This window comes from Methylobacterium sp. NPDC097929 (assembly GCF_049543375.1).
Taxonomy (GTDB): domain Bacteria; phylum Pseudomonadota; class Alphaproteobacteria; order Rhizobiales; family Beijerinckiaceae; genus Methylobacterium.
Genome location: NZ_JBMVEP010000007.1, coordinates 1 through 222,528 on the forward strand (window position 1 = coordinate 1; position 222,528 = coordinate 222,528).

General features: G+C 69.3%; 204 protein-coding genes, 3 tRNA genes and 3 pseudogenes (1 of these 210 only partly in view). 103 read left to right on the forward strand and 107 right to left on the reverse strand.

Annotated elements, in window-relative coordinates:
* Window positions 1–82: pseudogene (locus ACPCJR_RS16775) on the forward strand (IS5/IS1182 family transposase); the annotation flags it as partial.
* Between the two features lie 9 nt (window positions 83–91).
* Here ACPCJR_RS16775 and ACPCJR_RS16780 read toward each other — a convergent pair.
* Window positions 92–715 (reverse strand): hypothetical protein, encoded by a 624-nt coding sequence (locus tag ACPCJR_RS16780; protein ID WP_391513088.1) that lies wholly within the window; start codon window positions 713–715, stop codon window positions 92–94.
* A gap of 956 nt (window positions 716–1,671) precedes the next feature.
* Here ACPCJR_RS16780 and ACPCJR_RS16785 point away from each other — a divergent pair.
* The 6 genes and pseudogenes from ACPCJR_RS16785 to ACPCJR_RS16810 all read left to right on the forward strand — a co-directional run bounded on the left by ACPCJR_RS16785 (window position 1,672) and on the right by ACPCJR_RS16810 (window position 7,600).
* The gene (locus ACPCJR_RS16785; RefSeq protein WP_391513086.1) at window positions 1,672–2,190 is read left to right on the forward strand and encodes a hypothetical protein; all 519 of its coding nucleotides are present in this window, start codon (window positions 1,672–1,674) and stop codon (window positions 2,188–2,190) included.
* A 204-nt stretch (window positions 2,191–2,394) separates the two neighbouring features.
* Window positions 2,395–2,595, forward strand: a pseudogene (locus ACPCJR_RS16790) (site-specific integrase); the annotation flags it as partial.
* A gap of 493 nt (window positions 2,596–3,088) precedes the next feature.
* Window positions 3,089–3,319: a tyrosine-type recombinase/integrase gene (locus ACPCJR_RS16795; protein WP_391513084.1), complete on the forward strand. Its 231-nt coding sequence runs from the start codon at window positions 3,089–3,091 to the stop codon at window positions 3,317–3,319.
* Window positions 3,320–3,625: 306 nt separating this feature from the next.
* Window positions 3,626–4,948 (forward strand): tyrosine-type recombinase/integrase, encoded by a 1,323-nt coding sequence (locus tag ACPCJR_RS16800; protein ID WP_391513082.1) that lies wholly within the window; start codon window positions 3,626–3,628, stop codon window positions 4,946–4,948.
* Between the two features lie 228 nt (window positions 4,949–5,176).
* Window positions 5,177–6,745, forward strand: coding sequence for an AAA family ATPase (locus tag ACPCJR_RS16805; RefSeq protein WP_391513080.1), 1,569 nt, complete (start codon window positions 5,177–5,179; stop codon window positions 6,743–6,745).
* A 9-nt stretch (window positions 6,746–6,754) separates the two neighbouring features.
* Complete coding sequence (locus ACPCJR_RS16810) at window positions 6,755–7,600, forward strand: HNH endonuclease (protein ID WP_391513078.1); 846 nt, start codon at window positions 6,755–6,757, stop codon at window positions 7,598–7,600.
* Window positions 7,601–7,856: 256 nt separating this feature from the next.
* On the opposite strand, the gene ACPCJR_RS16815 is transcribed toward ACPCJR_RS16810, so the two are convergent.
* From ACPCJR_RS16815 to ACPCJR_RS16865, 11 genes are all read right to left on the reverse strand, one after another.
* The gene (locus ACPCJR_RS16815) at window positions 7,857–8,411 is read right to left on the reverse strand and encodes a transposase (RefSeq protein ID WP_391527224.1); all 555 of its coding nucleotides are present in this window, start codon (window positions 8,409–8,411) and stop codon (window positions 7,857–7,859) included.
* Window positions 8,412–8,472: 61 nt separating this feature from the next.
* The gene (locus ACPCJR_RS16820; RefSeq protein WP_391513076.1) at window positions 8,473–9,201 is read right to left on the reverse strand and encodes a hypothetical protein; all 729 of its coding nucleotides are present in this window, start codon (window positions 9,199–9,201) and stop codon (window positions 8,473–8,475) included.
* A gap of 4 nt (window positions 9,202–9,205) precedes the next feature.
* A complete protein-coding gene (locus ACPCJR_RS16825) occupies window positions 9,206–12,583 on the reverse strand; it encodes a class I SAM-dependent DNA methyltransferase (protein WP_391513074.1) in 3,378 nt (1,125 codons plus the stop codon).
* Window positions 12,584–12,639: 56 nt separating this feature from the next.
* The gene (locus tag ACPCJR_RS16830; RefSeq protein WP_391513072.1) at window positions 12,640–13,119 is read right to left on the reverse strand and encodes a hypothetical protein; all 480 of its coding nucleotides are present in this window, start codon (window positions 13,117–13,119) and stop codon (window positions 12,640–12,642) included.
* A 157-nt stretch (window positions 13,120–13,276) separates the two neighbouring features.
* A complete protein-coding gene (locus tag ACPCJR_RS16835) occupies window positions 13,277–13,672 on the reverse strand; it encodes a hypothetical protein (protein WP_391516807.1) in 396 nt (131 codons plus the stop codon).
* 474 nt (window positions 13,673–14,146) lie between these two features.
* A complete protein-coding gene (locus ACPCJR_RS16840; protein ID WP_391513069.1) occupies window positions 14,147–14,797 on the reverse strand; it encodes a DarT1-associated NADAR antitoxin family protein in 651 nt (216 codons plus the stop codon).
* Complete coding sequence (locus ACPCJR_RS16845) at window positions 14,797–15,324, reverse strand: DarT ssDNA thymidine ADP-ribosyltransferase family protein (RefSeq protein WP_391513067.1); 528 nt, start codon at window positions 15,322–15,324, stop codon at window positions 14,797–14,799. Before ACPCJR_RS16845 ends, ACPCJR_RS16840 begins: the two co-directional genes overlap by 1 nt.
* A gap of 303 nt (window positions 15,325–15,627) precedes the next feature.
* Window positions 15,628–16,197 (reverse strand): tyrosine-type recombinase/integrase, encoded by a 570-nt coding sequence (locus ACPCJR_RS16850; RefSeq protein WP_391513065.1) that lies wholly within the window; start codon window positions 16,195–16,197, stop codon window positions 15,628–15,630.
* A gap of 318 nt (window positions 16,198–16,515) precedes the next feature.
* Entirely contained in the window at window positions 16,516–17,424 is a 909-nt protein-coding gene (locus tag ACPCJR_RS16855; RefSeq protein ID WP_017482997.1) for a plasmid partitioning protein RepB C-terminal domain-containing protein, read from the reverse strand.
* Complete coding sequence (locus tag ACPCJR_RS16860) at window positions 17,421–18,320, reverse strand: plasmid partitioning protein RepB C-terminal domain-containing protein (protein ID WP_391513063.1); 900 nt, start codon at window positions 18,318–18,320, stop codon at window positions 17,421–17,423. The genes ACPCJR_RS16855 and ACPCJR_RS16860 overlap by 4 nt, the downstream gene beginning before the upstream one ends.
* Complete coding sequence (locus ACPCJR_RS16865; protein ID WP_391513061.1) at window positions 18,317–19,813, reverse strand: recombinase family protein; 1,497 nt, start codon at window positions 19,811–19,813, stop codon at window positions 18,317–18,319. Before ACPCJR_RS16865 ends, ACPCJR_RS16860 begins: the two co-directional genes overlap by 4 nt.
* Window positions 19,814–19,975: 162 nt before the next feature.
* Here ACPCJR_RS16865 and ACPCJR_RS16870 point away from each other — a divergent pair, with 162 nt between their 5' ends.
* From ACPCJR_RS16870 to ACPCJR_RS16880, 3 genes are all read left to right on the forward strand, one after another.
* Window positions 19,976–20,401, forward strand: coding sequence for a hypothetical protein (locus ACPCJR_RS16870; RefSeq protein WP_017483000.1), 426 nt, complete (start codon window positions 19,976–19,978; stop codon window positions 20,399–20,401).
* A 490-nt stretch (window positions 20,402–20,891) separates the two neighbouring features.
* Window positions 20,892–21,362, forward strand: coding sequence for a hypothetical protein (locus tag ACPCJR_RS16875; protein WP_391513059.1), 471 nt, complete (start codon window positions 20,892–20,894; stop codon window positions 21,360–21,362).
* Window positions 21,363–21,435: 73 nt separating this feature from the next.
* The gene (locus ACPCJR_RS16880) at window positions 21,436–21,639 is read left to right on the forward strand and encodes a hypothetical protein (RefSeq protein WP_391513057.1); all 204 of its coding nucleotides are present in this window, start codon (window positions 21,436–21,438) and stop codon (window positions 21,637–21,639) included.
* Between the two features lie 62 nt (window positions 21,640–21,701).
* Here the strand turns inward: ACPCJR_RS16880 and ACPCJR_RS16885 are convergent, their stop codons facing one another.
* The 3 genes from ACPCJR_RS16885 to ACPCJR_RS16895 all read right to left on the reverse strand — a co-directional run bounded on the left by ACPCJR_RS16885 (window position 21,702) and on the right by ACPCJR_RS16895 (window position 25,802).
* Window positions 21,702–22,613 carry a hypothetical protein gene (locus ACPCJR_RS16885; protein ID WP_391513055.1) on the reverse strand — a complete coding sequence of 304 codons (912 nt, stop codon included), beginning with the start codon at window positions 22,611–22,613 and terminating at the stop codon, window positions 21,702–21,704.
* Window positions 22,614–22,861: 248 nt separating this feature from the next.
* Entirely contained in the window at window positions 22,862–25,372 is a 2,511-nt protein-coding gene (locus ACPCJR_RS16890) for a DNA polymerase (RefSeq protein ID WP_391513053.1), read from the reverse strand.
* A 223-nt stretch (window positions 25,373–25,595) separates the two neighbouring features.
* A complete protein-coding gene (locus ACPCJR_RS16895; protein WP_391513051.1) occupies window positions 25,596–25,802 on the reverse strand; it encodes a hypothetical protein in 207 nt (68 codons plus the stop codon).
* Window positions 25,803–25,975: 173 nt separating this feature from the next.
* Between ACPCJR_RS16895 and ACPCJR_RS16900 the strand changes: the two genes are divergently transcribed.
* Window positions 25,976–26,641, forward strand: coding sequence for a hypothetical protein (locus ACPCJR_RS16900; RefSeq protein WP_391513049.1), 666 nt, complete (start codon window positions 25,976–25,978; stop codon window positions 26,639–26,641).
* 397 nt (window positions 26,642–27,038) lie between these two features.
* Here ACPCJR_RS16900 and ACPCJR_RS16905 read toward each other — a convergent pair whose 3' ends face one another.
* The 7 genes from ACPCJR_RS16905 to ACPCJR_RS16935 all read right to left on the reverse strand — a co-directional run bounded on the left by ACPCJR_RS16905 (window position 27,039) and on the right by ACPCJR_RS16935 (window position 34,469).
* The gene (locus ACPCJR_RS16905) at window positions 27,039–28,049 is read right to left on the reverse strand and encodes an SLAC1 anion channel family protein (protein WP_391513047.1); all 1,011 of its coding nucleotides are present in this window, start codon (window positions 28,047–28,049) and stop codon (window positions 27,039–27,041) included.
* A gap of 11 nt (window positions 28,050–28,060) precedes the next feature.
* On the reverse strand, window positions 28,061–30,322 hold the full coding sequence (locus ACPCJR_RS16910; RefSeq protein ID WP_391513045.1) for a xanthine dehydrogenase family protein molybdopterin-binding subunit: 2,262 nt from the start codon (window positions 30,320–30,322) through the stop codon (window positions 28,061–28,063).
* Window positions 30,323–30,337: 15 nt separating this feature from the next.
* A complete protein-coding gene (locus ACPCJR_RS16915; RefSeq protein ID WP_391513043.1) occupies window positions 30,338–30,784 on the reverse strand; it encodes a (2Fe-2S)-binding protein in 447 nt (148 codons plus the stop codon).
* A gap of 134 nt (window positions 30,785–30,918) precedes the next feature.
* Window positions 30,919–31,866: a GlxA family transcriptional regulator gene (locus ACPCJR_RS16920; protein WP_391513041.1), complete on the reverse strand. Its 948-nt coding sequence runs from the start codon at window positions 31,864–31,866 to the stop codon at window positions 30,919–30,921.
* A 772-nt stretch (window positions 31,867–32,638) separates the two neighbouring features.
* Window positions 32,639–33,154, reverse strand: coding sequence for a cupin domain-containing protein (locus ACPCJR_RS16925; RefSeq protein ID WP_391513039.1), 516 nt, complete (start codon window positions 33,152–33,154; stop codon window positions 32,639–32,641).
* A 181-nt stretch (window positions 33,155–33,335) separates the two neighbouring features.
* Window positions 33,336–33,500: a hypothetical protein gene (locus tag ACPCJR_RS16930; RefSeq protein ID WP_391513037.1), complete on the reverse strand. Its 165-nt coding sequence runs from the start codon at window positions 33,498–33,500 to the stop codon at window positions 33,336–33,338.
* Window positions 33,501–33,569: 69 nt separating this feature from the next.
* Window positions 33,570–34,469, reverse strand: a complete 900-nt coding sequence (locus ACPCJR_RS16935) for an NAD(P)H-hydrate dehydratase (RefSeq protein ID WP_391513036.1) — start codon at window positions 34,467–34,469, stop codon at window positions 33,570–33,572.
* Window positions 34,470–34,688: 219 nt separating this feature from the next.
* Between ACPCJR_RS16935 and ACPCJR_RS16940 the strand changes: the two genes are divergently transcribed.
* Window positions 34,689–35,690: an SDR family oxidoreductase gene (locus ACPCJR_RS16940; RefSeq protein ID WP_391513034.1), complete on the forward strand. Its 1,002-nt coding sequence runs from the start codon at window positions 34,689–34,691 to the stop codon at window positions 35,688–35,690.
* Window positions 35,691–35,703: 13 nt separating this feature from the next.
* Here the strand turns inward: ACPCJR_RS16940 and ACPCJR_RS16945 are convergent, their stop codons facing one another.
* Entirely contained in the window at window positions 35,704–35,982 is a 279-nt protein-coding gene (locus ACPCJR_RS16945) for an adenylosuccinate synthase (protein ID WP_391513032.1), read from the reverse strand.
* A 37-nt stretch (window positions 35,983–36,019) separates the two neighbouring features.
* Window positions 36,020–36,274 (reverse strand): hypothetical protein, encoded by a 255-nt coding sequence (locus tag ACPCJR_RS16950; protein ID WP_391513030.1) that lies wholly within the window; start codon window positions 36,272–36,274, stop codon window positions 36,020–36,022.
* Between the two features lie 324 nt (window positions 36,275–36,598).
* Between ACPCJR_RS16950 and ACPCJR_RS16955 the strand changes: the two genes are divergently transcribed.
* Window positions 36,599–38,131 carry an acyl-CoA carboxylase subunit beta gene (locus tag ACPCJR_RS16955; RefSeq protein WP_391513028.1) on the forward strand — a complete coding sequence of 511 codons (1,533 nt, stop codon included), beginning with the start codon at window positions 36,599–36,601 and terminating at the stop codon, window positions 38,129–38,131.
* A gap of 60 nt (window positions 38,132–38,191) precedes the next feature.
* Here ACPCJR_RS16955 and ACPCJR_RS16960 read toward each other — a convergent pair whose 3' ends face one another.
* Together ACPCJR_RS16960 and ACPCJR_RS16965 are read right to left on the reverse strand one after the other, a co-directional pair.
* On the reverse strand, window positions 38,192–38,746 hold the full coding sequence (locus ACPCJR_RS16960; protein ID WP_391513027.1) for a TerB family tellurite resistance protein: 555 nt from the start codon (window positions 38,744–38,746) through the stop codon (window positions 38,192–38,194).
* A 120-nt stretch (window positions 38,747–38,866) separates the two neighbouring features.
* Window positions 38,867–38,941 (reverse strand) — tRNA-Val (locus tag ACPCJR_RS16965).
* A gap of 232 nt (window positions 38,942–39,173) precedes the next feature.
* Here ACPCJR_RS16965 and ACPCJR_RS16970 point away from each other — a divergent pair.
* The 4 genes from ACPCJR_RS16970 (at window position 39,174) to ACPCJR_RS16985 (ending at window position 42,649) form a co-directional block, all read left to right on the forward strand.
* On the forward strand, window positions 39,174–39,821 hold the full coding sequence (locus tag ACPCJR_RS16970) for a TetR/AcrR family transcriptional regulator (RefSeq protein WP_391513025.1): 648 nt from the start codon (window positions 39,174–39,176) through the stop codon (window positions 39,819–39,821).
* A 32-nt stretch (window positions 39,822–39,853) separates the two neighbouring features.
* On the forward strand, window positions 39,854–40,873 hold the full coding sequence (ilvC, locus tag ACPCJR_RS16975) for a ketol-acid reductoisomerase (protein ID WP_391513023.1): 1,020 nt from the start codon (window positions 39,854–39,856) through the stop codon (window positions 40,871–40,873).
* A 165-nt stretch (window positions 40,874–41,038) separates the two neighbouring features.
* Entirely contained in the window at window positions 41,039–41,692 is a 654-nt protein-coding gene (locus ACPCJR_RS16980) for a pyridoxamine 5'-phosphate oxidase family protein (protein WP_391513021.1), read from the forward strand.
* A 138-nt stretch (window positions 41,693–41,830) separates the two neighbouring features.
* Complete coding sequence (locus ACPCJR_RS16985) at window positions 41,831–42,649, forward strand: class I SAM-dependent methyltransferase (protein WP_391513019.1); 819 nt, start codon at window positions 41,831–41,833, stop codon at window positions 42,647–42,649.
* 191 nt (window positions 42,650–42,840) lie between these two features.
* Here ACPCJR_RS16985 and ccrA read toward each other — a convergent pair whose 3' ends face one another.
* Together ccrA and ACPCJR_RS16995 are read right to left on the reverse strand one after the other, a co-directional pair.
* Window positions 42,841–44,139, reverse strand: coding sequence for a crotonyl-CoA carboxylase/reductase (gene ccrA, locus ACPCJR_RS16990; RefSeq protein ID WP_331285313.1), 1,299 nt, complete (start codon window positions 44,137–44,139; stop codon window positions 42,841–42,843).
* A gap of 182 nt (window positions 44,140–44,321) precedes the next feature.
* Window positions 44,322–45,794 (reverse strand): catalase, encoded by a 1,473-nt coding sequence (locus ACPCJR_RS16995; protein ID WP_391513017.1) that lies wholly within the window; start codon window positions 45,792–45,794, stop codon window positions 44,322–44,324.
* A gap of 368 nt (window positions 45,795–46,162) precedes the next feature.
* On the opposite strand from ACPCJR_RS16995, the gene ACPCJR_RS17000 reads away from it, so the two are divergent.
* Complete coding sequence (locus ACPCJR_RS17000; protein ID WP_391513015.1) at window positions 46,163–48,229, forward strand: protein meaA; 2,067 nt, start codon at window positions 46,163–46,165, stop codon at window positions 48,227–48,229.
* A gap of 283 nt (window positions 48,230–48,512) precedes the next feature.
* Complete coding sequence (trpS, locus tag ACPCJR_RS17005; protein WP_391513013.1) at window positions 48,513–49,574, forward strand: tryptophan--tRNA ligase; 1,062 nt, start codon at window positions 48,513–48,515, stop codon at window positions 49,572–49,574.
* Between the two features lie 12 nt (window positions 49,575–49,586).
* Here the strand turns inward: trpS and ACPCJR_RS17010 are convergent, their stop codons facing one another.
* Window positions 49,587–49,760: a hypothetical protein gene (locus ACPCJR_RS17010; protein WP_181425539.1), complete on the reverse strand. Its 174-nt coding sequence runs from the start codon at window positions 49,758–49,760 to the stop codon at window positions 49,587–49,589.
* Between the two features lie 173 nt (window positions 49,761–49,933).
* Between ACPCJR_RS17010 and leuD the strand changes: the two genes are divergently transcribed.
* Window positions 49,934–50,539 carry a 3-isopropylmalate dehydratase small subunit gene (gene leuD / locus ACPCJR_RS17015; RefSeq protein WP_391513011.1) on the forward strand — a complete coding sequence of 202 codons (606 nt, stop codon included), beginning with the start codon at window positions 49,934–49,936 and terminating at the stop codon, window positions 50,537–50,539.
* A 105-nt stretch (window positions 50,540–50,644) separates the two neighbouring features.
* On the opposite strand, the gene ACPCJR_RS17020 is transcribed toward leuD, so the two are convergent.
* The gene (locus ACPCJR_RS17020; protein WP_391513009.1) at window positions 50,645–51,274 is read right to left on the reverse strand and encodes a peptidase C15; all 630 of its coding nucleotides are present in this window, start codon (window positions 51,272–51,274) and stop codon (window positions 50,645–50,647) included.
* Window positions 51,271–52,260: a methylmalonyl Co-A mutase-associated GTPase MeaB gene (meaB, locus tag ACPCJR_RS17025; RefSeq protein ID WP_391513007.1), complete on the reverse strand. Its 990-nt coding sequence runs from the start codon at window positions 52,258–52,260 to the stop codon at window positions 51,271–51,273. The genes ACPCJR_RS17020 and meaB overlap by 4 nt, the downstream gene beginning before the upstream one ends.
* 145 nt (window positions 52,261–52,405) lie before the next feature.
* On the opposite strand from meaB, the gene ACPCJR_RS17030 reads away from it, so the two are divergent.
* Complete coding sequence (locus ACPCJR_RS17030) at window positions 52,406–53,440, forward strand: alpha/beta hydrolase (RefSeq protein ID WP_391513005.1); 1,035 nt, start codon at window positions 52,406–52,408, stop codon at window positions 53,438–53,440.
* A gap of 152 nt (window positions 53,441–53,592) precedes the next feature.
* The gene (locus tag ACPCJR_RS17035) at window positions 53,593–53,937 is read left to right on the forward strand and encodes a hypothetical protein (protein ID WP_391513003.1); all 345 of its coding nucleotides are present in this window, start codon (window positions 53,593–53,595) and stop codon (window positions 53,935–53,937) included.
* A gap of 346 nt (window positions 53,938–54,283) precedes the next feature.
* On the opposite strand, the gene ACPCJR_RS17040 is transcribed toward ACPCJR_RS17035, so the two are convergent.
* Window positions 54,284–56,164, reverse strand: a complete 1,881-nt coding sequence (locus tag ACPCJR_RS17040; RefSeq protein ID WP_391513001.1) for a S9 family peptidase — start codon at window positions 56,162–56,164, stop codon at window positions 54,284–54,286.
* A 71-nt stretch (window positions 56,165–56,235) separates the two neighbouring features.
* Window positions 56,236–57,153, reverse strand: coding sequence for a L,D-transpeptidase (locus ACPCJR_RS17045; protein WP_391512999.1), 918 nt, complete (start codon window positions 57,151–57,153; stop codon window positions 56,236–56,238).
* Window positions 57,154–57,492: 339 nt separating this feature from the next.
* On the opposite strand from ACPCJR_RS17045, the gene ACPCJR_RS17050 reads away from it, so the two are divergent.
* The 4 genes from ACPCJR_RS17050 to ACPCJR_RS17065 all read left to right on the forward strand — a co-directional run bounded on the left by ACPCJR_RS17050 (window position 57,493) and on the right by ACPCJR_RS17065 (window position 64,421).
* On the forward strand, window positions 57,493–57,741 hold the full coding sequence (locus ACPCJR_RS17050; protein WP_391512997.1) for a hypothetical protein: 249 nt from the start codon (window positions 57,493–57,495) through the stop codon (window positions 57,739–57,741).
* A gap of 144 nt (window positions 57,742–57,885) precedes the next feature.
* Window positions 57,886–59,133: an exonuclease SbcCD subunit D gene (locus ACPCJR_RS17055; protein WP_391512995.1), complete on the forward strand. Its 1,248-nt coding sequence runs from the start codon at window positions 57,886–57,888 to the stop codon at window positions 59,131–59,133.
* Between the two features lie 12 nt (window positions 59,134–59,145).
* Window positions 59,146–62,892 (forward strand): AAA family ATPase, encoded by a 3,747-nt coding sequence (locus ACPCJR_RS17060; protein ID WP_391512993.1) that lies wholly within the window; start codon window positions 59,146–59,148, stop codon window positions 62,890–62,892.
* Between the two features lie 272 nt (window positions 62,893–63,164).
* Entirely contained in the window at window positions 63,165–64,421 is a 1,257-nt protein-coding gene (locus ACPCJR_RS17065) for an MFS transporter (RefSeq protein ID WP_391512991.1), read from the forward strand.
* Between the two features lie 63 nt (window positions 64,422–64,484).
* On the opposite strand, the gene ACPCJR_RS17070 is transcribed toward ACPCJR_RS17065, so the two are convergent.
* Together ACPCJR_RS17070 and ACPCJR_RS17075 are read right to left on the reverse strand one after the other, a co-directional pair.
* The gene (locus ACPCJR_RS17070) at window positions 64,485–65,246 is read right to left on the reverse strand and encodes a ComF family protein (RefSeq protein ID WP_391512990.1); all 762 of its coding nucleotides are present in this window, start codon (window positions 65,244–65,246) and stop codon (window positions 64,485–64,487) included.
* Window positions 65,247–65,269: 23 nt separating this feature from the next.
* Complete coding sequence (locus ACPCJR_RS17075; RefSeq protein WP_391512988.1) at window positions 65,270–65,491, reverse strand: hypothetical protein; 222 nt, start codon at window positions 65,489–65,491, stop codon at window positions 65,270–65,272.
* Window positions 65,492–65,686: 195 nt separating this feature from the next.
* On the opposite strand from ACPCJR_RS17075, the gene ACPCJR_RS17080 reads away from it, so the two are divergent.
* Together ACPCJR_RS17080 and ACPCJR_RS17085 are read left to right on the forward strand one after the other, a co-directional pair.
* On the forward strand, window positions 65,687–66,580 hold the full coding sequence (locus ACPCJR_RS17080) for a methyltransferase domain-containing protein (RefSeq protein WP_391513103.1): 894 nt from the start codon (window positions 65,687–65,689) through the stop codon (window positions 66,578–66,580).
* Window positions 66,577–66,933 carry a DUF427 domain-containing protein gene (locus ACPCJR_RS17085; RefSeq protein ID WP_391512986.1) on the forward strand — a complete coding sequence of 119 codons (357 nt, stop codon included), beginning with the start codon at window positions 66,577–66,579 and terminating at the stop codon, window positions 66,931–66,933. The genes ACPCJR_RS17080 and ACPCJR_RS17085 overlap by 4 nt, the downstream gene beginning before the upstream one ends.
* A gap of 155 nt (window positions 66,934–67,088) precedes the next feature.
* On the opposite strand, the gene ACPCJR_RS17090 is transcribed toward ACPCJR_RS17085, so the two are convergent.
* The 4 genes from ACPCJR_RS17090 to argJ are packed head-to-tail and all read right to left on the reverse strand — an operon-like array spanning window position 67,089 to window position 71,032.
* Window positions 67,089–68,627, reverse strand: coding sequence for a DUF6880 family protein (locus ACPCJR_RS17090; RefSeq protein WP_391512984.1), 1,539 nt, complete (start codon window positions 68,625–68,627; stop codon window positions 67,089–67,091).
* A 31-nt stretch (window positions 68,628–68,658) separates the two neighbouring features.
* On the reverse strand, window positions 68,659–69,078 hold the full coding sequence (locus tag ACPCJR_RS17095; RefSeq protein ID WP_391512983.1) for a (deoxy)nucleoside triphosphate pyrophosphohydrolase: 420 nt from the start codon (window positions 69,076–69,078) through the stop codon (window positions 68,659–68,661).
* On the reverse strand, window positions 69,075–69,791 hold the full coding sequence (locus ACPCJR_RS17100) for an SIMPL domain-containing protein (RefSeq protein ID WP_391512981.1): 717 nt from the start codon (window positions 69,789–69,791) through the stop codon (window positions 69,075–69,077). Before ACPCJR_RS17100 ends, ACPCJR_RS17095 begins: the two co-directional genes overlap by 4 nt.
* Complete coding sequence (gene argJ / locus ACPCJR_RS17105; protein ID WP_391512979.1) at window positions 69,788–71,032, reverse strand: bifunctional glutamate N-acetyltransferase/amino-acid acetyltransferase ArgJ; 1,245 nt, start codon at window positions 71,030–71,032, stop codon at window positions 69,788–69,790. Before argJ ends, ACPCJR_RS17100 begins: the two co-directional genes overlap by 4 nt.
* A 226-nt stretch (window positions 71,033–71,258) precedes the next feature.
* On the opposite strand from argJ, the gene ACPCJR_RS17110 reads away from it, so the two are divergent.
* Window positions 71,259–71,729 (forward strand): histidine kinase, encoded by a 471-nt coding sequence (locus tag ACPCJR_RS17110; protein ID WP_110352654.1) that lies wholly within the window; start codon window positions 71,259–71,261, stop codon window positions 71,727–71,729.
* An 83-nt stretch (window positions 71,730–71,812) separates the two neighbouring features.
* Window positions 71,813–72,367, forward strand: a complete 555-nt coding sequence (locus ACPCJR_RS17115) for a glutathione peroxidase (RefSeq protein ID WP_391512977.1) — start codon at window positions 71,813–71,815, stop codon at window positions 72,365–72,367.
* 28 nt (window positions 72,368–72,395) lie between these two features.
* Here ACPCJR_RS17115 and ACPCJR_RS17120 read toward each other — a convergent pair whose 3' ends face one another.
* Complete coding sequence (locus ACPCJR_RS17120) at window positions 72,396–72,620, reverse strand: hypothetical protein (protein WP_391512975.1); 225 nt, start codon at window positions 72,618–72,620, stop codon at window positions 72,396–72,398.
* 99 nt (window positions 72,621–72,719) lie between these two features.
* On the opposite strand from ACPCJR_RS17120, the gene ACPCJR_RS17125 reads away from it, so the two are divergent.
* Complete coding sequence (locus ACPCJR_RS17125) at window positions 72,720–72,947, forward strand: hypothetical protein (RefSeq protein WP_391512973.1); 228 nt, start codon at window positions 72,720–72,722, stop codon at window positions 72,945–72,947.
* A gap of 90 nt (window positions 72,948–73,037) precedes the next feature.
* Complete coding sequence (locus ACPCJR_RS17130; RefSeq protein WP_110352658.1) at window positions 73,038–73,280, forward strand: DUF2188 domain-containing protein; 243 nt, start codon at window positions 73,038–73,040, stop codon at window positions 73,278–73,280.
* A gap of 319 nt (window positions 73,281–73,599) precedes the next feature.
* On the opposite strand, the gene putA is transcribed toward ACPCJR_RS17130, so the two are convergent.
* The 3 genes from putA to ACPCJR_RS17145 all read right to left on the reverse strand — a co-directional run bounded on the left by putA (window position 73,600) and on the right by ACPCJR_RS17145 (window position 80,746).
* The gene (gene putA, locus ACPCJR_RS17135; RefSeq protein WP_391512971.1) at window positions 73,600–76,707 is read right to left on the reverse strand and encodes a bifunctional proline dehydrogenase/L-glutamate gamma-semialdehyde dehydrogenase PutA; all 3,108 of its coding nucleotides are present in this window, start codon (window positions 76,705–76,707) and stop codon (window positions 73,600–73,602) included.
* Window positions 76,708–76,789: 82 nt separating this feature from the next.
* Window positions 76,790–80,344, reverse strand: coding sequence for an AsmA-like C-terminal region-containing protein (locus ACPCJR_RS17140; protein ID WP_391512969.1), 3,555 nt, complete (start codon window positions 80,342–80,344; stop codon window positions 76,790–76,792).
* Window positions 80,345–80,506: 162 nt separating this feature from the next.
* Window positions 80,507–80,746: a hypothetical protein gene (locus tag ACPCJR_RS17145; protein WP_110352660.1), complete on the reverse strand. Its 240-nt coding sequence runs from the start codon at window positions 80,744–80,746 to the stop codon at window positions 80,507–80,509.
* 115 nt (window positions 80,747–80,861) lie between these two features.
* On the opposite strand from ACPCJR_RS17145, the gene ACPCJR_RS17150 reads away from it, so the two are divergent.
* Window positions 80,862–83,234 carry an ATP-dependent helicase gene (locus tag ACPCJR_RS17150; protein WP_391512966.1) on the forward strand — a complete coding sequence of 791 codons (2,373 nt, stop codon included), beginning with the start codon at window positions 80,862–80,864 and terminating at the stop codon, window positions 83,232–83,234.
* 390 nt (window positions 83,235–83,624) lie between these two features.
* Window positions 83,625–84,341 carry a PhoH family protein gene (locus tag ACPCJR_RS17155; RefSeq protein WP_391512964.1) on the forward strand — a complete coding sequence of 239 codons (717 nt, stop codon included), beginning with the start codon at window positions 83,625–83,627 and terminating at the stop codon, window positions 84,339–84,341.
* Window positions 84,342–84,408: 67 nt separating this feature from the next.
* Here ACPCJR_RS17155 and ACPCJR_RS17160 read toward each other — a convergent pair whose 3' ends face one another.
* On the reverse strand, window positions 84,409–85,302 hold the full coding sequence (locus tag ACPCJR_RS17160; RefSeq protein ID WP_391512962.1) for a 3'-5' exonuclease: 894 nt from the start codon (window positions 85,300–85,302) through the stop codon (window positions 84,409–84,411).
* A 49-nt stretch (window positions 85,303–85,351) separates the two neighbouring features.
* Entirely contained in the window at window positions 85,352–88,312 is a 2,961-nt protein-coding gene (locus tag ACPCJR_RS17165; protein WP_391512960.1) for a bifunctional [glutamine synthetase] adenylyltransferase/[glutamine synthetase]-adenylyl-L-tyrosine phosphorylase, read from the reverse strand.
* A gap of 324 nt (window positions 88,313–88,636) precedes the next feature.
* Between ACPCJR_RS17165 and ACPCJR_RS17170 the strand changes: the two genes are divergently transcribed.
* Window positions 88,637–88,876, forward strand: a complete 240-nt coding sequence (locus ACPCJR_RS17170; RefSeq protein WP_391512958.1) for a hypothetical protein — start codon at window positions 88,637–88,639, stop codon at window positions 88,874–88,876.
* Here ACPCJR_RS17170 and ACPCJR_RS17175 read toward each other — a convergent pair.
* From ACPCJR_RS17175 to ACPCJR_RS17200, 6 genes are all read right to left on the reverse strand, one after another.
* Window positions 88,862–90,283, reverse strand: coding sequence for a HAMP domain-containing sensor histidine kinase (locus ACPCJR_RS17175; RefSeq protein WP_391512956.1), 1,422 nt, complete (start codon window positions 90,281–90,283; stop codon window positions 88,862–88,864). The genes ACPCJR_RS17170 and ACPCJR_RS17175 overlap by 15 nt on opposite strands.
* Window positions 90,280–90,978 (reverse strand): winged helix-turn-helix domain-containing protein, encoded by a 699-nt coding sequence (locus tag ACPCJR_RS17180; RefSeq protein WP_391512954.1) that lies wholly within the window; start codon window positions 90,976–90,978, stop codon window positions 90,280–90,282. Before ACPCJR_RS17180 ends, ACPCJR_RS17175 begins: the two co-directional genes overlap by 4 nt.
* 23 nt (window positions 90,979–91,001) lie before the next feature.
* The gene (locus tag ACPCJR_RS17185) at window positions 91,002–91,511 is read right to left on the reverse strand and encodes an OsmC family protein (RefSeq protein ID WP_391512952.1); all 510 of its coding nucleotides are present in this window, start codon (window positions 91,509–91,511) and stop codon (window positions 91,002–91,004) included.
* A gap of 69 nt (window positions 91,512–91,580) precedes the next feature.
* Entirely contained in the window at window positions 91,581–92,360 is a 780-nt protein-coding gene (locus ACPCJR_RS17190; protein ID WP_391512950.1) for an ABC transporter ATP-binding protein, read from the reverse strand.
* Window positions 92,361–92,367: 7 nt separating this feature from the next.
* Window positions 92,368–93,213 (reverse strand): ABC transporter permease, encoded by an 846-nt coding sequence (locus ACPCJR_RS17195; RefSeq protein WP_391512948.1) that lies wholly within the window; start codon window positions 93,211–93,213, stop codon window positions 92,368–92,370.
* 23 nt (window positions 93,214–93,236) lie between these two features.
* On the reverse strand, window positions 93,237–94,211 hold the full coding sequence (locus ACPCJR_RS17200) for an aliphatic sulfonate ABC transporter substrate-binding protein (protein ID WP_391512946.1): 975 nt from the start codon (window positions 94,209–94,211) through the stop codon (window positions 93,237–93,239).
* 127 nt (window positions 94,212–94,338) lie between these two features.
* Here ACPCJR_RS17200 and ACPCJR_RS17205 point away from each other — a divergent pair, with 127 nt between their 5' ends.
* Together ACPCJR_RS17205 and grpE are read left to right on the forward strand one after the other, a co-directional pair.
* Window positions 94,339–97,161, forward strand: coding sequence for a [protein-PII] uridylyltransferase (locus ACPCJR_RS17205; RefSeq protein WP_391512944.1), 2,823 nt, complete (start codon window positions 94,339–94,341; stop codon window positions 97,159–97,161).
* A gap of 93 nt (window positions 97,162–97,254) precedes the next feature.
* Window positions 97,255–97,866, forward strand: a complete 612-nt coding sequence (gene grpE, locus ACPCJR_RS17210; protein WP_110352673.1) for a nucleotide exchange factor GrpE — start codon at window positions 97,255–97,257, stop codon at window positions 97,864–97,866.
* 106 nt (window positions 97,867–97,972) lie between these two features.
* On the opposite strand, the gene ACPCJR_RS17215 is transcribed toward grpE, so the two are convergent.
* Both ACPCJR_RS17215 and ACPCJR_RS17220 read right to left on the reverse strand, forming a co-directional pair.
* Window positions 97,973–98,830, reverse strand: a complete 858-nt coding sequence (locus tag ACPCJR_RS17215; RefSeq protein ID WP_391512942.1) for a prephenate dehydratase — start codon at window positions 98,828–98,830, stop codon at window positions 97,973–97,975.
* 72 nt (window positions 98,831–98,902) lie between these two features.
* Entirely contained in the window at window positions 98,903–99,646 is a 744-nt protein-coding gene (locus ACPCJR_RS17220; protein ID WP_391512940.1) for a 3-deoxy-manno-octulosonate cytidylyltransferase, read from the reverse strand.
* Window positions 99,647–99,964: 318 nt separating this feature from the next.
* On the opposite strand from ACPCJR_RS17220, the gene ACPCJR_RS17225 reads away from it, so the two are divergent.
* The 9 genes from ACPCJR_RS17225 to ACPCJR_RS17265 all read left to right on the forward strand — a co-directional run bounded on the left by ACPCJR_RS17225 (window position 99,965) and on the right by ACPCJR_RS17265 (window position 110,003).
* The gene (locus ACPCJR_RS17225) at window positions 99,965–100,942 is read left to right on the forward strand and encodes a c-type cytochrome (RefSeq protein ID WP_391512938.1); all 978 of its coding nucleotides are present in this window, start codon (window positions 99,965–99,967) and stop codon (window positions 100,940–100,942) included.
* Between the two features lie 166 nt (window positions 100,943–101,108).
* On the forward strand, window positions 101,109–103,019 hold the full coding sequence (locus tag ACPCJR_RS17230; protein ID WP_391512936.1) for an extracellular solute-binding protein: 1,911 nt from the start codon (window positions 101,109–101,111) through the stop codon (window positions 103,017–103,019).
* On the forward strand, window positions 103,016–104,872 hold the full coding sequence (locus tag ACPCJR_RS17235; protein ID WP_391512934.1) for an extracellular solute-binding protein: 1,857 nt from the start codon (window positions 103,016–103,018) through the stop codon (window positions 104,870–104,872). Before ACPCJR_RS17230 ends, ACPCJR_RS17235 begins: the two co-directional genes overlap by 4 nt.
* 14 nt (window positions 104,873–104,886) lie before the next feature.
* On the forward strand, window positions 104,887–105,993 hold the full coding sequence (locus ACPCJR_RS17240; protein ID WP_391512932.1) for a microcin C ABC transporter permease YejB: 1,107 nt from the start codon (window positions 104,887–104,889) through the stop codon (window positions 105,991–105,993).
* Between the two features lie 71 nt (window positions 105,994–106,064).
* On the forward strand, window positions 106,065–106,598 hold the full coding sequence (locus ACPCJR_RS17245) for a GNAT family N-acetyltransferase (protein WP_391512930.1): 534 nt from the start codon (window positions 106,065–106,067) through the stop codon (window positions 106,596–106,598).
* Between the two features lie 63 nt (window positions 106,599–106,661).
* Window positions 106,662–108,209, forward strand: a complete 1,548-nt coding sequence (locus ACPCJR_RS17250; protein WP_391512928.1) for a class I adenylate-forming enzyme family protein — start codon at window positions 106,662–106,664, stop codon at window positions 108,207–108,209.
* Between the two features lie 60 nt (window positions 108,210–108,269).
* Window positions 108,270–109,052, forward strand: a complete 783-nt coding sequence (locus ACPCJR_RS17255) for a glycosyltransferase family 2 protein (RefSeq protein WP_391512926.1) — start codon at window positions 108,270–108,272, stop codon at window positions 109,050–109,052.
* Window positions 109,053–109,087: 35 nt separating this feature from the next.
* A tRNA-Ser gene (locus ACPCJR_RS17260) sits at window positions 109,088–109,180 on the forward strand.
* A 424-nt stretch (window positions 109,181–109,604) separates the two neighbouring features.
* Window positions 109,605–110,003 (forward strand): hypothetical protein, encoded by a 399-nt coding sequence (locus ACPCJR_RS17265; RefSeq protein WP_391512924.1) that lies wholly within the window; start codon window positions 109,605–109,607, stop codon window positions 110,001–110,003.
* Window positions 110,004–110,506: 503 nt separating this feature from the next.
* Here ACPCJR_RS17265 and ACPCJR_RS17270 read toward each other — a convergent pair.
* The 4 genes from ACPCJR_RS17270 to ACPCJR_RS17285 all read right to left on the reverse strand — a co-directional run bounded on the left by ACPCJR_RS17270 (window position 110,507) and on the right by ACPCJR_RS17285 (window position 114,127).
* Complete coding sequence (locus ACPCJR_RS17270; protein WP_391512922.1) at window positions 110,507–111,034, reverse strand: hypothetical protein; 528 nt, start codon at window positions 111,032–111,034, stop codon at window positions 110,507–110,509.
* A gap of 11 nt (window positions 111,035–111,045) precedes the next feature.
* Window positions 111,046–112,200 (reverse strand): zinc-dependent alcohol dehydrogenase, encoded by a 1,155-nt coding sequence (locus ACPCJR_RS17275; RefSeq protein ID WP_391512920.1) that lies wholly within the window; start codon window positions 112,198–112,200, stop codon window positions 111,046–111,048.
* A 323-nt stretch (window positions 112,201–112,523) separates the two neighbouring features.
* Window positions 112,524–113,642, reverse strand: coding sequence for a 2'-deoxycytidine 5'-triphosphate deaminase (locus tag ACPCJR_RS17280; RefSeq protein ID WP_391512918.1), 1,119 nt, complete (start codon window positions 113,640–113,642; stop codon window positions 112,524–112,526).
* Window positions 113,639–114,127 (reverse strand): hypothetical protein, encoded by a 489-nt coding sequence (locus ACPCJR_RS17285; RefSeq protein WP_391512916.1) that lies wholly within the window; start codon window positions 114,125–114,127, stop codon window positions 113,639–113,641. The genes ACPCJR_RS17280 and ACPCJR_RS17285 overlap by 4 nt, the downstream gene beginning before the upstream one ends.
* A gap of 125 nt (window positions 114,128–114,252) precedes the next feature.
* Between ACPCJR_RS17285 and apaG the strand changes: the two genes are divergently transcribed.
* Genes apaG through ACPCJR_RS17300 form a run of 3 tightly spaced genes read left to right on the forward strand, consistent with a single transcriptional unit; the run spans window position 114,253 to window position 116,751 of the window.
* The gene (apaG, locus tag ACPCJR_RS17290; RefSeq protein WP_110352034.1) at window positions 114,253–114,645 is read left to right on the forward strand and encodes a Co2+/Mg2+ efflux protein ApaG; all 393 of its coding nucleotides are present in this window, start codon (window positions 114,253–114,255) and stop codon (window positions 114,643–114,645) included.
* Complete coding sequence (gene argE, locus ACPCJR_RS17295; protein WP_391512913.1) at window positions 114,642–115,820, forward strand: acetylornithine deacetylase; 1,179 nt, start codon at window positions 114,642–114,644, stop codon at window positions 115,818–115,820. The genes apaG and argE overlap by 4 nt, the downstream gene beginning before the upstream one ends.
* Window positions 115,821–115,830: 10 nt before the next feature.
* On the forward strand, window positions 115,831–116,751 hold the full coding sequence (locus ACPCJR_RS17300; protein WP_391512911.1) for a bestrophin family protein: 921 nt from the start codon (window positions 115,831–115,833) through the stop codon (window positions 116,749–116,751).
* 268 nt (window positions 116,752–117,019) lie between these two features.
* On the opposite strand, the gene ACPCJR_RS17305 is transcribed toward ACPCJR_RS17300, so the two are convergent.
* Window positions 117,020–117,886: a formate/nitrite transporter family protein gene (locus ACPCJR_RS17305; RefSeq protein WP_391512909.1), complete on the reverse strand. Its 867-nt coding sequence runs from the start codon at window positions 117,884–117,886 to the stop codon at window positions 117,020–117,022.
* Window positions 117,887–118,022: 136 nt separating this feature from the next.
* Window positions 118,023–118,760 (reverse strand): competence/damage-inducible protein A, encoded by a 738-nt coding sequence (locus ACPCJR_RS17310; protein ID WP_391512907.1) that lies wholly within the window; start codon window positions 118,758–118,760, stop codon window positions 118,023–118,025.
* An 89-nt stretch (window positions 118,761–118,849) separates the two neighbouring features.
* Between ACPCJR_RS17310 and sfsA the strand changes: the two genes are divergently transcribed.
* Entirely contained in the window at window positions 118,850–119,593 is a 744-nt protein-coding gene (gene sfsA / locus ACPCJR_RS17315; protein WP_391512905.1) for a DNA/RNA nuclease SfsA, read from the forward strand.
* Here sfsA and ACPCJR_RS17320 read toward each other — a convergent pair.
* On the reverse strand, window positions 119,553–120,395 hold the full coding sequence (locus ACPCJR_RS17320; RefSeq protein ID WP_391513102.1) for an FkbM family methyltransferase: 843 nt from the start codon (window positions 120,393–120,395) through the stop codon (window positions 119,553–119,555). The two genes, sfsA and ACPCJR_RS17320, sit on opposite strands and share 41 nt — an antisense overlap.
* Before the next feature lie 170 nt (window positions 120,396–120,565).
* On the opposite strand from ACPCJR_RS17320, the gene ACPCJR_RS17325 reads away from it, so the two are divergent.
* The gene (locus tag ACPCJR_RS17325) at window positions 120,566–121,330 is read left to right on the forward strand and encodes an alpha/beta fold hydrolase (protein ID WP_391512903.1); all 765 of its coding nucleotides are present in this window, start codon (window positions 120,566–120,568) and stop codon (window positions 121,328–121,330) included.
* 40 nt (window positions 121,331–121,370) lie between these two features.
* Here the strand turns inward: ACPCJR_RS17325 and ACPCJR_RS17330 are convergent, their stop codons facing one another.
* From ACPCJR_RS17330 to ACPCJR_RS17345, 4 genes are all read right to left on the reverse strand, one after another.
* The gene (locus tag ACPCJR_RS17330; protein WP_391512901.1) at window positions 121,371–122,378 is read right to left on the reverse strand and encodes a hypothetical protein; all 1,008 of its coding nucleotides are present in this window, start codon (window positions 122,376–122,378) and stop codon (window positions 121,371–121,373) included.
* Window positions 122,379–122,396: 18 nt separating this feature from the next.
* Window positions 122,397–123,176 (reverse strand): ABC transporter permease, encoded by a 780-nt coding sequence (locus ACPCJR_RS17335; RefSeq protein ID WP_110352043.1) that lies wholly within the window; start codon window positions 123,174–123,176, stop codon window positions 122,397–122,399.
* Entirely contained in the window at window positions 123,173–124,099 is a 927-nt protein-coding gene (locus ACPCJR_RS17340; RefSeq protein ID WP_391512898.1) for an ABC transporter ATP-binding protein, read from the reverse strand. The genes ACPCJR_RS17335 and ACPCJR_RS17340 overlap by 4 nt, the downstream gene beginning before the upstream one ends.
* A gap of 224 nt (window positions 124,100–124,323) precedes the next feature.
* The gene (locus tag ACPCJR_RS17345; protein ID WP_391513100.1) at window positions 124,324–126,321 is read right to left on the reverse strand and encodes a 4Fe-4S binding protein; all 1,998 of its coding nucleotides are present in this window, start codon (window positions 126,319–126,321) and stop codon (window positions 124,324–124,326) included.
* 185 nt (window positions 126,322–126,506) lie between these two features.
* Between ACPCJR_RS17345 and ACPCJR_RS17350 the strand changes: the two genes are divergently transcribed.
* From ACPCJR_RS17350 to ACPCJR_RS17405, 12 genes are all read left to right on the forward strand, one after another.
* Window positions 126,507–127,268, forward strand: coding sequence for a biotin/lipoate--protein ligase family protein (locus ACPCJR_RS17350; protein WP_391512896.1), 762 nt, complete (start codon window positions 126,507–126,509; stop codon window positions 127,266–127,268).
* Window positions 127,265–127,831 carry a DUF6505 family protein gene (locus tag ACPCJR_RS17355; RefSeq protein WP_391512894.1) on the forward strand — a complete coding sequence of 189 codons (567 nt, stop codon included), beginning with the start codon at window positions 127,265–127,267 and terminating at the stop codon, window positions 127,829–127,831. The genes ACPCJR_RS17350 and ACPCJR_RS17355 overlap by 4 nt, the downstream gene beginning before the upstream one ends.
* A complete protein-coding gene (locus tag ACPCJR_RS17360; RefSeq protein WP_391512892.1) occupies window positions 127,828–128,838 on the forward strand; it encodes a DUF6352 family protein in 1,011 nt (336 codons plus the stop codon). Before ACPCJR_RS17355 ends, ACPCJR_RS17360 begins: the two co-directional genes overlap by 4 nt.
* Window positions 128,839–128,846: 8 nt before the next feature.
* Window positions 128,847–129,353: a DUF3305 domain-containing protein gene (locus tag ACPCJR_RS17365; RefSeq protein ID WP_391513098.1), complete on the forward strand. Its 507-nt coding sequence runs from the start codon at window positions 128,847–128,849 to the stop codon at window positions 129,351–129,353.
* The gene (locus ACPCJR_RS17370; RefSeq protein WP_391512890.1) at window positions 129,350–130,048 is read left to right on the forward strand and encodes a DUF3306 domain-containing protein; all 699 of its coding nucleotides are present in this window, start codon (window positions 129,350–129,352) and stop codon (window positions 130,046–130,048) included. The genes ACPCJR_RS17365 and ACPCJR_RS17370 overlap by 4 nt, the downstream gene beginning before the upstream one ends.
* Before the next feature lie 87 nt (window positions 130,049–130,135).
* Entirely contained in the window at window positions 130,136–130,771 is a 636-nt protein-coding gene (locus ACPCJR_RS17375) for a TorD/DmsD family molecular chaperone (protein ID WP_391512888.1), read from the forward strand.
* A 74-nt stretch (window positions 130,772–130,845) separates the two neighbouring features.
* On the forward strand, window positions 130,846–131,109 hold the full coding sequence (locus ACPCJR_RS17380) for a formate dehydrogenase (RefSeq protein ID WP_391512887.1): 264 nt from the start codon (window positions 130,846–130,848) through the stop codon (window positions 131,107–131,109).
* A 7-nt stretch (window positions 131,110–131,116) separates the two neighbouring features.
* The gene (locus tag ACPCJR_RS17385; RefSeq protein ID WP_391512885.1) at window positions 131,117–134,059 is read left to right on the forward strand and encodes a formate dehydrogenase subunit alpha; all 2,943 of its coding nucleotides are present in this window, start codon (window positions 131,117–131,119) and stop codon (window positions 134,057–134,059) included.
* A 17-nt stretch (window positions 134,060–134,076) separates the two neighbouring features.
* The gene (fdh3B, locus tag ACPCJR_RS17390) at window positions 134,077–134,673 is read left to right on the forward strand and encodes a formate dehydrogenase FDH3 subunit beta (protein WP_108938525.1); all 597 of its coding nucleotides are present in this window, start codon (window positions 134,077–134,079) and stop codon (window positions 134,671–134,673) included.
* A gap of 67 nt (window positions 134,674–134,740) precedes the next feature.
* On the forward strand, window positions 134,741–135,778 hold the full coding sequence (locus ACPCJR_RS17395) for a formate dehydrogenase subunit gamma (RefSeq protein ID WP_391512883.1): 1,038 nt from the start codon (window positions 134,741–134,743) through the stop codon (window positions 135,776–135,778).
* A gap of 93 nt (window positions 135,779–135,871) precedes the next feature.
* Entirely contained in the window at window positions 135,872–136,117 is a 246-nt protein-coding gene (locus tag ACPCJR_RS17400; RefSeq protein WP_391512881.1) for a hypothetical protein, read from the forward strand.
* Window positions 136,118–136,161: 44 nt separating this feature from the next.
* Window positions 136,162–136,767, forward strand: a complete 606-nt coding sequence (locus tag ACPCJR_RS17405) for a hypothetical protein (RefSeq protein WP_391512880.1) — start codon at window positions 136,162–136,164, stop codon at window positions 136,765–136,767.
* A gap of 204 nt (window positions 136,768–136,971) precedes the next feature.
* Here the strand turns inward: ACPCJR_RS17405 and ACPCJR_RS17410 are convergent, their stop codons facing one another.
* The gene (locus ACPCJR_RS17410) at window positions 136,972–137,604 is read right to left on the reverse strand and encodes a YgjV family protein (RefSeq protein ID WP_391512878.1); all 633 of its coding nucleotides are present in this window, start codon (window positions 137,602–137,604) and stop codon (window positions 136,972–136,974) included.
* Window positions 137,605–137,920: 316 nt separating this feature from the next.
* Between ACPCJR_RS17410 and ACPCJR_RS17415 the strand changes: the two genes are divergently transcribed.
* The 4 genes from ACPCJR_RS17415 to ACPCJR_RS17430 are packed head-to-tail and all read left to right on the forward strand — an operon-like array spanning window position 137,921 to window position 143,247.
* Window positions 137,921–138,232 (forward strand): hypothetical protein, encoded by a 312-nt coding sequence (locus tag ACPCJR_RS17415; protein ID WP_391512876.1) that lies wholly within the window; start codon window positions 137,921–137,923, stop codon window positions 138,230–138,232.
* Entirely contained in the window at window positions 138,229–138,864 is a 636-nt protein-coding gene (locus tag ACPCJR_RS17420; protein ID WP_391512874.1) for a TetR/AcrR family transcriptional regulator, read from the forward strand. The genes ACPCJR_RS17415 and ACPCJR_RS17420 overlap by 4 nt, the downstream gene beginning before the upstream one ends.
* A complete protein-coding gene (locus ACPCJR_RS17425; RefSeq protein WP_391512872.1) occupies window positions 138,861–140,093 on the forward strand; it encodes an efflux RND transporter periplasmic adaptor subunit in 1,233 nt (410 codons plus the stop codon). Before ACPCJR_RS17420 ends, ACPCJR_RS17425 begins: the two co-directional genes overlap by 4 nt.
* Before the next feature lie 55 nt (window positions 140,094–140,148).
* Window positions 140,149–143,247, forward strand: coding sequence for an efflux RND transporter permease subunit (locus ACPCJR_RS17430; RefSeq protein WP_391512870.1), 3,099 nt, complete (start codon window positions 140,149–140,151; stop codon window positions 143,245–143,247).
* 177 nt (window positions 143,248–143,424) lie between these two features.
* Here ACPCJR_RS17430 and hrcA read toward each other — a convergent pair whose 3' ends face one another.
* On the reverse strand, window positions 143,425–144,510 hold the full coding sequence (hrcA, locus tag ACPCJR_RS17435) for a heat-inducible transcriptional repressor HrcA (RefSeq protein ID WP_391512868.1): 1,086 nt from the start codon (window positions 144,508–144,510) through the stop codon (window positions 143,425–143,427).
* Window positions 144,511–144,814: 304 nt separating this feature from the next.
* Here hrcA and ACPCJR_RS17440 point away from each other — a divergent pair, with 304 nt between their 5' ends.
* From ACPCJR_RS17440 to hemW, 4 genes are all read left to right on the forward strand, one after another.
* Window positions 144,815–145,099, forward strand: coding sequence for a hypothetical protein (locus ACPCJR_RS17440; protein WP_391512866.1), 285 nt, complete (start codon window positions 144,815–144,817; stop codon window positions 145,097–145,099).
* A gap of 128 nt (window positions 145,100–145,227) precedes the next feature.
* Window positions 145,228–145,941 carry a ribonuclease PH gene (gene rph / locus ACPCJR_RS17445; RefSeq protein WP_391512864.1) on the forward strand — a complete coding sequence of 238 codons (714 nt, stop codon included), beginning with the start codon at window positions 145,228–145,230 and terminating at the stop codon, window positions 145,939–145,941.
* Window positions 145,938–146,573: an RdgB/HAM1 family non-canonical purine NTP pyrophosphatase gene (rdgB, locus tag ACPCJR_RS17450; protein ID WP_391512862.1), complete on the forward strand. Its 636-nt coding sequence runs from the start codon at window positions 145,938–145,940 to the stop codon at window positions 146,571–146,573. Before rph ends, rdgB begins: the two co-directional genes overlap by 4 nt.
* A 140-nt stretch (window positions 146,574–146,713) precedes the next feature.
* A complete protein-coding gene (gene hemW / locus ACPCJR_RS17455) occupies window positions 146,714–147,892 on the forward strand; it encodes a radical SAM family heme chaperone HemW (RefSeq protein ID WP_391512860.1) in 1,179 nt (392 codons plus the stop codon).
* A gap of 4 nt (window positions 147,893–147,896) precedes the next feature.
* Here the strand turns inward: hemW and ACPCJR_RS17460 are convergent, their stop codons facing one another.
* Window positions 147,897–149,099 (reverse strand): penicillin-binding protein activator, encoded by a 1,203-nt coding sequence (locus tag ACPCJR_RS17460; protein WP_391512858.1) that lies wholly within the window; start codon window positions 149,097–149,099, stop codon window positions 147,897–147,899.
* Between the two features lie 122 nt (window positions 149,100–149,221).
* Here ACPCJR_RS17460 and rsmI point away from each other — a divergent pair, with 122 nt between their 5' ends.
* Both rsmI and ACPCJR_RS17470 read left to right on the forward strand, forming a co-directional pair.
* The gene (rsmI, locus tag ACPCJR_RS17465; protein ID WP_391512857.1) at window positions 149,222–150,172 is read left to right on the forward strand and encodes a 16S rRNA (cytidine(1402)-2'-O)-methyltransferase; all 951 of its coding nucleotides are present in this window, start codon (window positions 149,222–149,224) and stop codon (window positions 150,170–150,172) included.
* Entirely contained in the window at window positions 150,153–150,542 is a 390-nt protein-coding gene (locus ACPCJR_RS17470; RefSeq protein WP_391512856.1) for a YraN family protein, read from the forward strand. Before rsmI ends, ACPCJR_RS17470 begins: the two co-directional genes overlap by 20 nt.
* A gap of 19 nt (window positions 150,543–150,561) precedes the next feature.
* Here the strand turns inward: ACPCJR_RS17470 and ACPCJR_RS17475 are convergent, their stop codons facing one another.
* Complete coding sequence (locus ACPCJR_RS17475; protein WP_391512854.1) at window positions 150,562–150,951, reverse strand: response regulator; 390 nt, start codon at window positions 150,949–150,951, stop codon at window positions 150,562–150,564.
* Window positions 150,952–151,242: 291 nt separating this feature from the next.
* Between ACPCJR_RS17475 and ACPCJR_RS17480 the strand changes: the two genes are divergently transcribed.
* The 3 genes from ACPCJR_RS17480 to ACPCJR_RS17490 are packed head-to-tail and all read left to right on the forward strand — an operon-like array spanning window position 151,243 to window position 154,009.
* Window positions 151,243–152,151 (forward strand): glycine betaine ABC transporter substrate-binding protein, encoded by a 909-nt coding sequence (locus ACPCJR_RS17480; RefSeq protein WP_391513096.1) that lies wholly within the window; start codon window positions 151,243–151,245, stop codon window positions 152,149–152,151.
* Entirely contained in the window at window positions 152,148–153,290 is a 1,143-nt protein-coding gene (locus ACPCJR_RS17485; protein ID WP_391512852.1) for an ABC transporter permease subunit, read from the forward strand. Before ACPCJR_RS17480 ends, ACPCJR_RS17485 begins: the two co-directional genes overlap by 4 nt.
* The gene (locus ACPCJR_RS17490) at window positions 153,287–154,009 is read left to right on the forward strand and encodes an ABC transporter permease (protein ID WP_391512851.1); all 723 of its coding nucleotides are present in this window, start codon (window positions 153,287–153,289) and stop codon (window positions 154,007–154,009) included. Before ACPCJR_RS17485 ends, ACPCJR_RS17490 begins: the two co-directional genes overlap by 4 nt.
* Window positions 154,010–154,016: 7 nt before the next feature.
* Here the strand turns inward: ACPCJR_RS17490 and ACPCJR_RS17495 are convergent, their stop codons facing one another.
* On the reverse strand, window positions 154,017–155,102 hold the full coding sequence (locus ACPCJR_RS17495) for a L,D-transpeptidase (protein ID WP_391512849.1): 1,086 nt from the start codon (window positions 155,100–155,102) through the stop codon (window positions 154,017–154,019).
* 109 nt (window positions 155,103–155,211) lie between these two features.
* Complete coding sequence (locus tag ACPCJR_RS17500; RefSeq protein WP_391512847.1) at window positions 155,212–156,162, reverse strand: extensin family protein; 951 nt, start codon at window positions 156,160–156,162, stop codon at window positions 155,212–155,214.
* A gap of 200 nt (window positions 156,163–156,362) precedes the next feature.
* Here ACPCJR_RS17500 and ACPCJR_RS17505 point away from each other — a divergent pair, with 200 nt between their 5' ends.
* Window positions 156,363–158,456, forward strand: a complete 2,094-nt coding sequence (locus tag ACPCJR_RS17505; RefSeq protein ID WP_391512844.1) for a M3 family metallopeptidase — start codon at window positions 156,363–156,365, stop codon at window positions 158,454–158,456.
* Between the two features lie 20 nt (window positions 158,457–158,476).
* Here the strand turns inward: ACPCJR_RS17505 and ACPCJR_RS17510 are convergent, their stop codons facing one another.
* From ACPCJR_RS17510 to ACPCJR_RS17520, 3 genes are all read right to left on the reverse strand, one after another.
* Complete coding sequence (locus ACPCJR_RS17510) at window positions 158,477–158,734, reverse strand: hypothetical protein (RefSeq protein ID WP_391512843.1); 258 nt, start codon at window positions 158,732–158,734, stop codon at window positions 158,477–158,479.
* Between the two features lie 356 nt (window positions 158,735–159,090).
* Window positions 159,091–160,764: a formate--tetrahydrofolate ligase gene (locus tag ACPCJR_RS17515; RefSeq protein WP_391512841.1), complete on the reverse strand. Its 1,674-nt coding sequence runs from the start codon at window positions 160,762–160,764 to the stop codon at window positions 159,091–159,093.
* Between the two features lie 267 nt (window positions 160,765–161,031).
* Window positions 161,032–161,253 (reverse strand): heavy-metal-associated domain-containing protein, encoded by a 222-nt coding sequence (locus tag ACPCJR_RS17520; RefSeq protein WP_391512839.1) that lies wholly within the window; start codon window positions 161,251–161,253, stop codon window positions 161,032–161,034.
* A gap of 280 nt (window positions 161,254–161,533) precedes the next feature.
* Between ACPCJR_RS17520 and ACPCJR_RS17525 the strand changes: the two genes are divergently transcribed.
* Window positions 161,534–163,012, forward strand: a complete 1,479-nt coding sequence (locus ACPCJR_RS17525; protein ID WP_391512837.1) for an EAL domain-containing protein — start codon at window positions 161,534–161,536, stop codon at window positions 163,010–163,012.
* A gap of 25 nt (window positions 163,013–163,037) precedes the next feature.
* Here ACPCJR_RS17525 and ACPCJR_RS17530 read toward each other — a convergent pair whose 3' ends face one another.
* From ACPCJR_RS17530 to ACPCJR_RS17540, 3 genes are all read right to left on the reverse strand, one after another.
* Complete coding sequence (locus ACPCJR_RS17530; protein WP_391512835.1) at window positions 163,038–163,265, reverse strand: hypothetical protein; 228 nt, start codon at window positions 163,263–163,265, stop codon at window positions 163,038–163,040.
* A 116-nt stretch (window positions 163,266–163,381) separates the two neighbouring features.
* Window positions 163,382–163,918 carry a chemotaxis protein gene (locus ACPCJR_RS17535; RefSeq protein ID WP_391512833.1) on the reverse strand — a complete coding sequence of 179 codons (537 nt, stop codon included), beginning with the start codon at window positions 163,916–163,918 and terminating at the stop codon, window positions 163,382–163,384.
* A gap of 112 nt (window positions 163,919–164,030) precedes the next feature.
* Window positions 164,031–164,414: a response regulator gene (locus ACPCJR_RS17540; protein WP_003604011.1), complete on the reverse strand. Its 384-nt coding sequence runs from the start codon at window positions 164,412–164,414 to the stop codon at window positions 164,031–164,033.
* Between the two features lie 310 nt (window positions 164,415–164,724).
* Here ACPCJR_RS17540 and ACPCJR_RS17545 point away from each other — a divergent pair, with 310 nt between their 5' ends.
* Entirely contained in the window at window positions 164,725–165,735 is a 1,011-nt protein-coding gene (locus tag ACPCJR_RS17545; RefSeq protein ID WP_391512831.1) for a bifunctional riboflavin kinase/FAD synthetase, read from the forward strand.
* A 382-nt stretch (window positions 165,736–166,117) separates the two neighbouring features.
* On the opposite strand, the gene ACPCJR_RS17550 is transcribed toward ACPCJR_RS17545, so the two are convergent.
* The gene (locus tag ACPCJR_RS17550; RefSeq protein WP_391512830.1) at window positions 166,118–167,122 is read right to left on the reverse strand and encodes a 2-hydroxyacid dehydrogenase; all 1,005 of its coding nucleotides are present in this window, start codon (window positions 167,120–167,122) and stop codon (window positions 166,118–166,120) included.
* Between the two features lie 362 nt (window positions 167,123–167,484).
* Here ACPCJR_RS17550 and ACPCJR_RS17555 point away from each other — a divergent pair, with 362 nt between their 5' ends.
* The gene (locus ACPCJR_RS17555) at window positions 167,485–168,078 is read left to right on the forward strand and encodes an SH3 domain-containing protein (RefSeq protein WP_391512828.1); all 594 of its coding nucleotides are present in this window, start codon (window positions 167,485–167,487) and stop codon (window positions 168,076–168,078) included.
* Window positions 168,079–168,139: 61 nt separating this feature from the next.
* On the opposite strand, the gene irr is transcribed toward ACPCJR_RS17555, so the two are convergent.
* Window positions 168,140–168,643: a Fur family transcriptional regulator Irr gene (gene irr / locus ACPCJR_RS17560; protein WP_391512826.1), complete on the reverse strand. Its 504-nt coding sequence runs from the start codon at window positions 168,641–168,643 to the stop codon at window positions 168,140–168,142.
* A gap of 295 nt (window positions 168,644–168,938) precedes the next feature.
* Between irr and fabA the strand changes: the two genes are divergently transcribed.
* The 5 genes from fabA to ACPCJR_RS17585 all read left to right on the forward strand — a co-directional run bounded on the left by fabA (window position 168,939) and on the right by ACPCJR_RS17585 (window position 173,449).
* On the forward strand, window positions 168,939–169,478 hold the full coding sequence (fabA, locus tag ACPCJR_RS17565) for a 3-hydroxyacyl-[acyl-carrier-protein] dehydratase FabA (protein WP_110352081.1): 540 nt from the start codon (window positions 168,939–168,941) through the stop codon (window positions 169,476–169,478).
* Window positions 169,479–169,625: 147 nt separating this feature from the next.
* On the forward strand, window positions 169,626–170,852 hold the full coding sequence (fabB, locus tag ACPCJR_RS17570; RefSeq protein WP_391512824.1) for a beta-ketoacyl-ACP synthase I: 1,227 nt from the start codon (window positions 169,626–169,628) through the stop codon (window positions 170,850–170,852).
* A gap of 438 nt (window positions 170,853–171,290) precedes the next feature.
* Entirely contained in the window at window positions 171,291–172,121 is an 831-nt protein-coding gene (gene fabI, locus ACPCJR_RS17575) for an enoyl-ACP reductase FabI (protein ID WP_391512822.1), read from the forward strand.
* Between the two features lie 80 nt (window positions 172,122–172,201).
* Window positions 172,202–172,987, forward strand: a complete 786-nt coding sequence (gene fliP, locus ACPCJR_RS17580; protein ID WP_391512820.1) for a flagellar type III secretion system pore protein FliP — start codon at window positions 172,202–172,204, stop codon at window positions 172,985–172,987.
* Between the two features lie 57 nt (window positions 172,988–173,044).
* Window positions 173,045–173,449 (forward strand): DoxX family protein, encoded by a 405-nt coding sequence (locus tag ACPCJR_RS17585; protein WP_391512818.1) that lies wholly within the window; start codon window positions 173,045–173,047, stop codon window positions 173,447–173,449.
* A 3-nt stretch (window positions 173,450–173,452) separates the two neighbouring features.
* On the opposite strand, the gene ACPCJR_RS17590 is transcribed toward ACPCJR_RS17585, so the two are convergent.
* The 3 genes from ACPCJR_RS17590 to ACPCJR_RS17600 all read right to left on the reverse strand — a co-directional run bounded on the left by ACPCJR_RS17590 (window position 173,453) and on the right by ACPCJR_RS17600 (window position 179,613).
* Entirely contained in the window at window positions 173,453–176,776 is a 3,324-nt protein-coding gene (locus tag ACPCJR_RS17590) for a hypothetical protein (RefSeq protein ID WP_391512816.1), read from the reverse strand.
* A 126-nt stretch (window positions 176,777–176,902) separates the two neighbouring features.
* Window positions 176,903–177,313, reverse strand: a complete 411-nt coding sequence (locus ACPCJR_RS17595) for a hypothetical protein (protein WP_391512814.1) — start codon at window positions 177,311–177,313, stop codon at window positions 176,903–176,905.
* A 152-nt stretch (window positions 177,314–177,465) separates the two neighbouring features.
* Window positions 177,466–179,613: a S9 family peptidase gene (locus ACPCJR_RS17600; protein ID WP_391512813.1), complete on the reverse strand. Its 2,148-nt coding sequence runs from the start codon at window positions 179,611–179,613 to the stop codon at window positions 177,466–177,468.
* A gap of 386 nt (window positions 179,614–179,999) precedes the next feature.
* On the opposite strand from ACPCJR_RS17600, the gene ACPCJR_RS17605 reads away from it, so the two are divergent.
* The 3 genes from ACPCJR_RS17605 to ACPCJR_RS17615 all read left to right on the forward strand — a co-directional run bounded on the left by ACPCJR_RS17605 (window position 180,000) and on the right by ACPCJR_RS17615 (window position 181,701).
* Window positions 180,000–180,437 carry a MucR family transcriptional regulator gene (locus ACPCJR_RS17605; protein WP_391512811.1) on the forward strand — a complete coding sequence of 146 codons (438 nt, stop codon included), beginning with the start codon at window positions 180,000–180,002 and terminating at the stop codon, window positions 180,435–180,437.
* A 108-nt stretch (window positions 180,438–180,545) separates the two neighbouring features.
* Window positions 180,546–180,740, forward strand: coding sequence for a hypothetical protein (locus ACPCJR_RS17610; RefSeq protein WP_391512809.1), 195 nt, complete (start codon window positions 180,546–180,548; stop codon window positions 180,738–180,740).
* Window positions 180,741–180,858: 118 nt separating this feature from the next.
* A complete protein-coding gene (locus tag ACPCJR_RS17615; protein ID WP_391512807.1) occupies window positions 180,859–181,701 on the forward strand; it encodes a DUF6456 domain-containing protein in 843 nt (280 codons plus the stop codon).
* A gap of 37 nt (window positions 181,702–181,738) precedes the next feature.
* Here ACPCJR_RS17615 and ACPCJR_RS17620 read toward each other — a convergent pair whose 3' ends face one another.
* From ACPCJR_RS17620 to ACPCJR_RS17630, 3 genes are all read right to left on the reverse strand, one after another.
* Window positions 181,739–182,167, reverse strand: coding sequence for a SufE family protein (locus ACPCJR_RS17620; protein WP_391512805.1), 429 nt, complete (start codon window positions 182,165–182,167; stop codon window positions 181,739–181,741).
* Window positions 182,168–182,269: 102 nt separating this feature from the next.
* Complete coding sequence (locus ACPCJR_RS17625) at window positions 182,270–183,349, reverse strand: sensor histidine kinase (protein ID WP_391512803.1); 1,080 nt, start codon at window positions 183,347–183,349, stop codon at window positions 182,270–182,272.
* 165 nt (window positions 183,350–183,514) lie between these two features.
* On the reverse strand, window positions 183,515–187,192 hold the full coding sequence (locus tag ACPCJR_RS17630) for a PAS domain S-box protein (RefSeq protein ID WP_391512801.1): 3,678 nt from the start codon (window positions 187,190–187,192) through the stop codon (window positions 183,515–183,517).
* Window positions 187,193–187,849: 657 nt separating this feature from the next.
* On the opposite strand from ACPCJR_RS17630, the gene ACPCJR_RS17635 reads away from it, so the two are divergent.
* On the forward strand, window positions 187,850–188,359 hold the full coding sequence (locus ACPCJR_RS17635) for a hypothetical protein (protein ID WP_391513094.1): 510 nt from the start codon (window positions 187,850–187,852) through the stop codon (window positions 188,357–188,359).
* Between the two features lie 90 nt (window positions 188,360–188,449).
* Window positions 188,450–188,614: a hypothetical protein gene (locus tag ACPCJR_RS17640; RefSeq protein WP_181425514.1), complete on the forward strand. Its 165-nt coding sequence runs from the start codon at window positions 188,450–188,452 to the stop codon at window positions 188,612–188,614.
* A 72-nt stretch (window positions 188,615–188,686) separates the two neighbouring features.
* On the opposite strand, the gene ACPCJR_RS17645 is transcribed toward ACPCJR_RS17640, so the two are convergent.
* Entirely contained in the window at window positions 188,687–189,127 is a 441-nt protein-coding gene (locus ACPCJR_RS17645) for a VOC family protein (RefSeq protein WP_391512799.1), read from the reverse strand.
* Window positions 189,128–189,297: 170 nt separating this feature from the next.
* Here ACPCJR_RS17645 and pepN point away from each other — a divergent pair, with 170 nt between their 5' ends.
* Both pepN and ACPCJR_RS17655 read left to right on the forward strand, forming a co-directional pair.
* Window positions 189,298–191,925 carry an aminopeptidase N gene (pepN, locus tag ACPCJR_RS17650; protein WP_391512797.1) on the forward strand — a complete coding sequence of 876 codons (2,628 nt, stop codon included), beginning with the start codon at window positions 189,298–189,300 and terminating at the stop codon, window positions 191,923–191,925.
* A gap of 197 nt (window positions 191,926–192,122) precedes the next feature.
* The gene (locus ACPCJR_RS17655) at window positions 192,123–194,474 is read left to right on the forward strand and encodes a PAS domain-containing sensor histidine kinase (RefSeq protein WP_391512795.1); all 2,352 of its coding nucleotides are present in this window, start codon (window positions 192,123–192,125) and stop codon (window positions 194,472–194,474) included.
* Between the two features lie 66 nt (window positions 194,475–194,540).
* Here the strand turns inward: ACPCJR_RS17655 and puuE are convergent.
* Window positions 194,541–195,431 (reverse strand): annotated as a pseudogene (gene puuE / locus ACPCJR_RS17660) (allantoinase PuuE); the annotation flags it as partial.
* Between the two features lie 278 nt (window positions 195,432–195,709).
* Here puuE and rocF point away from each other — a divergent pair.
* On the forward strand, window positions 195,710–196,633 hold the full coding sequence (rocF, locus tag ACPCJR_RS17665) for an arginase (protein WP_391513092.1): 924 nt from the start codon (window positions 195,710–195,712) through the stop codon (window positions 196,631–196,633).
* 61 nt (window positions 196,634–196,694) lie between these two features.
* On the opposite strand, the gene zwf is transcribed toward rocF, so the two are convergent.
* Both zwf and ACPCJR_RS17675 read right to left on the reverse strand, forming a co-directional pair.
* On the reverse strand, window positions 196,695–198,173 hold the full coding sequence (zwf, locus tag ACPCJR_RS17670) for a glucose-6-phosphate dehydrogenase (RefSeq protein ID WP_391512793.1): 1,479 nt from the start codon (window positions 198,171–198,173) through the stop codon (window positions 196,695–196,697).
* A gap of 242 nt (window positions 198,174–198,415) precedes the next feature.
* Window positions 198,416–199,033, reverse strand: a complete 618-nt coding sequence (locus ACPCJR_RS17675; RefSeq protein WP_391512791.1) for a PilZ domain-containing protein — start codon at window positions 199,031–199,033, stop codon at window positions 198,416–198,418.
* Window positions 199,034–199,144: 111 nt separating this feature from the next.
* Between ACPCJR_RS17675 and ACPCJR_RS17680 the strand changes: the two genes are divergently transcribed.
* A complete protein-coding gene (locus ACPCJR_RS17680; protein ID WP_181425515.1) occupies window positions 199,145–199,306 on the forward strand; it encodes a hypothetical protein in 162 nt (53 codons plus the stop codon).
* Between the two features lie 73 nt (window positions 199,307–199,379).
* On the opposite strand, the gene cutA is transcribed toward ACPCJR_RS17680, so the two are convergent.
* Complete coding sequence (gene cutA, locus ACPCJR_RS17685) at window positions 199,380–199,700, reverse strand: divalent-cation tolerance protein CutA (protein WP_391512788.1); 321 nt, start codon at window positions 199,698–199,700, stop codon at window positions 199,380–199,382.
* Between the two features lie 98 nt (window positions 199,701–199,798).
* Here cutA and ACPCJR_RS17690 point away from each other — a divergent pair, with 98 nt between their 5' ends.
* On the forward strand, window positions 199,799–200,569 hold the full coding sequence (locus ACPCJR_RS17690; RefSeq protein ID WP_391512786.1) for an NAD kinase: 771 nt from the start codon (window positions 199,799–199,801) through the stop codon (window positions 200,567–200,569).
* Window positions 200,570–200,688: 119 nt separating this feature from the next.
* On the opposite strand, the gene mltG is transcribed toward ACPCJR_RS17690, so the two are convergent.
* The 5 genes from mltG to fabD all read right to left on the reverse strand — a co-directional run bounded on the left by mltG (window position 200,689) and on the right by fabD (window position 205,807).
* Window positions 200,689–202,062 (reverse strand): endolytic transglycosylase MltG, encoded by a 1,374-nt coding sequence (gene mltG / locus ACPCJR_RS17695; RefSeq protein WP_391512784.1) that lies wholly within the window; start codon window positions 202,060–202,062, stop codon window positions 200,689–200,691.
* A gap of 181 nt (window positions 202,063–202,243) precedes the next feature.
* Window positions 202,244–203,506, reverse strand: coding sequence for a beta-ketoacyl-ACP synthase II (gene fabF, locus ACPCJR_RS17700; protein ID WP_391512782.1), 1,263 nt, complete (start codon window positions 203,504–203,506; stop codon window positions 202,244–202,246).
* Window positions 203,507–203,604: 98 nt separating this feature from the next.
* On the reverse strand, window positions 203,605–203,841 hold the full coding sequence (locus ACPCJR_RS17705; RefSeq protein ID WP_003599981.1) for an acyl carrier protein: 237 nt from the start codon (window positions 203,839–203,841) through the stop codon (window positions 203,605–203,607).
* Between the two features lie 263 nt (window positions 203,842–204,104).
* The gene (fabG, locus tag ACPCJR_RS17710) at window positions 204,105–204,845 is read right to left on the reverse strand and encodes a 3-oxoacyl-[acyl-carrier-protein] reductase (protein WP_391512779.1); all 741 of its coding nucleotides are present in this window, start codon (window positions 204,843–204,845) and stop codon (window positions 204,105–204,107) included.
* A gap of 29 nt (window positions 204,846–204,874) precedes the next feature.
* The gene (gene fabD / locus ACPCJR_RS17715; protein WP_391513090.1) at window positions 204,875–205,807 is read right to left on the reverse strand and encodes an ACP S-malonyltransferase; all 933 of its coding nucleotides are present in this window, start codon (window positions 205,805–205,807) and stop codon (window positions 204,875–204,877) included.
* 249 nt (window positions 205,808–206,056) lie between these two features.
* On the opposite strand from fabD, the gene ACPCJR_RS17720 reads away from it, so the two are divergent.
* Window positions 206,057–206,428, forward strand: a complete 372-nt coding sequence (locus ACPCJR_RS17720; RefSeq protein WP_391512777.1) for a hypothetical protein — start codon at window positions 206,057–206,059, stop codon at window positions 206,426–206,428.
* Between the two features lie 53 nt (window positions 206,429–206,481).
* Here the strand turns inward: ACPCJR_RS17720 and ACPCJR_RS17725 are convergent, their stop codons facing one another.
* The gene (locus ACPCJR_RS17725) at window positions 206,482–207,657 is read right to left on the reverse strand and encodes an aminotransferase class I/II-fold pyridoxal phosphate-dependent enzyme (protein ID WP_391512776.1); all 1,176 of its coding nucleotides are present in this window, start codon (window positions 207,655–207,657) and stop codon (window positions 206,482–206,484) included.
* A 352-nt stretch (window positions 207,658–208,009) separates the two neighbouring features.
* Window positions 208,010–209,074, reverse strand: coding sequence for a hypothetical protein (locus ACPCJR_RS17730; RefSeq protein ID WP_391512774.1), 1,065 nt, complete (start codon window positions 209,072–209,074; stop codon window positions 208,010–208,012).
* A 391-nt stretch (window positions 209,075–209,465) separates the two neighbouring features.
* On the opposite strand from ACPCJR_RS17730, the gene ACPCJR_RS17735 reads away from it, so the two are divergent.
* Window positions 209,466–209,630, forward strand: coding sequence for a hypothetical protein (locus tag ACPCJR_RS17735; protein ID WP_391512772.1), 165 nt, complete (start codon window positions 209,466–209,468; stop codon window positions 209,628–209,630).
* Between the two features lie 58 nt (window positions 209,631–209,688).
* Here the strand turns inward: ACPCJR_RS17735 and ACPCJR_RS17740 are convergent, their stop codons facing one another.
* Window positions 209,689–211,053: an RsmB/NOP family class I SAM-dependent RNA methyltransferase gene (locus tag ACPCJR_RS17740; protein WP_391512770.1), complete on the reverse strand. Its 1,365-nt coding sequence runs from the start codon at window positions 211,051–211,053 to the stop codon at window positions 209,689–209,691.
* A gap of 103 nt (window positions 211,054–211,156) precedes the next feature.
* Between ACPCJR_RS17740 and ACPCJR_RS17745 the strand changes: the two genes are divergently transcribed.
* The gene (locus tag ACPCJR_RS17745; protein WP_391512767.1) at window positions 211,157–211,393 is read left to right on the forward strand and encodes a DUF1674 domain-containing protein; all 237 of its coding nucleotides are present in this window, start codon (window positions 211,157–211,159) and stop codon (window positions 211,391–211,393) included.
* Between the two features lie 414 nt (window positions 211,394–211,807).
* Window positions 211,808–212,644, forward strand: a complete 837-nt coding sequence (locus ACPCJR_RS17750) for an alpha/beta fold hydrolase (protein ID WP_391512765.1) — start codon at window positions 211,808–211,810, stop codon at window positions 212,642–212,644.
* A gap of 30 nt (window positions 212,645–212,674) precedes the next feature.
* Here the strand turns inward: ACPCJR_RS17750 and ACPCJR_RS17755 are convergent, their stop codons facing one another.
* The gene (locus ACPCJR_RS17755; RefSeq protein WP_391512763.1) at window positions 212,675–214,042 is read right to left on the reverse strand and encodes a TAXI family TRAP transporter solute-binding subunit; all 1,368 of its coding nucleotides are present in this window, start codon (window positions 214,040–214,042) and stop codon (window positions 212,675–212,677) included.
* Window positions 214,043–214,256: 214 nt separating this feature from the next.
* A tRNA-Gly gene (locus tag ACPCJR_RS17760) sits at window positions 214,257–214,334 on the reverse strand.
* Between the two features lie 124 nt (window positions 214,335–214,458).
* Between ACPCJR_RS17760 and ACPCJR_RS17765 the strand changes: the two genes are divergently transcribed.
* Window positions 214,459–215,532, forward strand: a complete 1,074-nt coding sequence (locus ACPCJR_RS17765; protein ID WP_391512761.1) for a hypothetical protein — start codon at window positions 214,459–214,461, stop codon at window positions 215,530–215,532.
* Window positions 215,533–215,977: 445 nt separating this feature from the next.
* Here ACPCJR_RS17765 and ACPCJR_RS17770 read toward each other — a convergent pair whose 3' ends face one another.
* Window positions 215,978–216,196, reverse strand: coding sequence for a hypothetical protein (locus ACPCJR_RS17770; RefSeq protein ID WP_391512759.1), 219 nt, complete (start codon window positions 216,194–216,196; stop codon window positions 215,978–215,980).
* A gap of 297 nt (window positions 216,197–216,493) precedes the next feature.
* Between ACPCJR_RS17770 and ACPCJR_RS17775 the strand changes: the two genes are divergently transcribed.
* Window positions 216,494–217,084, forward strand: coding sequence for a metallophosphoesterase family protein (locus ACPCJR_RS17775; RefSeq protein WP_391512758.1), 591 nt, complete (start codon window positions 216,494–216,496; stop codon window positions 217,082–217,084).
* A 58-nt stretch (window positions 217,085–217,142) separates the two neighbouring features.
* Here ACPCJR_RS17775 and ACPCJR_RS17780 read toward each other — a convergent pair whose 3' ends face one another.
* The 3 genes from ACPCJR_RS17780 to ACPCJR_RS17790 form a co-directional block, all read right to left on the reverse strand.
* Window positions 217,143–217,607, reverse strand: a complete 465-nt coding sequence (locus tag ACPCJR_RS17780) for a hypothetical protein (protein WP_391512756.1) — start codon at window positions 217,605–217,607, stop codon at window positions 217,143–217,145.
* 81 nt (window positions 217,608–217,688) lie between these two features.
* Window positions 217,689–218,183, reverse strand: coding sequence for a hypothetical protein (locus ACPCJR_RS17785; protein WP_391512754.1), 495 nt, complete (start codon window positions 218,181–218,183; stop codon window positions 217,689–217,691).
* Window positions 218,180–218,476 (reverse strand): hypothetical protein, encoded by a 297-nt coding sequence (locus ACPCJR_RS17790; RefSeq protein ID WP_391512752.1) that lies wholly within the window; start codon window positions 218,474–218,476, stop codon window positions 218,180–218,182. Before ACPCJR_RS17790 ends, ACPCJR_RS17785 begins: the two co-directional genes overlap by 4 nt.
* Window positions 218,477–218,553: 77 nt before the next feature.
* On the opposite strand from ACPCJR_RS17790, the gene ACPCJR_RS17795 reads away from it, so the two are divergent.
* Entirely contained in the window at window positions 218,554–219,057 is a 504-nt protein-coding gene (locus ACPCJR_RS17795) for a hypothetical protein (RefSeq protein WP_391512751.1), read from the forward strand.
* A gap of 83 nt (window positions 219,058–219,140) precedes the next feature.
* Complete coding sequence (locus ACPCJR_RS17800; protein WP_391512749.1) at window positions 219,141–219,728, forward strand: hypothetical protein; 588 nt, start codon at window positions 219,141–219,143, stop codon at window positions 219,726–219,728.
* A 163-nt stretch (window positions 219,729–219,891) separates the two neighbouring features.
* Here the strand turns inward: ACPCJR_RS17800 and ACPCJR_RS17805 are convergent, their stop codons facing one another.
* From ACPCJR_RS17805 to ACPCJR_RS17820, 4 genes are all read right to left on the reverse strand, one after another.
* The gene (locus tag ACPCJR_RS17805; RefSeq protein WP_391512747.1) at window positions 219,892–220,212 is read right to left on the reverse strand and encodes a hypothetical protein; all 321 of its coding nucleotides are present in this window, start codon (window positions 220,210–220,212) and stop codon (window positions 219,892–219,894) included.
* Window positions 220,213–220,709: 497 nt separating this feature from the next.
* Window positions 220,710–221,672 carry a quinoprotein relay system zinc metallohydrolase 1 gene (locus ACPCJR_RS17810; protein WP_391512745.1) on the reverse strand — a complete coding sequence of 321 codons (963 nt, stop codon included), beginning with the start codon at window positions 221,670–221,672 and terminating at the stop codon, window positions 220,710–220,712.
* Window positions 221,672–222,487: a quinoprotein dehydrogenase-associated SoxYZ-like carrier gene (locus tag ACPCJR_RS17815; protein WP_391512743.1), complete on the reverse strand. Its 816-nt coding sequence runs from the start codon at window positions 222,485–222,487 to the stop codon at window positions 221,672–221,674. Before ACPCJR_RS17815 ends, ACPCJR_RS17810 begins: the two co-directional genes overlap by 1 nt.
* 14 nt (window positions 222,488–222,501) lie before the next feature.
* On the reverse strand, window positions 222,502–222,528 hold the end of the coding sequence (locus tag ACPCJR_RS17820; protein ID WP_391512741.1) for a rhodanese-like domain-containing protein. It continues 546 nt past the right edge of the window; only the last 27 of its 573 coding nucleotides appear in the window; the start codon falls outside the window, past its right edge; its stop codon occupies window positions 222,502–222,504.

Sequence of the window (222,528 nt, forward strand, 5' to 3'; positions counted from 1 at the left end):
CGTCGCCACACGCTACGAGAAGACCGCCGTCAGCTTCGCCGGTGTCCTCTGCCTCGCCGCAACGCTCGATTGGCTCAAGTGACAACAGGCCCTAGACATGCCGATCGCAAGATCGTGGCCTGCGCTCGCTCGCTCGCTTGGCTTGGTGGGCCTCCTCGACCGTCGCCCGCTCGCGCGCGACCCGCGCGGGCGCGCCCATGCCGTCGATCAGGCGCCGCGAGGCCCGATCCGTTTGCTGGCGACGCTCATCGCCCGCACCCATGCCGTCGGCCACGACATCGCGGCGCGCCCGCGTCGAGTGTTCCATCGTGCGCGCCACGGTGCGGTGCGCGGCGGCCAGATCCTCGACGCGCCGCACGGCCGACCCGACGACGCTCGACTGCCGGGCCAGCTCGGCAGTCGCCCGGCGCGTGGCGGTCTCAATCTCGGCCTCAGCCTTGCCGAGGTTGAGTGCGTGCCCCTGCGCGGCGCGCTTCGCCCGGTTGAAGCCGCCCAGCTCGACGCCTGCCTCGACCAGCTCGTGGCGCATTTCGCGAACCGCGACAGCTTGTTGACGCCAAGCCGCGCCGCTGCGGCGCGCGGCAGTGGTCGCTGTTCGGAGCTGGCGCTCGATCCGTCGAATATCCGCTGCGGCTGCATCGCGTTGGGCCTGAGAGCCCCGCACGCCATGAAGGGCGGTCATCCGTTCCTTGGCGGTTTCGAGCTCGGCCGACAAACGGGCCACATCCTGGCGAGCCGCGCGGAATTCATTGCCAGCAACGCCCAGCGCCTCGCGCGTGCCGCGGAACGCCTTGATCTGCCCTTCCTGCGCTCGGGCTTGAGCCCCGGAAGCGCCGGCTGCCCCGGGCCTGGGTCAAGGCGCGCTGCCAGCGAGGGCATGGGCGCGGCGCGAGCCACGCCTTGCCGGGCCCGCAACAGCTCATCGAGCTGCGTGACTTCCTCATCCGTGAGGGCCCCTGCCCCGTAGGCTTGGTAGATCGCGCTTGTGACCTCCGCGAGCTTGTGTGGTGCGGCGCCTCGGGCCGCATCGAGCATTTCGGCATAGACATTCACTGGCCGGTCCACCTTCCGATGGCCGCGCCGGGCAAAGCGATGCCGTTCGCCCCCACGGGGGAGGCGTTGACATCGGCTCAGTTTGTCGGAAGGTTGGTGTCGTTCACTCCCACAGTGACACGACGACCCGGCCCTCCTGAGTTACCAGCTCAGGGGGCCGCTTCCATTCGAAATCCGTGCTGCTTTTGCCCGCGGCGGCTCGCCCCCGATTTCAATTAGATTTCGCCACTCGGCTTTTTCAGCTTTGGCTATGCCCAGACGGCTCCTGGCATTCGATCCATTTCAGAATAGTGCTGCGCCTTGCAGTCATTGCACCCCCTAGCTTAAAAGTTGGAAGGCCGTGCTTGACTGAAGCGTGATAAATCTTGCGGCGATTGCTCTCGGCCGTTTTCTCGTTCGGAGGCTCGCCGTATACGAACCGCGAAATCTCATCTGCGCCATGCAGAAGGTCGGCCGAAAGCGGCGGCTCACTTAGCGTCGTTGTATGCGCAGGCATACCGTCGTACTCCATGGGGTTAGTGCACACTTACACTTAATCGATCGCCGGAAAGGTGCAAGTGTGAACTTGCACTCCTGCCATTGCGCCTCGTAGAACGTGAGAGTGTGGGAGTGTGATGGATGGCGGCGTACGCGGTAGTGGAAACCGCACTGGCACGGATGCATGGCGCCGATGCCGAAGTGCAGCGGGGTGCGTTCCGAGGACGCCTGAAGCACCTGCAGCGCCTGGGGCTTCCCTTGGGAGACAAGCCTGGGAAGGGGCGGCGCATTGACTACAGCGAAGCGCAGATTGTGCAGCTAGCGCTCGCACTTGAGCTTTCGGAGGCCGGGCTAGACCCAACAAAAATAGTTTCGTTCATAACATCATATTGGTTCATGTTTTTCGAAAAACGCCTATGCGGCATGTCATTTTATGACACCGATTACTTCGGTGATATTCTCTCTATAAGCATAACTGCAATGTCTTCGGGCTGGAAAAACCCCGAAGATCAGATGGGTGATTTATCATCAACAACTTGGACACATAGAACTAGTCCGATTGATAGCCTAACATCTCAAGACCATCGGCGCTTCATAGTGATCGATGTCGGCAGAATGCTCTCGAATTTGCGAAAACAAATCCATCTCTTGGAGGGATAAATGGCCACGGTTCGAAAGCGAGCGCTTCCGAGCGGAAAATCCGTATGGCTGGCCTCATACTTGGACGGCGGGGGCAAGCGCAGGTTCAAGCAATTCACTACCCGGAAGGAGGCAGATGCCTTCCTCGTCCAGGCACGGAATCAGGTGGCGCAGGGCGTGCACACTCCGGACAGCGTGTCGCCTACCGTCGCTCAGGCAGCCGAGATGTGGCTTCAGCGGTGCGAGCGCGACAAGCTCGAGGCGACGACGCTGCGGCAGTACCGGGCGCACGTGCGGCTGCACATCGTCCCGTTCATCGGCGCCACGAAGCTGTCGAAGATCACCGCGCCGGGCGTGAACGCCTTCACCGATCAGCTGCTCAAGGATGGCCGCTCGCCCGAGATGTGCCGGCGGGTCCTGGTGTCTCTGTCGGCGATTGTCACGGAGGCGCAGCGGCGCGGGCTGGTGACGGTGAACAACGTCCGCTCGGCCTCGCCCGTGAAGCGGTCGAAGCGCGACGATGTGCGGCCGGAGATGCCAACGCGGGAGGAGCTGAAGGCGATCATCGATCACACGCCCGACCGGTGGCGCCCGCTGATCCTCACGCTGATTTTCACCGGCCTGCGCGGATCCGAGATGCGCGGGCTGCTGTGGGAGGATGTTGACCTGAAGCGCGGCGTGCTGAGCGTGCGGCGGCGAGCGGACCGGTTCAACAAGTTCGGGCCGCCGAAGTCGAAGGCCGGCACCCGCGATATCCCGCTCTCCCCCTACCCTCCTCCGCACCCTGAAGGCCTGGAAGCTCGCGTGCCCCATCGGCAAGCTCGGGCTCGTCTTCCCGACCGGGGCCGGCGGCGTCGAGACCCACGGCAATATCCTGAACCGGGTGTTCTGGCCGATCCAGGTGGCGGCGGGCGTGACGATGCAGGGCACGGACGGAAACCCGGATGCGAAGTTCTCGCTCCACGCGCTACGGCACGCCGCGGCCGCCCTGTGGATCGAACAGGGGCTCAGCCCGAAGCGCGTGCAGAGCCTCATGGGGCACGCCTCGATCCAACAGACGTTCGACCAATACGGCTACCTGTTCGAGGCACGAGAGGATGAGGCCGCGAAGCTGGCGGCGATCGAAACAGGGCTCCTGGAAACGGTCTAGCGCAACACGACTGCAACACGGCATCCGTAAGGGATTGATCTGAAACAGATCTCTCAGGAATCATAATCCTTGTGTCGGGGGTTCAAATCCCTCCCTCGCTACCATTTTTATCCAACCTCGCTAAGCACTTAGCGGGGTTTTTGTTTGCCTTGCTCTCTGCGCGGTTCGGCTTTAAATCCTAGAGCAGCGCTAGCGCAGCCGAAAAAATTATCGTGCGGGCGTAACGGTTTGCTGGGGGCTCACGGAGCAGCCTAGCGCACTTCTAGCGCAGTCCCCTGCATCGCAGTAACCAGACAGGGCCGCATCGTGAGCACCCCTGCAAACGCCCCAGGCGAACGCTACCAGCTGTTCCAGCGCGCTGGCAGCACCCGATGGCAGGTGCGCTTCAGCATCAAGGGCCAGGGACAGTTCAAGCGATCCCTCGACACGGATGACCGCAGAGAGGCCGAGCGCAAGGCCGAGGCCATCTGGTACGAGGCCACCTACCGCGCCAAGCAGGGGCTCACAGCCAAGACCCATACTTTCGAGAGCGTGGCTGAGGCGTACATCGCGCAGATCCTGCGGGAGGTGGAGCGCGGCGAGCGGCGACCCGACCAGGGCAAGAGCGAGCCCGCCGTGATTCGCCGCTACTTCGTGGGCTTCTTCGGCGACAAGCCCATCGACGCCGTCAGCGAGGCCGATCTGGAGCGCTACGCGGAGTGGCGGCGCACCTATTGGACGGATGGCCCTGGCAAGCTGATCACGCACATCGAGTACGAGCGGGACGGCCACCGCCTACGCCGGCCTGTACGGCGCTCAGCGCCGTCCCTGAGCCGCCAACGCGGTGTAACCGTGGTGCTGCGTGCGCTGCTGCGCTGGGCCTCGCGGCAGGGCTATCTGAAGACCCCTCCGGAGATCAGCATCAAAGCGCGTCGCTCGCCCGACAACCGACGGCCGAGCTTCGAGCCGCACGAGTTCGCCCGACTGGAGGCAGCGAGCCTCAGCCGCCTGGTGGATCCCATCATGGATGGCTCTGGTGCCGAGGTGCGCGCAAGCGACCAGCGCAGCTGGCGCATCAAGCGGCTGGACGACCACACCCGGCGCGATCGCACCGTGCTGCATGCATACGTGATGATCGGCGCGTTCTCCGGCCTGCGGCCGACTGAGATGTACAACCTGACCTGGGGCGATGTGCTGGGCTATCGTGCCGGCAGAAGCAAGAGCGTGGACGAGCGGGACATCCGGCTGCAGGTGCGGGGCAAAGGCAAGAGTGGCAAGGCCATTCCGCAGAAGGCGGCGATCCCGTGGTTCGACACTCTCTGGATGCTGTTCGAACGCAGCCTCGGCCGAGAACCGGCTGATTCGGACCCAGTGTTCGCGAGCGACCAGGGCAAGCGAATCAGCTCGGTGGCGAACGGCTTCACCGAGCTGCTGAAGGCGGCGGACCTGGAGAGGGATCACCGCGGTATCAAGCGCACGCCGTACTCGCTGCGCCACTTTTACATCAGCGAGCAGTTGGCGAACGGGGCTGAGGTGCTTGACGTAGCCCGGAACTGCCGCACCTCACTCGCCATGATCGACAAGCACTACGGGCAGGTTCGGCTCGAACGCGTGGTGGACCGGCTGCGGCCTGAATGGACACGGGCCTGAACATCGAATGTCCAGCGCAGCATCACCGAGAAGCCGGGCCTTCGTGGCACTGAATTGCCCATCCTCACCCTTGCCCAGTGCATCGCAGCTGCTGTAGGCTTGGTTTAATAATCATTGGAGATGCCTGGTTATCAAGAGCGCGGCGCGCCAAGGTGATGGTGGACAATAGTCGCATCATGACGCACGATTTGCCTCTCAAATAAAATGTGATTATGAGGAAGTCAGTCATTGCAATTTGTCATTAAATTTAGAGATGGCCGTTCGTCGAAGCCAACTACTCTTCCTCACGTTGAGTTGGTTCAGGATAATTGGGACGACTACAGTTACAAAACGACCTACCATGCGACTCTTCATCTCTCTGAAGAAGAGGCTGTCGAGCTCGGGGCGGTTAAGATTCTGCATGAGAAGCAAACTAGCGGCTACGGACCGCTCCCTCGAGAGCCGTTCGAGGAACTAGAGCCAGAGTTCTGCTCGCTTGGTGGAAACCTCGAATACTACGAGAAAATGTTCAAGCGTGGGCGGTCAGTCTACCGACCTTACTTGCGTGGTCTGCGCGACATCACGTTCAGCGACGATGTGCGAGCCCGCTTTGAGGATCTCGAAGGTTACAAGGTCTCGCTGCTGCGCTTCAGCGGCGCTGAACGTACGATCGCCGATGCGGTCAAGCTCTTCCAGCGGGATGTGCCTGTCCAGAAGCGCAGAAGAGCCGGCTTTGTTGTTAAGTTTAAGACGCAAGTCGCTGAAGGAGCGAACACCTTTACGATCGAATTTGACTTTCGCCGCAAAGGGCCCTTGCCGCATCGAATGAATGCTCTGATCGGCTACAACGGCACCGGCAAGACGCGCCTCCTGTCGAACCTCGCCATTGTCGCGAGCGGGTTCGGTTATTCGACTAAGGAGGAACTCCTGGCGAAGAGCGCGGGCCGCTTCATCGGCAACCCGCCGCCATTTAAGACTGTGGTGGTCGTGTCCTACAGTGCGTTTGACACCTTCGTTATCCCGGGTCAGACAGATGAGGAGAAGGACAAGCTTCGGGAAGAAGGCGCGATCTTTGGCTACGTTTATTGCGGGCTTCGCGAGCGCGCAGGCGAGGTAGAAGATAATTTTGAAGGCCGTCAGACGTATAGACTGCGAACGCCGGACGAGATCGAAGCGGAGTTTCTGTCGGCGCTGCGACGGGTGCGCGAAGCCGACCGCCTTGATGCACTTCTTGAGATACTCAAGCCCTTGCTGCGTGACGCGAGCTTCCAACGTATCGGATTGACCAGGTTCTACCGGGATCGGGACGACAAGAGTTTAGCGGAATTTTTCCATGGCCTGAGCAGCGGCCACAAGGTCGTTCTTAAGATCGTTACGGAGATCACCGCACACGTCCACGGCAGCGAGCCGACACTGGTGTTGATAGACGAGCCCGAGACTCACCTTCATCCGCCGCTTCTGGCCGCTTTGCTGAAGAGCATCAGGGATTGTCTTGAGAGGTTCGACGGCTATGCCGTTATTGCGACCCACTCGCCAGTGGTCCTTCAGGAGACGCCGTCTCGTTTCGTCCATGTACTGAAGCGCGTCGGCGATCGGACACGCGCGACGACGGCAATGATTGAAACTTTCGGCGAAAGCATTGGGGTGATTACACAAGACGTTTTTAATCTGGATGACGGGTCGACGGATTGGCACGATACGCTCCGCACGATGGCGTCCAAGAGATCCTTGGAGCAGATCGAGGAGCTATTTGATCGGCGGCTCGGCTTTGCAGCGAGATCCTACGTGGTCTCGGTGCAAGAGGACGATGAGGCATAGCTTCCCGTCATGTTCGGAGTTCCGGTCCCAACCATTGACGACGAAGAGATTTTCGACGCGCTCATCGCGGCGAAGCTCGCGCCTCGCCGCGCACGCCTGCGCGCGGTTCGCACAAGCATACTCGCCGCTTACCGCGATTACGTCGCAGCAGTCCCGGAAGTCGCCGACCTTCCAAAGGGTGTGCTGGACGACGAACAAGCTGAGGCCTTGATCCACTCCTACGAGGTGGAGACCAAGCCGATGGCGGACCTTCGTACCAAGCTGCACAAACCCGTCCTCCTCGCCCGCTGCCCGTTCTGTGGATTGGGTGAGGCGTCGACACTGGACCATTATCTCCCAAAGGAGCAGCACCCGCAGTTCGCGGTGTTCTCGAGAAACCTCATCCCGTGCTGCTCGCCTTGCAACACGCGTAAGAGCAAGCTTGTCGTTGACGAGACCACGGACGTCCGGCTATTCCTTCACCCCTACTTCGATGTGGTACCGAAAACCTCGTTCGTCCGGTTAAGTGTGACGCTCCTCCCAGATGCGCTGGGCTTAAGCTTCAGTCTGCACAGATCGGGCGGCATGACAGTGAAAACGTTCCAACACTTGCAATCTCACTTCCGTCAGCTGCGCTTGGCGGATCGTTACCGGACAATGTCGCTTGAGCATCTGAGGGAGCGACGCCGGGCTCTCGCGCGGTTCTACGGTCCCGCGCGCGATGCTGAGCGAGTCGCGGCCGAGTTGCTCCAAGATGCGGAAGATTTTGAAGGCGACTTCGGCCCGAACCACTGGCGAGCCATTCTGTACCGAACTTTGGCGGCCGAAGAAGCTTTCTGCGACGGAGGATTCAGTGTTCTAAACCGCATCCAGTGATCTGCAATCTTGCACAATCGCCAGAGACGCTGGTGACCAAACTGGCGGGCCGTGCGTTACCCTAGAGAGAACAAGACCGTTTCGTCCTAGACGTTCAACGGTTGTATTACACCTTGAAGCGGGAAAGCGCCTGCCCAACTGGAGCGTTTCCGGTTGGAGCCGAGGCGGGTGGCGAGGGGTCACGTCACGGCGTTGGGCTGATTCGTTGCGCGCTGAGGACGAGGAGCGAGGTATGGGCGGACCCTGCAGCCAAGATCTACGCGAGCATGTGGTGGACGCGGTCGCCACGATCTGGCGGCGGCAGCGCGGTCAGTAACGGTAACGCCCAGACGTGCCCCGCCCAGGGGATTAGGGCGGGCACCATCAGGCTCATCCAGCGCAGCCCGCTCTCCTTGACGAAGTGGCTGTCGGAGGAGCGAACCGCATCACGGTAGATGCCCCTTGCCACGATCCGCCTGCCGCGACGGCGCTCGATCGTGTCGTCCAGTCCCATGACCACGGGGCCACGTTGCGCAAACGCATTGACGAGGAACCGGAGCAAGATACGGCCGCCGGAGCACGGGCACCACGCCGCCCGGTTGAGGATGCGGTGGACGTTCACGAACCGCCGCTCCTGTGCGCGCCCCATGATGCGCAGGACGCTTGTCACCGTGCGCTGCCACGGCGTGAGGATCGCGCCGACCAGCAGGTTCTGGGCGTGTCGCCACGAGCGGTGGACGAACAGCGGTGCGAACGCCAGGATGACCCTGGCGGTACGGTGTGGGCAGGGGAAGCATGGCGGTGTCTCTTCGCGGGGACGCCACCAGCCTATCCGTCACGCCCGCTTCGTCACCTCCGCCCACTCAACTTGCCGCAAAAGGCCAAAGTCGAGCTTAGACCGGCAGACGCAGGTCCACCCAGAAGTGCCTCAGCTTGAACGGTGAGGCGGCGTTGCAGCGATCCAGTTCGTGCTCTGCTACGTGCACTGCCGACGAGCCGGGAAGGGGTGAGGGGACGGGCAGCGTGGGAAGGCTGCTTTCGGCGAGCGCCTTGACGACTTCGCCCGCGACAGTCCCGACGTCCATCGATTGGACATAGCCGATCATCCCTCCGTAAATGTCATCCTTGCCGTAGAGATGAGTCTCGTCGATGTAGCGGCGCACGCCGTGGGCGACGTAGTTTCCGTTGAAGATCCAGGCTCCAGCGGCTGTGCCCAACCGCTTGCATTCCACCACATAGGTTCGCGTAGCCCGGTCGAGGTCTACTGCTTGGTCGTCTTGAAAGCTCCACTGGAAATCAGGGCGCTTGTTCTCGCGATTCGTCCTTTCGGGATCGTCGGGGCTTGGAAGGTTGTTCGCCTCGTAGGTTGCGACTAGATTCCAGGTGTGCTCGCGGCTAAGCGCTGGCCGCGGCGTGAGCGAAAGCAGAGCCTTGTGACGCGTTACGGCGACACGCCTCATCCGGAAGAACAGTTCGCGGTTCAGGTCGTTTTCGCTGCTCCCTTCGAAGCCGCCGACCTCCGCGTCCATCGCCAGTCCCTCCAAGCCGGCCCGAATTACCGCCTGCACGCTATCCACGAAGGCAGGCCACAAACCGGTCGAGATCGCATCTAGTACCGCCATCCAATCAAGCGCTCCTGCGCGAGACCATTTGCACGAACAGGGCCTCGGCGTCCTCGCGGGCGGTGCTGGCTGTCCAAAGCCGACGGGCGTTCTCTTTTAGGATGACGAAGCCGTTGTTCGTCACCGCTCGCACCAAGCGCCTGACGTGGAAGGCGGGCGACACTGGCCTGGAGAGGGCTGCAGCGCAGCGGGCGACCACGGAGGCCCAGTCTTCATTTGCGGCTATCCCGTCCGATGCGCTCGGATCGACGAGTTCGAAAGTCACTGCCAGAGCATCCCCGGCAGGTGACGGCATGACGCACCAGCTCAGATCGACCCCTTCAGGCAGATGCTCTTCCCAGGCGTCTAGGAAGGCGCGTAGGTATCGTGACAAACCCTTCGGCAACGATGCGTCGGGGGAGCTGGTACGGGATCCGGCGACTGCTTCGGGCAGCGGCAGGCGCATCGTTGCGCTTGACGCTGCTCCCTTCCAGTAGAGATCGTGTTCTTCGGCCCAGAAATCCTCGACGAGGTCGCGTTCGGACGACGATAGCTCGAATAGATCGAAGACGGCGTCATCTAAGAGACGGAAGGTTGAGACGTCCTCCCAGTTGGTTTGCTTCTCTTGTCTGCCGATGAGGAAAGGGCTCTGGGGCGCGGCCGGAGCCTTGTCACGAAGCAGATCCACAGCACGGACGACGCGTCCGGTCGCATCGTCGTGCTCTGCCTGCGCCATGCCCCATGAGGGCGCAAACCGGATAGGAATGCTGAGGAGGTCGCGGGCCGTCACCTTATCATGCCAGCCACCCCAGCTGCCTGCCGTCATGAAGAGCAAGTAGCGGCCGAGCGACGACCACAGCACGCCCAGAGCCGTCTTCGCCTGGGCATCGGTGACATGGCGCAGTGGAATGCAATAGAAGCTGTGCCGAAACGAGAACGGGCGATCCTCGAGGCGCGCGACGGGGCCTAGCGGCTCTCGCACTCCGTGCGTGATGACGAGGCGGCGCTCGTCGTAGATGCGCTGGTCGGGATCGCGCTTCACCCCCGTGGGGGGTGGCAGGAACCAGTCGTCCTGCAACGGACCAAACGGCTGAACCTTCCTGTTGCTCAGCTCGGGCAGGACCGCCAGTAGGCCCGTCGGCTCGCGGCCACCGCGTTGCCAGCCGTAGCCCGGCTGCGGTTCGAAGTTCCCAACCGCTTCGCCGAGGGTTCGCTCCAAGCGCAGCCTAGATACCAAAGCGGCATCGTGGTGCCCGCCCCACCAGAAGACCTTCCAGAGGTGGTCCGCTTCCGCGAGGTCTGCTTGGGCGACTACGCGCCGGTCGAGTGGGACGGCGGACATCGTTCGAAGCCGCTCGACGGAGCCAGCCCGTCTGGCGTTCCAGAGCACGGCGCGTTCGGCCGGATTAGGCCGGCGCTTCTCCGCCAGTATGAAAGCGAACGGCGCAACCGCCTTGGTGAAGAATACGCGGCGCACGTGCGCCATGTTCACGACCTGGCCTATCGCAGCATGGGTGAGTAAGTGTCGGCGGAACGCTCTACTCGTATCCCGGTCGTTCCAGAACACCTTCATTCCGACGAGGAGGCCGAGCGCGCCTCCTTCCCGCAGCATCGTCATCGCACGGTGGATGAATAGCTGCGAGAACGATCCTTCGCCGGCGGGCAGCTGGAAGGCTGAGGCCCAGAGACGGGGGACCGGCTCCCGATTGGGCACTTCGTGCCAGGGTGGATTGCCGACGACCACGTCAAAGTCGCCTAGGATAAGGTCAAGCGCACCCGCAGCGGCCAGCAGCTTGAGGTCATCGCCCCGCCCCGCGTAGCTTCGCTTGGCGGCCACTCGGTCCGACAGCAGGCGCCGTTCCTCGTCCGTCAATGCGAAAGCGTCTGAGACGACGATGATCCCGAAGCGCCTCTCGTCACGCACGCCGCTATAAAGCAGGTACGGCAACGGACCACCCGAGGCGATGTCTGGCGGGTCCTGCTGGTCCAGCAAGGCGAGGTAAAGGCTGAACGCTGCCACCCGCGCAGCCTCGGCGTTGATCTCGATTCCGAAGACCCGGCGCTGAAGGATCGCGCGTAGCTCCGCTGGAGAGAGCTTGCGCCGCAGCCGCTGCGCCTCGAAGCGAACTACGCGCCTGAACGCTTCCACGAGGAAGACTCCAGACCCGCATGCCGGATCTAGGATCTTTGGCTCAAGGGTTAGGACGGCAGGAGTTAGCGTGCGACGTAGCACATCATGAACGAGATTGGCGGGCGTGTAGTGGGTTCCAGATTCCTGGCGGAGTTCGTCGCGATCTTCCGCTTGCTTTCTGTCACTCTGTTGGTCGAGATACGCCTGCCGGTCCGGCGCGGCCTTTGATTTCTCGGTGCTGTCACCCGACTCGCCATGACCGCCCTCGCCCTCGCCATCAAGAACATCGTGGTAGAACTGTTCGTATATGCTGCTTATGAGGGCGAGAGGGACTACTTCGAAGTCGTAAGCCCAGAAGAAAAGCGGCCGCTGGTCGCTCTCCACCTCGCCAAGGAGGAAAGCCCGCAGTAGATGTAGCGCCGGGTCAGAGAAGCGCTTGTCCCGTGCCTCCCCGAGCGCGAACAGGTCGCCGTTGAAGTCCTTCGCGAGCCGCTCAAAGAGGGCGGCGGTGAAGTCGGCGTCACAGAGCACCCTGTCGTAAAACCGCTGCTTGCCGGGCGGCCCGAGGATTGGTGTGTCGCCCTCGACGTCGAGGTTGTGTCGCCACGATGCAACGCCTTCGGCCACGCCCTCGAAGTAGGCGCGCGTCAGCACTCCCCGATCCTCAAGGTAGCGCACCAAGATTGATCGGCCGATGAGGGCGTGAGCCTCCGCCATCGTCAGGCCGGTCGCCTCGAGTTGTGACCGCAGGATGCGAAGGTCGCCGATGAGCCTGCGGTCAGCGCGCGTGGGCGCCAAGCCGCCAATCTCCATCAGGCCCTGCAAGTCGGGACCGAACTTGTCGACCTCGCGCGTGAGTTCCAGTACGTCAGCGGCGGTCGAGAGAACTCGCCAGGGATCGGAGGGGGGGGTGCCGCGCTTTGGCGGGCAACTAAGGGCGTAGACGCGAACCTCGTTCGGCAATGCGATAAACAAGCATCGCGGCTCCGACATGCACCATGCGCGTCGGTATAGCTCACCCAGCGAAGTCTCATCCGGCGCGTCCCGCGCGTCCGCGAACACCGCGACGGGATCGCCTCGGAGAAACAGCACCTTCTCAGCCCCAAGCCTCTCCGCGAGGCCCAGCCAATCGCCGAGGTCGGTCCAACGCTCCACCGGCTCGCCCGACTCTGCGAACCTGTCCGGCTGCGAAGTAGCGTCCAGCAGGTCGTCTGAGCGCTCGCCGAACTGCCCGTAGACCTCGTTTAGGAGCTCGCGGCCCAGGCTATCCAAGATCGCACCTGCAGCTTAGCGGACGAGGCCTTTTCCTACCCCGTGGGATGGCGCAGTCAGCGGGAGGCATCGGTAACAGGATCGAGTACAAGCGGAAGCGCAAGCTGCTTGCCGTCCATTGCCTCAAGCAGACGGACAAGGGCGAACTCAATGATATAATTCTTCGACAGCTCCGGCTTGTGACGCCGCGCCACCCGCTCGATCGCGGCGTTGATCTTCGGATCGATGCTCACGGAGAACCTAACCTTGCCCGCCATGCCACCGTCCCTAGAGTCCCTGCACCACACTGCACCAAGCTGGTGCGGAACGGAATAGCCTTCCGCGTTGCCGCCGAGGTTGGCGTCGGCCTGCTGGCTGCTTCCAACCGGTTGCGCCTGCCCGGAAGACGCAACCCCTTCGTGGTCGGCGTCCATGAACCGATGCACGCGGAACTGACGCTGGAGAACCTGCCCTTCGCCGGAGCGATCCCGCTGGGCCTCGACGGCCTCTACCTCAAGATAGGGGCAAACACCGTCCGGCCGCCGACGCTCGGCCACGACTGGTTGCTAGGCGACGGCATGGTGCGAGGCCGGACGTGTTGTTCCGGGAGGCGGGACAGGCCCGCGCCACGGCCAGCAATCCTCAGAAGCTGCTCGCTCAAGTTCCGCTCGGCGTGCACCGCGCAAGGCGCCACGCATCGGCCGGCAGCATGTCTTATGCATTGGGACGGGACCTGAAGGGCTCCCAGTAGTAGAAGCTCACCGACAGGTCCGGCAAAATCAGGTAGCTCGCCGATCCGTCGCCTCGATAGCCCGTGAAATCTGGATTGTACCCCGACACCACGCTCGACGGCGCATCCTTACCGTTGACGACGATATGGGTGCGCGCGAAGCCATTCGAGTGGGTCAGAGCGAAGGCGTAGGTGAGACGGGCGCGGCCGTTCCTGAGCGTCAGGGTGCCGGTGGAGCCTGTGAACTTCAGCTCGTGCGGCTGCCCGGAGACGGGAACATAGATGCCGCGCCGATCGGGACATTGGACGATCGCCTCCGCCCGCGGCGCCGTAAAAGCCAGGACTCCGAAAGCCAACAGGCCGGCCGTACCGCGCATCATCCGCTCCTCTTTGCCGTTCACAACCTATGCGAGCCGCCCACGGGTCGCGATATCGGTGAGGCAACACCGCCGCTGAACCGCCTCGACTCCGCTATCACGTCCGTCGCCGACGATCGGCAGGCTCCTTGCTCGCCCCCTCCGCGTCGGCCGCAAGACGCCTGATCGCCCAGCCCAGTCGAGCCCGCCGCGGTTGCTGCTCCCGGTAGGCTGGCGAGGCGCAATCAGCCTACAAGGCCGCCAACGCCTCCTCCAGCGTGCGCCCAAGCGCGCGTTGCAGGCGTCGAGCGCGCCCGTCAAGCTTGCCGAGCGCTTGCGGTCGAGTCGGCCAATCAGCGCTCGCTGCGAGCCCGCCAGCGGCACGAGGTCGGTCGTGACGATGCCGGCCTTCGAGTAGCGCCAGAACGGCGTGCTCTCCTCACGCCACGTACGCGAGATCAATGAGAGACGAGCGCATCGTCAGCCCCGCTCTCCGGCTCAAACGTATGAGCGTTCCAGGAGGGTAAGGAATGCACCGAAGCTGTCCATCGCGTCGTCGAGGGCGCCACGCTTCTGGAGTGCCACGAACGTGGCGCACGACCTGGCCTGGCAATTAATCGACTTCTCAGGGTTGAACTCGATGTCGGTGAAGCCGACGCACTGGTCCAGGCGTTCGAGCCACTCCCGGTGCGGGTAGAGGGCATTCACATAGAGCCAGTCGTAAAAGGCCGTCGCTGGCGATAAGGGATAGTCCTCGCCGTCAAACCTAAATCCTAACAACCGCCCTGAGTTTCTTATTCTCTCGTCCTTCTTGGCCGAGCGGCTGTCGGTCTCGTACAAATCCGTGTACGGTCCGCCATGTTCGAAGACTTTGCTGCCTTGGAAGGCACACTCGACGGTAGTCTTGATGCCTCCCGCGCTAATTGGCATCTTGAACGCGCTCAGGCGTATGCCGGCTTCTTTATCTGATTTGCTTGAAATTTCCAGGATAGGTGAAAGTCCCTCCCGGTTAGCCATCATGTGCAGTTCGGCGACATTCTTTTTCTTCTGTTTATCTGACATTCCAGCATGCCAAGTGAACCGGATGTTGACGACGTCAACAAGCCGATCCCCTTTGAAAGTCGGAACAAAGACAGGTCTCTCTGCCATTATGGGATCTGAAGATCGTTCAAATGAATGTGGTTCGGCACCAATACCTCATACTTCTCCGCACGCTTTAAACGAGCGTGAACAGCCGAATCTCGCCAGTCGGTCCGAGTGTACAAGACCTCTAGGTCAAGCCTGTTGATCTCGGTTGCAGGGAAAGGCTTACAAGCAGCGCTATTGGAGACGACATCGGTCAGCATGACACCAGGGAGTTTGATAACGTACGGGTTCACCTTTATCCAAACGATGTCTTTGATGCGCCCATCCTGCCTCGCGACGTAGGCCATCGGGTGGCTGGTGGTCATGCATAGATGAACGTAGCCGTCCATGCCCGTGCGTCGGTCTTCGTCCAAGCTAAGTTGATTTCCACCGGGGGCCGGGACCTGGACGCCCATCGCTCTAGCATTGCGCATGGACAGCAAGTGTCTTGCCTGTATCGACGGAATATTGCTTCTGTCCGTAAAATGGTAAAAGCAGCGATGCTGAGTGCTGTTGGCTACGTGATTCTGCAGAAAATGGTCGAGGTCCATGACAATTTGCGGTGCTCCGCGCCGAGCTAGAAACTGAGAGGCGTGACTGTTACCATTTCTAATGGACTCGGGGAATCCCCGCGTCGGAGGTCCTCCGACGCGGGGCTGGCCGACAAAGGACGCGTACGACCGGGCCGAGCAGGTGCGCCACGCATGACGACGTCTCGCCACACTCGGGGCAGTACTTGCGGGCTACGCGGTGCTGGCTTGGTGGCTACCGCTTTGCGGCACGGACCATCGCAGCCTCACCCAGACAGCCTAACGGCCGGGGCAAGCAGCAACGCGCTCGTGTAGTTGTGGCGGTCAGAGTACCTCCACGGCGGCGCGCATCATCTCGTCATTGACGTCGATGTAACGCTGCGTGGTCGAGAGGTGCCGGTGACCCGCCAGCATCATGATCGCCTTGGGTGAGATGCCCGCATGAGCCAGATGAGTGATGAACCTGCGCCGGCCGCTATGGCTTGAGCCTCCGTCCAAGCCAGCTTGATCGTACCAGCTCCGCATGAGCTGACACAGCGTGTTCGCGCTGAATGCCGAACGCTTCTGGGTGATGAGGACCGGCTGCAGCAAAGTAGGGGGCTGCCCAAAGCTACCACGGTACTGCTCAATCTCCCTACGCAAGCGCGCATTCAGGAACACGACACGCGCGTAGCCGCCCTTTGTAACGGCCGCACTGAGCCGCAGCTGCTCGCGCACCTTGCCGCCGCCATCAAGGAGATCGCCCCAGCAAAGGGTGGCAATTTCACCGACCCGTAGCCCAGCCAGGTAGCTCAGCATGAGCGCAGCCCGGTTCCGGGGACCGTACCGGCCCTGGCCCGCCACAGCCAAAAGCCTCCTCAGCTCAGCGTCGGTCGGCACTCGGGCCTGTCTCATCGAAAACCTCACACTTGGTACGCCTCAGCGACAAGCCATGATGTTTCCGAATCGAGCCGAGAGCGAGCACATAACCGGGGCCAGTAAGATCAACAACTTAGCTGCAAACCTCAGGAAAGCTACATTTTATGATGTTTTGCCCCCTCTCGTGCATTTATGACCAAACTGGCTTCGACAACGATGCTCCAGGGTGTTTTCCGCCGGGCGATCGGTCTAGGCCGGTCATGCAATGAGGTATCGATCCAGCCAGCCGACACCGCCTGCATCCGAGGGATGTCGCGTCCGAGTTAGCAGATTGACGGGGCAGCGTAGCAGGTCTCAGGCCGCCTCGTCTGCCGGCAAGGTGGAAGTCACTTCCGCGACGGTGAGGAACGATTCGAGTAGATCGGGGTACCTTTCCGCCAGAAAGCGGTGCACCTCCTGGTTGGCCAGCAACCTGCCAAGGTAGCCCTTGGCCACGGTCAGGTGGAGGTTGTCGCGGCTGAACGTCTCCTGGATCGCGCCGACGGACATCTGCAGGTTTTCGAGTTCGCGCTCCATGCGGGCCATCGCGGCCGGCGTCACGCCCTTCGGCTTGGCCTTCGCGCCCGCGAGGAGTTCCGATTGCGGCGTGCCGGCCAGGATCGCCGAGGCGTAGGCCACGCTGAAATTGTTGTGCTGAATCATCAGGTCGGCTGCCGCCATCTGCCGGAGGGGCTTCATCTTCCGCAGGATGTCGAAGACCGACAGCGGGCATTGCCGGTCCGCGAGCTGGACCACGACCTCCTCACAGATCCCGTCGAGGATCTTCACGCGACGCTTGATGCTGACCACGTCCATCGACATGGCCGCGGCGATCTTCTCCTGCGGCACGCCGCGTTCCATGGCGCGCACGATCATCGCCCTCTCCATCACGGGGGAGATCCGGCTGATGTTCCGGTTGTAGGTGAAGGCCTCGTCGTCCGTGGAGACGAGGCACTCGACCTCCGTGTGCCCCGCGTCCTTGAGGATCTCCACCCGGAGGTGCCCGTCGAGCAGGAGGTAGCGTCCCGGGGCCGCCGCGTCGCGCGCGATCACCGGAGGCTCCACGACGCCGATCTCCCGGATGGATTGCGCAATCTGCGTGTACTTGTGGCTTGCCTTGACGGTCGGCCTCAGGGTTTTCACCGGCATCAGGGCGTCGATCGGCACGACCACGATTTCCGGCTCGAACCCGAGCACGAACGCCTTACGTCCCATCTCGCTCATGCCGCCCTCCCGGAAACGCGGTCGTCGAGATCGGCCGGCATGCCGTCAAGCCGCTCCGTCCGCAGCAGCGCCACGAAGGCGGCGTCGGCTCTGAGCTTGCGCATGGCCTCAACGACGAACATCAGGCGCGACTGCGTGAGCTCGGCCTTCTTGACGAGCACCCTCTCGCGCCCGGCCTCCTGCTGGAAGACCTTCACCAGCGCGGCCGTGGAGTTCGGGCGCCGCGACGGCTCCTTCCGGCCGAAGGGGTTCGCGTCGCTCTCCCGACCCCGCTTCCGCCGCGCTTCGAGCAGGCGGCGGACCTTGATCAGCTTACCCCCGGACAGCTTCCTCTCGGCGTAGGCCTGCGTCAGCAGGGCCTGCACCCCCGCCTCGTCCGCCTTGGCGATCTCGACAGCGACGCTCACGGGGAGGACCCCCGTCTCGACGGCCGACAGCAGGCGCTCCTCACCGCGCTCGATCAGGCCGCCGACCATGCTGACCCATTGCGGCGTGCACCCGATCTTCGCCGCGATCTGGCCGTCCGTGTAGCCGCGCCGGCGCAGGGTCTCGACATCGTGGAGGAGGTCGGCGGGGCGATGCTTGCGGCGGGCGCAGTTTTCCACGAGGCTCATCACCAAGCAGTCCTGCTCGCTCGCCTCGATCACGATGGCGGCGACCGCGGTTTGACCGAGGTCGATGCAGGCCCTCAGCCGTCCCTCGCCGCAGACGACGCCGTAGGCCTCCGTGCCGTCCGCGGACGGGATCCGCGTGATGGTGATCGGGCGCTTCAGGCCCACCTTCCCGATGTTCTCCACGATCTCGCGGAAGCGCCGCTTCTCGCGTGCGCGCGGGTTGAGCACCGTGATCCGGTCGACCGGGATCGTGGCGACCCGTCTGCTGACCCGTTCCGTCATGCCGCCTCCGTGAAGCTGGCCCGCGCCGCGAGCGAGAAGAAGAAGCCGAGGTCGTCGAAGCGGTAGCCGTCGAGGGAGAGACCGTTGCTCTCGGCGAGGCGCAGGTGCGGCTCGGTCATGTCGATGCGCGGCAGGACGTAGTAGTCCAGCGGCGCGGCGTTGCCGGCGTCCATGCGGACCGCGACGGTCACGTCCGGCGCGAGGCCGCTATCGAGACGGATGCGCCAGCGCGCCGAGCCCGCGGCCGTGCTGCGGTAGCGGGCGATCACCACGGAGGCGGTGAACTCGCCGTTGACGACGAGGAGGTCCGTGCCCGAATCGCGGGAGACCGTGCCGCCGGCCCGCTCCAGGCCCTCCCTCACCGCGGCGACCACCTCGGGATGCAGGAGGCGCAGGCGCCGGTTCGCCTCCAGATAGCGGTAATCTCGGTCGGGCGCGTAGCCTACCAGGCGATAGGCGCGCAGCAGGCTGCCGAAGCGGTGCCGATAGACGCTGCTCGACGGCATGTCCTCGCGCTCGTCGATGACGAGGCTCGACAGCGCTCCGGTCGCCCGCAGGAGCCGGGCTAGCAGGTCGAGCAACGCCGCGTCGTCGTAGCGGCGGCTGCGATCCTCGACGATGGCGCGGGCGCGCTCGAAGGCTTCCGCGTCCACCACGGGCCGGAACACCCACTTGGCGACGACCCAGAGCGCGGGGGCGTTCGTGACCCGCCGCTGCTTGAGCTTTTTCGAGACGCGATTGTAGACGTTGTCGCCGACGTACTTCGGGTTCGTGAGGATCTGGTGCACCGTCCCCCGCGTCCACGGGCGGCCGAGGTCGGTCGGGATCCCCTCCCGGTTGAGGCGTTCGGCGATGGCGTTTTCCGGCTCACCCGCGACGAACAGGGCGTAGATCCGCCGGACCGTCGACACCTCGGCGTCGGGTCCCGGCACGAGGATGACCCGGTCCGTCTGCAGGCTTTTGCGCTCGCCGTGGCGCAGTTCGGCCTTGGTCGCGCCGTGCTCGTCGATGAGCAGGCGGCGCAGGCCGTACCCCGCCATGCCCCCTTGGCGAAAACCCTTCTCGACGAGGCGGCACTGCCCGGCGAAAACCTTCACGGACAGCTCCCGGCTGTACTCGCCGGCCATGACCCGCTTCACCGCCTTGAGCAGCGTCGATCCGATGCTGCCATCGTTGTCGAACTGCTCGGCGCAGTAGTGCACGGTGATGCCCGCCTTGCGGCAGGCGTGCTCGTGATGGGCGCCCTCGTCGGCGTCCTGGAAGCGGCCCCAGCGGCTGACGTCGTAGACGAGGATCGCCTCGTAATCGGCCCGTCCGCCCTCGACGTCGGCCAGGAGCCGGCGCATGGCGTCCCGACCCTCCAGCGTCAGCCCGCTGCGGCCAGCATCCTCATATACCCGAACGATGTCGAACCCGCGCTCCTCAGCGTAGCGCCGAATGAGCGCGAGCTGGTTCTCCGGCGAGAAGGTCTGCGGCTCGGTCGACATGCGCACGTAGGCGGCCGCACGCTTCGGTCCGTGTGGCCCTTGATCCTGGGCGGTGCCTCTCCGAATCGACCCCAATCGATGGCCTCCGATTGCGAGCGGCTCCCGCGAGCGGCCATCGGGCCGACTGGAAGCAATTCCCTTCCCGACCCTAGACGGAGGAGGTCGGGAATGTCGTTTCCGAAAGCGGGCAAGGAGTTTCCTGGGACCGGCGGGCGGCGATCCGGGCGAGACGTCGCCACCGAGATCGCCAGGGCTCTACGGCGCGAGCTCGGTAACACGCACGCGGCCGTGAAAACGGCCGCGCAATGGACCGGGGCCAGCGAACGGGCCGCCAAAAACTGGTTGGCCGGACGTTACGCGCCCAGCGGTGAACACCTCGTTTCGCTTGTCGAGCAATCCGAGGAGGTGCTGTTCGCGTTCCTCGTCCTCGCACGTCGGAAGGAGATCGTCTCCGCCGCCGCCGTGGCGGACGTGCGTGGACGGTTGCTTCGGGCCCTAACAGCTCTCGACGGGATTCCCGGCGACGGTAAGGAAGGCATCGGTCGACCGCCCGCGAACGAGAGTATGTCCGCCGATCGAGACGGCTCCGATTAGCGAGAAAAGGCAACGGGCGAGTCCATGGTACCAAAGGACCATATCAACAGTCTTCTGGGTCGAGCCCCGTCTCTATTGTAGGACAATATCAGTATACTGTAGGTGCTCGGACCTGCTGTTCCACGTTGATGGAAGCTTTAGAAGACTAAGCAGCTATTCTCGTAGCTCTATTCGATAGGCCGCTTGTGGCGCAACTAAGACGCACAAACTGAGCTGCGTAGCGTCCGTTTCAGAGAAGCTGCGAGGGACAGCTGAATGGCCGAGATGAAACGCAAAACCGAAGGTCTGCTTCTCGGAAAGGATTTACGGTCGGCAGCTGACAGATAGCGGCGCCTCCATGTCGATGGCCCGCAATGCAACAGTTCGCGCACGCTGCATTAACACCAAAGTTGAAGCACAAAACGGCAGATTATCAAATAGGTTGAATGGCAGGATAGCGGCATTACCATCTCCGCATAGCAGCTCATCGAGCGCGATAAAGGAGGTGGAATTGAGCGGTCTACTCAAGACGTTGAAGCTCGGCCCTGCTACACCTGCAGTAAACGCCGCGGATCCACTTTCCCGTACCCGCGGCAGGCTGCTGGAGCAACTGACCGAGCAGCGTGACCTCGCAACGGCTAGCCTTGAGGGAACGGTCTACCAGCCGGCGAAACGGATTGCCCTGCGGAAGAACGCAGAAGGCGAACGCATCCGCACTGAAGTGGCGCGCCGGGTGCGGAAGAACTTCTACCAGGATCAGGCAGGCGCATACCAGTTCGTGATGCGCATCGGCCTGGGCGCGAAGCTCCTAGAACTGCAGCCGGGCAAGCCCGCGATCAACGTGGGTACGCTCGACAAACTGCCTACCCTGATCGACTCGCTCATCGCCGCGGTCCGAGCGGGAGAGCTCGACCCCATGCTGATGGACGCCTTGGCAGCACAGGGCGTGATGATGGCTAAGCGCCGTTCCAAGGCGGCTTAGCCACCCCCCAGGGGCAAGCCGCCACCGACGCTGCCCAAAGCGTCCTGTTCAGCCATACAGTATGAAAGATCCGATGAGCACCGAGACGATCAAAGACCGCTACCAGCGAACGCTCGGATATATAGAGACGCAAGCTAGCGGGAGGCAGCGAGCGATGGATGCGAGCCGCAGAACCCTCGGCTTCTACGACCCACACCAGGACACCACGAAGGATGCGCACCAGCGCACAATCGCTCACGGCAATGTACTGGCATCGCTCATCTTCAACGACGATTGAGCGGATCAGAGCAGTCAATATGCCAGTTAGTATCATGTATTTAAAAATCATGAATGCTAGGGCTAACAAGGCCTGACTACGAACCTGATCCTCTCAAATCCACCTCTCTTCGACATCAACCACTCCGCATAGGACCTGATGTCCTGGTTACTCCACCAGCTACGTGTCAGAGCTTCGCGATCTGCGTCACCCGTGGCCCGGCCGTTCGCTTTGAAATCCGTCTCGATGCGGAATTTCAAAGCGTAGCGGATGACGCTCTTGATGTTCTTTACGACGGATCTGGTCGCGTCGAACGCCCGCAGGTCCACCTGATACGGAGCGCCGTGCCCCTTGGCTCGTAGAGCCTCGGTAAACTCCTCCCGGCTCACCTCGCCCAGAGCTACGATCCCATGCAGGTGCGGACGCCACACCGTGAAATCGTCACGAGGCGCGAACAGCGGCCATCCCAGAGCATTCATGGCGGTCCGCTTGTTACGGCCGAACCCCGGTAGATCGCCGAAGGCATCCCGATCCATCTCCCACCAGCCGGTCAGCTGCACGGCATTCCACCGAGAGTCCTGACGCCGCCGGTGAGCGATCATGTTCCGGATCCGGCGTTTGGTCACCTCGATGGAGGCATCTACGGAGCCCAGCTGTAGCGTTGGCGGCAGCAGCAGGGTGAGGAACGCCAACTGCTCGTTAGGGACGCCAGCGAACGCCTGCTTCAACGCACGACCCGTTTCCTTGCCACGTCGACGCATGAAGCAGCGCGGGCACAAAGGCACCCCACAGACCCGCATGTTGTTGCGGCCCTCATCCATGGTGCCACAGGCTTCCATTCGCTCGTACAGCGGATGCATCATACCCAGAGCCGCGAACACCCGGGTGCGCTGGGCCTGCATCCCGTAGGAAAGCCAGCGAATCTGGCGTCGCTCCCACGGCTCAAACAGCTTGATTAAATTTGCGCGAAACTGTCTCATCGATAAATACGACATCAGGTCATCTCCAATTGAACCTGGGGTATTTAGCGATAAGCATTCGCTGTGCTGTCACGACCAAATCCACCGATTAGATCGGCGGAAAGGTATGGCATGCGAGCCTCATTGGCTCGCATGCCATATTCTTTATGATGAGCTAATTAGTAGCTAAGCTACATAAAGATTGCACTAAAATGCTAATTTAATGACAAGTCTACGAAATCGTTCGACCTGTCTATGCTTCTAGTATGGCGGGCCATAAAACATCACAGAAGAAGTTCGAGTCTTGCTTTCACTATCTCATCAGTTTCAAACATGCGGAACAGCTCGAAGTTGGGAAAATTCTCTAGAGCCACGCGCAAGAAGGCAACAGCCTCATCATTGCAAATGAGCTTCACTTCGACGAGTGCAGCATTGTCACGTTTGGCATTTTTTACGTCCGTCTCGGACATTTTGATTCCTTTGTGCTCGAAGAAGCTTGCGAGCTCTTTGTAGGTCCAGCCCTCATTTGAGATGCCCCATTCGCCCCTCACGAACGCTCGCAGGAATAGACGCTTCAGAACGCCGCGCGTACCATCACGTCGAAGGCCAATGCCGCGCCCAGGAGGACCGATACGAGCGGTCTGGCCGCAGTAGACCACCCAGTCGTTATAGTCTTTGAGTGTCTTCAGAACCCGACCAGTTCCAAGCGCTCCTTTGCGCCAACCGTCGAACCGCGCTCGAACCTCCAGAGCTTCCTGAACGCTACGCCAAGGTCTGGTGCTGAACGCGAGATGCTGCCGGCCACGCACTTCTCTTTCAACCGGCCGCTCCGGACAACGCTTCATATCGAATTCGAGATTCAAACGTGATTTTCTAAGAATGCTGGTCATGTCGCTCTCAGTGACCCACATCTCGCGGCTGCTGATCAAAGATTTGTAGACGTGCTGCTGCCCTGGCTGCCGCTCCAAGTAAAGGTCAAGCATGTACTCGTTCTGGTCCTCAGCCTCTGCTGGCGGCTTAACGCCGGCCTTCGCCAGGACAATTTGGAAACCGTCGATACCCTGCGCCGTCAGCTGACCACGCGTCCGCATAGCCACGACTTGCCGAACACGATGCTTTTCCTCAAGAATAACGTCCTCACCGAACAGCCTCCGCCGAAGTTTTAAAAAAGCCGCGCAAAGGGGACCAGAGGTATCGATTTCATCTAAAGGAGCATCCGTCAGGAAGCCATCAGTGGTGACGCTGATCACTGTGCGATTTGCAGGCACGCCAGCGATCTGCTCGCCTACGACAGCACGAATGAAGCTAGTCACATAAGCTGCAAAATATGGGTTCGTGATCGCTGACGGCCGTAGCTCCTCGGTAAACCCTTTTCGAGAGTTGAACACGCGTTTCGGATGAACACCCTGCGCGGTCTTTCCGTAGAGGCTGTTACCGATTTCCTTGAAAAGCTTGTCCTCAAGAGATCCCTTTCCATAGACGGCCTGGGCGTCACGCCGTTTCCGCTGGATCATTCTTGTGAATGGCTCGAAGAGCCTGTCGTCGCTTGCCCACGGGATAATAAGACCGTTGACGATCTCGATCTCGGCTCCCAATCGCCGTGCAAGTGCGAGTTCGGGCGATGCACACACGCTCTCGCCCTCGAGCGGAAACAAAAGACCATGGTCCGTCCGAACCGGAAGACACGGAAAACGCGTCGGATCAGAAAAACGAAATCGAACATGCGCTAAGCCGAGGACATCGACTTTAAAATCGTCGAGGTCTTTCGAGGTACGAACACCCTCGTAATCAAGAGGCCGAATCGCGCACATTGCGGTGGTATATGCGGCAGGAAGATCGTAGTCGTAGTAGACATCTTCGGAAGTGGGGCCGCAGAAGAAACACTCATTACGCCCACCGAGATAAGCCGCAGCCGCAAATTCCTCGAACAGTTGCCGAGAGGTGATCGAGGCAATCTGTTTAACCGTGCGGTATCGACGGGTCTGTTCGGAGAACAGAGTGCGTTTCTCAACGCGTAACCCTAGAGCGCTGTTCAGATCGATGCCGTCTTCGGCGGCCGCGCGACGCAACAAAGCCGGACCAAATCCAGCCAGCGTCGCGGGCAAATCGCTCAACCCATTCTCGCGAGCAAACTCGGCCATACGGATGCCGTAAGTCAGCGGGATGTCGACATCACGCATCGCGTAGGTTCTGAACTGCTCGGGCCGCTCCCGAAAAAATTTGCGCATCCGGTCTTTGGTGTAGCCGGATGGGAGCTCGACCTTTGGAATTCCAAGGAACCGTCCGACCGTGTCCAAGCCCGAGCGACCAGGCGTCAGGAGCAGAGTATCGACGAATCGTACCCGGATGAGCTCCGGCATGCCGTCGTCGCCAGGAAGAATCAGCGCCTCCTTATGCTGCGTGCGCTTTTGATCATGGAGTTCGGGCAACTCCTCTTCACCGAGTGCGACCGAAAGGGATCGTGACGTGAACGTCTTCCCGATGGAGTCGAACTCATCCTTGCGGGCCCAGAAATCGAAGAAAGTGGTTACGTCGGCCCGAAGAAAATGGCCGAACACCGTGACACGGTCTGGCCATTGGGTGATTACGCCGGCTTTCCGCGCCTTTTTTAGCAACAATCGAAGCGCGACTGCAAAGCGTTTGCGCGCACTCCGATTCGAGCTATCAACGACATGGAAATCGTAGACGCTCTGATCGCCACACTGAAGCTTAAGTTGGTAGCTCAGAAGGTGGTTACGCGGCCTGTCGATGCCCAGTTCCTCTGATAGCGTCTCCCATTCGGCATCGACGGCCATGTAGACAGGCGGCCCATCGTACTTCGGCACGCAAGGCTTTTTACTACGCGCAAACCGCTGGCGCAGCTTGGCCGCCTTTGAGGTGTAAATCGATGGCGATGATTCCCCAACGGTAGAGTTACACCTTTTTATTTCTGATTCAGCTATCATTGATGGCTCCTGAAACGAAAAGGGGCGCCGAAGCGCCCCTCCATGAATACGATGTATTTGGTGCTTCAGATTTTTAGTCCATCAATCTCGATTTTAGATCATGATAGAACACGCCTAGGTCGCCAACATCTTCCTCCTCTACGGAGGCGATCAGGGCTCCGCTGGTTCCGATGATTGCTACCTTGCCGTCCAGCGGCTTAGCTACCTTAACCTCGTCAATTCGGAAAATGCCTTTGGGGCCGGCATCCACCCACTTCGAGTTCTTCTTCTTCTCCGTCATCGTCACTCCTGTCGGTTGGGCGACCTTGAGCCGCCGCCTCGCTCAGAGGCAGATCCGACATATCAACCAATCAGCAATATGACAAGTCAGCACATTGCTGACACGGCTACGTAGGCTGGCGTTGCCCAGGCGCGTAGGGTAGTGAGACGAACGAGGAGTGATGCGACGGTTCCATGTCACAGCAAAGTTCGAACGTACTAACCCATGAAGAAGCCAGAAGGACGCTAAGTGACCTCCTTTCGGCTTTGAGACACCTGGAGGCAGCAGAGCCTGATATTACTATCGAGGGCTTCAAGGCTCTCTTAGTAGTGGCTCTTACTAGCTGGGGTAAAGACGGCATGCGTCTCCCGGATGTGACGAAGATTTCCAAAGTTCTTGACAAAAGTCCTTCTAGAGCAAGTCGGATTATAGGCGCCCTTTCAGATCCAGAGGGTTTGGCATTGGTAGAAGCAAGATCGGGACTCTCGGGCACACGATCAGAATCGCTTATCGTCACGGAGCACGGCAAGGAACTAGTTTCTTCGTTTCTCGAGGTGTTGACAGGGAGACAAATCGAGGAGCTGCCGTTTCGAAATTTTGAAGATCTTCAGAATGCAAAAAAGTCTTCCAATAACTCTAATAGAAAAATTGAAGGATACCTTAAGCAGAGTGAATTTGATAAGGACACTTTGACACTCAAGATTGGCCCGAAGTCTGATGTGATGTCAGATGAAGTGCAAGATTGGTGCAGGAATAATTTGAGTAAGCAGCCAACGATGACGGCAGATGCCGATCAAGTGTACGTTTCCTTCGCGAAAGTTTCTGACGCCGTGTATTTTAAGCTTCGCTGGTGCTGGTAAAAACGTTTGGCTTCCGATTCTTGGTTCCGGCTGCTGCGGCTTAGTTTTGAAGCAGCTGCTAGTAGGCGGCGCCTGCAATGTGGAGAAGAACATCGGCTTCGCCGTAGCGCAGTGCTAGCGCAGCACCCCGGCCCGTTCTGTCCAATCAAGGACTTAGCCGCGCTCGCGTTCAAATCATAATCCTTGTGTCGGGGGTTCAAATCCCTCCCTCGCTACCATCCTTTTCTTCAAGCCTTGCTAAGTCTTAGCAAGGCTTTTTGTTTGCCCGTTCCGCTCGGCGTTTCGGCGATCGGAAACGGGGGCGATCGCTCGGAGCGAGCCGATACGAAGCGGGTGGCGTCCCACTCGCTCGACACCCGACGTCGAGCGATCGAACTCGGAACGGCAGAGCTGTCCGTCACCTCGTCAGTTCGCGCAATTCGTTGCGGGCGATGCCGAGAAGGGTGCGTGCCGCGAGGCCGGCGATCGTCACGGTGGCGATGGCCAGGAGGCCCAGCGCCAGGGCATCGGCGGGGAGTTCCCGCTTGTGCTCGGCATAGCGCAGGCCGGCGACGGCGACGGCCGCGAGGGGAAAGCTGACGGCCCACCACGAGACCCGGAACGGACAGCAGCGCGGCAGGTCGCGCAGGCGGTTGGCGAGAACGATCAGGACGAACAGCGCGATGAAGAACAGAGCCTCCGCGAACGCGTCGATTGCGCCGAGCGTGGCGACGTAGCTGGAGAAGCCGACGGCGAAGGGGGCCATCAGGATCATCAGCGTCGGCCTCTGCGCTGGAGGCAGTGGCTCCTCGAAGACGAGGCGCGCGAAGATCAGGGTAAAGAGCGGGATCGCGAAGAACAGGCCCACGCTGAGGGAGAACATCGCCAGCGCCCCCGTATAAGGCAGGCCGAGCAGCGGCGTGGCGAGCGGGATGTCGAGCAGGCCGACGACGGGCACGATCCAGGCCGGGGTGGCGTGTGCGACCTGCTGGCGGCTGCCCATCCAGCGGCTCACGATGACGAACGCGAAGACGAGCATCCCGGCCGCGCCGAGCATCCAGGTCGCCGCGGCCGCGAGCGGGCTGAGGCCGTGAACAACGAACGGCAGCAGCAGCAGGCTGATGAACACCGTGCCGAACAGGTTGCCGGCGATCGGGTGGCGAAACTCCGCAAGGACGCTGGGCCAGGCGGTGACCGCCTTGACCGCATAGGCCAAGGCGAGGGCCAGGAACGCCGCGAGGGCGATCCACCCGATCGCGTCGGCGATGAGGGGCGGCAGGCCGTAGCGCGCGGCCGCGAGACGCCAGGCGACGCTCAGCCCGCTCAGGCCCATCACGGCGCCGAACAGGCCGACCGGCAGGTAATCGAAGCGGGGCGCGCGCTTGGCGGCGATCGATTGCGCGTCGACGGTGGTCGCGACCGGCGTCATGATCGGGCTCCTCAGACTCCCGAGAGTGGCGTCTTCGCGAGCGGGAGACTGCGCACGCGCCGCCCCGTCAGCACCGCGACGGCGTTGACCACGGCCGGCGGCACGCCGGGCAGCCCGGGCTCGCCGATGCCGCCCATCGGTGCCCCGCTCTCGACGATGGTGACGTGGACCCGCGGCATGCGCTCACGGTCGAGGATCGGGTAGGCGTCGAAATTGCGTGCCTGCCGCTGGCCGCCCTCGTAGACCACCTGTTCGAGCAGCGTGGCGGACAGGCCGAGCGCCGCCGCGCTTTCCACCTGCCGCTTCACGATCGCCGGATTGACGACGCGGCCCGGGTCGATGGCGATCCAGAGGTCGTGCACCCGCGCCTCGCCGTCCTTGAGCGAGACCTCGGCGATCGTCGCGGTCTCGGAGCCGAAGGGCGAGGCCATCGCGACGCCGCGGGCCCGCTCCGTGCCGTCCTCCGCCCGGAACTTGCCCGCCTTCCAGCCTCCGGCCGCATCGGCCACCGCCTGGAGCAGCACGCGGTGGCGCGGGCTGTCCTTCACGAGCGCCGCGCGCAGCGCGAACGGGTCCTTGCCGCCGGCCGCGGCGACCTCGTCGAGGAAGCTTTCGTAGAAGTAGTCGTTCATCGAGTGCCCGACCGAGCGCCAGAAGGCGATCGTGACCGGATGGAGCACCTTCACGTAGTCGGTGCGGCGGTTCGGGATCGCGTAGGGCTTCTTGTCGAGGCCCTCGACCACGGAGGAATCGACCGGCGACTTGAACAAGGCCCCGAACCAGCGGCCGATCGGCCCCTCGCCGACGGCCGTGCTCTGCAGCGCGACCGGCATCCCGTCACCCCCGAGCGCCGCGCGGAAGCGGGCGAAGCCGAGGGGGCGCAGCGCATCCATGCCGAATTCCTCCTCGCGCGACCACAGCACGCGGACCGGGCGGCCCGTCGCCCGCGCGAGCAGGATCGCCTGAGGAAACGGGTTGCCGGGTCCGTAGTAGAAGTGGCGCCCGAAGAAGCCCCCGAGCATCGGCGAGTGGATGCGAACCTGCGCCGGCTGTACCCCCGCCGTGGCGGCTGCCACCTGCTGAAACAGCTCGGGCATCTGGTTGGGCAGCCAGAGGTCGAGGCTGCCGTCGGCCGCGAACCGGGCGACCGCCGAGGGCGGTTCGAGCTGCGCATGGGCGAGGTAGGGCGCGTCGTACTCCGCCTCGACGATGCTCGATGCGCGCGCGAACGCGCTGGCGACGTCGCCCTCCTGCTCGGCGGCGATGCCGGCCTCCGGGGAGGATTGCAGGGCCGCCAGCATCGCGCTCGACGAGAAGGTCTTCGAGACCGTGGCGATCCCGTCCGCGGCGGGGCTCGTCCAATCCACGCGCAGCGCCTCGGCGCCCTTGCGGGCCCGCCACCAGGAATCGGCCACGACCGCGACGGCCCCCGGCAGGCGATGTACGGAGTGGATACCCGGCATCGCGCGGATCTCCGCCTCGTTGGCGACGGTCCGCGGCTCGGTGCCGAGATGCGGGGCGTGCTGGACCGCCGCGTGCAGCATCCCTTCGAGCCGGATGTCGATGGCGTAAGTGGCCCGCCCGGTCGACTTGTCGCGCATGTCGAGCCGTGGGACCGGCTGGCCGATCCAGCGGAAGCTGCCGGAGGGCTTCAAAGGCACGTCGCCCCGGGGCTGGAGGGCGAGCGCCGCGGCGGCGAGATCGCCGTAGCCGAGGCTGCGGCCGGAGGCGGCGTGGACGACGCGTCCGTCCTCGGTCGTCAGGCTGTCCTGCGGCACGGCGAGGCGGGCGGCTGCGGCGCGCAGCAGCATCTCGCGGGCGGTGGCGCCGAGCCGGCGCATGGTGTCGAAGCTCGACCGGGTCGAGAAGCTGCCGCCGGTCATGCGCAGGCCGTTGACCACGGCGTAATCGGGGCCGGGCGGCGCGCATTCCACCAGGAAGCGGGCCGGATCGAGATCGAGTTCCTCGCCGATGGTCTGGGCAAGACCGGTATTGATGCCCTGGCCGCCCTCGACGAAGGGGCTGAGCAGCCGCACCGTTCCGTCGGGCCGCATTTCGAGGAAGGCGGCCACGCGCGTGCCGGGCTTGGGCGCGATGGCGGCGGCACCCTCCGCCCGCTCTTGCGCGGCCGCAGGAGCCCGACCGAGATCGACGCCCAGTACGAGCGCCCCGGCGGCGACACCGAGAAATCCGCGCCGCGAGAGGTTGCGGACGGGTGCACCGCCGAATTCATCGTGAGGGCCGGCCGGGCGCACAGGCGTGAGGTCGTTCATAGTCACGCTCCCAGCTCAAGCCGCGGCCTGCCGCACGGCGGCGGCGATGGCGTTGTAGGTGCCGCAGCGGCAGAGATTGGTCATCGCCGAGGCGATGTCGTCCTCGCTCGGCTTCGGCGTTTCCTTGAGGAGGCCGGTCGCCGCCATCACCTGTCCCGACTGGCAGTAGCCGCATTGCGGGACTTCGATCCCGATCCAGGCCGCGACGACTTTCGCGCCGACCGGATCGTGCTCGATCGCCTCGATCGTTGTCACCGGCTGCGCTCCGACGCTCTCCACCGGGATCTGGCAGGAGCGCGTCGCCTGACCGTCGAGCAGGACCGTACAGGCACCGCATTGGCCGATACCGCAACCGTACTTGGTACCAGTCAGACCCAGAGTGTCGCGGAGAACGAACAGAAGCGGCGTGTCGGGCTCGACATCGACCGCATGTTGGCGACCATTGATCGTCAAGCTCATCATAGCCGCGCTCCTCCGAACCTTCGAAAGTCACGCTCTCTTGAATAAAGACGACCGACTTCGTCGCAAACGTCATAAACGCAGCGATTTCGGACATGCATCCGGCGGCTGGCCCTGGAGAACTTCGGGACTGACCTTCAGGCCGCCGGCCTCTCCCGCGCCTCGCGCTGCCTGATCTCCTGTGGCGTCCTGGCATAGATCCGCAGGAAGGCGCGCCGCATCCGCTCCCGGTCGATGAAGCCGGTCTCGGAGGCGACGACATCGAGGGAGTGCCGGCTGCGCAGCAGCAGCACGCGGGCGGCGTCGGCGCGAAGACGCTCGATCATCTTGGCCGGTGCAAGGCCGAACTCCGCCCGCACCGCCCGGCTGAACTGCCGGGGCGACAGGCCGGCAACATCGGCGAGGCGGGCGACGCCGAGCGGCTCCTGAAGATGGGCGCGCACGAAGGCGAAGACGCGCTGTATCCGATCGGATTTCGGCTCCAGATCCAGGAGGTTCGAGGATTGTTGCTGAACGCCGGATCGGCGGCGTTCGAGCAGCATGCGGCGGGCGACGTCACGGGCGGCCATCGGCCCGAGGTCGTCCTCGACGAGCGCCAGGGCCATGTCGATCGAGGCCGTCATCCCGGCGGAGGTCCAGATCGACCCGTCGCGGATATAGAGCTGGTCGATCTCCACCCGCAGCTCCGGGAAACGCGCCGCAAGCTCGGCGTTGTCGCGCCAATGGGCGGTCACCCGACGGCCGGCGAGAAGGCCCGCCTCGGCGAGGACGAAGCTGCCGCGGCAGAAGGAGGCGATCCGGCGCGCATGCCCGGCCGCCCGTCGCACGTAGTCGAGGGTGACCGGAGAGCCCGCACTCGCGCCCGTGAATGCGGTAACGATCAGCGTATCGAAGACGGTGTCGCCGGCCGGCTCCGTCATGACGGCGAAACCGGCATTCGTCGGCACGTTGCCACCCGTCTCCGAGATGAGATGCAGATCGTAGACAGGTTCGCCCGCCACGTTGTTGGCGACCTGGAACACGGCCATCGCCGAGAGCGACATCAGCTTCAGATCGGGGAGCGCGAGAACGCCGACACTCAGCATGATCTTCTTCCTGCGTCCGATTCCTTAAGAGATATCGCAATTCCGGTCCCGAACGAGACTTGTCTTGTCCTCGGGCGTCGAGGATTTCGTGCACTCTACCATCCTTCGAGAATGTGCCGCGAGGAACCGTCGGCTCGGAATGCCGGCCGGAAGCGCGGCAAGTCTTGAAGTGCCTCGCAAGTCTTGGAGTGCCTCAATGGAAACGATCGGCCGGGACCTGCGCGAGATGCAGCGCGCGCCGCTGACGGCGTCGCACCTTGCGGCGATCCGGGCGGCGAGTTCCGGTTGATCGCCTCGGCCTTCACCCCTCTCCGTCATCGCGAGGCGGAGCCGAAGCGACCCAGAGCGCGACTTGTCCGGAAGGTACGGAGACTTGGATTGCTTTCGCTGAGCCTCGCAAGGACGAGGGACGAGATCGAAGCGATCAAACGGAAATTGTAAGCTCGGCCCCGCGCGACGGCCCACTCATGGGACGATCCGCGAGGGACGGCCGTGGCAGGCGATGAATCCGGCTCAATCCGTGCCCATCAGCGCGGCTTGCGCCGGGCCTTGGCCCAGGAGGCGAAGAGGAAGCCGAGGCCGCTCAGCCCGAGGATTCCGGCGATGATGCCGAGCCAAACCATCCCGCCTGCCATCTCGGCCTCCCGCCTCTGCCTGAGGGGAGAACGCGAGCGCGTGCAATGGTTTCAGCGTGACAGGCTGTCGCCTCGCGGCCTGCCGCCCCCCCGGCGAGACTGTCTCGGCTTGTGGGAGCGCAACCGATGCGGGGCAGTCACGGCCGCTTGTGGATCGGATCGACCCAGTAGACGGTCTCGGGCCGTTCGGCCGCCTCGACATCGGGCAGGTTGACCACCACCGCCTCGTTGTCGGAGCGCACCAGCACGCAGTGCAGGGGCTCGCCGGTGGAGGCGTTGATCTCCTGGTGCGGCACGAACGGAGGCACGAAGATGAAGTCGCCGGGTCCAGCCTCGGCCACGTATTCCAGGCGCTCACCCCAGCGCATCCGGGCGCGGCCCGAGACGACGTAGATCACGCTCTCCAGGGCGCCGTGGTGATGCACGCCGGTCTTGGCGTCGGGCGCGATCGCCACCGTGCCGGCCCAGATCTTCTGCGCGCCGACCCGGGCGGCGTTGACCGCCGCCTGCCGGAACATGCCGGGCGTCTGGGCGGTGTTGGGGTCGAGCCGGTCGCCGGGGATCACCCGCACGCCGTCATGCTTCCAGCGCGCGGCGGCGCGCTCGTCATGATCTTGAGTGTGGGGCTCATGATCGTCGCCGATGTCGTGCATGTCAGTCGAACTCCGCGACCACCATCATCGCACGGGAGCGGACGCCGCGGGAAATCCCGGATCACGAATTGCTTCGGTGTACGCGCTGAGCGGTGCCGCTTCACGTCCTGAACCGGTCAGCCGCGATGTCGGAGAGGTGCTGCTGCCCGCGAAGGGAGGATCGCATGGCCGCACCCGGCGCTCACCCGCCGCCGATGCCGGTGACGACCTTTCCGGTCCCATTGCAATCCGGGCAGGTCTTCGCCTCGAACTGGCCGCTGCCGCTGCAGCGCGGGCAGAGGTTCTCGCCCGTGCCGGGCGTGCCGGGGGGCGCATCGTCCCCGGGTTTCGTAGGCTCCGCTGACATCGTGACTGCCCTCCTCGTCTGAGGTGGGGAAGAACCCGCCCGTTTTCGGCGATGTTCCCGATGCTCTCGCTACACCGATGCCGGGGCTGCGGTCGCCGCCTCGTTCAGGAGGGCAGGCACCTCGCCTGGAAGTTCGCGCGCGAGGAAGCCGAGCGGGCCGATGCGCGCCGCCAAGCGCCGTCCGGCCTGACCGTGCAGGTAGACGCCCCAGAGCGCCGCCGTCATCGCCTCGACCCCTCGGGCGAGGAGGCCACCGATGATTCCGGACAGAACGTCGCCGGAGCCGGAGGTCGCGAGACCGACCCCGCCGCCGGCATAGAGCCAGTGCGCACCGGCCGGGTCCACGACCCAGCTTCGCGCGCCCTTCATGATCACCACGCAGCCCAACAGCTCCGCGGCCCGGACGGCCGCCGCGCGCGGGTCCGCCTCGACCGCCGCACGCTCCATCCCGAGGAGCTGCGCCATCTCGCCGGCATGCGGGGTGATCACGCCCCGGCCGCCGCAGGATCGTATCGTCTGCGCATGGGCGCCGAGCCCGCTTAGCGCCCCGGCATCGAGCACGCAGGGCGCGAGCGGCCCGTCCGACAGGAGGGAGAGCACGAGTGCGTCCGTCGCCGCGCCGGGGCTGAGGCCCGGACCGATCAGCAGCGCGTCGCAGCGTTTCGCGAGTGCCGGGAGGCGCGCCGCTTCCGTCGGATCGATCTGACCCTCGCTCGTTTGGCGCAGGCCGATCACCCGCGCCTCCGGCAGCGCGACGGCGGTTGCCACCGCGACGCTCTCGGCCGTGACGATCCGCAGGCGTCCCGCGCCGGCGCGCAAGGCCGCGGTCCCGGCCAGAAGGATCGCTCCGGGAAGCTCGGCCGAGCCGCCGAGCACGAGCACCGTGCCGCGTTGCTCCTTGCCGCCCTCCTCCGGAATCGGAAGCGGTATTTTTCGGAGTGCTTCGAGCGTCAGGTCGTTCTCACTCATCGCGCTGCCGGCTCGCTCTCGGTGGTGTTGGGCGCCCCATTCCGCTCCGCGCGGATGCGCCGAGGCCGAAGCGTAAAGCGCGCGACCGGACCGGTTGATCCCGGTGCACGATGGACCGCCGACGACGCGCGAAAACGGCGCAGGCCGAAACATCTCGGTGGGCTCACGCGTAGCCCTGCCGGTGCTCCGAGGCGAGCGCGCGGCAACGAGCGACGGATCATGAAGAACAAGCCCCTCCGCGAGCAGATCCTCGTCATCACCGGCGCTTCGAGCGGCATCGGTCTGGCCACCGCCCGCATGGCCGTGCAGCGCGGCGCCCGGGTCGTCCTGGCGGCGCGCAGCGAGGACGCCCTGACGAAGCTGGCGGCCGAGTTCGGCCCCCGTGCCGTCTCCGTGGTGGCCGATGTCGGTCGGCGGGAGGACGTGCAGGCCATCGCCGACAAGGCGGTCGCCACCTTCGGCAGATTCGACACCTGGGTGAACGTCGCCGGGCTCACGGTCTACGGTCCCTTGCGCGAGATCTCGCAGGAGGATCACGAGCGGCTGATCCGGACCAACTTCTGGGGCACGGTGAACGGCTCGCTCATCGCGGCCGAGCATCTGCGGCAGCGCGGGGGCGCCCTCGTCAATGTCGGCAGCATCGCCTCCGACCTCGCCTTCCCGTTCCAGGGCCTCTACGCCGCCTCGAAGCACGCGGTGAAGGGCTTCACCGACACGCTGCGCATGGAGTTGATCGCGGAGGGCGCACCCGTCTCGGTCACCCTGATCAAGCCGGCCTCCATCGACACGCCGCTGCCGAGCCGGGCGCGCAACTACATGGACCGCGAGCCGACGCTGCCGCCGCCGATCTATCCGCCGAGCGAGGTGGCCAACGCCATCCTGCACGCCGCGGTCCATCCCCAGCGCGACATCTTCGTTGGCGGCGGCGGCAAGCTGTTCGTGATGGGCAAGGAGTTCGCGCCCGGCGCCTACGACGAACTCGCCCCCGCCATCATCGCGCTGCAGAAGCGGTCCCAGCCACCCCGGAAGCCGAATGGCGCCCTGCACGCCCCGCAGGATGCCGGGCGCGAGCGCGGCGATCCGCCGGTCTACGTCCAGCGCACCAGCGCCTACACCCGTGCGAGCCTGCACCCGCTTGCCTCGGCGGGCGCCGTCCTGGGTCTCGGGGCCGCGGCGGCCCTGCTGCTCGCCGGGCGGCCGCGCGGTCGCAGCGGGCTCTGAAACGGACGCGCCGTCAGCCGGCCTCCTCGACCGCGAACTGCATCCCCCGCCCCGGGCCCTGGTCGGCGTAATCGACCAGGGACAATCCACGCTCGGCCAGCGTCTCCTCGATGATGTCGCGATGCTTGCGCACCATCTGGCCGATGGCCAGCGGCGTCAGCCGGGGATTGGCTTGCCGCAGCCGGTCGATCCCGACATCGGCGGGCGTCCCGTCCGCTTCGGCGAGGCGGGCCAGTGCGAGCCCGAGATCGCGGGCCTTCCCCTCGGCGGCCGATCTTGGCTTCAATGCCATGTCTTATCCCTTGCGTTCCGTGTTCAACCGCCTCGGTTCAGCCGCCCTGCAGGCGCTCCGCGAAGTCGTCCGGGATCTCGCCGAAGGCCTCCAGGATCGTGGCGCTCTCCAGCTCCCCGGTCTCGTCGTCGGCCACGATCCTGAGCGCCGCCGCACCGGGCATGCGGCCGGCCACCGCCTGCGCCTTCTTCAGCGCACCGCTCTCGGTGGCGGTGGCTTCCTTGGCGCCGGGCACGAGGCGTTTGCGCTTCAGCTCGAAGGTCTGGACGATGTAGGTGGTCTTCAGGGCCATCTTCGCTTCCTTGACGGGACGCCTCGGCCCCGATCCCCGCGCGGCCGGCCCGCACGCGGCCGACGCCGACGCGCTGTCCGTTCACGCCTCGTTCTATCACGGAAACTGGATCGATCGGCATTCTTTTCCGGCCCGGCCCGAGAGAGAGCCTGCGGCGCTTGCGAAGCGTTGCCGGCCGCGAACGAAGCGGTCCTTGGCCTTTTAGAGCCGTTTCCGAGGGCCGAAGCGCGTGCTAAGGGCGATCGATCGATGCAAGGTCAAGCTCTCGCGGACTGATCTGCATTCAATAAACGATTTCGACCGCCAGGGAGTCTCGCCAGCACCATGAAGGACATTCTCGAGAAGCTTGAGGAGCGTCGTGCCCAGGCCCGTCTCGGCGGCGGGGAGAAGCGGCTCGAGGCCCAGCACAAGCGCGGCAAGCTCACGGCGCGCGAGCGCATCGAACTCCTGCTCGACCACGGGTCGTTCGAGGAGTTCGACATGTTCGTGCAGCACCGCTCGACCGATTTCGGCATGGAGAAGCAGAAGATCTCCGGCGACGGCGTCGTGACCGGCTGGGGCACCGTGAACGGGCGCACGGTCTTCCTCTTCTCCAAGGACTTCACGGTGTTCGGCGGCTCGCTGTCGGAGGCGCACGCGGCCAAGATCGTCAAGGTCCAGGACATGGCGCTCAAGATGCGCGCCCCGATCATCGGCATCTTCGACGCCGGCGGCGCCCGCATCCAGGAGGGCGTGGCGGCTCTCGGCGGTTACGGCGAGGTGTTCCGCCGCAACGTCGCGGCCTCCGGCGTGATCCCGCAGATCTCGGTCATCATGGGGCCCTGCGCGGGCGGCGACGTCTATTCGCCGGCCATGACCGATTTCATCTTCATGGTGCGCGACACGAGCTACATGTTCGTGACCGGCCCAGACGTGGTGAAGACCGTCACCAACGAGGTCGTCACCGCCGAGGAACTCGGCGGCGCCAAGGTACACACCACCAAGTCGTCCATCGCCGACGGCTCGTTCGAGAACGACGTCGAGGCGATCCTCCAGATCCGCCGCCTGCTCGACTTCCTGCCCGCCAACAACATCGAGGGCGTGCCGGAGATCGAGAGCTTCGACGACGTCAACCGCCTCGACAAGTCGCTCGACACCCTGATCCCGGACAACCCCAACAAGCCCTACGACATGGGCGAGCTGATCCGCCGGGTCGTGGACGAGGGCGACTTCTTCGAGATCCAGGCGGCGTATGCCCGCAACATCATCACCGGCTTCGGGCGGATCGAGGGACGCACCGTCGGCTTCGTGGCCAACCAGCCGCTGGTGCTCGCCGGCGTGCTCGACTCGGACGCCTCCCGCAAGGCGGCCCGCTTCGTGCGCTACTGCAACGCCTTCTCGATTCCGATCGTCACCTTCGTGGACGTGCCGGGCTTCCTGCCCGGGACCGCGCAGGAATATGGCGGCCTGATCAAGCACGGCGCCAAGCTGCTCTTCGCCTACAGCCAGGCGACGGTGCCGCTCGTGACCATCATCACCCGCAAGGCCTTCGGCGGCGCCTACGACGTCATGGCCTCCAAGCATGTCGGCGCCGACCTCAACTATGCTTGGCCGACGGCCCAGATCGCGGTGATGGGCGCCAAGGGCGCGGTCGAGATCATTTTCCGGAGTGAGATCGGGGACGCGGACAAGATCGCCGAGCGCACCAAGGAGTACGAGGACCGCTTCCTCTCGCCCTTCGTGGCGGCCGAGCGCGGCTACATCGATGAGGTGATCATGCCCCACTCGACCCGCAAGCGCATCGCGCGGGCGCTCGGCATGCTGCGCACCAAGGAGATGGAGCAGCCCTGGAAGAAGCACGACAACATCCCGCTCTGAAGGCGGGAACGAAGTTCGGCCGCCCCTCGGGGCGGCCTTTTCATTCGTCGGTGTCGAAGCTCAACCGAAATCCCCGGCCCTGTTCGTCGCCAGCGTCGGCTTGCCGCCGCTCAAGCGCCGCTTGAGCCGCACCAACGCCTCGCGCTGCAACTCGCTCGGTGCGGAATGGGCCGAGGCGACCTTGGTCAGCATCTCCACGAACTGCATCCGCTCGGCCTCGGTCAGCCGCTCGAGCAGGAGCGGGAGCAACGGGTCGGCCGCGAGCGAGAACGGGCGACGCTCCTGCGTGTAGCGCCAGGCCCGCTCGAAGGTCGCAGAGATCGTCCGGATCTCCAGCGGATTTTCCATCAGTTCGAGGATGCGGGTCTTCTCCGAGGCGGTGATCGGAGAGCCGGTGCGCACGATCTGGATCATCAGGATCACGGCGGCGAGCCGCACGTCGTTCACCCGCTGGAGCGGCGTGCCGACGATGCTCTCGAAGACGGACTTCGCCTGCCGTTGCAGCCCCTTGGTGTCCCGATCGACCTCCTTGATCTGCTTGACGGTGTAATGCGCCCGCAGGAGCCAGAACAGCACGCCAGCGATGACCGTTGCGACGAGAATGAGGACCGGCAACAGGCGTCTCCGTGCGAGCGGTGCGAATCGCGGCGAAGATCACCATGCGGTCGGCAAGGGGTCAAACCCGTGCAGCCGGACGTGCAGACAATCGTAAGGGGAAGAAATCGTGGAAGGGCGTGGTGGGCGCGACAGGGATCGAACCTGTGACCCTTCGCGTGTGAAGCGAATGCTCTCCCGCTGAGCTACGCACCCGAGCCCCGACGTACCGCCTGCGGAGGACGGTACGGGCGTCGCCTCGGCGACGGAGGGCCGTATACGCCGAGGCGGAGCGCTCGTAAAGCGGCTTCGACGACCACCCGCACGGAATCCTTCAGTCGGCTTCGAGCCGCCGCCCGTGGATTTCTCCGCCGCTCCGCTTGTGCCGCCGAATGGAACGCGCTAGTGGGCGAACCGTACCGTACGGTACGGGCTTTTCGACCGGATCATGCCGCCAACAGTCACGGAGACGAACGAGCCCCCGCAGCTGACGCCCTCCCCGCGTCAGCAGGCGGTGCTGGACGTCGTCCTGTCGCTGATGGTCGAGGGCGACGACCCGCTCACCATGGATGCGGTGGCGCGGCGGGCGAGTTGCTCGAAGGAGACCCTCTACAAGTGGTTCGGCGACCGTGACGGCCTGCTCGTCGCGACGGTGCGCTGGCAGGCCTCGCGCGTCCATGCGGGCCGCGAGGCGGTGGGCGCCCTCGATGCGGGAACCCTGCGCGACATCCTCCGCGATTTCGCCGCGAGCTGGCTCGCGGTGATCGCCAGCCGAACGTCGGTGGCGCTCAATCGCATCGCCATCGCCGATGCAGGTTCGCGCAAGAGCAATCTCGGCGGGATCGTGCTCGCCAACGGGCGCTTCGCCATCGGCGAGCGGGTCAAGCCCGTGCTCGAAGCGGGCCGCGCGGCCGGTCTTCTCGCTTTCGATGACAGCGAGGCGGCCTTCCGGACCTTCTTCGGTCTGGTCGGGCGCGATATCCAGATCCGACTTCTCCTCGGCGACGCGCTCGCGCTCGACGCCGCCGAGATCCGGAGCGACGCGGCCCGTGCCGTCGAGCAGTTCCTGGCCCTGTACGGCCAGGCGAAACCCTGAACCGAAGCCACTCAACCGAAGAGGACATCACCATGCGCGTCTATTACGATCGCGACGCCGACCTGAACCTGATCAAAGGCAAGAAGGTCGTCATCGTCGGCTACGGCAGCCAGGGCCATGCCCACGCGCTCAACCTGCGCGATTCGGGCGTGAAGGACATCGTCATCGCGCTGCGCGAGGGCTCGGCCACCGCCAAGAAGGCGGAGCACGAAGGCTTCAAGGTCATGAACGTCGCCGATGCCGCCAAGCAGGCCGACGTCGTCATGATGCTCACCCCCGACGAGCTGCAGGGCGACATCTACAAGGAGTCGCTCGAGGGCAACATGAAGCAGGGCGCCGCGCTCCTGTTCGCCCACGGCCTCAACGTGCACTTCAACCTGATCGAGCCCCGCAAAGATCTCGACGTGCTGATGGTCGCCCCGAAGGGCCCCGGCCACACCGTGCGCGGCGAGTACCTCAAGGGCGGCGGCGTGCCGACCCTGATCGCCATCGCCCAGGACGCCTCGGGCAACGCCCACGACCTCGGCCTCTCCTACGCCTCGGCCAATGGCGGCGGCCGCGCCGGCATCATCGAGACCACCTTCAAGGAAGAGTGCGAGACCGACCTGTTCGGTGAGCAGGCCGTGCTCTGCGGCGGCCTCGTCGAGCTGATCAAGGCCGGCTTCGAGACCTTGGTCGAGGCGGGCTACGCCCCCGAGATGGCCTATTTCGAGTGCCTGCACGAGGTGAAGCTGATCGTCGACCTCATCTACGAGGGCGGCATCGCCAACATGAACTACTCGATCTCGAACACCGCCGAGTACGGCGAGTACGTCACCGGCCCGCGCATCGTCACGCCGGAGACCAAGGCCGAGATGAAGCGCGTCCTCAACGACATCCAGTCGGGCATCTTCACCCGCAACTGGATGCTGGAAAACAAGGTCGGCCAGACCTCGTTCAAGGCCACCCGCGCCAAGCTCGCCGCCCACCCGATCGAGGAGGTCGGCGCCAAGCTGCGCGGCATGATGCCGTGGATCTCCGAGAAGGCCCTGGTCGATAAGTCCAAGAACTAACTTGGCATGGGGAGGCCGTGCGTCGCTCGGCCTCCACCGCTGCAGAGAAGGGCCGGTTCGCGCGAGCGTGACCGGCCTTTTTCGTAGGCCGTTTGCGGGTTTTCATCTTTGCCTTAAACGCTCCTCGGAGGAGGCCCGAGGCAACGGGCCCCGGAGGAGACGCTCATGGCATCGCTCTACTCGGAGGCGCACCGCGCGCTCCAAGAGGAATTCGGCACGACCAAGCTCGCCGTCCGCCTGGACGAGGATTGGGTGCACGAGACGGTTCAACCCGACGAGGCCGCCTTCATCGGCTCGCGCGACATGTTCTTCCTCTCCACCGTCGATCCCGACGGCATGCCGACCGTCTCCTACAAGGGCGGGCCGAGCGGCTTCGTGAAGGTGCTCGACGGCTCGACGCTGGTGTTTCCCGGCTTCGACGGCAACGGGATGTTCTACTCGGTCGGCAACATCGCCGGACAGGCCAAGGTCGGCCTGCTCTTCATCGATTTCGAGACGCCGCACCGCGTCCGCGTCCAGGGCCATGCCTCGGTGCTGCGCGACGACCCGCTGATGGCGCAGTACACGGAAGCAAAGTACCTCGTGAAGGTCGACGTGACCAAGATCTGGGTCAACTGCCCGCGCTACATTCACAAGTACCGGAAACTCGAGCAGAACAAGTACGTCCCGCGGCCCGACCGCGAGACGCCGCTCGCCGCCTGGAAGCGGCTCGATCTCGCCGGCGACGTCATCAGCGACGAGGACAAGGCGCGGGTCGCCAAGGAGGGCCGTCTCGAAGTCTCGGAGTACGAGGCGCTCGTCGCCCGCGGCGAGGCCTGAGCCGCGGGGCTCCGAGCCGGATCGGGGGCGGGCCGGGCTCGCGCAATCGTTCGGATCGGCCGGCTTTACGGAGCCGGCCGCCTCGTGCTTCGTGCGCCCGATCCCGGTCGCCGCAGCGGCCCGCCTCTCGACATGACGATGCCTGGAACACTCCTCGACAAACATCCGCGGCTCAAGCGCAGGCTGAAATCCGTCGCCAAATCCGTCGGCATCCTGCGCGACAGCCCCGCCAACGCGTTCTACCGCGACCTCGCCGAGGTGACGTCGCGGCGCGACGACCCGTTTTCGAAGCTGTTCTACGGCTACGACGGCGACCACCTGATCAACAAGTGGGACCACTTCCTGCCGATCTACAGCCGGCTTTTCGCGCCGTTCCGGGACGGCATGCCGGACGGGCGCCCCCTGCGCTTCCTCGAGATCGGGGTCTACGAGGGCGGTTCCCTCGATCTCTGGCGGCGCTTCTTCGGGCCCGACGCCATCCTCTACGGCATCGACGTCGATCAGCGGTGCGCCGTGTTCGATGGCCGCGCGGCGCAGGTTCGCATCGGTTCGCAGGCCGACCCAGCCTTCCTCCGCTCCGTGGTCGAGGAGATGGGCGGCGTCGATGTCGTCCTCGACGACGGCAGCCATGTCGCGAGCCACCAGCGCATCAGCTTCGACACGTTGTTCCCGCTTCTGGCGCAGGACGGGCTCTACGTCGCCGAAGACCTGCACACCGCGTACTGGAAGGGGTACGAGGGCGGCTACCGGCGCAAGGGCACGTTCTTGGAGGTCACCAAGGCGTTCATCGACGACATGCACGGCTGGTATCACGGCCGGAGGACCAGCGAGATCGGGCGCAGCATCGGCGCGATCCACGTCTACGACAGTATCGTCGCCTTCGAGAAGGGCGGCGGCGAGCGGCCGTTCCACACTACCATCGGCACGCCGCAACGGGCGATCGACCGGGTGCGCTGACACCTCGATATGACAGTGCCCGCGCATCGCCGGGATGCGCGGGCACTGTCACATCACGTGGTCCGGACGCGACGATGTCCCCTTGCCGTCATTGCGAGGCGGAGCCGAAGCAATCCAGCGCGCCGACACCTCCGGAGAGGTCGCGCCGCTGGATCGCTTCGCTGACGCTCGCGATGACGGCGAAACGGAGCTTACATCGCCTTGAGCGGCCCGGCCTCGATCACGTCCTCGACGGTGCGCAGGCCCGCGCGGGTGGAATTGACGAGCACCGCCATGTTGCCCGGCGGGTGCTGGTTCTTCCACATCTTGGTGTGGGCGGCCGGGATCTTGTCCCAGGGGAACACCTCGCTCATGCAGGGATCGACGCGCCGGTCCATCACGAACTGGTTGGCGGCGGAGGCCTGCTTGAGGTGGGCGAAGTGCGAGCCCTGGATGCGCTTCTGGCGCATCCAGACGTAGCGAGCGTCGAAGGTGATGTTGAAGCCGGTCGTGCCGGCGCAGAACACCACCATGCCGCCGCGCTTCACCACCAGCGACGAGACCGGGAAGGTCGCCTCGCCCGGATGCTCGAACACGATGTCGACGTCGTTGCCCTTGCCGGTGATGTCCCAGATCGCCTTGCCGAACTTCCGGGCTTCCTTGAGCCAGGTGTTGTACTCAGGCGAGTTCACCTTCGGGAGCTGGCCCCAGCACTCGAAGTCCTTGCGGTTGATGACGCCCTTGGCGCCGAGGCTCATGACGTAGTCGCGCTTCGACTCGTCCGAGATCACCGCGATGGCGTTGGCGCCGGACGCCGCGCAGAGCTGCACGCCGAACACGCCGAGACCGCCGGAGGCGCCCCAGATCAGCACGTTCTGGCCCGGGCGCACGGTGTGCGGCGCGTGGCCGAACAGCATGCGGTAGGCGGTGGCGAGGGTCAGCGTGTAGCAGGCGGCCTCTTCCCAGGTCAGGTGCTTGGGCCGGGACATGAGCTGGCGCGACTGCACCCGGCAGAACTGGGCGAAGGAGCCGTCACCGGTCTCGTAACCCCAGATGCGCTGGGTCGGCGAGAACATCGGATCGCCGCCGTTGCACTCCTCGTCGTCGCCGTCGTCCTGGTTGCAGTGGACGATGACCTCGTCGCCGACCTTCCAGCGCTTCACCTTGGCGCCGACCTTCCAGACGATGCCCGAGGCGTCGGAGCCGGCGATGTGGTACTCGCCCTTGTGCACGTCGAAGGGCGAGATCGGCTCGCCGAGGCCCGCCCAGACGCCGTTGTAGTTCACGCCCGCGGCCATGACGTAGACGAGCACCTCGTCGTCGCCGATGTCCCAAACGGGCAGCACTTCGAGCTGATGCGACTCTTCCGGCGGCCCGTGGCGCTCGCGGCGGATCGCCCAGGCATACATCTTGGCAGGCACGTGGCCGAGCGGGGGGATCTCGCCAAGCTCGTAAAGGTCCTTGGCTTCCGCCGTTTGCCCGGTCCAAGCCGGCGCTGCGCTTGCAGCCATCGTGGCACTCCCTGTCACATCCCTGGCGCGCGCGTATCGATCCACGCGACCTTGGCCGACGCTATAAGCACGATGTTTCCGGCCTTCCAAGTGGCCTAAAAGGCAGGGGTTTGTCTCGTCCGCACAAAAAAGAGGCACCGGCCGAAGCCAATGCCTCTGTATTCAAAATAACGTTGAGATGACTACTCGGCGGCGGCCCGCGTAGTGTCGATTCCGAGGCCCTCGGCCACGCCGCGTCCGAAATCCCCGTGCACCTTGTTCCAATGGGCGATCATTCGCTCTTGGATGGGGCGCGGGCTGTCGCCCATCGAGGTGACGATGTTCTCGACGAGCCGCTTGCGCCCGCCCTCGTCCAGCACCTTGGTCCAGAACAGGCGCGGCTGGCCATAGAGATCCTCGTCGTCCCCGGGCCAGCCGTAGCGGCCGGCATCGCCGCGGATGCGCAGGGGCGGTTCGGCGAAGGACGAGTCCTGCTTCGGACCGCCGAAGGAGTTTGGCTCGTAATCGACCTGGGCGCCGTGGTTGCCGTCGGTGCGCATGGCGCCGTCGCGGTGGTAGGTCTGAACGGGCGCGTTCCTCGCCTGATTGACCGGGATCTGCTGATAATTCACCCCGAGCCGGTAGCGGTGGGCGTCGGCGTAGGACAGCACCCGGTTCTGCAGCATCTTGTCCGGTGAGAAGCCGATGCCGGGTACCACGTTCGAGGGCTCGAAGGCGGATTGCTCGATCTCGGCGAAGTAGTTTTCAGGATTGCGATTCAGCTCCATCTCGCCGATCTCGATCAGCGGATAGTCGCCGTGCGGCCAGACCTTGGTGAGGTCGAACGGGTTGATGCGGTAGGTGTCGGCTTCCAGTTCCGGCATGATCTGCACCGAGACCTTCCACTTCGGGAAGTCGCCGGTCTCGATGGCGTTGGAGAGGTCGGCGGCGGAATAGTCCGGATCCTTACCGGCCACCTCGTCGGCTTCGTCGGCGGTGAAGTTCTGGACGCCCTGCTGGGTGTGGAAGTGGAACTTCACCCAGTAGCGCTCGCCCCGATCGTTCCAGAGCGAGAAGGTATGCGAGCCGTAGCCGTTCATGAAGCGGGCGGATTTCGGCGTGCCGCGATCCGAGTACAGGAACATCACCTGATGGATCGCCTCGGGCGACAGGCTCCAGAAGTCCCAGCGGCGCCAGTGCGGCTTGAGGTGGGTGCGCGGGTCGCGCTTCTGCGTGCGGATGAAGTCGGAGAACTTGATCGCGTCGCGTACGAAGAAGATCGGCGTGTTGTTGCCGACGAGATCCCAGTTGCCCTCCTCCGTATAGAACTTAAGGGCGAAGCCGCGCGGGTCGCGGGCCGTGTCGGCCGAGCCGGACTCGCCGCCGACCGTGGAGAAGCGCGCCACCATCGGCACCTCCTTGCCGACCTCGGTCAGCACCCTCGCGCGGGTGAACTCGGCGAGCGATTTGGTGAGCCGGAAGGTGCCGTAGGCACCGTAGCCCTTGGCGTGGACCACGCGCTCCGGGATCCGCTCCCGGTTGAAATGGGCCATCTTCTCGATGAGGTGGTAGTCCTGCATCAGCACCGGGCCGCGCGGGCCGGCGGTGAGCGAGTTCTGGTTGTCGGAAATCGGGTTTCCGAAGGCCGTGGTCAATCGCGGGCTCTGGTCTGCCATCGCATGTCTCTCCTCATCGATGCCTCTGCGGGCAGGCGTCGCGACCAGCGGTGTGCCGTGCGAACGTTGCCGCCCCAACGCATGAGGCCGAGCTTGGAGCCGTTCGAATTTGCTGACGGAGCGCTGCATCTGTCGCCGCGCCGAGAGGGGTTCGCGCAGACGTGATGGATGCTGCCTAAAACCGGTCTTTCCCGAAGCGATCGATCGAAGACAAATCCACTTCACGGACGCACCAAGTTTTTCCAGGGCTTGAGGCGGACGGCCTCGACCTTTCTCCCAGATGACGCGGCGGGACGGCTTCGCTACGGTGCCGGCCAACAGCCGCGTGGACGAAGCGCGAAGTCGGATCGGACAGGGAGTCGAGTGGAATGAGCGCGAGCGCGAGCGTGGCGGAAGTCAAGCGCGACAAGCCCTGGATCATTCGCACCTATGCGGGTCACTCCACGGCGGCGGAATCGAACAAGCTCTATCGCGGCAACCTCGCCAAGGGTCAGACCGGCCTGTCGGTGGCCTTCGATCTGCCGACCCAGACGGGTTACGACCCGGACCACGAACTCGCCCGCGGCGAGGTCGGCAAGGTCGGCGTCTCGATCGCGCATCTGGGCGACATGCGGGCCCTGTTCGACCAGATCCCGCTGGCGCAGATGAACACCTCCATGACGATCAACGCCACGGCGCCGTGGCTGTTGTCGCTCTATCTCGCGGTGGCCGAGGAGCAGGGCGCGCCGCTCGCGAGCCTCCAGGGCACCACGCAGAACGACATCATCAAGGAATATCTCTCGCGCGGCACCTACGTCTTTCCGCCCGCGCCCTCGCTCCGGCTCACCAAGGACGTGATCCTGTTCACGACCAAGAACGTGCCCAAGTGGAACCCGATGAACGTCTGCTCCTACCACCTGCAGGAGGCGGGGGCGACGCCGGTTCAGGAACTCTCCTACGCGCTGGCCATCGCCATCGCCGTGCTCGACACGGTGCGCGACGACCCCGATTTCGACGAGGCCAGCTTCTCCGACGTCTTCAGCCGGATCTCGTTCTTCGTGAACGCCGGCATGCGGTTCGTCACCGAAATCTGCAAGATGCGGGCCTTCGCCGAGCTCTGGGACGAGATCGCCCAGGAGCGCTACGGCATCACCGACGCCAAGAAGCGGATTTTCCGCTACGGCGTGCAGGTCAACAGCCTCGGGCTGACGGAGCAGCAGCCCGAGAACAACGTCCACCGCATCCTGATCGAGATGCTGGCGGTCACGCTGTCGAAGCGCGCCCGCGCCCGCGCGGTGCAGCTCCCGGCCTGGAACGAGGCGCTCGGCCTGCCGCGCCCCTGGGACCAGCAATGGTCAATGCGGATGCAGCAGATCCTCGCCTTCGAGACCGACCTTCTCGAATACGACGACATCTTCGACGGCTCGACGGTGATCGAGTCCCGCGTCGATGCGCTGAAGGAGCAGACCCGGGCCGAACTGAAGCGCATCGCCGAACTGGGTGGCGCGGTGACCGCGGTCGAGGCCGGCGAGTTGAAGCGGGCGCTGGTGGAATCGAACGCCCGGCGCATCGCGGCGATCGAGAAGGGCGAGCAGATCGTCGTCGGCGTCAACAAGTGGCAGCAGGGCGAGCCCTCGCCGCTCACCGCCGGGGACGGGGCGATCTTCACCGTCTCCGAGACGGTCGAGATGGAGGCGGAGGCCCGCATCCGCGAGTGGCGCTCCCGGCGCGACGACCGCGCGGTCGGACAGGCGCTGGCGGATCTGGAGCAGGCCGCGCGTTCGGGAGCCAACATCATGCCGCCCTCCATCGCCGCGGCGAAGGCGGGCGTGACGACGGGCGAGTGGGGCCAGCGCCTGCGCGAGGTGTTCGGCGAGTACCGCGCGCCCACCGGCGTGACGCTGGAGACCGTCACCTCGGGGGCGGCGGAGGAGGCACGGCTTCTCATCGCCGATCTCGGCGAGCGCCTAGGCGAGACGCCGCGGCTCGTGGTCGGCAAGCCGGGCCTCGACGGCCATTCCAACGGCGCCGAGCAAATTGCGCTGCGCGCCCGCGACGTCGGCTTCGACGTGACCTACGACGGCATTCGCCAGACGCCGACCGAGATCGTCGCCAAGGCGAAGGAGCGGGGCGCCCACGTCATCGGCCTGTCCGTGCTCTCGGGCAGCCACGTGCCGCTGGTGCGGGAGGTGAAGGCCAAGCTGCGCGAGGCCGGGCTCGACCATGTGCCGGTCGTCGTCGGCGGCATCATCTCGACCGAGGACGAGCTGGTGCTCAAGAACATGGGCGTCACCGCGGTCTACACGCCCAAAGACTACGAGCTCGACAAGATCATGGTCGGCCTGGCCAAGGTGGTGGAGCGGGCGCTCGACAAGCGCGCCGCCGACCGGGCGGACACGGAGGCCGGCGTGCCGGGGGCACCGAAGCGGGGCGAGAACGCGGCGCAGGTGTTCTAAGCGACCGCAAACACGCTTTTCCCGGGCTCGCCCTCATCCTGAGCTTCCCCTTGCTTCGGCAAGGGGCCTCGAAGGATCCTCCAGGAATCGAGCGGTAACTGGAAGATCCTTCGAGGCTGCTTCGCAGCACCTCAGGATGAGGTGGTGAATGGGATGGGCCGGCGCGGGAAACGCACCGGCTGCCTGCTTGACCGGCCGCCGCCGCCGGTGCCAGTAACCGCCGCTTCAAGCGGGACGCGCGTTCGCCTCGGCCCAGCCCTTCCTCCTCCAAGGACCCGCGCCGATGGCCGCGTTCACCGAACTCGTCTTCTCCGGCGTCCAGCCGACCGGAAACCTGCACCTCGGCAACTATCTCGGCGCGATCAAGCGTTTCGTCGAGATGCAGGAGCGGGACGCGCAGTGCCTCTACTGCGTGGTCGATCTGCACGCGATCACCCTCTGGCAGGACCCGCAAGCGCTCAAAGGGCAGATTCGCGAGGTCACCGCCGCCTTCCTCGCCGCCGGCATCGATCCGAAGCGCTCGATCGTCTTCAACCAGTCCCAGGTGCCGCAGCACGCGGAACTGGCCTGGATCTTCAACTGCGTGGCCCGTCTCGGCTGGCTCAACCGCATGACGCAGTTCAAGGACAAGGCCGGCAAGGACCGGGAGAACGCCTCGATCGGGCTCTACGACTATCCCGTGCTCATGGCCGCCGACATCCTGGCCTACCGGGCGACGCACGTGCCCGTGGGCGAGGACCAGAAGCAGCACCTCGAACTGACCCGCGACATCGCGCAGAAGTTCAACAACGACTTCGCGCAGTCGATCCAGGCCCACGGCCACGGTGAGCAGTTCTTCCCGATCACCGAGCCGCTGATCGGCGGGCCGGCGGCGCGGGTGATGTCCCTGCGCGACGGCACCAAGAAGATGTCGAAGTCGGACCCCTCCGACTACTCGCGCATTGCGCTGACCGATGACGCCGACGCCATCGCCCAGAAGGTGCGCAAGGCCAAGACCGATCCGGAGCCCCTCCCCTCCGAGGTCGCGGGTCTCGCCGGGCGGCCGGAGGCCGACAACTTGGTCGGCATCTTCGCGGCCCTGCGCGGCATCACCCGCGAGGAGGTGCTGACGGATTTCGGCGGCGCGCAGTTCTCCAGTTTCAAGCCGGCGCTCGTCGAACTCGCCGTGGAGATGCTGGCGCCGGTGAATGCCGAGATGAAGCGCCTCGTCGCCGATCCGGCCTATATCGATTCGGTGCTCGCCGACGGTGCGGACCGGGCCGCTTCCATCGCCGCGCCGACGCTGGATGCCGTCAAGGACATCGTCGGCTTCGTCCGTCGCGGGCCGGCCCTCAGGACGGTGTGAGGGCCCACGCCGTCACCGGCGGGGTTCGTCCTTGCGCAGGTGGCGGCCATAGGCCTGCTCCTTGTCCTCGCGCTCCTTGATCAGGTCGGCGTAGGCCTGCCGCATCTCGGCCGAGACGGCCACGCTCTTGCCCTTCGAGGGCTTGCGCTTGGGCGCCTTCTTGAAGGTGTCGGGTGTTTCGGCCATCGGCGTGTCGCGATCCTCGCTGAGCGATTCCCTTCGTCATAGCGCAAACCCGGTGCGGTGCGGAACATCGCGCGTCGGGCTCGACTACCGGCTGGGCGATCGGGCTGCTAGAAGGCGGTCGAGCGGAGCCGGTCGCGGTATCGCCGGCCGGCACGACGATTTCGAGAAGAGCGATGGACAAGTTCACGACCCTGGAGGGCGTCGCCGCGCCCATGCGGATCATCAACATCGACACCGACCGCATCATTCCCAAGCAGTACCTCAAGACGATCAAGCGCACCGGGCTCGGCGAGGGCCTGTTCTCGGAGATGCGCTACAACGACGACGGCTCGGAGAACCCGGACTTCGTCCTCAACCAGCCAGCCTACCGCAACGCCAAGATCCTGGTGGTGGGCGATAATTTCGGCTGCGGCTCCTCGCGCGAGCACGCGCCCTGGGCGCTGGCCGATTTCGGCATCCGCTGCGTGATCTCCACGAGCTTTGCCGACATCTTCTTCAACAACTGCGCCAAGAACGGCATCCTCGCGATCGTCGTCTCGCCCGAGGATCTAGAGAAGCTGTTCGAGGATGCCGAGCGCGGCTCCAACGCCACGCTGACGATCGATCTCGCTGCGCAGACCATCAAGGGCCCGGACGGCGGCACGCTGCATTTCGACATCGACGAGGGCCGCAAGCACAACCTGCTCAACGGCCTCGACGAGATCGGCCTGACGCTGGACCAGAAGGCTCCGGCGATCAACGCCTACGAGGCCAAGCTCGCCGCGCGCGGCTGGGCCTGACCGCCTAGAGCTGTGCCCGACCACGTTAGGTCGGGCGCAGCTCCAAGCCTTTGTTGTGCCGCGCTTTCTTTCGACGAACCGGTGTCCACTTCGTCGGAAAGCGCTCTAGCCGAAGTTCCGCGTCACCCGGCTGCGCAGGACGAGCACCCGCGCGGCTTCAGCGAACGCCTCCGCCCACAGTTCGAGGGCGGGGCGATGCCGCCCTCCCCCGGCTCGCGGGCGCTTCGTGCGCGGCGGCATCGGGATGTGGAGGAAGACCGCCGGGCAGCCCTCGGCGAGAACCCGATAATACGAGGCGTTGCAGAGGTAGCGGCCGGCATCCCGCGACGGGGCGGCAGCGAGCCCGGCCCGCCTCATGGCGAGCCGCACCTGGGCCGCCGCCGGGCTCGGGCGCAGAGCGGGGCCGTCGGGCTGGACGCTGAGCTGCCGGCCCACCGTCCCGTCCGCATCCGGAAACAGCCGGCTGACCCGGTTGACCGCCCGGGTCTCGACGCAGACACGGCGGCGCCGGGCCGCGACCCCGATCATCAGCACGGCGCCGGGCTTGGCGGCCAGAGCCGGCGCGAGCTGCGCCTCGAGAGCGGCGTAGCGGGTATCGAGCACGAGGCAGTCCGGCGCCTCACCGAGGATACGGCGCAGGCGGGGCAGCGCCGCGAGCCGTCGGGCGAGGCGCCCGCTCGGGTTGTCCGGCACGGTGGGGAACGGACCGAAGCCGGTGACGAGAAGTCGGCTCACAGGCCGATGAGCGCGGCAATCGCATCGGCCCCCGCCGCGGGCGAATGCGCGCCGCCGGCGACCGCCCGCTCCGCCTCGGCGGTCGCCTTGCGGACCTCCGCACTGCCGACGAGGCGCTGGTGCAGCCGCTCGTGCACGAGCGCCCACATCCACTTCACGTCCTGCTCGCGGCGCTTGCCCGCGATCTCGCCGGTGGCCGTGAGGCGGTTGCGGTGGTCCTCGATCCGGCTCCAGAGGGCGTCGAGACCCTTGCCGTGCAGGCCCGAGATCGTGACGACGGGCGGCGTCCAGGTGGCGGAGGGCGGCGTCAGGATGTGGAGCGCGGCGCGATACTCGGAGGCCGCGGCATTCGCCCGGCGCTCGCCCTCGCCGTCATCGGCCTTGTTGACCGCGATCATGTCGGCGAGTTCGAGGATGCCCTTCTTGATGCCCTGGAGCTCGTCGCCCGCCCCCGGCAGCATCAGCACGAGGAAGAAGTCGGTGAGGTCGGCCACCGCCGTCTCGGACTGGCCGACGCCCACCGTCTCGACGAGGATCACGTCGAAGCCCGCCGCCTCGCACAGCAGCATGGTCTCGCGGGTCTTGGCCGCGACGCCGCCGAGCGTGCCCGATGAGGGCGAGGGCCGGATGAAGGCGTTGCGGTCGATGGCGAGGCGGGCCATCCGCGTCTTGTCGCCCAGGATCGAACCGCCGGTGCGCGTCGAGGACGGATCGACCGCGAGCACCGCAACCTTGTGGCCGGCACCCGTCAGCTGCGAGCCGAGCGCGTCGATGGTGGTGGACTTGCCCACGCCCGGCACGCCCGTGATGCCGACCCGGATCGCCCGTCCGGTCTGCGGCAGCACCGCGTCGATGAGGTCGCGCACCGCTACCCGGTGGTCGGCCCGGCGCGATTCCGCCAGCGTGATGGCGCGGGCGAGCGCCGCGCGGTCGCCGGCCAGGAGTCGCTCGCGGAGTTGATCCATGTCGGGGAGGGTCGCGCTCATGGCCCCTTCATGCCGGGACGCTGCGCGGGCGTCGAGTGCTCAAAGCCCCAATCGTGCCCCGCCACGGCCAAGATCGTGGGCGAAGGAGGATCGCCCAGCGCCGGACCGCCACCGGGGCGGGCCTTTTCGGGGACCACCACCGGCCATGCAGCCCTCCGACGCGACCCGCCGCTCCCTGCTTCGCCTGATCGGCCTTGGCGGTGTGGTCAGCCTCACCCCCGGCCTCTCGGCCTGCGTGATGGACGGGCTCGCCACAGGCGCGGTCGCCGAGACGCAGTCGGCGCTCGACGTGAGCCCCGTTCTCCTCGTCGCCACCACGCGCCGGCCGGCCTCCGGCAGCCCGCCGCGGGCGCCCTATTTCGGCTCGGAGCGCGGCCGGGGCCTGAGCTTCGCCGAGGCACGGATGGCGGCGCCGGACCGCTCGCTGATCGGCAAGGTCTCGGCGGTGGTCGGCGGCGATTGGGGCATCCGCTCCGTGGGCGAGGTGACGAGCGGGCCGGGTGCAGCGGCCGCCTTCGCGCAGTCGGCCTTCGGGCGCGACGTGCTGATCTACGTCCACGGCTACCGCGAGAGCTTCGAATCCGCCGCGATCAGCGCCGCGCGGCTCTCCGACGGCATCCGCTTCAACGGCGCCTCGGCGCTGTTCACCTGGCCCTCGGCCGCGGCGACCTTCGATTACGGCTACGACCGCGAGAGCGCGCTGTGGTCGCGCGACGCCTTCGAGGATCTGCTGAAGACCCTGACGACGACGCCGAGCGGCGGGCGCATCCACATCGTCGCGCATTCCATGGGCACGCTCCTGACGCTGGAGACGCTGCGCATGCTGCGGGTCGAGGCCGGAGAGGCGGCCATCGCCCGCATCGGCGCGGTGGTGCTCGCCGCCCCCGACATCGACATCGACCTGTTCGCCAACGGCGTCGAGCGGCTCGGACCGGACGCCAAGCGCATCACCGTGATCTCGGCGACCAACGACCGCGCGCTCGAACTCTCCGGCGCCATCGCCGGCGGCGTGGTCCGCGCGGGCGCCGCCGACCGCGAACGCCTGGAGTCTCTGGGCGTGCGCGTGGCCGACGCCTCCGATTACGGCGGCGGCCTGTTCAACCACGACCTGTTCCTGTCGAACCGCGAGGTGCAGGCGGTGGTCAAGCGCGCCATCGCCCGCGGCAGCAGCGGCGCCTGAAGCGGAACGGCGCCTTCGCGCGCGTTTCGCCCATCGACGAATCCCGCATGCGCGTCCTACAAGCGCGCCGAACCCGGCCGCTCCGGTCCGGGTTTCCCGCGCGGACCGTTCACCGGCCCGTGGAGCTTTCCCCTCTTCCGAGGATGTTCCCGATGTTCACGCTCGAGATCGACGGCACGGCGATCGCGGTCATCAACGGCGACGAGGCGACCGCCCGCGACCTGTTCACCTGCGATGGCTTTAAGGAAGACATCCGCACCATGACGATCGACGGCCGTCCGATCTGGAACGGCACCTCGGCGCTGACCGTGCGCAAGTCCACCGAGGACGAGATCGAGGAGTTCGAGGACGCGCTGGCCGCCGATGACGGCGAGGGCGACTTCGAGCCCGACGAGCAGCACGCCGCCGAGGGTGACGGCTCGGACGACGAGGACGAGGCCGACATCGTTTTCCTCGTGGATATCGACGACGAGGACGAGCAGACGCTCGACGCGTGAGGAGCGGCCCCGTCGGCCGAGAGGCTGCCGGGGCAATTTTTCGCTGAGCTGCGGCGCGGGGCTGAATCGTTTCGGCTTCGCTCCGCAAAGACGGTGATGGCAGCCTGTCCGGTCATCGTGATCGGTGGGGCGAAGCAATCCGAGCGTGATCGCAAGCGAGCAAGGCGCCGCGGCGGTCCCATATCGTCTTCGGTCGATCGCCTCGGCCTTCGCCCCTCTCCGTCATCACGAGCGAAAGCGAAGCGATCCAGGGCGCGACGTCTCCGGACGGGTCGCGCCCTGGATTGCTTTCGCTGAGCCTCGCAAGGACGACGGAAGAGACCGAAGCAATCAAACGGAAGTCGTCTCAGCCTTCCCGCACCACCTGCATCGTCGTTCCCGCCGACTCGGCCTCGCGGATCGGCTCGCAGCGCCCGCCGAGATGGCGCGCCAGGAAGGCCTCGGCGCGGGCGAAGAAGGCCAGTCGGTTGGCCGGGCGCACGAGTCCGTGGCCCTCGTCGGGGAAGAGCAGGTAGGTCACCGGAATGCCGCCGCGCTCCATCGCGGCGACCATCTGATCGGATTCCGCCTGCTTCACCCGAGGGTCGTTGGCGCCCTGCACGATGAGAAGCGGCGCCTTGATGCGATCGGCGAAGTGGACCGGCGAGCGCTCGCGGATCAGGGCCATGCCCTCCTCGGTGTCGGGATCGCCGATGGCGCGGTGGAGTTGCGCGCGCATCGCCTCCCAGTAGGGCGGGATCGTCCGCACCAGCGTCTCGAGATTGGCCGGGCCGACGAGGTCGATGCCGCAGGCATAGGAATCGGGGTTGCGGGTCAGCGCCATCAGGGTGGCGTAGCCGCCGTAGCTGCCGCCCATGATGGCGACGCGGGCGGGGTCGGCCACGCCCTGCGCCACTGCCCAGGCCACGGCGTCGCTGAGGTCGTCGTCCATCCGCCGACCCCATTCGCGGTCGCCCGCGTTGAGGAAGGCCTTTCCGAAGCCGATCGAGGAGCGGAAGTTGACGCTCAGCGCCGCGTAGCCGCGGTTGGCCAGCCATTGGTGGATGCCGTCGAAGCCGAAGCTGTCGCGCCCCCAGGGGCCGCCATGGACGAGCAGCACCAGCGGGCCCGGTCCTTGCGCGTCGAGCGGGCGGGTGAGGTAGGAGACGAGGTCGAGGCCGTCGCGTGAGCGGATGATGGCCGGGCTCATCGGCGCCAGCGGCGCGCCGTCGAGTTCGGGCCGGGCGCTGCCGAGGGAGCGCAGCGTCTTGCCCCGGCGATCGTAGAGCGCAGCCTCGCCGACGCGCGTGTCGGCGCGGGCGACGATGATCCAGATCGCATCGTCCTCGGTGCGGCTGGCCGGATACCAGTCGCCGAGGTTCTGCGTCCCCAGGAAGGCGAAGTCGTCGGCAAAGCGCGGGTCGAGCACGTGCCAGGACTTGCGGGCATGCGTGACCGAGTAGGCCACGGGCTCGTGCGTCTCGACGTCCTGCAGCACCGCGCCGATATCGGCCTCGTCGTGCGCGGCGAGCACGCGGGTCTCGCCCGTCGCGAGGTCGATCCGGGTCAGGGCGGCCGTGTCGCGGCCGCGGCTGTCGCGGCAGAACAGGGCGGTGCCGGCTGCGTCGAGGTTCTCCGCGCCCGAGACGCGGGCATCTTCGGCCGGGAAGGTGAGCCAGGGCTTCCAGTTCGCGCCGTCGCGGGCGAGCAGTTCGCTCGATCCGTCGGGACGGTTGCGGACGGCGAAGCGCACCGCGTAGCGCTCATCGATCAGGAAACCGGCAAAGCCCGGATTCTCGACCACCAGGGTCCGCTCGCCGGTGGCCAGATCGATGCTGTGCAGGTCGTGGAAGCGAGGGTCGCGATCGTTTATCGCCACGAGCACGCGGTCGCGCACGATCCGGCTCAGGCCCACGATCCCGGCGGCGATGCCGGGGATCGGCGTGAGGTCGCGCCGCTCGCCCGTGATGAGGTCGACGGCGTAGAGATGGTTGTTCTCGTCCCCGTCCGCGTCCTGCACGGTGAGCAGGTGGCGCCCGTCATAGGCGAAGGCGAAGGTGTCGATGCCCCGGCGCCGGTCGGTGGTGACGGGCGTGGCGGCGTCGAGATCGTCGATCGGCGCCGACCAGACGTTGAGCACGCCCTCGAAGGGCGCCACCCAGCCGAGGCGGCGCCCGTCCGGGCTGATCTGATGTCCGTACCGCGTCGGGTTGCCGAAGAGATGCTCGCGCGGAATCAGATCGACCATGGCGTTTCCTCGAACCGGGCGCCCGTCGCCGACGGCAGCGGGCTTGTCCAGGCGGGGAAACTACCGCGCGCTCAGCCGAGCACCACCACCCGCGCGCCGACCTCGACCCGGTTGAACAGGTCGATGGCGTCCTGGTTGATCATGCGGATGCAGCCCGAGGAAACGCTCTTGCCGATCGAGTGCGGCTCCAGCGTGCCGTGGATGCGGAACAGCGTGTCCTTGTTGTTCTGCCACAGATACATCGCCCGGGCGCCGAGCGGGTTGCGCGAGCCGCCGGGCACGCCGAGGCCGCTCTGGAGCTTGTCGACCTCGCGGGCGAGGTCGGGCCGGCGGGCGATCATCTCCTTGGGCGGGTACCAGTCCGGCCAGGCCTGCTTCGAATTGACGGTGGCCGTGCCCGACCACGAGAAGCCCTGCTTGCCCACGCCGACGCCGTAGCGCCGCGCCCGGCCGTTCGGCAGCACGAGGTAGAGGAAGTGCGCCCGCGGATCGATCACGATCGTGCCCGGCGGCTCGGCGGTGCGGAAATCGACTTCCTGGCGCAGGAAGACCGGATTGAACTTCTTGTAGGGGATCGCCTGGACCGGGAACGGCTCGTTGGCGATTGCCGCGTAGGCGCGGGTGTAGTCGATCGGGCCGTTGTCGGGCTCCTGGGGCGGCACCGGATAGCCGGCCTGCTGCTGGCGCGGCGTCTGGTTGGGCGCTTCCGCGGCAGGAGGCTCGCCGGCGCGCTCGGCCCGGCGGCGGGCATAGGCCTCCGCGTCGAGGTCGGTCTGCGAATCGGGCACCGGGCGGCCGTTGCTGACGCGGCCGTTGTAGGGAACGTACTGCCCGCCCTGGCGGCGGTAGAGCTGGCCGTTGCCGTCCTGATAAAGGCGGTCGTCGTCGAAGCCGTCGAAGGTCTGGGCCAGGGCGCGGCCCGGCAGGCTGGCGAGTCCGAGGCTCGTCGCGGCCCCGAGGAGAAGCGTACGGCGGTTCTGAAGTGACATGGATCGCTCGATCGAATGGGCCGGGCGGGACACGTCTTCCGCAATCGGAAAGACGATGCCGAACGTCCGGGCCGGCTGAACTGCCCCGCTTGCTCACTATCAAGGAAGCGAAGGTCCGTCAGCGCCGGACTGCACATGCGAGCCCATCACACCGCGACTGTGCGAACATTGTGTCCGCGAGGTTACAGGCAGGCCTGTTATGCGCTTTCGAGATGGCTTTAACGATTTCGAAAAAAATGTGCGGATGCCGTGGCGAATTGTGGCGCGCGGCGATTGCTTTGGCCGGGCCACTCACTAGATCGAGCGTGGCCGTATGGCCCCGACCACGGACTCATCCCCTTGCGCGCCTCGATCCTCCGCCTCTCGCTCGGATTGCTTTGTCTCGGCCTGACGCTGCCGAGCGAGGCCCTGGCCGCCCGCAAGGCCGCGCCGCCCCGCAAGGCCCCGCCGCCGCTGGCCCAGCCGGCCCCCGTCGCGCCGCAGACCGCCTGGACGGCAGCCGAGCCGTCCAATTGCTCGCGCGTGCGGCGCAAGCTCTGGCAGGCCGATCAGGGCTGGCTCGTGAAAACGGTCACCGTCTGCCACTGATCTGCCACCGAGCGGATACGCGCGGAATCACAGGAGATCCAGGCCCGGTGGCCGGCGGCCACTCGAAGCCGGCTGCGCAAATCGCTACAAGCCGATCCTGACGGTCGCCGCTGCGGCCCGGTTCTCGCGCGAGTGGCGTCTCCAGTGATCCGCGTCCTCCACACGGGCGATTGGCATATCGGTCAGACCCTGCGCGGCTTCTCGCGCGAGCGCGAGCACGACGCCGTGTTCGGGCGGCTGGAATCGATCGTCGTCGAGCGCGAGGTCGATGCGCTGGTCGTGGCCGGCGACGTGTTCGACAGCCAGAATCCCTCCGGCGAGTCGCAGGCGCGGTTCTACGCGCTGATGGCCCGATTGCACGCGGCGCGCCCGGCCATGACCATCGTCATCACCGCCGGCAATCACGATGCCGCGGGCCGGCTGGAGGCGCCGCGGCCCCTGCTCGAAGCGATCGGCGTGCACGTGGTCGGCAACGTCCGCCGCCGCGACGGCGCGATCGACCTCGAGCGGCACCTCGTGCCGGTGCGCGGCGCCGACGGCGAGACGGCCGCGCAGGTGCTCGCCGTCTCCTACCCCACCGCGGCTTGCCTGCCGCCGCTCTCCTCGCTCGGCCGGCAGACGCGGGCCGGCGACGCCTCGCCGATCGTCGGCGCGGTACGCGATCTCTACGGCCAGCTCTTCGAGGCGGCGCGGCCGCGCCTGCAGGGTCTGCCGCTGGTCGTCACCGGCCATCTCCACGTGGCGGGCGGCCTCGAATCCGAGGGTGCCGAGCGCCGCATCCTCGTCGGCGGCGAGCACGCCGTGCCGGCCGACGTGTTTCCCGACGAGGCGCGCTACGTGGCGCTCGGCCACCTCCATCGGGCGCAGGAACTCGGGCGCGGGCAGGTCCGCTATTGCGGCTCGCTGATCCCGCTCTCGGCGGCCGAGCAGCCCTACCGCCACGGCGTGACCCTGGTGACGCTCGGAACCGGAGCGGCGGCCATCGAGCATATCGAGATCGCCCGGCCCGTGCCCTTCCTGCGCCTGCCGGCCTCCGGCGACATTCCGCTGGCCGATCTCGGCGACCATCTCGCCGCGCTGGGCCTCGATCCGAGCCTGCCCCTGGAGGATCGGCCCTACATCCAGGTCCGGCTCGCCCGCGAGGGCCTGCTGCCCGGCTACCGGGCGGAGGTGGACCGCATCGCCGAGGGCTTTCCGGTGCGCGTGGTGGATGTGCGCGTCACCGTGCCCCCGCGGGTCGCCGCCGAGGTCGCGCAGACCGAGGCGCCGCCCCCGCGCTTGTCGGAGCGCGACCCCGAGGAGCTGTTCCGCCTCGCCTACCGGGCGAAATGGGACGAGGAGCCGGAGCCCGCCCATCTCGACGTGTTCCACCGCGCCCGGGCCGAGGCCTGAGGGGTTTCCGCCATGCGCATCCTGGCGATCCGCGGCGAGAATCTCGCGAGCCTCGCCGCACCCTTCGCGGTCGATCTCGCGGCCGAGCCATTGGGCGCCACCGGCCTGTTCGCGATCACGGGCGAGACCGGGGCCGGCAAGTCCACTATTCTCGACGCACTCTGCCTCGCGCTCTACGGGCGCTATCCCCGCGTGACTGGGGTTCATAAGGAGAACGTCCCCGATCCGAGCGGCGAAGCGCTGACTGCCAATGACGGGCGGGCGATCCTGCGCCGGGGCGCCGCATCGGGCTACGCTGAGGTCGATTTCATCGGCCGTGACGGCGTCGCCTACTGCGTCGGCTGGGAGACATATCGCGCCCGCAACAAGGCGACCGGCCGTCTCCAGGCCGAGCGGCGGCGACTTCATCGCCTCGATGACGGCAGCGCCGTCACCTCCGGCAAGATGGCAGTCCTCGAGAAGGTGGTCGAGCTGACCGACCTGAACTTCGACCAGTTCCGCCGCACGGTGCTGCTGGCGCAGGGCGAGTTCGACGCCTTCCTGCTCGCCGCCGAAAGCGAGCGGGCGGAGCTGCTCGAAAAGATCACCGGCACGGCAATCTATTCCGAGATCTCGAAGCGGGTTCACCTCGGCTTCGAGGAGCACCGCCGCGCGGTCGAGGCGCTCGAGATGCGCCGCCAAGAGATCGGCCTGCTCGACGAGGACGGCGTGAGGGCCCGCGAGGCGGAGCGGGCGGAGCGCCTGGCTCAGGTCGCGGCTTGGCACGCGGAGCAGGAGGCGGTCGGCCGCATCCTCGAAACCGCCCGCCGCATCGAAACGGCGCGCATCGCGCTGGCGCAGGCCGAACAACGCGCCGCGGCGACCCGGGAGGTCTCGGCCGCCGCCGCCTCGGACCGGACGCATCTGACCGAGCTCGACGCGGTCGAGCCGCTGCGCGGGCGCGTCGAAGCGTTGAACGAGGCGGGCCGCGAGCGTGAGGCGGCACGGGCCGCAGTCGAGGCCGTCCGGGTTCGCGTCACGGCGGCGCAAGGCCGCGCCGAGGCCTGCGAGGCCAAGCGCGCCGAAGCGAGCGCCGCGGACGAGGCGGCGGAAACCGTGTTCAAGAGTTTCGGCCCGGTCTGGGATCGGGCCGCCGCGCTCGACGCCGCCGTCGCCCATGCGGAGCAGGAAGCGGCCGGAGCCGGGCAGGCCGCGAGCCGCGCCGCCGAGGCGGCGGAGACGGCGAAGATCGCCCTGGCCGCGCTCGACCTGCGCCTTATGGGGGCGCGGGAGGCCGGGGCGGCCGCAGCCCGTCGCCTCGACGCCGACCGCGCCCACGCCCCCCTGGCAGAACGCGGCGACGAGTTCGCCCGGCGCATCCGCGAACGGGCGCAGCTTCGTGGGCAGGCCGAGGCAGCCGCGGCGGAAGGCGCCGCACGCCGAGGCGAGATCACGGCGTGCGAAGCCGACGCGCAGGCCGGAACGGCCCGCCTCGCCGCGCTTCGTGCGCGCCGGGAGGCGCTGGCCGCCGCCCGTGCCGAACGCGAGGCGGCGCTCGAAGCCCTGGCCGAGCCGGCGGCGCAGCTCCGGGCTGGAGCCCTCGAAGGCCTGCTCGATCTGTTGCGCGAGGCCTACGCCCTGGCCGGGCGCCATGCCACGGCGCTCGCGGATCGCGCGGCCGCCGCCGAGGCGGAGGCGGAGGCCGGAGCGGCCTTCGCCGAGGCCGCGGCGCGCTACGCTACCGAGGACGCGGCGCTTCAGGAGGCTGGAATCCGGCGCAGCGAGATCGCACCGCTGGCCGAACTCGCCGAAGAGAGCGTCTCGCGCGAGGCCGCGCGCCTGCGCAGCCTGCTCGTGCCTGGCAGCCCCTGTCCCGTCTGCGGCAGCGCCGACCATCCCCACGCCCACGAATCCGAGGGTGCGCTCGGTCGGCTCGCCGGGGAGATGCGCGCCCGGCGCGCTGAACTCGATGAGCGGATCGGCGGGCACCAAACCGCCCGCGACCGCGCCCGCGGCGACGCGGCGGCGGCGGAAGGTCGGCTCGAAGACGCGCAGGAGCGGGCCGCCGCGGCCGCCGAAGCCGCGGCGGCGGCAGGCACCCGCTACCGCGCCGCTCTGCCCACGCTGGCCGCCTCCCTCGAAGCCGCCGGGCTCGCTTGCTTGCTGCCGCAGGAGCCCGATGCGCCGGTGCTGGCCGCAACCGGGGCGGCGGCGCGGGCCGAGCGCGATGCCGTTCTTCGATCATTGACGGCCGCGCGGACCCTGCGCGGCGAGATCGACGGCCTGATCCGGGACCGCGACGCGGCCGAGGCGCGGGCGGAGGCGGAGACCCGTGCCCTCGACGCCCTCACCCGGCGCCGGACCGAGGCGGGGCTCGCCGCCGAGCGGGCCGAGAGCATGCGCGCCGCGCTGCTCCAACGCGTCGCCGATCTCTCGGACGAGATCGGCCCTGCCCTGAGTGCAGCCGATCTGAGCCTGCCCGATCTCGACCGCGCCCCGGAGGAAGCGGCCGATCGCATCGCCGCGCTCGGGCAGGCCTACGCGGGTCTGCGCGCGCAGCATGCGGAACTCGAGGCCCAGATCGCGGCCCTGGCTCCGGAGCGGGCCGCCGCGGCTGCCTTGAGCGAGACCGAGGCGCGAGGGGCGGCCAAGGCCCGCACGGAGGCGGCCGAGCGGCAGGCGCGGCTGGCGCAGGCACGGCAGGAGCGGGCCGGCCTCCTCGGCGGCGAGGCGACCGGCACCCACCGCACCCGGCTCAACAACGAGCGCCACGGGGCGCGCGATGCGCTGAAGGAGGCGCAGGCGGCCTGTGCCGAGGCGGCCCGCGCCTTGACGGGCGCCATCACCGAAGCGGCCGGCGCCGCCGCGGCCGCGGAGCGTGCCGACGCCCGCCACGCCGCGACCGAGGCCGCCTTCACCCAGGCTTGCGGTGCGCGGGGACGCGAGGCGGTGGCCGCCCTTCTCGCGCTGCCTCCGGAGGCGCGAACCGCGTTGCGCGCGCGCCTCGACCGGCTGTCGCGTGAGGAGAGCGAGGCCGCGACCGCGCTCGCCACGCGCCGTGCCGATCTCGATGCGCTCCACTCGGAGGTCGCGATCGACGTGGCGGCGGCCCAGGCTGAATCCGCACGGCTCTCGGACTCGATCGCGGAGGCACAGCAGCGGTTGGGTGCCCTCGATGCGGATTTGCGCCGGGACGAGGCGGCACGCGCCAAGGCCGCCGACCTCGCTGGCGAGATCGAGACGGCGCGGGCCGAACTCTCGACCTGGCACCGGGTCGAGGAGGCGATCGGCTCGGCCGGGGGCGACCGTTTCCGCCGCTTCGCGCAGGGCGTGACCCTCGATCACCTCGTTCATCTCGCCAACGAGCAGCTTCGGGCGCTCAGCCCGCGCTACCGCCTCGCCCGCAGCGCGGGGGCCGACCTCGCCCTCCACGTGGTGGACCGCGACATGGGCGACGAGCGCCGGGCCACGCGCAGCCTGTCGGGGGGCGAGCGCTTCCTCGTCTCCCTGGCGCTGGCGCTCGCGCTGTCGGGTCTGGAGGGGCGGCAATCCTTCGTCGACACCCTGTTCATCGACGAGGGCTTCGGCTCGCTCGACGCCGAAACCCTCGATCTCGCGGTCGATGCGCTGGAGACGCTCCAAGGTCGCGGCCGGAAGGTCGGCGTCATCACCCACGTTGCCGGCATGATGGAACGCATCGCCGTGCAGATCCGCGTGGAGAAGCGCGGAAGCGGCAGAAGCGTCGTCCGCGTCGTGGATCGCGGCACTGCCCTCGTTTGAGGCAGGCACACGGTTGCATCCTTCCTAGGCATCGCTGCACGGCCGAGCGGCAAGCGCCACCGTTTCGCGCGCTTCGCTCGGGGATCGCCGGCGAAGAGGGCGTCCGAGGACTTGGCACGAGGGCTGCATCGGGTTTTGCCGCTACCTCCGGGTGGCAGGCGGGGCAACGGCGCCCCGCGATGCGGACGGCGCCTGTCCGGACAACCTCCCCGCATGAGCGGCCCCGCCCGGCACGGCCGGGCGGCGCGCGTCAAAGCCGAACGAGCACGCCGATGGCTTCCTTCAAGACGGTCATGAAGTCGGGACACCCCCCGACCCTGTTCGCCGCTTTCCTCTACTTCGATTTCTGCTTCGCGATCTGGGTGCTGAACGGCGCCATGGGTCCGTTCATCACCGAGACCTACGGGCTCAGCCCGGCCCAGACCGGCTTCATGATCTCGCTGCCGATCCTCGCAGGCGCGATCATGCGCTTCCCGCTCGGCGTGCTCGCCCAGTATATCGGCCGCAAGAACGCCGCGCTCACCGAGATGGGCGTCATCGTCCTGGCGATGATCTACGGCTTCTTCTTCGTCTCCTCCTACAACGACGTGCTGGCGATGGGCGTGCTCCTCGGCATTGCCGGAGCGTCCTTCGGCGTGGCGCTCTCGCTCGGCTCGGGCTGGTTCCCGCCGGAGCACAAGGGGCTCGCCATGGGCATCGCGGGGGCCGGCAATTCAGGCACCGTGCTCGCCGTGCTGTTCGCCCCGCCGCTGGCTCAGGCCTATGGCTGGCAGGCGGTCTACGGCTTTGCCGGCATCGTGATGATCGTGCCGATCCTGGTGATGATCTTCCTCGCCAAGGAGCCGCCGGATTGCCACGGCCAGAGCTTCAAGGAGCACGTCTCCTGCCTGTTCACCAAGGACGGCTGGGCCTTCTCGCTGATCTACGTCATCACCTTCGGCGGCTTCATCGGTCTTTCGAACTTCCTGCCGACCTTCTTCTACGAGCAGTTCGCCGTCACCAAGGTCGAGGCCGGACGCCTCACCATGCTCGCCGCCCTGATGGGTTCGGGCATCCGTATCGTGGGCGGCTACTATGCCGACCGCATGGGCGGCATCCTCGTGCTCTCGCTGGTCCTGCTCGCCGCGATCGGCTCCTTCCTGGCGCTCACTGCGACGCCCTCGCTGGCCGTCACCACGATCCTGTTCATGCTCTGCTTCGCCGCACTCGGTGCGGGCAACGGTGCGCTGTTCCAGCTCGTGCCCCTGCGCTGGCCCACCAACACAGCCGTGGCCGGCTCGATGATCGGCGAGGTCGGCGCCCTCGGCGGAGCGATTCTGCCCAACGTCATGGGTCTCTCGAAGCAGTACACCGGGGGCTTTGCCACCGGCTTCGTCTCCTACGCGGTGTTCACGGGCGTCGTGCTCGGCTGCCTCTTCCTGTGGCAGCGCAAATGGGTCGGCAGCTGGGTCGGCCCGCGGGGCAAGGTGCTCGACCAACCGACGGAGACGCAGCCCGCCGGTGCCCGGATCGAGCACGCGACCGCCTGAGGCGGGTGCGGTCGGACCATTCCGGACCGGGGGCCTTCGCGGCCCCCGTTTCGCGTCGGGCGGTTAGAGCCCGTCCCGTGTCACGGTCGCGAAGGTGAGCAGATCGATGCGCGCCGCACCGCCGCGCAGGAGGACTCGCGCAGCCGCGTTGCCGGTCGCGCCGGTGGTCGTGACGTCGTCGATGAGGAGCAGGCGGCGCCCGGCGATCCTCGGCCGCGCCCCGTCCAGCACACGGAAGGCTCCCTGCAGGTTCTCGGCACGCTGGAAGCGGGTGAGACCCACTTGGGGCCGCGTCGCCTTGACCCGCGCCAGTGCCCGCAGGTCGCAGGGTTTGCCGGAGAGTCGTCCGATCTCGCGGGCGAGGAGGGCCGCCTGGTTGAAGCGCCGCCGCCACAGCCTGAGGCCGTGCAGCGGCACCGGCAGGATCAGATCGGCCTCGTTCAGCAACTCGCCCCCGGCCGCGGCCATCATGCGGGCCATGGTCCGGGCGAGGTCGAGGCGGTCGTTGTATTTGAGGCGATGGACGAGGTCCCGCGCGGTGCCCTCGTAGATCGCGACCGCACGGGCGCGGTCATAGACGGGCGGCTCCGCGATCGCGCCCGGCGAGATCAGGGAACCGATGCCGAGATCGAGCGCGAAGGGCGTGCCCAGACGCTCGCAGAAGGGCCGTTCGATCAACCGAAGCCCGCTCCAGCAGGCGGCGCAGAGCGCATGCGGGTCGCCCGTAGCGGCTCCGCAGCCGACGCAGGTCGGCGGGTAGATGAGGCCGATGGCGGTCGCCGCCGCCCGGCGCAGGCCCTCCGCGAGTCCGGGAAGGCCGCGCACGCGGACGGGGCCGCCTCAGCCGATCAGCGGCCGGTGCTCCCGCTGTCCTGGGCCGCCTTGTCCTTCTTGTTGGCCCGATGATGGCCGACGGCACAACCGGCCGCAGCACCCGCAACGCCGTGACCGACGGCGTGCCCGGCAAGGCCACCCACCACGGCGCCCTTCATGCAGCCCTTGGCCTCCGCAACGCTGGAGAGAGCGACGGCGGCAAGGATCAGACCGGCGCGGATGAAAATCCGTGTCATGTTCAATCTCCTTGATCGACCGGCAGAAACGGACATTGCAAGCTTCGGTTCCCGGACATTTCGCCACCGAAGGATAACGAATCGTAAGCCACGATCGGACCGTCCAGACCCTTGTCGAGACAGGCGTTGTCCGGGATGCGAGTCTGCGGCCCGACCCTGGCCGACGCCGCCCCGCCGCACCATCTGCCGACATCCATGAACACGACCTCTCCCCTCTTCGATTCCGGCCTCGTCCGCCACCGCATCGGGCGAGCCCGTGCCGGCGGCTATGCCGGCTTCCTGCTGGAACGCGTCGCCGACGATCTGGAGGATCGTCTGACGGCGGTGACGCGCGCTTTCCCCCTCGGGCTCGACTTCGGCACGCCGCTGCCGGCCCTGGCCGAGCGGCTGCGCCGAAGCGGACGGGTCGAGCGGATGATCCGCCTGAGCCCGGTCCCGGAACCCGGTGCTTCGCTGGTCGGCGATCCCGAATTCCTGCCCTTCGGCGCGACGGCGGGATTCGATCTCGCCGTCTCGGCGCTGGCGCTTCAACACGTAAACGATCTACCCGGCACGCTCATCCAGGCCCGGCGCGCCTTGAAGGCGGACGGCCTGCTCGTCGCCTGTCTGCTCGGCGGGGCGAGCCTGACCGAGCTGCGTCAGGCCTTTCTCCAGGCCGAGAGCGAGACGGAGGGCGGCGCCAGCCCCCGCGTGGCACCGTTCGCCGAGCTGCGGGATCTCGGCGGTCTGATGCAGCGGGCGGGTTTCGCCCTGCCGGTGGTGGATGCCGACACCATCACCGTGCGCTACGGCGATCCGTTCGCGCTGATGCGGGACCTGCGGGCCATGGGCCTGACCAACGCGCTGAGCGACCGCCGCCGCACGCCCCTGCGCCGCCGCACGCTCCTGCGCGCCGCCGAGATCTACGCCGAGCGCTTCTCCGACCCGGACGGGCGCCTGCGGGCGACCTTCGAGATCCTGTGGCTCTCGGGCTGGGTGCCCCACGAGAGCCAGCAGACGCCGCTGCGGCCGGGCAGCGCGAAGGCACGCCTCGCCGATGCCCTCGGCACCGCCGAACATACCTTGCCGCTTCGGGGAGACGAACCGTGAAGGAGCCTGGGCCTCACCATCCGATCACGATCACGCCGCATGCGGGCCGTGTGCGGGTGATCGCCGGGGGACGCATCGTTGCCGAGACCGACCGGGCGCTCGAACTGCGCGAGGCGGGCTACGGGACCGTTCTCTACATCCCGCGCACGGATATCGACGCCGCCGCCCTGGCGCCGAGCCCGCAGCGCAGCCATTGCCCCTACAAGGGCGAAGCATCCTACTTCGATCTCGCCCACGACGGCGCGCTGCGCCCGGCCGTGGCCTGGAGTTACGAGAACCCGTTCCCGGCCGTCTCGCGCATCCGCGGGCACGTCGCGTTCTACCCGGATCGCGTCGACGCGATCGAAGGGTGAGAACGGGTTCGACGCTGCGACGAAGCATGCTTGCCCCGTCATGGCGAGGCGGAGCCGAAGCCATCCAGGGCTCCGTACGATCCGGAGAGGTCGCGCAGTCCGATCGCCTCGCTGACGCTCGCGATGACGCGCGCGTGGCGTTCATGGTTTGGCCGTCAGCCCGCCACCTGTGACCAGAACCCGCTCTTACGCCCGTGCGCCTTGCGCAATCCCGCCGCATAGGCCTCGTGGCTCGGGGAAAGGTCGCCGGGCGCCAGTTCCCGGGACAGTTCGCCGAGCCGCGCGAGGTGGCGGGCGCCGTGCCCGTAGGCGGGGGCGCGGCCGCGCTCCAGGATGTCGTCGATGAGCGCGCGGTAGAGGATGCTGGCCGCCAGCGGGTGATCGGGCTCCAGCGCCTCGGCGGCCGGCGCCAGCAGCTCCCAGATGCGGCCCGACCATTCCCGGCGCCGATCGAGTACGAGGCGCGCGGCGCGCTCGAGATTCGGCCAGCGGATCAGGAAGGAGAGCGCGCCGTGCGGGTCCTTGCGGCTCGCGGCGTGGACGAAGGCGCGCTCCAAGGCCTCCTCGTCCTCGAAATCGGGGAGACGGGCGAGATAGTCGCGCAGAACATCCGGATCGAGGCTCGCCTCGAAGCGCGACCAGCGCAGGCTCTGGGCCTCGTCCTTGCGCCCAAGGGCGTCGAGGATACGGATCTCGACCGCCTCCCGCGCCCGGTCGGGCCCCTTGGCGTCGAACTCTCCCGCGATCAGATCGGCGCGGGTGACGACCCGCATGCCCCGCTTCTGGGGGCGCCGGATCCAGTCGAGGGCCTCCGCCGTGCGGCCCGCCGCGAGCAGACGCTCGGCCACCGCGACGGTGTCGGGCCGTTCCGGCGACATCGCCTGCTCGATGGCGATGAAGGCGTCGGCGTCGCCGCGGATGTCGGCGATGACCTGACGCAGGCGGTTGAGGCGGTGACGCTGATAGCGCCGCTCCCATTCCTGGCCGCCGGCGGCGAAGACAGCAGCGCCGCTCTTTCCCTCGGAAGCCGGCAGCGCCGCGACCGCCTCCGTCAGGGCGTCGTCGAGGGGATCGAGCGCCTCCGCCGGGAGGTTGGGGAGGAGATCGACGAGCAGGCCGCCGATGAGGCCGAACCCGTCCCCTTCGAGACCGGCGAGGGCGCGTGTCGCGAAGCGCACGGCCGCATCGGCAGGCAGGGACGCCGCAAGGCCGGAGGCGGCTTCCGCCGCCGCCTCGTAGACCGCGTGCACCTGCCCGCTCGAATCGTCCACCCGCTCCAGCGTGGCGTCGGCGCCGAGCAGGAAGCGCAGCAGCCGGTCGAGGGCCAGCCCCGCATCGAGGGGTTTCAGGTCGGCGAGGATGGTGGCGAGCGTCGCGTCGAGGTCGGCGGCGAAGGCCCGGCGCTTCTGCCAGTCGATGGTGCCGCGCGCCTTCTCCAGAGCCGAGAGGCGCCGGTCGATCATGGCCGCCACCGTGTCGGGTCCCTGAAGGGCCGCCAGCGCGGCGCTGACCCGCTTCTTGAAGGCGGCGCTCTGGCCGACCTCTTCGAGCACCAGCGCGATCAGCCGCTCCTGGCTCAGTGCGGCGAGGCTCTCGCGGGTCGGGGTCGTGCTGCGGGACTTGCGCGGCTTCGCGGCGGCCGGCTTCGTCTCCGCTGCCGCCGTCTCGACCGCCGCCTTCGTCCGTCGCGCCATCCCGCCCGTTCCCCGCCGGCCCCGGCCCCGGTCAGGGGCCGAGCAGATCGATCAGGAAGGGGATCAGCGGCAGATCGGCCGGCGGCATCGGCAGGTCGCGCAACGCGCCCGGGCGGACCCAGCGGAGCGCCTGCGCCTCGCGCGACTGCGGAAACCCTTCCCAACGCCGGCAGATGTAGAGCGGCATGAGCAGGTGGAAATCCGGATATGCATGGCTCGCGAAGGTGAGCGGCGCGAGGCACGGCTCCTTCACCGCGATGCCGAGTTCCTCGGCGAGTTCGCGGATCAGGGTCTCCTCCGGGCGCTCATCGGGCTCGACCTTGCCGCCGGGAAACTCCCACAGGCCCGCCAGCGCCTTGCCCTCCGGGCGCTGGGCCATCAGCACCCGCCCGTCGCCATCGACCAGGGCCGCCGCGACGACGAGCAGCAGCTTGAGAGGAGGCGCGCTCATCGGCCGATCGCGAAGACCGCCTCGACCTCGGCCGCGGTCTCGATCGAGCCGGCCTCGACCGGCACGGCGGTGCGGCCGCGCGGCGCCGCCGCCTTCGCCATGGAGAGGGCGTAGGGCATCGGGCGCGGCTCGGCCCGGGGGGGCGAGTCGATCGACAGGACGGAGCCGAGCTTCACGCCGGTCGCCTCGGCGATGCGCTCGGCCTGGGCGCGCGCATCCTTCACCGCCGCGACCTGCACCGCGGATTCGGCCGCCGCCGGGTCGCGCAGGCCGAAGCTGATCCCCTCGATGCGGTTGGCGCCGGAATCGAGCGCGCGCCGCATCAGCTCGCCGAGCTTGCCCATGTCCGCGAGGCGCACGCGCACGCGGTTGCCCGCCGTATACCCATCAGCCTGCTCGTCCGTCGTGCCGTCCGGTCGGCGCACGGTTCGAGTCCGCGGCTGGAGCGTGACGGAGGAGGTGCCGATATCGGCCTCGGCCACGCCCATCTCCCGCGCCGTGGCGATGATGCCCTTGGCCGCCCGGCTCGCGGCGTCGAGGGCGGCGGCCGGGGTGGCGCCGCGGCTCTCCACGCCGATCTGCACCGAGGCGAAATCCGGCGCGATCTCCTGCGAGGCCCGGCCGATCACACGGATGCGGCCTTCGTCGTCCGCCGCCGCGGGGGCGATGGGAAGCGCGAGGAGCGCCAGCGCGGCGAGGGGGGCGAGCTTCACGAGCGGTAATCTCCGTTGATCGCGACGTAGGCCTTGGTGAGGTCGCAGGTCCAGACCCGCGCCCGCCCCCGGCCGAGCCCGAGATCGACCCGCACGGTGATCTCGGGCTCGCACATCACGGCGCTGGCCGCATCCTCGCTGTAATCGGGGTCGCGCGCGCCCTGCACGGCGACGCGCACGTCCCCGAACCAGATCGCCAGCCGGTCGCGGTCGGCGGGTTCGCCGGCCTTGCCGACGGCCATGACGACGCGGCCCCAATTGGCGTCCTCGCCGGCCACAGCCGTCTTCACCAGCGGCGAGTTGGCGATCGACATGGCGATGCGGTGGGCCGACGCGTCGCTTTCGGCGCCCTCCACCTCGACGGTGACGAGCTTGTTGGCGCCCTCCCCGTCCCGGGCGACGAGCTGGGCCAGCTCGATCAGCAGGTCGTCGAGCGCGGCGCGGAAGGCGGCCAGCCGCGGGTCGCCGGCGTCACCGACCGCCTCGTTGCCCGCCGCGCCGGTGGCGAAGAGCAGCAGGGTGTCGGAGGTGGAGGTGTCGCCGTCCACGGTCACGCAGTTGAACGAGGTCTTGGTGCCCTCGCTCAGCAAGCTCTGCAGCACCTCCTGCGGCAGGGCCGCATCGGTGAAGGCGAAGGAGAGCATCGTCGCCATGTCGGGGGCGATCATGCCCGCGCCCTTGGCGATGCCGTTGATCGTCACCGGAACGCCGCCGATCTCGGTGCGGCGGGTGGCGAGCTTCGGGAAGGTGTCCGTCGTCATGATGGCTTTGGCCGCCTGCGCCCAGGCCTCGGCGCCGCCCTCGGCCCGCGCGGCGCAATCGGCCAGCACGCCCTCGAACTTGCGGGCGTCGAGCGGTTCGCCGATCACGCCGGTCGAGGCGATCATCACGGCGGACGGGGCGCAATCCGCCGCCTGCCCGGCGATCTCGGCGGTGAGCGCCACGGCCTCGCGGCCCTTCAGGCCGGTGAAGGCGTTGGCGTTGCCCGAATTGACCACGAGCGCCCGCGCGCCGAGGCCCGTGGTCAGAGCCTCGCGGCACCAATCGACCGGGGCGGAGGGGCAACGGGAGCGGGTGAACACCCCGGCCACGGCGGTGCCCTCGTCGAGCGCGACGTAGAGCACGTCGGTGCGGTTCTTGTAGCGGATGCCGGCCTGGGCGGTGGCCAGACGCACGCCCGCGATCTCGGGCAGCGCGGGCGTGTCCGACGGCGCCAGCGGCGAGATTTCGGTGGATGACATCGGTCGGCTCCGTCTCTGATCCCGTGCCCGCCCCGGCGGGCGGCGCGAAAGCGGCGCCCTCGCACGCGGACGCGACACCGGGATGAAGCCCGGTATCGCCGGCCGTTCTCTCGCCCCCGGGCCGTCGCGCGTCAACACGCGCAGCGAGCCCGGCTCGGGGCACCGCCGCCGGCGCCTTGCGAAAAGCGGAGCCACTTGAATCCGTTACGCAATACGATAACCTCGAATGATGCAGCGCAAATTGGATCTGGACGACGGCCCGATCGACACTGCGATGTCCTTCGCCGGTGCGGAGGGAGCCGCACCCTCTTCGTCGCGCAGTTGCTACGGCGTCCAGGTTCTGATCGCGGGGCGCCGCAAGCAGTGGCGCGACGACGTGATCGGGCAGATCCGGCGCGCCGGCTACAGCGCGATCACAGTCGATTCCGCCGTCGACGCCCTCACCGTCCTCGTGCTCGGCCTGCCCGTCGACGTGCTCGTGACCGATGCGGAGCTGCACGGCACGATGGGCTTCGGAGAACTCGCCGCGGAAGCGCGTGCGCTGCGGCCGAATCTCGGCATCGTCGTCGCCTGCGACGGTGCGATCGCGGATTGCATCGAGCGGATGCCGTCGGACACGCTGCTGGTGCCGCGCCCGGCGGAGGAAGAGGCGGTCGCGACCTCGGTGCGCGAAGCCCTCGCCGCGCGCGCCGCCTGAGGCCGAGGCGCCTGCCGCGACGATAGGGCCCGTACCGCGAGATGCGCTGCGCGTGGCAGCCTCCGGTCCGGAGGAATCACGCCATGACGATACGACGCCGCGAGTGCCTCGCCCTGCTCGCTCTCTTCGCTGCGGCGCCCGCACGCGCCGGGGAGGCCGGACCGGCCGGAGCCTTCGCCTTCGACAAGCCCGGCGGCGGCAGCCTTCCTCTGGCCGATCTGGCGGGCAAGCCCATCCTCGTCGTCAACACCGCCACGGCCTGCGGTTTCGCTCCACAATTCGCCGGCCTTCAGGGCCTGTGGACCCGCTTCGGCGAGCGGGGCCTGACGGTGATCGCCGTCCCCTCCCCCGATTTCGGCAACCAGGAACCGCTCGACGGGATCGCCATCGCCGAGGCGGCGCGCAAGAACCACGGCGTCACCTTCCCGGTCACCGACAAGACCCATGTCCGGGGCGCGGGCGCGCACCCGTTCTATCGCTGGGCGGCGGAGCAGAAGCCCGGCCAGACACCGCAATGGAACTTCCACAAGTATCTGATCGGTCGCGACGGCACCCTGCGGGCCGCCTTCGCCACGCCGGTCGATCCGAGCGATCCGCGCATCGTCAGCGCCATCGTCGCGGAGCTGGGGCAGGCCTGATCCGGCCGAGCCTCGTCCGACGGCGTCGTCACCGCCCCGGAATGGGAGCGGGCGGAACCGGTCCCCGCTCGATCCGGGCCGGGGGACGGGGCCGGGCGGCGCGCACAGGCCGAAGGCGGCCCTCGGGCTCGACCAGCCGCGGCGGAGCCGAGGGGTAGTTCGAGGCGAAGGGGTTCGACGGCACGCCCTGCGCCGAGCAGGGCAGGACGCCCAGGCAGAGGCTCGCGGCGGCGAAGGCGAGGATCGGGCGCATCGGGCGTGTTTTTTCCGGGCGAAGCGGTCTCGTGCCAGCATAGGGCGGCTTCCCATATGGCGACAGGCCGCGCCGCGCCGCGGCTTCGGGAGGTCCGACATGGAACCGCACAGCTTCGAGCATGACGGGATCGTCTACGAGGTGGATTTCGAGCGCCGGCCCGAGGGCTGGGTCGCCCGCATCCGGCCCGAGGACGGGGCGGAGGCGCATGTCTTCGCCTTTCCCGACGGGGTCGGCTTCGATCCGCAGGACGTGCGCGGCTCCCTCATCGCCGGCTGCCGGGCGGTGGTCGAACGGCTGCCGCGGCGCTCGCCCACGCGGCACTGAGACCCTGGGGATACGGAACCTCCGGCAGCGCGACCGGTTCGGCCTCCAAGACACGGGCTCGCCCGAACGGAAGCGAACGGATTTCCGCAGATGACCGAAGTCACCTACCACATCGTCGAGCACGACGGCGGCTTTGCCTACAAGGTCGGGGACGTGTTCTCCGAGACCTTCCCGAGCCGGCAGGAGGCGCTGGAGGCCGCGCAGGCCGCCGCCGCCGAGCAGCAGGTGCCGGGTTCGACCGAGGGCATCCGCTACCAGGATGGGCGCGGACAGTGGCACGACGAGACCGCCCAGGGCAGCGACCGCCCGATCGCCCGCGTGGCGGAGGATTGATACGGTTTCCGGTTGATCGCTTCGGTCTCCTCCGTCGTTCTTGCGAGGCTCAGCGAAAGCGATCCAGGGCTCCGCACCTTCCGGACAGGTCGCGCTCTGGGTCGCTTCGGCTCCGCCTCGCGATGACGGAGAGGGGCGAAGGCCGAGGGGATCAAACGGAGACGATATGAGGCGTCCCGTCCGATTGCCTCGGCTGTCCTATCGAGCGTCGGCGTGAGCGAGACGATCCAGCTGCGCGGCCTCCCCGGATCGTACCGAGCGCTGGATCGTTTCGCCATGGCGGGGTCTCCTCGCCCGAAGGCATCGGGTGGACCTCGTCTCACCCGTCGAGGGTGATGAGCCCGACGCTGCCGCCCCCGGCCGCCGTGTTGACGGTGAGCGTGCGCTCGGTGGCGAAGCGGGGCAGGTAATGCGGGCCGCCGGCCTTCGGGCCGGTGCCGGACAGGCCGGTGCCGCCGAAGGGCTGGCTGCCCACGACCGCTCCGATCATGTTGCGGTTCACGTAGACGTTGCCGTGGGGCAAGGCGGCGGCGATCCGCTCGGCAGCCTCCTCGATCCGCGAATGGATGCCCAGCGTCAGACCGTAGCCGCCCTGCCGGATCGCTTCGATGACGCGATCGAGGCCGCTCGCGGGATAGCGCACCACGTGGAGGATCGGGCCGAACACCTCCTCGCGCAGATCCGAGATGCGATCGATCTCGAAGACGTGCGGCGCCACGTAGAGCCCGTCCGGCGCGCGGCCCGCAGAGTGCGTGCGCGCCAAGGCCCGCATCCGCGCGACATGCGCGTCGAGCCGGTGCTTGGCCTGCCCGTCGATCACCGGCCCGAGATCGGTCGCGAGATCGCGCGGATCGCCGACCCGGAGTTCGCGGGCGGCGCCGACCACCGCCGCGATCATCCGGTCCGCCACCTCCTCCTGAACCAAAAGCAGCCGCAGCGCCGAGCAGCGCTGGCCGGCCGAGCGGAAGGCGGAGGTCACCACGTCGTCCGCCACCTGCTCCGGCAGGGCGGTGGCGTCGACGATCATGGCGTTGATGCCGCCGGTCTCGGCGATCAGCGGAAGGATCGCGCCCTCGCGGGCGGCGAGCGCCCGGTTGATGCTCCGCGCCGTCGCCGTGGAGCCGGTGAAGACGACGCCGCCGAGATGCGGATGGCCGATCAGGGCGGCGCCGGTCTCCGGTCCGCCGGGAACGAGGTGCAGGGCGCCCGCCGGCACGCGGGCGGCGTGCAGCAGGCGCACGGCAAGATGGGCGATCAGGGGCGTCTGCGGCGCGGGTTTGGCGACCACCGCGTTGCCCGCCATCAGCGCCGCCGCGACCTGCCCTGTGAAGATCGCGAGCGGGAAGTTCCAGGGCGAGATCGCCACGAAGACGCCGCGTCCGGCCAAGCGGAGCGTGTTGGTTTCGCCTGCCGGGCCGGGCAGATCCGTCGGCACCGAAAAGAGGCGGCGCCCCTCCGCCGCGTAGAAGCGCAGGAAGTCGATCGCCTCGCGCCACTCGGCCACGGCGTCGTCCAGGGTCTTGCCAGCCTCCGCCTGGAGGAGATGAAGCAGGCGCGCGCGCTCGCCCACGACGGCGTCGGCGGTCCGCTCCAGGCAGGCGGCGCGCTCGGCCGCCGGGGTCGCGCTCCAGGCCGGGAAACCGCGGGACGCCGCCTCCATGGCCCGCGCCGCGCTCTCGGGTCCCGCCTCCCTCACGCTGCCGAGCGGCAGGCCATCGATCGGACCGAGGCGCGGGCGGCTCGGCCCGGCAACGGCGGCGCCGTCGATGACCGGACCGCTCTCGCCCGGGCCGGCAGCGGCCTCGATCTCGCCCACGAGGCGCCGGAGGGCCGCGCCATCGCCGAAGGCGAGGCCCGGGCTGTTGGGTCGCCCATCGAAGAGGTCGCGCGGCAGCGGGATCTTCGGGTGGCGGGCCCGTGACGGGTCCTCGATCAGCGCCTGGGGCCGGACGAGCAGCTCCGCGACGGGTACGGAGGGATCGCCGGCCCGAGCGACGAACGACGAGTTCGCCCCGTTCTCCAGCAGGCGGCGCACGAGGTAGGCGAGCAGTTCGCGGTGGCCGCCGACGGGCGCGTAGACCCGCTGGCCGATGCCCGGTGCGCGCGCGGCGAGCCGTTCGTAGAGCGCCTCGCCCATGCCGTGCAGCCGCTGGAACTCGAAGCCCGCCTCCGTGTCCGACGGCCGCTCGATACGTCCGGCGAGGCCGAGCACGCCCGCTACGGTGAGGGCGTTGTGCGTGGCGAACTGGGGATAGAGTCGGGGACGGTGCGCGAGCAGGTGCCGGGCGGCGACGAGATAGTTCAGATCCGTCATCGCCTTGCGGGTGAAGACGGGATAGTCGGGCAGCCCCTGGACCTGGGCGAGCTTCACCTCGGTGTCCCAGTAGGCCCCTTTGACGAGGCGTACCATCAGCCGCCGGTCGTGATGGGCGGCGAGCGCGGCCACGTGGTCGATCACGGGCAGACAGCGCTTCGAATAGGCCTGGACGGCGAGCCCGTATCCATCCCAGCCCGCGAGCGCCGGATCGGCCAGGACCGCGGCGAAGACCGCCAGCGAGAGTTCGAGGCGTTCGGCCTCCTCGGCGTCGAGGGTAAAGTTGAGATCGTGGGCGCGGGCCTCGCGGGCGAGATCGCGCACCACCGGAACCAGCTCGGCCATGACCCGGACGGCCTGCGTCGGCGCGTAGCGCGGGTGGAGCGCCGAGAGCTTCACGGAGATGCCCGGCCGGGCCGGCAGGGCGGCGTTGCCCGCCTCGCGGCCGATCCGCGCGATCGCCTCGGAATAGGCGCGGCGATAGCCCTGCGCATCCTGCGCCGTGCGGGCGCCCTCTCCCAGCATGTCGAAGGAGTAGCGCAGGCGACGGGCCGAACCCGAGCCGGTCCGCCTGAGCGCCGTCGCGATATCCTCGGCCAGGACGAACTGCCCGCCCATCACCCGCATCGCCCGGTGGGCCGCCGTCCGCACGGCGGGGCGGCCCAGGCGCCGCACCATGCCGCCAAGCGTCACTTCCGGCGTGTCCTCCGGCCCGACGAGGCGGGCGCCGAGACCCAGCGCCCAGGCGGCGGCCTGGGCGAGCCCGTTCTCCGAGCGCGCCGCGTGATGGGCGAAGTCGCCCTCGCGCAGCTTGTCGGCGATCAGCCGGTCGGCGGTCGCCGCATCGGGAACCCGCAGAAGCGCCTCGGCGAGACTCATGAGGGCCAAGCCCTCGCGTGTCGTGAGCGCGTATTCCCGCAGCAGGGCCTCGACCGCGCCGTGGCCGGCATCGGCCCGGACGGCGCCGATCAGGTCCGCAGCCAGGGCATCGACCGCCGCCTCCGTCGCACCGGACTGCGACGCGCCGCGCAGGAGGCTTTCGGCCAGGGCGGCATCGTCGGGCGCGTAGGGCGCCTCGAAGCGCGCAGGCGGCACGGAGTCCGTTGCAGTCATCGCGACATCCCCCGCATCGATCGTCCGCGCCATCATCGCCCGCGCGCGCCGGCCGCGGAAGCCGTTCCTCCCGGAACGATCCTCAGGGCCGGGCGGGCGGGCTGATGTCGAGGGGCTGCGCTCCCGGCGCGGCCGGCGGCTCCGCCTCCATGCGCGCGCGGCGGGACGCCTCCTCGGCCTCTCTCTGGCGCGCCTGACGCGCGGTCTCCTCCGCCTCGCGCTGGCGGGTTTGCCGGGCGGCCTCCTCGGCGGCCTGCTGGGCGCGCAGGCGGGTCTGCCGCGCCGCTTCCTCGGCGGCGGCACGGGCGCGATCCATCTCGATGCGGGCGCGGCGGCGCTGGCGCTCGCTCTGGTCGGCGTCGAACAGCTCGATCTTCTCCAACTCGCGCTGGAGCACGAGGGCGGCCAGCCCCGTGGTCAGCGGCGCGGCGTCGAGCCGCCGCTCGGGCGCGGCCAGCGGCCCGGCAAGGCCGAGCTGGATCGCGGGCGGCGCGCCGGACCAGCCCTTCGGCCCGGCCGCCGCGGTGAGCGCGCCGCGGGCGTCGAGGCTGCGGCTGCGCAGATCGACCTGCAGGGTGCCGCTCCAGCGCGCCGGGCCGAGATCGAGGGCGAGCGGCGCCGTGCGCAGGGTTCCGCCCGACAGGGTGACGGGGACCGACACAGGCCCCTTCGCCCGCAGCGGCCCCGCGGAGAGTTCCTCGGAGACGAGCGCCTGAAGGCGGCCCTCGCGGAGGGGATCGTCCTCCGCCAGCGCCCGGCCCAGGGCGCGGTCCAGGGCACCCGGCTCGGCGTCCGGCAGGCTGAGTTCAGCAAGGCGGATCTCACCGCTGCCGGAGAGGTCGTCGGCCAGGGCCGCCGGGCTCGCGCCGGTCGCGCCGAAGCGCAGCGCGGCCGAGAGCCGGCCGGCCAGGGTGCCGGAGGCGGTCAGGCGGGCGAGATCCACGTCGCTCAGCGTGCCCTCGCCCGAGACCGCACCCGCGCCGCCCGGCCGGGCCAGGGTGACGCTGCCGCCGATCCGCCCTCCGGCGAGGGCGGCGGAGAGGTTGCCCAGGCCCAGCACCTCGCCCTCGCGCAGGAGCGTCAGGCTCGCGCCCTCGGCGACGAGACCGCGGCCGAGTTCGAGCTGGCCGACCTTGAGCCCCAGGCTCGCCCGCGTCTGGCCCGGTGCGGGCGCGAACCGCCCGCCCGGTTCCGTCGGCAGCACCGTCGCCGCCGCGAGCGCCGGGAGCGAGAGGCGGCCGAGCGCGGCCGTACCGCTCAACGCGCCGTCCGGCGCGCGGTCGAGGGCGGCGGAAAGATCGGTCCCGGCCACCTGCCCGCTCAGATCGACGTGAAGCGCCGCATTCTGGCGCGAGAGGGCGAGGGAGAGCGTGCCGGGCAGCGCGGGAAGGGTTCCGGCGGCTCCGGCGAGTTGCAGGAAGGGGCCGAGATCCGCGGCTTCCAGGCGGATCTCGCCACCCGTGGGCGGCCCGTCGAAGTTGCCGAGCAGCAGGGGGCGCGGCGTCGAGAGCATCAGGCCCGCAAGCTCGCCCTCGATCGTGAGAGCGAGCGGCGGGCTCTCCAGCCCGGCCTCGCCCGCGGGCCGGGCTCCCGCCAGACGCAGGCGGCCCGGACGGCGCAGGGCGGCGATCTCGTCGCGGCCGAACCAGCGCCCGGTCCTCGGCGTCGAGAGGGTCGCGTCCAGGCGGTCGATCCGGCTGGAGCGGGTCAACAGCGCGAGGTCGATCTCGCCCTCCCCTGCCTTGCCCCGGGCGGTGGCGCGCAGGGAATCGGCCTCGCCCGATTCGCGCTCCAAGGTCAGGTCGAGGGCGAGGCCCGCCTCGCGAAAGCTGCGGGGCACGAGCCGGGCTTCGGGCAGGAAGCCGCGCTCCAGCAGGGCCATCAGCGGCGCGGCCTTGCCTGCCGCGACATGGCCCTCGATCCGCCCGGAGCCGTCGGGGGCGATCCGCCCGGCGAGCTGCGCGCTGGCGCCGGCGAGGTCGGCGATGTCGAGCCCGTCCACCACGAGGCTCGCGCCGTCCGATTGCAGGCTCACCGAGATGGTGCCGTTGCCGGAATTCGCCCCCGAAGGCCCGTAACGGACGTCCCGCGCCTTCAGGGTGAGGCCGAGATCGTGCCGGTTCAAGCCCGTCATCAGCTGGCTCACCGGCGGCAACTCGGCGATGTCGATGCCGCTGGCCGCGATCTGCGCATCGAGCCGCCCGCGGCCGCTCGGGCCTGCGCGCACGTAGCGCGCATTCCCGGTCAGGCGCGCCGAGCCGAGGGCGAGGCGCAGGTTGCGCAGGGACAATTCCCCGCCCGCCGCCGAGAGATCGGTGCCGAGGTCGAAGGCCCGGCCGTCGAGGATCGCGGTGATGGTCTCCTCCGCGCCGATACGGCCGAGATAGCGCCCGAGCGCGTCGGAATTGCGGGCGGAGAGGTCGACATGGCCGGAGAAGCGCGGCGAGCCCGCTAGCTCGATCTCGCCGGTGGCCGCGACGCTCGCAGCACCGGGGGCGGTGCCCTCGAAGCGGCGCAGCACGAGACCGCCGCTGCGGTCGAAGGTGCCGCGCAGGGCCACGTTGGCCCAATCGTCGAGGCCGAGCGCCACCGTCTCGGCAGCGATGTCGAGATCGAGCATCAGCGGCGGGGTCAGCACGCCCGAGGACAGCCCCTGGGACAGGAGCGAGCGCCCGCCGGAGGAGAGCAGCAGGGCGTCGAGGTCGAGGCGGCGGGTGCGCAGCGTCAGGCCGAGCCGGCCCTCGCGCAGGTCGAGCCGGCCGGTCCCTGAGAGCCGCGCGGCTTTGCCGCCGGGGTCGATCTCCGTCTCCACGCTCTTCGCGTTCAGCACGGCGCCGCGGGCGTCGAACTTGGCCGCCATCGTGAAGGGTAGTCCGGTGCCGGCGGGCTGGACCGGCGGGCCGACGGTGAGCTTGGCCGACCCTTCCGCCTCCGGGACGAGGCCGCGCCGCCCGGCGTCCCCACCGACCGTCTCCTCCGCCTGGAAGGCGATGCGGCCATCGAGTTCCAGGCGGGGCAGCGTGTCCCCGCCGCCGGTAGCCTTCAGGGAGAAGGCGCCGTCCGCTCCTGCCGCGCTGGTGGCGAGATGAAAGGGGCTGCCCTTCACCGTTCCCTCGGCGAGCCAGGGGCCAGCCAGGGTCGGCGCTCTGAGGCGAAGGTTCTCGGCGCGAACCTGCTCCTGCGGGCGCTCGCCGACCCGCCGGGTCGCGATCGCCAGGCGGCGGATGCGCAGATCGTCGATCACGATGTCGCGGCGCATCGCGGTCTGGGAACGCGGCAGCAGCAACGCCTCGTCGGAGACCGGAAGGGTCAGGGCGGCCTGCTCGACGAGGGTCTGCACGAAGCGGACCTCGCCCTTGAGGAGCGGTGCGAGGGCGATCTCGGCATCGACCGCGCGGGCATCGAGCATCGGCCCGTCCTCGGCGCCGAGGCGCAGCCGGGCCAGGCGCAGATGCGGCGAGGGCAGCAGGCGCACATCGACGGCGCCCTCGCTGCGGGCTCCGGCGCCGATCGACTCGGCCAGGGTGCGGTCGATCAACGCCCGGTGCGCCGACCAGTCGATGAAAGGCGGCACCGCCAGCGCCGCCACGAGGACCAGAACGACGGCGCCCGCCAGCGCGGTCAGGAAATCACGCACCGTATTCGCTTCCGCCCGGCCTGCGGGCCACAGGTTTCCGTTCGCGTCCCACGCGCGCTTCGACGGGTTGAAGCCGTTGGAGCCGCGCGAAACTCAGTCGCTTCCGCCCATAGCACAGGCGGCCGCCCGCCCGCACCTCACGCTCAAGCTAGCCTCGCGGGGTCAGCGGCGGACGCCGAAGGACGGTCCGGCCGGCGGGGGAGCGTTGAGCGGAGCGCGCTGGATCTGGTTGCGGATCGCGCTGTTCTCCAAAGTCTGCCGCTGTTCGAAGTTGCGGTTCTGGTTGCGGTACTCGAAAACCTCATTCTGCCGGCTCGTCGCGCCCCGGTTGCCGGGGCTCTGCGCCAGGGCGGGCATCGCCCCGGCGAGCACGATCACGAGGGCGAGAGACGGGGCGCGCATGGCCTCGCATCCTTCATCGGTGTCCAATTCGGGTCTCCCGAGTGACGCGTGAGGGGGCCTGCCGGTTCCGGATCGGGTCTCGACGGCGTTCGCCTTTTGGTCCAGGGAGGCAGCCATGATGCAAGAGTCCGACGAGGACGCGTTCGACGCGTCCGGGCCGCGCCCGTCCGATGGCGGCGCCGCGTCCACCTCGATCGCCGCCCGCGCCATGGCCGCCCTGCGGCCCGAGGGAGCCGGCTACCTCTCCGGCCTCAACCCGGAGCAGCGACGCGCCGTCGAGGCGACGGAGGGCCCCGTGCTCGTGCTCGCGGGTGCGGGCACCGGCAAGACGCGGGTGCTGACGACGCGCATCGCCCACCTGATCGCCACCGGCAAGGCGCGGCCCTACGACATCCTGTCGGTGACCTTCACCAACAAGGCCGCCCGGGAGATGAAGCACCGCATCGGCGGGCTGATCGGGCCGGCGGGCGAGGGCATGCCCTGGCTCGGCACCTTCCACGCCATCGGCACCAAGATCCTGCGCCGGCACGCGGAGCTCGTTGGGCTGAAATCCGACTTCACCATCCTCGGCACCGACGACCAGATCCGCTTGATGAAGCAGGTCATCGCCGACCAGAACATCGACGAGAAGCGCTGGCCGGCCCGCTCGCTCGCCCACACCATCGACGGATGGAAGAATCGCGGCCTCTCCCCCGAGCAGGTGCCGGCGGGCGAGGCGACGGCCTTCGCCTTCGGCAAGGGCGGCCAGCTCTACGCCGCCTATCAGGCCCGGCTCGCGACGCTCAACGCGGTCGATTTCGGCGATCTGCTGCTGCTCTGCCTCAAGCTGTGGCGCGAGAACCCGGACATCCTGGCCAACTATCAGGACCAGTTCCGCTACATCCTCGTGGACGAGTACCAGGACACCAACGTCGCCCAGTACCTCTGGCTCAGACTACTCGCCCAGGCGCGCAAGAACGTCGCCTGCGTGGGCGACGACGACCAGTCGATCTACGGCTGGCGCGGCGCCGAGGTCGACAACATCCTGCGCTTCGAGCACGACTTCCCCGGCGCCACCGTGGTCCGGCTGGAGCGCAACTACCGCTCGACCGGCCACATCCTCGCTGCCGCCTCCGGCCTCATCGCCAGGAACGAGGGCCGGCTCGGCAAGACCCTGCGCACCGAGGATGCCAAGGGCGAGCCGGTCACGGTGACCGGCTCCTGGGATTCGGAGGAGGAGGCGCGCCAGATCGCCGAGTCGATCGAGTCGCTCCAGCGCAAGGGCCACGCGCTCTCCGAGATCGCGGTCCTGGTGCGGATCTCCGCGCAGATGCGCGAGATCGAAGACCGTTTCGTGCAGGTCGGCCTGCCCTACCGGGTCATCGGCGGACCGCGCTTCTACGAGCGGGCCGAGATCCGCGACGCGCTGGCCTATCTGCGCGTCACCATGAACGGTGCCGACGACCTCGCCTTCGAGCGCATCTTCAACACGCCCAAGCGCGGCCTCGGCGACGCCACCCTCCAGACCCTGCACGCCTTCGCCCGCGCCGACCGGGTCCCCCTGCTCGCCGCCGCCCGCAAGCTGATCGAAACCGACGAGCTGAAGCCCCGCGCCCGCTCGATGCTGCGCGGCCTCGTCGAGAGCTTCTCGCGCTGGACCCGGCTGGTGGAATCCAAGCCCCACCCGGAGGTCGCGCAGACGATCCTGGAGGAATCCGGCTACACCGAGATGTGGCAGAAGGACCGCTCGGCGGACGCCGCCGGACGCCTGGAGAACCTCAAGGAATTCGTCCGTTCGATGGAGGAGTTCCCCGACATGGCGGGCTTCCTCGAACACGTCTCCCTCGTCATGGAGGCCTCCGAGGCGGAAGGGGCCGACCGGGTCTCGCTGATGACGCTCCACGCCGCCAAGGGGCTCGAATTCGACACCGTGTTCCTGCCCGGCTGGGAGGACGGCCTGTTCCCCAACCAGCGCGCCATCGACGAGAGCGGCCGGGCCGGCCTCGAAGAGGAGCGGCGGCTCGCCCATGTCGGGCTCACCCGCGCCCGCAAGCGCGCCAAGCTGTCCTTCGCGGTCAACCGGCGTATCCACGGGCTGTGGTCCTCGACCATTCCCTCGCGCTTCATCGACGAATTGCCGCCCGAGGCCGTCGACGTGGTCGAGGCTCCGGCGCATTTCTCGGCCGGTGCCTCGCGCTTCGACCGCAACCCGACCCCGTTCGGCTCGTCCTACGGCACGCCGGGCTGGCAGCGGGCGCAGGCCAACACGGCGGGCGGGTTCGGCAGCGGGCGCGGCGGTGCTGGCCGCTCCGGCGGGCCCCGCGAGATCGAGGGCGAATTGGTCGCCAAATCGACCGGTGCACCGTCCGCCTTCGAGCAGGGCCAGCGGGTCTTCCACACCAAGTTCGGGCCGGGCACGGTGGCGGGCGTGGACGGCAACAAGCTCACCGTTGACTTCGACAAGGCCGGCCGGAAGATGGTCCTCGACAGCTTCCTCCAACCCGGTTGAGGCGTCCGGCCCGCGCTCCTTCGAAGGATCGCCGGCTGCCGATCGCCCGAGGAGGGCGACGCCCGCGATGGCCCAAGCAGGATCGTCCCGATCCGCCGACGGCGCCGAGACAGGCGCCCGGGTCATCGCTTCTTCGCAAAGCCGTCACGCCCCCGTCGCCCCCGCTTGCAAGGCTCGCGGGGCTCGAAGAAGCGTTGCCGTAAAGCCGCGTTCCACAGGCTTCGCGTCATCCGGTGGAACCGACTCGGGGTCGTTGGCTTTGCTCTTGCGTCAAGATGATCGAAGATCGGTAACGTCTTCGCCGAATCGAAGGAGTGTTCGGGCAGTCGAGTTTGGTTGAAAAATCGAGTTTGCGAGAGTCACGCACGAGTCAAGGTGGAGTGTTGATCCATGAAGAGACGACGCGCACGGCTTGAACTGGTTGAAGACCGCCCGATCCGCATGCATCGGACCCGCTTCGACGAGGAGCGAAACCCGGCACCGATACAACCACTGACGGAACGACAAGGCCAATACCTCGACGCCCTCGCTACATCTTCTCAAGTCATCGTTCTCGGCCCCGCCGGAACTGGAAAGACCTTCATCGCTGGCACCCGCGCCGCGGATCTTCTTCGCCAGCGCCGCATCGCCAAGGTCGTCATCACCCGCCCCAACGTTCCCTCCGGCCGCTCGCTCGGCTTCTTTCCCGGCACCCTGGAAGAGAAGATCGCCCCCTGGGTCGCGCCGCTCACCGAGACCATGAAGGAGCGCATGGGCGCGGCCGCCTTCGACATCGCCGTCAAGGCCGGCGACATCGAGGCGGTGCCGTTCGAGGTGATGCGCGGGCGCACCTTCAAGAACTGCCTCGTGATCCTCGACGAGGCGCAGAACACCACCACCGCCGAAATCAAGATGTTCCTGACCCGCATCGGCGACGATTGCCAGGTCATCATCAACGGCGACGTCTCTCAGACGGATCTGCGCGAGACGTCGGGGCTCCGCACCGTCATCCACCTCGTGAAAAGCCGCATGATGACGATTCCGATCGTCGAGTTCACCCTCGACGACATCGTCCGCTCCGGCATCTGCGCGGAATGGGTGAGGGCCTTCGAGGAAGCGAGCCTCTGACGGCCGAGTGCGATGGTGCCGGATCGGCACCGTCGCGCCGCTGGACTGTTCCAACGCCGAAGCAGCGTCAGGCCGCCGCGATGCCCTTGCTGCGCAGCGGTCCTACATCCTTGCCGTCGAGCTTTTCCCGCAGCCGCTCGACATCCCCGAGATTGTTCGAGATCAGATCGGTCACGTCTCCCTCGACCAGGGCATCGACGTGCCGGCAGCGGCGGCGATGGCTGCCTGCCGGGCAGGAGCAGCGCAGATACGGGCCGTCCGCCTGCTCCTCCAGCGCGAGCACGTAGCGGTTGCCGGTGCTGCCGCGCATGGAAAAGCGCAGCTCGTTCGAGGGGCGCAGATCCACGATGCCCGAGGCGCGAATGGCCCGGGCCGAGGTCGAGCGGGTGAAGTCGCGCCGGGGCGCCGCTACCGCCCGGATCGGCGTCAGGCCGAGGCCCCGGGCGAGATCGGCGATATCGGTCGCGCCGGTCTCCCGCAGAGCCGCGAGCGCGATCTCGGCGCAGGCATAGGCGTCCTCGCCCGCATTGTGGTGCTCGAAGCGGATGCCGAGGCGTCCCGCCACCTTCGCCAGCCCGTGGCCGGCCGGATCGGGGAAGATGCGCCGGGCGATCTGAAGCGTGCAGTGCCCCGCCATCTCCGGCACCGGCTCGCCCCAGGCGGCGAGCGAGGCGGCGAGCACCCCCATGTCGAAGCCGGCATTGTGGGCGAGCATCCCGCCGGCCGCGAGGTCGGGCAGGAACTCGGCCATGGCCTCGGGAAAGGTCGGCGCGTCGCGCACGTCCGCCGGCAGGATGCCGTGGATGCGGATGTTGCCGGGCGAGAACCGCATCTGCGGCGGGCGGATCAGGCGGGTTACGCGCCGCACCACGCGCCCGTCCTCGATCCAGGCGAGACCGACCGCACAGGCGCTGTCGCGCCGTTCGTTGGCGGTCTCGAAGTCGATCGCGACGACGCTCATGGCCACCGATGTAAGGGGCAGGCCACCCTTCCCGCAAGGCGGCGGGCGCTCAGGACTCTCCCGGACCGAGGCGGCGGTCGAAGATCGTCCGCACCGTCCTTCGCTCTTCGTCGAGTCGGGCGGAGAGCGATCTCGCGTCCGGCAGGTTGGCGGCCCGCGCGAGACGGGCGAGCGCGACCGGCGAAGCCTCCGTCGGCTCGCCCTCGACCATGAGCCGCTGCCACTGATGCACGTCGTCGAGACATCGATAGGCCTCACGCAAGCGGTCGGCCTCCTCGCCCTCGATGAGCCCGGCCGAAGCCGCGCGGGAAAAGACCTCCGGGGCGTCCTGTCCGATCAGATCGGGCTGCGTCTGCGCGTGGCCCAGCACTAGAGCCTGCGCGAGGAAGTCGAGATCGAGCAGGCCGCCGGGGCTGAGCTTCAGGTCGAGCGGGCCGTGGTCGCCCTTCTCGCGCTCGACGGTGGCACGCATGGCGCGCACGTCGCGGTTCACGGCGTCGGCCTCGCGCGCCTGGGTCAGCGCCTCGCGGATCACCGCTTGCACCTCGTCGGCGAGGCTCGCATCGCCCGCGATCACCCGGGCGCGGGTCAGCGCCATGTGCTCCCACAGCTCGGCCTCCTCGCGCTGGTAGGCGCGGAAGCTGCGGAATTGCGAGGCGGCCGCACCCTGTCCCCCGCCCGGACGCAGGCGCAGGTCCACCTCGTAGAGATGGCCGCGGCGGGTCGGGGCGGTCAGCGCCGCGACGAGGCGCTGCGTCAGGCGATTGTAGGCCACCGCCGCGTCGAGGGGCTTCGGGCCGGCGCTGGTACGGTCGTCCGGATCGAAATCGTAGAGCACCACTAGATCGAGATCCGATTCCGCCGTGAGCTGGCGCGAGCCGAGCCGGCCGTAGCCGAGCACGACCATCCGCCCCTTCGGCACCGCCCCGTGATCCGAAAAGAAGGTCTTCGAGACCGCCTCCAGGGCCGTGGCGACCGCCGCGTCGGCGATGGCCGAGAAGGCCGCGCCGGCCGCCCGCGGCGTCAGGATGCCGGAGAGCAGCCGCGCGCCCGTGAGGAAACGGAGCTGACGGGCCGCGTCGCGGCTGCGGTCGAGGAAGGTCTCGTGACTGTCCGGCTTGCCCAGCAGGGCGCGGTAATGGGCGGCGAGTCCCTGCGGATCGACCGACGGATCGACGAAATCGGGGTCGATCACCGCGTCGAGGACGTGCGGGGAGAAGGCCACGGTGTCGGCGAGCCGCGGCGCGCTGCCGAGGAGATCGGCGAAGAGCAGCCGCAGGCGCTCGTGCTCGCGCAGGATGGTCAGCAGCTCGACCGCCGCCGGCATCCGCCCGAAGGCGCGATCGAGGTTGGCCAGGGCCGCGTCCGGGTCCGGCGTGCCGGAGAGCGCCTTGAGCAGGGCCGGCACCAGCTCGGTCAACACCTCCCGGGCGCGGGCGCTGCGCACCGCCGCGCGGCGCCCGAAATGCCAGCCGCGCACGGTGTCGGCCACCCGCTCGGGATCGCGGAAGCCGAGGCCGCGCAGGGTCGCGAGCGTCGCCGGATCGTCCTCGGAACCGCTGAAGACGAGGTCGCCCAGTTCCGAGGAGAGATCGGGGCCGGCCTCGAACAGCAGGGCGTAGTGGGCCTGGACGCGCCGGGCATGGGCCAGAAGGGCGGCCTCGAAGGCGGGCAGGTCGGTAAATCCGGCAAAGCGCGCGAAGGCTTCGAGTTCGTTCCGGTCTGTGGGCAGGCGCTGGGTCTGCTCGTCGCGCACCATCTGGAGGCGGTGCTCGACGGTGCGCAGGAAGACGTAGGCCGCTCCCAACTCGTCCCGGGCTTCGGCCGAAATCCAGCCGTCCGCGTGGAGGGCGGCCAGCATCGGCACTGTGGCGCGGGCACGCAGGGCCGGGCGGCGTCCGCCGAAGACGAGCTGCTGCGTCTGGACGAAGAACTCGATCTCGCGGATGCCGCCGCGGCCGAGCTTGATGTCGTGGCCGGCGACCGCAAGCGCCTCGTGCCCGCGCACGGCGTGGATCTGCCGCTTCATGGCGTGCACGTCGGCGATCGCCGCGAAGTCGAAATACTTGCGCCAGACGAACGGCGTCAGCTCGGCCAGGAAGCGCTCGCCCGCGGGGATGTCGCCGGCGATGGCCCGGGCCTTGATGAAGGCGGCGCGCTCCCAGTTCTGTCCCGTGGTCTCGTAATAGACGTAGGCCGAGGACAGGCTCATGGCCGTCGGGGTCGAGCCGGGATCGGGGCGCAGCCGGTAATCGACCCGGTGAACGTAGCCATCGCCGGTGCGCTCCTGCAGCAGCTTCGAGACACCTTGCGCCAACCGCGTGAAGAAGGGCGTCGGCTCCAGCCCCTGCTTCAAGGGAGCGGCCTCGGGATCGAAGAAGACGATCAGGTCGATGTCGCTGGAATAGTTGAGCTCGCGTCCGCCGAGCTTGCCCAGGCCCAGCACCACGAGGCCGGAGCCGGCCTGCGGCTCGGCCGGGTCCACGGGGCGGAACCGGCCGGCGGCGGCGGCCTGCAGCAGCATCGCATCGACCGCCGCGCCGACAGAGGCATCGGCGAAATCCGAGAGCGCGGCGGTGATCCGCGCCAGCGGCCAGACCCCGCCGATATCGGCGAGCGCCAGGAGCAGGGCGTGCTCGGCCCGGTTGCGCCGCAGGGCGCGGCCGACCGCGTCGAGATCCGGCGCCTGCCCCTCCCCCGTTCGTCCGGCACCGCGCTGCGCGGCGACGAGGCGGGCATCGGCGGCTTCCGGGGCTTCCCGCAGCAGCCGGGCGAGGCGCTGCGGATCGCGAGCGGCGAGCGACCAGAGGAAGGGCGAATGGTCGGCGAGCGCGGCTAGCAGGTCCCCGGCCGCTCCCCCGCGCAGGGTGGCGGGAAGGGCCGCGGCGGTCTCAGCGACCCGCGCGCGCGCCGCATCAGGGTCGGACAGGGGCGGCGCCTGCCCCAGCCGCTCGATCAGGGGTGCATTGCTCTCGTCGCGGGCAGCCTGCCCACCGTCTCGCCTGCTCATGCCGTCCCCGTGTCGGTTCCAGGCGTCCCGCGTCGATGCCGGCCCGCGTCTCTGCCCATCAAACGCGCAAATCGCCCCCTGCCAAGGGGTGATCGCCGAGGTGCGACGTGCTGCCGGCCGGAGGCCTCCGCGTGTCCTTTGGTCGAACGGTCCGCGGGCCTGTCTGGTGCCTCGCCCTGCCTTGTGGAAGAAAGCGGGACCGTGAAGATCCGCCGGCGCGGGATCAGCGCCCGCTTTCCCCGTTGTTCCGGGCCGGCGCGGGAGCCTTGTCCGGGCGAGCGACGTTCGAGCCTTCGACGCACTGGATGGGAACGACGCGAATCGATGACTTACCCTCAGTTGATACCGATGGCCGAGGCCGCCGCCTTCACGATCGGCTGCGCGGTGATCGTGAGCCGCCGGTTCGACCCGCAGCGCGTCGGCGCCGTGCTGGCCGCGCTGCTCTTCGTGGTGTTTCTCGTCTTCCTCGTGATCTGGTCGATCGACAGCCCGCCGCCCTCGCTGGCCGACCCGAGCGGACTCAAAGGCTACACGACGGAAGCGCCGTCCTCAGGCGATCTTTAGCGGCAGGATCAGCGTGGCGGCGAGCCCCGGCGCGTTGTCGGCGAGTTCGACCCGGCCGCCGTGCAGGCGCGCCACCGCGTTGACGAGGCTGAGCCCCAGGCCGAAGCCGGGCCGGCTTCGCGCGGCGTCAAGACGGATGAACCGGTCGAGCACGCGCCCCCGCTCCGCCTCCGGGATGCCGGGGCCGCGATCGGCCACCCGCAGCCGGACCGCGCCGTCGGCCCGCGCGGCGTCGACCACGATCTCCCGGGGCGCGGCTTCGGCGGCGTCCCCACCATACTTGATGGCGTTGTCGATCAGGTTGGCGAGCGCCTGACCCACCAGCTCCCGGTTGCCGTCGAGCGGCAGGTCCGGCTCGGCGGTCACGGTCAGGCTCAGCCCCTTCTCCTCGGCCAGCGGCTCGTAGAGTTCGGCGACCTCGCGCGCCACCACCCCCGCGTCGAAGCGGCGGAAGGTCTCGGGCGCGCTGCCGGCCTCCAGGCGGGCGATGGTCAGGAGCGCGTTGAACACCCGGATCAGCCCGTCGCTGTCCTCGATCACGCCCTCGATGGCCGCCCGCAATGCCTCGGGCGACTCGGCCGTGCGCAGGGCCTCGTCGGCGCGGTTTCTTAGGCGGGTGAGCGGCGTCTTGAGGTCGTGGGCGATGTTGTCGGACACCTCCTTCATGCCGCGCATCAGTTCGCCGATGCGCTCCAGCATCAGATTGAGGTTCTGGGCGAGACGATCGAGCTCGTCGCCCGTGCCCGCCACGCGAAGCCGCCCGTCGAGGTCGCCCGCCATGATGGTGCGGGTCGTCTCGGTCATGTCGTCCACGCGCTTAAGCACGCGGCTCGCCACGAACCAGCCGCCCACCACGCCGAGCAGCACCACCAGCGCCAGCGAGGAGCCGAAGGTGTTGCCGATGGCCGCCCGCAGACGGTCGCGCTCTTCGGTGTCGCGGCCCACGAGCAGGCGGAACCCGCCGGCCAGGGTGTAGACCCGCATGATCGCCCGATGCTCCTCCCCCTCCGCCTCGGATCGGCGCCCGTAGGGACCGTCGTACTGGCCGGGCTGGGACAGGATGCCGGAGGGAACCCGGCTGACATTGCCGACGATGTGCTCGCCGGCCGGCGTGGTGACGAGATAGAGCGAGGCGCCGGGCTCCTGGGCGCGCCGCTCCACCACGGCGATGAGCCGGCGCAGGCCGCCGGCCGTGTATTGCTCGGACAGGCCGTTGATCTCGGCGTCGATCGTCGAGACGATCTGATCGTCGAGCACGCGGCGCGCATTCCAGGCGACGTAGCCGAGCCCGAGGGAGGCTAGCAGCGCGAACAGCACGAGGTAGGCGAGCGACAGCTTGAAGGCCGTCGTGCGGAAGATTTTTCCGATCCGCGTCAGCGGCCGGTCGGGCGCGGGGTCACGGGTCACGCGACGTGCGGCTCGTCGGGCCGGATCACGTAGCCGGCGCCGCGCACCGTGTGTATCAGCGGATGCTCGAAGCCGCGGTCGATCTTCGAGCGCAGGCGCGAGACGTGCACGTCGATGACGTTGGTCTGTGGGTCGAAATGATAGTCCCAGACATGCTCCAGCAGCATGGTCCGGGTCACGACTTGGCCCGCTTGCCGCATGAGGTATTCGAGCAGGCGGAACTCGCGGGGCTGGAGCACGATCTCGCGGCCCGCCCGCGTCACCCGGTGCGAGAGGCGGTCGAGTTCGAGATCGCCGACGCGGTAGGCGGTCGCCTCGGTCTGCCCCAGTGCGGCCGTCCGGCGGCGGGCGAGCACTTCGGTGCGGGCCAGCAGTTCGGAGAAGGCGTAGGGCTTGGGCATATAATCGTCGCCACCGGCGCGCAGCCCCTTCACCCGGTCGTCCACCTGCCCCAGCGCGGAGAGGATGAGGACGGGGGTGGCGATCCCCTGCTCGCGCAGGGAGCGCACCAGGGAAAGGCCGTCGAGCTTCGGCAGCATCCGGTCGACGATCAGGACGTCGTAGTCGCCCTCGCGGGCCAGCGCGTAGCCGTCGAGGCCGTCGCCGGCATGGTCCACGGCGTGCCCGGCTTCCCGGAACGCTTTGACCAGATAGGCGGCGGCCTCGCGGTCGTCTTCGATGATGAGCAGGCGCATGGCCTGTCAGATAAGCCTTGCGCTCACGGACGGGAGGCGCTGACGGCCAATTCCGGCTTGTGGTTGAGCGTCTGGAACACCACGCAGTAGCGCTCGGTCAGCTTGAGGAGCTGGTCGAGCTTTTCCTGGGGCGCGTCGGTGTCGAGGTCGAAGGTCAGGCGGATCGCCCGGAAGCCGACCGGCGCCTCCTTGTCGACGCCCAGCGTGCCCCGGAAATCGAGGTCACCCTCGGCGCTGACGGTGCCGGCCTTGAGCGGAATTTCGAGGGCGGTCGCGACCGCCTTCACGGTGACGCCGGCGCAGGCGACGAGCGCTTCGAGCAGCATGTCGCCCGAGCACAATTCGGCGCCGGAGCCGCCGGTCGCCGGGTGCAGGCCCGCCACCGCGAGCGCCCGGCCGGTCTCGACCTTGCAGGCGATGCTGGTGTCGTCGAGCGAGCCCTTGGCCTTGAGGGTGACGACGGCGGAATCCGGTGTCTCGCGGTACTGGTTCTTGAGCGGGGCCTGGAGCGCGCGCAGGGCGTTGGCGTCCATCGTGGTGACCTCCCGATTTTTCTTGGATGAAGGCCCGGGCTTTAGCGGTTTTCCGCGCCCGGCGACACCTCAGAACGAGCTGCCTCCCGCGAGTTCCGGGGCGCGCGAGGCCTCGCGCGGACGCAGCGAGCGGTCGAGGGCGGCGAGGATGGTCCGGGTCGCCGCCTCGCTCGCCGGCGCGGCCGGATCGCGCGGGCGGCGCAGGGGCAGGGCCACGGTGTCGTCCAGGCGGCCCGGGCGCGGGCGCATGACGATGGCCCGGTCGGCGAGCGCGACCGCCTCGCCGACATCGTGGGTGACGATGATGACGGTGGGGCGCACCTCCTCCCACAGGGCCAGCAGATGGCTGTGGAGATCCTTGCGCGTGAAGGCATCGAGCGCCGAGAACGGCTCGTCGAGGAGCAGGACCCGCGGGTTGGCGACGAAGGCGCGGGCGATCGAGACGCGCTGCTGCTGCCCGCCGGACAATTCCCGCGGCCAGCGGCCGGCATGCTCGGCGAGGCCGACCCGCGCCAGGGCGTGGGCCACGCGCTCGGCGCGCTCGCGCCGGGGCAGGCCGTCGATCCCGAAGCCGACATTGCCCGCGACATCGAGCCAGGGCAGCAGGCGCGGCTCCTGGAAGACGAGGCCGACCCCCGGATGGGGGCGGGTGATCGCCTCCCCGTCCAGAACGATGCGGCCCGCGCTCGGCCGGTCGAGGCCGGCGACGAGGCGCAGGAGCGTGGTCTTCCCGCAGCCCGAGCCGCCGATCAGCGCGACGATCTCGGCGTTCCGGACGGCGAGATCGATGCCCTCGAGCGCGCGGGTGCCGTCGGCGTAGGTCTTGGAAAGGCTTTCGATGCTCAGCATGGCCGCCTCACAGCGTCTCCCGCGCCGTGTCCTGCCAGCGCACGAGCGGGTTGGTGAGGGCGACGAGCGCCGCGTCGGCGGCCTTGCCGACCACGGCGAAGCTGATGATCGCGGCCAGGATCTGGTCGGGCTTGCTGAATTGCTGGCCGTCGAGGAGCAGGTAGCCGAGCCCCTCGGAGGCCCCCATCAGCTCGGCGGCCACCACGAACAGGAAGCCGAGGCCGAGGCCGGTGCGGAGCGCCGTCAGCGTCGCGGGCAGCACCGCCGGCAGCAGGATACGTCGGACCAGCGCCCATTTCGAGAGGCGGAAGATGCGCCCGACCTCCACCAGCTTGCGATCGACGGAGGCGATGGCACCGGCGACCCCGATATAGACGGGGAAGAATACGCCGACCGCGATCAAGGCGACCTTCGGCGTCTCCAGGATGCCGAACCACAGGATGAACAGCGGCACCCAGGCCAGCGAGGGCACCGCGCGCAGGGCCTGAAGGCTCGGATCGACGAGCCAGCGCAGCGGCGGCAGCGTCGCGGTCAGAGCCCCAACTAGGATGCCGGCGCTCGCTCCGAAGGCGAAGCCGAGGCCGACCCGGATCAGGGTCGCCTCGACATGCATCCAGAGTTCGCCCGAGGCGGCGAGCGCCCAGAGCGCGGCGGCGATCCGGCTCGGCGGGGGCAGCAACCGCCCGGAGGAGAGCCCTACGGCGACGGCGATCTCCCAGCCCAGCGCGAGGCCGAGCGGCAGAAGCAGGCCGAGCGCTGCCCGCGCGCCGCCGCCGAGGAAGGCGGAGCGGCGTGAGGACGCGGGAGCGGGTTGCTCGTCTGCAGGTGTCAAGGCGACCGGACTGCTGCTCATCGCTGTGTCGCGAAACGCGCCCTTCAGCGCCCCGGCGCGGGGTTGAACTGCGGGTCGATCAGACCGTCCACCGCCGCCGCGACATCGGTACCGGCCGGAATGACGCCCGCCTGCTGCAGCGCGAGGCCCGCGGCGCGGATGCTCTCGGCCTGGGCCGGGCCGACGGCGGGTTGGCTCAGGTCGGTGCGCTCCAGCTGCTTGGCGATCACCGCCTCCGGCAGCTTGGTCGCGCTCACCAGCGCGCTCTTCAGCGCGTCCGGGTTGGCGAGAGCGTAGGCGCGCGCCTGCTCGTAGGCGGCAATCACGACCTTCACGAGATCGGGATGGGCCTTGGCGAACGCCTCGCGCACGTCGAGAACGCCCCAGGTGTTGGCGCTCGCGTCGCGGTGGAACAGCACGCCGCCGTTCTCGATCTCGGAGGCCGCCATCATCGGGTCGAGCCCGGCCCAGGCATCCACGTCGCCGCGTTCGAGGGCGGTGCGCCCGTCCGCGTGCTGAAGCAGGACGAGCTTGGCGTCCTTCTCGGTCAGGCCCGCGCCCTGGAGCGCCCGGATCAGGAAGATGTGCGGATCGGTGCCGCGGGTGACGGCGATGCGCTTGCCCTTGAGGTCGGCGGGCCCTGCGATGCCGCTCTCCTTGCGGGTGACGAGCGCCGTCCATTCGGGCCGGGAGAAGGCGTAGACGACCTTGATCGGGTTACCGTTGATCCGTGCCAGAAGGGCGGCCGCACCTGCCGACGAGCCGACATCGATGGCGCCGCCGTTCAGGAATTCCAGCGCCTTGTTGGAGCCGAGCGACTGCACCCAGCGCACCTTGATGCCCCGGGGCTTCAGCGCCTCCTCAAGGAAGCCCTTCTCCTTCAGGACGAGGCTGACCGGGTTGTAGGTCGCCCAATCGAGCCGAACCTCGGAGACCTCCGCCGCGGGGCTCGGCGCGCCCGAGGCGAGGAGGCCGAACAATCCGGCGATCGCCGAGAGTGCGGTGCGGCGATGGATCATGACGACGGGCTCCCTCGGATCGTTCGGGCTTGGCGCCCGCGCTTTTCTGATGGCTAGAACAGTCCCGTTCGTTTCGTCAAACGAATAATCCGAGAAAGAGAACGGTTGAGTGGTCCGCGACCGACCGATGCCGCCGCCGGCTGAACATGCTAACGGAGCGGCCATGTTCGACCCCGTTTCCGCCCTCGAAAAGATCGTCGCGTCCCTCGACCGCGACGCCCGCGAGCCGACCAAGCTACGGGGGCTTCTGGTGCCGGAACTGCGCCGCGTGAGCGAGGCCGGGCACAAGGACGCCGAGCGGCTGCTGCTGAAGGAGCGCGACGGCCTCGCCTGCGCGCAGAGGTTGAGCCGCCTGACCGACGCGGTGGTGCGGGCGATCTACGACGCGGTGGTCTGGCGACTCTACCCCAACGACAACCCTTCCACCGGCGAGCATCTCGCGATCGTGGCCACCGGCGGCTACGGCCGGGGGACGATGGCGCCGGGCTCGGACATCGACCTGCTGTTCCTGCTTCCCTACAAGCAGACGGCGTGGTCCGAGAGCGTCGTCGAGGCGATGCTCTACGTGCTGTGGGACCTGAAGTTGAAGGTCGGCCACGCCACCCGGTCGGTCGAGGAGTGCCTGCGCGAGGGCCGCGCCGACATGACGATCCGCACCGCCCTGCTCGAATCCCGCTTCCTGTTCGGATCGCGCTCCCTGTTCGAGGAGATGGTGACGCGTTTCGATACCGAACTGGTGATCGGTTCGGCCTCCGAGTTCGTGGACGCCAAGCTGCGCGAGCGCGACGGGCGCGTCGCCAAGGCGGGCGCGTCGCGCTACCTCGTCGAGCCCAACGTCAAGGACGGCAAGGGCGGCCTGCGCGATCTCAACACCCTGTTCTGGATCGCGAAATACACCTACCGGGTCCGGGACCAGGCCGAACTCGTCCATGCCGGCCTGTTCACGCTCGACGAGTACCGGCTGTTCGAGCGCTGCGAGGAATTTCTGTGGCGGGTGCGCTGCCACATCCACTTCGTCACCGGGCGCCCCGAGGAGCGCCTCTCCTTCGGGCTTCAGCCGAAGATCGCCGAGCGGCTGGGCTTCGGCGCGCGGGGCGGCCTCTCGGGGGTCGAGCGCTTCATGAAGGCCTACTTCCTGATCGCGAAGGACGTTGGCGACCTCACCGCCATCGTCTGCGCCGAATTGGAGGCGCGCCACGCCAAGCGCACGCCGGTGCTCGATCGCTGGATCGGACGCTTCCGCGACCGCTTCCGCGCGACCTCGATGGAGGCGGAGGATTTCTGGATCGACAACGGCCGGGTCAACATCCGCGGCGAGGACGCGTTCGAGCGCGATCCGGTCAACCTGATCCGGCTGTTCTGGCTCGCCGACCGGCACAACCTCGCCCTGCATCCGGACGCGGCCCGGCTCGCCAACCGCTCGCTCAAGCTCATCACGCACGGCGTCCGGACCGACCCGGAGGCCAACCGGCTCTTCCTCGACATCCTGACCTCGAAGAACGCGCCGGAGACGATCCTGCGCCTGATGAACGAGGCGGGCGTGCTCGGCCGGTTCATCCCCGATTTCGGACGCATCGTCGCGATGATGCAGTTCAACATGTATCACCACTACACGGTGGACGAGCACCTGCTGCGCTCCCTCGGCGTCCTCTCGGCGATCGATTCCGGCCGGGTCCGGGAGGAACATCCGCTCGCCTCGCGCCTCATCGACACGATCCACAACCGGCGCGCGCTCTACGTCGCGATCCTGCTGCACGACATCGCCAAGGGCCGTCCGGAGGATCACTCGATTGCGGGGGCGGCCATCGCCCGAAAGCTCGGTCCGCGCTTCGGCCTGTCCCAGGCGGAGACCGAGACCGTGGCCTGGCTCGTGGAGCACCACCTGCTGATGTCGATGACGGCGCAGAGCCGCGACCTCTCGGACCCGAAGACGATCGAGAAGTTCGCCAGCGTGGTGCAGAGCCTGGAGCGGCTGAAGCTGCTCGCGATCCTCACGGTCGCCGACATCAAGGCGGTGGGCCCCGGCGTCTGGACGGCCTGGAAGGGCACGCTGCTGCGCACCCTCTACGACGAGACCGAGGTGCTGCTGTCGGGCGGCCATTCCGAGATCGCCCGCACCGACCGGGTGCGGCTGATCCAGATGGCGCTGCGCGAGCAGCTCGCGGACTGGGGCGCCGAGATTTTCGATGCCTACGCCGCGCGCCACAATCAGGCCTACTGGCTCAAGGTCGACGGCACGCGCCACTTCAAGAACGCGCGCTTCCTGCGCACGGTCATGGAGGAGGGCCGCACCAGCGCCACCACCTACGAGACCGACCCCGTGCGCGGCGTGACCGAATTGACGGTCTACTCGCCGGACCATCCGCGCCTGCTCGCCATCATCACCGGCGCCTGCGCGGCCACGGGCGGCAACATCGTCGATGCGCAGATCTTCACCACGACCGACGGCTTCGCGCTCGATTCGATCTTCATCTCCCGCGCCTTCGAGCGGGACGAGGACGAGTTGCGGCGGGCCGGGCGGATCGCCACCGCCATCGAGCGGGCGCTCAAAGGTGAGATCAAGATCGCCGAACTCGTGGCCGACAAGCATCCCAAGGAGCCGGTCAAGACCTTCCTGGTGCCGCCCGACGTGTCGATCGACAACGCCCTGTCGAGCCGCGAGACCGTGGTCGAGATCACCGGTCTCGACCGCCCGGGCCTGCTCTACGAGCTGACGACGGCGCTGAACCGGCTGAACCTCAACATCACCTCGGCGCACGTGGCGACCTTCGGCGAGCGGGCGGTGGACGTGTTCTACGTCACCGACCTCACCGGCACCCGCGTGATGCAGCCGGACCGGCTCGCGCTGATCCGGGCCGCGGTGATGGAGGTGTTCGCCAGCGACGTGGCGGCCCTGCGCGCCGAGGGCCTCGATGCCCTCGTCGACTCGCCGCCGCCGCGGGAGCTGTAGGACGTTCGGCTGCGCCGTTCGCTTGATTTCGGACTTGACCCGAATGATATCAGGCCCGACCCGGAACACTTCAGAGACCTGATCGATCGCACGATGATGGCTGACGACATGGACCACCAGGACCGGAACCACGGCGCGGAGACGCCCGCGTCCGAGGCGGCACGGGGCGCTCAGACCGCCGGTGCGGACGCCGAAGCCCTGGCCGGCGCGATCGCCGAGCGCGACGAGTTCAAGGACCGTCTGCTGCGCACGCTCGCGGAGATGGAGAACCTGCGCCGCCGCACCGAGCGCGAGGTCGCCGACGCCCGCACCTACGCGGTCACGAACTTCGCCCGCGACATGCTCAACACCGCCGACAACGTCCGCCGCGCCCTCGACAGCGTGCCGGCCGAGGCCCGCGCCCAGGCGGACGGCGCCTTCAAGGCGCTGATCGAGGGCATCGAGCTGACCGAGCGCGACCTGACCAAGACCCTGGAGCGCCACGGCGTGAAGATCGTGGAGCCCAACGGCCAGCGCTTCGACCCGAACCGGCATCAGGCGATGTTCGAGGTGCCCAACACCGAGGTTCCGAACGGCACCGTGGTGCAGGTGGTGCAGACCGGCTACGTCATCGGCGACCGGACCCTGCGCCCGGCGCTGGTCGGCGTCTCCAAGGGCGGCCCGAAGCCCGAGGCCGGCAAGGACAAGGCGGCCGACGCGGCCTGAGCCGGCCGCCGCAATCGCGCGGATGGATCGCTCCACCCGTTCGATCGCGATGTCGTCAGAGCAAAAGGCCGGCCCCTCGCGGGTCGGCCTTTTGCTTATGCCTCGCCTATTCCGCAGCCTGCCGCGTCGTCTCGCGGAAGGGATGGGCCGGGTAGGTGCCGATGACGCGCAGCTCCTTCGAGAAGTAGCGCAGCTCTTCCAGCGCCCGGCGCAGCCCGTCATCCTCGGGGTGGCCGTCGACCTCGGCGTAGAACTGGGTCGCGGTGAACTGGCCCTCGACCATGTAGCTCTCGAGCTTCGACATGTTGACGCCGTTGGTGGCAAAGCCCCCGAGCGCCTTGTAGAGCGCGGCCGGGATGTTGCGGACCCGGAAGATGAAGCTCGTCACCATCGGCCCGGCATCGGGCGCGACCTCGACCGGCTCGGGCGAGAACACCACGAAGCGGGTGGTGTTGTGCGCCTCGTCCTCCACGTCGCGCTCGATGATGTCGAGGCCGTAGACCTCCGCCGCCAGAGCCGGCGCCAGGGCCGCGCGGGTGGGATCCCCCGCCTCGGCCACCTCGCGGGCGGCACCGGCCGTGTCGCCGGCCACGACCGCCTTGAGGCCCAGGCGCCGGGTGATCCGGCGGCACTGCCCCAGGGCGTGGATGTGGCTGTGCACGCTGCGCAGATCCTCCGCCCGGGTCCCCGGCAACACCATGAGCTGGAAGTGGATCGGCAGGAAGTGCTCGGCCACGATGTGCAGACGCGCGGTCGGGATCAGGTGGTGGATGTCGGCCACCCGACCGGCGATGGAGTTCTCGATCGGGATCATCGCGAGCGAGGCCCGGCCCTCGTTCACCGCGGCGAAGGCGTCCTCGAAGGTCGCGCAGGGCAGCGCGGTCCAGCCGGGATAGGCCTGCGAGCAGATGATGTGGGAGTTCGCCCCAGGCTCGCCCTGGTAGGCTATCGTGCGGTCGGTCATCGGCAGTGCAGCGGCCTGAGGAGTTTGCGCCGGCTTCGGAACGGGGCCGAAGCGGGCGGCGGACGGCAGGTTTCAGTTGAGGCGGCGGACGGCGAGCAGCGTGCGGGCGCGCTCGAGGTCGGCGGGGGTGTCGACGCCGAGCGGCAGATCCTCGACGATCACGGCGTCGATGCGCATTCCGGCTTCCAGGGCGCGCAGCTGCTCCAGCTTCTCGCGCCGCTCCAGCTCGCCCTGCGGCAGGCGGACGAAGCGCGCCAGCGCCTTCCGGCGATAGGCGTAGAGCCCGATATGATGGAACAGCGGCCCCTCCCCCCAGGGCGCGCGCGCCCTCGTGAAGGCGAGCGCCCGCAGGCGGTTCGGGCCGACGCTGTGGCCGATGATCTTGACCACGTTCGGGTCGTCCATCTCCTCGACCCGATGGATCACCGCGCAGAGGGTGGCGATGTCGACCTGCGGGTCGGCGAGCGGCGTCACCGCCGCGGCGATGATGCCCGGATCGATGGTCGGCAGGTCGCCCTGCACGTTGACGACGACATCGTGGTTGCCGTCCGGATCGACGATCTCCAGCGCCTCGGCGAGACGGTCGGAGCCGGAAGGGTGGTCAGTCCGCGTCATCACCGCGAGGCCGCCCTGCGCCTCGACCGCCGCGGCGATCTCGGCCGTGTCGGTGGCGACCACCACGGGGCCGATGCCCGCCTCCACGGCGCGGCGCCAGACATGCACGATCATGGGCTCGCCCGCGATCTCGGCCATCGGCTTGGACGGCAGCCGGGTCGCGGCGAGGCGGGCCGGAATCAGGATCAGGGGATCGGACATGATCGAGGGACGGGCCAGAGCGGAGGTGCTTGAGGTTGGATCGCGCCCGGCGCAGCGGGCGGGTGAGCCTCTAGCAGCGGCCGTGCGGCTTGTCATTTCCGGCTCCGGCGGCTTCCGGTGCGGCAGCGCTGCAACGCAGCGGGCCTACGCGCGCCTAAGAATGACGGAAACCGGGTATGCGACAGCGCGCAGCGCGCAGGGGCCATTGTCAAGATCGGGCCCGAGCGGCTAATCACCCTTGAAATCCTCCAAAGTCCGGCGCTGCCCGTCGGGCCCTCATCCGCCGGGTCCTGATCCCGCGCGCCGGAGCTGTCGAGCATGGATTCCTTCGAGCTGAACAAGGTCGCCGGCGCTGTCCTGGGGGCCCTGCTGTTCGCGGTCGGATCGGGTTTCGTGGCGGAGCTGATCTATCACCCCAAGCCCGCCGGCAGTGCTGGCTACGCCCTGCCCGAGCCCGAGCCGAAGAGCGGCGGGGCCGCGGCGGAAGCGCCGAAGGCCGAGCCCATCGCCGTGCGGCTGGCCAGCGCCGATGCCGACAAGGGCAAGGGCGGCACCAAGGCCTGCGCCGCCTGCCACAGCTTCGAGAAGGGTGGCCCGAACAAGGTCGGCCCGGACCTCTGGGACGTGGTGGAGCGCGAGAAGGCGCACGCGGCGGGCTTCGACTATTCCGCGGCCCTCAAGGAGAAGGGCGGCACCTGGACCTACGACGATCTCGACCACTTCCTCGAGAACCCCAAGGGCTACGCGAAGGGCACCAAGATGGCCTTCGCCGGTATCAGCTCGCCGGCCGAGCGCGCCAACGTGATCGCCTATCTGCGCAGCCTTTCCGACAGCCCGAAGCCCCTGCCGGTCGCCGAGAAGAAGGAAGAGAAGGCCCCCGAGGGCGAGAAGAAGGCCGAGGCCGATAAGCCCGCGGACGCCAAGGCGACGGAGTCCAAGCCCGCGGACGCGAACCCGGCCGAGAGCAAGTCTTCCGAGAGCAAGACCGGCGAGGGTCAGCCCGCGGCCGGCAAGTCGACCGAGCCGAAGCCGGTCGAGACCCCGACCGGCGACAAGAGCAAGACGCCCGAGACCAACGCGCCGCGCGGCGCCACTCAGTCCGGCGACGGCCGCGATACGGCCCGCCCCGTGCCCTCGCCGGAGATCCAGCCGCAGCGCAACGAGGTCGCCCCGACCCAGGCGCCGGAAGCCAAGCCCTCGGGCGACATCCCGACCAAGGCGGCCCCGTCCGATTCCGAGGGCCCCGCGGCCACCGAGGCGCCGGCCAAGGCCGATCCCGACGCCGCCAAGCCGTAAGGCAAGAGCGGACACGATCCGAAACGGCGAAGGCCGGGCCCCGCAAGGCCCGGCCTTTCTCGTTCGTGCACCGCCCTGCGCGCTCGCGGCGTCTTTGCGCCGGAGGCGGCTCCGTCCTAGAACGGCGGCCCATCCTCGCACCATCGGACCGGGAGACCGCGCCAACGTGACAGAGAACGCCGTGATCGCATGCCGCAGCTTCCTCGCCGGAGCGCTCGTTCTCCTCGGGCTACGCGGCTCCGCCTCGGCGCAGGAGCCGGCGGAATCCGCCTCGAAGGTCTCGGCACAGGAGGCTCCCGGCACCTGGCACCACGCGCTGACCCTGCTCGGAAAGCCGAAATACGGACCCGACTTCCAGCATTTCGAGTACGCGAACCCGAACGCCCCCGTCGGCGGCCTGGTGCGGCTGGGCGCGCAGGGCGGCTTCGACAACCTCAACTTCATCGTCAACGGGTTGAAGGGCGATCTCGAAGGCGGGATCATCCAGATCTACGACACGCTGATGGAAGATTCGGGTGACGAGCCGTTCTCCTCCTACGGCCTGCTGGCCGAGGGCGTGCAGATCGCGTCGGATGGCATGTCGGTCAGCTACCGCCTGCGGGCGAATGCGCGCTGGCACGACGGCAAGCCGGTCACCGTCGAGGACGTGATCTGGTCCTTCGACACGCTGAAGGCCAACAGCCCGTTCTACGCCGCCTACTATCACACCGTGACCCAGGCCGAGCCGGGTGGAGAGCGCGAGGTGGTGTTCCGCTTCGCCGAGGCCGGCAACCGCGAGTTGCCGCAGGTGCTGGGTCAGATGCAGGTGCTGCCCAAGCACTGGTGGACGGGGCAGACCAAGGACGGCAAGCCCCGCAACCCCGCCGAGACGACGCTGGAAATCCCGCTCGGCTCCGGCCCCTACCGGCTCGCCCGCTTCGACGCCGGCCGCTCCGCCACCTACGAGCGCGTGGCCGATTACTGGGGCAAGGACCTGCCCGTGAACCGCGGGCGCAACAATTTCGGCACGATCCGCAACGAGTATTTCCGCGACGGGTCCGTGCTGCTGGAGGCGCTCAAGGGCGACCTCTACGATTTCCGCACCGAGAACATCGCCCGCAACTGGGCCACGGCCTACGACGACTTCCCCGCCGTCAAGGAAGGTCGCCTCCTCAAGGAGGAGTTCCCCGGCCGCGGCACCGGCATCATGCAGGCCTTCGTGTTCAACCTGCGCCGGGACAAGTTCAAAGACGAGCGGGTGCGGCGCGCCTTCAACCTCGCCCTCAACTTCGAGGAGATGAACCGGCAGCTCTTCTACAGCCAGTACAGCCGGATCGATTCCTACTTCTACGGCTCGGACCTCGCCGCCTCCGGCCTGCCCGAGGGCATGGAGCGGGCGATCCTGGAGAGCGTGCGGGAGAAGCTGCCCCCGCGCGTCTTCACGGAACCCTACACGAACCCCCTCAACGACACCCCGGACGCCGCGCGCGCCAACCTGCGCAAGGCCGTCGGCCTCCTGCGCGAGGCCGGCTACGAGTTGAAGGGCGGACAGATGGTCTCGAAGACGGGCGAACCGCTCGCCGTCGAGTTCCTGGAATTCCAGAACGTGTTCGAGCGGGTGATCCTGCCGTTCGCCGCGCAGCTCAAGCTCATCGGCATCCAGAGTTCGGTCCGGGTGATCGATCAGGCGCAGTACCAGAATCGCCTACGCGGCTTCGACTTCGACATCACGACCTCGAACTGGCCGGAATCGCTCTCGCCGGGCAACGAGCAGCGGGAGTTCTGGGGCTCGGCCGCCGCCGACAAGCCCGGCTCGCGCAACATCGCCGGCATCAAGGATGCCGGCATCGACGCGCTCATCGAGAAGGTGATCTACGCCCAGGACCGCGAGACCCTGATCGCCGCGACCCGCGCCCTGGACCGCACCCTGCTCGCGCACAACTTCGTGGTGCCGCAATGGTCCTCGGCCGTGTCGCGCACGATCCGCTGGAACCGCTTCAACCGTCCGGCCGTCCTGCCGAAATACGGCTCCTCCGGCTTTCCGACGACGTGGTGGTACGACGAGGCCCTCGCCGCCAAGACGGGGGCGCCGCGGTGAGCGCGGACGCGACGCGCCGGGGCGTCGTCCTCGGCACCGGGGCGCTCGCCCTCGCCGCGGCCCTGCCCGTTCGCGCCGAGGGTGCCCGCACCAGCCACGGCCTGTCGAGCTTCGGCGAGCTGAAATACGGCGCGGACTTCCAGCACTTCGACTACGTGAACCCGATCGCCCCGCGGGGCGGGCGCTTCTCGGCGCAGCTCGTGCAGACCTTCGGCAATCAGGCCTTCGACACCTTCGACACGCTCAACCCCTACGTCTTCCGCGGCAACGGCGCGGCGGGCATCAACCTCACCTTCGACAGCCTGATGGTGCGGGCGCTGGACGAGCCCGACGCGGTCTACGGCCTCGTCGCCCGCTCGGTAGAGATTGGCGCCGACGGCCTGACCTATCGCTTCGCCTTGCGCCCGCAGGCGCGCTTCCACGACGGCTCGCCCCTCCGCGCCCGCGACGCGGCCTTCTCCCTCATGCTGCTGAAGGAGAAGGGGCACCCGACGATCTCGCAGGTCATCCGCGACCTCGCCGAGGCGACGGCCGAGGGCGACGGCAGCCTCGTGCTCCGCTTCGCCCCCGGCCGCAGCCGCGACCTGCCGCTGATCGTGGCGCAGCTCCCGATCTTCTCCGCCGCCTCTCTCGAAGGGCGCGACTTCGAGGCGCCGACCCTGAAGCCGCTTCTCGGCTCCGGCCCCTATCAGGTCGGGCGGATCGATATCGGCCGCTTCGTCGAGCTGGAGCGCGTGCCGGATTACTGGGCGGCCGACCTGCCGGTGACGACCGGCCAGAACAACTTCGCGCAGCTGCGCTACGAGTATTTTCGCGATCGGCAGGTGGCCTTCGAAGCCTTCAAGGGCGGCGCCTTCTCCTACCGGCAGGAATTCACCTCACGGATCTGGGCGACCGGCTACGATTTCCCGGCCATCCGCGAGGGCCGCGTCAAGCGCGAGACGCTGCCCGACGCCTCGCCCGCCAACATCCAGGGCTGGTTCTTCAACACCCGCCGCGAGATGTTCAAGGACGCCCGCGTGCGCGAGGCGATCGGCCTGTGCTTCGACTTCCCCTGGACCAACCGCTCGGCGATGTTCGGGGCCTACAACCGCACGACCTCGTTCTTCGAGAAGACCGACCTGATGGCGACGGGCAAGCCCTCGCCCGAGGAGCTGGCGCTGCTCGAACCCTTCAGCGGCCGCGTGCCGGCGGAGGTGTTCGGCGAGGCCTGGACCCCGCCCGTCGCCGACGGGTCGGGCCAGGATCGGGCGCTCCTCGCCCGCGCGGTGGCGCTGCTCAAGGAGGCCGGCTGCACCCGTGAGGGCGGCGTCGTGCACCTGCCGGGCGGCAAGCCGATCGAGTTCGAATTCCTCGATTCGGATTCGGTCTGGGAACCCATCGTCCAGCCCTTCATCCGCAATCTCGGGCTGATCGGGATCAAGGCGCGCCAGCGGGCGGTGGACGCCGCGCAGTATCAGGCGCGGGTGCGCGACTTCGACTTCGACGTCATCAGCCGCGCCGCCTCGGGCGACGCGACACCCGGCCCCGAACTGCGCGAGGCCTACGGCTCGCGGGCGGCGGCGATCCCCGGTTCGAACAACCTCGCCGGCATCGAGGATTCCGTGATCGATGCGCTCCTCGACAGGATCGCCGGTGCGGAGTCGCGCGCGAGCCTGACGGTCGCCTGCCGGGCGCTCGACCGGGTTCTGCGCGCGGGCCGCTACTGGATCCCGATGTGGTACTCGCCCGAGTACCGCCTCGCGGTCTGGGACGTGTTCGGGCGGCCCGCGAAGCTTCCCACCTACGGCCTCGGGGTGCCGGGCCTGTGGTGGTACGACGAGGCCAAGGCGCGCCGGATCGGCCGGGAATGAGGGTCTAGAGGGACATGCTGGCCTACATCCTGCGCCGCGTCGCGCTGATGATCCCGACGATCTTCGGGATCATGCTCATCACCTTCGCGATCATCCAGTTCGCGCCCGGCGGTCCCGTGGAGCGGGTTCTGGCCCAGCTCCAGGGCCAGCAGGAGGGCTCGCTCTCGCGCATCACCGGCGGCCAGGGCGATCTCGGCGGCGGCGCGGCCCGCAGCGGTGGGGGTGGCAGCGAGACCTCGAAGTATCGCGGCGCGCAGGGGCTCGACCCGGCCTTCATCAAGAAGCTCGAAGCCCAGTTCGGCTTCGACAAGCCGGCCTACGAGCGCTTCGGCAAAATGCTCTGGGACTATGCCCGCTTCGATTTCGGGCAGAGCTACTTTCGCGATGTCTCGGTGCTGCAGCTGATCAAGGAGAAGCTCCCGGTCTCGATCTCGCTCGGCCTCTGGATGACGCTGATCTCCTACGCGATCTCGATCCCGCTTGGCATCCGCAAGGCGGTCGCCGACGGCTCGCGCTTCGACGTGTGGACCTCGGCCGTGGTCATCGTCGGCTACGCCATCCCGAGCTTCCTGTTCGGCATCCTACTGGTGATCCTGTTCGCGGGCGGCTCGTTCTTCCAGATCTTCCCGATCCGCGGCCTCACCTCCGAGAACTTCGAGAGCTTGAGCCTGTGGGGCAAGCTCGTCGACTACGCTTGGCACCTGACGCTGCCGCTGGCCGCCCTGGTGCTCGGCGCCTTCGCCACCTCGACCCTGCTCACCAAGAACTCCTTCCTCGACGAGATCCGCAAGCAGTACGTCGTGACCGCCCGCATGAAGGGCCTCACCGAGCGGCGCGTCCTCTACGGCCACGTCTTCCGCAACGCGATGCTCATCGTCATCGCCGGCTTTCCCGGCGCCTTCATCACAGCGTTCTTCACCGGCTCGCTCCTGATCGAGACGATCTTTTCCCTCGACGGGCTGGGTCTCCTCTCGTTCTCCTCCATCGTCGGACGCGATTATCCGGTGGTGTTTGCCACTCTCTACATCTTCTCGCTGCTTGGTTTGGCGGTGAATCTGCTCTCCGACCTCACCTACACCTGGATCGATCCGCGCATCGACTTTTCCGCCCGCGGCGCCTGAGCGAACAGTCGTTTGCCGGGGAACAAGCGGGCTGCTATCGGCGCGGGTCCGTCCCCTTCTCGGCGCAACCCGTGACCGCGCTTCCCCTCGTCATCCGCCCCGAACATCCGGACGACGCCCCGGCGATCGAGCGGCTTCACGCCCGCGCCTTCGGTCCCGGACGCTTCGCCCGCACGGCCTATCGCCTGCGCGAGGGCGGGGCGCCCCTGCCCGACCTCTGCCTGACGGCGCTGGTCGGCACCTATCTCGTCGGATCCGTTCGGATCGGCGCGGCGGAAGCCGGGGGCGGGCCGCTGCTCGTGCTCGGCCCTCTCACCGTCGATCCGAGTTTCTCGGACCGCGGCATCGGCACGAGCCTGATGCGCGCGAGCCTCGACGCGGCCCGCGGCGCCGGGCACGGACTCGTCATCCTCGTGGGCGACGCGCCCTACTACGCCCGCTTCGGCTTCCGGCCCGTGCCGCCCGGCCGGCTCGTCTTGCCGGGGCCGGTCGATCCGGCCCGCTTCCTCTGGCTCGAACTGTTCGACGGAGCGAGTGCCGGACGATCCGGCCTCGTCCGGCCCCTGCGCGCCCGAGCGCCTGCCCCTCGCTCGGCGCCGGACTGACGGCCGCTTGACGACCGCCGGAGGGGAGCGGACACCGGAGGAAAAGACGACAGCCTGGGAGGAATGCCGACCGTGACGCCGAGCGACGACCGCCAGCCCCCTCCCCGTTTCAACGCGGCCCGCTACTGCCTGGCGGAAAACGCTCGGCTGCGCGGCGACAAGACGGCGCTCGTCATGGTCGGCGAGGCCGGCGCCGTCAGCCGGCTGACCTACGCGGAGGCCGACCGGGCGGTGCGCGGCATCGCGGCGGGTCTGCTCGGTCTCGGCCTCAAACCGGGCGCGCGGGTGATGATCCGCATGGGCAACGAGGCTGATTACGTCCTGGTCTATTTCGGCGCGCTGGCTGCTGGCCTCGTCGCCCTGCCCTCCTCGCCGCAGCTCACCGCCGACGAAGCGGCCTTCCTGATGGAGAATGCCGGCGTCTCAGCCGTCGTCACGGGCGAGGGTTTTTCCGAGGCCGGCGCGGTCGGCCCGGCCGACTGCCTCCGGCTCGATTCCGAAGCGATCGCGGCGATGAAGGCGGGTCCGCCCCTGCCCGACTACGCCGACACCGCCGCCGACGCTCCGGCCACCCTCGTCTACACCTCCGGCACCACCAGCCGCCCCAAGGGCGTGCTCCACGCCCACCGCGCGGTCTGGGGCCGCCGGCCGATGCACGCGCACTGGCTGGGCCTGAGCGACACCGACGTGATGCTGCATGCCGGCACCATGAACTGGACCTACACGCTGGGCGTCGGCATCACCGACCCCTGGGCCTGCGGCGCCACCACGGTTCTCTATAATGGGCCGCGCGACCGCGGGATCTGGCCCCGCCTCATCGCCGAGCATGGCGCCACGATCTTCGCCGCGGTGCCGAGCGTCTATCGGCAGATCCTCAAATATGCCGACCTCGCGCAGCACGACCTCTCCCGCCTGCGCCACGGCGTGACCGCGGGCGAGGCGCTGCCCGCCGATCTCCACGCGGCGTGGCGCGCCGCGACGGGCAAGCCGCTCTACGAGGCGCTCGGCATGAGCGAGATCTCGACCTACGTGTCGAGCGGCCCGACCATTCCGGTCCGTCCCGGCTCGCCCGGCCGGCCGCAGCCCGGTCGGCGCGTCGCGATCCTGCCCGCGGAGGGAGCGCCCGAGCCCCTGCCCATCGGCGAAACGGGCCTGCTCGCCATTCACCGCTCCGATCCCGGGCTGATGCTCGGCTACTGGCAGCGGCCCGAGGAGGAGGCGGCGGTTCTGCGGGGCGCGTGGTTCGCCGGCGGCGACCTCGCCCGCCTCGACGAGGACGGCTACCTCTGGTTCCAGGGCCGCAACGACGACCTGATGAACGCCATGGGTTACCGCGTCTCGCCGGTCGAGGTGGAGACGGCTCTGGCGGCCCATCCCGACATCGCCGAAGTCGGCGTGGCGGAGCTTGCCGTGCGTGCCGACCTGCGGGTCATCGCGGCCTTCGTGGTGCTGCGCCCCGGCGCCGAGCCCGACGAGGAGGGGCTGATCGCGTGGTGCGGCGAGCGCCTAGCCGCCTACAAGGCGCCCCGGGCGATCCGCTTCCTCGACGCGCTCCCGCGCACCACCAACGGCAAGGTGCAGCGCAAGCGCCTCGCCGAAGCCCTCGCGTAGCCGCGCTTGTTCGCATCCGGTCGCGCCGCTAGAGCGAACCGCCCGACCGGTCCGAGACCCATGCCCCCGCTGCCGCTCTCCGTCTTCATCATCGTCAAGAACGAGATCGACCGGATCGGCGCCACCATCGCCGCGGTACGCGATCTCGCCGACGAGATCGTCGTGGTCGATTCCGGATCGACCGACGGCACGCAGCGCCTCGCCGAATCGCTCGGCGCACGGGTGATCCACAACGACTGGCCGGGCTACGGCCGCCAGAAGCGCTTCGCCGAGGGCCAGTGCCGCCACGACTGGGTGCTGAACCTCGATGCCGACGAGGTGGTGCCGCCCGAACTCGCCCAAAGCATCCGCGCTGTCTTCGCCGGGGGCGAGCCCGCGCACGCCGCCTGGCGCATCGCCATCGCCGAGATCTTTCCGGGCGAGACGCGGCCGCACCCCTGGGCCTACGTGCTGACGCCGGTGCGGCTCTACCGCCGGGACCTCAGCACCTATTCGACCTCTCCGGTCCACGACCGGGTCGTGCTCGGTCCCGGCGTCACGGCCGGGCGGATCAAGGGCCGCATCCATCATTTCTCGGTGCGCTCGCTGGGCGATCAGCTCGACAAGCTCAACCGCTACTCTGATCAGCAGGCGGACGACCTCGACGCGCGCGGCGTCACGATCCCCGCCTGGCGCCTGTTCGTGGAACTGCCCGGCAACTTCCTGAAGGCCTATTTCGGCCGCCGCCACTTCGTGCGCGGCGCCTATGGCTTCCTGACGGCGATGAACTACGCGATCTCCCGCCACCTGCGGGTTGCCAAGCACTACGAACGTCGTGTGACGACCCCGCGCAGACCGGGTTGACCCGCTCCGCCAGAGCTTCTACAGCCGAGCGGCGAGGAGACGTGGCCGAGAGGCTGAAGGCACTCGTTTGCTAAATGAGCATACCCCTAATAAGGGTATCGAGGGTTCGAATCCCTCCGTCTCCGCCACCACCCCACCATCGCCATTGAACTTGCGCACTGAGTGTCCAACGCCATCAGTGCGCTGATCGTGGCATTCGCCGCGTCGATCCCGCTTGGATCAAGACCGTGATCGTGTGGCTGCGTGCGGCGACCGTCACGTCGTCGACCTCGCCGATCTTCACCTGAACACGACACGAGCGCGCCGCGTCCAGCCGGAACGAGGTTCGCACCTGTTAGTCTGCGGCATCCCGTTGTAGCGGATGATGTCCGTTTGCCAACCGGATGCGGCCGGCATCGTCGTCTCGGCGCCCCAGCCTTCAGGGAAGACTAACCTTGAGACTAACTAGTGGTTGAACCTGCTCAGGCCTGCACCTTTTGCGGAGATCTGATTCACTCAAAGTTTGTATCGCATTCCTGGCGCAGGGACGTGATTGCACGGGGTGGGGCGGCGATGAGTGAGACGATCGAATTCGGCCGGCGCGGCATGGGCGGCGACAGGCGGCTGATGGTTGCGGAGGAGGGCGTCGAACTCCGCCGGCTGTACAACCAGGACGCTCTCGGCCTCGAAGGAGCACCGATCAGCATTCAGATCCATGTCGGTCGGGGCGAGGGCCCGGCCAAGGACAAGCGGCCGTTTTCGCTGCTGAGTTCGAAGCTCTTCTGGCTCGTGGTGTCCCTCGCCGTGGCAGCGGGCGTGGCCTACGGCCGAACGCGCATGGTCTGCCAGAGCTTCAAGGATGCGGGACGATTCTATTACGGCATGGATGTCGACCGCTGCATCAGCGTCGTGCGCAACAATCCGCTGGCCCCGGCCGCGAGCATGCTGGAACAGGTCAACAGAAGCTATTGAAGCCGATTGGAGAAATCATATCGTCTCCGGTTGATTGCCTCGGCCCTCGCCCCGCTCCGTCATCGCGAGGCGGAGCCGAAGCGGCCCAGAGCGCGACGTGTCCGGAAGGAACGGAGCCCTGGATTGCTTTCGCCGAGCCTCGCAAGGTCGACGGAAGAGACCCAAGTGATCAACCGGAAATCGTATCAGGGGCCGGAATGCGGGCAGAGTGGGCGGACAGGTTCGCCCGATGCCTCGTGGCTCTGAAACGCCGCCCTCGGCGGACGCTTCAGAGCGGTGAGCCGATCTTCGGCGGTCGGTGAGAGCGGGTCGCCGAGGCGTCGACCGCGGACCTCGCATCGGTCGTCTATTGCGCGGCGCGGAAGAAAGCGAGCCGCTCAGGGTCGGGCAAGACGCGCTCAATGTGCCGGTCGCGAAAACCTGACAGGCGGGCGTCCAACCTCACGCCGCGGGAAGAACCCGGGCGCCGAGTGCCCCTACCCTTCCACGACAGGGAAGGCGGGTTAGCGGGAGCGGCGCCCGGATTTCTCGTGAGAGGGGGACGCGCCGGAGGTCGCCAGCCGGACCGCCAGGACGCTGAGTCCGAGGACGGCGCCCGTGACCAGAACCTTCCGCATCAGGCCCTCACGGTTGTGCCGTAGCTCGGAGCGGAGGCCCATCTCGCCCGGGATGTTCGGAACGTGCCCCCGCCCGAGATCTTCGACCACGCCCTCGACCACGTTCACGCGGTCGGCGGCCATCAGCATCAGCCAGTGCGCCCATTGCGATTCGCTGTAGCGGAAAGCTTGGCGGCGGATCATGCCGCTGACGCCGCTCGGTGGCACGGAGGTGCCGAAGACCGCCGGCAGGTCGTCGCGCTCGATGGATTGCAGAACCTCGACCGTCTCCCGCTGCTGGGGCGGCCGCCTCCAGCTCATGCCCCGCTTGTCCTCGTGCGAGCGGTCGCGCATCGGGTAGGTCGGATCGTTCTTCGGATCGGCGTCGACTCCCCAGCCGGGGATCCGGGTGGGATCGAGGGGCAGGTTTCTCATGTCGATCGTCCTCAACGACGCGCCGAAGGGGGAACGAGCACCGGCTTGATGCAGCCGTCGAGCTTGGCCGAGAAGATGTGGTAGGCGTCTGCGATCTCTTCCAAAGGCACCTTGTGGGTGACGAGCGCCTTCGGGTTCAGCCGTCCGGCCTCGATATGCTCGATCAGCCGCGGCAGCAGGCGCTTCACGGAGGCTTGGTTGGCCCGGATCGTGATCCCCTTGTTCACGACGTTGCCGATCGGGATCACGTTGCCGGTCGGCCCGTAGACGCCGACGATCGAGACGACGCCGCCCTTCTTGACCGCGTTGATCGCCCAGTGCAGCGCGGTCGCGGCGCCGGCCTCGAGCTTCAGCTTCGTTCCCATCAGCGTGTGCAGGGCGCTGCCCGCCGCATCGCCGCCGACGGCATCGATGCAGACATCGGCGCCCAGCGAGTCGGTCGTCTTCTTCAGGAAGACCACCGGGTCCTCCAGCGAGCGGAAATTGTAGACCTCGGCCGGGCAGTAGCGGCGCGCGAAGTCGAGGCGGTAATCGACGTGGTCGATCACGATCACCCGGCCGGCGCCGAAGAGCCACGCGCAGCGGGCGGCCATGATCCCGACGGGCCCCGCCCCGAACACCACGACCGTGTCGCCGGGCTGAATGCCCGCCATCTCGGCGGCCTGATAGCCGGTCGGCACCACGTCGGTGAGAAGCACCGCGTCGTCGAGATCCATGTCCGACGGGATCTTGCAGGGTCCGACATCGGCGTAGGGCACGCGCACGTACTCGGCCTGTCCGCCGTCGTAGCCGCCGGCGGTGTGGGAGTAGCCGTAGATGGCGCCGACCGCCGAGGCCTGCGGGTTGGACTCGTGGCAATTGCCGAACAGGCCCTGCTGGCAGAAGTGACACCGGCCGCAGGCGATGTTGAACGGCACGATCACGTGGTCGCCGGCCTTGAGGTTCTCGACCGCCGGTCCGACTTCCTCCACCACGCCGATGAACTCGTGGCCGAAGGTCGAACCGACCCGCGTGTCCGGCACCATGCCGTGGTAGAGGTGCAGGTCCGAGCCGCAGATGCAGGTGCGGGTGACGCGCACGACCGCGTCCTGAACGTGTTCGCAGACCGGCACCGGCTTGCGGTCCACGCGCACCCTGTAGGGGCCACGGTAATTCATCGCGAGCATGTCAGGGGCCTCCAACCTCGGCGTCGGGCAACCGTGGCGAAGGAGCCATGTTCCCAGGCTGTCGGCGAGCCTATTCGCGCGCTGCGGAGACGGCGTTGTCTCGCCGCTTCAGGCCCGCGCTGAGATTGATCTTTTGAAAGTCAGGCGGAGCGGCAGCGACAGCCTTGTGGCTGTCGGATCTGTTCGGCCGCGCGACGGTGCGACCGGACGAATGTTCTTGCCGACCGCTTCCCTGGCGATGAAGCCGCTTTCGCTCCGCCGAGCACCCTCGACGCCTCCACGCCACCGGCACCGACCGCGCAGAGTCTCCGGACCCGCCAGCGTCAGGCCGACGGTTCGGGCGCGTCGGCGAAGTGCTTGGACAGCTTCAGGCCTTGCGCCTGATAGTTCGAGCCGGCCCCCGCCCCGTACAGGGTCGCGGGCGGCTCCAGCATGCGCTCGTAGACGAGGCGTCCGACGATCTGGCCATCCTCCAGCAGGAACGGCACGTCGCGAGAGCGCACCTCCAGCACGGCGCGGGCTCCCGCGCCGCCGGCCTCGCTGAGGCCGAAGCCCGGATCGAAGAAGCCCGCGTAATGCACGCGGAATTCGCCAACGAGGGGATCGAACGGCACCATCTCCGCGGCGTGGTCGGCGGGCACCCGCACCGCCTCCTTGGAAGCGAGGATGTAGAACTGGCCGGGATCGAGGATCAGCGTGCGGCTGCCGTCGGCCGGGATCGGCTCCCAGAAGTCGCGGGTGCGGTGGCCGCGGGGCCGATCCACGTCGATCAGCCCGGTATGGCGCTTGCCGCGATAGCCGATGAGCCCGTCGAAGCCCGAGAGATCGACGGAGACCGGCACGCCGCCCTGGAGCGAGGACGGTGCCCCATCGATCAGCGGATCGCGGGCGTGGAGCGCGGCAAGCTCCGGCTCGCGCAGGCGCGGGTCGCCCTGGCGGAAGCGGATCTGTGACAGGCGCGAGCCCGTCCGCACCCGCACCGGGAAGGTGCGGGGAGAGATCTCGGCGTAGAGGCGGCCGGCATAGCCCGGCTCGATCTGGTCGAAGGCGCTGGCGCGATCGGTGATGACGCGGGTGAACACGTCGATGCGGCCGGTCGAGCTTTTCGGGTTCGCGCTGGCGCACAGATCGGGCGGGAGCGCCAGCGCCTCCTGCAGCTCGGCGATGTAGACGCAGCCCGTCTCGAGGACGGCGCCGCGGCTCAGATCGATCTCGTGCAGCGCGAACGCCTCGACGCAGGCCGAGACCGGGCGGGCGCTGCCGGGGAGGAAGCTGGTGCGCACCCGGTAGGCGCGTGAGCCCAGGCGAAGGTCGAGGCTCGCGGGCTGAATCTGGTCCGGCGCGTAGGGCGTGGCCGGGCGGATCACGCCCCGTTCGGTCAAGGCGGCGATGGCCTGCGCCGGCAGAATGCCCCCGGCCCGGGCCGGCCCGTCGTCGCTCATCGTCCCGTCCCCTCGCCTCTCTTGGTCCCGGCCTTCGCCTCGGCCTCCGCGCGCTCCGCCGCGTCGATCACCACCACCGTCCGCGCCAGCGCCAGCCGGGCGAACGCCCCCATGGCGACGAGGCCCGCCAGCGCGCTCGCCAGCAGCGCGAACAGTTCCGGCCGCAGCAGGGAGACCGCGCTCATCACCGCCCCGCCGATCCAGACGGCGTTGCCGAGCGCCAGCATCGGCGAGGGAAGGCCGCGGAACTCGGCCGCGACGCCGGTCTGCCGCCGCGCCGCCTGGCCCGCCAGCCGCCCGGCGGCGTCGAGGCTGAAGGCGAGAACGAGGGCCAGCGCCGGCCACAGGTTCCGGGCCGGATGCCACCACGCGAACAGAACCGCGGGCACGAGGGTGAGGAGAATGCCGAGGACGAGGCCCGGGAAAGGCGGCAGACGTTCGGGCGGCGATCCCTGGAGGGCGCTCCGGTGCGAAGCGTTCGGCACGTGCTCTCCGCCCTCTTCCACCCGTAGGAAGCCGCGATTGACGAGGTTTCGGGCGCCACGTACCACGACGCGACGCAGATGTCGCGTCGCGGCCTGCGCGCCGTCCACGGGGATGCTTTTTCGCGATGTACAAGGCCGAGACGCGCGGCATCACGGTGACGGTGGAGCCCCGCTTCGTCGAGGAGGAATCCTCGCCGGGCGAGAGCCGCTACTTCTTCGCCTACACGGTCGAGATCGTGAACAACGGCCGCGAGCAGGTGCAACTCCGCTCGCGCCACTGGCGCATCATCGACGGGCGCGGTGCCTGCCAGGAGGTGCGCGGCGCGGGCGTCGTCGGCAAGCAGCCCGTGCTCGAGCCGGGCGAGTCCTTCAGCTACACCAGCGGCTGCCCGCTCACCACGCCGGACGGCCTGATGGCCGGCAGCTACACGATGTCGACCGTCGGCGGCGAAAGCTTCGAGGCCGAGATCCCGGCCTTCTCGCTCGACTCGCCGCACGTGCGCCGCGTCGTCCATTGACGACCTCCGCGGACGGCACCCGCTACACGCCGCTCGAATTGCTGGAGCGGCTGGTCGCCTTCGATACCGAGAGTTCGCGCTCGAACCTCGCGCTGATCGACTTCGTGGCCGATTATCTCGACGGCTGGGGCGTGCCCTACGTCCGCGTGCCCAACGCCGCGGGCGACAAGGCGGCCCTCTTCGCCACGCTCGGGCCGTCCATCGGCGGCGGCGTCGTGCTGTCGGGCCACACCGACGTGGTGCCGGTGACGGGGCAGGCCTGGACCACGGACCCATTCTCGTTACGCGTGGCCGAGGGCCGGGCCTACGGCCGCGGTGCGGTCGACATGAAGGGCTTCGACGCGCTCGCCCTCGCCCTGGTGCCCGACGCCCTCCGGGCGGACCTGCGGCGGCCGATCCACATCCTGCTCTCCTACGACGAGGAGACGACCTGCCTCGGCGTTGCCGACACCATCGCCCGCTTCGGCGCCGACCTGCCGCGGCCCGGCGCGGTGATCGTCGGCGAGCCGACGGGAATGCAGGTGGCCGACGCCCATAAGAGCGTCGTGACCTTCAACACCACCGTGCACGGCCACGAGGCGCATTCGGCCAAGCCGATGCTCGGCGCCAACGCGGTGATGGCGGCGGCCGACCTCATCGCCGAGCTGAACCGCGTCGCCGATGCCATGGTCGCCCGCGGCGACGCCTCCGGCCGCTTCGATCCGCCCCACACCACGGTCCATGTCGGCGTGATCCAGGGCGGCACCGCCCGCAACATTCTGCCGAAGCGCTGCACCTTCCAGTGGGAGTTCCGCGGCCTGCCCGATCTCGACATGGCCGAGATCCCGGCGCTGTTCGCGGCGGCCTGCGAGCGGGTGACCCGCGACCGGCTCAACCGCTACGGCGCCTACGGGCGCATCGAGACAATCGAGGAGGTCGCGGTTCCGGGCCTCGCCCCCGATCCGGGCTCCGAGGCCGAGCGGCTGGCCCTGCGGCTGGCGGGGCGCAACGCCACGATCACCGTGCCCTATGCCACCGAGGCCGGCCGATTCCGGAGTGCCGGCATCCCAACCGTGGTGTGCGGTCCCGGCTCGATCGATCAGGCGCACCAGCCCGACGAGTTCATCACCCTCGACGAGCTGGCCCGGGGCGAAGCGTTCATGCGCCGGCTGGTCGAGGCGTACAGCGCCCCTTAATCCCCCGGCCATGATCGTCCGTCCCCGGCCCAACCTGCTCACCATCCTGTTCGCCATGCGCGGCTCGATCCTGCCGAAGGTCGCGCCGAAGGTGATCGCGATCTGCGCGCTCGCCTGTCTCGTGGTGGCGCTGGAGCAGCGGCACGCGGCGTGGTTCCCCGTCACCGCCGGGATCGGGCCGTTCACCCTGGTCGGGCTGGCGCTGTCGATCTTCCTGAGCTTCCGCAACGGCGCCTGCTACGACCGCTGGTGGGAGGCGCGCCGCGCCTGGGGCTCGCTCATCGTCGAGATGCGCGGCCTCGCCCGGCTCCTGCCCGCCCTTCTGCCCGGCCCCGAGCACGAGGCGCTGCGCCGCCGTTCCCTGCGCCGGGCGGTGGGTTTCGCCCACGCGCTGCACGCCCGCCTGCGCGGCCTCGACGAGGCCGAGGCCGCCGCACCCTGGCTGCCGCCCGACGAGCGCGCCGCCCTGCGGCAGCGACCGAGCGGCGCGGATGCGGCGCTGGCCGGACTGACGCGGGACCTTGCAGAGGCGATGCGGGCGGGGTCGCTGAGCGAGATTCTTTTCGCGAGCCTAGAGCACAAGATCGCCCATCTCTCGGCGATCCAGGCCACCTGCGAACGCATCCACGGCACGCCGCTGCCCTTCGCCTACACCCTGCTGCTCTACCGCACGGCCTGGCTCTACTGCCTGCTGCTGCCCTTCGGGCTCGCCGGCTCGCTCGGCTGGTCGACGCCGGTGGTCGCGGCGCTTGTGGCCTACGCCTTCTTCGGCCTCGATGCGCTCGGCGACGAGCTGGAGGAGCCGTTCGGTACCGATGCCAACGACCTTCCCCTCGACGCCCTGCTCCACGCCGCCGATGCGCCGATCCTCGACGCGCTAGGCGAGGCGCGGCCGGAGCCGCCCCGGGCCGAGCGCTTCATGCTGCGCTGAGGCGTCCCGTCCGGGTTTCGATCGCTCGTGGCATCCGGTTTCCGGTTGATCGCTTCGGTCTCTTCCTCCGTCATGGCGAGGCGAAGCCGTGGCCATCCAGGGCTGCGCACGCGCCGGACAGGTCGCGCCCTGGGTCGCTTCGGCTCCGCCTCGCAACGACGGAGCGGGGCAAAGGCCGGCGCGATCACACGGAGACGATATCACGCCGAGCCCGGTCGTCGCCTCGCGACGACCCGAAGGACAGCCAAGCCGTCGAGCGGTCGGCGCGTCACGCGCTCGTGCGGGCGTCGTCCTCGATATCCGGCGCGACCTGTCCGAAATTGAGCACCGAGACCAAGGTCACCCCGCCGACCACGTTGCCGATCAGGGTGGGCACGAAGAAGCCCCAGAGGTAGGTGGCGAACCCGATCTCGCCGATGGCGACGAGGTAGAACGCATCGACCGAACCGGCGACGATGTGGGCGAGCCCGCACATCGAGACGAGCGAGGTCATCAGCAGGATGATGAAGGGCGCCGCCGAGCCCGAGGCCGGCAGAATCCAGACCATCAGCGCGATCAGCCAGCCCGCGAACACCGCCTTGATCACGGTGGTCCAGAACGGGTCCTCGATGGTGTGCCGGCTGATCTCGGCGAAGGCCTCGCGCACCTCCGGCTTGAAGGCGTCGGTATGGGCCAGCACCGAGGCGATGGCGACGGTGGCCACGATGTTGGCCAGTAGGACGATGCCCCAGAGCCGGGCGACCCGCAGCAGGGCGCCCATGGTCCGCTCGGTCAGAAGCGGCAGGATCGGCGTCACGGTGTTCTCTGTGAAGAGCTGCTGGCGTCCCAGGACGACGATGAGGAAGCCGATCGAGTAGCCCATGCTCATCACGAGTTCCGCCCAGGGCTCGTGCGGCAGGTGCCCCTTCAGGACGCCGGGCACGATCAGCGAGAAGCCCATGGTCAGGCCGGCGGCGAAGCCCGAGAGCGAGAGCGCCACCCAGGTCCGGCGCATCTCCTCCTCGCCCTCGCGGCGGATGATCTCGTGGAGAATCAGCGCGTCCGGCCGGTGCGCTTTCTCGACCTGCGCGTCGTCCTTGTCGCGGGTATGGGCGCCGTGGGTGCGGGGCTGCTGATCGCGGGGGTCCTGGGACATCGGATCCTCGGGGGTCGTCTCACCGCAGCCCAACGTACGGCACCGCTTGCGCGCTCCTCACACGTAGAAATTTATTGCAGGAGCGACCGCGGAATAGGGAACGACGATGCATGCCCTTCGCGAGAAGCGCTCGTCCCTACGGTCGGAGTCCGGCGAGCAAGTGCTCGATCGCGGCGCGCGCCGCCGCAACCGCCGCCCGGTCGCGTCCGCGCACGACGATCCGGTTGCGAAACCCTTCCGGCGTCATCGAGGGGTAGGAGCCGATGGAGACCGCGGGATGGGCCGCCGCGATTTCCGTGAGGGCGCCGGCGAAGTCGCCTTCCGGGATGGCGCCCGCCTCGATCGTCTCGGAGATCACCGGCGCGTTGCCCGTCAGCGTCGGACGGATCTCGTCGAGCATGGCCTGCAGGATCTGCGGCACGCCGGCCATGACGTGGACGTTGCCGATGCGAAAGCCCGGCGCCTTCGAGATCGGGTTGGCGATCAGCTCGGCCCCGTCGGGGATGCGGGCCATGCGCAGCCGCGCCTCGTTGAGATCCTCCGGCCGGTGGCGTTCCAGCAGCATGGCCCGGGCGCGCGGGTCCACGTCGATGCCGACGCCGAAGGCCTCGGCGATGCTGTCGGCGGTGATGTCGTCGTGGGTCGGGCCGATGCCGCCGGAGGTGAAGACGTAGGTGTAGCGCGCCCGCAGCGCGTTCACCGCAGCGACGATCTCGGCCCGCTCGTCCGGGACGATGCGCACCTCGCGCAGATCCACGCCGATCTCGGTCAGCATCTCTGCGATGGTGCCGATGTTCTTGTCCTTGGTGCGGCCCGACAGGATCTCGTCGCCGATGACGAGGATGGCGGCGGTGACGTCGGAACCCTGGGACATGCGGCCTCGGTGGCAATGAGCGGAGAGGAAAGCTAGGGCGCGTCTGCCAGAAAGCGAAACTCGCGCTGACCGCGCCCGGACCCGTCCCGATGCAGTTCCCCCTCCCCCTGATCGAAGGGCGCCTCGTGCGGCGCTACAAGCGCTTCCTCGCCGACGTGGAACTCGCCGACGGCCGCCTCGTGACGGCCCATTGCGCCAATCCCGGCGCGATGCTGGGGCTCGACACGGAAGGGTTCCGGGTGCTGCTCTCGCCCTCGACCAGCCCGACGCGCAAGCTGAACTTCTCCTGGGAGCTGGTGGAGGCCCACCTGCCCGGCGGGCCGCAATGGGTCGGGATCAACACCGCGCGCCCGAACGCGCTCGTGGCGGAAGCCTTCCGCGCGCAGGCGATCACGCCGCTCCTGGGCTACGAAACGCTCCGGCCCGAGGTCGCCTACGGCAAGGCGAGCCGCGTCGATTTCCTGGCGAGCGGCGGCGGGCTGCCGCCCTGCCACGTCGAGGTGAAGAACTGCCACCTGATGCGGACGCCCGGACTCGCCGAGTTCCCCGATTGCAAGGCCGCGCGCTCGGCGCGCCACATGGAGGAACTGGCCAACGTCGTCGCCGCGGGCGGCCGGGCGATGCTGATCGTGGTGATCCAGATGAAGGCCGAGGGCTTCGACGTGGCCCGCGACATCGACCCGGCCTTCGATCGCGCCTTCCGGGCGGCGCGGGCGGCGGGCGTGGAAACCCATGCCTATCGCTGCGCCGTCGGCCCCGAGGGCGTCACGATTGCCGAGGCCGTCCCGATCCTCACGCCTGAGGGGACGGGGTCCGCTCGAACATCAGGTTGAGCCGTGTGCGGGCGATCTGGCGGTAGCCGTAGCTGTGCAGCAGGCTCGGCAGGTCGATCTGCCACTGGTCGGTGCCGTTCTCGAGGATGATCAGCGCCGGGCGCAGGCTCGGCGGCGCGTCGCGCAGGAACGGTTCGAGGATCAGATCCTCGGCGCCCTCCGTGTCGAGCTTAATCGCGTCGATGCGCTCGATGCCCTCGGAGCGGCACAGGCCGAGCAGGGTCACCGAGGGGACGCGGACCGTGGCGTTCTTGTGGGTGCCGACGATCTTCACGCTCGACTCGCCGCGGTTGCGCGGATCGATGAACAGGGTCAGTTCGCCCGCCTTGTCGGCCACGGCGCAGGCGATGGCCTTGACGGTGCCGAACGGGTTCTGCCCGATGTTGAAGGTGAGCCGGTCGAACACGTCCGGCTGCGGCTCGACCGCGAGGATGCGGGCGCGCGGCCCGGTGAAGCCCGCCACGAACAGAGCGTAGGCGCCGATATTCGCCCCGATGTCGAGAAACACCGCATCCTCGGACAGGCGCTGCTTCAGCAGCGCCCGCTCCTGCGGATCGAAGAATTGCGGCGTGAACAGCACCTTCTTCTCGCAGTTGTTGTTGTAGGGGTGCAGCCGCATCCGCGCCCCGTAGCGCTCCACGTCGAGGGGCCGCCCGCGCAGCATCGAGATGGCGAGGCGCCGCAGGAACATCGCCATGCGCCGGGCGCGCCAGGAATGGTCGGGCAGCCGCTGCGTGCGCTCGGCGATCCGCGCCACGAGGCCGGTGGGGGCGTAGGTGCCGTAGGGTGAAGAATCCGTCATCGTGGCCGGGTGATGCCAGCCCTGCGGGGCGGCGGCAAGTCGCGCCCCCATTCCGGGATGACGGTCCGGGCCGAAGCCCATCGCGGCGAGGGCCAAACGTTCGGCATTGTCGCGCGATCGTGCGGCCCGGCCTTTGACATCGGCGCGCGGGCGCCCGATGACACGAACCCATGCAGAGCTTCGATTCCGACGGCGTCCAGATCGCCTATATCGACGTTCCGACCAAGGCCGGAAGCGGCGATCCCGTCCTGCTGATCCACGGCTTCGCCTCGAACCACGCGGTGAACTGGGTCAACACCCTCTGGGTCAAGTTCCTGACCGAGGCGGGCTACCGGGTCATCGCCCTCGACAACCGCGGCCACGGCCAGAGCGAGAAGCTCTACGACCCCGCCGCGTACACCTCCGAGCACATGGCCGGCGACGCGGTGCGGCTCTTGCGCCATCTCGGCATCGGCCGGGCGGACGTGATGGGCTACTCCATGGGCGCCCGCATCGCCGCGCATATGGCGCTCGACCATTCCGACGCGGTCCGCTCGCTGCTGATCGGCGGCCTGGGCTTTCACCTCGTGGACGGGCACGGGCTGCCGCAGGGGATCGCCGAGGCGCTGGAGGCACCGCCCGGCACGCCCGCCCCGAACCCGACCGCGGCGAGCTTCCGCATCTTCGCCGAGCAGACCAAGAGCGACCTGCGGGCGCTGGCCGCCTGCATCCGCGCCTCGCGTCAGACGCTGTCGCGGGCCGAACTCTCGGCCATCGACACGCCGACGCTCGTGTCCGTCGGCACGCTCGACACGGTGGCGGGCTCGGGCCCCGAACTCGCCAAGCTGCTGCCGAATGCCCGCGCCCTGGACCTGCCGGGCCGCGACCACTCGACGGCGGTGGGCGACCGGCAGCATCGCAAGGGTGTCCTAGAGTTCCTGGCGGAGCGTCCGTAGGCTTTTTCGAGAGCCGCCTCGAAAGCCTCGGCGCGGAAGCTCAGCCCGCCTGGGCCGGATCGCCGAGCCAGTCCGGCACCCATCGCGCGGGCCGCGGCGCGCCGCGAAGGTCGGCCCGGGCCTCCTCGATCGGCGCCGGAACCCCGCCGATGGCAGGGCGGCCCTGATAGTCGAAGCGCGGCAGGATGCAGCCCTCTCGATCGAGGGCGAACTCCACCTCGAACCAGAGGCCGAGATCGGGGTCGTCTGCCCGCTGCGCCTCGCGAAGCGAGCGCAGCAGCGGCTCGATGGCGGGCGCCTCCGGGAAGGACTGGGACCCGGAACGAAAGACCTGCGCCTCGTAATGCGTCCCGACGATCGCGGCCCTGAAGCGCGTGCGGTCCCAGGGGTTCTTTCCGCGCGGGCGGTGGGCGGCCAGGGTCTGCCCGATTTCCCGGAGGATCGGATGCTCGGCCCAGTAGGCCTCGCACTGGTTCATCCAGGCTTCCATCCGGGCCGGGAAGACGTTCTGATCGGGCTCTTCGTCCGCGAGCGCGTTCAGGTGCTCAGGCCCGATCCGCTGCGAGAGCCAAGCCGCGAGATCGTCGAGCGCGCCGCCATCCGTCATCGCGGTCTCGGACTCATCCTCGAATTCCTCCTCATCCGCGTCGGCCGGGGCCAGATCGCTCCAGGCCGAGTCCGCGAAGGCGTTGCGGGAGAGCTTGGCCAGAAAGCCTTCGAGGGAGCCGGCGACCACGGCCGCGTCGCCCTCCGAGCCGAGGCCGACGACCGCACTGTCCGCCGACGGCACGCCGTCGGGATGCCAGAGCCCGACGAGCGAGCCGTCGGGTAGGTAGAGGAAAAGCGAGAATTCCCGACGCAGGGCTTCGCCGTTGAGGATGGGCGCCTCGTCGCTGAGCGTGCCCCGCAGCTGGTAGCAGCCGAGGCTGCCCCAGCGCCGGCCGTCGAGCCAATCCGCGAAGTCGCGAAGCAGGGCCGGCGGTTCGTGCCCCGGCGGGAACGCGAGCGGCAGGCTCTCGCGCCGGACGATGTAGGGATCGAACGTCATCGGTCCTCGGGAATCGCGTCAGCTCTTGAGACGATACCCCGTGCGGAAGATGTAGGTCACGAGCCCGAGGCACAGGGCGAGGAAGGCCAGGGTCGCGGCGATGCTGATGCCGACCGCCACGTCGCCCTTGCCGAAGAAGGCCCAGCGGAAGCCGCTCACGAGGTAGACCACCGGGTTGAACAGGCTGACCGCCCGCCAGAACGGCGGCAGCATGTCGATCGAGTAGAAGCTGCCGCCGAGGAAGGTCAGCGGCGTGACGATGAGGAGCGGCACGAGCTGGAGCTTCTCGAACCCGTCCGCCCAAAGGCCGATGACGAAGCCGAACAGGCTGAAGGTGATTGCGGTGAGCAGCAGGAAGAACACCATCCAGAACGGGTGCTCGATGTGCAGGGGCACGAACAGGGCGGCGGTGGCGAGGATGGTCAGTCCGATGACGATCGCCTTGGTCGCCGCCGCGCCGACATAGCCGAGCACGACCTCGAAGGGCGAGATCGGCGCCGACAGGAGTTCGTAGATCGTGCCGGCAAAGCGCGGGAAGTAGATGCCGAAGGAGGCATTGGAAACGCTCTGCGTCAGCAGCGAGAGCATCATCAGCCCCGGCACGATGAACAGGCCGTAGGGCACGCCGTCGACCTGCTGCACCCGCGAGCCGATCGCGGCGCCGAACACCACGAAGTAGAGCGAGGTCGAGATGACCGGCGCGACGATGCTCTGCAGGGCCGTGCGCCAGAAGCGGGCCATCTCGAAGCGGTAGATGGCGAGGATCGCCGGGACGTTGAGCATGGACACGGCCTTCATGCGCGCTCGCGGACGAGATCGACGAAGATGTCTTCGAGCGAGCTCTGGCTGGTGTCGAGATCGGTGAAGGCGAGGCCCGCGGCGGCGAGATCGCCGAGCAGGCCGGTGATGCCGGTGCGCTCCTTGCGCGTCTCGTAGGTGTAGACGAGTTCGCGCCCGTTCGCCGCGACCTGGAGATGGTAACGGGCAAGGCTCTCGGGCAGGCCCTGGACCGGCTCGCGCAGGTGCAGGACGAGCTGCTTCTTGCCGAGCTTGCGCATCAGCTCGACCTTGTCCTCCACGAGGATGATCTCGCCCTTGCGGATCACGCCCACCCGGTCGGCCATCTCCTCGGCCTCCTCGATGTAGTGGGTGGTGAGGATGACGGTGACGCCCTGCTCGCGCAGTCGCCGCACGAGGCGCCACATGTCCTGGCGAAGCTCCACGTCGACGCCCGCGGTCGGCTCGTCGAGGAAGAGCACCTGCGGCTCGTGGGCGAGCGCCTTTGCGATCAGCACGCGCCGCTTCATGCCGCCCGAGAGCTGCATGATCCGGCTCTCGCGCTTGTCGTAGAGGGACAGATCCTTGAGCACCCGCTCGATATGCGCCGGGTTCTTGCTCAGCCCAAACAGCCCGCGGCTGAAGCTCACCGTGTCCCACACCTTCTCGAAGGCGTCGGTGGTCAGTTCCTGCGGAACGAGGCCGATCAGGCGGCGCGCGGCGCGGTAATCGTCGCGGATGTCGTGCCCGCCGACGCGAATGACGCCCTCGCTCGGGGTGACGATGCCGCACACGACGTTGATGAGGGTCGATTTGCCGGCGCCGTTGGGGCCGAGAAGGGCGAAGATCTCGCCCCTGGCGATGTCGAGGTTCACGTCGCGCAGGGCGTGCAGGCCCGAGGCGTAGACCTTCGACAGGTTCGCGATCGAGACGATCGGGTGCATCTGGGCCTGAAGCTGACGGATGGGGCGCGCCCTATAGCACGCGGTGCGCAGCGATGAACCCAGCCGGCAGCGGTTACAATCTGCTGAGTTTCGTTTCCCGTTTGGGATGCAACCTCAGGAACCCAATCCCCGCCGCGCGGCTTGAACCCACGTTCTCCTGCGACGATCGATCCCCTGACCGGCCCGCCCTCGCTTCGACGGCGGGTCGTCTTTTGATACCGCCGTCAGCTCTGCACCGGCTTGCCGGACTCGCGCTCGCGCAGGTAATCCTCCGTCGTGCGCGGCTTGGTCGGGGGCGCGGCGTGCGGATCGAAGCCCGTATTGAGTGCGGCCTCGACGCGGCAATCGTCGCACATCATCAGCGAGCGGATGCGCTGCTCGCCGGCCTCGCCCGTGAACATCCAGTGCCGCTCGCGCAGCTTGCCGATCACCCGCTCGATCGTCGCGCGGGTGCCGAAGGGCTTGGCGCAGGACACGCAGCAGAAGGGCTCCTCCTCCTTCACGACCCGGCGCGGCAGGCTCCAGGCCTCGAAGTCGATCTGCGGCTTGAGGCTGATTACGTCCTCCGGGCAGGTCGCGGCGCACAGGCCGCACTGCACGCAGAGGCTCTCCTCGAAGGCGAGCAGGGGCCGGTCGGTGCTGTCGGTCAGCGCGTGGGTCGGGCAGGCGCCGACGCAGGAGAGGCAGAGCGTGCAATCCTCGGTGCGGAAGGCGAGCCCGCCGAAGGGGGCGCCGGCCGCGAGCGGCACGGCGGCGACCAGACTCGGCGCGGCGGCGTGCATCTCGCGGAAGGCGAGGCGCAGCATCTCGCGCTTGCCGCCCACCGGCACGAAGCCCGCCGGCTTCGCCGTCGCCCGCCCGAGGCGGCCCGCGCGCAGGGCCGCCCCGAGCGCGTCGGGATCGTCGGTCTCGATCAGGCCGACCACCGGCGCCTCGGCCCCCTCGCCGTAGCCGAGCGCCTCGGCGAGCGTGCGGCTCAGGGCGACGGTGCGATGCAGGCTGTCGAGATCGTGCTTCGGGCGCCCGCGCACCAGCATCCGCACGCCGACGGCGCCGTAGGCGAAGAGGGCGGCCACGGTCTCGGGGCCGAGCTGCGTCACCTCGTTGACCCGCACCGGCAGGACGTGGGCCGGCAGGCCCTCGCCGTAGCGGCCGAGGGCGTCGATCAGCGGCTCGCCGTGGTCGCCGTCGTGGAACAGCACCACCGCGTCCGCGCCCCCGGCGGCGCGGTAGGCACGCAGGAGCGTGCGCAGCCGGCGCATCAGCGCGTCGGCAGGGGGAAGCGCGTAGGCGGCCGCGCCCGTCGGGCAGACGGCGGCGCAGCTGCCGCAGCCGGCGCAGACGTAGGGGTCGATCGCCACCGTGTCGCCGGCCGAGGCGATCGCGCCGGTCGGGCAGACCTCCAGACAGCGGGTGCAGCCGGTGATGCGCGAGCGGGAATGGGCGCAGAGTTCGCCGCGGAAGTCGATGAAGCGGGTCTTGTCGAACGCGCCGACGAGGTGGGAGGCGGCCATCACCGCCCGCTCCACCGAGGCCGGGTCGCGCGGGTCGGCGCGCAGATAGCCGCTGCGCGTTTCGTGCGCGGGAAAGAGCGGGGTGCCGCCGGTCAGGTCCAGGACAAGGTCACAGGTCGAGGTGGCTCCGTCCCGCGCTTGGCCGAAGACGAGACGGGTGCGCGAGGACGGGGCCGGCAGGGCGTAGTCGTCGATGCGCAGTTCGAAGGCGCCGAGATGACCGGTCGCCCCGCGCACCGTCCCTTGGAGCACCGGGAACTCGTTGCGGTGCAGCGGCGCGACCTCGCCCGGCCGGCTCAGGAGCACGGTGACATCGAGATGCTCGGCCAGGCGCCGCCCGGCATCGATCGCGGCCTCGTCGCGCCCGTAGATCAGCGCCACACCTCGGCTCTCGAGGGGCACGGTTCCGGCGACCGGCACCGGCTCGGCCGCCGCCGCGAGCAGCGCGGCCATCTTCGGGCCGGACGCGGCGGCATCCGAGGACCAGCCGGCGGTCTCGCGGATCTTGGCGAAGGTGACGCGCTCCTCCGCGCCGAGTTCGGCGGCGACCTCCTCGAAGAGCGGCGCCTGAAGGGTGCAGGAGACGGTAATGGGCCGGCCCGTCGCCAGCGCCTCCCGGAAGCGGTCCAGCTCCCGGCCGCAGAGCTGGTCGGCGGTGCCGACACGACCGCCGCAGCCCCTTTCGAGGGCCGCGACATCGAGCGGCATCGTCTTCTCGCAGGAGCAGGCGAACACGAGACGATCGGACACGATTGAACCTGGGACAATGGGAGCGTGCGGAGGCCCTTCGCGCGGGCGCCCGCCTTCCATATACTCGTATCGTTCAAAACTACGAACGGACATGCGGGCGCAGGCGGCCTCGCAAGTGCTCCGCTCCGACCTGAAACCACTCGATGACCGATCCCGATTCCGGCCTCGCCCTTCTCCGCACCGCACCGCTCGTCCTGCCGCCGGCCTTCACCGGGCTGGTCACGGCCGCGCCCTTCGACGCTGCGGATCAGGCCTGCCGACTGGCCGAAGCGGGCGAGGCGGAGGCCGGCACCCTGCTGCTGGAGGAGCGCGAGGACCTCATCGCCTTCGCGGTCGTGCTCGCGCCGACCGAGCCGCTGGCAACGGCCCGCCGCGCCATCTTCGTCGGGATGCAGGCGCTGGCCGACGCAGTAGGAAGCTTCGGGCCGCCGGAGATCCCGGTGATCTTCCGCTGGCCCGACACGCTGAGCTTCAACGGCGCCCGGCTCGGCGGCGGTGCCCTGCGCTGGCCCGCGGCCTGCGACGAGGCGGAGGTGCCGGACTGGCTTGTCTTCTCGGCGATGCTGATCGTCTCGAAGCGGGCGGCGGGCGACCCCGGTCTGACGCCGGACTCGACCTCGCTCGAGGAGGAAGGGTTTCCGGCGGACCTGCGCGAGGCCCTGGTCGAGAGCTTCGCGCGCCATCTCACGAAGGCGTTCGAGATCTGGAGCGAGGACGGGTTCGCGCGCGCGGCGAGCCGCTACCTGGCGCGCCTCGCGCTGCCGGAGGACGGCTGCGCCGCGATCGAGGCGAACGGCGATGCCCGCGTGATCCGGGGCGGGGACATCACCGAGATCCTGCCGCTGCGGCCGGCCCTGGACGCGCCGACCTGGCGCGACCCGGCCACCGGGAGCGTGCGTCTGTGAGCCTCGGCAAGCTGCCGCGCACCCTGCGGCTCGACCCCTCCGACACCTTCGTCTTCGCGCACGCCGCCGAACCCGGCGAGTGGGCGGTGACGGGCTCGTTCCTGTTCTTCGACGCTGACCTCGGCGCGCTCGCGGGCAAGGAACGCGCGGCCTTCCGCTCGGGCTTCGTCGGGGTGGGCTCTCTCGGCTTCTCGACGCTCGTCGTCGTCAGCGAGGCGAGCGCGGCGGAGCGCGCCGAGGCGGTGGCGACGCTGGCCGGCCACATCCTCGAACGGTTCGGCGCGCCGAGCCCGGAGGCCGCCCGCGCGGCGGCCGAGGAGGAGATCGCGGTGGCCGCCTCCCTTTGCAACCTGCCCGTCGGCAGCGTCGTCGCCCTGCATCGGAGCGCGCGCGGCGGCGAGATCGCGGAGGAGTTCCGCACCCTGCACCAGCGCCCCCCCGGGTCCGACCCGCTGCATGGCCGCGCCTTCCACTTCGTCGAGACCGACGAGGATGGCCCGGAGGAGCAGGCCGATCTCGTCGGTCTCATGAAGGGCGCCTCCGCCGAGGCCGAGAGAGCATGACCGAGTTCTGGGTATCGAGCGGCCACCACCTCACGCAGCGTACCGAGGGCGGCGGGCTCGCGGTCACCGACGAGCTGATTCTGGCCTATCTGGCGCGGCCCGAACTCGTGCCGCCGGAGGAGGCCTGCGCGGCCGAGCGCGCGCTTCACGCCGCTCTCCTCGCCGCGCCGCGCCGCCCGGTCTCGAGTGTGGAACTCGACCGGCTCGCGGACGCGGATGCGCGCGAGAACTGGGAGGTGATGCTGGCCTTCCGCGACCGGCTTCTGGCGGCGCGCTCCGTCGAGGCGGCCTATCTCGCCCTGGTGCGCGGCGGCCTGCAGGGCGTGCCGGGGCTGTTCCTCGCGCAGCTCACCCACCTGATCCTGCGCAATGCGCTCGACGGGTGCGAGGACCCCTTCGTCCTGCGCGCCGCCGAACTGTTCTTCCGGCCGCAGCGGGTCAGCCTGCACGAGGGCGCGGTGCTGCTGGCCGATGCCGAGGTGATCGAGGCGCGGGAGGGCGGCGCGCCGCTCTCGCCCCTCGTCTCCATGCTGGGCAAGGAGGCGGCCAACGAACTCGACGTGCTCGGCGAGGACAACGCCTGGACCTACTGGAGCCGCTCGGACGCCTTCACCATGGCGCTAAATCTCGGCTCCAGCGCCCGCAGCCGCGAGGGATTGGCCCGGGCGATCGAGGTCTTCGTGCGCCATCTGCTGAACGCCGAAGTGACGGTGACGCCCCTCGACCGGCTGGAGGACCCCGACTGGCGCTGGTTCGTGGGGCTGGATGCCGAGGGCACGCGCATCGGCAATCGGCTCTGGAACGGCGAGGCGCTGGATGCGGCGACGCGGGAACGGGTCATCGCCGTGTTTTCCCTGACCTTCGCCGATCCGGCCCAGGTCGATCCGCGCGTCGGCGAGCGCCCGGTCTACCTGCTGCTCGCCATGAGCGCGGACAAGACGTTGCAGCTGAAGCCGCAGAACCTCGTTGTCGGATTGCCACTGGCTTCCGACCGAGCGGCCGCGTGAGGACGAGCATGACGCCGGAAGACCGCTTCGAGGTCGGCATCATCGTGGCGCGCCGCCGCCTCAAGGGGCCGTGGGCGAGCCATGTCTGGATGCCGGTGGCCGCCCTGCCCGCCGCCGCGCAGGCCGAGCCCTGGACCAAGCTCTCCGAGACCGAGGAGGAGGCCACCTTCTACGCGGGCGCCTTCGAGGTCTCGCTGCACATCGGTGAGACTGCGCATTACCGCGACAACCTCGTCTCCGGCCGCCCCTCGCTCTGGGTCTCGCTGCGAACCACCGCCGAGGACAGCTACGAGATCGCGAGCGTCACCGCCGACCCCTACGAGGGCGAGTCGATGGCCGAGGGAATCGGCGAGATCGTCGAGGCCGTGCCGATGCCGCCCGAGCTGCAGGCCAAGCTGCTGGCCTTCTTCGAAGCCTTCCACATCGAGCGCACGTTCGAGAAGCGCAAGCGCGACCGCGCCGATCCCGAGGCGCTGGCCCGCCGCGCCCCCGGCTCCCAGGGCAAGCCCGAATGAGCGAGACCTTTCTCTCCCGCTGGGCCCGGCGGAAGGAGGCGGTCCGCGCCGAACGCCCCGAGACGCCGCCGGCCGCTCCGGAGACGGATGGGGCGCAAGTGCTGCCCGGACCCGATCTCACCTCCGCCGGGGCGGTGCCGCCGCGGGTGGACGCGGAGCCCGAAGGAGCGGCGCTCGCCGAGTTGCCCTCGCTCGAGACCCTGACGGCGCAAAGCGATCTCACCGCCTTCCTGCGCGCCGGGGTGCCGGCCCCGCTGCGCAACGCGGCCCTGCGCCGGATGTGGTCGCTGGACCCGTCGATCCGCGACTTCGTGAGCGAGGCGCGTGAATACGCCTACGACTGGAACACGCCCGGCGGCGTGCCAGGCCTCGGCCCGCTGCTGCCGAGCGACAACGTGCAGGCGATGCTCGACCGGCTCGTCGGCGGCGTTCCCCCCAAGGACGAGGCCCCGACCGAAGAGGTGCAGGAGGAACCGACCTCCCCTGCCGAGGAGCCGGGCGAGACCGCCGTCGCAGCCCTGCCCGACGCGTCGGCTCCTCCAGCGCTCGAAACACCGACCGCTGCAACCGATCCACGTCCGATCGATAGGATGCACGTTCCGGTTGAGGCCTCCGCAACCACCGTGCCCGAACCGGCGTCGACGCCCCCGGAACGGCCCCGCCTGCGGCGCCATGGAGGGGCGATGCCCGTGTAATTCACGCGCATTTCGATTGCGGCAAACGGAAACGCTTTTTATTATCGGTCCAAAGAAGCCGGTCCTGGGACGGACCCGAGGGAAACGATGGGTTCGGTTGCGTCGGTGATGGCACTTCCGGAAAACGAGGTGCCCGGGTTCGGCGGCTTGACCGACGACGTCGACCTGCTGCGCGCTCAGCAATACGACCTGTTGGCGGCCCTCCTGGGTCGGGCACCGACGCCGGCCCTGCTCGCGGCGCTCGCCGCGCTGCCGGAGGGTGACGGCGTTCTGGGCCGGCAGGTCTCGGCCCTGCGGCGCGCCGCGGCCGATATCGGCGCGGCGGATGTCGAGCGCGAGTTCTTCGCGCTGTTCATCGGTGTCGGGCGGGGCGAGCTACTTCCCTACGCCTCCTACTACCTCACCGGCTTCCTCAACGAGCGTCCGCTGGCGCGGGTGCGCGAGGACTTCTTCGCGCTCGGCATCGAGCGGGACGAGTCGATGAGCGAGCCGGAGGATCATCTCGCGATCCTCCTGGAGGTGATGGCAGGGCTCGCGGCGGGGCGGTTCGAAGCGGAGCCCGGCCTGCAGGGCCGCTTCTTCGCCCGGCACGTCGAGCCCTGGGCGGGGCGCTTCTTCGCGGACCTGGAGGGTGCGAAGGCGGGCCGGTTCTACCGCGCGGTCGGGGGGCTCGGCCGCGCCTTCATCGAGATCGAGGCGGAAGCCTTCGCCATGGAAGGCTGAAGCGCTTGCGCGACGTGACAAACGGAATCGAGGCGCGTTGTCATCACAGGCAGCCGCCGGAGGAGACGAGGGTGATGCGACAGGATCCGAAGACGCTCGGTCGTCGCCAGTTCTTTCGGGCGCTCGGGGGCAGCACCGTGGCCGCCGCGGCGGCGGTCGCTTCGCCGATGGGAGCGACGGAGGCACAGGCCTACGATCCCGGCAACGACGAGACCAAGGCCCGCTACCGCGAGAGCGACCACGTGAAGGCGTTCTACCGCACCAACGGGTACGAGACCCTCAAGAAGAACACCGATCCGGCGTCGACCGGTCCCAAGTCTTCCATCGGCCCCAAGTGAGGCTGCCATGCTGATCAAGCGCAAGAGCGGCGAGGCTGCTCGCACCAAGCATCAGGCCGTCGCCGCCGGCCTCGCGTCGGGCGTGCTCGACCGCCGCGCCTTCCTCCGCAAGTCCGGGCTGACCGCCGGTGCGCTCGCGGCGGCCGGCACGATCCAGCTCGGATCGGTGCGCAAGGCCAAGGCCGCCGGCTCCTCCGCCGTCGGACCGGACACGGTGATCAAGAAGAACGTCTGCACCCACTGCTCGGTGGGCTGCACGGTCACGGCCGAGGTGGTGAACGGCGTCTGGGTCGGCCAGGAGCCGTCCTATGCCAGCCCGATCAACCGCGGCACGCACTGCGCCAAGGGCGCGGCCATCCGCGAACTCGTCTCCTCCGACCGCCGCCTCAAGTACCCAATGAAGCTCGAAGGCGGGCAGTGGAAGCGGATCTCGTGGGATCAGGCCTACGAGGAGATCGGCGACAAGCTGATCCAGATTCGTGAGAAGAATGGCGCGGATTCGGTCTACTGGCTCGGCTCGGCCAAGTTCACCAACGAGGCCTCCTACCTGATGCGCAAGTTCGCCGCCCTCTGGGGCACGAACTCGATCGACCATCAGGCACGCATCTGCCACTCCACCACCGTGGCCGGCGTGGCCAACACCTGGGGCTACGGCGCTCAGACCAATTCCTACAACGACATCCGCAACGCCAAGACGATGATCATCCTCGGCGGCAACCCCGCCGAAGCGCACCCGGTCTCCCTGCAGCACGTGCTGTCGGGCAAGGAGATCAACCGCGCGAACATGATCGTCATCGATCCGCGCTTCACCCGTACGGCCGCTCACGCCACCGAATACGTGCGCATCCGCTCCGGCACCGACATCCCGGTGGTGTGGGGCATCCTCTGGCACATCTTCCAGAATGGCTGGGAGGACAAGGAGTTCATTGCCCAGCGCGTCTACGCGATGGACGACGTGCGCAAGGAAGTCGCCAAGTGGACGCCCGACGAGGTCGAGCGCGTCTCCGGCGTGCCGGGCGAGCAGCTCAAGCGCGTCGCGGAGAAGTTCGCCAAGGAGAAGCCGGCGACCCTGATCTGGTGCATGGGCGCGACTCAGCACACGGTCGGCACCGCCAACGTGCGCGCGCTCTGCATCCTGTGCCTGGCCACCGGCAATGTCGGCAAGCCGGGCACCGGCGCCAACATCTTCCGCGGCCACACCAACGTGCAGGGCGCGACGGATCTGGGCCTCGATGTCACCTCGCTGCCGCTCTATTACGGCCTCGTCGAGGGCGGCTGGCGCCACTGGGCCCGCGTCTGGGACGTCGAGTACGAGTGGCTGCAGTCGCGCTTCGATGAGGTCCCGGCGGCGGCCGGCCGCAAGGCCCGCACCCGCAAGGAGAACATGGAAGCGCCCGGCATCACCTCGACCCGCTGGTTCGATGCCGTGAACCTGCCGCCTGAGCAGATCGACCAGCGCAGCCCGATCAAGGCCTTCATGGTGTTCGGCCACGGCGGCAACACCGTGACCCGCATGCCCGAGGCGATCGAGGGCATGAACAAGCTGGAACTGCTGGTGGTCGCCGACCCGCATCCGACCACCTTCGCCGCGCTCGATGCCCGGCAGGACAACACCTACCTGCTGCCGATCTGCACGTCTCTGGAGATGGACGGCTCGCGCACCGCCTCGAACCGCTCGATCCAGTGGGGCGAGCAGGTCGTGAAGCCGGCCTTCGAGTCGAAGAACGACTACGAGGTTCTCTACAAGCTCGCGCAGAAACTCGGCTTCGCCGACAAGCTGTGCAAGAACATCAAGGTCGTCGACGGCATTCCGGAAGCCGAGGACATCCTGCGCGAGATCAACCGCGGCGGCTGGTCGACGGGCTATTGCGGTCAATCGCCGGAGCGGCTGAAGGCGCATATGCGCAATCAGCACAAGTTCGATCTGGTGACGCTGCGCGCCCCCAAGGACGATCCGGAGGTCGGCGGCGACTATTACGGCCTGCCCTGGCCGTGCTGGGGCAAGCCCGAGATCCGTCATCCGGGCTCGGCCATCCTCTACAACACCAACCTCCACGTGAAGGAGGGCGGCGGCACCTTCCGCGCGCGCTTCGGCACGGAGCGCAACGGGCAGACGCTTCTGGCCGAAGATTCCTTCTCGAGGGGCTCGGACCTGACCGACGGCTACCCCGAATTAACCTTCGGGGTGTTCAAGAAGCTCGGCTGGGACCGTGACCTGACGCCCGAGGAACTGGCCACGATCCTCAAGATCGGCGGCGAGAAACCCGACACCGTCAGCTGGGCCACCGACCTGTCCGGCGGCATTCAGCGGGTCTGCCTGGACCACGGCGTCTCGCCCTTCGGCAACGGCAAGGCCCGGGCCAATGCCTGGAACCTGCCCGACCCGGTGCCGGTGCATCGCGAGCCGGTCTACTCCTCCCGTCCCGACCTCGTCGCGAAGTACCCGACCCGGCCCGACGAGCGGCAGCTGCGCATGCCGAACATCGGCTTCTCGGTGCAGAAGTCGGTGGTGGATCGCGGCGTGGCCAAGGACTTCCCGATCATCCTCACCTCCGGACGCCTCGTGGAATACGAGGGCGGCGGCGAGGAGACGCGCTCGAATCCGTGGCTGGCCGAGCTGCAGCAGGACATGTTCGTCGAGATCAACACCGGCGACGCGGCCGAGCGCGGCATCAAGGACGGCCAGTTCGTCTGGGTCACCGGGCCGGAGAATAGCTCGAAGGCCAAGGTGAAGGCGCTGGTGACCGACCGCGTCGGCAAGGGCGTGGCCTTCATGCCCTTCCACTTCTCCGGTTGGTACCAGGGCAAGGACATGCGCGACTACTACCCGAAGGGCACCGACCCGGTGGTGCTCGGCGAGAGCGTGAACACCGTGACGACCTACGGCTTCGATCCTGTGACGGGCATGCAGGAAACGAAGTGCACCCTGTGCCAGATCAAAGCGGCCTGAGAGGAGCGACCCGAACCATGGCCCGGATGAAGTTCCTCTGCGACGCGGACCGCTGCATCGAGTGCAACGCCTGCGTCACGGCCTGCAAGAACGAGCACGAGGTGCCGTGGGGCATCAACCGCCGCCGCGTCGTCACCCTCAACGACGGCAAGCCCGGCGAGCGCTCGGTCTCCATGGCCTGCATGCACTGCACCGACGCGCCCTGCGCGGCGGTGTGCCCGGTGAACTGCTTCTACACGACCGCCGACGCGGTGGTGCTGCACTCCAAGGACATCTGCATCGGCTGCGGCTACTGCTTCTATGCCTGCCCGTTCGGCGCGCCCCAGTATCCGCGCGTCGGGAACTTCGGTTCGCGCGGCAAGATGGACAAGTGCACCTACTGCTCGGGCGGCCCGGAGGCCGACTTCTCGACCGCCGAGTACGAGAAGTACGGCTCGAACCGTCTGGCCGAGGGCAAGCTGCCGCTCTGCGCCGAGATGTGCTCGACCAAAGCGCTGCTGGCGGGTGACGGCGAGATGATCGCCGAGATCTACAAGCAGCGTGTGATCAAGCGCGGCTACGGCTCCGGGGCCTGGGGCTGGAAGACGGCCTACCGCGAGACCGTCGCGATCTGATCCGGCTCCGCGGGCGCGAAGGACGCCCGCGGGACCCAACCAAGAGACGCCTGGAAAGGATAAGCCGATGCGGCGGGTAACGACCCTCTTCAGCACCCTCCTCGTCGCGGCGATGCTGGTCGCGGCGCCGGCGGCCTTTGCTCCGGTGCAGGCCCAGAACCCGATCCAGGCCGACGGCCAGAACCCGATGGGTGCGCGCCCGACGGCGGATTCGGTGAACGAGGAGCTTCTGTTCAAGCAGGATTCGAAGATCCGGGGCCGGATCTCGATTCCCGACGGCAAGGCCGCCAACCTGATCCAGCCGCAGGGCCGCGAGTATCAGAACTTCCGCGAGGGCTGGCTGCCCTGGATCGGCGCGCTCGCCATCCTCGGCATGGTGGCCGCGCTCGGCGCGTTCTTCCTCTTCCGCGGCCGCATCATGATGGAGCATAGCCAGGAATCGGGGAAGAAGATCGTGCGCTTCAACGCCTTCGAGCGCTTCACGCACTGGATGACGGCAGTCTGCTTCATCATCCTCTCGCTGTCGGGCCTGAACTACATCTTCGGCAAGCGGCTGCTGATGCCGCTGATCGGCCCCGACGCCTTCGGCGCCGTCTCGCAATGGGCCAAGTACAGCCACGTCTACCTCGCGTGGCCGTTCATGCTCGGCGTCGCCTTCATGTTCGTCGTCTGGGTGCGCGACAACATCCCCAGCAAGGTCGACTGGGCCTGGATCAAGGCCGGCGGCGGCCTGATCGGCAAGGGCCACCCGCATGCGGGCCGCTTCAATGCCGGCCAGAAGGGCGTGTTCTGGATGGTGGCCGGGTTCGGCGCCGCCATGGGCGCGACCGGGCTGATGATGCTCTTCCCGTTCGCGCTCCTCGACATCAACGGCATGCAGGTCATGCAGGTGATCCACTCGCTGATCGGCATCGTCTTCATCGCCGGCATCCTCGCCCACATCTATATCGGTACGCTCGGCATGGAGGGCGCCTACGACGCCATGGGCAGCGGCAAGGTGGATCTCGCCTGGGCCCGCGCGCACCACGACCTTTGGGTCGAGAAAGAGCAGGCGCGCACCGCCAGCGGGCCGCAGCTCAAGGGCCATCCGGCTCCGGCCGAGTGACAGGAGTCAGGGCCGGCTGCGCGGGCCGGCCCTCGCCGAGGGGCAGACGATCCGCGCTCATCGAGGCCTGAGGCCTCCAGGGACGACACGACCATGAAAGCCTTCCTCGCCGCCATCGTTGCCGCGATCGCCCTCGGGGTGCTGGCGATGCTTGCGCTCACCAGCAGCCAGAAGTTCGCCTATCAGGCCTTCGCCACCTCCGGCGCCCGGGTCTCGGAGCCCGGCACCAACCTCGTGGGCCCCCGCTGGAACGGCAACACGGCGCCCGACGAGATGGGGTCCGAGGCCGAGCCGCACGGCAAGGCCGAGGGAACGGCCTCGCAGCCGAAGCGCTCCTGAGCGCTGGCCGAGACGAAGCGACGAGACACGAGGGAGTGAGCCCGATGAAGCCTGCGTCCATCACCCGGCATCTGGTCGGCGGCCTCGCGGCGTCCGCGCTCCTTCTCGGCGCGGCGTCGGCGCAGGAGGCCGGCCAACCCGCCGCCGCCCCCATTCCGGTCGCCGCGGGCAAGCCGGCCAACCTGTGCCAGGAACTGGTCGCCTTCGTGAAGGCGCCGGAGCCGGCCAACAAGGCCGCCGCGACGCCGCCGCAGCAGGCGACCGCCGTCTCGAACCCGTCGGGCAAGACCGAGGGCGCCAAGCCGTCGGGCAGCAGCGAACCGCAGAAGACCTCGGGCCTCAGCGGCCCGACGAACGAGGGCGGAAGCGGGCCGGCCCCCGGCCCCGCCACCAGCGCGGCGTCGGGCAACCCGGCGGACAACCACAATGCCAAGGCGAACGCCCTCGCCAAGTCTCCCCCGCCCCCGGCGGCGCCCGCGCCCGCCCCGAAGCCCGACCCGGCGGTGGTGGAGAAGATCGAGGCGGCGGCCGGTGCCAACGACCTCGCCGCTTGCCGGGCCGCGGCCCGGTCGATGCGGCGCGCCGGCGTGGCGCTGCCCCCGCCCCTGCTCGCCCTCTCGGCACTCGACCCCAAGTTCTTCGCGCAGTAGCGCGTCGGGGCGGAGCGGGGACGCTCCGCCTCCGTCTCATCCGGCCTCCGTTCGATCGCTTCGGTCTCTTCCGTCGTCCTTGCGAGGCTCAGCGGAAGCAATCCAGGGCTCCGCATTGTCCGGACGGGTCGCGCTCCGGGTCGCATCGGCTCCGCCTCGCGATGACGGTGGGGGAAAGGCCGAGGCGATCAAACCGAAACGATATCAGATCGCGTCCCGGAGCGGTCCGACACGCTCCGCATCGTCCGGCAAATGTTCGGCCTCCGCCGCGACGAGCGCCGGCTCGCTGACCCGCGCGGGTCCGCCGCGCAGCAGCGCCACCAGCAGCGCCGAGATCGTGAGCACGTCGCAGGTCAGGCCGAAGACCGAGCCGACCAGCGTGTTGTGGATCATCCAGCACGACGACGCGCCCAGGAAGAACCGGCGCATGCATTGGGCATCGCCCTGAAGCCGTGCGGCGGTGGCGAACAGGGCGCCGAGCCCGGCGCAGGCCGAGGGCCATCCGTTCCAGGTCGCGAGCGTGAGACAGGCGGCGACGAGGCTGCTGCCGACGAAGAGCGGCACCACCCAGGCCGCGCGGGCATCCGTGCCGATCCACCGGGCGGCAACGAGGCTCTGCATCACCGAGATCAGGCACATCGCCGTCCCGGTCGTTGCGCCGAGTTGCAGGTAATGCAGCGCGAAGCTGGCCGAGCACGCCGCTGCCGTCAGGAGGATCGCACTGCGGCTCGGCATCATGCCGGAGGCAAAGCCGAGGCAGAGCCCCAGGCTTCCGAACAGGTCGAGGTGTTCACGCGCGGCATGCCACGCGAGGGCGATGAAATCTGCGGCGATCATGGCGAGTGTCTCGAACGGCGCGTCTGATGCTGTGTCTCGGAGCCGTTCCGGAGCGCTTGTTCTTGATGTTCGCTCTCGCAAGATCATTGTGTGCTTGCGAAAGCAGTGATTTCCGAGCGTTCGGCTGCGCCCGTCTTGGCGACTGCGCTATTCCTGCTTGGTAACCGGATCGTTAATGCGGCGGGAAGCGTGCGCGGGCGTGGCAGGACTGCCGCACCTGTGGAGCGGCAGCTCTCCCGAGGCTCGGTGAGAATGAACGTTCATTGACATGAGAATGAACGTTCACTATCAGCATCCCGAGCGTAGGAGTTCGCGTATGAGCCTGTCCCACGGATCCGCCGGTTTCCTCTCCCGGTCCTTCGATCACGCGATGGACGCGGATGGCCGGGACGGTTTCAGCCCACTGCGCCTGCTCCGGGCCGTCTGCACGCCGGCGAACCTCTTGCTCTGCGCCGTCGTGGCGTTCGGCTGGTTCGCCCTGATCGGCTGGACCGGCGCCGGGCCGGACGGCTTCCAGGCGCGGCTCTGCGCCGATCTCGACCTGCAGCCCCGCGCCTGCGCCGCGGTGCCGTCCGTGAGCGAGGCGGGCCGCGCCGCCGGGACCGACAGCGTGAGAAACGCGTCGTGAGCGCCGCCGTCGGCGCCGTCATCGATGCCCGCAGCGGACAGGCGGTGCGGCGCGAGCATATCCTCGACGCGGCGGAGGCCTGCTTCGTCCGCAACGGCTTCCACCGCACCACCATGCAGGATCTCGCCCGCGAGGCTTCGATGAGCCCGGGCAACATCTACCGCTACTTCGATTCCAAGGAAGCCGTCGTCCTCGGTCTGGCCGAGCGCGACCGTGAGCGCGGCGCGGTCCTCGTCGAGGCGATGGAGCGGGCCGGCGACCGGCGCGGCGCGCTGATGGGCATCCTCAGCCGCTTCTTCATCGAGATCAGCCGCGAGGCCGCGGTGCTGCGCCTCGACCTGTGGGTGGAAGCCACCCGCAACCCCGCCATCGCCGACCTCGTCGAGCGGGGCGACGAGGAGGGCCGGGTCTGGCTGACCGGGATGTTCGAGGCGCTCAAGACCTCGCCGGACTGCGATCCCGCCGCCCTGTTCGACGCAATCGCGCCACTGATGAAGGGCATGATCGTCAGCCGGGCGCTCATTCCCGGCTACGACGCCCGTCCCGCCGTCGCTCAGCTCCAGGCGCTGATCGCGGCGGGGCTTTCGGGCGCGCTCGCCCTCCCCCCTGCCGACAAGGAAGCCGGCCGATGACTCGGACCCTGGCCGTTCCGGCCCTGGTGCTCACCGCCCTGAGCCTCGGTCCCGCATGGGCCGAAACGGCGCAGGCTCCGGCCAAGACCGCGCCCGCTCCGATCGTCAGCGTGGTCGAGGCCGAGCGCCGCGAGATCGTGGAGAGCGTCGTCGTCACCGGCACGCTGGTCCCGCGCGACGAGATCCTGGTCACGCCCGAGATCGACGGCTACCGGCTCGTCGAGTTGCTGGTCGAGGAGGGCATGCGCGTCGAGAAGGGACAGGTGCTCGCGCGCCTCTCGCGTGACCTGATCGAGCGGCAGATCGCTCAGCAGAACGCCCTGATCGACAAGGCCGGCGCCGCCGTCCCGCAGGCGCAGAGCAACATCGAGCAGGCCGAGGCCGCCGAACTCGAAGCGCGCCTCGCCTATGATCGCGCCAAGCAGCTGATTCAGACCGGCAACACCACGGCCGTCATCATGGAGAGCCGCACAGCGGCGCTGCGCCAGGCGGAAGGCAAGCTGGCCTTCGCCCGCAACGGCCTCGCCATGGCCAGGGCCGAGCTGGCCCAGGCCCGGGCCGTGCGCGACGAACTCGACCTGCGGCTCGCCCGCACCGAGATCCGCGCGCCCGAGGCCGGCATCGTCAACCGCCGCACGGCCCGGATCGGCATGGCGACCTCCTCCTCGGCGGAACCGCTGTTCCGGCTGATCGCCCGGGGCGAGATCGAGCTGGAAGCCGAGGTGATCGAGACCAAGCTGCCGCTGCTGCGCGAGGGCGCGCCGGCCTATATCGAGATCGGCGAGGGCGAGCGGGTTGGCGGGAGCGTCCGCGCGGTCTACCCGGAAGTCGACCGGGCGAGCCGCCTCGGCAAGGTCCGCGTGCGCCTCGATCCCGATGCGCGCCTGCGCATCGGCACCTTCGCCCGCGGCGCGGTCGAACTCGCCCGTACCCGCGGCGTCACCGTGCCCCAGGCCTCCGTCCTCTACGGCGGCGGCAAGCGCAGCTCCGTGCTCGTCGTGGCCGAGGACCGGGTCGAGGCCCGCGAGGTGCGCACCGGCCTGTCCGACGACGACGACATCGAGATTCGCGCCGGCCTGACCGAGGGCGAACGGGTCGTGGCCCGCGCGGGCAGCTTCCTGCGCGACGGCGACCGTGTCCGCCCGGTCGCCGCCGCCACGATCCGCTCGCCGGCCGCGGTCTCGGCCGCACCCTCGCCGAACGCCACCGCCGACGCCGGCCTGCGCTGACCGCTCTCCGCCGCGCGGCGGGGCCACGCTCGAACCTCACTGACGGGTTGCGCGAATGCGCCTGAACATCTCCGCCTGGGCGATCCGCAATCCGATCGCGCCCATCGTCCTCTTCCTCGTGCTGATGGTGCTCGGCCTCGTCAGCTTCCGGGGGCTGGCCGTCACGCGCATGCCGAACGTGGACGTGCCGATCGTCTCGGTCTCGATCACGCAGAGCGGCGCCGCCCCGTCCGAATTGCAGACCCAGGTCACGAAATGGGTCGAGGATTCGATCGCGGGCGTGCGCGGGGTCAAGCACATCACCTCGGCGATCACCGAGGGCTCGTCCGTCACCACGGTCGAGTTCCGGCTGGAGGTGAACACCGACCGCGCCGTCAACGACGTCAAGGATGCGATCTCGAAGATCCGCATCAACCTGCCGCGCACGATCGACGAGCCGGTCATCCAGCGCGTCGAGATCACCGGCCTGCCGATCCTGATCTACGGCGTCACCTCGCCCGCGATGACGCCCGCAGAATTGTCCTGGTTCGTCGAAGACAAGGTCGCCCGGACGCTCCAGGGCGTGAAGGGCGTCGGCGGCGTCGAGCGGGTCGGTGGCGTCGCCCGCGAGATCCGCATCACTCCCCTGCCCGACCGGCTGCTGGCGCTCGGCATCACCGCGGCCGACGTGAACCGGCAGGTGCGCGTCACCTCCGCCGACATGGCGGGCGGGCGCGGCGAGGTCGGCGGGCGCGAGCAATCGATCCGCACGCTGGCGGCCTCGCGCACCATCCGCGACCTCAAGGCCACCTCCATCGTCCTGCCCGGCGGCCGCAAGGTGCGCCTGGACGACCTCGCCACCGTCGAGGACGCGATCGAGGAGCCGCGCACCTTCGCCCGCTTCAACGGCGAGCCGGTCGTCGCCTTCTCGGTCTCGCGCGGCTCGGGCGCCAGCGATGCCGAGGTCGCCGCGGGCGTCGAGAAGAAGATCGCCGAGTTCAGCCAGGGCTATCCCGAGATCCGTTTCGAGACCATCGACTCCTCGGTCGCGGCCACGCTCGGCAGCTACGATTCGGCCATGCACACGCTGATCGAGGGCGCCGCGCTCGCCGTCCTCGTGGTGTTCCTTTTCTTACGCGACTGGCGTGCCACGCTGATCGCGGCGGTGGCGCTGCCGCTCTCGGTGCTGCCGACCTTCTGGGCGATGGACGCGCTCGGCTTCACGCTCAACGGCATCAGCCTGCTCGCGATCACGCTCGTGACTGGCATCCTCGTCGACGACGCCATCGTCGAGATCGAGAACGTCGTGCGCCACATGCGGATGGACAAATCGCCCTACCGCGCCTCGATCGAGGGGGCCGACGAGATCGGGCTCGCGGTCATCGCCATCACCGCGACGCTCATCGCCGTCTTCGCCCCCGTCTCCTTCATGGGCGGCATCGCCGGCCGCTATTTCATCCAGTTCGGGCTCACCATCGCCGTCTCGGTGTTCATGTCCCTGCTGGTGGCGCGGCTGATCACGCCGCTGCTCGCGGCGTACTTCCTGCGCGACCACGGGCACGCGGAGGAGCGGGAAGGCCCGATCATGCGCGCCTACGGCCGGCTGGTGGGCTGGTCGGTGCGCCACAAGTGGATCACGCTGTTCGTAGGGCTCGCGCTGTTTGCCGGCTCGCTCGCCTCCACCCGGCTCCTGCCCTCGGGCTTCATTCCGAAGCAGGACAACGCGCGCACGCTGTTCATGATCGAGCTGGCGCCCGGCGCCAGGCTCGCCGACACCGTCGCCGTCTCCGACCGCGTGGTCGAGCGCATCCGCGCCCTGCCCGAAGTCACCTCGGTCTTCGTGGATGGCGGCCGTCAGGCCGGCGGCAAGAAGGAGACGCGGCTCGCCACGCTCATCGTCAACCTCAGCCCCAAGAGCCAGCGCGACAAGCGGCAATGGACGATCGAGACCGAGATCGCCGGCCTGCTGGCGCAGGAGCCCGACATCCGCTCCTGGAACCTGCGCGAGAACGGCCAGCGCGACCTCGCCCTCGTGGTCGGCGGACCCGATGTCGAGGTGGTGACGGAGGTCGCCGCCCGGCTCCAGCGCGACATGGCCGCGATCCCGCACCTCGTCTCGGTGATGTCCACCGCCCCCCTCAACCGCACCGAGGTCCGTATCCGCCCCAAGGAGGGCGCGGCGGCCGACCTCGGCGTCTCCACCGACGTGATCGCGGAAACGGTGCGGGTCGGCACGATCGGCGACATCGGCATCAACCTCGCCAAGTTCAACGCCAAGGATCGGCAGGTCCCGATCCGCGTGCAGCTGCCCGAGAGCGCCCGCGGCGCGATCTCGCGGCTCGAGAACCTGAAGGTGCCGGCCAAGAACGGCACGGCGGTGCCGCTCGCCTCGGTGGCCGACATCGAACTCGACCAGGGCCCGGGCGCCATCGAACGCTACGACCGCGTGGTGCGTGTGGCGGTAGAGGCCAACATGGAAGGGTCGGACGCACTCGGCTCGCTGATCGAGCAGGCGCTCGCCACCCCGACCGCGAAAAACCTGCCGCCGGGCGTGACCATCCGCCAGACGGGTGACGCCGAGATCATGCAGGAGGTCTTCTCCGGCTTCCTCATGGCGATGGGCGCCGGCATCATGATGGTCTACGCCGTGCTGGTGCTGCTGTTCGGCTCGTTCCTCCAGCCGCTCACCATCCTGTTCTCGCTGCCGCTCTCCATCGGCGGGGCAATCCTCGGCCTCCTGATCTTCAAGATGCCGATCTCGATGCCGGTCGTCATCGGCATCCTGATGCTGATGGGTCTGGTGACGAAGAACGCGATCATGCTCGTTGACTTCGCGGTCGAGGAGATGCGCGCGGGCGTCGATCGCGTCACGGCCATCGTCGATGCCGGCCGCAAGCGCGCGCGCCCCATCGTCATGACCACCATCGCCATGGCCGCCGGCATGGTGCCCTCCGCGATGGCGCTCGGGATCGGCGGCGAGTTCCGCGCGCCCATGGCGGTGGCGGTGATCGCCGGCCTGATCGTCTCGACCCTGCTCTCGCTGGTCTTCGTGCCGGCGGTGTTCCTGCTGATGGACAGCTTCGGCAGCCTGCTCGGGCGCGGCCTCGGGCGCTTCGTCGGACCGCGCGACGAGGCCGAGGACGGCCTTGCCCCCGCCCCGGCGGCTCACGGTTAGGGGTAGTCTCGCACCCAGCCGGCAGCCGCCTTCGCAAAATGGTCCGGATCATTCGCGGTCCGTCATCGCGAGGCGGAGCCGAAGCGATCCAGCGCTCCGACTTGTCCGAATGGGTCGCGGCCCTGGATCGCTTCGCATCCGCTCGCGATGACGGCGGAGGGTCGGCGCGGAACAACCCTATCGCGGCCGGTCGAGCAGCCCCGAGACCACGCGGGCGGTGTAGTCGACCATCGGCACGATGCGGGCGTAGTTGAGCCGCGTCGGGCCGATCACGCCGACGACGCCGACGATCTTCTGCGCGCCGTCGCGGAACGGCGCGGCGATCATCGAGGAGCCGGAGAGCGAGAACAGCTTGTTCTCCGAGCCGATGAAGATGCGCACGCCGTCGCCCTGCTCGGCCCGCGCGAGCAGCTCGATCACGTCCTTCTGCGTCTCCAAATCGTTGAACAGCAGGCGGATGCGTTCGAGATCCTCCGCCGCGCGCAGGTCGTCGAGCAGGTTGGCTTGGCCCCGCACGATGAGCTGGCGCGCCTCGGACGGGCCGACGGTGGTGGCGAGCCCCGCATCGACCAGCCGCTCGGTCAGCGCGTCGAGCTCCCGCTTCATGGCTTTGCGCCCGGCCTCGATGTCGGCGCGCAGGGAATCGAGCGTCCGGCCGCGCAGCCGGGCGTTGAGGAAGTTCGAGGCCTCCTGCAAGGCCCCCGCCGGCAGGCCCGGCGGCAGATCGACCAGCCGGTTCTCCACCGTGCCGTCGACGGAGACGAGCACGACGAGGGCGCGGTGGGCATCGAGCCGCACGAACTCCACGTGCTTAAGGCCCGCATCGACCTTGGTGGTCAGCACCACGCCCGCCCCGCGCGAGATGCCCGACAGCAGCGAGGACGCCTCGGCCAGCGCCGAATCGAAGGTGTGGCGCGAGGCCGCCGCCTGCATCTGCGCCTCGATCCGCGCCTTCTCGGCAAGATCGACATCACCGATCTCCATCATCGCATCGACGAAGAAGCGCAGGCCCATCTCCGTGGGCAGGCGCCCGGCCGAGGTATGCGGCGCGAAGATCAGCCCGGAATGCTCCAGATCCGCCATCACGTTGCGGATCGAGGCCGGCGACAGGCTCATCGGCAGGATGCGCGCGAGGTTGCGCGACCCGACCGGCTCACCGGTGGTGACGTAGCTCTCGACGATCTGTCGGAAAATCTCCCGGGCCCGCTCGTTGAGCGCGGAGAGGGCCTGCGGCGGCGTGGCGGGCTGGAAGGTCTCGGACAAGGGAACAGAACCTGACGGGCGGAGAGGGAAGCCTCGCAAGACGAACGATCACCGGCAGCCTTCCCTCTGGCCGAAGCGGTGCGACGGACGTCTCGTGAGAGACACTTAGGGGGCTCGGGCGCCGCCGATCAATCCTTCGGGCCCGCAACCCTTCCAGCCCGCGACGTTCGGCGCCCGATTTCCGCGAACGTCGAGCGAATGGCCCGCGGGCGGGATCAATCCGGCTCCCGGGACCGTTAGCAGGCAAGGGCCAAGGTCCCGATCCGGCCCTTTTCCAAGCATCCGACGACAAGGAGCCTCACAAGTGCTGACAGGCGTACGCAAGTCTCTGGTCAAGGTCGCCGCGCTGGCGATCGCCGTGACCGGCCTCGGCCTCGTCGCGGCGCCCCGCGCCGTCGAGGCTGCCCCGCTCCCGATGGCCGCCGGCACGGCGGCGCCGGCCAGCGACATGGTCGAGCAGGCGCAGTACCGGCACCACCGCCATATGCGCCGCCACTATCGCCATCGCCGGCACATGCACCGCCACCACCACTTCCGCGGACCGCGCCATCATCACCGCCATTACGGGCATCACCGCCGCTGGCGCTGAGCCCCGGTCCGCGAAGAGGCCGCCGTCGCAAGACGGCGGCCTTTTTCGTGGGCCGCTCCGGCGGTTGCCGCGGACGGCGACAGCGCCTAAGAGCGCGGGCTTCGATCTCGACACGGAGCTTGTCACGGATGCGTCCCTCGAAGCGCGCGCCCGACGCGATGCGCGACGTCACGCTGGAGCGGGCGGTGGCCCGCTACGCGGAAGGCTCCTGCCTCGTCTCCTTCGGCAACACCCGCGTGCTCTGCACCGCCTCGCTTGAGGAGCGCGGTCCCCCGTGGCTGCGCGGCTCCGGCAAGGGCTGGGTGACGGCCGAATACGCCATGCTGCCCCGCGCCACCCACGAGCGCACCCGCCGGGAGGTCAATTCCGGCAAGCCCTCGGGCCGCACCCAGGAGATCCAGCGGCTGATCGGCCGTTCGCTGCGCGCCGTCACCAACCTGCCCGCCCTCGGCGAGCGTCAGATCACGGTCGATTGTGACGTGCTCCAGGCCGATGGCGGCACCCGCACGGCCTCGATCACCGGCGCCTGGGTGGCGCTGCACGATTGCCTCGCCTGGATGCGCGCGCGCTCGATCATCTCGGTCGATCCGCTCAAGGACCACGTCGCGGCGGTCTCCTGCGGCATCTACAAGGGCACCGCCGTGCTCGACCTCGACTACGCCGAGGATTCGGCCGCCGAGACCGACGCGAACTTCGTCATCACCGGCAGGGGCGGAATCGTCGAGGTGCAGGGCACCGCCGAGATGGAGCCCTTCTCCGAGGCGCAGTTCATCGAGCTGCTCGGCCTTGCCAAGGGCGGCATCGCCGGCCTCGTCGACTTGCAGCGGAAGGCCATCGCGTGAGCGATCATCGCATCCTGTCGGGCAAGGTCGTCATCGCGACCCACAACGCCGGCAAGCTCGTGGAGATGCGCGAGCTGCTGGCGCCCTTCGGCGTCGAGGCGGTCTCGGCCGGCGAACTCGGTCTCCCTGAGCCCGACGAGACCGGTACGATGTTCTCGGAGAACGCGGCGATCAAGGCGCTCGCTGCCGCGAAAGCCTCGGGCCTCCCGGCCTTCGCCGACGATTCCGGGCTTTGCGTCGATGCGCTCGACGGGGCGCCGGGCCTGTTCTCCGCCCGCTGGGCCGGCCCGGACAAGGACTTTTCCGGTGCCATGGCCCGGATCGCGGCGGAGCTCGACTCGCGCGGCGCGACCGACCGGCGGGCGCATTTCGTCTCCGCCCTCGTGCTCGCTTGGCCCGACGGCCATACCGAGCTGTTCGAGGGCCGCGTCTTCGGTGACCTCGTCGCGCCCCGCGGCAGCCTGGGCTTCGGCTACGATCCGATGTTCCGCCCCGAGGGGATGGACCGCACCTTCGGCGAGATCTCGTCCGAGGAGAAGCACGGGGTCGACTGGCAGAGTGGCAACGCCCTCTCGCACCGGGCGCGGGCCTTCGTCCAGCTCGCGAAGGCCTGCCTGCGCCGGCCGGGCTGAGCTTTCGCTCGGCCTTCGGCGTGCCTACATCGGTACGATCAAACCGCCCTCCGGCTCCATCCGATTCGCCATCCTCACCCTGAGGACGTGGGATGGGCCCGTGATCGGCCCGAACGGGTCGAGGAACGCTCAGCAAGCCGATGCCCGCCGCGACACCGCTCGACCACCCGACCCGCGACGCCGGGTTCGGGGTCTACCTGCACTGGCCGTTCTGCGCCGCGAAGTGCCCCTATTGCGACTTCAACAGCCACGTCCGCCATGCGGGCGTGGACCAGCCGCGCTTCCTCGCCGCCTTCCGGCAGGAGATCGCCCACGCCGCCGCGCTCGCGCCGGGCCGGACGGTGACCAGCATCTTCCTCGGCGGCGGCACGCCCTCGCTGATGGCGCCCGAGACCGTGGCCGGCCTGCTCGACGCGGTGGCCGGCGCCTGGGCCGTGGCGCCCGACGCCGAGGTGACGCTGGAGGCCAACCCGACCAGCGTGGAGGCGACGCGCTTTCGCGACTACCGGGCGGCCGGGGTGAACCGCGTCTCCCTGGGCGTCCAGGCTCTCGACGACGGCGACCTCAAACGGCTCGGCCGGCTGCACAGCGTGGCGGAAGCGCTTGCGGCCGTCCGCACGGCGGCGACGCATTTCGAGCGCTTCTCCTTCGACCTGATCTACGCCCGGCCGGACCAGACGCCGGACGCCTGGGCCGCCGAACTTCGGCAGGCCATCGACCACGCGGCGGAGCACCTCTCCCTCTACCAACTCACCATCGAGCCGGGCACGCCCTTCTTCGGTCTCGCCCGCGCCGGTCGCCTCGTGCCGCCGGACGACGAGGCGGCGCGTGTGCTCTACGACGTGACGCAGGAGATCTGCGGGGCGGCGGGTCTGCCGGCCTACGAGATCTCGAACCACGCGCGGCCCGGCGCGCAGTCGCGCCACAACCTGCTCTACTGGCGGTACGGCGAATATGCCGGCATCGGCCCCGGGGCCCACGGCCGCCTCGTCCGGCCGGAGGGACGGCTCGGCACGCGGACCGAGAAGGCGCCGGAGGACTGGCTCGCCCGGGTCGAGCGCGACGGCCACGGCATCGTCGAGATGGAAGCGCTCGCGCCCGAGGATCAGGGCGACGAGTTCCTGATGATGGGCCTGCGCCTCTCCGAAGGGATCGACCCGGCCCGCTACGCGGCGCTCAAGGGTCGTCCGCTCGATGCCGCGCGGCTCGACGCGCTCGTCGATGACGGGCTCGTGGCCCGCCTGCCCGATGGACGCATCGCCGCCACTGCGCGCGGGGCGCCGGTGCTCAACGCGGTGGTGGCGGAACTCGCGGCCTGAGCGCTCAAATTCCAGATGGCCCCAGCACCTTCGGCGCCGGACTCACCACGTTCGCCGCGTTGTTGCGGATCTCGTAGACCGCGAGCGTGCGCTCGCCGAGGCCGTCGGCCCGGAAGCGGAAGGTGCCCTCCAGGCCGGAGAAGCCGGCCGGGTTGGTCAGCGTCGTGTCGGCGAAGCGCTGCGTGCCGTACTGGCGCGACAGCGCGGCGGTGAGAGCGACCGCGTCGTAGCCCAGTGCGGCCGCCCGCGGCGGCACCGTTCCGAAGCGGGCCTGATAGCGTCTCGCGAAGCCTGAGAAGCCGGCGGCGTCCGGCGCGGCGAACCAGCCGCCCTGGAAGGCCGGCTGGGAGAGCACCCGCGGGTCGTTCCACAGGGCGAGCCCGAGCGGACGGACCCGCGCGGGCGAGAAGCCGACCCGCGCCAGGGCCGGTGCCACGGCCGCCAGACCCTCGGGCGTGTCGGGCATGAACAGCGCGTCCGCCTGCGCGGACGACCCCGCGATCACGCCCCGCAGGCGATCGATCGCGGGGCCGGGATTGCCGGGGGCGTAGCGCTCCATGGCCACCAGCCGGGCGCCGCGCCGGGCCACCGCCTCGCGGAATTGCGCCTCGACGGCGTTGCCGTAGGTCGATTCGGGGATCAGCGCGGCGAAGGAGCGGCGCCCGCCCGCCGTCGCCTCGTCGACGATGCGGTCGACCTCCGATTGCGGCAGGAAGCTGATGAGGTAGACGCCGCGCGCCGCCACCGCCGCATCGGTGGAGAAGGCGATGACCGGCTTGCCCGCGCCCCGGGCGACGGAGCCGGCCGCCTGGACGTTGGCCGCGAAGAGCGGGCCGAGCACCACCTCGGCGCCCTCGGCGAAGGCGGCCTGCACCGCCTCGCGCGCACCCTCGGGGCTGCCGCGGTCGTCCTTGACGAGGATCTGCAGGTTCGGCTTCTGGAAGTCGTCGTAGGCGAGTTCGGCCGCGTTGCGCAGGGCCGCGCCCACCGCCGCCCCCTGCCCGCTCAGGGGCACGACCAGCGCGACCTTCACGGAGCCGGTGCCGATCGTCGGCCCCGCACCCGCCACGGGCGCCGCCGGAGCCTCGGCGGGCAAAGCCTCGGCCCGGGGCCGCGGCGCATCCGGAACGCCGATGCAGGCGGAGAGCCCCGCACAGAGGAGGGCGGCCCCGGTCAGGCCCGCCGAACGTCCGCCGCGTCGCGCCATCGCGACCCCCTCCCGCAAAGCGCAATCCAGGGTGACGATGCGGAGGGCTCTGCGAAAAGTAAATGTGAGGCCAAGCCTTTCCCCGGTCCGCAAACACGCGCGGGCGTGGCATTGTCGCGGGGATGACACAGCGACTCGACAAGCGCCCCGAAGGGACACCCCGCGGCCCCGCCACCTTCACGGCCTTCGGCCTCGCGGCGGAGGCCGAACGGCTAGCGCCGGGCCTCTACGTGGTGGCGACCCCGATCGGAAACCTTCGCGACGTCACCTTCCGCGCCCTGGCGACCCTCGCCGCCGCCGACGCGGTTCTGGCCGAGGATACCCGCGTCACCCGCACGCTGCTGATGCATTACGGGATCACGACGCCGCTGCTCTCCTATCACGAGCACTCGAACGAGGCCGTGCGCGAGCGGATGGTGATGCGGCTCAAGGCGGGGGAGACCCTGGCGCTCGTCTCCGATGCCGGCACGCCGCTGGTCTCCGATCCCGGCTTCAAGCTCGTCCAGGCGGCCATCGCCGCGGGCATCGCCGTGACGCCGATTCCCGGCCCCTCGGCGGTGATGACGGCCATCGTCGCCGCCGGCCTGCCCACCGACCGCTTCTTCTTCGAGGGCTTCCTGCCGCAGAAATCCGGCGCCCGGCGGGCCCGCCTGGAGGCGCTGGCGGCGATCCCCGGCACGCTGGTGGTGTTCGAGTCCCCCCATCGCCTTCCCGAGATGCTGGCGGATGCCGCCGAAGTGCTCGGGGGCGAGCGGCCCGCCGCGGTCGCGCGCGAACTGACCAAGCTCTACGAAACCATCCGCCGCGACAGCCTCGGCGGTCTCGCCGCGGCCTTCGCGCAGGAGGGGCCGCCCAAGGGCGAGGTCGTGGTGGTGATCGGGACCGCGCCCGAGGATGCGGTGGCACGGGAGGCCGATGCCGGGCTGGACGCGCGCATCGAGGCGGCGCTCGCCCGCCACTCGATCAAGGATGCCGCCGCACTCGTCGCCGACGAGACCGGCCAGCCCAAGCGGGTCGTCTATGCCCGCGCCCTCGCGCTCGCCCGCCGCGCGGATGAAGACCCCTCCGCCTGATCCGGCGCATCGGCGCCGGGCTACCCATGGCCGCGGCCTCTCGGCCGAGACGCTGGCCCTGCTGGCGCTGATGCTGAAGGGCTATCGCCCGCTGGCGCGGCGCTTCGCGGCGGCCGGCGGCGAGATCGACTTGATCGTCCGGCGCGGGCGCACGGTCGCCTTCGTGGAGGTGAAGGCGCGCCCCACCTTCGAGGCTGCCGCCGTGGCCATCGATGCCCACAAGCGCGCGCGGATGTCCCGGGCCGCGCGCGCATGGCTCGCGCGCCGGCCGCTTGCGGCGGACCTCACGTTGCGGGCGGATGCGGTGTTCGTGGCGCCGCGGCGCTGGCCGCGCCACCTGCCGAACGCCTTCGAACTCGAAGGCTTCTGACGCCGTGCAGGTTCGGGGCTCAGCCCTGTGCGCGCTCGATGGCGGCGATCAGGGTGCGCTTGAGATCGGCCTGGCTGAAGGGCTTCTGCACCACCGGCCGGTCGCGGAACGGCTCGCGGATTCCCGCCCCGCCGTAGCCCGTCGAGAAGACGATGGGTAGCTGGCGCTCGGCGATAATTTCGGCCACCGGATAGATCGGCTCGCCCGCGACGTTCACGTCGAGGATGGCGACCGTGAAGCTCTCGCTGCGCGCCATTTCGAGGGCGGTGGCGAGACGCGCCGCCGGGCCGACGATCTCGCAGCCGAAATCGAGCAGCATGTCTTCGAGCAGCATGGAGATCGCTGCCTCGTCCTCGACGACCAGCACGCGGGCGCCGGACAGACGATCCTCGTTCGAATCCACAGTCACGCCGGGTCGTCTTCCCTATCGATCCGTTCCCGATCCGGAACGCTGTCTCTGGTGGGCCGATCATATCCTCGGCGCCCCGGACGGCGAGCGCCCGATACCTTCAGAAATGAAGTGCACGCCCGGAAAAACGCTGCCCGGTCTCGGAGCCGTCGCCCGTAAAGCTGAGCGTGTCAAGCGCCCGGACGGCTCGCCCGTGCTATGCTGGCAGAGCCAATGTTATTCCGCAAAACATTTCCCCACCACTGTCGCGAACGAGCCGCATTTCGCGGGCCGCCCGGTGCCGGCGCCGGCCTGAGCCGGCGCGGGCTTTTGGCGGCCGCCGCCGCGATGGCTCCGGCGCTGGGCCGGGCCGAGAGCGGCCGTCCGCTCGTGGTCGGTTCGAAGAGCGACACGGAGGGCGTTCTCCTCGGCAACCTGATCGCGCTCGTGCTCGAAGGGCTCGGCCTGCCCCTCACCCGCCGCCTCGGGCTCGGCCCGACGCTGATCGTCCGCTCGGCCCTGCTCGCGGGGGAGATCGACCTCTATCCCGAATATACCGGCAACGTCGCCTTCTTCTCCGGCACCGAGACCGACCCGGGCTGGAAGACGGGCGATGGTGCCTACGCGGCGGCCCTGCGGCTCGACGCCGCGCGGGGGCTCGTCTGGCTCGGGCGGGCGCCGGCCAACAACACATGGCTCATCGCGGTGCAGGGCCGACTCGCGCGGGAGCGGGGCCTCGCGACGATGGCGGATTTCGCGGCCGCCGTGCGGGACGACATCATCCGGCTCGCCGCCTCGACCGAGTTCGTGGAGAGCCCCGCCGCGCTGCCCTCCTTCGAGGCCGCCTACGGCTTCACCCTGCCGGTGAGCCGCATCGTCAGCCTGCCCGGCGGCGACACCGCCGTCACCGCGCGCGCCGCGGCGGAGGGCATCAGCGGCATCAATGCCGGCATGGTCTACGGCACGGACGGGGCGCTCGCCGCCCTCGATCTGGCGGTGATGAGCGATCCCAAGGGGGCGCAGATCGTCTACGAGCCCGCCCCGGTGATCCGCGCCGCGACACTGGAGCGCCATCCGCAGATCCGCGCCGCGCTCGATCCCGTCTTCGGCAGGCTCGATGCCGAGACCCTTCGGCGCCTCAATGCGGCGATCACCGTCGAGGGGCGCGTCGCCGCCTCCGTCGCGGCGGAATGGCTCGGGCGGAAGGCGGACCACCGGTGAGGAAGCGGATCGCTCTCGGACTGGCAGGCGCGGCCGTCTTTCCGGCTCTCCTCGCAGGCCTGCCGCTGATGCATCTCGCGCCGAACCGGCTGGTGACCGGCGCGGCCATCGACGCCCCGAGCACCCTCGGTCCCATGCTCTGGCCGGTCGCCGCCCTGGCGGCGATCGGGCTCGGCCTGCTGGCGGGAGGCCGCGGCCGGCTCGCTGCTGCCGTCGCCGGTCTGGCCTGCCTCGGCGCCTTCGCGCTGCTGCTCGCGGGTCTCGGGCACGGCGGCGCCGCCTGGATCGCCGGCCAGCCGCCCGCGGCGCGAGCGCGGCTCGCGGCCGGGGCGTGGATCGGCGCGAGCCTTCTCGCCGCCGCCGTGCCGCTCGCCGCCCGGCGCGTCGATCCGTCGGCGGGTGGCCCGCTCGGTGCACTCGCCCTGGCGGCGGCGGTGCTGGGCCTCTGGCTCGCGGGCCGTCTCAACGCGCTCTCGGTCGTGGTGGAGTTCCGGGCCCGGCGCGACGAACTCGCCGCGGCGCTCCTCGACCATCTCACCCTCGCCCTTGGCGCCTTGGCTCTGGCCGCCCTCGTCACCGGAGCGCTCGCGCTGTGGCGGCGCGGGCGCGGCCTTGTCGATCTGACCGTCAGCGGGTTGCAGGTCGTGCCCGCCGTCGCGCTGCTGGGCGGCCTCGTGGCCGCAGCCTCGGCCCTGCTCTCCGCCGCCCCGGCCCTGCGGAGCTACGGCCTCTCGGCGCTCGGCACGGTGCCGGCCCTCGTCGGGATCGCCGCCTACCTGTTGCTGCCGCTCTGGCGTGGGCTCCAGGGCGCCCTGCGCGCGCCGGACGCCGCCAGCCTCGACGCCGCCCGGGCGCTCGGCCTCACGCCGCGCCAGATCCTCACCGGCCTGCGCCTGCCGCTGGGTGCCTCGGTCCTGCTCGGGGGCGTGCGCGTGGCCGCGGTGCAGGCGCTCGGCCTCGCGACCCTCGGCGCCCTGGTCGGTGCGGGCGGGCTCGGCACCCTCGTCTTCGACGGCATGGCGCAGTTCGCGCCGGACCTGATCCTGCTCGGTGCCCTGCCGGTGATCGCCCTCTCGCTCGCCGCCGAGCGCGCCCTGAGCGGCCTGGAGGCGGCGGCCCGCCGCCGCTGGCCGTCATGAGGCGGCTCGCACCAGCCCTGGGGCCGCTCCTCCTCGGGCTCGCGCTCGCGGCGGCTTGCCATCCGGCCGCGGCGGGCCTCCTGGGCGGCGGAGGCGCGAACCGGCCCCTCTCGCTCGCCCGGCTGTCCGACCTCGCGCTCAACCATCTGGCTCTCGCGGCAAGCGGCTTCGCCCTCGTCGCCTGCCTAGGGTTGGGGCTCGGGCTGGTCGTGACCCGCTCGCGCTTCACGGCCCTGCGCGGCGGCATCGATACGCTGGCCGCTTTCGCACAGGCCGTGCCGCCGGTGGTCGTCGTGGCGCTGGCGCTGCCGATCCTGGGCTTCGGCGGGCCGCCGACCCTCCTGGCGCTTGCCGCCTACGGCATCATGCCGACCCTGCGCGGCACCGTCGGCGCCCTCGAATCGGTCTCGCCCGAGGCCCGCGAGGCGGCCCGCGCCGTCGGGCTCACGCCGGGTCAGGTTCTGCGGCAGGTCGAGCTGCCGCTCGCCGCTCCCGGCCTGATCGAGACCCTGCGCACCGCCTTCGTGCTCGCGGTCGCGGTGACGGCGGTGGGCGCGCTCGCCGGCGCCTCGACGCTCGGAACGCCCATCGTCGCCGGGCTGCAGAACCAGAACGTCGTCGCGATGTTTCAGGGCGCCGCGGCGGCGGCAGCGCTCGCCTTCCTCGGCGACGCGCTCCTGCTCGCGGCCGGCGGGCTCGCGCGGCGCGACGCGGCCTGAGACGGCGTCACTTGTCGAGAAACTCGACCTTCGCGCCCTTCGCCGTATGGCTCGCGAGGTCCCGCGCGTCCCAATTGGTCAGGCGGATGCAGCCGTGCGACTCCGTCTTGCCGACCTTCTCCGGGTCCGGGGTGCCGTGGATGCCGTAGGAGGGGATCGAGAGATCGATCCAGACGAGGCCGACGGGGTTGTTCGGTCCCGGATGAATCGAGAACTTCTTCTTCGCCGTCACGCCCTCGAAGCGGTATTTCGGGTTGTAGGTGTACCAGGGGTCGAAGGCGACCGCCTTCACCTTGGCCGACCCGTCCGGCGCGGGCTTCTCCGAACTGCCGATCGAGGCAGGGTAATCCGCCGTCAGCTTTCCGTCCTCGGCGAAGGCGCGCACGCGCTTGGTCCGCTTGTCGACCTCGATGCGGCTGACCTTCGGCGCCAGCGGCGCGCCCTCGACCTTGCCCTCGCCCAGCGGCGGCACCGCCGCCACGATCAGGCTGCCGCCCGCCTTGTCGAGGGGCACGTTCGGGTTGAGGGCGGAGAGCAGGTCGCGCTGCATGTGGAAGCGCTCGGCCAGCATTTCGCGGGTGTTCGTGTAGCGCATCGGCCCGACATCGGCCTGTTCCTGCATCTTGGCCGGCATCTTCTCGACGAAGGGGCCTTTCACGTCCTCTTCCGTGATGGTGTAGCTCGTCACGACCGGATCGGGGCTCGTGGCCTGAAGCCGGTCGAACAGCTCGCGGGTGAGCCGGTCCGAGGCCGGCAGACCTTGCGCGGCGGCAAAGGCCGCGAGCGCGCCGCGCAGGTTCTCGCCGTCGCGCCCGTCGATGGCGCCGGGGGAGAAGCGGGCGCGGTCGAGCAGCACCTGCACCTTCACCAAGAGCGGATCGGGCTTCTTCGAGGCCTCCGCCCGGTCGGCCGCCTTCTTCGCCTTCTTGCCGGACCCCTTTTCCGGCTTGGGCGCCTCCTGAGGCTCGCGGAAGGTCGCGCCATTGATGGCGTCGCGGGTCAGGGCCGGCGCCGGCTCTTCCGCGGCCGACGCGGCGACCGCGCTGACAAGACCGAGCGCCGTCAGCGCTCCCCGCATCCACGCCCGTCCCATCGCCCGCCCGCGCTCCCGATCCTTGAAGGGAAGAAAAGCCGCAAGCGCAGGCCGCCGTTCCTCCGCCGGAGCGGTTTTTATGAAGGCGCGGGAAAGGCTTCGGGCTCGATCACTGGCAGAGACGGTGCCCGGCGTTGCGCTCGCGCAGATCGAGATGAAGGTGGTTGCCGTGGGCTGCGTCGCTGCCCGGTCCCAGCACGGTGCGGAAGAAGCCGCAGGCGCTCGCCCGCACCCTGTCCAGGAAGGCGGCCTCCGGGCTGCCGGCGGGCGACGCGGTGACCTTCAGGCTCGCGCGCTTGGCGAAACCGTACCCCATCACGTCGATGGCGTTGGCGAAGCTGTGCTCGCTGAGCTTCGCGTCCGTGTCGTGGTTCTGGCCGCGGCAGACATAGGTGCCGCCCAGGCTCAGGCTCTTGAGGCCGTCGTCCAGTGTCTCGCGCGCGGCGACTTGCACCTCCGTCGTCCAGCGGGCCAGGGCCTCCGCCGCCCGGCAGCTCAGCGTCGCGGCGGGCTCCAGCGCGACACCGTCCGCGAGGGCCGTGACGCTCAGGGGGCGCGGCGCGCTGCACTGGCCGTTGCCGAGGGGGGCCATCGCCTCGAAGCGCGCCCCGAGCCGCTCCAGGCGCCGCAGGCAGGCGGTGTCGTCCGGGGCGGACACTTTCAGCGCGAGCGCCGCCTCCCCCGACAGTTCCGGCGGGCGCGCCGGCGGCAGGGGCGTCTCCGGCTGGGCGGCGGGCGCGTCCTTCGCCTCCTTCGTACCCTGGTCGGCGGCATCCTCGGTCGCCTGCTTCGGTGCGTCCCTGGACGCACCCTTGGGCGCCTCTCTGGGCGGCCCCTCGGCCTTCGCGTCCGAGCCGCCGGCCAGTTCCGGCGGGCGCTCCGGCGGCAGCGGCGTCACCTGCGGCGCGGGGGCAACGAGGTCGTTGGGACGCGCGGGCGGAGCCGGGGGCGGCAGCGGCACGGTCGCGGCCGGCGGCGTCCTGGCCGGCTCCGCTCCGGCCGGGGCGAGCGCGAGGCCGATCCCGACACCGAGCAGGCGGGCGAGGCTGAGAGGCGACATGCCACGATGATCCTCGCTTGCTCGGCCAAAGCCCGAGTCCCGCTCCGTCTTCCGCCGCGCGCGCCCGTCGGGCAAGGACGCGGAGGCAACGCCGGGCGAAATCCCGGCGCCGTTCGCGCCGCGCGCTCCGTCACTTTGCGCGGCCCGGCCCGCAAACCTATGTTCAGCCTCGATTGCACGACGCAGGCCGAAGGCACCGCATGACCGCCGACACCGCACGCGACCTCCTCGAACCGTCCGGCGCCGCCGGCCCGGCGGCGAACCCCTTCGACGCGCCCGCGTGGCCGACGCCCTTCGGCCTGCCGCCCTTCGAGGCGATCCGGCCCGAGCACTACGTGCCGGCCTTCGCCTCCGCCCTGAAGGCACACGAGGCGGAGATCGCGTCCATCGCCGGGAATGCCGAGGGGCCGAGCTTTGCCAACACCGTGGCGGCGATGGAGCGCGCGGGGCGGGCGCTCGACCGGGTCGCCAACGTGTTCTTCAACCTGACCGGCAGCGATACCAGCCCCGAATTGCAGGCGATCGAGCGGGCGGTGGCTCCGCAGCTCGCCCGGCACGGGAGCGCCATCACCTTGAACCCGCAGCTCTGGTCCCGGCTCTCGGCCATCGACGCCGACGCGGAAGACCTGGGCGCCGAGGAGCGGCGGGTGCTCGACCGTTACCGCAGCCGCTTCCGCCGGGCCGGCGCCGACCTCGCGCCGGAGGCGAAAGCCCGCCTCGCCGAGATCGCCACCCGGCTCGCCGAACTCGGCACGCAGTTCAGTCAGAACGTGCTCGCCGACGAGCGCGGCTTCGTGCTGCCGCTGGCGGGCGAGGAGGATCTGGCCGGCCTGCCGCACTTCCTGCGCGACGCCGCAGCCGGAGCCGCCGCGGCGCGGGGAGACGGGCACGGCCACGTCATCACCCTGTCCCGCTCGCTGATCGAGCCGTTCCTCGTCTTCTCGACCCGGCGGGACCTGCGCGAGCGGGCCTATCAGGCCTGGATCCGGCGCGGCGAGAACGGGGACGAGAGCGACAACCGCGCCATCGTCTCCGAGATCGTGCGCCTGCGGGCCGAGCGGGCGCGGCTGCTCGGCTTCGAGAGCTTTGCGCATCTCAAGCTCGACGATGCCATGGCCGGCTCGCCCGACGCCGCGATGGAGCTCCTGCGCAACGTCTGGAAGCCGGCGCTTCAGCGCGCGGCCGCCGAGCGCGAGGCGCTTCAGGCGCTGGTGCGGGCGGAGGGCCACGACTTCGCCCTCGGCGCCCACGACTGGCGCCACTACTCGGAAAAGCTCCGGCGGGCCGAGCACGACCTCGATGAATCCGAGATCAAGCCGTATCTGCCGCTCGAGGGCATGATCGAGGCCGCCTTCGACACCGCCTCGCGCCTGTTCGGGCTGCGCTTCGAGGAGGTCGTGGACGTTCCGCGCTATCATCCGGACGTGCGGAGCTGGATCGTGCGCGACGCCGACGGATCGCAGATCGGCCTGTTCCTCGGCGACTACTTCGCCCGACCCTCGAAGCGCTCCGGCGCCTGGATGAGCGCCTTCCGCTCGCAGGAGCGGCTGAACGGCGAGATCCGGCCGATCATCGTCAACGTCATGAACTTCGCCCGCGCCCCGCGGGGCGAACCGACGCTCCTCTCCTTCGACGACGCGCGCACCCTGTTCCACGAGTTCGGCCACGCCCTGCACGGCCTTCTCTCCGACGTGACCTATCCGCTGCTCTCGGGCACCGCGGTCTCGCGTGACTTCGTGGAGTTGCCCTCGCAGCTCTACGAGCACTGGCTTCAGCAGCCGGAGGTGCTGCGCGCCCATGCCCGCCACGTGCGGACCGGCGAGCCGATGCCGGCCGCGCTGCTGGAGCGCTTGCTGGCCGCCGCGAACTTCAACCAAGGTTTCGCCACCGTCGAGTACGCGGCCTCCGCCATCGTCGACATGACGCTGCACCTCTCGGCGGCCGGCGAGGACGGGCTCGACGTCGTCGCCTTCGAGGCGGATGCGCTGCGGCGCATCGCCATGCCGGCGGAGATCGCGGCGCGCCACCGGTCGCCGCACTTCGCGCACATCTTCTCCAGCGACGGCTACGCCGCCGGCTATTACAGCTATCTCTGGTCGGAGGTGCTCGATGCCGACGCCTTCGACGCCTTCCGCGAGGTGGGCGACATCTTCCACCCGGAGACGGCGCAACGTCTGCGCCGCATGATCTACGGCGCGGGCAACCTGCGCGACGCGCGAGAGGCCTACACCGCTTTCCGGGGCCGCCTGCCGAGCATCGAGCCACTGCTGAAGAAGCGTGGGCTCGCCGCTTAGGGGCGCTCGGTCGAAACGGGTCAGGCGGCTTGCTTGATGCCGCCGCGCAGCGACAGGTCGATCGGGCCGTCGAGGACAGGCAGCGGACGGGCCTGACGGTTCGACTGCCGCGCGTAATGGGCCCGGAGCAGTGTGGTCCGGTCGCGCAGATGCGCCTCGACCCGTCCGTTCATCCGGGCGACGAGGCCGGTCAGGGCGTCGAAACCTGCGGTGAGGGCATGGACGGTCGCGCCCATGCCGGAGGCGGCCATGTCGGCCGGCTTACGAAGAATGCTCATCTGGGACCGTTGGTGAGGGGAATCTGGGTCCGCAGATAGAGCCGAAACCGAAGCGTCAGCCGCGGCCGAACGCAGCAATCGATGCCGGGAACCGAGTGAAGACGGCGATCTTGTATGCAGTTACACTGGATACAGCGCTGTCCGGTCAACGATGGATCTGTCGCGACCGCGCAAACGATTGCCGAGGCCTCATCATCCCGAGCGCCGGGACTTTTATCACCGCATCGGCCGATCGGTGCGTGTGCCGTGCGGGACCGCACCGGACACGATGGCTTGTCGTCCGAGCGAAGCCGGGACGGTGCCGGTGGAGGCCGTGAAAGACCGCCACCGGCACCGCCCCCGGCAAAGAGAACCGCTTAGAACAGCCCGTCGATCTGACCGTTGGCGTCGAGCCGGATCGTGTCCGCCGCCGGCACCTTGGGCAGGCCGGGCATGGTCATGATCTCACCGCAGATCACCACGACGAAGCCGGCGCCCGCCGAGAGGCGCACGTCGCGCACCGAGACGAGGTGGCCCGACGGCGCGCCGATCAGGGTCGGATCGGTCGAGAACGAGTATTGCGTCTTGGCCATGCAGATCGGCAGACCGCCGTAGCCGTCCTTCTCGAAGCCGGCGAGCTTGGTCGCGGCCTTCGATTCGATCTGGATGTCGGCCGCGCCGTAGAGCTTGGTCGCGATCGCCTTGATCTTGTCGGTGAGCTTCGTCTCGGTCTCGTAGGCGAAGCTCAGCGGCTGCTGCTCGCCCTCGGCGAGCTTGACCACGGCCTGGGCCAGTTCCTCGGCGCCCGCGCCGCCCTCGGCCCAGTGCTTGCAGGTGATGGCCTCGACCTGAAGACGATCGCGGCACAGCTCCTTCAACTTCGCGTGCTCGGCGTCGGTATCCTGGAAGAAGTGGTTCACCCCGACTACGACCGGCAGGCCGAAGCTCCGCACGTTCTTCACGTGGCGCTCGAGGTTGGCGAAGCCCTTCTCCAGCGCACCGAGGTTCTCAGCCTGGAGGTCCTTCTTGTTGACGCCGCCATGCATCTTGAGGGCGCGGACGGTGGCGACGATCACAACCGCCGAAGGCTTGAGGCCGGTCTGGCGGCACTTGATGTCGATGAACTTCTCCGCGCCGAGATCGGCGCCGAAGCCGGCTTCCGTTACGGTGTAGTCGGCGAGCCGCAGACCGGTGCGGGTGGCGATCACCGAGTTGCAGCCGTGCGCGATGTTGGCGAAGGGGCCGCCGTGAATGAGGGCCGGGTTGCCCTCCAGCGTCTGCACGAGGTTCGGCTGGAGCGCGTCCTTGAGCAGCACGGTCATGGCGCCGGTCGCCTTCACCTCGGCCAGGGTCACCGGCTTGCGGTCGCGGGTCTCGGCGATGACGATGCGGCCGAGCCGCTGCTCCAGATCCGCCAGATCCTTGGCGAGGCAGAACACCGCCATGACCTCGGAGGCGACGGTGATGTCGAAACCGTCCTCGCGCGGGAAACCGTTGGCGACGCCGCCGAGCGACTGGTTGATGGCGCGCAGGGCCCGGTCGTTCATGTCGACCACGCGGCGCCAGTGGATGCGCCGCACGTCGATGTTGAGCTCGTTGGCCCAGTAGATGTGGTTGTCGATCAGCGCCGCGGCGAGCGAGTGCGCCGAAGTGATGGCGTGGAAGTCGCCGGTGAAGTGCAGGTTGATCTGCTCCATCGGCACGACCTGCGCCTTGCCGCCGCCGGCCGCCCCGCCCTTCATGCCGAAGCAGGGGCCGAGCGAGGGCTCGCGCAGGCACATCACGGCCTTCTTGCCGATGCGGTTGAGCGCGTCGCCGAGTCCCACCGTCGTGGTGGTCTTGCCCTCGCCCGCGGGCGTCGGCGAGATCGCGGTGACGAGCACCAGCTTGCCCTCGGGCTTGCCCTCCAGCGACTTGATGAAGTCGTGGTCGATCTTGGCGATGTGCTTGCCGTAATTGTGCAGGGCCTCGTCGGGTATGCCGAGCTTCTCGGCGACTTCGGCGATCGGCTTCAGCGTCGCCGCGCGGGCAATCTCGATGTCTGAGGGCATTTCTCTCACCGTCGTTTCTTGTCACCCGGGCTCCGGGCCCGTCGCACGGCCAGCGAACCGGGCCCGGCCATCGTCGCGCCGGGCAGGCTCTCTTGCGAGCCGAACCTCCCGCTCTGGCGCCGGGCGCCTCAGCGTAGTGGTCCGGCCACGATTTACCGATCTTCGCATTGTGAGCGAAACGGTGGGGAATTGCCTCTCGGATTTTTTTGATCCGCACCGTGAAGTTTTTGAGAGGACGAACGGCGCGCGATCCTCCGTCAGAACGGATCAGCCGGTCATCGCGGTTGCGGTGTAGCCCGCCTGGGTGAGCGCCTGGGCCACGTCGAGGCTCTGGGCGCGGGTCGTCGCGGTGACGCGGCCGTGCTCGACATCGACCGCGACCTCCGCATCCGGGTCGAGGCGGCGGATCGTGCGGCGCACGGCCTCCGCGCAGCCCTGGCAAGTCATCCCCTCCACGCGCATCGTCAGTTCGATCGGGTCCTGGTCCATCGCAGCACCTCCTACTCTCCGGTCGCGTGCCATCTGGCTCCGGGCGGGCCTCCGGCAAGGCAGCCTCGGAGCGCCGGCCTTCGGAGACGGAATGCACGGGGAGAAAGCGGGCCCCCGGCTTGCGGCGGAGAGCCGGCTCGGCGACATTATGGTTACGACGAGCCGAAGGCGTCACCGAACGCCGCCCGGCGCGTTGTCGCCACACGCTCCGCGGGTTCTCTCCCGCTTCGTGCGACGGAACCCCGGCCCCGGCCGCCAGAAAGAAACGCGTCGACCGCCGGTGAAGACACCGAAAGCCCGTACGATCCGCCCGCGCGGCACCCCGTGGATCCTCGGCCTCATCGGCATCCTGATCCTCGTTCCGCTGGCCCTCGTCGCGCCGCTCGCCGCGGCGGTCGCCGTGTCGTGCCTCGCGATCGTCGGGGGCTTGCTGCTGTGGCGCCGCCTGTCGGCCATCGCCGCCGCCCAGGAGGTCGCCTCCCGGGAGATCGGCGTGATCTCCCAGCGCCTCGTGAAGCTCGAAGCGGTCGCGGCAGCCCTGGTCCAGGGGCGCGGTCAGGCCGAGCCGCCCGCCCCTTCCACCGCCCCGGCTCTCGAAGCGCTCGACGCGCGGCTGAACGCGGGCATCGAGGAGGTCACGGCCGAGATCGGCATCCTCAGCGGCATCGTGCGGGAGCTGGCAGCCGTGGTGGCCGCGCAGGATGCGGACATCGCCGGCCTCAAGGCGCCCCGCCCTGCCCCGGCCCCGGCGCGTCCGACCGAGACCGTGGCCGAGACGGTCGCCGAGACGATCCAGCCGGTGCCGCTGCCGGCCGCCTCCGTTCTCCCGAATCCCGAGCCGGTTGCGCCACCCATGCGGCTCGTGCCGCGCACGGCCCCGCCCGCCACCCGCGCGCCCGATCCGCTTCTCGGCATCGGCGACGAGCGCTCCCTGATCGACGCCTTCGACGGCGAAGGCCTCGAAGTCTACCTGCAGCCGGTGGTGACCCTGCCGCAGCGCAAGGTCGTGGCCTACGAGGCACTGGCGCGGCTCAAGATCGGCGAGGCGGTGCTGGCACCCGAGAGCTTCCTGCCCGTGCTGGAGCGGCACGGCCGCACCACCGCGCTCGACCGGCGCATGCTCCAGCGCGTGGCCACCATCGCGCGCCATCTCCAGGGGCGCGGCAGCCCCGCCGCGGTCAGCTACAGCCTGACGCCGCACTCGCTCTACGAGCCAGGCTTCCTGCGCTCCCTCGGGCGCCTCGTCAGCGAGGGACCGGAACTCGCCGGCCGCGTGGTGATCGCCCTGCCGCAGGTGAGCTGGCGCAACCTCGACGCCGAGCAGGCCTCCCTGCTGGCGAGCCTGCGCGGGCGGATCGGGTTCGTGATGGATCGGCCGATCGATCTGCGCTTCGATCCGACCGCCCTGGCCGAGCGCGGCATCGCCCAGGTGAAGGTGACGGCAGCGATGCTGCTGCGACCGCTCGACCGCACGGCGATGCCGGACATCGCCCTGGAGGATCTGGTCTCCTCCCTCGCCCGGGCCGGTATCCGGCTCGTGGCGACCGGCGTCGAGACGGAATCGGAGGTGCCCGACCTGATCGATCTCGACGTGCCGCTGGCCCAGGGCGCGATCTTCGCGCCGCCCCGCGCCGTACGGTCCGAGGTGCTCTCCACCCCGTCCGACAACGCGCCGCCGCTGCCGCCCTCCCCCGATCCGCCGCCGAGTCCACCGCCGCAGCGCCGCCCCTTCCGGGATTTCCTGCGCCGGGCGGGGTGAGACGCGGGCCACTCAGGGCGTCGCTTCAGGCCTTGGCCGCCTCTCGCTCCAGGCGCCGTCGCAACCGGGTGGCGCCGTAGACCTGGGCCAGACGTCGGCGCGCCGCGTGGACCGGCGGGGCCTCGCGCTCGACGCGGGCGGCGGCGATCACGAGAAGCGTCGTCGCGACGGAGTGATGAAGCCGTCCCCGCGCGTGGGCGCGGTCGAGGGCGTCGCCGGATGTGCGATCCGGCGGCAGATCGATGCTCGCCATGGTCCAGCCCCTGCGAGATCCTCTGTCGGGATCCCGCCTCCTTCTTCGGAGAGGAGAGTGACGGCTTTTCGTACGCCCGATGGCCGGAAGACGGCAGCTTGGCCGTAAGTGGGACCTCAGGCGAACAGGGCGTCGATCGCGTCCTGGGCCGTGGCCGGGCCGCCCTTCTGCGGACCGTTCAGCAGAAGCGACTCGTTGCGCGCCCGGCGATCGACCTCCAGCTCGTCGATGCCGCTGGCGTCGCGGGCCTTGACGGCGGAGCTGAACCGCGCCAGCCGGCCTTCGAGCTGGCTCATCGCCTCCGCGACCTTGCCGATGCGCTGGCCCGTGATGTCCTGGAAGGCGCAGGCCTCGAAGATGTCGTAGATCCTGGCTTCCACCGCCGCGCGGTAGCCCGGGCCGTCGGGCAGGCCGAGGATGGTCTCGGCCGCGCCCATGATCGAGTCCGTCGCGCCGGCGGTCGCCGCGACCACCTCGCTGAGCTCCTCGTGGACCATCGGCAGGCGGTCGCGGGTCAGCTCGTTGGCCCGCAGCAGCGCGATCGCGTCCCGCAGGTTCGAGATGTAGTCGGCGATGTCGAGGAGTTCCTTGACCATCACCGAAGGGCTGGAGGTCTGCGACCGGGCGTCGCGTGCCGATGCCGTCGATCTCATGGATGATCTCTCGAGGGATCTTTCGTGTCTCGGGCTTGCGGTGGCGCATTCCGCGCTCCCCCCGGCGGAGGGCCGCCCCGTTCGGGCGGCCGCACCGGAGGCGAGCCGGAGGTCAGGCTCCGCAGACGGCCTCGATCTTCGACTTGAGCGTCGCGGCGTTGAACGGCTTGACGATGTAGTTGTTCACGCCGGCCTTCTTGGCGGCGATGACGTTCTCGGTCTTCGACTCGGCGGTGACCATGATGAACGGCGTGGTGCGCAGGCCCTCGTCGGCGCGCACGTGGCGCAGCAACTCGTAGCCCGTCATCGGCTCCATGTTCCAGTCGGAGATGACGAGGCCGTACTTGCGGCCCTTCAGGCGGGCGAGCGCCGCCGTTCCGTCGGAGGCATCGTCCACGTCCTCGAAGCCGAGCTGCTTGAGGAGGTTGCGGATGATGCGCACCATGGTTTGGTAGTCATCGACCACCAGGATAGGCATGCTGAGGTCGAGGGCCATGTGAAACGAGCTCCGGTTGTCCCTGGTCGGTGCTGGGGGCGCACCGTCCTCTGACGCGAACGCGGTCGCGTCGGCGAGCGAGGACGGCGCTGCCTTCCGTCCCCGGGACCATAGTTCGGAGCGACTTGCGAAGCGGTTAATCGCGCGGACCGCGAAACCGTGACGTGCGCGCAGGCCGGGCCCTTCGCTTGACCGGGGAAGCCGATTTCGCCAAGTCTCCGCCCGCGCGGCCCGTCTCCGCCCACGCGGCGGGATCGGACGCACCCGCCCTGCCCCTTCAAGCCTCGCAGTGATCCGATCGCAGGAGCCGATGCCGTCAGGCGATGAGTACGCCGCGCCGCCCGAGCGGACCGATCCCGCCGCGCGCAGGCCGTTCGCGATCTGCCGCGAGGACGACGCGGTGCCGGCTTCCCTGGCGGGCGCCGTCGCGGCCCTGGGCAATTTCGACGGTGTGCATCGCGGCCACCGCGCGCTGATCGAGGCCGTGCGCCGGGAAGCGGGCACGCATCCCGCCGCCGTGCTGACCTTCGAGCCGCATCCGCGCGCCTTCTTCGCACCCGATCAGCCGATGTTCCGTCTCACCGGCCCGCGGGCCAAGGAGATCGTCTTCGCGCGGCTCGGTCTCGACGGGCTGATCGTGCGCCGCTTCGATCGCGCGCTTGCCGGCACCAGCGCCCGGGACTTCGTGGAGAGCTGCCTTCGCGATGATCTCGGCCTGTCCGGCGTGGTGATCGGCCACGATTTCCATTTCGGCCGCGGCCGCGAGGGCTCGCCGGGCGTGCTGGCCGATCTCTGCGCGCAGGCGGGGCTTGCCTGCCGCATCGTTCCTGCGGTCTCGGCGGAGCCCGGCGACGCGCCGATCTCATCGAGCGCGATCCGGGCGGCGCTGGCGGCGGGCGACGTGGCACGGGCCAACGCCCTGCTCGGCTACCGCTGGTTCGTGCTGGCGCAGGTGCGCCACGGGGACAAGCGCGGGCGCACCCTCGGTTATCCGACCGCCAACCTCGCCCTCGATGCCTGCGGACTGGCGCACGGCATCTACGCGGTGCGGGTGCGCCTGCCCGACGGCAGCCTGCACGATGGCGTGGCGAGCTACGGCCGCCGCCCGACCTTCGACGACGGGGCGCCGCTCCTCGAAGTACACCTGTTCGATTTCTCGGGCGATCTCTACGGACAGGAGGTCGCGGTCGAACTGCTTACCTACCTGCGCGGCGAGGAAAAGTTTTCAAGCGCCGAGGCGCTGGTCGCGCAGATGGATGTGGATTCCGCCCGTGCGCGGGCGGCGATCGGGTTGGATCGCGCGGCGTCGATGCTGGGATAAGCCCGCGCCACGGTCCTGGCGAAGCGCCGATCGAGTTCCCGGACCGTTTCGATCCTGCGCCGAGGCTCGGCCACGAAGAACGGCACGTTTAAGCCTGCCGCTGCATCCGAATGATTGCTGCAGAGTCTTCGTCCTGGCGAGGCGAAGTCGTGGCACCTCAGGGCTGCGAACCCTTTGGAGAAGTCGCGCCCTGGATCGCTTCGGCTCCGACTCGCGATGACGGCATCTGCCAGAATCCGAAGCGACCGTTTGAAAATGATGCGGCGCTCAGCAGGACGTTGAAACATTCGGCGAGGAACCAATCGGAACGGCCGGGCGCAGACCCATCCACTGACGACGGCGACGGACGCCGCCGTCAGCGGTCTCTTCGAACCGACCCGCGTCAGAGCATGCTGGGCAGGATGCGATCCGGCGGGCGGTGGCCGTCCATGAAGGTCTTGATGTTGATGATGACCTTCTCGCCCATGTCGGTGCGGCTCTCGTGCGTGGCCGAGCCCATATGCGGCAGCAGCACCACCTTGCCCGAGCGGGCGAGCCGCACGAGGCGCGGGCTCACCGCCGGCTCCTGCTCGAACACGTCGAGGCCGGCCGCCGAAATCTCGCCGGCCTCGATGAGCCGCGCCAGGGCGTTCTCGTCGATGACTTCGCCGCGGGCGGTGTTGACTACGATCGATTCCGGCCTGAGCAGCTTGAGCCGGCGGGCGGAGAGCAGATGGTAGGTCGCGGGCGTGTGCGGGCAGTTCACGGAGACGATGTCGACCCGCGCCAGCATCTGGTCGAGGGATTCCCAGTAGGTCGCGTCGAGCGATTCCTCGATCGAGGAGGGCACCCGGCGGCGGTTGTGATAGTGGATCGAGAGGCCGAAGGCCTTGGCGCGGCGGGCCAGCGCCTGGCCGATGCGGCCCATGCCGACGATGCCGAGGCGCTTGCCGGTGATGCGGCGGCCCAGCATCCACGTCGGCGACCAGCCGGTCGTCCAGTCGTCCTCGGGGATGATGCGCGCGCCCTCGGCGATCCGGCGGGCGACCGCCAGGATCAGCGCCATGGTCATGTCGGCGGTGTCCTCGGTCAGCACGCCGGGCGTGTTGGTGACGGTGATGCCGCGCTCCAGGGCGGCGGCGACGTCGATATGGTCCACACCATTGCCGAAATTGGCGATGAGCCGGAGGTTCGGACCCGCATGCGCGAGCACGCCGGCGCTGATCTCGTCGGTCACGGTGGGGACCACCACGTCGGCCTCGCGGAACGCGGCAGCCAAGGCCTCCTGCGAGAGCGGCGCGTCGTCGTGGTTGAGGCGCGTGTCGAACAGTTCGCGCATGCGCGTCTCGACCGCGTCCGGCAGACGCCGGGTGACGACCACCAACGGCTTGCGCTTCAACGACGACATGTTTCCTCCCGGCGAGGCCGTCCCGCGTTTCGTTCCTGCCCCGAGCCCGGCCTCCGGTGCGGTTGCCCGCCCGCCGGCTTACGCTCCCTTAACCACGTTGCGGCCAGAAGGGGCGGAGGCGGACCGGGCTCCCGGCCACGCCGCAGGACATCCGGCCTCTCTACCAGAGAGGTCGGGGAACACAATGCGGCCGATCCCGTCCGTCCCGCCCGGAACGCCGTCGCCCCGGCGGCAAATCCAGGGCGGCCGAAGACGGTCGTTGCCGGTCCCGGCCGGACGACGCCGCCTGAACACGCCTTCTCTCCGCCGTCCCGGACGGCGGACACGACCTTCCCGAAGCCACGGATCGGAGACGAGGGACCATGCGCCCGCCTAGCCTTCCCCTGGTGAACCCCACCCGCCTTGCACTGCTCGCGGCGTTGTTCGCCCTGCTGGTGCCGCTGACCGCCGAGGCGGCACCGCCCGCCGAATCCGAGGTCGGCAAGGGGCCCGTCACCAAGCTGCCGCTGCCGCGCTACGCCAGCCTGAAGAGCAACCGCGTGAATCTGCGCGAGGGGCCTTCGAAGGATCACCGCACGCTCTGGGTGTTCCAGCGGGCCGGCTTGCCCGTCGAGATCGTCGCCGAGTTTGAAACCTGGCGGCGCATCCGTGATTCGGAGGGGACCGAGGGCTGGGTTCTGCACAACCTGCTGTCGGGACGCCGCACCGCCGTGGTGATTCCGCCCTCGGGAGAGCGCGCCGACTCGGCCAAGTCCACGGTGCCGCTCACGGCTGCCGCCGACGAGCAAGCGGCCGAGGAAGCCCGGCTCCAGCCCGGCGTCATCGGCAGCGTGAAGAGTTGCAGCGGCACGTGGTGCCGGCTCGTCGTGCCGCTCCCCGACAAGAGGGGCGACGTGGACGGCTACATCCGCCAGAGCCGGCTCTGGGGCGTCTACCCGAACGAGCGGGTGGAGTAGAAACGAGAAAGGGCCCGGAAAATCCGGGCCCTTTCTCGTTCAGGGACGGCGCGAAGCCGAATCAGGCGCGGCCGGACGCGGCGCGGCGGCGCAGGCGGACGATCACCTCGACGCCGGCGATCTCCATGCCCTCGGGCGCCTCGGGCAGCGAATCGACCGAGATGCCGCATTCCGGCATGTCGAGCACCTCGCCCTCTTCCTCCAGGAAGAAGTGGTGGTGCTCGCTCGGGTTCGTGTCGAAATAGGCCTTCGACCCGTCGAGAGCGAGCTGGCGCAGCAGGCCCGCCTCGGTGAACTGGTGCAGCGTGTTGTAGACGGTCGCCAGCGAAACGGGGACCTTGGCCCGCATCGCCTCGTCGTAGAGCATTTCCGCCGTCAGGTGGCGGTCGCCGCGGCCGAACAGGAGCCAGCCCAGCGAGAGGCGCTGGCGGGTCGGCCGCAGACCTGCCCGGCGCAGACGGTCGCGCAGGTCGGAGAGCGGGCAGCCCCGACGGCCGCTGACCGCGTCGGCCGGCGAGATCGAGCGTGCGTTGAGCACGGCCTGAAGAGGCGTCAGATCGGACATGGCTGGGAAGGATTCCCACTAATTTAGAATGACTAAAGCTAGCAAAGTATACGGCCGCGCAGCGCCTGCGGCAACCCGTACAAGCCCAAGCTCCGGTTTGATGCGTGGAGGACGCATGGCTCGTGGGCAGGCTGGACGCACAATGCGTGGCTCCGGGCGCGATTCATGAGGGCCGTATCCGACCGACTTCGCTTTGTGAGCGCGGCAAGCCTGTGCTACGAGGCGCCCACTCCGTCACCCTCCGACCGCCCTGTTCCGTCGGACCCGTCCGTCACCGAGGACCCGTACGTCATCCATGGCCTCTCTCGACCAGCAATCCGACGGCGCTTCTCCGCAGCGCGCTTCGAGCTTCTCCTACGAGGATCTCCTGGCCTGCGGGCGCGGTGAGCTGTTCGGGGCCGGAAACGCGCAGCTCCCGCTGCCGCCGATGCTGATGTTCGACCGGATCACCTCGATCGGGACCGAGGGCGGCGCCCACGGCAAGGGTCACGTGCTGGCCGAATTCGATATTCGGCCCGACCTCTGGTTCTTCCCCTGCCACTTCAAGGGCGATCCGGTGATGCCCGGCTGCCTCGGCCTCGACGCGCTCTGGCAACTCGTCGGCTTCCATCTCGGCTGGCTCGGTTCGCAGGGCCGCGGCCGGGCGCTGGGCGTCGGCGAGGTGAAGTTCACCGATCAGGTGCTGCCGAGCGTCAAGCAGGTCGTCTACGGCATCGACATCAAGCGCGTGCGCCAGGGCAAGCTCGTGCTCGGCATCGCCGATGGCTGGCTCGAGGCCGACGGCCGGCGGATCTACGAGGCGAGCGACCTGCGAGTGGCCCTCTTCCGCTCCTGAGCCTCGGCCGGGCGCCGATTGCGCGCGGCGATCGAGCCTGCCGGGAGCGAAAGAGCGCCCGTGCGCGGTTGAGATTGGGCGCGCATCATCCTAACTGACCCCCGAAGAAACGCCGCGGAAGCCGCGGCGCAAGCAGCTTGAGCCATCATGCGGCGTGTCGTCATCACCGGGATGGGCATCGTCTCGTCCATCGGCAATAACACTCAGGAGGTTCTGGCCTCCCTGCGCGAGGCCCGTTCGGGCATCACGCGTGCCGAGGCGCAGGCCGCGCACGGCTTCCGCAGCCAGATCGCGGGTGCACCGACGATCGATGCGGAAGGTGTCGTGGACCGGCGCGCGATGCGCTTCCACGGCGGCGGGACGGCCTGGAACCACATCGCGATGGATCAGGCGATCCGCGATGCGGGGCTGGAGGAGCGCGAGGTCTCCAACGACCGCACCGGCATCATCATGGGTTCGGGCGGTCCCTCGACCCGCACCATCGTCGAATCCGCGGCCATCGCCCGCGAGAAGGGGCCGAAGCGGGTCGGGCCCTTCGCCGTGCCGAAGGCGATGTCCTCGACGGCCTCCGCGACGCTCGCCACGTGGTTCAAGATCCGCGGCGTGAACTACTCGATCTCCTCGGCCTGCGCGACCTCGAATCACTGCATCGGCAACGCCGCCGAGATCATCCGCGGCGGCCGCCAGGACGTCATCTTCGCGGGCGGCTGCGAGGAGCTGGACTGGACCCTTTCCGTCCTGTTCGACGCCATGGGCGCGATGTCCTCGCGCTACAACGACACGCCCTCCCGCGCCTCGCGCGCCTACGACGTGAACCGCGACGGCTTCGTCATCGCCGGCGGCGCGGGCGTGCTGGTCTTGGAGGAGTACGAGCACGCCAAGGCTCGCGGCGCCAGGATCTACGGCGAGGTCGCGGGCTACGGCGCCACCTCCGACGGTCACGACATGGTCGCCCCCTCCGGTGAGGGCGCGGTGCGCTGCATGCGCCAGGCCATGGAGGATCTGAAGGGCGTCAAGATCGACTACATCAACCCGCACGCCACCTCGACGCCCGTGGGCGACGACAAGGAGATCGAGGCGATCCGCGCGGTGTTCGGCGCGGGCGACGCCTGTCCGCCGATTTCGGCCACCAAGTCGCTGACCGGGCATTCGCTGGGCGCCACCGGCGTGCAGGAGGCGATCTACGCGCTCCTGATGATGAACAACGGCTTCATCTGCGAGAGCGCGCATATCGACGAGCTCGATCCGGCCTTCGCCGACATGCCGATCCTGCGCCAGCGCCGCGACGGGGCGCAGCTCGGCCACGTGATGTCGAATTCCTTCGGCTTCGGCGGCACGAACGCGACGCTCGTGCTGAAGCATCCCGACGCCTGACCGGCCCCTTCGGCACCGCGCTCTCGGCGCTGCAGCTCGACTGTTCTCGCAGTTGCGAAGACGAGGCGAAAGCATAGGGCGACACTTAGTCTGATCGATCTCAGGAACATGACCGTTGCGTCGGCGTTCCTGCTTCGTTAGGCAGGTCGTACCATGATCGTCATCCTCGCTTTGTTCATCGTATGCGGCTTGGCCCTGGCGGCCAGCCTGGCCGTACGCGCGAAGCAGAAGTTGATAGACGACGCCCAGTCCGGCACCCGCGGCTACTTCTGACCGCACCCCGCAAGACGAACCCCACAGCCCCGCTGCCTCAACGCCGGGGCTCTTGCGTTCCGAACTCGGATCGGAGCCGCACGCGTGGACAGGCCCGCGCCGGACGGGCTAAGCCTCGGGCGAGGAAATGCGGCGCCGGGCCGAACGCGGACGGATTTTGAGCGAATGACGGGTTTGATGGCGGGCAAGCGCGGCCTCATCATGGGGGTCGCCAACGATCATTCGATCGCGTGGGGCATCGCCAAAACCCTGCACCAGCACGGGGCCGAACTCGCCTTCACCTATCAGGGCGAGGCGCTGGGCCGTCGCGTCTCGCCGCTCGCCGCCTCCGTCGGCTCCGACATCGTGCTGCCCTGCGACGTGGAGGATCTCGCCACGGTCGATGCCGTGTTCGATGCGCTCGATGAGCGTTTTCCCGACGGCATCGACTTCATCGTCCACGCCATCGGCTTCTCGGACAAGGCGCAGTTGAAGGGCCGCTACGTCGACGTGACGACCCGCGCGAACTTCTCGCGCACCATGACGATCTCCTGCTTCTCCTTTACCGAACTGGCCCAGCGCGCCGCCGCCCGGATGCCGCGGGGCGGCTCGCTCCTGACCCTGACCTATGCGGGTTCGACCCGGGTCATGCCGAACTACAACGTGATGGGCGTGGCCAAGGCGGCACTGGAAGCCTCCGTGCGCTACCTCGCGACGGATCTCGGCCCGGACGGCATCCGCGTGAACGCGCTCTCGGCGGGCCCGATGCGGACGCTGGCCGGCGCCGGCATCGCCGACGCGCGGCTGATGTACAATCACCAGAAGGCCCACGCTCCTCTACGCCGCACGGTGACGCTGGAGGATGTCGGCAACTCGGCTCTCTACCTGCTCTCCGACCTGTCGAGCGGCGTGACCGGCGAGATCCACTTCGTGGATTCGGGCTACAACATCATCTCGATGCCCCGCCCCGCCGTGCTTCAGGCCCAGGACGAGGCCGGCGTCGTCGGCGACGATTGATCGCCGCGCGCGGTTGCCCGGGCGGCGTGTCTTCCCGCCGCTTGTCGAATGTCCGCCCGCGCCGCAGGGTGCGGCCCGCGATGACCCCCTCCCCGCCCCGCCGCTCGCTCCGAACCGCGCTGCCTGCTGGTCTCCTGGTCGGTCTCCTGGCCGGCCTTCTGGCCGCTGGGCTGATCGTGGGCGGAACCGGGGCGGCGCTTGCTCAGAGCGTCACCCTCGATCTCGGTGCCGGCGGCACCACGGAGCGCGCGCTTCAGCTCGTCGCGCTGATCACCGTCCTGGCGCTGGCGCCCTCCGTGCTCGTGATGGCGACCTCCTTCACCCGGATCGTCGTGGTTCTCTCGATCCTGCGCTCGGCGCTTGGCACGCAGACCGCGCCGCCCAACACGGTGATGGTGAGCCTCGCCCTGTTCCTGACCGCCTTCGTCATGGCGCCGACTGCCCGCGAGGCCTACCGGGCCGGGATCGAGCCGCTGGTGGCGGGACAGATCACCCAGTCCCAGGCCTTCGAGCGGGCATCGGCCCCCTTCAAGACCTTCATGCTGCGCAACGTGCGCGAGAAGGATCTGAAGCTCTTTCTCGACATGTCGCGCCAGTCCGTTCCCGCCGGCCCCGAAGCCATCGGCCTGGAGATCGTCACGCCCGCCTTCATGATCTCGGAATTGCGCCGCGCCTTCGAGATCGGCTTCCTGCTCTTCATCCCCTTCCTCATCATCGACCTCGTGGTCGCCTCGGTGCTGATGGCGATGGGCATGATGATGCTGCCGCCCGCGACGGTGGCGCTGCCGTTCAAGCTGATCTTCTTCGTGCTCGTGGACGGCTGGACCCTCGTGGCGGGCTCCCTGATTCAGAGCTACGGAGGGTGAACGAAGGCCCGCCACGATTCGTGGTTGCGGCCCGATCCTTCGTGAGAAAGTCGAAACATGAATCTGACGACCGTGACCACCCAGTGGGCGCCGAGGATGTTGAGCGTGCTGCGGATCGTCTCCGCGCTGGTCTTCATGGCGCACGGCACGCAAAAGATCCTGGGCTTTCCCGCCAGCGCGATGAACCCGCCGCTTCTCTCGCTCTCCGGCATTGCCGGCCTGCTCGAACTCGTCGGCGGAGCGCTGCTGCTCATCGGCCTGTTCAGTCGCCCGGTGGCCTTCATCCTGTCCGGCCAGATGGCGTTCGCCTACTTCATCGCCCACGCGCCCAAGAGCTTCTTCCCGGCCCTGAACGGCGGCGACGCGGCGATCCTGTTCTGCTTCGTCTTCCTCTACATCGCCTTTGCCGGTCCCGGCCCCTGGAGCATTGACGCGCAGCGCGGTCGCGGCACGTCCTACTGAGCCTCAGCCCGGCGGGGGCGGCGACGGCGCCTCCGCCCGGCTTCCCGGCGCCTCGCTGCCGCGCTCGGGCACGGCGGTCTCGGGGTAGCGCTTGCGGTACTCCGCGAGGAAGGCCGCCAACGTCTCCGCCTTGGTGGCTCGCAGGGCCGCGTCGCGGAAGGCGGCGGTGCGGGCGGCGTCCGGCCGCGTCAGCATGGCGAAGGTGCGGGCATCCGCGCTCTCGGCCATCAGCCCCGCGAACTTCGCCTTGAGGCGTTCGAGCCCGAGGGTCTCCCCCGCCAGTCCGTAGGCGAGTCCGGCGCGGATCACGTCCGCCCGCGCGGCGTCGTCGAGCGGCTTTCCGGAGCGCCACGCGGGACCGAGAATGGTCTCGTGGGCCTCTCCCGCCTCGCGCCAGCGCCGGGCGGCCCAGAGGATGTCGGCCCGCAGCCGCTCGGCATCCGCGCCCGTTTCCCCCTCGACCGTCTCCAAGGCGAGATCGGTGCGCGAGAGGTCCGAGAGGGCGCGGGCGCGCAGCAGGGCGCGGGCACGGCGCACGTCCTCCGGCAATTCCGGAAGATGGGTCGCGTCGAGGGTCTGAAGGGCCAGGAGTGCCTTGCCCTCCATGAGGCGGATCGTTGCGAGCCGCGCCGAGACCGAGGCGCGCGCCGCACCGTCCAGGCGCCGTTCGATCTGGTACTGGAGCAGTTCGTCGGCGGAATCGAGCAGATCGAGGGCGACGAGGCGGTCGGCCAGACGACGCACGATCTCGTCGGCGCGCCGGCCGGCCGGCGCGAAGTCCTTGAAGTCGAAGTAGAGCGCCAGCGCCTCGACGCCGCCCAGGGACTCGCCCCGTGCGCCGAGGAACAGGTCTTCGAACAGGGCCTGCGCCCGCTCGTGCAGCGCTCGCGTCGTCGGCGCCTCGGGGCTGAACGCGTTGGCGCGGCGCGCGGTCAGGAAGACCTTGCGCCAGCGGCCGGCCTCCTCGTAGAGCCCGCCGAGCGCCCCCAGCATTCCGATCTCGGTCGGGCCGCCGTGCCAGGTCAGCCCCAGGATCTCGAGCCGGTCGATCGCATCGGGCAGCGTCACCTTGCCGAGCGTGCGGCCGAGGGTCGTCGCCCGCAGGGTCGCCTCGGCCGCAAGCGGCCAGGGCGCCTGCTGCCGCAGGGTCTCGTAGGCCGAGAGCGCCGCCGCGCCGCGCCCCGTCGCCTCGTCCACCTTTGCTCGCAGGAGCGTCAGCCGGTCCCGGGTGACCTCGTTCGCCGCCCGGGTGGCGGCGGTCGAGGCCCGACCCACCGCTTCCCAATCCCCCGTCTCGACCGCGGCCTCGGCGGCGGCGGCGTGAAACAGCGAGGCCAGCGGCTCGGGGTAGCGCTCCAGAACCGATTCGCCGGCCCGCAGAGCCGCCCCCGCCTCGCTCCACCGACCGGTCGCCGCGTCGGCGAGACCGCGCCAGAGCCGGGCCTCCGGGTTGGTCGAGAGCCGCTCGTCGGCGAGGAGCTTGCGCGCTTCCTCCGCGCGCCCGATCCGGATCAGCAGAATTCCGCGCAGGAGCGCCGTCTGGCGGTCCCCGTCGATCACCACGTCCTCGGCGGCGGCCGCTCCGAGGGCGCCCAGCGCCTCCACGTCGAGGTCGTTGGCCATCAGGGCGCGGGCGAGGGTGAGGCGGGCGGCGCCCCGGTCGCGGCGGTGGGCGTCGACGGCCGCCGCGAGACCGTCCCGCAGCATCGCGCGCACGTCGCCGCGCTGCGCGTTCTCCCAGGCGTCGCGGTCGATCACGAGTTCGCCGACGGCGCCGACGGGCGGGTCGGCGGGGCGGGAGACGCCCGAGACCGCAAGCCCGGTCTCCCGGTTGCCTTCCCGGCCGATGGCGACGCCGTCGAGATTGGGCCGGACGGTGAGGTCGTCGGCGAGGGCGAGCACCGCGAGGCCGAGCCGGCTCGGGATCAGTTCGAAATCGACGAAGCGCTGCGTCTTGGCGACGCCCGCGGGGCGGCCCTCGCTGGTGACGACGGCGATGCGCTCGCCGTCGAGGTCGAGCCAGCCGGCCGGGCCGGGCTCCGGCAGACGCAGACCGATGCCGACGCGCCCGGGTGTGCCCGCCACGCGCTGCGCGATCAGGCTCTCGCTCGGCGCGAGACCGTCGCCCGCCACCAGTTCCCAGCCGGCGGGCTCGGTCACCGGCACGAGATCCACGAGGCGGCCCAGGGGCGGCCGGAAGCGCAGGACGCTCAAGCCGCCGCTGCGGGCCACGGGTCCGAGGGGAACGAGGCCGGTCGCGCCGGGCGACGGCACCGCGACCGGATCGGTCGTGGCGAAAACGAGGGTGACGATACCGCCCCGCTCGAACAGGGCCGCGGGCACGCGCTTGGAGAACGGGAAGACGAGGCCCGACCCCGCCTTGCGCGGCGCGATCTCGGCGCGACGGGCCGGTGCCTCCGCGGCGGGCGGCGGCGCGACCGCTTTCGAAGGCTCCTTGGACGCTTCCTTTGCAGGCTCGTCGGCCGCGCTCGCCGGCGGCGCGGGCGCCTCGGCGGATTTGGGAGGCTTGGCCAGGAAATCGATCGTCAGGATGTCGTCGTCGCGGGCGGTGGAGAGCGTCACGCCCTCGGCCGGCATCGCGACGATCCGCGCTTCGCCGGCATCCGTCTCGATCGCGACCCGTCCCACCCCCGGATCGAGGCGTCCGCGGAGGGAATGGTCGTCGATGCGCCACGGGCCCGGCAGCGTCAGGCGCGTGCCCGCGCCGTTCGGTGCGAAGGCGGCCTCCGAGCCCTCCGGGAGGCGCAGGCTGAGCCGGGTCCGCACGTCGTTGCGGGCGAGTTCGAGGGCGAGTGGCCGCGGCGGCGGGGCCGGGTTGCGGGCCTTGAGGCTGGCCTCGGCGGCGGCGGCCCGGCGGGCCAGTTCCGCCACCACCTCGGCGGGCAGGGGCGGCGGGAAACCGCTCCAGGTCTCCGGGAGAAGATCGACGAAGATCTGCTCGCCGGCCTCCTGCACGTTGATGCGGTAGGGCCGCTGGAGAGCGAGCCGCAGGGCGGTGCCGTCGGGGTCGCGGCGCACCACCGAGACGTAGTCCGGCAGACCCGCCGCGATCCGTTCCGGACCCGAGGCGACGGTCTCGCCGAAGCCGAGCACGAGGATGGCGCCCGAGAGGCGGGCCTTGACCGCGACTGGCCCGTCGAAGGTCAGGACGATGCGGCCGAAGCCATCCGATTGGGCGCCCTTGGCGGAGACGAGCCGTGCGGCCTGCGCGGCGGAGGCCGCCGCGCACAGGCCCAGGGCGAACCCGGCGCGCAGGAGAGCCCTGCCCGGCCGCAGCCCTCGTCCCTGACCGGGCCGTCCCCCCATCGCGCAGAACGCCCATCCCTGCGGCGACCGGTCCCGATGGGAACCGGGCGCCTCACGCCACTCGTGGGGACAGTCTGGCCCAACGCGGTGAACGCGCACTTAAAGCAGGGGACGCCGCGTCGTGCCTCAGGAAGCCTTGCGCAGGACGAGGCCGGGAATCGCGCTGCCCTTCTCGCCGAACAACTCCACCGCCTTACGGCAACTGGTTTCCACGTCCTTCCGGTAGGCTTCCGTATAGCCCATGCTGCGCATGAGCAGTTCACCCTTCGAGAGCGCATCGAGCTCGACGCCCATGGCGGCGACGACCGCCTTGAAGCGCTCGTAATCGGGCTGCGCCTCCTTGCAGGATTCGCCGACGAAGCGGACGAGGCCCGCGAGCTTGGCCGCGTTCGCCTGCTGACGCTCCTGGGGCGAGGCCGGCGCCTTCTCCGCGCCCTCAGGGGCCGGCTGCGCCGCTTGGGGCGTCGGCGCCGTTTCGGCCACGGCGGCAGCCGGCATTGCGAACAGAATCGCGGCTGCGATGGCGAAGTTCTTCACACGTCTTCTCCCTGACTTTCGAGCGTTCTATTATTCTGTTCTTATTTATCTCGCGCGCAGACTAGCAGAGGCGTGGAGGCTCTTCTGCCCTCTGCGCGAGAATTTATGGAGGCGCCGGCCGCGTGGTCTCGTGCGGCCGGCACCGGTGCCGGTCAAGCCGGCTTCGCGGCGCGTCCGGCCGCCATCAGGGCGAAGGCGTAGATCAGGGCGACTTCCTCCAGCCGGTCGAAGCGTCCCGCCGCGCCGCCGTGCCCGGCCTCCATGTTGATCCGGCAGAGGATCGGACCGCCGCCGGTCATGGTGGCGCGCAGCCGGGCGACCCACTTGGCAGGCTCCCAGTAGGTCACGCGCGGATCGGTCAGGCCACCGAGCGCGAGGATCGCCGGATAAGCGTGTCGCCCGACATTGTCGTAGGGCGAGTAGGACAGGATCGTCTCGAAGGCCTCGCGGCTCTCGGCCGGGTTGCCCCATTCGGGCCATTCCGGCGGGGTGAGCGGAAGCTGGGCATCGAGCATGGTGTTGAGCACGTCCACGAACGGCACGTCGGCGACGATGCCCGCGAACAGGTCGGGCGCGAGGTTTGCCGCCGCGCCCATCAGCATGCCGCCCGCGCTGCCGCCATGGGCGACGATGCGGCCCTTGGCCGTGTAGCCGGCCTCGATCAGCGCCCGCCCGCAGGCCACGAAATCCGTGAAGGTGTTGGGCTTCCGCTCGCGCTTGCCGTCGAGGTACCAGTTCCAGCCCTTCTCGGTGCCGCCGCGGACATGGGCGATGGCGTAGACGAAGCCGCGATCGACGAGGCTGAGCAGATTGGTGCGGAAGGCCGCCGGCATCAGCGTGCCGTAGGAGCCGTAGCCGTAGAGCAGCAGCGGCGCCGTGCCGTCGAGCGTCGTGTCGCGCCGGTGCAGCAGCGAGACGGGCACCGTCTCGCCGTCCGGCGCGGTCGCGAACAGGCGGCGGGTGACGTAGTCGGCGGGCTCGTGCCCGCTCGGCACGCTCTGGCGCTTGCGCAGGATGCGGGCGCGGGTGACGCAGTCGTAGTCGTAGGTCTCGCTCGGCGTCGTCATCGACGAGTAGACGAAGCGGATGCGCGCCGTCTCGAACTCGTAGCCCGGCAGCAGCCCGAGGGAGTAGGCCTCCTCGGCGAAGGAGACGGTGTGCTCCTCGCCCTTGAGATCGCGCACGACGATGCGCGGCAGGGCGTTCTCCAGTTCGAGCCGCACGAGGTGGTTGCCGAGCACGTGCAAGTGCCGGATCATCACGCCGGGCCGGTAGGGCACCGCGTCGTGCCAGTTCTCGCGCCCCGTCGCGTCGAGGGGGCAAGTGACGATCTTGAAGTCCACGGCGCCGTCGGCATTCGTCAGGATGACGAGGTGCGAGCCCCAGTGCTCGACGGAGTAGATCAGCTGCGGCTCGCGTGGCGCGACGCAGGTGAGCGGCGCCTCGTCGTCCGAGCGGTCGAGGAGGTGGACCTCCGCCGTCTCGTGGTCGCTCGCGGTGACGGTGAGGTAGGTGCCCGACTGGGTGCGGCCGATATTCACGAAGAAGCCCGGATCGGCCTCCTCGTAGACCACCGTGTCCTGCGCCTGATCGGTGCCGAGGCGGTGGCGCATGACGCGGGCCGGGCGGTGGTTCTCGTCGAGCGCCACGTAGAAGAAGGCGGTGCCGGCGGCGTTCCAGACCGCATCGCCCGCGGTCGACTCGACCTGCTCCGGGCGGTCCTCGCCGGTCGCCAGATCGCGCACGCGGAGGGTGTGGAGTTCCGAGCCCTTGGTGTCGACGCCCCAGGCGAGCAGGCCGTGATCGTCGGAATGGGCCGCCCCGGCGATCTCGAAGAAGGCGAGCCCCTCCCCCTCGCGGTCGCCGTCGAGCAGGATCTGCTCGCCGGTCTCCCCGTCCTCCGCCTCCTCCGCGATCCGGTGAACGGTGCGCGGGCGGCGGCAGATCAGCGGGTGCTGCCCGCCCTCGCGGTGGCGGGTGTAGTAGGCGAAGGGCCCGTCCGGATCGGGCACGGAGGACTCGTCCTCACGGATGCGCCCGCGCATCTCGGCGACCAGGGTCTTGCGCAGGGCCGCGGCCCCGCCGAGCGCCGCTTCGGCATAGGCGTTCTCGGCCTCGAGAACGGCGCGGATATCCGGCGCGAGCGCCGCCGGGTCCTTCAGCACCGCGCGCCAGTTCTCCGCCTTGAGCCAGGCAAAGGGGTCCTCGATGCGCCGGCCGTGAAGTTCGAAGGCGTGCGGGCGCGCCTGCGCCGCGGGCGCTTCGGGCGGCAGCGCGAAGGGAGGTGGCTCGAAGGTCATTCCCGGGCTCCGGTGTTCAGATCGCGTGTGATGAGGCGGTGTGCCGCGCCGCGTCCCCTGCCGCAAGCCGTCGCGCCGAGGGGGCGCGGATCGGACGCGCCGCGGAGGCGACGCGCCGGGAGCCGAGGCGGCCTTGCGAGCATTCACAATCTAACGAGACCATCCGAGTCAGCGATCAAGCCGCTCAGTTGTGCATACCCGTTCTGTCTTGCAGGTCTAATTTCGATGTTCTAGGTAGAACCCGTGACTGAGGGGGCGTCACTCAGAACCGAAAACAAGCGGGTGAATTGCGCAAAACGGTCCGCGCCCAACCATGTTCGTCGCCCGATCGGGTGACCGGCGCGTCCGATTGCGGATGTCACACTGCCAAGGGACACCGTTAAATCATGAACGAAACCGAGACGCCGGTCGATTACGTCGTCCTGACGGCCGACATCGTGGCGGCCTACGTGAGCAATAACCCGGTTCCGGCCGCCGAGCTGGGACATCTGATCGGCAGCATTCATGGTGCCCTGATCCAGGTCGGCACCGGTCGCGTTGCGCCGCAGGCCGCGGCCCCCGAGCCGCTGCAGCCGGCCGTGCCGATCAAGAAGTCGATCCAGCCCGACTACCTCGTCTGCCTCGAGGACGGGCGGACCTTCAAGTCGCTCAAGCGGCACCTGCGGGCCAAGTACAACCTCTCCCCCGAGCAGTACCGGGCCAAGTGGGGCCTCGCCCCCGACTACCCGATGGTGGCCCCGAACTACGCCAAGGCCCGCTCCGACCTCGCCAAGGCGATCGGTCTGGGCCAGCCGCGCCCGGGCAATTACGACGAGGCCGCGTAAGCGCCTTTTCGGCTCCGCTCCCGACTCCGTCGTCGGCGAAGCGGAGCCGAATCAACTTATCAACAGCAAAGTCCGGGAACGGTTCGGCTTCTGCTGCATTCACCCGCCATGAGCGAAGACAATCCCTCCGAACAACTCCCGAAACTCAACACGCAGCTTGCGGAGTGGGCCGCACGCTCCGCCAGCGACAGCGAAATTCTGATCGAGCGCTTCGAGCGGATGGGCTACGCGGTCCGCGGAAAATCCGAGGACGAGATCGCCGAGGTGCTCAAGAAGCCGCCGACAGAGCCCGCGACCGCCTGATCCGACGGCGCCATCGGAGCGTGACGCTGCAACTCAAGGCAGTACAAATCTCTGTCAAGTCTTGCACTAGGATAGTTTTCCCTTAGCCTCCCTCACAGTTGCTGGTGCGGGTGGTGTGATGCGGAAAGAACAAAACACGAACAAAGAGGGTGGGATCGGTCGGGACGCCGAACGCCTCCTCGCCGCCCTCGCGAGCGAGGGCGCCTACGCTTTCCCCGATCCGTCGGCACCGGAAACGTTGATCGTGCGCGGCGGAGGGCGCGGCGTCTCGCTCGGGGCGGGGCGTTTCCCGGCCCGGGCGGGCGAAGCGCTCCTGGCCGCCGACCTCGCCGCCCGGGACGACGGGCGCCGCAACCGGCTGGTGATCGGGGCGGCCGGCCGGGCCCGGCTGCGGCGGGCGGAGGCCTGCGGCACGGACCGCTTCCGCCTCCAGCACCTCGTCGCGGTGGCGGAGGGAACGGGAGAGGCGCAGCGCCTGCGGGATGCGGCCGAGAGTCCGCTCGCCTGGATGGCGCGGCGGCGCGGACGCGACGGGGAGCCGATGATCGATGCCGCCGCCTTCGCCGCCGGCGAGCGCCTGCGCCACGACCTGACGGCGGCGCGGATGCTGCCGCAGCTCTCGACCGGCTGGACCGCCCCTCGGGTCGATGGCGGCGGCCCGCGCGATCCGGCCGCGGCCACCGACCGAACCATCGCCGCGCGCCAGCGCGTCGATCTCGCGCTCGCGGCGGTCGGCTCGGATCTCTCGGACCTGCTGATCGACCTGTGCGGTTTTCTCAAGGGGCTGGAGCGGATCGAGTCAGAGCGGGGCTGGCCGGCCCGCTCGGCGAAAGTCGTCGCGCGTATCGCCCTCGGCCGGCTTGCCGAACATTACGGGATCGAGCGGGAGGCGACGGGGCCGGAACGGGCGCGCACGCGGTCCTGGCGGGTGGTCACCGATCTGGGACAACCCGGCTCCTGATCGACCCGCCGACGCTTGTAAGGCGTCTCGGGCCGGCTCAGTTCAGCCTCTTCAGACGGGCCGCATCCTTGTGGATGCGGTCCACCATCGCGCGCACGCCGTTCGAACGCTTCGAGGTGATGTGCGATCCGAAATCGAGGCGCCTGAGGAGGTCGAAGCCATCGGCCTTGATCGCCTCATCCGGCGACTTTCCGTCGTAGAGGGCGATCATCAGGGCCACGAATCCCTTCACGATGTGGGAATCGCTGTCCCCGTTGAGCCTCAGCGCGGAGTGCCCCGCCGCCTCGCCCAGGGACACGTCGATCCACACCTGACTCTCGCAGCCGAACACACGATTGTCCTCGACTTTCGCGTCTTCCGGCATCTTCGGCATCAGCTTGCCGAGCTCGATCACGTACTCGAAGCGATCCATGGGATCGTCGAGGATCTCGAAATTCTCGATGATGGTGTCGAGGTCGGGCAGCATGGCACTCGAGTTCGGAACGATGGGGGCTTCCATCTCTTCGATATAGCGTCGGCGCCCTCGCGCTGCGAGGCGCAGCGAGAGCGCCGTCGCGACCGCAGCGTCTCAGCGCAGGGCGGGCGGCAGCGAAGGCGGGACGTAAGCCCTCGCCTCGGGCAGTTGCAGCAGCAGCGGATCGCCCTCCGTCGCCGTGCCGCTGACCGCGATCTCGGCCTGCGCGGCGTAAGCCGCGATCAGGCGGGGGCCGAGCTTCGGCACACCCTCCTTGCCCGCGGCCGCCGCCTCGCCGGAGCCCGAGACGATCGAGAGGCGCACCGGCGCGCCGATGCCGGCGTCGATGCGGATGGTGATGCCGCACGTCACGGTGTCGTTGGTGGCGTCGAGGCATTCCGCCACGACCTCGGCGACGATCATGCCCATGGCGTTGGCGGTGCGCGGCTCGACCAGGCTGGTCCCGTCCCCCTCGACGACGACGCCGATCCGCCCCGCCCGGCGCAGCTGGCCGAGCCCGGAGGCGAGCCGGTGCAGGTAGTCGCGCAGGTCGATCGAGGCGATGTGGGGGGCCTCGTGCAGGTGCTGCTGCACCAGCGCGATCGCACGCACCCGCTGCCCGAGGGCGTCGAAGCTGCCGCGGCAATTCTCGGGTGCGGCCCGCCCGTAGAGGCCGATCAGGCTGACCATCACTTGGAGGTTGTTGCGCACCCGATGATAGATCTCGGCGAGCAGCGTCTCCTTCTCGATCAGGGCGTGCTCGGCGTGATCCTCGGCATTCTTGCGGTCGGTGATATCGAAGCAGGAGCCGAGGAAGCCGTAGAAGACGCCGTTCTCCTCGAGCGGCCGGCCGGTCTCCAGCAGCCAGCGATAGGCGCCGTCGTGGCGGCGCAGGCGGAATTCCACGGTGAAGGGCAGGCGCGTTTCCATCGCCTGCGCCACGATGCGTGCGTGCCGTTCGAAATCGTCCGGGTGCAGCCCCTTGCGCCAGCCGTCGCCGACCTCGTCGGACAGAGGCCGGCCCGTGAACTGGAGCCAGCAATCGTTGTGATAGGTGGATCGGCCGGCATCGTCCGTGCGCCACATCATCAGCGGCACATGGTCGGCGAACCGCCGAAAGCCGTCGTCGAGGTCGAAGGGGGCGTTCGCCTCGCGCGGCCCCGGAATCCCGCCTGATGGCGTTTCAGCACCCATTCCGCTCGTCTATTCGTTCGCTTGCCGCTCGAAGGAAATCGTTGCGAAATCTCGTCCCGCGCCGGTCAACGTGCGCGGTGTGGGGCCGTTCCGGGCGATCCACAACTCGCACGGGCCGTGTGCGCGCGAAGAGGGGCCGAACGCGGCCTGCGGTTAAGCTCGGTCTCACGAATGCTCGATCATTTCCCGGATCCGAGCGGCCAGCACCTCTACGGGGAAGGGCTTCGTGATCATCTGCATCCCCGGATCGAGCTGGCCTCCGCCGAACATGGCGTTCTCGGCATAGCCCGTGATGAACAGCACCTTGAGCCCGGGCCTCGCCTCGCGGGCGCGGTCGGCGAGCTGGCGCCCGTTGAGACCCGGCAGGCCGACATCGGTCACGAGCAGATCGATCCGCGCCGGGGACTGGACGACGCTCAAGCCCGAGGGACCGTCCTGCGCCTCGACGGTGCGGTAGCCGAGATCGCGCAGCACCTCCACCACGAGGTCGCGCACCACCGGCTCGTCCTCCACGACGAGGACGGTCTCGCCCCGCTCGGAGCGCGGCGGCTCGGAGGCGGCGACCGCGCCGGCCTCGTCCGGCACCTCGCCGCGATAGCGCGGCAGGTAGATCTTCACCGTCGTGCCCTGGCCCGCCTCGGAATAGATCTTGGCATGCCCCTCCGACTGGCGGGCGAAGCCGTAGATCATCGAGAGCCCGAGCCCGGTCCCCATCCCGAGCGGCTTGGTGGTGAAGAAGGGCTCGAAGGCGCGGGCCACCACGTCCGGCGGCATGCCCAGGCCGGAATCGGTGACGCAGATGCAGACGTACTGGCCGACCCCGACCTCCGGGTGCAGGCGGGTATAGCTGCGGTCGAGATGCGTGTTGCAGGTCTCGATCACGAGCCTGCCGCCCTCCGGCATCGCGTCGCGGGCGTTGATGGCGAGGTTGAGCACCGCGTTCTCGAGCTGGTGCGGATCGCAGAGCGTCGGCCAGAGCCCGCCCGCGGTGACGATCTCCAGATGCACCCGCTCGGTCAGCGTCCGGCGCAGCATGTCCTCCATGCCGGCGACGAGGGCGTTCACCCTGACGGGCTTCTGCTCCAGCGGCTGGCGCCGGGCGAAGGCGAGCAGGCGGTGGGTCAGGGCGGCGGCGCGGTTGGCCGAGGAAAGGGCGGCCCGGATGTAGCGCTCCAGCGCGTCGGTGCGTCCCTGGGCGATCCGGGTCTGCATCAGGTCGAGCGAGCCGACGATGCCGGTGAGCAGGTTGTTGAAGTCGTGGGCGATGCCGCCGGTGAGCTGGCCCACCGCCTCCATCTTCTGCGCCTGACGCAGCTGTTCCTCGACGAGGCGCTGATCGGTGATGTCGCGGCCCACGATGTGGAAGCGGTCGCCCTCCGGCACCGCCGTCCACATCACCGTGCGCCGCCGTCCGTCGCGGCTCAGGACGCGGTCGACGAAGTCGGTGACGGATTCCTGCGCGGCGAGCCGGGCCAGCACGGCGCCGGTCTCGGCCCGATCCTCGGGGTCGATCAGATCGAGGAAGGGCCGTTCGAGCAGAATGCGCTCGCTCCAGCCGAGCAGGCGCTCCCAGGCGGGGTTGACGCTGCGCAGGTAGCCGTCGAGGCCGGCCGTCCCCATCAGGTCGTTGGTGGTCTGCCAGAGCCGGTCGCGCTCGCGGGTGCGCTCGCCGACCTCGCGCTCCAGCATCGCCTCGACGCGCTTGGCGTCGGTGATGTCGGTCACGAAGAGGTAGGCGCCGTCGGTCGAACCGTCCGGCATCGGCCGGGGCAGGTAGCGGATATCGGCGATGCGCGGCGCGCCGTTCCGGTGCGGCCAGGAGCGCTCGGAACGGGCCTCGCGGCCGGCGAGCGCGCCCTCGAAGAGCGTGCGCTCCTGCCCGAAGGCCTCCGCGCCGATCAGGGCGGCGAAATCCCGTCCGAGCGCCTGCTGGGGCTGCGCCCCGAACCAGTCGGCCCCCGCCGCATTGGCGAAGCGGCAGAGCCCGCCCGCATCGAACAGGGCGACGAGGACCGGCAGCGAATCGGCGATCAAGCGCAGTTCGCGGGCATTGGCCCGCTCGGCCTGCTCCGCGCGGGCGCGCTCGGCGGCGTGCCCGACGCGCTGGGCCACGTCCTCGACGAGACCGACCTCCTCGCGGCTCCAGAGCCGCGGCTGCGCCTCGTGCAGGTAGACGAGGGCGCGCAGCCGCCCGTCCCAGATCAGAGGCACGACGACGAGCGCCCGGCATCCGATCGAATCCCATACCGGGGCGTAGCGGCGGCCCGCCCGGACGTCGCGGTAGCAATCCTCGACGACGAGGGTGCGCCCGGCGCGCAGCTCGGCGATGACCGCCGGGCCGAACCCGTCGAGGATGCGCGCCTCGCCGGCAAGGCTCGCGACCGTCGCGTCGCGGGTCCAGTCCCGCTCGACCCGGACGATCTCGCCGCTCTCGTCGATCTCGCCGTAGCCGGCGCGGCCGACGCCGACATGGGCGCCGATGGCGGCCGCGGCGGCCAGCGTCACGGCCTGCGGCTCGTCCGCCTCCCGCAGGCGGTCGTTCAGGGCCAGCAGGAAGGCCTGCCGCTCCTCGGCGCGTTTCCTGTCGTGGATGTCGGTGCAGGTGCCGAACCAGCGCACGATGCGCCCGTCCGCGTCGCGCACGGGCTGGGCCCGGCCGAGCACCCAGCGATAGGCGCCGGAGCGGTGCCGCAGGCGGTACTCGATCTGGTAGGTCTCGCCCGTGGCGAGGCTGCGCCGCCAGACCTCCCAGGCATGCGGCTGATCGTCGGGATGGAACATCCCCGCCCAGGCCGCGCCATCGGTCGAGCCGGAGGGGACGCCCGTATATTCGTACCAGCGCTCGTTATAGTAGTCGTGGAAGCCGTCGGGCCGCGTCGACCAGATCATCTGATCGATCGAATTGGTGATGCCGCGGAAGCGGTCCTCGCTCTCGCGCAGGGCCTGTTCGGTGCGCTTGCGCTCGGTGATGTCGAAGCTGACCCCTGGAAAGTGCAGCGGCGTCCCGTCCGCCGCGAGGGCACAGCGCCCCTGCGCGGCGACCCAGCGGATGCTGCCGTCGGGCTGGCGCAGGCGGTACTCCGCATCGAAGCGTCCGCCCTCGCGCAGAACCTGTCCGATGCGCTGCGTGAGGCCGGGCAGGTCGTCCGGGTGGACGCCGGAGAAGAAGTGATCGATCGGCGCGCCCGCGGCGGCGAGATCCGGATCGACCCCGTAAAGCGTGGCGAAGCGCGGATCGGCGGTGACCCGGTCGGCCGCCACGTCCCAGTCCCAGACGCCGATGCTGCCGCCGGCCGAGAGTGCCATCTCCAGCCGTTCGTCGCTGCGCCGCCTCGCCCGCTCGGCGAGGACCGTGCCGGTCGTCTCGGCGGTGACGCAGATCATGCCGTTGATGCGGCCCTCGTCGTCGCGCACGGGGGAGTAGGTGAAGCTCCACCACGTCTGCTCCGGCTTGCCGTAGCGGTGCATGGTGAGGGGCAGGTCGCTTTGCGAGACGCTCTGCCCCTTCAGCGTCGCGTCGACGAGCGGGCCGATCTCGTCCCAGAGATCCGCCCAGATCTCGCGGAACCGAGCCCCGAGCGCGCGGGGCAGACGGTCGCCGAAGACCGGGCGGTAGGCATCGTTGAAGAACGAGATGCCCTCAGGCCCCCAGGACAGGAACATCGCAGCCGGGCAGGCCAGCATCGTCGCCAGCGTGCTGCGCAGCGCGAGCGGCCAGGTTTCGAGCGGCCCGAGCGGCGTTGCCCCCCAGGGATGCGCCAGGATCTCGCGCCCCGTCTGCCCGCTCTCGAGGAGGAAGCGCAGCGGCGCCGGGATCGCCGCCTCGGCCGGCTCCCGGTTCATCGAAGGAGGCTCCCGCAAGCGGCAGCGATGTCGGGACACGAATAGGACAAGGCGACTCTACGAACGCGGACGAACGGAAGTCGGAGTATAGGGCAAAAGCGTTGCCGTGGATCGGCATCACGCCGTCATGCGACCAAGCGGCCTCCTTCCTCCCGTCGCTGGACGAACGGACCGGCCGATCGATGGCACGCAAGTGGAAGTCCCGCCCTCTAGCCGGGGAAAGTGCGCGTTGCAACAAATGATAAGCCGACGGCGCCTCATTTTGGAAGCAGTGCAACCAACGTCGAGAGGCGAGGCTTGTTTTGCATTGCAATAAAATTAGTCGAAGCTTCGGGAAGGGGTATTGAGCAAATTTCCATCTCTGCACTTGCCTCGCCGGAATGAACGTGCATTGTATTTCCGTCCGCATCAGACCCAGCGGGAGAGCCCAGCTCGGCATTCAAACGCCGTTCATGGCGTCGAGGAGCGACCGCCCCCGGGAGCTTCGAGGCACAATCGCGCGAGGGTTGGACGATCTGGAGGGTGGCGCTCACGCGCCTCACCGACGGGCCTCGGCGATCACCGAATCGCCGCCGGGCTCCCAGGAACCCATGACAGAGGGGGGTACGAAGTGCTGGCAGCAGGCATTTCGAATGCCTGCGCGTCGTGGGGAGCATGATGGACGAGAACGCCTTCGCTTACGATTTCGACGCTCCGGATTCGGACTGGAATTTTGAGCCGTCGCGCGCCGACCTTTTCCGGCAGATCGATGCCCCGCTCTACACCACCGATACCGAAGGCTGGTTGACCTACTACAACGAGGCCGCGGCCGATCTCTGGGGCTTCCGCCCCGTGCTCGGCAAAGCCCGCTGGTGCGGGGCGTGGCGCCTGTTCGAGGCCGACGGCACGCCCCTGCCGCACGACCGCTCGCCCCTGGCCGTAGCCCTGACCGAGGGCCGCGCCGTGCGCGGCGTTCAGATCGGCCTGGAGCGTCCGGACGGGATGCGGCTCGACTTCATGCCCTATCCCACGCCGCTCCGCGACGCGGCGGGCACCGTGGTGGCCGCCTCCAACATCCTTCTGAAGGTCGAACGCTCCAGCCTGCGCGTCGCCTTCAGCGCTCCGGCGGGAACCCGGCCCGGCCGGCGCCCTGCCCAATTCGCGGGCATGCGGAGAGTTTCGGCCTGAACGTTGCCGCGGACGGGTCCGGGAACCACCTCGCCGGGGCGGGCTGATCCTGCGGATCGTCTCACGGCCCGCGACAGTCAGGAGGAAACCATGTCGGTCGATACGAACTGGAGCCTCGACGCCGTCCAGAGCCTGCGCAGCATGGCCCGCGAGGGCGTGCCCGTCTCGGTCATCAGCCTGAGACTGAAGCGGCCGGTCGATGCCGTGAGCGCCAAGCTCGCCGAACTCGGGATCACGCCCAAAGCCGATATCTGACCGCGGGGGCGAGGATCGATCCTGTGGGACGGGCACCCACCGCCGACGCGGCGAGGCCCGTCTCCCGCTGCGTCACCAGGAGCCCGTGTTCTCCATGGAGGCCCAGGGCTCCTGCGGCGGCTTCGATCCGCCCTTCTGCAGGATCTCGATGGAGATGCCGTCGGGCGAGCGCACGAAGGCCATGTGCCCGTCGCGCGGCGGACGGTTGATGGTGACGCCGGCATCCTGCAGCCGCTGGCAGAAGGCGTAGATGTCGTCGACCTGGTAGGCGAGGTGCCCAAAGTTGCGCCCGCCCGAATACGCCTCCGGATCCCAATTGTAGGTCAGCTCGATCAGGGGCGACTTGGTTGATTCGGCCCGCTCAACGTCGCCCGGCGCGGCCAGGAAGACGAGCGTGAAGCGGCCCTTCTCGTTGTCGACCCGGCGGACCTCCTTGAGGCCGAAGGCGTCGACGTAGAAGCGCAGCGCGCGGTCGAGATCCGCCACGCGGACCATCGTGTGCAGATATTCCATGGCCATTCCGGATGATGGGAGGGGTCGCCGCCTATCTGGCCCGGCATCGGCTCCCGTCAACGGGACGGGGCGCCGGCCCATTGTCGACCCCGATCCCCCGCCGGAGGATTCCGCCTGCCGACAAACGCCTCTAGAAGGCGTCACGGATTCCGACGGCGAGCCTTGAACCGATGCGCACCGAGACGCCCCCGATCGTTCGCCTCGAGAATTACCGTCCCAGCGATCACCTGATCGACCGCGTGGATCTCGACGTGCGCCTCGACCCGCGCGACACCCGCGTGAGCGCGACGCTCAGCCTGCGCCCAAACCCGGCCGGCCAGCCGGGCGCGCCGCTCGTCCTCGACGGCGACGACCTCGTGCTGCTCGCCCTCGACCTCGACGGAGAGACGCCGGCGCCGGACGCCTACCGGGCCGACGCCTCCGGCCTCACCCTTCACGCGCCGCCGCAGCGGCCCTTCACCCTGCGGATCGAGACGCGCCTCGACCCGACCGCCAACACGAAACTGATGGGCCTCTATCGCTCCGGCGGCGTCTACTGCACGCAGTGCGAGGCGGACGGCTTCCGGCGCATCACCTACTTCCTCGACCGGCCGGACGTGCTGTCGGTCTACACCACCCGGATCGAGGCGGAGCGCGAGGCCGCCCCCATCCTCCTCGGCAACGGCAATCCGGTCGAGGCGGGCGAGATCCCCGGCAGCGGCCGGCACTTCGCAGTCTGGCACGATCCCCTGCCCAAGCCCGCCTACCTGTTCGCTCTGGTCGGGGGCCGCCTCGACCGGGTGGCCAAGCGCTTCACCACGATGGAGGGCCGCGCGGTCGAGATCGCGGTCTATGTCGAGCCGGGCAAGGCCGAGCGCGCCGCCTACGCCCTCGACGCGGTCGAGCGCTCCATGGCCTGGGACGAGACCGCTTTCGGGCGCGCCTACGACCTCGACGTGTTCAACGTCGTGGCCGTCTCCGACTTCAACATGGGCGCGATGGAGAACAAGGGCCTCAACATCTTCAACGACAAGTTCGTCCTCGCGAGTCCCGAGACCGCGACCGACGCGGATTACGCCGCGATCGAGGCGATCATCGCGCACGAGTATTTCCACAACTGGTCGGGCAACCGCGTCACCTGCCGCGACTGGTTCCAGCTCTGCCTGAAGGAAGGGCTGACGGTCTTCCGCGACCAGGAATTCTCCTCCAACATGCGCTCGCGGGCCGTCCACCGGATCGCCGAAGTGCGCACCCTGCGCGCCCGCCAGTTCCCGGAGGATGCGGGTCCCCTCGCCCACCCGGTGCGGCCGAGGCAATACGCGGAGATCAACAACTTCTACACGGCGACCGTCTACGAGAAGGGCGCCGAGATCGTGCGGATGCTGCGCACGCTGATCGGCGAGGCGGCGTTCCGCGAAGGGATGGACCGCTACTTCGCCGACAACGACGGGACCGCCGCCACCGTCGAGGATTTCCTGAAGGCCTTCGAGACGGTCACCGGCCGCGACCTCTCCCGCTTCGCCGAATGGTACGAGCGCCCCGGCACGCCGCGCGTCGCCGTCTCCGGCCGCTACGACGCCGGGGCCAGGACCTATCGCCTCGATTTCCGCCAGACCCGTCCGGGCGCCGGAGCGGACGCGCCGCCCCTCGTCATCCCGGTCCGCCTCGGCCTGATCGGCCCGGACGGTCCCCTCGCGGAGGCGACCGGCGACGCGGTGGAGAACGGCGTGTTCGTGCTCGACGGGGCGGAAGCCTCCCTGACCTTCGCCGACGTCGCCGCCGAGCCCGTCCCCTCGCTGTTCCGCGACTTCTCGGCACCGGTGCGGGTCGAGAGCGATCTGGACGACGCGGCCCGCCTCACACTGCTGCGCCACGACACCGACGACTTCAACCGCTGGGAAGCGGCGCAGCGTGTGGCCGTGCGGATCATGACGGCGCAGGTGCGCGGCCAGGAGGCCGACGCGGCGGCCTTCGTCGGAGCGCTGGGCGCCTTCCTCGACGCGCAAGCCCTGCGCGATCCGGCTTTCGCGGCCCAGGTGCTCACCCTGCCGAGCGAGGGCGACATCGCCGACGAGATCGGCACGAACATCGATCCGGACGCGATCTACCGCGCCCGGCGCGACCTGCGCCGCCGCCTCGGCGCGGACCTGCGCGGACGCCTGACCGCCCTGCGCGAGGCGCTGTCCGAGCCGGCCGGCGCGCCCTTCTCGCCGGACGCGGCCCCCGCCGGCCGCCGGGCGCTCCGCAACGCCGCCCTCGACCTGATCGCCGCCGCCGACGCGCGAGCCGGCGCCGATCTGGCTCGGGCGCAGATCGCGGCGGCCACCAACATGACGGACCGGCTCGCCGGTCTCGCCACCCTGGCACTCCTGCCCGGCGAGGCCAGGGAGGCGGCGCTCGCGGCCTTCGCCGAACGCTACGCGAACGAGCCCCTGGTGCTCGACAAGTGGTTCGGGCTCCAGGCGATGATTCCCGAGGCGGACACCGTCGCGCGCATCCGGCGCCTCCAGGGCCACCCGGCCTTCGCGATGACGAACCCGAACCGCGTGCGCGCGCTGGTCGGCAGCTTCAGCCTCGCCAACCCGACGCAGTTCAACCGGCCGGACGGGGCCGGCTACGACCTCGTGGCGGAGACGGTGCTGGCCCTCGACGGGACCAACCCGCAGGTCGCCGCGCGCCTGATGACCGCCTTCGGTTCCTGGCGCCGGCTCGAAGCGGGGCGGCGGGAGGCCGCCGAGAGGGTCCTGCGTCGCATCGCTGCCACGCCCGGCCTTTCTCGTGATGTGGCAGATATCGGGGCGCGGAGTTTGGCCGGCTAGTTAAGACTTTCTTGAGGAAGGCGTTTTCGCGACTCGCGGCCCGCTCCGAGCCTCACCGAGAGCCTCTCAGGTCAACGGCCCATTCCAAAAACGGCGTGGACAAACCCACCCCCCCGATGTCCAATGTGAATACGATTCGAAACCGCCGGGGCCGCCCCGGCCGAAGCGCCGTTTCCAGCCAGTGCAGAGGTGTCGATATGCCGGGGGCGGTTTCCGCGTCCCTGTCCGCGCGCGCGCGTGCGGACACGATCCTCGGGATCCAGCGTACGACCGGCACGGCCCAGGCCCGACTCATGCGGGCCGAGACCTGGCTGCGCTACGCGCTGCCCGCCCTGCTGGCGGTCTTCCTGCTGACGCTCGCGGTGGCCTCGTTCCTCCAGCTGCGCGGGCGGCACGAGGAGGCGATGCGCAGCGCCACGCGCGAGGTCGAAGCCTTCGCGCGGCTGGCCTCGCTGGCTCTCACGGGCGCCGCGGCCGCCGACGAGACGCAGCTCGACCGGGTGTTGCCGGTCCATCTCCTGCCCGCCGGGCGCGAGGTGCTGGTGATCGGCCCGAACGATCGCATCCGCGCCGCCTATCCGCGGCCGGCGCCGGCCGAGACCTTCGCCGGCTACCTCGCCGAGGGTGAGCCGCTGGGAATCCTCGGCGAGAGCGCCGGGGCCATGCTCGTGACCCTGCAGGCGGGCCGGCAGGCCATCGTCGCGGTCCGGCGTCTGTCCGATGGGACGGGGCAGGTCGCCGTCTCGCAATTCATCGAGCCGATCGCGGCGGAGTGGTGGCGCCTGTTTTGGAACCACACGGTCACGCTCACGGCCATCGGCCTCGTCCTGATCGGCACGGCCACCGCCTACATCCTCCAGACGCAGCGGGCTCAGTCGGCGGACGAGGTCTGCGACCTCGTCAAGCAGCGCCTCGACACGGCGCTCGGGCGCGGGCGCTGCGGCCTGTGGGACTGGGACATCGCCCGGGGCACGATCTTCTGGTCCGATTCGATGTACGCACTGCTCGGCTACACCCCGGAGAAGGATCTCCTCTCCTTCGGCGACGTGAACGCCCTGCTGCACAGCGAGGACGGCGATCTCTACAGCCTCGCCCGCCACCTCGCCGCGAGCCACGCCACGGTCGATCACGAGTTCCGCATCCGCGACGCCTCCGGCGCCTGGATCTGGCTGCGCACCCGTGCCGAGATCGTGGAGGATGCCATGGATGGCAGCCGGCATCTGGTCGGCATCGCCATGGACGTGACGGAGCAGCGCCGGCTCGCCGAATCCAGCGCCACCGCCGACATGCGCCTGCGCGACGCGGTGGAGGCGATCTCGGAGGCCTTCGTGCTCTGGGATGCCGGCAACCGGCTGGTGCTGTGCAATTCGAAATTCCGCGCCCTGCACGCGCTGGCCAGCGACGACGCGATGCCGGGCCGCCGCTACGACGAGATCATGGGCCGCGGCGCCCTCCCCCCGGTGCGCCGGGGCATTCCGGGGTCCGAGCGCGGCACCTCCCGCACCTTCGAGGTCGAGCTGACCGACGGGCGCTGGCTGCAAGTGAGCGAGCGGCGCACCAAGGACGGGGGCTACGTCTCGGTCGGCACCGACATCACCAGCCTCAAGCGGCATCAGGAGCAACTCGTCGCCTCGGAGCGCGAGCTGATCGGTACCGTCAAGGACCTCAAGCGGTCCCGCCATACCCTGGAGATGCAGACCCAGCAGCTCGCCGACCTCGCCGAGCGTCATCTCGACCAGAAGGCGCGGGCCGAGATCGCCAACCAGGCCAAGTCCGAGTTTCTGGCCAATATGAGCCACGAGCTGCGCACGCCGCTCAACGCCATCATGGGCTTTGCCGAGCTGATGGAGAGCGAGGTCTACGGCGCGCTGGGCTCGCCCCGCTACGCCGATTACTGCCGCGACATCCAGCAGAGCGGCACCTACCTGCTCTCGGTGATCGACGACATCCTGCACATGTCGCGCATCGAGGCGAAGCGGGTGAAGCTGGTGCGCCGCGACGTTCCCCTCGACGGGGCCATCGCCTCGGCGGTGATGCTGGTGGCCAAGGATGCGGCGAGCAAGTCCGTCGCGATCGACGTCGAGCTGGCGGGCGCCCTGCACGTGCTGGCCGATGCGCGGGCGCTCCAGCAGATCCTGCTCAACATCGTCCAGAACGCGGTGAAGTTCACGCCCGAGGGTGGGCGCGTCAGCCTGCGGGGGCGCTGCTGCAACGGCTTCGTCCACCTGTTCATCGGTGATACCGGCATCGGCATCCCGAAGGCGGCGGTGTCCAAGCTCGGGCGCCCGTTCGAGCAGGTCGAGACCAACCTCACCCGCAGCTACAAGGGCTCGGGCCTCGGCCTCGCCATCGCCCGCTCGAACGCGGAACTGCACGGCGGTTCGATCCGCATCCGTTCGGAGGAAGGGATCGGCACGCTGGTTCTGGTGCGCCTGCCCATGCCGACGCCCGAACGCCTCGCCGAGGCCGCGCGCGAGAGCGAGCGCGACGAGGCGACCGGCGCCACCGCACCGGGCGAGACCCGGCGGAGCCTGACGCCCGCGTTTTGAAGCGCTGTTCCCCCCCTCTTTCGGTTCGCGGCCGCGCGCGAAAAAAAGCCGGCGGCCTCAGCCCGGAGGATGCGTCGCGATCCAGTGACGGGCGATGTCGATGCGGCGCGCTACCCAGACCCGCTCGTGGGCGGCGATGTGGTCGAGGAAGCGGATCAGCCCGGCCGCCCGGCCCGGTCGGCCGACGAGGCGGCAATGCAGGCCGACCGACATCATCTTCGGCGCCGTCTCCCCTTCCGCGTAGAGCACGTCGAAGCTGTCGCGCAGGTAGGTGAAGAATTGGTCGGCGGCGTTGAAGCCCTGATAGGTCGCAAACCGCATGTCGTTGGCATCGAGGGTGTAGGGCACCACGAGCTGGGGGCCCGCCGTGCCCCGCAGCCAGTACGGCAGGTCGTCGGCGTAGGAATCCGAGAGGTAGGTGAAGCCGCGCTCGGCCGCGAGGCCGAGCGTGTGTTCGGAGAAGCGCCCGGTGTACCAGCCCTCCGGCCGGCTGCCCGTCACCGCGCTGTGCCGCCGGATCGCCTCGTCCATGTGGGCGGCCTCCGCCTCGGGCGTGAAGACGGAATAGTCGATCCAGCGTAGGCCGTGGCTGGCGATCTCCCAATCCGCCTCGCGCATGGCGGCGACGGCCCCCGGGTTGCGTTCCAGGGCGCGGGTGACGCCGAACACCGTGACCGGCACGCCGCGCCCCGAGAGGAGGCGCCAGAGCCGCCAGAAGCCGGCGCGGGCGCCGTATTCGTAGACGGATTCGACGCTCATGTGGCGTCGCCCGGGCCAGGGCTGCGTCGGGATCACCTCCGTGAGGTAGCCCTCCGACGCGTCGTCGCCGTCGAGAATGCAGTTCTCGCCCCCCTCCTCGTAGTTGAGGACGAACTGGACGGCGATGCGGGCCTCGTTCGGCCAAAGGGGATGGGGCGGCGTTCGGCCGTAGCCGACCCAATCGCGAGGATCGTTCAAGACGCATCCTCCCCGACGGTTCGACCGCGGCTCAAGCCGGCGGCTTGACGGCAGCCCTCAGCGACGTGGGGCGATCCGGCTTCCCTTCGATCACCCGGCTCGCCGCTCATTGACGCCTCCCTTGCAGCCCAGAATGCTTCATCGCGACGGCGCGACATCCGCCCTCCATCGATCGGCGTTATGAGGAAAACCTCTCCGCCGGCCAGAGCGCGTCGATACGCTCTCGGCATGTTCGCGGGCCGAGGCATCCCTTATCAATCAGGAACCGGCTCATGCCCATGCCGTCCTCCGTCGACATCATCGGCGCGCCGATCGAGATCGGCACCAGCGAGCCCGGCTCTCTGATGGGTCCGGCCGCCCTGCGCACGGCGGGTCTGGGGCGGGTGCTGCAAGATCTGGGCTACGCGGTCAACGATGCGGGCGACCTCTCCCCGGATGGCGCGGCGGGCCAGCGCGATCTGCCCGCGATCCGTGCCTGGACGACTCTGATCGCGGGGGCGGTGGAGGCGGCCTTCGCACGCGGCAGCCTGCCCCTGGTCGCGGGTGGCGACCACAGCCTGTCGCTCGGCTCGATCGACGGCGTGCTGCGCCATTGCCGGCGGACCGGGCGTCCGGTCTTCGTGCTCTGGCTCGACGCGCATGCCGATTTCAACACGCTGGAGACCTCGCCCTCCGGCAACGTCCACGGCATGCCGCTGGCCGCACTGAGCGGCGAGCCCGGCTTCGATTCCCTGTTCGAGAGCACGGAGCGCCCGCGGCTCGATCCGCGCCACATCCACCTGTTCGGCCTGCGCTCCATCGATGCCGGCGAGCGGGCGCTGGTGACGCGGCGGGAGGTGAAGGTCGTCGACATGCGGACCATCGACGAGTTCGGCGTGGTCGCGCCCCTTCGGCGCATCCTCGACCGGGTGAGGGCCGCCGACGGCCACCTGCATGTCAGCTTCGATATCGACTTCCTCGACCCGACCGTCGCGCCCGGCGTCGGCACCACGGTGCCGGGCGGCGCGACCTTCCGCGAGGCGCATCTCATCATGGAGATGCTCTGCGATTCCGGGCTGGTCGGCTCCCTCGACGTGGTGGAGCTGAACCCTTTCCTCGACGAGCGCGGGCGCAGCGCCCGGGTGCTCGTCGAGCTGGTGGCCAGCCTGTTCGGCCGCCGCATCATCGACCGGCCGTCGGAGATGCCGCCGCTCGACGCCTGACGACCGTGGGCGAATTCCTCGTTCCGTCAGGCGTCGGCCGATTTCCTGATGCCGCGAGGCGTCAGCCGATTTCCTCATGCCACGTGCGGCCATCGCGCTCGATCAGGGCGATGGAGGCCGTCGGCCCCCAGCTTCCGGCCGAGTAGGGGCGCGGCGGCTCGGGGCGGTCGGCCCAGGCCTTGAGCAGCGAGTCCGCCCAGGACCACGCCACCTCCACCTCATCGCGGCGCATGAACAGGGTGGCGTTGCCGCGCACCACGTCCATCAGCAGGCGCTCGTAGGCGTCGGGATAGCGCTGCTTGAAGGTCTCCTCGAAGGAGATGTCGAGGTTGGTCGGGCGCAGGCGCATGCCGCCCGGCCCCGGGTCCTTGGTCATCACTTCGAGCTTCATGCCCTCCTCCGGCTGGAGCCGGATGACGAGACGGTTCGGCTCGCGCCCGAAGGCGTCGGAGGGGAAGATCGAGAAGGGTGAGGCGCGAAACTGCACCACGATCTCGGAGAGCTTCTTGGGCAGACGCTTGCCGGTGCGGACGTAGAACGGCACGCCGGCCCAGCGCCCGCTGCGCACTTCGAGCTTGAGCGCCACGAAGGTCTCAGTGCGGCTCGGAATCTCGCCGCCGAGATCGGTATGGTAGCCCTCCACCGGCTTTCCACCGACCGCCCCGGCGCCGTACTGCCCGCGCACGGTCACGACCCCCACGTCGGCGGCGGTGATCGGCTTGAGCGCGCGCAGCACCTTCAGCTTCTCGTCGCGCACCGAGTTGGCATCGAGCGAGATCGGGCTCTCCATCGCCGTGAGGCAGAGAAGCTGGAGGATATGGTTCTGCACCATGTCTCGCAGCGCGCCCGAGGTGTCGTAATAATCGCCCCGGGCCTCCACGCCGACGGTCTCGCCGACGGTGATCTGCACGTGGTCGATCACGTCGGCATTCCACAGCCGCTCGAAGATCGTGTTGGCGAAGCGCAGGGCCAAGAGGTTCTGCACCGTCTCCTTGCCGAGATAGTGATCGATCCGGAAGATCTGGCTTTCGGGAAACACGGCGCCGACCGCGTCGTTGATGGCGCGGGCCGATTTCAGATCCTTGCCGATCGGCTTTTCCAGCACGACGCGGCTCGTCTCGCCGATCAGACCGTGACGGTCGAGGTTGCGGCAGATCGGGCCGTAGAGGTCGGGCGAGGTGGCGAGATAGAAGGGGCGGACGCGGTCGGGCCGCTCGTCGAGCAGGATCTTGAGATCCTCCCAACCCTCGTCGCCGAGGGCATCGACCGCCACGTAGAACAGGTGGTCGAGGAAGCCGTCGAGCTTGCTCTCATCGATGTCCCGCGCGGGCACGAAGCTCTTGAGGGCGTCGCGGGCGCGCTCGCGGAACGCCTCCGAGGACATGTGCGTGCGCGAGGCGCCGATGATGCGGCTCGATTCGGGGATCTGCGCGTCGCGGTAGCGCTGGTAGAGGGCCGGCAGGAGCTTGCGCTGGGTCAGGTCGCCGGTGGCGCCGAACACGACGTAGTCGAAGGTCGGGACGGGGATGATGGTGGCCAAGGACGGCTCCCAGGGTTCGCGCAGCTTCGAGGCGCCGGCCCGCAGCCGGAGGCAGACCCGGAGGAGCGTCTTGCCCCTCCGTCCCTTCCGGCCCGAGGGCGGTCGGACGACTCTGCAGCGTGGGTTAGCGGTTCGCGGCGACCGCTTGCAAGAGCGCCGCCAAGGCGTCGGCCGCATGCGCCTCAGCGCCGGGAGCGGCGATAGGGCCTCCCGAGCGGCAGAGGGCGCCCGACCGGGCGTTCTCAGGCGCGGTCGCGACGCCGGCCGATGGAACGGTAATCCGGCGCCTGCGAGGCCGTCTCCGACTTGCGCTCTTCCGGCGCCTGGAGCTTGGCGATCTGGTCGATGCGCACCCCGGCATAGTTGCCCCGGCGCCATGCCAGCGTCAGCCGCAGAACGAAGTCGCGGCCGACGACCTTGAGCATGAACGAGGAGGGAAGCACGAACGCCTCCGGCACGCCGAGCTTGGCGCCCGATTTCGAGATATCCTTGACGGTGCAGGGAATCTCGGTGCCGTCGAACAGACGGATCATCGCGATCCAGTTGGTGACGCTGCGTTCCTCCCGCCGCGCGACGACGGAGTCCTCGAGCTGAAGCTCGGCGTCATTCGGTTCGGCGTGGGTCAGGCCCAGGGCCTGTCGGAGCGGATCGGGCATCGAAGCACAGCGAAGAGCGATGGGAGCGAGCGTAACGCCAAAAGCGTTGACGCATCCTGTTCGCGGGCGCGGAAGATCCATCCTCACAGAAATTTTTATCCGCCGCCCTGCCGTGCCGCGCCTCGCGCCGATCCTCAAGGAAGTGCAGGCCTTTTCACCGATGCTGCATTGCAAGAGAGGTCGAATGATCTTGCGCCGCAGCATGAAAATCGGAACAGCCAAGTCGTCAAGTGGGGTTGCCAGAGCTGAATGGCAGATTAACCTGCCCCCATTGCGTCGCGTTCGATGTCTGCCCCCTTAGCAAGGAGCGGTCCCATGTCTGAACTCTTGCGCGTCAAGCCGACCCATGACGGCACCTACACCGTCTACCGCGGCTCGCTCGCCCTCGTCTCGGGCCTCACGAGACTGCAGGCCGAGCGCTACGAAGCGAGCGTCGCCCGTCAACAGCGCGCGGTGTCGCCCATCACGGGCGCCTGATCACCCCGGCACGATCGAGGGCGCGGAGCCGTCAACGGCTTCGCGCCCTTCGCTTGGAGTGAGGACGAGGCATTCAGCTGGCCGTCTCCTCAAGGATCCAGGCCGCCGTATCGGGGTCCGCATCCGCGACCGGCAGGTGCAGGATGATCGGTGTCTCGTAGGGGTGGCGCGCCTTGAGGGACGCCGCGAGGGCTTCGGCCAGCCCCTCGCGGCTCTTGATGATCGCGACGACCTCCTCTCCGCGCTCGACCGCGCCCTTCCAGGCGTAGACGGATTGCATCCCGGGCAGAACGTTGATGCAGGCCGCGAGGCGCGCGCGCACCAGGGCCTCCCCGATGGCGAGCGCGGTCGGGGCATCGGGGAAGGTCGTGTAGACGAGGAGCGGTCGCTCCATGCTATGGCTCTCCCTTGGCAAGCCGGCGTCCGCCCGGGCGGCGGCGCCCCGAGTGAGACCGGCTCGGCCTCTTCCCGTCAACAGGGCTGACAGCACGGATGCCGCGGCGCTTTTCTCGGATCGCCTTCGTGGCGAGCCCCACGCCGGAAGCGCGGGAGGCGGCGGACGCCCTGATGCGCCGCTACGACCACGTCTCGCCGGAGGAGGCCGACGTCGTCGTGGCCCTCGGCGGCGATGGCCTGATGCTGCAGGTGCTGCACCGCTTCATGAACGCGCCCAAGCCGATCTACGGCATGAACCGCGGCACGGTCGGCTTCCTGATGAACGAGTTCCGGGAGGAAGGGCTGCTCGACCGCCTGGAGGCGACCAAGCGCTCGACGATCCACCCGATGACCATGATCGCGACCGACACGGAGGGGCGCAGCCACACGGCGCGGGCGATCAACGAGGTATACATGCTGCGCCAGACCCACCAGACCGCCAAGCTGCGCGTCTCGGTGGACGAGCACGTGCGGCTGCCGGAACTGATCGCCGACGGCATTCTCGCAGCCACGCCGGCCGGCTCGACCGCCTACAACCTCTCGGTCGGTGGGCCGATCCTGCCGCTCAATGCCCATCTCCTGGCGCTGACGCCGATCTCGGCCTTCCGGCCGCGGCGCTGGCGCGGTGCGCTCCTGCCGAACTACGCGCGCATCCGCATCGACGTGATCGACGCCGAGTATCGGCCCGTCGCGGCGGTGGCCGACCACACCGAGTTCCGCCGGATCTGCACGGTGGAGACCTGGCTCGATCACGCCACCAACCTCGTGCTGCTGCACGATCCCGGCCACAGCCTGGAAGAGCGCATCCTGCGCGAGCAGTTCGGCTGATCCGCCGTCGTGTTCGGAGCCGAAGCGATGCAAGGCGCGACCTCTCCGGACCGTGCGAAGCCCCGGCTTGCCGCGGCTTCGCCTCGCCACGACGGCGACGGTATCGGGCGGATGCCGTCTTAAGGGTTGCGCAGCACCGGCACGGTCTTGGGCGAACCCAGATCGTAGGTCTTGTTGCGCAGGGGATCGAGCTTGGTCCCCTCGGAGGCGTCGAAGGCCTTGGGCCGCCCGCCGCCGTCCGCGCCGTCCACGGCGGAGGCCGAATTCGGGGCGTAGGCCGAGGCGCGGCCCGGTTGAGCCGCGTTCGGTTCGGCGGTGTTGGGATCGACCTTGTCGACCGCGCCCGCATCCGGCTGCGGCGCCTGCTGGCGCGCGCGCTCGACCTGGCGCCAGCGGGTCACGTTGCGCTGATGGCCCTCCAGCGAATCGGCGAAGGCGTGACCGCCCGTGCCGTCGGCGACGAAGTAGAGATCCTTGGTGCGCGAGGGATTGGCGACCGCCTCGAGCGCCGCCCGGCCGGGATTGGCGATCGGGCCCGGGGGAAGGCCCTCGATCACGTAGGTGTTGTAGGGCGTCGGGCGCTCGATCTCGGAGCGAAGGATGCCACGCCCGAGGGTGCCGCGGCCACCGACGAGGCCGTAAACGATGGTCGGGTCGGATTGCAGCTTCATCCGCTTCTGCAGGCGGTTGACGAACACGCCGGCCACGCGCGGGCGCTCGTCGGCGCGGCCGGTCTCCTTCTCGACGATGGAGGCGAGCGTCACCATCTCGGCGGGCGTCTTCACCGGAACGTCGGCGCTGCGGCGCTGCCAGATCTGGGTCAGCACCTCGCGCTGCTTGGCCCGCATCAGGTTGAGGATCTGCTGGCGGGTGGCGCCGCGCTCGAACTTGTAGGTGTCGGGCAGGAGCGAGCCCTCGGGCGGCGTCTCGGCGACCTCGCCGGACAGCACGTCGTTGTCACCGAGCCGGGCCACGATCTGCTCGGAGGTGAGGCCCTCGGGGAAGGTGATGGCGTGCTGCACCTGCCGGCCGTTGGTCAGGGTCTCGATCGTGTCTCTGACGCTGGCATGGGCCTTGAACATGTACTCGCCATGCTTGAGCGGCCCCTTGCCCCCGAAGCGCGCGGCGATCTCGAACAGGTTCGGGTGATCGACCACGCCCTCGCGGGCGAGGATCGCGGCGATCTCCGAGGTCCCGCTGCGGCTCGGGATCACGACCACCTTGTCGGCCGAGAGCGGACCCGGCTCGGTGGTCTGCCGGTTGAACAGGGTGATGGCGACGAGCGCGCCCAGCGCCAGGACCACGCCGAGGGTCAGGAAGCCGCTGATGGTGGCGAGCAGGCCGCCGCGGCGACGCTCCGGCTTCTCGGGCGGCGGCGGCGCGACGGTGGGTTTGATGGCCTCGCTCGGGCTGCGCGGCGACGGCCGGTTCGGCAGCGACGGCTCCTCGGAGGCGGGCGGCGAAGACGGCGGCTCTTGTCGTCTGCGGAACATCGGGATCCTGCTGTGGCCTCGCGGGGCCTGCGCGGAAGGCCCCGCCCGGGGGCATTTCGCCCCGTACGCCGCACGATGTCGAGCGAGACGCTCGACGCGGTGGCGCGACGGGCTGATCCTTAAGCGGTTTTGTGGCGAAATGGCGTTGGAGACGGCAAGGCCGCCCCAACCCCCTCGCCGCTCAGTCGGCGCGGCGCATCAGCAGCGAGGCGTTGGTGCCGCCGAAGCCGAAGGAATTCGAGAGCACCGTGTCCACGCGCTTGCGCTTGGCCTCGTGCGGGATCAGGTCGATCTCGGTCTCGACGGACGGGTTGTCGAGGTTGAGCGTCGGCGGCATCACGCCGTCGCGAATCGCCAGCACGGAGAAGATCGCCTCGACCGCGCCGGCCGCACCGAGCAGGTGCCCGATGGCCGACTTGGTGGACGACATGGAGGCCTTGGCGGCGGCGGGGCCGAGCAGCCGCTCGACCGCCTTCAGCTCCAGCTCGTCGCCGAGCGGCGTCGAGGTGCCGTGGGCGTTGATGTAGTCGATCTCGCTCGGATCGATCCCGGCGCGCTTCACCGCGGCCTTCATGCAGCGGTAGCCGCCGTCGCCGTCGGGAGCCGGCGAGGTGATGTGGTAGGCATCCCCCGAGAGACCGTAGCCGATCACCTCGGCGTAGATCTTGGCGCCGCGCGCCTTGGCATGCTCGTACTCTTCCAGCACCACGATGCCGGCACCCTCGCCCATGACGAAGCCGTCACGGTCGCGGTCGTAGGGGCGGGAAGCCTTGGTGGGCCGGTCGTTGAAGCCTGTGGACAGCGCCCGGCAGGCGGCGAAGCCGGCCAGCGAGAGCCGGTTGACCGGGGCCTCGGTGCCGCCGGCCACCATCACGTCGGCGTCGCCCAGCGCGATCAGCCGCGAGGCGTCGCCGATGGCGTGCGCGCCGGTCGAGCAGGCGGTGACGACCGCGTGGTTCGGCCCCTTCAGCCCGTGCTGGATCGAGACCTGACCCGAGGCGAGGTTGATGATGCGGCCGGGAATGAAGAAGGGCGAGATGCGCCGCGGCCCCTTCTCGTGCAGGGTCACCGAGGCGTCGTAGATCGTGCCGATGCCGCCGATGCCGGAGCCGATCAGGACGCCGGTGGCCTCCTGATCCGCGTCGGATTTCGGGTGCCAGTCGGCATCGTCGAGCGCCTGGCCGGCAGCGGCCATGGCGTAGACGATGAAGGGATCGACCTTGCGCTGCTCCTTCACCTCCATCCACTTGTCGGGATTGAAGGTGCCCTCGGAGCCGTCGCCGAAGGGCAACGTGCAGGCGATGCGGCAGGCGAGATCGTCGGTCTGGAAACCGGTGACCGCGGCAGCCCCGCTGTCACCGGCGATGAGACGGCTCCAGGTGTGCTCCACGCTGCCACCCAGCGGCGTGACCATACCGAGACCCGTGATCACCACCCGACGCATTGTCCGATCCCAACCGATCCGTCCGGTCCCGCAGGACCCATCCATGTCATGTAAGCGGCGCGCGGGGTCTGTCGACCCCGCCCGCACGAGACACCGCCTCAGGCGGAGTTCTTCTCCAGGAACTTGATCGCGTCGCCGACCGTCTGGATGGTCTCGGCCGCGTCGTCCGGGATCTCGACGTTGAACTCCTCCTCGAACGCCATCACCAGCTCGACGGTGTCGAGGCTGTCGGCGCCGAGATCGTCGATGAAGTTGGAGGCCTCCGTGACCTTCTCAGGCTCGACGCCCAGGTGCTCGACGACGATCTTCTTCACGCGCTCGGCGATATCGCTCATCGTTGTTGGTCCTCGTCTTTTCGATCGTGGTGGTGTGTGCTTCTGACGAAAGCGCCGTGGCCGCCGACCCACTTCGGGGTTGCTTGTTAGACGGCCGGTGTTCGATCGCGCGTGGTTTGGAAAAAGCCGCAACCCGCTGAACCGTCAACTCCCCTGCACGGCTGAGCCGGGTGTTAACACAGGGTTTCCGCTCTGGCGAGGGGCGGTTCAGAATGCGTTCAGCGGCGTGGTTTTCGGGTCGAAACCTTGTCTTGTGGATGCCGTCAGATCATCGCCATGCCGCCGTTGACGTGGAGCGTCTGTCCGGTCACGTAACCCGCTTCTTCCGAGGCCAAGTAGACCGCCGCGGCGCCGATCTCGGCGCCGGTGCCGAGCCGTCCGGCCGGCACGCGGGTGAGGATCGTCTCGCGCTGCTTCTCGTTCAACGCGTCCGTCATCGCCGACGTAATGAAGCCCGGTGCGATGCAGTTGACGGTGATGTTGCGCGTGGCGACTTCGGCCGCGAGCGCCTTGGTCATGCCGACGAGTCCGGCCTTGGCGGCGGCGTAGTTGCCCTGGCCCGGATTGCCCGTGGTGCCGACCACCGAACCGATGCCGATGATGCGGCCGTATCGGCGCTTCATCATGCCCCTCAGCGCGGCCCGCGAGAGCCGGAAGGCGGCGGTGAGATTGACGTCGAGCACCGCCTCCCACTCCTCGTCCTTCATGCGCATGAAGAGGTTGTCGCGGGTGATGCCGGCATTGTTGACGAGGATGTCGAGACCGCCGAGGGCCGATTCGGCCGCCGGCAGCAGCGCCTCCACCGCTTGCCTGTCGGCGAGGTTGGCCTCGACGACCGCGACGCGCTCACCGCCGAGTTCCGCCGCCAGTTCGTCGAGCGCGGGGCGGCGGGTGCCCGAGAGCGCGACATGCGCCCCCTGCGCGTGCAGCGCCCGGGCGATCGCCCCGCCGAGCCCGCCGGTCGCGCCGGTGACGAGGGCCTTGCGGCCGGTGAGATCGAACATGCTGGCGGCTCTTCCGGTTGAAGGAGGGATCAGGCGTAGGCGGCCACGTCGTCGGGCGTGCCGACGGCGCTCGCCGTGGCGCCCGGTGCGATCCGCTTGACGAGCCCGGTCAGCACCTTGCCGGCGCCGAGTTCGTGGAAACGATCGACGCCCGCTTCGGCCATGGCGGCCACGCTCTCGCTCCAGCGCACCGTGCCGGTAACCTGGGCCACCAGCGCGTCGCGGATGGCGTCGGGATCGGTGAGGGGGCCGGCGGTGACGTTGGCGTAGACGGGCACGACCGGCGCTCGCATCGCGACCTCGGCCAGCGCCTTGCGCATCGCCTCGGCGGCGGGCGCCATCAGCGCGCAGTGGAACGGGGCGGAGACGTTGAGGAGCACCGCGCGGCGCACGCCGCGGCCCTGGGCCAGCGCCATCGCCCGCTCGACCGCCTCCCGGTGGCCGGAGAGAACCACCTGTCCGGCGCCGTTGTCGTTGGCGACATCGCAGACCATGCCCTGCGCGGCCTCCTCGGCGATGGCCTTTGCGGTGACCAGATCGGGTCCCAGAAGCGCGGCCATCGCACCGACGCCCGGCGCGACCGCCCGCTGCATCGCCTCGCCGCGGATGCGCAGGAGGCGGGCGGCATCGGCCACCGAGAAGGTGCCTGCGGCGGCCAGCGCCGAATATTCGCCGAGCGAGTGACCGGCGACGCAGGCGGCGTCCCGGGCCAGATCGAGGCCGTGCTCGGCCTCCAGCGTGCGCAGAACGGCCAGACTCGCCGCCATCAGCGCCGGCTGGGCGTTGGCGGTCAGGGTCAGCTCCTCGGACGGCCCCTCGAACATCAGCTGCGAGAGCCGCTGGCCGAGCGCCTCATCGACCTCCTCGAAGACGGCCCGTGCGGCCTGGGACGCTTCGCTGAGCGCCTTGCCCATGCCGACCGCTTGGCTGCCCTGTCCGGGAAAAATAAAGGCTCGCGTCATGAGGTCCTGCCGCCGCAGCGCCGGGGTGAAGCCCCGGCGGCTCAAGGTGCGGCGCACTCGCATCACGGCTCCCGAGTGTCAACAATGCGGTGCACAAGTCGCGGGCAGGCGCCATGCGAAGCTGGCCTCCGGCCAAGCTACTGGAATCACCCGCGAAGATCGTGAGGTCCCTCGAAAGAGAGCGGCACTGAGAATCGAACCCGGCACGATTCGGCGCATTGATGCAGGAGACGCTGCGAGGGCCCTGTCATGCTGCGCACCTCATTCCCGCAGGAAGCGGTCGGGCATGCCCATGCTCTGATCGGCGCCTACGAGACCGCCCATTCCGGTCTCTCGCGGATCACCCATGAATTCCGCTGCGATCTGCGCTCCGCCCTCGACCGGCTCGGGCCGCACGCCCTACCCTACCTGCGCATCGTGCGCAGCGACCTTGAGGGGCGGGCCGTGCAGGCCCGACAGACCTGGCCGCTCTGGATCGACCGCCTCACCGATCGCATGACCGACCGGCGCCTGATCGCGTCGCGCGCCCTGCTCGACGCCGTCGACCGGGAGGCCGATGCGCGCGGCCTCGTTCTCTCGATACCCGTCTGCCTGGAAAAGGGAGCGAGCGGCGACCGCTGAGGATCGGCGCCGCTCGGTATCAAGACCGCTCGTGCCCAGGACCGGTCTTGCACTCAGGCCGCGACGCGGATCACGGGGCGCCGTTCGCTCGCGGTCCGATCCAGCGCCAGGGCGAGGCAGGCCGCCGCCTGATCGATCTCGGCCTCGGAATGGCCCGCGGTGACGTGGAGACGGATGGTCTCCGGCCCGGCGGCCTGATCGGCCAGCAGGCCGAGTTCGGCCAAGCGACCGCCGAGGAGACGGGCGACATCGGCCGAGGCGACCTTCACCGACACCGACGCCGAGGGCTCGCCGCAGACCGCGAGACCCTGCCCGCGCAGGGCGGTGCGCAGGTTCAGCACGTTGCGCATCAGGCGGGCCCGGCGCTCGGAGCCCTCGGCACCGTCGATGATCGCGAAGGCCCGGAGGATGACGGCGGTCTGGATCGGCGAGAGCGCGGTCGCGGTGCCGGCCGTCATGCCGCTGGAGCGCAGGCAGGCGGTGACGGAGCGCGTCCCGGCCGCGATGAAACCGCCGTTCGAGGCGAAGCTCTTCGAGAAGCTGCCGGTGACGAGATCGACCTTCCCCAGCATGTCCTGCAGGCCGAGATGGCCGCGGCCGTCCTCGCCGAGGCAGCCGAGATCTTGCGAGACATCGACGAGGAGCGTCGCGCCGTAGGCGTCGCAGGCAGCCCGCAGGGCGGACAGGTCCGGCGTTCCCGAATCGAGCGGCGACAGGCTCTCGGTGACGACGAGGATGCCGCCCTGCCCGTCGCGGGCGCGGATGGCCCGCAGCCGGGCGCGGCACTGATCGGCGTCGAGATGACGGAAGGTCGAGAGGTGGCGAGTCGCGGCCTCGGCACCCTCGCGCAGGCCGCCGCGGATGGCGGCGTCCATCACCACGTGGTCGGCTGGCCGCACGAGGCCGCGGATCACCGTCTGACCGGCGGCCCGGCCGGTCGGGGTCAGCATCGCCTCCTCCATCTGGAGGAAGTCGGCGATCCGGCGCTCCAGCGAGAGGGAGAGACCAGCATCGCCGGCCTCCGCGGCGGAGCAGACGCTGCGGACGCCGAAGCGGCGCAGCGTCTCGGCGGCGGCCTCCACGATCGCCGGATGGGCGGAAAGGTCGAGGCAATCCTGCGAGGCGAAGTCGAGGCCGCGCACCGAAGCGGAGCCGGCGCCCTGCGGCACGAGGCGGACGCCGTCCACCCGGTCCCGGGCGTTCGCGTCGGTCTGTTCACGATGTCTCATGCCATCCCGTCCGATGCCGCGTCTTTCTCGAAGCACAGTCTCTGCGGCGCCGGCTTGCCACGGCGTTAAACCGGCCATGTCGGGGCGAAATGCATCGGGGCGTATTTAACGAAATGCTATTGCCGAGGGACGGAATGGTCTTGTCCGTTCCTTAACCTGTCGCGGATGGCGGCGGCCCGCTTCGGGCATCAACGATTTGGAAACTGCGCGAACATCGACGGAAGACTTTCGCGCTCGTTTCCATTGCGCGATCGAGGTGAAGCACAGGCGCAGCCCCTCGCCCGAAACGAAACGGGGGCCTCCGACCCCGGAAGCCCCCGCCATCCCTCTTTCCGCTTGAGCGTCCCGGTCGTCAGATCGTCGGTATGCCCGTGCCGACCCCGTAGAGTTCGCCGTAGAGGGCAGCGTGGGCGAGGTAATAGATGCCGAGGAACATCATCAGGGCGCTGGCATAGTAGACCGGGGCGAGCACCACGTCGCGGCGGGTGACGGGAGCCCGGGCGTTGTCGGCGGCGATGGCGATCAGCACCGCGATGATGCCCGAGTGGCCGATGGCGTCGATCTTGCCGAATTCGAAGATCGCCGAGACGAAGACCGCCGTGAGGATGATCGCCGAGGCGCGGCGCACCAGGGGGGTCCAGATCAGAGCGAAGGCGAGGGTGAATTCGATCACGCCGGCGGCCTGCATGAAGAGCTCGGGCGTCGCACCCATCGTCATCGCGGGCTTGGCGGCGATCAGCGGGTCGGTCCAGTGCGGGTAGGCCCACTTCTCGACCGAGGCCCACATCAGGGTGATGGCGGCGGCGATGCGCACGACGTCGATCGGGCGCTGGCCGAACAGGGTGCGGTCGAAGGCATACAGGGTGAGGAAGGCGGCGACGCCGAGGAAGACCGGATAGTCGGCGAGGTGGAAGGCGCCGTAGTTCCAGACCGCGAAGCCGAAGAGGAAGACGATGCCGGCGGCGGTGAGCGGCAGGGTGCGCTTCCAGAGCAGGCAGACGGCCATGGCGAGCTGGAGCCACGGGATCCAGGCGGCCTCGGTCTTCAGTTCCGGCGTCAGGATGGTGCCGCCGATGTTCCACAGCGAGACCAGAAAGAACCCGACCACGGCCCGGACGATCAGGGCGCTGTCCTCGCGAAGCCGGCTCGTCACCCGGTCGAGGGCGTTGAGGATGGCGGTGCCGACCGGCGTGCCCTCGGCGAGGCAGCCGAACATCAGGCAGACGAGGGCGAGCCCGGTCAGCACTTCGAAATCGGCGCAGAGCACCTGTTCGAGCCCTCGCGGCTGACCGGCCACGTCGAAGGCGCAGAACCATTTGACGTGGGCGCTGGCCGCCCCCGTCCCCAGCAGAAGAAAGCTTGCTGCGCCTGCAAGCACGATGGGAGAGCGCACCCAGAGACTGGACACGTGGGACATGGGGTCGCCGAAGCCGGAGGGATGTTCGTTGTGTGAGGAGAAACTTAGACGAAAGCGACGGAGGTCGCTAACGGATTGTTTACGAAGCTCACCAATTGGTTAACGTCTATTTTTTCAACATATGACACGTCGAACCGCCGCCTTTGTCAGCAAAGGGCGAAACTGATCTGGATTACGGTGAGGACTATCCCCTGTGGAGAACGGGAACAGCGGGGATGCCCGATCGAGCGGTTGGGGCGTTAACCCGGTGGAAGACGGTGTGGGGAAGAGTGAGCGCGATCGGCATTCCGGTGCCCTGGCGCGACCCGTGTCGGACGCCCGATCGCGGAATCGGCCGGTCCCGGCCGCGCCGCGGCGGCACTTCCGCCGAACAATCGGAACCGGAGGATAGATGATCGTCTTGCTCAGCCTCGCCAGCCTATCGGGCGGAATCGCGCTCGCGGTCCGCGCCCCGCGCTACCCCGCCTGGACGGCACGCATGGAGACGGCGGGCGGCCTCGCCCTCGTCACGGGCCTCGCCATGGTCGGGGTCGGGGTGAAGGCCGCCTGCTGCTGAGAGGCGGCGGAGGACGCCCGGAGCCGACCCTCGGGTCGGCCCAGGACCGGTGTCGTCCCTAATCGCGCCGCCGGAGAAGGCTGGCGAAGAAGCCGTCGAGTCCGCCGGCCCGACCCGAGCCGCCGCCGAGATGGCTCGGAAGGGTGCGAAGGTCGCCCGCCGCGTCGATCAGTTCGGCATGGCCCGCGACACGATCCGGCGTGAGGACGACGCGCTCGAAATCGGGATGGCGCGCGAGGAAGGCGGCAATTTGTGCGCCTCCCTCCTCCGGTTCCAGGGAGCAGGTGCAGTAGACCAGTCGCCCGCCCGGGCGCACGAGGCGCGCCGCCTTGTCGAGGAGCCGCCTCTGGAGCCCGACGAGACGGGCGAGGTCGCCCTCGGTCTTGGTCCAGGCGACGTCGGGATGGCGTCGGATCGTGCCGGTGGCCGAACAGGGCGCGTCGAGGAGCACCGCATCGAAGGGGGCGTCCTCCGGCAGGTCGAGGGCGTCTGCAGTCACGACCTCGGCTTCGAGGCCGAGACGTTCGAGGTTGCGCGAGAGGCGTTCCAACCGCGCACCGGAGCGGTCGACCGCCGTTGCGGCGGCGCCCGCGGCGGCGATCTGCGCGGTCTTGCCGCCCGGTGCCGCGCAGAGATCGGCAACCCGCTCGCCGGAGGCGGGCGCGAGCAGACGCACCGGCAACGCCGCAGCGGCGTCCTGCACCCACCACGCGCCCTCCGCGTAGCCGGGAAGCTCGGCCACGGCCTCGCGCACGTTGGTCAGCCGCACGGAGCCGAGGTCGAGCAGCGTGCCGCCCAGGCGTTCCGCCCATTTCTCCGGCTCGCCGCGGACGGTCAGATCGACCGCCGCGCCCTCCAGATGGGCCATCGCGATCCGTCGCGCCTCCGCCTCGCCGTAGGTCGCGCGCCAGCGCCGCGCGAGCCAGTCCGGCGTGTTGCGGTCGAGCGGATCGCCCTCCCCGGCCCGGATCGCGTCGCGCTCGCGCACGACCCGGCGCAGCACGGCATTCACCAGGGGGGCGAGGTGCTGGAGCTGCGGATCGGCCTTGGCGAGCCGCACCGAGAGATCGACGGCGGCGTGATCGGCCACCGCCAGATCGAGGATCTGGGCCGTGCCGGTGATCAGCAGGGCGAGCAGCGGCGGCTTGTCCTCGGGCAGGCCGTCCCGCAGCCGCTCGGCCAGGGCCGCCCGGATGAAGCCGAGGCGGCGGAAGCTCGCCGTGGCGATGGCACGGGCGAGCGCGGCCTCGCCGGCCTCCAGGCTGACCCCGCGCCCGGCCTGGGCCAGCGCGTCCTCCAGGGCGAGCCCGCGGGCGGCCCCGAGCAGGGTCGCCACGGCTTCCCGCGCGACGTGGCGCGCCGCGAGGCCCGGCACGGAGGCGTCGAAGGAAGGCGGCGTGCGGGGGTTCGGTTTGAGTGCCACGCTTGACGTGCCGTTCGCGACAGGATGGATCGGCGGGGACTGGCCCCGGAGATGACGCAGTCACATCTGTAGGCGAGCGATGCAAGCAACGAAGGAGACCGGCATGACCGATGCGGATGCAACCGAGGTCGCGGCCGAGGTTGAAGCCAAGGTCGAGTCGAAGGGCCGTCCGTTCTCTCCGGCGGCGCAGCGCGCCCTCGCGGAGGCGGCCGAGCGGCGCGCGGCGATCGATGCCCGCGCCGCCGAGATCGCGCGGCGCCCCGAGACGCTCGGACGCGGCGGCCTCGAGCCCGTGCGCTACGAGGATTGGGAAGTGAAGGGCCTCGCCAGCGACTTCTGACCTGCCTCAAAGGGCGGCGTTCCCGCGACGCTCGGCGCCCCGGCCGTCATGTCTCGTCGGACTACGACGAACGCGCTGCCGGAGAGCCGCGACGGCCTAAGCCTTTCGAGCCCGGCTTTACCCTGGACGACGGAGGGCGATCCGCCAAACGCCTTACCCACCCGGTAACGCCCGCAATCCCGCAAGCACAGACAGCCGGGATATGCTTACCTGCGCCGTCCCCCGCACCGATTCGCAGGCGCTGGCCGATGCGCTGAAAGATCACCTCGAACTCTCTGGCATCGATCTTGGATCGCGTTCCGGTCGAATGCCTTCGCGCACGACATTTTCGTGACAAACCCTCGCTGCGGCAGGGGCACGTCGCTCCAGAATTACCTTGGAATCCTTTCAACAATCGATCGAACGGAGACCGTGATGCCCTACGTCACCACCCAAGACGGCGTCGAGATCTTCTACAAGGATTGGGGTCCCAAGGACGCCCAGCCGGTCATGTTCCACCACGGATGGCCGCTCTCCTCCGACGATTGGGACGCGCAGATGCTGTTCTTCGTCGCGAACGGCTACCGCGTCGTCGCCCATGACCGCCGCGGCCACGGCCGCTCGGCCCAGGTCTCGGACGGCCACGACATGGACCACTACGCGGCGGACGCCGCGGCGGTGACCGAGCATCTCGACCTGCGCAACGCCGTCCATATCGGCCATTCGACCGGCGGCGGCGAGGCCGCGCACTACGTCGCCCGGTTCGGCGAGCCGCAGGGCCGGGTGGCCAAGGCGGTGCTGGTGAGCGCCGTGCCGCCGCTGATGCTCAAGACCGAGGCCAACCCGGAGGGTCTGCCGATCGAGGTCTTCGACGGCTTCCGCAAGGCGCTGGCGGACAACCGCGCCCAGTTCTTCCTCGATGTCCCGGCCGGCCCGTTCTACGGCTTCAACCGCGACGGCGCGACAGCGCACCAGGGCGTGATCCAGAACTGGTGGCGGCAGGGCATGATGGGCAGCGCCAAGGCCCATTACGAGGGCATCAAGGCGTTCTCGGAGACCGACCAGACCGAGGATCTCAGGGCGATCGGCGTGCCGACGCTGGTGCTGCACGGCGAGGACGACCAGATCGTGCCGATCGTCGCTGCGGCGGAAAAGTCGATCAAGCTCCTCCGGAACGGCAGCCTGAAGACCTATCCGGGCTTCTCGCACGGCATGCTGACGGTGAACGCGGACGTGCTCAACGCCGACCTGCTCGCCTTCGTCAAGGCGTAGGCGCGGAACACGCCGCCGAGGCCGGCGACATCAGAGGGTGTCGCCGCCGCCGGGCAGGCGAGCCGCGGCACGCCGGATCGTCGAGCGCGCCGCCTCGATGGCGACGTTGGCCGCCCCCAGGGTTCGCGGCTCCGTCGGCCTGTTCAGGGCGTGGCGGGCGATGCTGGCCGCGAGATCGTCGATCTCGGCCGCCATGATCTCCAGCCGCTCGGAGTCCTCCTCGCGGCGCGCCTCCGAGCGGAGTTCGAGCAGACGCGCGGTGGCGACCTCGATCCGCTCGCGGCGGATGCGTCCCAGGCGCTGCCGCAGCCAGGCGAAGGTCGAGCCGACGCCGCCGGCCAGGATGGCAACGAGGTAGATCCAGCTCTCGTAGCGCTCGATGAAGGTTTCCTGCTCGCGCTCGTAATAGTCGATGGCGCCGGGATGGATGGGCAGGCGGGCGCTGGTGGCGTCCGCGGTGTCCTCGTAGGCCGGATGGGTGACCTCTTCCGCCACCGGCACGCTCTCCGCCAGGGCGGCGCGCATCTCGAACAGGTGCTGCGTCACCTCGGCGGCGACACTCCGCGGCAGGTCGGCTCGCGCCATCAGCCGATAGGACGAGCCGACCGTCGCAACCTCTTCAGCGGGCAAACGCGGATTGCCGCCAAACAGAGCCGCCGGCAGCGTCACCGGCTGCAGGCGCGGCCAGCGCGCCAGGATCGCGGCCGCGTCCGGCACCCCGACGAGCGCGACCGCCCCGTTCTCGCTCGCCCGGCGCACGAGGCCGACGACCCGTCGGGAAACCGGCGAGGTCGGTGTCGTCACCAGCATCATCGCGTCGATGCGTCCGCTGCCGAGGGCGTCGACGATCTCCGCCTCCGCCACCGGTACGAGGGCCAGGGCGGTCGTCGGCACGGCACCGGCGGGAGCGTCCGTCAAAACCTCCAGCCCATGATGGGCCACGAGGTTGCCGACGAGCGTTCTGTCGGCGGTGCGGCCGGCCAACATCCCGAGGCGCTTTCCCGCAAGATCCGAGATGTTCCCGATGCCGGCGGCGGCCGGCGCCGCAACGAAGACGGCGAGTTCCCGCAGGACCGCGAGGGTCAGGCCGTTGCCCGGCATCGACACGTCCGGCCGGACCACCGCGAGATCGGCCTTGCCGGCCTTGAGCGCCTCCGCGCTCTCACGCACGCCGTCGAACGGGACGATGGTCAGACGCAAGCCCGTCTTCCTGCGGGCGAGTTCGTCGGCATAGGCGCGCAGCAGGGCCGGCTCGGTGCCTCCGTTCGGGGCGGCAGCGAGGGTCAGGGTCGTGGGCCGCGTGAGGTAGAACGCTGCAACGGCGCTCAGGACGAGCAGCGTCGTCAGACCGAGAAGCAGAACGGCTTCCCGGCCCCTCGGGAACACTGACTTGCGCAAAGATGCACTCCCGGGCGCCATCGGCGCGATCGCCGCTCGAAATGCCCGATGTCGGATTCCCGTTCCAGACTTGTCAGTGGGTTTGCGCGCCGGCTCGGATCGGAGTGCGGCCGGTCTCGGTCAGAACTCGGCCGCATCCGTCGCGACTGCGCCGCCGCGGCGGCGGCAATCCGCAGGCCGCCGGCAGATCGTCACTTGTTGGGGCAGGAAGCGTTGGAGCGGGTGAAGGGAATCGAACCCTCGTATTCAGCTTGGAAGGCTGAAATAACAGCGTTCGTGGTATCCCATCCGCCCAGGGTTTCGGTAACCAACCGCCCGAAAATAAAGGGGAAATCGCCCTCCCACGGTTAATACCGGGGTTGCGGGTGCGATTCGCCTCGGGTGGTATCCCGGTGGTATCCGCCGGGAGGGACTGCATGGCCGTGAAGGAAGGACGGGGCTCGTACGCCCGGGAGCGCGTGCCGCTGACGAAGGGCCACGTGAACCGCGCCCACGCCATGATCCGGAAGGGCGAGGTCCCCGGCCGCGGCCTCGACCTCGTGGACACGGAGTGCGCCGGCCTCGTCCTGCGCGTGACCCGGAACGCGGCGACCTGGATGCGGAAGTCGAAGACCGGAACGGTCCGCATCGGCGACAGCGCGGTCATCACGCTGGTGCAGGCCCGGGACCAGGCCGAACGCATCCGCCTCGCCGTCCCCGGCCTCCACCAGCCGAAGGCCGAGACCAAGCTGTTCGAGGAGGTCCTGCGCCGGACAGGCAGCGAGGAGGAGGCCCTGGACGCCGCGTGGCCTGAGGAGGAGCCCGAGAGCGAGACCGCCGAGGAGCGCCGGAAGAGGGGGCCGTGGGTCCTCGGCGACCTGGTCGACGCCTACCTCGCCTGGAAAGTGCCCAAGCTGAAGGGCCGCTGGGCGTCGAGCTACCCGACCTACCTGCGGCACCCGGAGCTCCTCGGCCTGTCGATGGTGACGGTCTCCGCCCTGGACCTGGAACTCATGCTCGGCGTCCAGCAGCGGCTGCTGGAGGACGGCGGGACCAAGCGGTCCGCCGCCAAGCGCGTCATCAACCAATTCCGCGAGTGCATGACGTGGGGCTGGAAGCAGCAGGCGCTCCGCTGCCGGCTCGTCCACGTCGAGGTGCCCTGGTGGGACCGGCTCACCGTCGACTACGCCTCGGGCACGCGGGATCACGTGCCGACCGTCGAGGAGCTCGCCCGGACGCTCGCCGTCGCGGAGCGCTACAGGTCCCTCGGGCAGACGGAGCACCGGACGGGCGCCGGGCTGCTCGGGGCCTTGTGGGCCGTCGTCCTGACCGGCCAGCGGACGGGCGCCCTCGTCACGACGCAGGTGGGTTCGTGCGTGCCGCAGTTCTCGAACAGTCTGCCCGGCTGGGCCGCCGTCGGCTGGCCCGCCGAGGTCATGAAATCCCAGATGCCGCACGCGCTGCCGGTGCCGCCGGCGGCGTGGGCCGTGATCGAGCGCTACCGGCAGTAGGACGCGCGGGACCGCGAGGCGCCCAGCCCTTGGACGTTCCCGTCCCGCCGCGGCGACGGCCACGTCTCTTACCTGGCGCTCAACCAACTCCTCGCCCGCCTGCAGGGGCTCCGTGAGGGGAAGCCCGCCCCGGGGAAGATCGACCTGTTTGCGCAGTACGGCATCCGGCGCTGGACCCCGCACGACGTCCGCCGGGGGCTCGCGACGTTCCTCGGCGAGCGCCGGCTGGGCGGGGCCGCGGCGGCCATCCTCGACCACGTCGACGGCAAGGCCGAGGAGCGCGAGCGGACCGCCGCTGTAACCAGGTTGCACTACGACAGGGCCCAGCGCATGGACCTCAAGGCCGAGGGCATGGCCCTGTGGGGCGCCGCGATCCTGGAGGCCTACGAGCGGGAGCGGGAGGCCCTCGCCCGCGTCCCCCTCCCTCCCCCGCCGCCGCGGCCGGTCAGGAAGCCCGCGACAAGGCGGAAGAAGCGCGTCCCCGCCTAGCGCGCCGGTCCCGCCCCAGGGCCCGCGCCAGGTCCGCCGGGCGCTCGGCCTGCACGAACCCGGACGGGCCCCGCCCGCGGCCCGAGGCCTCCGCCAGGTCCTCGGCCAGGGCGCGCCACAGGGCGTCCCGCTCCTCGCCGGCCACGCTGATCGCGACGTCCTCGTACCCGTGCATGCCCCGCCTCCGCATGCAGAACAAAATAGGAACAAGCCGCCGCGGGTCAACGGGGCGGAAACGTCCACCAGGAGCCGTCCCCGGTGGACGTTCCCGCCCTTCATTTACGCTTCCTTCACCGTGACGCACGGCGGCCCTGGCCGATGGCTTGACCGCCCGGCGCGAGCTGCGATCCTGGCGATTCCCCAGCGCCCCGAGAGGCCCCCGGTGAAACGATTACGCGCCCACTCCCCGAACCCGGACCCGATCCCAGGGGCGTGACGCCGCGCGCGCAGCCCCGCCACGGAGGCTGCATCCATGACCAAGCGATCCATCGACCCCCGCTTCCCCACCGGCCGCGTGCTCTTCACCAGCGACACGCATTTCGGCCACCACGGCGCCATCGGGCATTCGGACCGGCCGTTCCGCGACGTCGAGGAGATGAACCGCCTGCTCGTCGAGGCGTGGAACGCCACCGTCGGCAAGCGCGACACCGTCTTCCACCTCGGCGACTTCGCCCACAAGGCCAGCCCCGAGACGTGCGCGGAGATCTTCTCCCGCCTCAACGGCCAGAAGCACCTGATCCGCGGCAACCACGACCGAAAGCGGACCCTGGAACTGCCGTGGGAGAGCATCCACGAGCGCCTCACCGTCCGCGTCGGCGGGCACAAGGTCATCCTTGACCACTACCCCATGCGCTCGTGGGACAGCGCCTATCACGGCTCGCTGCACCTGTTCGGCCACGTCCACGGCAAGTTCGAGGGGACCAGCCAATCGTGCGACGTGGGCGTCGACCTCTGGCAGTACAGGCCGGTGACCCTCGACGAGATCCTGCCCCGGCTGGCGGCGAACCCGACCAGGCCGGAGGAGCGTCTCGGCCCGGACCCCGAGGACGACGACGCCGAATGAAAAAGGGCCCCCCGGAGACGATCCGGGGGGCCCTTCGCTTTCGGGGTGGCGGCTGGCGTCAGGGACGCATGCCGGGGGCCGCGGCCTCCTCGGGAGCCGCCCGCCGGGTCCTGCCGCGGGGCGCAGCCCGTTTCACCTCCGGCGCCGGCTGGAGGCGGGCTCGCTCATCGCGGGCACCCTGCTTCAAGGCGCGCTCATGGACATCGATCATCGCCTCCAGCGCCTGGATCGACGTGTGCTCCGGCTGGATCGACGATGTCAGCACCGTCACCGTCGTCGGGTTCGCGCCGGCATGGTGGCGGAGCTGCCAAACCCGGCGCACTTCGCCCCTCGGGAACATATAGGGGGAGACCTGATAAAACGGTCGGGACGCCGTGAGCGCCTTGTTGACCTCCCGCATCCAATGCGTCTCGTCGAATCCTCCGTGCCGGTAGGCGGCCCCCGGCGCGAAGTGGCGGTCGCCGCCCGCCGCCGACATGCCCGCCGCGATCCGGTCTGCGTACGGTGTCCTGCTGAATGCCATGTCCCTGATCCCCTGTCTCGCGGGCCCCTCGGCCCGCCCCGGGGACCAGCGTACGTACGGCCAAGAAAGGCACCATGGCCCCTAGCGGGAAAGCGCTCGCGATTCGGTCCGGAGGCGGCCTTCGGCCTCGATGTGGCGGCCGTGCAGGGCCGCGAGCTCCGTGTGGCGGGGATGCCAATCGTCGCGGAGGTAGGCCTTGAGCCGGGCGGCCGCACCGCCGCACCGGGCCGACAGTAGACCCAGGGCGCGGCCGCGCTCGTGATCCTTGGCCGGCTGCATGTCGATCATGAGCTCCCCCGCGTCGAGCGGGCAGCGCGCCAGCACGCCGTCGAGGGCCTCGTCGATGTCGCGGGCGCGCCACTCCCGGCGGGCGGCCTCCAGGGCGGCGGGATCGGCGACCTCGGCGAGGGCGGCCGCCTGATCGGCGAGGACCTCCCGCAGCGGGGTGTCCTCGGCCGGCGCCGGGGCGACGGGCTCGGGCAGCGGCGCAACGGTCTGGACCGCGGCGCAGGCCCCCCGCACGGTCGGGGGGAGCCGCAGCGGCAGGCGGACGGCGGGGCGGGGCGTGGCGGTCACAGGGCTTCTCCGAGCATGAGGGGAGACCGCCCGACGCCCGCGCAGGCGTCGCACGTCGGGCGGGAGCGGTGCGGGGCCTCGCCGCCGCATTCGCGGCAGAGCGGGCCAGCCCCGGCCGGGAGCCGCCACGTGCCGTCCGGGTCCAGGAGGCGGTTCGTGTCGATCTCGTCCAGCGCGGCGAGCTCCAGGAGGATGTCGTCGCCCAGCTTCTCGGAGGCCTCGACCGCGGCCCGGTGGGCCGCTACGTCGCAGACGGCCACGTCGGCGACGTAGCGGGCCGCGGCGATCTCCATCGCGATGGCGCCGATGCGGTCCTGGGCCTCCTTGTCGAGGAGGACTCAGGCGAATTCCCCGACGAAGCGGCGGTTGGATGTGCAACGACCGGCCGCTCAGGGCCGCCCGCTGGGAGGGGGCGGGCCTCTTCCTCGTCGGCGTCTACGAGCTCGACCTGCCCGTCGGGACGCTGCTCGTGACGACGCCGGCCGGCATGTCCTCTCAGGGCGCCGGCCCGTGGGGCGGCATCCACCACATCGTCCGCCTCGGCGCCGACGGCTCCCTCGCGCACGTGCCGATGGCGGATGCGGCCGACGAGCTCGATCCCGCGGGCGCCGAGGCGCGCCTCCATCGCCGGCTCGCCCACGCGGCCGGGCTGTCCCTCGATGTGACGCGCCTCCGGATGCCGGAGGGGCACGGCCTTGAGGCCGACACCGTCCGCGAGTGGGGGGGCTACTGGGCGATCATCGAGCGAGCCACGGCCCGTCAGGTGTGGGCCCGGGCGCCGGCTTACGACGAGATGACGGAGGCCGGCCTGCCCGTCGCCCGGTCGGACACGCCCGAGGCCCAGGCCGCCGCCGCGCGGATCTGGGGGCGCTGAAAAATCCGCACGTACGGCCCTTCTTGTATGCGTGCGTACGAGGAAAAATCGTCCCGGGACCGCACGAACGGGAGGACGACGACATGCGCGCACTTAGGAAGATGGCCGTCATGGTGATGCTGATGATGGCCTCGATGACGAAGACGGTGTGGGAGGGCGGCAAGTGGGTCGCGCGCTCCTTCTTCCCGAACCTGGCGCCGCCGGTCGACGACGTCGAGGAATCCCTCGACCACGTGGCGAACGCCCCCAAGGCTGGCGGCACCGACCTGCCCGGCCTCGACGTGGACTTCGGCCAGCGCTGCGTCGACTACGCCCTCGCGAGGCTCTCCGGCGGCCGCCACCCGGCTCCCTCCATGCAGGGCGTGCCCGACGACATCGTGAAGTGGGTCGGCGCACTCCCGCCGGCCGACCTGCACCGGCTCACGCAGCACGGGGCCAAGCGCGTCGGGGAGCATGCCCTCGGGGAGCGGCCCATCGCGAACCTCGCGCTCTGCCGGGAGCCGCGGCTCCAGCGTGGCTTCGCCCGGGTCGGCAACGAGATCGTCCCCGTGGGCAAGTGCGCCGACGAGCCGGCCAAGCCGAAGGCCGAGGACCCGAAGGCAACGGCGCTCGCGATCCTCCAGGACCTGATCGACGACCAGCCAGAGCCGGCCGCCCTCCGCGCCGCCTGACCGCCACGCACCGCCGGACGAAAAGAGGCCCGCCCTGGGCGACCGGGGCGGGCCTCACTTTTTTGTGGAAATCTTGCTCAGGACCGTTGTGCCTTGCCCTGTGCACACTTGTGCGCACACGAGAGCATACCGTCAGCATCTCTGCGCCCGCGAGGGCATTCCGTCATGCCGCGCGCGATCCCCGGAGCGTCCGGAGCGCCCCGGCAACGGTCTCCAGCCGCCCCTCGGCGCCGAGGGCCCGCACCCGCCAGGTGTCCGCCTCGGCTCGGAGCCGGGCGACTTCGGCCTGCAGGTCTGAGATCGTCTCCGCGTCCTCGCGCACCCGGGCGGCCACACGCCCGACGGCGGAGAGCCGACGGTCGCGTTGCTCGTAGGCGGCATCCTGGCGGGCCTCGACGCGGTCCTGGTGCATGTTGAAGGCCGCCACCGCGAGGCGCTGGAAGCCGACGTCAAAACCTTCGGCGATGGCGTGTGCATTCGACATGGCGGCCTCCCTGTTCGAGGCGACGATCCCAGCTCGTCGAATCGCCGTCCAGCCGAGATTTCCGCCTTGGTAAAGGCTTCCCTGGCCCGAACGTTCGTACTCCCCAGTTTTGGGTGTCCCTCCGGCCGGTGTTCGTATGGCAACCGAGCGCCCCGTTACATCAGCCTTTCGTAACGCGGCGCCCGAGGTCTGTAACGAAAAGTCGGGGAAGCACGTACCCCGCCGGCGCCCTCAGGTCTGGGTGCCGGCGACGCTCAGCGTTAGGTCGGAGGCGGCCGCGTCGGCGGAGGCCGGCCCCATGACGGCGAGGACGTCCCCGGGCATGACTTGAATGCGCCAGGAGCAGACATTCTGCTTGCCAACACTAAATCGCCGCTCTCAGAGCTAACCGGACCTCTGGACAAAGCAGCGCGACTCCCCTGGTGATAGCCTCCGATATCGACCGCGGTTGAGGTGATCCCCCGCGCGAAGGCATGGCAGGCTGACAGAGCCGCAGATCAAGCTGGAGTCATTCGTGGCAGGTCGCGACGCTCCAGGGCCGGCAGCAGGTGCATCACCGAGCGGGCGAACTCGTAGCGCGCCACCGCGAGCCCGGCGGTCCAGTCCGGCAGGGGCTCGGCCATCAGCTCGGTCACGTCGAGCCCACGGGAAAACCCCTCGTCGATCCGCGCCTCGACCGTGTCGAGCCAGCGCCGCGTCTGGTCGATGCCGCGGCGTCCGGCCTCGACCGGACCGTGGCCGGGGATCAGCAGGCGGTGATCGATCTCGCCGAGGCTCGCCAGCGCGCCGCGCCAGCGCTCGGGATCGGCGTCGGGGGTGGTGGCGGCGCGGTCGAGGAAGACAAGGTCGCCGGGGAAGAGCAGGCCGGACGATTCCTCGAACAGGCACAAATCCTCGCGGGTGTGGCCGGCGAGCGGGAGGATGCGGAAGCGGCGCTCTCCGATGGTCTCGACGCCCTCTGACGCGACCCGGGCGGGCTCGGGCACGCCGGTGCCGCGCATCCAGTCGCCCGCGACGCGATACATGCCGTTGGTGAGGTCGGTGCCGGCGCGCTTCAGGTCGCCGCGGAGCGCCGGCCCACCGCTGACGGTGCCGGGTTCGAAGGCGGTCGCGCCAAGCACGTGGTCGGCGTGGATATGGGTGAGGTAGACCCGCACCACCGGCTTGCCCGTCAGGCGCTCGGCCAGCGCCTTCAGCGCCGTGCCGTAGCGGTGCGAGGGGCCGGCATCGATCAGCACGGCGCCGTCGCTGGTGTCGAGCACGGTGATGTTGGCGATCGCCCCGCCGTTGGCGCGTGTGATCGGCTCGGGCGCGCCGTAGATCGTCCAGACCCGCGGGGCGATCTCGACCGGATCGAGGGGATAGGTGAGCGGCGCGGCCTCGGCCGGGAGCCAGGGCAGAGCGGCGACGGAGAGCCCGAGGGCGAGGCCGGCGCGGCGGGTGAGCGTGGTTTCGCGCATCACAGCCGTCCCTCCTGCCCGGCGGCCGGAGCGGCCGCGGAAGCCGCATTCGGCGGGATCGGCACCCGCACCGTGAAGACCGTGCCGTTGGTGTTGCGCGCCTTCAACGTCAGGGCCTCGCCCGCCGCCGGGCGGTCCGGCAGGAGCGTCAGGGTCGGGTTGTCGGCGACCGGCTCCTGCAGGGTGAGGCGGGCGAGGACAGTGCCGGCGGCGTCGGCTACGCTCAAGTCCTCGATGACGAAGAGCGGGATGTTGGCGAGCATGCCGGTGTCCATCGGATGCGTCATGCGAAGGCGCAGGCGAAGGCCGTCGGCCTCGTCCCAGACCCGGGCGCGGGTCTCGCCGAGGCTCTTCCAATCGACCTTCTTCTCCACCACCGGTGGCACCGAGCAGCCGCCGCCCGCCGCATCGAGATAGCGCCCACCCACGTGCCAGGTCTCGCCCTTGCGCACCGCGGCGCGGATCGGCGTGCCCTGCTCGATCTTCATGCGGAACGCCACGAAGGGTTTGGCTGCCAGCGGCTCCAGCCGCAGGGTCAGCGGGAACGGGTTGAGGTCGGCGATGACGAGCACCTCGTCGGCGGCCCCGAGGGCGCGGGCATCGACGGTGACCGGCACCTGGGTCTGGTCTTCGGTGACGGGGGGCAGCACCACCTGCACCGCGTCGTCGAACACTGCGCGACGCCCGCCGAGATAGCGCTCGGCCATGGTCGGCCAGAGCGGCGAATCGAGCGGGTCGCGGCTGCCGCTGGATGGGGCCGCCGCGCGGGCGAGCGGCCGGTCGATGAAGGGCCTGAAGGGAGACAGGAACGGCATCGCGGGGCCTCAGCTCAGCGGTCTTCGAGGGACGGGACTGG

What these genes read in the sequence shown, in the direction of transcription:
- ACPCJR_RS17130 (WP_110352658.1), top strand. Translation starts at nt 73,038, where the DNA reads ATGACCGAAGTCACCTACCACATCGTCGAGCACGACGGCGGCTTTGCC.
- ACPCJR_RS17655 (WP_391512795.1), top strand. Translation starts at nt 192,123, where the DNA reads ATGCCGGGGGCGGTTTCCGCGTCCCTGTCCGCGCGCGCGCGTGCGGAC.
- ACPCJR_RS17375 (WP_391512888.1), top strand. Translation starts at nt 130,136, where the DNA reads ATGGGTTCGGTTGCGTCGGTGATGGCACTTCCGGAAAACGAGGTGCCC.
- rsmI (WP_391512857.1), top strand. Translation starts at nt 149,222, where the DNA reads ATGACACAGCGACTCGACAAGCGCCCCGAAGGGACACCCCGCGGCCCC.
- ACPCJR_RS17125 (WP_391512973.1), top strand. Translation starts at nt 72,720, where the DNA reads ATGGAACCGCACAGCTTCGAGCATGACGGGATCGTCTACGAGGTGGAT.
- ACPCJR_RS17610 (WP_391512809.1), top strand. Translation starts at nt 180,546, where the DNA reads ATGAGCGAAGACAATCCCTCCGAACAACTCCCGAAACTCAACACGCAG.
- ACPCJR_RS17035 (WP_391513003.1), top strand. Translation starts at nt 53,593, where the DNA reads ATGTTCACGCTCGAGATCGACGGCACGGCGATCGCGGTCATCAACGGC.
- ACPCJR_RS17010 (WP_181425539.1), bottom strand. Translation starts at nt 49,760, where the DNA reads ATGGCCGAAACACCCGACACCTTCAAGAAGGCGCCCAAGCGCAAGCCC.
- ACPCJR_RS16890 (WP_391513053.1), bottom strand. Translation starts at nt 25,372, where the DNA reads ATGGCCGTCGATGCCGAATGGGAGACGCTATCAGAGGAACTGGGCATC.
- ACPCJR_RS17305 (WP_391512909.1), bottom strand. Translation starts at nt 117,886, where the DNA reads ATGTCCCAGGACCCCCGCGATCAGCAGCCCCGCACCCACGGCGCCCAT.
- ACPCJR_RS17195 (WP_391512948.1), bottom strand. Translation starts at nt 93,213, where the DNA reads ATGAGCAGCAGTCCGGTCGCCTTGACACCTGCAGACGAGCAACCCGCT.
- meaB (WP_391513007.1), bottom strand. Translation starts at nt 52,260, where the DNA reads ATGAGCGCGACCCTCCCCGACATGGATCAACTCCGCGAGCGACTCCTG.
- ACPCJR_RS16835 (WP_391516807.1), bottom strand. Translation starts at nt 13,672, where the DNA reads ATGATGCGCGGTACGGCCGGCCTGTTGGCTTTCGGAGTCCTGGCTTTT.
- fabG (WP_391512779.1), bottom strand. Translation starts at nt 204,845, where the DNA reads ATGTTCGATCTCACCGGCCGCAAGGCCCTCGTCACCGGCGCGACCGGC.
- ACPCJR_RS17550 (WP_391512830.1), bottom strand. Translation starts at nt 167,122, where the DNA reads ATGTCGTCGTTGAAGCGCAAGCCGTTGGTGGTCGTCACCCGGCGTCTG.
- ACPCJR_RS17370 (WP_391512890.1), top strand. Translation starts at nt 129,350, where the DNA reads ATGAGCGAGACCTTTCTCTCCCGCTGGGCCCGGCGGAAGGAGGCGGTC.
- ACPCJR_RS17220 (WP_391512940.1), bottom strand. Translation starts at nt 99,646, where the DNA reads ATGTCCGATCCCCTGATCCTGATTCCGGCCCGCCTCGCCGCGACCCGG.
- ACPCJR_RS17395 (WP_391512883.1), top strand. Translation starts at nt 134,741, where the DNA reads ATGCGGCGGGTAACGACCCTCTTCAGCACCCTCCTCGTCGCGGCGATG.
- ACPCJR_RS17620 (WP_391512805.1), bottom strand. Translation starts at nt 182,167, where the DNA reads ATGCTGCCCGACCTCGACACCATCATCGAGAATTTCGAGATCCTCGAC.
- ACPCJR_RS16920 (WP_391513041.1), bottom strand. Translation starts at nt 31,866, where the DNA reads ATGCTGAGTGTCGGCGTTCTCGCGCTCCCCGATCTGAAGCTGATGTCG.
- ACPCJR_RS17060 (WP_391512993.1), top strand. Translation starts at nt 59,146, where the DNA reads ATGCGCATCCTGGCGATCCGCGGCGAGAATCTCGCGAGCCTCGCCGCA.
- ACPCJR_RS17540 (WP_003604011.1), bottom strand. Translation starts at nt 164,414, where the DNA reads ATGGCCCTCGACCTCAGCATGCCTATCCTGGTGGTCGATGACTACCAA.
- ACPCJR_RS16895 (WP_391513051.1), bottom strand. Translation starts at nt 25,802, where the DNA reads ATGACGGAGAAGAAGAAGAACTCGAAGTGGGTGGATGCCGGCCCCAAA.
- ACPCJR_RS17645 (WP_391512799.1), bottom strand. Translation starts at nt 189,127, where the DNA reads ATGGAATATCTGCACACGATGGTCCGCGTGGCGGATCTCGACCGCGCG.
- ACPCJR_RS17730 (WP_391512774.1), bottom strand. Translation starts at nt 209,074, where the DNA reads ATGTCCCACGTGTCCAGTCTCTGGGTGCGCTCTCCCATCGTGCTTGCA.
- ACPCJR_RS16795 (WP_391513084.1), top strand. Translation starts at nt 3,089, where the DNA reads ATGCAGGGCACGGACGGAAACCCGGATGCGAAGTTCTCGCTCCACGCG.
- ACPCJR_RS16910 (WP_391513045.1), bottom strand. Translation starts at nt 30,322, where the DNA reads ATGAACGACCTCACGCCTGTGCGCCCGGCCGGCCCTCACGATGAATTC.
- ACPCJR_RS17000 (WP_391513015.1), top strand. Translation starts at nt 46,163, where the DNA reads ATGAGCGCGAGCGCGAGCGTGGCGGAAGTCAAGCGCGACAAGCCCTGG.
- ACPCJR_RS17225 (WP_391512938.1), top strand. Translation starts at nt 99,965, where the DNA reads ATGGATTCCTTCGAGCTGAACAAGGTCGCCGGCGCTGTCCTGGGGGCC.
- ACPCJR_RS17810 (WP_391512745.1), bottom strand. Translation starts at nt 221,672, where the DNA reads ATGCGCGAAACCACGCTCACCCGCCGCGCCGGCCTCGCCCTCGGGCTC.
- ACPCJR_RS17380 (WP_391512887.1), top strand. Translation starts at nt 130,846, where the DNA reads ATGCGACAGGATCCGAAGACGCTCGGTCGTCGCCAGTTCTTTCGGGCG.
- ACPCJR_RS17765 (WP_391512761.1), top strand. Translation starts at nt 214,459, where the DNA reads ATGGCCGTGAAGGAAGGACGGGGCTCGTACGCCCGGGAGCGCGTGCCG.
- ACPCJR_RS16870 (WP_017483000.1), top strand. Translation starts at nt 19,976, where the DNA reads ATGTCGTTTCCGAAAGCGGGCAAGGAGTTTCCTGGGACCGGCGGGCGG.
- ACPCJR_RS17045 (WP_391512999.1), bottom strand. Translation starts at nt 57,153, where the DNA reads ATGTCACTTCAGAACCGCCGTACGCTTCTCCTCGGGGCCGCGACGAGC.
- argJ (WP_391512979.1), bottom strand. Translation starts at nt 71,032, where the DNA reads ATGTCATCCACCGAAATCTCGCCGCTGGCGCCGTCGGACACGCCCGCG.
- ACPCJR_RS17160 (WP_391512962.1), bottom strand. Translation starts at nt 85,302, where the DNA reads ATGAGCGTCGTCGCGATCGACTTCGAGACCGCCAACGAACGGCGCGAC.
- ccrA (WP_331285313.1), bottom strand. Translation starts at nt 44,139, where the DNA reads ATGGCTGCAAGCGCAGCGCCGGCTTGGACCGGGCAAACGGCGGAAGCC.
- ACPCJR_RS16955 (WP_391513028.1), top strand. Translation starts at nt 36,599, where the DNA reads ATGAAGGACATTCTCGAGAAGCTTGAGGAGCGTCGTGCCCAGGCCCGT.
- ACPCJR_RS17320 (WP_391513102.1), bottom strand. Translation starts at nt 120,395, where the DNA reads ATGACGGATTCTTCACCCTACGGCACCTACGCCCCCACCGGCCTCGTG.
- ACPCJR_RS16935 (WP_391513036.1), bottom strand. Translation starts at nt 34,469, where the DNA reads ATGAGTGAGAACGACCTGACGCTCGAAGCACTCCGAAAAATACCGCTT.
- ACPCJR_RS17425 (WP_391512872.1), top strand. Translation starts at nt 138,861, where the DNA reads ATGACTCGGACCCTGGCCGTTCCGGCCCTGGTGCTCACCGCCCTGAGC.
- rph (WP_391512864.1), top strand. Translation starts at nt 145,228, where the DNA reads ATGCGTCCCTCGAAGCGCGCGCCCGACGCGATGCGCGACGTCACGCTG.
- ACPCJR_RS16880 (WP_391513057.1), top strand. Translation starts at nt 21,436, where the DNA reads ATGAGCACCGAGACGATCAAAGACCGCTACCAGCGAACGCTCGGATAT.
- ACPCJR_RS17030 (WP_391513005.1), top strand. Translation starts at nt 52,406, where the DNA reads ATGCAGCCCTCCGACGCGACCCGCCGCTCCCTGCTTCGCCTGATCGGC.
- ACPCJR_RS16785 (WP_391513086.1), top strand. Translation starts at nt 1,672, where the DNA reads ATGGCGGCGTACGCGGTAGTGGAAACCGCACTGGCACGGATGCATGGC.
- ACPCJR_RS17180 (WP_391512954.1), bottom strand. Translation starts at nt 90,978, where the DNA reads ATGCGCCTGCTCATCATCGAAGACGACCGCGAGGCCGCCGCCTATCTG.
- ACPCJR_RS17170 (WP_391512958.1), top strand. Translation starts at nt 88,637, where the DNA reads ATGACTTACCCTCAGTTGATACCGATGGCCGAGGCCGCCGCCTTCACG.
- ACPCJR_RS17545 (WP_391512831.1), top strand. Translation starts at nt 164,725, where the DNA reads ATGCCGTCAGGCGATGAGTACGCCGCGCCGCCCGAGCGGACCGATCCC.
- ACPCJR_RS17270 (WP_391512922.1), bottom strand. Translation starts at nt 111,034, where the DNA reads ATGAGAAACCTGCCCCTCGATCCCACCCGGATCCCCGGCTGGGGAGTC.
- ACPCJR_RS17310 (WP_391512907.1), bottom strand. Translation starts at nt 118,760, where the DNA reads ATGTCCCAGGGTTCCGACGTCACCGCCGCCATCCTCGTCATCGGCGAC.
- ACPCJR_RS17510 (WP_391512843.1), bottom strand. Translation starts at nt 158,734, where the DNA reads ATGAGCATTCTTCGTAAGCCGGCCGACATGGCCGCCTCCGGCATGGGC.
- leuD (WP_391513011.1), top strand. Translation starts at nt 49,934, where the DNA reads ATGGACAAGTTCACGACCCTGGAGGGCGTCGCCGCGCCCATGCGGATC.
- ACPCJR_RS17615 (WP_391512807.1), top strand. Translation starts at nt 180,859, where the DNA reads ATGCGGAAAGAACAAAACACGAACAAAGAGGGTGGGATCGGTCGGGAC.
- pepN (WP_391512797.1), top strand. Translation starts at nt 189,298, where the DNA reads ATGCGCACCGAGACGCCCCCGATCGTTCGCCTCGAGAATTACCGTCCC.
- cutA (WP_391512788.1), bottom strand. Translation starts at nt 199,700, where the DNA reads ATGGAGCGACCGCTCCTCGTCTACACGACCTTCCCCGATGCCCCGACC.
- ACPCJR_RS16985 (WP_391513019.1), top strand. Translation starts at nt 41,831, where the DNA reads ATGCCTGGAACACTCCTCGACAAACATCCGCGGCTCAAGCGCAGGCTG.
- fabA (WP_110352081.1), top strand. Translation starts at nt 168,939, where the DNA reads ATGGCCTCTCTCGACCAGCAATCCGACGGCGCTTCTCCGCAGCGCGCT.
- ACPCJR_RS16850 (WP_391513065.1), bottom strand. Translation starts at nt 16,197, where the DNA reads ATGAGACAGGCCCGAGTGCCGACCGACGCTGAGCTGAGGAGGCTTTTG.
- fabB (WP_391512824.1), top strand. Translation starts at nt 169,626, where the DNA reads ATGCGGCGTGTCGTCATCACCGGGATGGGCATCGTCTCGTCCATCGGC.
- mltG (WP_391512784.1), bottom strand. Translation starts at nt 202,062, where the DNA reads ATGTTCCGCAGACGACAAGAGCCGCCGTCTTCGCCGCCCGCCTCCGAG.
- ACPCJR_RS17360 (WP_391512892.1), top strand. Translation starts at nt 127,828, where the DNA reads ATGACCGAGTTCTGGGTATCGAGCGGCCACCACCTCACGCAGCGTACC.
- ACPCJR_RS17535 (WP_391512833.1), bottom strand. Translation starts at nt 163,918, where the DNA reads ATGAGATCGACGGCATCGGCACGCGACGCCCGGTCGCAGACCTCCAGC.
- ACPCJR_RS17590 (WP_391512816.1), bottom strand. Translation starts at nt 176,776, where the DNA reads ATGGGGGGACGGCCCGGTCAGGGACGAGGGCTGCGGCCGGGCAGGGCT.
- ACPCJR_RS16885 (WP_391513055.1), bottom strand. Translation starts at nt 22,613, where the DNA reads ATGTCGTATTTATCGATGAGACAGTTTCGCGCAAATTTAATCAAGCTG.
- putA (WP_391512971.1), bottom strand. Translation starts at nt 76,707, where the DNA reads ATGACTGCAACGGACTCCGTGCCGCCTGCGCGCTTCGAGGCGCCCTAC.
- ACPCJR_RS17770 (WP_391512759.1), bottom strand. Translation starts at nt 216,196, where the DNA reads ATGCACGGGTACGAGGACGTCGCGATCAGCGTGGCCGGCGAGGAGCGG.
- ACPCJR_RS17680 (WP_181425515.1), top strand. Translation starts at nt 199,145, where the DNA reads ATGTCTGAACTCTTGCGCGTCAAGCCGACCCATGACGGCACCTACACC.
- ACPCJR_RS17805 (WP_391512747.1), bottom strand. Translation starts at nt 220,212, where the DNA reads ATGTCGAATGCACACGCCATCGCCGAAGGTTTTGACGTCGGCTTCCAG.
- ACPCJR_RS17185 (WP_391512952.1), bottom strand. Translation starts at nt 91,511, where the DNA reads ATGGACGCCAACGCCCTGCGCGCGCTCCAGGCCCCGCTCAAGAACCAG.
- fabD (WP_391513090.1), bottom strand. Translation starts at nt 205,807, where the DNA reads ATGACGCGAGCCTTTATTTTTCCCGGACAGGGCAGCCAAGCGGTCGGC.
- ACPCJR_RS17790 (WP_391512752.1), bottom strand. Translation starts at nt 218,476, where the DNA reads ATGGAGATCGCCGCGGCCCGCTACGTCGCCGACGTGGCCGTCTGCGAC.
- ACPCJR_RS17200 (WP_391512946.1), bottom strand. Translation starts at nt 94,211, where the DNA reads ATGATCCATCGCCGCACCGCACTCTCGGCGATCGCCGGATTGTTCGGC.
- ACPCJR_RS17090 (WP_391512984.1), bottom strand. Translation starts at nt 68,627, where the DNA reads ATGGCGCGACGGACGAAGGCGGCGGTCGAGACGGCGGCAGCGGAGACG.
- ACPCJR_RS17095 (WP_391512983.1), bottom strand. Translation starts at nt 69,078, where the DNA reads ATGAGCGCGCCTCCTCTCAAGCTGCTGCTCGTCGTCGCGGCGGCCCTG.
- ACPCJR_RS16970 (WP_391513025.1), top strand. Translation starts at nt 39,174, where the DNA reads ATGCCGCCAACAGTCACGGAGACGAACGAGCCCCCGCAGCTGACGCCC.
- ACPCJR_RS17780 (WP_391512756.1), bottom strand. Translation starts at nt 217,607, where the DNA reads ATGGCATTCAGCAGGACACCGTACGCAGACCGGATCGCGGCGGGCATG.
- fabF (WP_391512782.1), bottom strand. Translation starts at nt 203,506, where the DNA reads ATGCGTCGGGTGGTGATCACGGGTCTCGGTATGGTCACGCCGCTGGGT.
- ACPCJR_RS17815 (WP_391512743.1), bottom strand. Translation starts at nt 222,487, where the DNA reads ATGCCGTTCCTGTCTCCCTTCAGGCCCTTCATCGACCGGCCGCTCGCC.
- ACPCJR_RS16925 (WP_391513039.1), bottom strand. Translation starts at nt 33,154, where the DNA reads ATGCACGACATCGGCGACGATCATGAGCCCCACACTCAAGATCATGAC.
- ACPCJR_RS17155 (WP_391512964.1), top strand. Translation starts at nt 83,625, where the DNA reads ATGAAGAGACGACGCGCACGGCTTGAACTGGTTGAAGACCGCCCGATC.
- ACPCJR_RS17500 (WP_391512847.1), bottom strand. Translation starts at nt 156,162, where the DNA reads ATGTCGCCTCTCAGCCTCGCCCGCCTGCTCGGTGTCGGGATCGGCCTC.
- ACPCJR_RS16855 (WP_017482997.1), bottom strand. Translation starts at nt 17,424, where the DNA reads ATGAGCGAGATGGGACGTAAGGCGTTCGTGCTCGGGTTCGAGCCGGAA.
- ACPCJR_RS16915 (WP_391513043.1), bottom strand. Translation starts at nt 30,784, where the DNA reads ATGATGAGCTTGACGATCAATGGTCGCCAACATGCGGTCGATGTCGAG.
- ACPCJR_RS17495 (WP_391512849.1), bottom strand. Translation starts at nt 155,102, where the DNA reads ATGGGACGGGCGTGGATGCGGGGAGCGCTGACGGCGCTCGGTCTTGTC.
- ACPCJR_RS16995 (WP_391513017.1), bottom strand. Translation starts at nt 45,794, where the DNA reads ATGGCAGACCAGAGCCCGCGATTGACCACGGCCTTCGGAAACCCGATT.
- ACPCJR_RS16945 (WP_391513032.1), bottom strand. Translation starts at nt 35,982, where the DNA reads ATGGCATTGAAGCCAAGATCGGCCGCCGAGGGGAAGGCCCGCGATCTC.
- ACPCJR_RS17800 (WP_391512749.1), top strand. Translation starts at nt 219,141, where the DNA reads ATGCGCGCACTTAGGAAGATGGCCGTCATGGTGATGCTGATGATGGCC.
- ACPCJR_RS17520 (WP_391512839.1), bottom strand. Translation starts at nt 161,253, where the DNA reads ATGGACCAGGACCCGATCGAACTGACGATGCGCGTGGAGGGGATGACT.
- rocF (WP_391513092.1), top strand. Translation starts at nt 195,710, where the DNA reads ATGCCGTCCTCCGTCGACATCATCGGCGCGCCGATCGAGATCGGCACC.
- ACPCJR_RS17625 (WP_391512803.1), bottom strand. Translation starts at nt 183,349, where the DNA reads ATGGGTGCTGAAACGCCATCAGGCGGGATTCCGGGGCCGCGCGAGGCG.
- fliP (WP_391512820.1), top strand. Translation starts at nt 172,202, where the DNA reads ATGACCCCCTCCCCGCCCCGCCGCTCGCTCCGAACCGCGCTGCCTGCT.
- ACPCJR_RS16940 (WP_391513034.1), top strand. Translation starts at nt 34,689, where the DNA reads ATGAAGAACAAGCCCCTCCGCGAGCAGATCCTCGTCATCACCGGCGCT.
- ACPCJR_RS17080 (WP_391513103.1), top strand. Translation starts at nt 65,687, where the DNA reads ATGAACACGACCTCTCCCCTCTTCGATTCCGGCCTCGTCCGCCACCGC.
- ACPCJR_RS17555 (WP_391512828.1), top strand. Translation starts at nt 167,485, where the DNA reads ATGCGCCCGCCTAGCCTTCCCCTGGTGAACCCCACCCGCCTTGCACTG.
- ACPCJR_RS17335 (WP_110352043.1), bottom strand. Translation starts at nt 123,176, where the DNA reads ATGAAGGCCGTGTCCATGCTCAACGTCCCGGCGATCCTCGCCATCTAC.
- ACPCJR_RS17745 (WP_391512767.1), top strand. Translation starts at nt 211,157, where the DNA reads ATGACCGATGCGGATGCAACCGAGGTCGCGGCCGAGGTTGAAGCCAAG.
- ACPCJR_RS17150 (WP_391512966.1), top strand. Translation starts at nt 80,862, where the DNA reads ATGATGCAAGAGTCCGACGAGGACGCGTTCGACGCGTCCGGGCCGCGC.
- fabI (WP_391512822.1), top strand. Translation starts at nt 171,291, where the DNA reads ATGACGGGTTTGATGGCGGGCAAGCGCGGCCTCATCATGGGGGTCGCC.
- ACPCJR_RS17215 (WP_391512942.1), bottom strand. Translation starts at nt 98,830, where the DNA reads ATGACCGACCGCACGATAGCCTACCAGGGCGAGCCTGGGGCGAACTCC.
- ACPCJR_RS17735 (WP_391512772.1), top strand. Translation starts at nt 209,466, where the DNA reads ATGATCGTCTTGCTCAGCCTCGCCAGCCTATCGGGCGGAATCGCGCTC.
- irr (WP_391512826.1), bottom strand. Translation starts at nt 168,643, where the DNA reads ATGTCCGATCTGACGCCTCTTCAGGCCGTGCTCAACGCACGCTCGATC.
- ACPCJR_RS17675 (WP_391512791.1), bottom strand. Translation starts at nt 199,033, where the DNA reads ATGCTGCGGCGCAAGATCATTCGACCTCTCTTGCAATGCAGCATCGGT.
- ACPCJR_RS17530 (WP_391512835.1), bottom strand. Translation starts at nt 163,265, where the DNA reads ATGGCGAGCATCGATCTGCCGCCGGATCGCACATCCGGCGACGCCCTC.
- ACPCJR_RS17410 (WP_391512878.1), bottom strand. Translation starts at nt 137,604, where the DNA reads ATGATCGCCGCAGATTTCATCGCCCTCGCGTGGCATGCCGCGCGTGAA.
- ACPCJR_RS17705 (WP_003599981.1), bottom strand. Translation starts at nt 203,841, where the DNA reads ATGAGCGATATCGCCGAGCGCGTGAAGAAGATCGTCGTCGAGCACCTG.
- ACPCJR_RS17040 (WP_391513001.1), bottom strand. Translation starts at nt 56,164, where the DNA reads ATGGTCGATCTGATTCCGCGCGAGCATCTCTTCGGCAACCCGACGCGG.
- ACPCJR_RS17120 (WP_391512975.1), bottom strand. Translation starts at nt 72,620, where the DNA reads ATGCGCCCGATCCTCGCCTTCGCCGCCGCGAGCCTCTGCCTGGGCGTC.
- apaG (WP_110352034.1), top strand. Translation starts at nt 114,253, where the DNA reads ATGTACAAGGCCGAGACGCGCGGCATCACGGTGACGGTGGAGCCCCGC.
- ACPCJR_RS17690 (WP_391512786.1), top strand. Translation starts at nt 199,799, where the DNA reads ATGCCGCGGCGCTTTTCTCGGATCGCCTTCGTGGCGAGCCCCACGCCG.
- ACPCJR_RS17405 (WP_391512880.1), top strand. Translation starts at nt 136,162, where the DNA reads ATGAAGCCTGCGTCCATCACCCGGCATCTGGTCGGCGGCCTCGCGGCG.
- ACPCJR_RS16860 (WP_391513063.1), bottom strand. Translation starts at nt 18,320, where the DNA reads ATGACGGAACGGGTCAGCAGACGGGTCGCCACGATCCCGGTCGACCGG.
- sfsA (WP_391512905.1), top strand. Translation starts at nt 118,850, where the DNA reads ATGCAGTTCCCCCTCCCCCTGATCGAAGGGCGCCTCGTGCGGCGCTAC.
- ACPCJR_RS17460 (WP_391512858.1), bottom strand. Translation starts at nt 149,099, where the DNA reads ATGGCGCGACGCGGCGGACGTTCGGCGGGCCTGACCGGGGCCGCCCTC.
- ACPCJR_RS17165 (WP_391512960.1), bottom strand. Translation starts at nt 88,312, where the DNA reads ATGAGCAGGCGAGACGGTGGGCAGGCTGCCCGCGACGAGAGCAATGCA.
- ACPCJR_RS17600 (WP_391512813.1), bottom strand. Translation starts at nt 179,613, where the DNA reads ATGACCTTCGAGCCACCTCCCTTCGCGCTGCCGCCCGAAGCGCCCGCG.
- ACPCJR_RS16810 (WP_391513078.1), top strand. Translation starts at nt 6,755, where the DNA reads ATGTTCGGAGTTCCGGTCCCAACCATTGACGACGAAGAGATTTTCGAC.
- ACPCJR_RS17275 (WP_391512920.1), bottom strand. Translation starts at nt 112,200, where the DNA reads ATGCTCGCGATGAATTACCGTGGCCCCTACAGGGTGCGCGTGGACCGC.
- ACPCJR_RS17605 (WP_391512811.1), top strand. Translation starts at nt 180,000, where the DNA reads ATGAACGAAACCGAGACGCCGGTCGATTACGTCGTCCTGACGGCCGAC.
- ACPCJR_RS17345 (WP_391513100.1), bottom strand. Translation starts at nt 126,321, where the DNA reads ATGCCGCTCGATGTCGCGGCCCTCGAAAGGGGCTGCGGCGGTCGTGTC.
- hemW (WP_391512860.1), top strand. Translation starts at nt 146,714, where the DNA reads ATGCCCGCCGCGACACCGCTCGACCACCCGACCCGCGACGCCGGGTTC.
- ACPCJR_RS17265 (WP_391512924.1), top strand. Translation starts at nt 109,605, where the DNA reads ATGAGTGAGACGATCGAATTCGGCCGGCGCGGCATGGGCGGCGACAGG.
- ACPCJR_RS17750 (WP_391512765.1), top strand. Translation starts at nt 211,808, where the DNA reads ATGCCCTACGTCACCACCCAAGACGGCGTCGAGATCTTCTACAAGGAT.
- ACPCJR_RS16905 (WP_391513047.1), bottom strand. Translation starts at nt 28,049, where the DNA reads ATGACGCCGGTCGCGACCACCGTCGACGCGCAATCGATCGCCGCCAAG.
- ACPCJR_RS17640 (WP_181425514.1), top strand. Translation starts at nt 188,450, where the DNA reads ATGTCGGTCGATACGAACTGGAGCCTCGACGCCGTCCAGAGCCTGCGC.
- ACPCJR_RS17470 (WP_391512856.1), top strand. Translation starts at nt 150,153, where the DNA reads ATGAAGACCCCTCCGCCTGATCCGGCGCATCGGCGCCGGGCTACCCAT.
- ACPCJR_RS17240 (WP_391512932.1), top strand. Translation starts at nt 104,887, where the DNA reads ATGCTGGCCTACATCCTGCGCCGCGTCGCGCTGATGATCCCGACGATC.
- ACPCJR_RS17720 (WP_391512777.1), top strand. Translation starts at nt 206,057, where the DNA reads ATGCTGCGCACCTCATTCCCGCAGGAAGCGGTCGGGCATGCCCATGCT.
- ACPCJR_RS17110 (WP_110352654.1), top strand. Translation starts at nt 71,259, where the DNA reads ATGATGCAGCGCAAATTGGATCTGGACGACGGCCCGATCGACACTGCG.
- ACPCJR_RS17775 (WP_391512758.1), top strand. Translation starts at nt 216,494, where the DNA reads ATGACCAAGCGATCCATCGACCCCCGCTTCCCCACCGGCCGCGTGCTC.
- ACPCJR_RS17515 (WP_391512841.1), bottom strand. Translation starts at nt 160,764, where the DNA reads ATGCCCTCAGACATCGAGATTGCCCGCGCGGCGACGCTGAAGCCGATC.
- ACPCJR_RS16980 (WP_391513021.1), top strand. Translation starts at nt 41,039, where the DNA reads ATGGCATCGCTCTACTCGGAGGCGCACCGCGCGCTCCAAGAGGAATTC.
- ACPCJR_RS16820 (WP_391513076.1), bottom strand. Translation starts at nt 9,201, where the DNA reads ATGGCGGTACTAGATGCGATCTCGACCGGTTTGTGGCCTGCCTTCGTG.
- ACPCJR_RS16900 (WP_391513049.1), top strand. Translation starts at nt 25,976, where the DNA reads ATGTCACAGCAAAGTTCGAACGTACTAACCCATGAAGAAGCCAGAAGG.
- fdh3B (WP_108938525.1), top strand. Translation starts at nt 134,077, where the DNA reads ATGGCCCGGATGAAGTTCCTCTGCGACGCGGACCGCTGCATCGAGTGC.
- ACPCJR_RS17145 (WP_110352660.1), bottom strand. Translation starts at nt 80,746, where the DNA reads ATGCGCGCCCCGTCTCTCGCCCTCGTGATCGTGCTCGCCGGGGCGATG.
- ACPCJR_RS17505 (WP_391512844.1), top strand. Translation starts at nt 156,363, where the DNA reads ATGACCGCCGACACCGCACGCGACCTCCTCGAACCGTCCGGCGCCGCC.
- ACPCJR_RS17350 (WP_391512896.1), top strand. Translation starts at nt 126,507, where the DNA reads ATGACCGATCCCGATTCCGGCCTCGCCCTTCTCCGCACCGCACCGCTC.
- ACPCJR_RS17300 (WP_391512911.1), top strand. Translation starts at nt 115,831, where the DNA reads ATGATCGTCCGTCCCCGGCCCAACCTGCTCACCATCCTGTTCGCCATG.
- ACPCJR_RS17255 (WP_391512926.1), top strand. Translation starts at nt 108,270, where the DNA reads ATGCCCCCGCTGCCGCTCTCCGTCTTCATCATCGTCAAGAACGAGATC.
- ACPCJR_RS16845 (WP_391513067.1), bottom strand. Translation starts at nt 15,324, where the DNA reads ATGGACCTCGACCATTTTCTGCAGAATCACGTAGCCAACAGCACTCAG.
- ACPCJR_RS17415 (WP_391512876.1), top strand. Translation starts at nt 137,921, where the DNA reads ATGAGCCTGTCCCACGGATCCGCCGGTTTCCTCTCCCGGTCCTTCGAT.
- ACPCJR_RS17490 (WP_391512851.1), top strand. Translation starts at nt 153,287, where the DNA reads ATGAGGCGGCTCGCACCAGCCCTGGGGCCGCTCCTCCTCGGGCTCGCG.
- ACPCJR_RS17250 (WP_391512928.1), top strand. Translation starts at nt 106,662, where the DNA reads ATGCCGACCGTGACGCCGAGCGACGACCGCCAGCCCCCTCCCCGTTTC.
- ACPCJR_RS17115 (WP_391512977.1), top strand. Translation starts at nt 71,813, where the DNA reads ATGACGATACGACGCCGCGAGTGCCTCGCCCTGCTCGCTCTCTTCGCT.
- ACPCJR_RS17400 (WP_391512881.1), top strand. Translation starts at nt 135,872, where the DNA reads ATGAAAGCCTTCCTCGCCGCCATCGTTGCCGCGATCGCCCTCGGGGTG.
- ACPCJR_RS16930 (WP_391513037.1), bottom strand. Translation starts at nt 33,500, where the DNA reads ATGTCAGCGGAGCCTACGAAACCCGGGGACGATGCGCCCCCCGGCACG.
- ACPCJR_RS17795 (WP_391512751.1), top strand. Translation starts at nt 218,554, where the DNA reads ATGTGCAACGACCGGCCGCTCAGGGCCGCCCGCTGGGAGGGGGCGGGC.
- ACPCJR_RS17340 (WP_391512898.1), bottom strand. Translation starts at nt 124,099, where the DNA reads ATGCACCCGATCGTCTCGATCGCGAACCTGTCGAAGGTCTACGCCTCG.
- ACPCJR_RS17385 (WP_391512885.1), top strand. Translation starts at nt 131,117, where the DNA reads ATGCTGATCAAGCGCAAGAGCGGCGAGGCTGCTCGCACCAAGCATCAG.
- ACPCJR_RS17585 (WP_391512818.1), top strand. Translation starts at nt 173,045, where the DNA reads ATGAATCTGACGACCGTGACCACCCAGTGGGCGCCGAGGATGTTGAGC.
- ACPCJR_RS16950 (WP_391513030.1), bottom strand. Translation starts at nt 36,274, where the DNA reads ATGGCCCTGAAGACCACCTACATCGTCCAGACCTTCGAGCTGAAGCGC.
- ACPCJR_RS17365 (WP_391513098.1), top strand. Translation starts at nt 128,847, where the DNA reads ATGACGCCGGAAGACCGCTTCGAGGTCGGCATCATCGTGGCGCGCCGC.
- grpE (WP_110352673.1), top strand. Translation starts at nt 97,255, where the DNA reads ATGATGGCTGACGACATGGACCACCAGGACCGGAACCACGGCGCGGAG.
- trpS (WP_391513013.1), top strand. Translation starts at nt 48,513, where the DNA reads ATGGCCGCGTTCACCGAACTCGTCTTCTCCGGCGTCCAGCCGACCGGA.
- ilvC (WP_391513023.1), top strand. Translation starts at nt 39,854, where the DNA reads ATGCGCGTCTATTACGATCGCGACGCCGACCTGAACCTGATCAAAGGC.
- ACPCJR_RS17205 (WP_391512944.1), top strand. Translation starts at nt 94,339, where the DNA reads ATGCCGCCGCCGGCTGAACATGCTAACGGAGCGGCCATGTTCGACCCC.
- ACPCJR_RS17725 (WP_391512776.1), bottom strand. Translation starts at nt 207,657, where the DNA reads ATGAGACATCGTGAACAGACCGACGCGAACGCCCGGGACCGGGTGGAC.
- ACPCJR_RS16840 (WP_391513069.1), bottom strand. Translation starts at nt 14,797, where the DNA reads ATGGCAGAGAGACCTGTCTTTGTTCCGACTTTCAAAGGGGATCGGCTT.
- ACPCJR_RS17280 (WP_391512918.1), bottom strand. Translation starts at nt 113,642, where the DNA reads ATGAGCGACGACGGGCCGGCCCGGGCCGGGGGCATTCTGCCGGCGCAG.
- ACPCJR_RS17630 (WP_391512801.1), bottom strand. Translation starts at nt 187,192, where the DNA reads ATGAACCGGGAGCCGGCCGAGGCGGCGATCCCGGCGCCGCTGCGCTTC.
- ACPCJR_RS17065 (WP_391512991.1), top strand. Translation starts at nt 63,165, where the DNA reads ATGGCTTCCTTCAAGACGGTCATGAAGTCGGGACACCCCCCGACCCTG.
- ACPCJR_RS17635 (WP_391513094.1), top strand. Translation starts at nt 187,850, where the DNA reads ATGGACGAGAACGCCTTCGCTTACGATTTCGACGCTCCGGATTCGGAC.
- ACPCJR_RS17330 (WP_391512901.1), bottom strand. Translation starts at nt 122,378, where the DNA reads ATGACGTTCGATCCCTACATCGTCCGGCGCGAGAGCCTGCCGCTCGCG.
- ACPCJR_RS17075 (WP_391512988.1), bottom strand. Translation starts at nt 65,491, where the DNA reads ATGACACGGATTTTCATCCGCGCCGGTCTGATCCTTGCCGCCGTCGCT.
- ACPCJR_RS17325 (WP_391512903.1), top strand. Translation starts at nt 120,566, where the DNA reads ATGCAGAGCTTCGATTCCGACGGCGTCCAGATCGCCTATATCGACGTT.
- ACPCJR_RS17190 (WP_391512950.1), bottom strand. Translation starts at nt 92,360, where the DNA reads ATGCTGAGCATCGAAAGCCTTTCCAAGACCTACGCCGACGGCACCCGC.
- ACPCJR_RS17430 (WP_391512870.1), top strand. Translation starts at nt 140,149, where the DNA reads ATGCGCCTGAACATCTCCGCCTGGGCGATCCGCAATCCGATCGCGCCC.